Origin of the sequence: Methylotenera sp. (assembly GCF_029946165.1) — a bacterium.
GTDB lineage: Bacteria > Pseudomonadota > Gammaproteobacteria > Burkholderiales > Methylophilaceae > Methylotenera.
Genome location: NZ_JAQSDZ010000005.1, coordinates 1 through 230686, shown reverse-complemented (window position 1 = coordinate 230686; position 230686 = coordinate 1). Strand labels below are relative to the sequence as shown.

Genomic DNA, 230686 nt, shown 5'->3' with positions numbered 1-230686 from the left:
CTCATGCGCATTTTGAAACCACTCCTTAGACTCCTTTCCTGTTAAAAGAATAGATAAATTATCAATACCTATAAAGTTCAAAGTACCTAATACAAAAGCACTTATAGTTAATTTTGTCTTCCATCCACCTTCTTCAGGTACACCAATTTGTATATCAACGCTTAGCCCAAAGAACTCTGCTATTTCTTTGTAAGCTTCTACAAAGATGAGCAGCGAATCAGAGTTAATTTCATGTTTCCCCTGAAAGTTGTCGAAATGAATTGGCAACACATAGGGTTCTTGCATGTTTTACTCCGCTATTGAGGCAGGGAATAGCTGCTGCATCAAGCCTTTTTTATGCGCCTTGAGTGCGTCTATTTTTTGGGTTTGTGCGGCAATGAGTTCATCAATGGAAGAAAGGAACCCAGCAATTCTTTGTTGTTCGGACAATTTAGGCGTATTGATATTGAGTGTTTTCAATTGGCTTGAATATAGATGCACCACTGAAATGCCTTGCGCCAATTCTGCAATAGCTTTCTTTTTAGCATTGTTCAAGTAATAAGATAGAAAAACACCATTCATTTTTGTACGAACAATATTTAAGTCGCCACCGAGTGCAATTCCGCTTTTTAACACACATGAAGCAGTGGCAATGTCTATTTGGGTTTCGCCCGATGCAGGAATAATCACATCATTAGCTTGACTTAACACTAAATCATTCGATGGTATGTCTGTGTAAGATATAACAGTGTTTATTGTTTCCTTGTAATGAGTATAAAGCTCACCATACCTAATACATGGCTGCGACCCATTCAGAGAAATATCCGATTTAGAAATACCTTTGCCCTTTGCAAATGTTGCAACTTCTCCCAATTGCTTTTCCTCCCACTCTCCCGCATCCCGAAACTCAGGAAAGCGCAGTTTGGGCACGGTTTCGCCCTCAGCGGGGAATAGCTGCTGCATCAGGCCTTTTTTATGGGCTTTGAGTGCGTCGTGTTTTTGGGTGTGTGCGGTGATGAGGTCGTCGATGGAAGACAGGCAATCGGCGATTTTTTGTTGTTCGGCTAACTTGGGAAGTGGAGAAGGTAGCAGCTTAATAATGTCAGCATTAAGATTCTGAACACCACTACCTGCAGCATTGTTTGAAAAATATGATTGACTGGCTGGTGATGAAATCGAATAGTACAAGTAGTCAACATTGATTAGACCCTTGATTTTCGTAACGGCTATCCAACCATCATGGATGCAAGTTTTTATTTTCAGAATGTACGGTCTACCAAAACTCATTGAGTTTGAAAGTATTAAATCGCCAGGGTTAACCACCCGAGTTTTTTTCAGCGCACTTAAACTTACTTTTTCTTGCGTGTGAGTAACGTACTTTGCCTCTTGACTAACATCACCAATTTTCAACCAATTTAATCCATTCGTTTCGGTTGTTATGAACTCATCTATTGGGCGTGGTGAGCCGCCGCGAACTATTTGAGATAATTCCCCCAAAGACTTTTCTTCCCACTCCCCCGCATCCAGAAACTCAGGAAAGCGCAGCTTAGGCACTAGCGTTTTTGTTGTTGGTTTACTCATGGTTGGCTATCTAGCGCATGCGCTAAGAGTTCCTGCAGTTTTGCTTGAATCAGTTTTTTATCGGGCAGTTGTAGTTGGTACTGGGCAATAAGCGTGGGCGATAGGTTGCGAGAGAGTGCATAAGACTCCATGGGGCGTTGTGCGCCAGAACCTATCCTGACCATCTCGGTGACTTCACCGATATGGTCGGAAACCTCTACATTACTTTGTTCGCAGGCTTTTTTTGCTTTCTCAATAACGGTGACAAAGTTACGGAAATCGCTATAGTCGAGCACTTTTGCCAATGCGCGTGCATACCAAAATTCATTGCCTTCGGCATCAATATGTTTGATGCTTTCAAAGGTGTGATGTTGCTGTTGGCTTGTAGGTTTGAGTGGGTTCATAGTCGCTCCAATTCAAGAGTAGCCGTTTTTATGTTAAGGTAATAAGCGTGATTTTTTGCGCTTTTACAGCGCGAAAAAATGATGGTGTTGTGTGTCCAGGGTAATTCTCTCACCAGTGGTGAGAGTTTTTCGTCAGCGGCATAGGTCTCAAAAAACTGTTTCATACGCCACAGGTTTTTGTCGCTAAAACCTTTAATTTCCGGCGCATTTTGGGCAATGTAGTGCGCCAGTTCTGTCACCACACCTTTGCCCCAGGCCTCGCTTTGTACTTTGTGGCTGATGGTTTTACCCAGCAACCAATATAAATCAATGAGCGCTGTGTTGACTTGGGTAAATGCTTTTTGCCGTGCTTGCTGAATATGTTGCAGCAGCTCGCTAAAGGTTTGCTGGGTGTTGCCAGTGCTTATGGCGCTTAGCTTACTCATAAGCTGCTAAGCCTGAAATATCACGCCCTTGGGCGAGTTTATTAAGGTGTGGCACTAGGTCTTCCATCAGCGCTAGTTCTGCCTTGCTGCGAGCTTTCCAGCCCAGTTCTAGCGGTGCTAACAAATCACTGAGTTGTTCACCGTCAAATATCATGCGGCTCATAATGCCCTGCACAAAGGTTTGCAGCGCCACGGCTTTTAGCCCGTGCTTTTCGGCCATAGTGGCCAGCGCCTTGGCAGATTTTTCGGCTTTAAAGGCAAGGTAGCCCTCGCGGATTTGTTTCTCGTTTAAGCTTTCACCCACTTGCAGTCTCTTGATATAGGTCACAATATCGTCACGATCATCCATCAAATTAGCGCTGGCGCTAAGCAAGCTAATAAGTTGCTCACGCGTCATGCTTTGCTTGCTGGGTTTGTTTTGGGTGTAGTTGGCGATTAAGCCCATGATGTAGTCGTAATCAATCACGGCCGAGCCAAATAGCACCAGTTCAAAATCCAGTTGTTGCACCGGGTTGTCATCACCACTTTTAGCTTGTTGGGCTTTAAGGCGCTGTGCGGTTTCTAGGTACATGCCACGGAAGCCGCGCAGTTGTTCTTCATCCATGAGCGCGTTAACACTCTCGCTTTGCTCACTACTTAAATCAGTGTATTGATCAAGCTGGGTTTTAAGGCGTTGGACTTCTTTAAAGTGGTTAATAAACTGACCGCGCGCTTCGTCGCCTTTAAGGTTGTTCACTTCTGCTGGCGTACAAGCGAGGCCTTGTGCATCCATAAAGGTTTTCAGTTTGGTAATGGCGCTGTCTAATTGCTTAATGACTTCTGGCGCTGGGTCTACCAGCCAGATTTCTTTGGCGCGCTCTTTGTCTTGCCCAGAAAACATGCCAATGGCTTCATTGACGGCGTCTTCTTGATAACGGAAATCCAGTATATTGCCATAGGGCTTGGTGTCATTTAGCACGCGGTTGGTGCGCGAAAAGGCTTGAATTAAACCGTGGTGTTTAAGGTTTTTATCCACGTACAGCGTATTGAGGTATTTGGAATCAAAACCAGTGAGCAGCATATCGACCACAATCACGATGTCTATTTTGTTTTTGTGCGGGTAATCGGCATTGGTGTATTTTTGATCTTTAATGCGTTGTTGTACATCCTGATAGTAAAGATCAAATTCGTTAATACTGTGGTTAGTGCCGTATTGGATGTTGTAGTCGGCAATTATGGTTTTAAGCGCTTTTTTCTTTTCATCGGGCGCTTGTAGGTTATCAGCCTTTTCTTGCGGCAAATCTTCTTGAATTTGCTGCACGTCTTTATTGCCTTCGGCAGGCGGTGAGAACACGCAAGCAATATTTAAGGGCTGAAAACTATCGTCGTCTAACTGTCGTTGGGCTTGGGCTTCTTTAAATAAGGCGTAATACTCAATGGCGTTATTGATGGAGGCTGTAGCCAGTAGCGCATTAAAGCGGCGCTGATTGGTAGCGGCGTTGTGTTTATCCAATATCTCTTTTACAACAGCTTTGGGTGCAGGTATGGTGCTCAATTTTTTAGGTTTGCGTTTTGCTTTGCTATCTTGTGCATCTTTTGCGTCTGTATCTTTTGGCGCTGCCTCTTTCAGCGCTTTGCTTTTAGCTTCTTCGCCAAAGTAGTCGATATGAAAGCGCAACACATTGTGATCATCAATGGCGTTGGTAATGGTGTAGGCGTGCAGTTGCTTTTGAAATATATCTTCAGTGGTTTTAAACGAGCCTACGGTGCCGTCAATTTGTGTGTAGCTGGCGTTGCCCTCAAAAATAGGCGTGCCCGTAAAACCAAACAACTGTGCATTGGGGAAGAAGCCTTTGATAGCTTGGTGGTTATCACCAAACTGTGAACGATGGCATTCATCAAAAATAAACACAATGCGTTGATTGCGCAAAGGCTCTAGCCGCTCTTTATAGGTAAGCTTGCCATTTTGTTTGTGCTGCTGGTTACGTTTGCTGTTTTCATCGAGTGCTAAGCCCAGCTTTTGGATGGTAGTGACAATCACCTTATCGGCGTAATCTTCTGACAACATGCGCCGCACTAGGGTTTCGGTGTTGGTGTTTTCTTCAACACAACCTTCTTGAAACTTGTTAAATTCTTCGCGCGTTTGGCGGTCGAGGTCTTTACGATCTACCACAAACAGACATTTATCAATATACGGGTTATCTTTGAGCAAGGTAGAAGTTTTAAACGAGGTGAGCGTTTTACCACTGCCCGTAGTGTGCCAGATGTAGCCATTGCCACGGTTTTGGTGAATGCAATCAACAATCGCCTTAACCGCATAGATTTGATAGGGGCGCATAATCATCAGTTTTTGCTCACTGGCCACCAACACCATGTAGCGGCTGATCATTTGGCCTAGCGTGCATTTGGCGAGAAACTTATCGGCAAAGTCGTCCAGATGGGTGATTTTTTTATTGTCTTCACTGGCAAGCTGATAAATCGGTAAAAAGCGTTCGTCGGCATTAAAGCCAAAGTGCTGATTATGATTGTTGGCAAAGTAACGCGTATTGCTTCTATTGCTGACAATAAATAGCTGCATAAAACACAGCAGCGTATTGGTATAGCCATTGCCGGGGTCGTTTTTATAATCGACGATTTGCTCCATGGCGCGGCGCGGGCTCACTTCAAGCGTTTTGAGTTCAATCTGTACGACGGGGATACCGTTGATCAGCAAAATGACATCATAACGGTGGTGACTGTTATCGGTATTAATGCGTAACTGATTGATGACTTCAAACTCGTTTTTGCACCAGTCTTTAATATTGACTAAGGTATATTGTAGCGGTGTACCATCTTCACGCTGAAAGGTGTTTATTTCGCGCAGTGTTTTGGCAGCGGTGAAGACATCGGCATTGACGATTTCATCACGCAGGCGTGCGAATTCTGAGTCTGTTAGATTAACCCTATTAAGTGCTTCAAACTTTTCCCGGAAGTTTTGCTCAAGTGTTGCTTTATCGCGAATATCTTGGCGATAGGTGTATTTGAGTTGTACTAGCTTTTGGATGAAGTCTTTTTCTATTTGACCTTCTGTCGTTGTCATTTCAACCCTTAATACAGCGATCAATATCTTATTTTAGCTTATAGCAACATCATAACAAAAAAACAGGCTCCATTAGGAGCCAAAAAATATAAACCGATTGTGACCCTACAAGTTTTTATGTGGCTTGCGTTCAAAAAGAAAGTGGTCACGAGGCAATACGGAAAATATATCACGCTAAGAAATCCCCCTCACAGCAACGACGCTACTTTACAGCGATTGACTGCCGCTAAAAGCTACGTATTTGCAGCTCTCACAACTCGACACTATGCGGATTAGGTATTCCCGTTCTCGCAGAAAATTGAGGCATTTCTTTGCGCCTGGTTCGGTTACGCGCATGGCCAGTTCGTGCCTCACCATGTCTGGAATAATAGTGACATCAAAACCAGTTAGTATATGTATCTCATCGTTTTCCATGTTCGCAAGCGCAATGAGTGCATTCGCACTGGTTACTATGAGTGACGGTGAGTTTTGTTCTTTAGTTTCCATTTTGGTCATTGAAATTGCGCTCTATTCATAACCTATTTGTGTCAGCATTCGTGTCATGGAGGTTTAGCGGGGTGATTCTAGCCATTGTTTTCCCAATCAGATACCTCAGCGGGCATAGGTGCATTAGGGTTACATTGCGCTACCAACTCTTTAAGCGTATAGCCTTCCCTCGGCAATAAGTTCGATTTCGCTTCTGCGAGTTTTGCATACACATAGCGATTGTAAGCGTCATATTTTGTTGGAAAAGGCATGTCGTAGGTGTCGGCAATCCATTTTGCAACAGCCGCAGATCGACTCACACCAGCTTTACAATGCACCAAAATCCCTTCGACGTTTGGTGCAACTTCGTGGATAAAGGCGACTATATCTCTGGCATGTTTTTCATTCATTAGCACGTGCGGCTCACCACATGGGCGAGCTGGATCAACGTCGTGAAAACACGCCCGATGTACAGCAAACCAGCCGTCTAGCAACTTGGCTTCGCCAAATGACGAATCTGGTTCGCTAATGCTGATCACTGCCCAATTTTCCCAACCAATGGTATTCTCGGCGGCGATACGGCTTACAAAAATAATTCTGCTAATCACAAAAAACCTTTCTACTTATATTTTTACTGTCTTTGTAAGTTCGATGATCAGCTTAGGATTAAACTCGCTGTTTCCGCACTCTTTATCGTAGCGTGAATAACCACGAGGGTTACAGACCACACGAGTGCCTTCCTGAACGTAATCCAAACTATCGTGCGTGTGGCCATGAATCCATAGTTCACTGAAGCCAAGTAAGTGATCAAGATTGGAGGCAAAACACGCTGACAACAAGTCCAGTTTAAATCGTGCTACTACGGAGTTTGTTGAAGGCAAGTGATGGGTGACAACAACCGTTGCCCCATCAAAGGACTCACGTTTAAGCTTCATTTCTAGCCATTTAACTGACTCATTATGCAGATCGATACTGTCCTGCACCCTGAATTTCCTTTCATCCATAGCAATCAAACGGAAATCATTCAAGCCTTTCTCGCCTTGGAGCATGCAATCCATTTGCAGCGCATCCCCAAACAACTTGAAATCTGTCCATAGTGGGCAACCTAGAAAGCGAACGCCATCAATGATGACTTCATCGTTATCGAGCACATGCACATTTTTATCGATGCCGGCTTGTTTGATTTGCGCATGCGTACCGTTAATTTCCAAACCATAAAACTCATGGTTGCCACAGACATAAACGATTTCTTTGTCCGGCCATTGCTCACGCGCCCAATTAACGCCTTGAACGCCTTTGCCGATGTCGCCAGGCAAGACAATGACATCGGCTTCATTTGAAGCGGAGTGAGGTTGGAATCTTGAGAACTCCAAATGTAGATCTGAAATGATGTGAATTTTCATATTGAGGTCAGCAACTCCTGTAGCCGCTCCAAAACTGCTATATCAGAAAGTCCTTTTTGAGGATTAGTTAAAATAAAGTTTTTTTCGTGTGCCAACTGCCAAGTTTCGGTATTTTCGTGTAAATCGTCGATCGCAATCCATTGCGAGATATTGGCGCGCGCCACATGCCGTATGATTTGTTCGTAACGCGTCGCATCGTCATACCAAGTTCGCGTCGAAAAATCATCGTCTCCACGCAACATTGAGGAGTGCCAAGTTGCGCCAATGACACGATCTCGCAACGATTTGGGCAATGCACTTTTGACGCGACTAAAATCACGCACGCGCACCCAGTTTGTCGAGAGTACGATTTTGACGTGCGTATAAGGTGCAAGCGCTTCAATTAGGTAAGGTGCCCACATGAACAATTCGCCTTCGCCGTGTAGCACTGGGCGGCCTTTTTCGAGGAAGACAGAACTTGGGTGGAGCACGCCATCGAAGTCAAGAAATAGGATCATTGTTAATGCCTCGGCTCACTATCTGCATATTTCATTTTGAAGTCATTCATCAGCACCTTCGCATCGAACAAAGCGTGATGCTGATTGGGATGTTCACCCAAAAAATATAGCTCAGCTAAATCAGAAACGTCTTCTTTTATCCCTTGAATCTTATCCATTTGCGGGTAATCGGTTAGCAAGTCAATCAATAAATCCCAGTCGTCGCAGTAGTCATAAATGAATAATATTGAGGCGTACTCTTCGAGCAATCCTGAAATCCAGCATTGTATTTTTACTTGGAGCTGAGAGTAAGGCATGGCATATTTACCACCTTGGAGCTTTGGCAGCACCACGGAATTGACGAAATCACTGCACCAGGCTTTCTGGTATTCAGCGTTTTCAGCATAGAACTCATGGCTGTGCTGAGACACAACACCAATACTGATTAGATCGATGTCGATAAAATGAGTGAACTCCGTGTCGAAAAAAAGTAGTAATCTTGTTTTTTTATTTGTCATTTTTACTTAATGATTTCCCACAAAACCTTTGCCGCCATTACGGCGTCATCCACACCACGGTGTAATTGACCTTCAAACGGCAAGCCAAAGTTTTGGCAAGCTCTACTTAATCCCAAGCGTTTGCCTGCTTTAGCCTTCAAGGTCGCCATAGCGCTAATGTTCAGATAAGTGGGTCCAAACGGCAACTTAATGATTCTTCGCTCGCACTCACGTTTGAACATGGTCTGGTCGTAGTTGCCATAACCTGCAACGATTTTTTTGGAAATTCCGTAATCTTTTTTCAGAATGTTTACAGCATCCTCAAAACTCATCCCTTGCTCCACCATTTCAGGTGTAATACTTGTAAGCTCAGTACAAAAATCGCTAACGATCGACAATTGTGGTTTAACAATTAATCCTCTTGGCTTTCTGATTTCACCAGTTGTTGCATCTAAAACGCAGACACCGATCTCAATGATTTCAGACGTGTTGAGTGCTGCCTCTTCTGGCGTTGCCCAGCAGGTGGCTTCGAGATCAATCACAACAACTTCATTAAAATTCCAGTTTCCCATTTTTATCGGCCGTGGCCGTCTTTCTCTTTTAATGTATTCGTAATTAGTTGATTATAGCTGTATTTAGTTACAGTAACTTTAATTAAGCAGTGCACTTCTTTTAGTTAATTCAGCTAAAGCTCGCTTTAGATAAAAAGCCCTAGTTTCAGCGTCAATGAGTGATTCGCTTGAAAAAAATTTAGGCAACATGGCAATTAAATTACTTGTACTTATTTTTTTTGCGTCCATGCTGCCGCTTGTAAAATCAATATAAGACCTGGTGCGAGCGCGCTTTTGCTTTTCCGATGCAGTCATCGCGCCTGTTGGGTAAACTGGTTTTCTACCCTTTTTTAATACTATCAACATTTCTTCTTTTATTTGGTTGCTCATGATTTTATCCATTTAGTTACAGTAACTAAATAATACCAGAGGTAAAACATCATGTCAATAAGTTACAGTAACTTTTTATTAATCACAATTGGCATTAGATTGGCCGACATTTCGTTGCCTGCGTTTACGAAAGTATTGCCGAAAACTATACTGAATTGCGTTTCGCCAACGCTCAAAATCCATGCGTAATTTTCAGCTTCAGGGTGTTTTTTGGCGATTGTTTGGCACGCCAAAATCAGCAAGCTGGTTGAAATGAAAGGCGCAGTTAGCGTGATTTTTTTGCGGGCATGGTTGATGTCCCACTCGACTGGCCAGTCGCGCAGTGTTGATCCTTGGTGCTTGAAAACTGTGAAATTATCTGCCACGGCCGTCTTTCTCTTTTTTGACAATTTCGATACCTTTTTTAATGTCGCTTGTGACACCAATCACACCATGAGTGCCCTTCACCAGATTATATGTGCCTCGGCCCACGTTTACTACTGTGTAGATGCCGTCTGATGTATGAACATGCTCGACAACTTTTCCGTTTGCAGTATCGGCAATCGGCATAAATTTTCCGTCGATGCTTTGGTATTGCTTGCTTGCTAATAACTCGGCTAAGCTCTGCAAAACTGGCGCAAGTTCTTTACTGACAGTGGTGCTAAGCACCTCTTCTGCAAGTTCAACATCTGCGGTGCTTTGCACCTTTGTTGGGTTGGGTGCAGCTGCGGCGGCTGGCTCTTGCTTTGGTTTGGTTGCTGTAATTTTATTCCGCTCATCGCGGATTGCTTTAACCTGATCGTTAAGTTTTTCATCAACGAATTTGAATCCATGCTGCGCGGCCAACTCAACGCAAAGTTTTTGGAACTCATCGTCTCCCGTTATGTTCAACTTACCATATTTTGCTGCGCCAAGCTGAAGCGCCGCCAACACCGATTCAGTATCACGTTGCAGTATCACGTTGATTCTATCAGCGGTAACAACAAACGCTAGTTCACCTTTTTGATTCATCAAGCGCACATTGCCACTTAAAGGATTTGTCTCGGCCTTGAAGTCGCGGATGTCTATTGTAATGTTTTTGGTTTTAATTCCCCTGATACTGAAGTCGCTCTCTTCTTCTTTTTCAGCCTTAGTTTTGTTTGCCTTATCAAGCGCAAGCTGATGTTCTCTACTCAGCTCTTGTGCTTTAAGCCACTCTGTATAATCCAATGCTTTCGGTAGTTTGAATTGTTCGAGGTCTAATTTTTGTCTTTCTTGCAGGGTCGCTTTAGCGTCAAGGTGCGCTTTAATGAGTAAGGTTTTTTCACGCTGCAAGGCGACTGGATCGTTCCTATATTTTTGCCACAAGGCATTGCTGTTTTGTTTTTTAGATTCATTAAGGGTTGCTAACTCTTCTTTGTTTTTTGTTACCTGCAACGCGCGGTAGGGTGATGTTTTTTCACGGGTGGTTTTATACTCAATTTTCTGAGCTGCATTGAAAACTTTGAATTGTTCCCACAGCGTGGCATTGGTTTTATCTTGTGTGATGTAAACGTCATTGAGAATTTTTGAGGCTTCCGCCCAGGGCATGTGCATTTCCCTCGTAAGAAAGTCGCTAACATTGAGATTTTGCTTGCCCGCAAGGATGCGGTCGCCACCATCTGCGCCTTTGCTGATGGTGTATTTTTCAGCAACGAGGCCATGTGACTCTACGAGCGCATCAAGCAACAATTGTGCATTGAGTTCTCGCTTTATTTTTTGCGTGCGCGACTCTTTGCTGGCCGCGTTGATTTGCTTAGCTTTGTGCAATTCATTAAGCGATTGATCAACTACGCTTCCGCTGCGGCTGCCGCCAGTTGGTATGGTATGTCGCATATCCTGACCTTGCCCGGGTTGCTGGTTTCCCACACGATTGTATATAGTATCCTGCAATACGCGGTCACTGACTTGTCCGTCGCCATCCATGCTGACATAGGACAATTCATACAGGCCACCTCTTCTTTGGGGCGGCGATCCTCGGGGAGCATGTTCAAAGTTTGTGATGTAGTCGCTATAGTGACTGGTGGTTCCTGTTCCTGTGACATGTGCAATTCCTTTTTGAAGTTGTTGTTGTGTTAATTTTGATAAATCTGGAGTGAAGCTCGGGGTAACCGGCGCCACCTCTGCTTTATGTTTTTCATAAAATTTTGTTTCTAGCTGGTCTAGGATGACGATTTTTCCAGCATCGTCGGCAGCTTTGTATTCTGCATACCGTTTGCGGCTGCCGCTATTGATATACTTGATCTCACGCGCTTTGATGCTGTGCCAGTACGCCAGCGTGCCGGCTATGTGATCAGGCTCTCGACGCGCAGTGCTTTGCGTCACGTAAGATTTTTGAAGTTCTGGCGCTAGGCGTTTAAGTTTTTCTGCGGTCGGCAATGCTATGAACTCTTGAGTAAACACGCGTTTGAGGTTGATGCCCTTACCTGTTTCTGGCTGGAAGTGCATGTAGGTGGCGTAACGGCCTTTAACTTCGCGTGCTTGGCCATGCTCACCCAGCATCTTTTCAAATTCTGCCCAACTCTCTATTTCACGCTCAAGCACTTGGTCTAAAAAGAAACTCTGCAAGTCACGGCGCTGCTGCCCGAACAGGTCGCCTTTTTCTCTGCCGATGATTTCTGATTTGTCGGTGAAATTAACGCGAGGATGATCCTTCGGTGACTGCAAACCATATTTTGCGTTGGTGAATTCTTGCCAGGCATCCGTGAAAGCGGTCTTTTGATCAACCACGATCCATTTACCATTTGGTAATTTTTTTCTAACAGGCGGAAAGGGATCTAGCCCAAGCCCACTCATTAAGTTGGTTTTGGGGATAACTATGTGGATGTGTGGCTTTCTAAATACCTCCTCGCCGGTTGACTTGTCAATGTAGCTCTTGATTTTGGGTAGATGCGCCTCAGCGTAGAAATTGAACTCATCATTGCCGAAAGAAGAAAAAGCAAAGGCTTGGAAATCTTTTACAATTTGTTGCAAGTCTTTTTCATCTACCTTATCTTCGCGGAAGCTCAGCGTAATGTGTAAATATTTCTCATGCTTTGTTTCCATCGATTGAATAATGGAATTAGTGAGGGAAAGGCCGCCATGCAAAAAAACGCGTTCGTCTAGCTCGTCGCGTGAAAACTCACGGCCTGCCTTTTTGCCATTTATTAGATAGTCCTCAATGCCATCTTTTCCACCAGAAATTCTAATCAGCAACTTTGGCCGCCGTGCTTAGAAAATCGTTTAACACTTTAAGCTCAAAAAACGTTGCTTCAAATGCGCGAGGGGCGACGGTATTAATTTTCACACCAATGTTTAGATTATGTGCAATCTGATTAACGTTGTTAGATGCTTTATTAACTAAAAAAAGGATGCGTTTTGCATCGATTGATTTGCGGTGTCGAACAACAATTTTGGTTTTGTTTTTGATAAGCGCCTCGCGAAACCACTCGCTTTTTTTAAAATTTGCAGCAACCAACTGAAGTTCTAGCTCGGCGGACATCGATGCGGTGATCCTGAAATTAATACGAACGTCAAAGTTCTCTTTTATTTTTTTTTCGTCAGCCATAAACTCTTTCGTGAACTAGTTTTAAAGTGCGGAGCACCACCTGACAGCCAACGGCTGGCGGGGTTTCAAAGGGGATTCCCCTTTGGCATCGCGATATGTTGACTAGGTGCGTAGCAACTTGTCATACATATCTGTCGTGCCTGTACTTCTAATTTAGCGGGGGAGAGTATGGGTGTAAAGAAAGCGAGTAATTAGCAACTTATTAGTTACTTATAAGCTGCTAATTTTATTCTGATGGGAAATTTAACAGTCACATAAAATGAAGCAAAGTTAATAAAGCATTGGCCTCTGGCGTGGTAGGTACATCTAGCAGCATCTTCCCTGAGTATTTTCCAGATTCAATTTTTGCACTCAAAATAATATATAAAGTAGAGTAAGTGGGAATGGTTTCGCCATTCCTCCATCTTCTCCAGTTACGCTCTGTGGCTCTAGATGAAATGATTTCGTCTTCCATTTTTTTACTTTTCTTATTAATTGTATTTACCACTGTTGTTGAACAAATCATATCTTGCAATTTGGTGCAACTGCTAACTTCTAGTTCAACCATTAAGGAATGCACCCATTTAGTTATGAATTTTTTTGCAATATTTTCCATACCCTCTGACCGCTCTGGCCTGCCACGCCCCTTACTATCTTTCGGTTCATTTCCGTCTTTTACTCTCGCTGCATTTTCTTCTTTTACTTTCGCTGCATTTTCTTCTTTTATATTTACTTTAAAAGTAGAAATTTTTTCTTCAGCTTCTTCAATAATTTTTAACTGATTATTTATTTCAATTTGAAAATCTCTAATTTTTTGCTTAGCCAAGTTTATCTGGCATTGCTCTTTGTACGCGTGTACTTCATATAAAGACTTCCAGCTATATTTCGAGGCATGAAAAGCACCTATCATTAGATCAATATCACTCTCCTGCTTTTCCTGCTCGTATTGCCTAAGCGAATTATGTGCAAATAACTCTTCTTCTGTTAGAACCATAAACACCTCAAATAAAACGGACAAATATATAATTATTTATACATAACATTATATAATAACTGTGTATTGTTCGGACATATATTATTTATTAGTATGCAATTAGTCACTAATTAATCAATAAAAGAATTAACATGCAAAGAAAATACAAGCCAATTGACCCAAAGGAATTTGCAAATGCAGATGACATTAATAGGCCATCTATTAAAGGCGAAATGCGGAAAGTCTATTCAGAAATACATCTAAAAATTACTGAACGTGGGTGGGCTGCTAAAGACGTGGTTGCATGGTTTAACAATCACGGCATTCCAATGACTGAACAACTATTCAGAGTTTATTTGTTTGACTTGGACCGTGAGAATGACTTTGTAAGGAGGCCAAAAAAAGAAGTCTCAAATTTTCAGCCTAAAACAAAGGCAACCTCTGCCTTATCCACTACGACCAAAACTGAACAAGTAGATATACCAGTAGTAAATAGCCTTGTTCAAACAGCCCAAAATTTTAGCAAGGAGACAAGAGCAGAGCAAAACCCGTTTCACGCACTAACAGGTGAGGTAAAGGCAGGAGAATTCAACCCTGTTCCAAGTGCCAAGCCTGAATTTGATAATTAAGTTAATAGATAAGGTAAAAAATGAATAACAGTCTAAACATGGTACTACAAGGAAAAGGTGGCGTAGGAAAATCGCTTATTGCCAGCCTCCTGGCTCAATATTACGCACAATTTGGCACGGTTTTGTGCGCAGATACTGACCCAGTAAATGCTACATTCACTCAGTACAAAGCCCTGGATGTTGCGCATGTTGAAATAGCTGAAAATGGCAACATCATTCAGCGCAAGTTTGATCCTTTGATGGAAACTATTTTGAAGACACAATCCAATTGTGTCATTGACAATGGTGCAGCCACGTTTATGCCACTAACACGGTATTTGGCTGAAAATGACATCTTTCAAATCATGTCTGAGGCTGGCAAAAAAGTTTATGTGCATACCGTTTTAACTGGTGGACAGGCCAAATCAGACACCTTCAACGGCTTCGCCGAGTTATTGGATAAGATTGGATCACACGCCAAAGTGGTTGTTTGGGAGAACGAGTTTTGGGGCAAGGTTGAATACGATGGCCGCCCTGTTACAGATACTAAACTTTACAAAGAAGCTGAAAAAGCCGGAAAAATTGCCGGTATCGTAAGAATCATTGAACGTAAATCGGATACGTTCGCTGGCGACATTAAGCAAATGACAGAAAATCATTTAACGCTTTCAGAAGTTCTGGAATCCCCTGATTTTAATTTTCTTGCAAAAAGACGCTTACAAAAAATTGTTGATGAAATTTTTGCAGATCTCAACAAAGTAAGTTGGTAAAAATGGACATCAAAATAATCCAAGATGAAGTTTATCTAAAAACAGGTATAAGAATCGATGCAAACGATCCGCTAATAGTAATTCTTGCGCTGAATGAAATAGTTTTGAAAGACATTTCAAATCAATGCATACAAGTTTGCAAATCGCAAAATGCAACCTTGATCAATCAAGCTGTCAGCGATGCCCTTGTTGGCTTTAAGTTATCTCGATTAGACGGTGGATCTGACAGCGATTTTGATAAAGCAGTTTTAAAACTTGATATAAAGCTTGCTGCTTCTAAATCTGGAGGTTTTCCATATAAAAAGCTTGCTGCTTCTACGATCGCTGGATGTCGCCTAGTCATACTCAGCGGGCTAACGCATGAAGAAGCTACACAGAAAACAGGTGGTTTTGATATACAGAGAAAGGCTTGGGCAATTGAAAAGTTGATGGTGGAAAATCAAAGCTTCGATTTGCAACCAAAAGAATTGATGCCACTCATCGAAAGGCTTAAACGACCAAGGATCACCGATGACAATGTTCTTAAGTTTGCCAAGTACTTTGGACTTTTCTTACTGGGCGCTCTTTTAATGTACTTTTTTAAGCGTTAACTTAAGTCAGCACCATCGATTGTAATCAGCAATCGACAGCGCCTCATCACAACATTTTTTAGATTGGTGGGTAACAAACAATTGGCTATTTGCAATCTGAGGTTGGAAATCTGAACTTTTTGCGTTGAAGTATGCAAACGGTTAAACATCGCATTGGTTGGAAGTGAGGCAAGACGGTGGTACTTCTACGGCGGCTGGATGGCCGCAATGTGCTCGGCAACCGCCGCTCATTTCCCTGGACGGACGGTCTGAGTGCGACCCATGGACTAAACCGCTTCGCGGTAGGTGAGCTCCGATCCACGTGTTGAATTTACTCCACGAGTCTTGAAACCCTATTGCTGTTTCCTAACTCTTATGAAGTAAGGCAATCCGCCTTATTTCACGAGGGGAGCAGAATCATGAACTCATCAACTCAAGCCATCAGTCCGTTGCGCCAACGCATGCTCGACGACATGCGGATGCGTAAACTTTCACCCAAGACACAAGCAAGTTATATTCGCTCAGTCCGTCAATTCGCTTCCTATCTCAAGCATTCACCCGACACCGCCAGCGCCGAAGATTTACGCGCTTATCAATTGTATATGGTTGATCACGGCACCTCGGCAGTCTCAATCAATAACGCGCTCAGCGGCTTGCAGTTCTTCTTCGAGCACACGCTGGATCACCCCGAATTGATGCGTAAAATGCACTCGGTACGCGTGCCTTACAAACTGCCGGTAGTGTTGAGTCGCGACGAGGTGGCGCGTCTGCTTGCTGCATCTGGGAATCTGAAACACAAGACGGCGTTGTTCGTCGCCTACGGCGCGGGACTGCGCGTGAGCGAAATATGCGCACTCAAGGTGAGTGATATCGACAGCCAGCGCATGGCGTTGCGCATTGAGCAGGGCAAAGGCAGCAAGGATCGGTACGCCATGCTCTCTCCAGTCCTGCTTGAACAACTGCGTGTCTGGTGGCGTGAAGCACGAGCACAGGGCAAGATGCTGGAAGGTGGCTGGCTGTTTCCCGGACTGAATCCGATCGATCCGCTCAGTACTCGCCAGCTCAACCGTGCCATCCATGCCGCAGCGGATGAGGCGCACATCGACAAGCACGTTTCGATGCACACGCTGCGCCATAGTTTCGCGACCCACCTATTGGAGCAGAAGGTGGACATCCGCGTGATCCAGGTACTGCTGGGTCATCGGAAGCTGGACACCACTGCGCGCTATGCCCAGGTTGCCACTGACCTGCTGCGCGAGGTGATCAGTCCGCTGGAAGTCCTGCAGCCCAAGTAGCGTGCAGTCATGGAACGCTCCTCGCTGGAGGTCGCGGATATCTTCCGCGCGCATGGGCCTGCGTGGCGACAAAGCCAGCAGGGTCACCTGAGTCTGGGTCAGTTGAAGGTCATGTCGGCCATTGAACAATGCCGCAGTGCGGCACTGGGTGGGCATGTGCTGCAATGTACCGCCTGTGAACATGCCTCGATCTCTTATAACTCCTGCCGCAACCGGCATTGCCCGAAGTGCCAGGCCAGTGCAGCCAAGCGTTGGCTCGAAGCCCGTCAGACCGAGCTGCTGCCGGTGGACTATTACCATGTGGTGTTCACCCTGCCGGAACCGATCAGCGCGCTTGCCTTTTACAACAAGGCGGTAATCTATCGGTTGCTGTTTGAGGTCGCCGCAGAAACGCTGCGTACCATCGCTGCCGACCCCAAACATCTGGGCGCCCGCATCGGGGCGACATTGGTACTGCACACCTGGGGCTCGGCGCTGACGCACCATCCTCATGTGCATGGCATTGTGCCTGGCGGCGGCCTGTCGTTTGACGGTGAACGTTGGGTGTCCTGCAAGCCCGGCTTCTTCCTGCCAGTGCGCGTGCTGTCGCGTTTGTTTCGTCGGCGCTTTACAGAAGAACTGGATAAGGCTTATCGCCTGGGCCAGTTGCAATTCTTCGGTGAGTACGTTGCACTGAAAGACGCTGCGACTTTCGCCGACTGGCTTACCCCACTACGGAAATGCGAATGGGTGGTTTATGCCAAACGTCCCTTTGCAGGTCCTGCTGCGGTACTGGCTTATCTGTCGCGCTATACCCATCGGGTGGCCATCTCCAACAGCCGACTCCTTACCCTAGACGAGCGCGGCGTGACCTTCAAATGGAAAGACTACCGCAATAAGGGCACGACGCGCCACAAGACGATGGCGCTCAGCACAGGCGAGTTCATGCGTCTCTTCCTGTTGCATGTGCTACAGAGTGGCTTTCATCGCATTCGGCATTACGGCTTGATCGCCAATGGCGGGCGTCGCGATAACCTTGCGCGGGCACGCGAGTTACTGCACGTCCAACCCGTCGCCGATGTTGAAGCCAATGGACCGGATACAGAAGGCTGCGTTGCCCAACCCACCTTCATCTGCCCACACTGCGGGGCGGCGATGTTGATCATTGAAACGCTGGCACGCACACAACCGATACGCGGGCCACCTCATCCGAAAGTGCTGCCATGAAATCGAATTATTTTTACCGCCAGACAAAATCCTGTTGGCCTGTGCCGACACGCTACGGCTTTGCCTGGCGGGGCAATAGCTATGCATTTACAGCCGCACACGATGCATACGTTTGGCCAAACGATTCCGGAATTGACGACTTGAATGAAGTTTTACGCTTGTTGATCAACACAGTTGACTGTGCAGATCCAAAGTCCACCCATCAAATCCCCATAGCCGTTTCGCTGATCTGAGTGCGGCAGTACTTCACGCGGTTTCCTCCATGGAGTGATTGTCCGACGTCAGCCCGGACGGGTCTGCTGCATTCTGATCGCGCAGTGGTTGAGGGCTGACATCCGACAATCCTTAACCATAGCGGACAAAGACTTGCAATTAAGGCTGCATAATCGGCCAAAGCAGTTATTTATTGCTGTCATATTTCTACATGCGTGCTTGCACGTATATAATTTATACATTCCAATGTGTTGCTCTACCTTAACCAGATAACTTTCAATCGCTTCTGTAAAAACATTTGGTGGATTTAAATGCGAAGCGTTACCAGTAAGAACTTCACTTAAAGTTAATATTCATATGGGGTTCTGATGAAAATAGCACCACTACCGGCCAACGAATTAGATCGCTTAGCTGAACTTAAAAAATATGGCATTCTCGATACAGACCCCGAACCTTCTTTTGATAGCATCGTTCAGTTGGCAGCGTACATTTGTCAGGCACCGATTGCAGCGATTAGCTTGATTGATGAGCAAAGGCAATGGTTTAAAGCCTGTGTTGGCTTGGATGCGAAAGAAACGAGTCGTGATATTGCTTTTTGTACCCATGCCATTTTGCAGGATGATCCACTGGTTGTGACAGACACTCTGCTTGATGAACGTTTTTTTGATAACCCACTGGTGACTAATGCCCCTGATATTCGTTCTTACGCAGGCGTACCGCTAGTCGCTTCATCGGGCTATCGATTAGGGACATTGTGTGTTATTGACTATGTGCCGCGACAACTAGCACCAGAGCAGCTAAACGCAATTAAAGCACTTGCTGACAATGTTATGGCACATCTTGAATTAAGACTTTCACACAAAAATATACGCAAGTATGTGGATGACTTGCAACTTGCCACCAGCGTATTCACCCACTCTCATGAGGGCATCATGATCACCAATGCTGCTGGCACCATTATTGAGGTTAACGACAGCTTTACCCGCATTACTGGCTACGAGCGTGATGAGGCTGTCGGCCAGAGTCCTCGTATGCTGCAATCCGGACGGTACGATTCTGAATTCTATGCCACGATGTGGCGTTCGCTTGCTGAAAACGATTACTGGTCAGGCGAGGTGTTTAATCGGCACAAGAGTGGAGAGAGATATGCTGGACAGCTTACTATTAGCGTAGTACGCAACGATCAGGGCAAAGTGCAGAGCTATGTTGCGCTGCTTGCTGACATCACCGAACGCAAACAGACAGAGGAAAAACTAAGACTTTCTAACATGGTGATTCAGAACAGCAGCGAAGGCATAATGGTCACTGATGTGAGCAATCAGATCATTGCCATCAACCCTGCTTTCACGGCAATCACTGGCTACACTCTGGAAAATGTGTTGGGAAAAAACCCAAAGATATTAAGTTCTGGTATACACGACCGCGACTTCTACCAAGAAATGTGGAGCTCAATTAAATCTACTGGTTACTGGCAAGGCGAAATCTTGGATAAGCACAAGACTGGGGAAATCCATCCGAGATTGATGAGTATCACAGCAATTAAGGATGACGCTGAAACAGTCACGCACTTTGTGTGTACGCAATCAGACTATACCGAACGTAAAGCTGTAGAAAACTTGCTTCATGAAAGTCAGGAGCGCTTTAGCCGTATTGTCAGACATTTACCCGGGATGGTATTTCAGTTGCTTGAGTCTAAAATTGCGGACCAGTTTTCTTTTGTCTATCTCAATGAAAGTACCTCACAGTTGTTCGGGGTGACTTCAGATGCATTGTTGACTAATGCTGCTATCATTTATAAACATATACATTCAGCTGATGTGTCGAGTTTCGATGCAAGCCGCATTCAGTCAGCCAAGGATATTCAGGTGTGGGATTGGGAAGGCAGAATTCTCTCTGTGAACCATGGCGAAAAGTGGGTCAATTTGCGCGCCATGCCTCGCCGGCAGGAAGATGGAATGATTGTCTGGGACGGTGTGATGTTAAACATTTCTCGAAGTAAATATGCTGAAATTGCGTTAGCAGAATCACGTCAATTGTTGCGTGAACTGGCAGCCGGAAGTGAAATCACGCGTGAACAGGAAAGAAAACGGATTTCACGTGAAGTGCACGATGAATTAGGACAAACACTCACTGCGCTTAGGCTGGATGTCTCTATGGTGAGATTACGTTTTGGCCTAAATAATCCGGATCTAATGAATAAAGTGCTGGGAATGACTGAATTAGTAGATCGCGCACTACAAAGCGTACGTGATGTTGCGGCAAACTTAAGACCTGCAGTGCTGGATATGGGTATTGAATCTGCATTGGATTGGTTAAGTGTTGAGTTTTCTGAGCACTCTGGCACTCCCTGCACGTTGCATACATCTGAAGAACCTTTCAATATTGATGAAGCTCGATCTGTAGGAATATTTCGCATTGTGCAGGAGTCATTAACTAACGTGGCTAGGTATGCAGAAGCGAGTCATGTTGAAATTTTTATAGGCTTGCGTGGGGCTGATCTGTTAGTTGAGATTAGTGATGATGGTAAAGGTTTTGACCCTGAATTACGTTCAACTCGACAATCCTTTGGTTTGCTTGGGATGCGCGAGCGCGCTATTGCATTAGGAGGGGATATCTATATCATAAGCGCACTAGGAAATGGAACGATTGTTTCAGTACTTATCCCAATGGAGCAAGGGTTGACCGAAAAATGATCAGGCTATTAATTGCAGATGACCATGCCATTATGCGCAGAGGGTTAAAACAGTTATTTGCATTAACCTCAGATATAGAGGTGGCCGGCGAAGCTATAAATGGTGGAGAGGCGCTGGAGAAGCTCGCTCAGGGTAATTTCGATGTCCTGCTGATGGACTTGACCATGCCTGGCATTAACGGCATAGAGTTACTCACATGTATTCGTGCACACCACCCAACACAGCCCATTCTCGTGCTGAGTATGCACAACGAGTTGCAAGTGGTCATCCGTGCGATAAAGGAAGGTGCCAATGGCTATATTACTAAGGATAGCGAGCCAGAAAATCTTTGGTTTGCCATTCGTAAAGTGGCTAGCGGTGGTCGTTTTATTGATCCGGATTTGGCTGAACAATTGGCTTTTGAATCTATGCTGCCAGAACAACCAGTCCCTCATGCACAGCTTTCTCATCGTGAGTTAGAGATATTTCGCTTACTCGCATCAGGCAATGGTGTGAATGAGATTGCTGACCAACTGACTATCAGTAATAAGACGGTAAGCACCCACAAAACACGACTATTCGAAAAAATGAAGTTTTCAAGCACGGCCGACTTGGTGCGCTATGCTTTTCAGCATGATTTAATCTAGTTCACATCCTCCAAATCTTACCGCTTTAAAATTAAAAGCATAGTATTCATATGGTTAAGTAGCTTGTATAGGATTTATCCTACAGCATAGTAATCCCCAATCCTACATCAAATCATCATCTCCCGACTAGTCACAGTGGCTAACTGTTGTCATCCTACTCATCATGTTCTTACATCTGTTATCTGTGTCACCAAATTTAATAATGAGTTACAGGTTAAGTAAGTCGGATATTGAATAGTAACAACAGCGTTTGGTGGAAATTAAGCTAAAAAAGATCGATGGTTCCAGTTTAATTCAATCTGCTAGTAGACCTATATGCTTTGTGTTTTTGTTAGCAACGAAGTGATAAAACTAGTTAAATCGTTAGTAGATATCAGGTTGGAATTAAAAGCTGAGCCACCATACCTGATTGATGCTAGATATTAAATTTAAAGATGGGTGCTCTACTCCGTAGATATGGGTGTTTAAGTGTATTGTGCCAGAGATGAAAATTGTTATGCCTGGTAGTTCTATATATTGACCAAAAATATAACGATAAGGTTAGGAATGATATTAAATGCGTAACGTAAAGTTGTTCGACTCTGCAGATCATAAGTTTATCCTGCTCAACGAAAGCGAGCCGGGTGAAGAAGAAGGCATCCGCTCCAATCAGTATCTTATTCAGCATAACGGTGTTGGCGTTCTGTGTGATCCAGGTGGCTTCGGTGTGATGCCGAGGGTACTGGCAGAGTTGTTGCGCTATCTCGAACCCAAGCAGATCAGCGGTATTTTTCTGTCGCATCAGGATCCTGATATTGTTGGCGGCATTTCCACTTGGCTCGAAATGACCAATTGTCCAGTCTATATTTCCCGGATCTGGCTGCGTTTTCTGCCGCATTATGGACTAAAGGATATGTCGCGTTTCATCGGCGTGCCAGATGAGGGCATGCCACTGGAAGTAGCGCCCGGCTTTACACTCAAAATCGTGCCGGCACATTTCCTGCATTCTGAAGGCCAGATTAATATCTATGATCCTGTATCAAAAATACTGTTCACCGGCGATATTGGTGCCGCCATGCTGCCGCTGGACAATGATGATGCCTATGTGGACGACTTTGCTGGCCACATTCCTTACATTGAAGGCTTCCACCGTCGCTATATGTGTTCCAACAAAGCAATCCGCTGCTGGTTGGAAACCATCGCCGATCTCGAAATCGACATGATTGCGCCACAACATGGACCAGTGTATCGAGGGCAGGCGGTGGCAGATTTCCTTGCTTGGCTGAAAGACCTACAATGCGGCGTCGATATCATGCAGGCAGGCGGGCGCTTTGTATGAGCCATGTTGAGACAGGTCAACTGGAATCGGTTCGGCTGCGCGTCATTGAACGCCTTGCAGCGCTAAAAGAAAGTCAGGTGCGTACCAAGATTTTTGGCAATAACCTAGCCGAACTGGTTAGCGCGCTACATGTGGAGATTGCTCAAGATCTGAAGGATGCATTGGGGACAGTCAGCGACCCGGCATTTGCGTCAGTGCTATCAAAAGCCATAGAAACATGCGGCCGCCTAGATCGAACGCTGGCGTTGCTGTTTGCAGAACGGCAACGCCAGTGGCATAAGAATGGTGACTACGTGCAGGCGCTACTGAGCGAGTTTAATGAGACTCTAGCCGGGCTGTCTAATACATTAATTGAAAAAGACCTGTTCGAGCGTCAGAGCCAGGTGCTTGAGAAGATCATTCTCTCACATGAGAATGTGTCGCAGTGGAAAGTGTTCGTGCAGGAAATCCTAATCGAATTTCACGCCATTTTCCCATTCAACTTTTTTTATATCGCCTTTGCCGAGGAGCATAACTTTTCACTTTACCTATACTACCTAGGCAACTATACAGAATCAATTAAGCAAACTGCGCGTGATACGCTAGCCAAGCAGATGATTGCTAGCCTCAAACTTCCCTTTGACGCCCTGATCGATATAGAGGAGTTTGTTGTTAAGCAAGACAGTATGAGCGACCATATCGAGGATATTCATCTGGTTACGGTAGCTGTACCTGAGCACACACCTAAACTGGCTGGTTTACTCGGTGTTGCCTATGCTTCACAGGAGACATTGACACCGCAGGAAGAAAGCATTGTTCGATCCATTCTCTCGGTAATGGTGATGGTGGTCGGCAGTAGTAAGGCGCTATCGCGCACAATGGAAGAACTCGAATACTACTCCATGCATGACCCGCTCACTGGTCTCTATAACCGACGCTACTTCAATAACATGCTGGAGTATGAAGTCGGACGCTCCACCCGGCACAACCACGAATTTTCCATCCTGCTGTTGGATCTCGACGATTTCAAGGATGTTAATGATTCTTATGGACACCCTGCCGGTGATGAAGTGTTGATCTTGGTAGGTGAAATTATGAGGTCACATACTCGCAAGGGCGATGTCGCTACGCGAATCGGTGGCGATGAATTTGCTATCGTCCTCACTGAAACAGGGCGCGAGGGTGCAGAGGCGGCCGCAGCAACTATTGGCAGGGCGCTACGCGAAAGAATATGTCCAGCGCTGGACGGTAGGCACTTCCATCTGACGGTGTCTATTGGTTGTGCGACCTTCCCTCACGATGGAGAAAGTGAAGCCGATCTGTTGGCTGGCGCGGATTTGGCTTTGTATCACGTCAAGGATCTCGGTAAAGATGGAGTGTCCTCGGTCGCCGCACTGGGTGAAAAGCAACTGCAAGCTAACCGCACTACACGCGGCTATGCGGAAGATTTACGCGATGCTTTGCGCGAGGATCGCATCATCCCCTATTACCAGCCCATCTTTAACGTCCGAAGTGGTGAAGTCTTTGCTTTCGAGACCTTGGCACGCTTGATCGAACCTAGTGGCAAAACTATTTCCGCTGGCGTGTTTGTGGAAACCATCGAAAAGTACGGTATGGGGCGTGAACTGGATCGAGCCATCATCAGCAAGGCGCTACAAGCTAAACGCGAAAAAATGACGTCTGAGCAGATTACTACAAAAATCTTCATCAATCTCTCTGCTCAGGAAATCCAGGGGCGCGGCATCCTCGGTTATGCCGAAGAGTTATGCACTCAACTGCAAATCCCGCCGAAATGCATCGTATTTGAAATCCTTGAGCGTGACGCCATCGGCGATATGACCAATATGCGCAAGTTTCTCACTAAATTACGTGAGAAGGGTTTTGCATTCGCGCTGGACGATTTCGGCAGCGGCTACAACTCTTTCCACTATCTGCGCGAATTGCATTTCGAGTACGTAAAGATTGACGGCGCTTTTGTTCGCAACATCCTGAACTCCAAGGTAGATTACGCGTTGGTACAGAACCTTTCACGACTATGCCAAGATATCGGAATACTGACCGTGGCAGAGTTCGTTGAGAATCAGGAGATTTTCGATGCGCTCAAGGGTATGGGAATCAACTACGCTCAGGGCTTCCATCTAGGCATGCCTATGCGCGAAATGCACAATGAGCCGTCACTTGGTTTGGGGGGTTGATGCAGCAAGATACTCTGCGTGAACGTGTCCTTGGCGCGACATGGCATTCAGCGTTCTGCGAACGCTTGACAGCCTTGTGGGATTTCCTTTTAATTGCAAGAGTTTTACATCTAAAAAGGGCAAACCCGACCGAAAGGCGGGGGTGCAAAATTTCCGGCCTACGGGACGATGACTCTAGGGCGGCGGAAGTGCCAGATTGTGCGGGTTTTCCCGCATTTCTTATCCACGATCCCCACTCCAGTTTTCTCTCTGGCAGTTCCGGAATTACACTAATAGTTACATGGGAGAGAGCATGGTATTGCACCAGTCGGCCGCAGAGGTCATGATCGACAGTATGACTCCGAGTGTTGAGCAAATCCGCTCGCGCAAGGATTTTCTTGAATTCGGCGAGCGCGAAGCCTCTCTACTCAAGGAGCTAGGGCCGATGCTGGCACCGCTGGAAGATGCCTTTGTAGAATCATTCTACGGCCATCTCGAAGCCCACCCAGAAACGCACGCACTGATGGGCAGCCCAGAGCGGGTGACCCACCTCAAGCAGAAGCAGCGCGAATATTTTGAACAACTACTTTCTGGCGAATACGGGCCAGATTACGTCAAGAGCCGCATGCGCGTGGGCGTCATTCACCAGCAGATCGGCTTGGAGCCGCGCTGGTATCTGGGTGCTTATGGAAAGTATTTGTCCTGGCTACTGCCGGAAGTATTGCGCCATGCCAACAACGATCCAGAGCGATTTCTCGATTACACCCAAGCCTTGATCAAAGCGACGCTGTTCGATTGCGAGCTTTCCCTCACGGCCTATTTCCACGCAGACCATGAAATGCTGCGCTTACTGGCACAAGTGTTTGAAAGTAATCTGGAAGTGGTGATGATTACTGACTTGGAAGGCCATATTCTTCATGCCAACAAGTCGGTGACTTCAATTACTGGACATATACCAGAAGAGCTGATTGGATCTCTCTTGTGCAACCTTCATGCAAAAGGCCAGGACGAACTTTGCAACACCGTCTGGGGTACAGTTGTTAGCGGTGGCCAGTGGCAGGGAGAAATCCGAGAGAAACGTAAGAGTGGTGAAGAATATCCAGCATGGATGAACCTAAGCGCAGTCAAGGATAGCACTGGTAAGGTGACGCATGTGATCGCCGAGTTTTCCGATATCACTGCTTTCAAACAGACGCAAGAGGCGCTGGCAAGGCGCACTGAGGAATTGGCCAGCTCCAATCAGGAGTTGGAACAGTTTGCCTATGTGGCCTCTCACGACTTACAGGAGCCCTTGCGCATGGTGGCGAGTTATACGCAGTTGCTGGCGCGTCGCTACAAGGACAAGTTGGACGATGACGCTAACGAGTTTATCCATTACGCAGTAGATGGCGCGACTCGCATGCAGGCATTGATCAACGACTTGTTGGCACTATCGAGAATAGGCACCAGCCGCAAGGCACTAGCAACGTGTGAATCTGGACTGGCATTAGAGCGAGCACTGGCTAATCTGCGCCTCGCTATACAAGAATCAGGTGCCCTCGTGACGCATGACACCATGCCCCACTTGGTAGCAGACGTTTCCCAGCTCACACAGTTGTTCCAGAACCTGATAGGTAATGCACTTAAGTTTCACGGTGAGGCGCCGTTAGCTATCCATATCGGGGTCAAGCGCCAGAAGGACGATTGGGTGTTTTCGGTACGCGACAACGGCATTGGCATCGCGCCAGAGTTTTTCGAGCGCATCTTCGTCATCTTCCAGCGCCTGCACGGCAAGCAGGAATATCCGGGTACCGGCATCGGGCTCGCCGTGTGCAGAAAAATCGTTGAGCGGCATGGGGGCCATATCTGGCTGGAATCCAAGCCAGACGAAGGCGCTACATTTTATTTTACATTACCCGCTAGAACCAAAACCAAAGAAGAAAGTAGTCATGCAGATTAAATCAGGAAGACCAGTCGAATTTTTGCTGGCAGAGGACAACCCCGGCGATGTACGCCTGACCAAGGAAGCGCTACGCGACAGTAAGGTGCTCAATAACCTCAACGTGGTACAGGATGGCGTAGAGGCGCTGGCCTTCCTGCGCCGCGAGGGTAAGTATGCCGATGCCCCGCGCCCGGATGTGGTGTTGCTCGACCTTAACCTGCCTAAGAAAGACGGCCGCCAAGTGCTGGAGGCCATCAAGTCAGATCCGGCGCTGAAGCGTATCCCGGTGGTAATCATTACATCTTCCGAGGCAGAGCAGGACATCATGCGCACTTACGATCTGCACGCCAACTGCTACGTAGCTAAGCCAGTGGATCTGGACCAGTTCATCAAGGTCATTCAGTCCATTGAGAATTTTTGGCTGACCATTGTCAAGCTGCCTTCAAACCTCAACGACTAACCTTGTCGTCATTTGCGATCCCTGCTGAAATAGACTCTAGAGAGCTCATCATGAAAACCGAATCGCTCAATCTGTTGCTGATCGAGGACAACCCCGGCGATGTCCGGCTGGTGCAGGAAATTCTCACCATGGAGGGTACTGGAAAATTTTCCATGACAACCGCCGACTGCCTGGAAAATGCACAGGTAATCCTGGAGCACCAGAAAGTAGAGGTGATCTTGCTCGACCTGCAACTGCCAGATGGTAACGGACTCGATACTCTGCTCAAAATTCATGCAATTGCACCAGGCGTGCCCATCGTAGTGCTAAGCAACATCTCTGACGAACGCCTGGCGGTACAATCCGTGCAGCGAGGGGCACAGGATTTCCTAGTCAAGAACCACGTCAACGGCCACATGTTACTGCGCTCCCTAAGTTACGCCATCGAGCGCAAATACATGGAAGAACGGCTGCACGACCTGGCGCATCACGATAGCCTGACTGGGCTGGCCAACCGTAAGCTATTCTACGATAACCTGAAAACCGCACTGGCTTCCGCGCGCAGGCATGAGCGGCCGCTGGCCTTGCTACTGCTCGACCTCGACGAATTCAAGCCAATCAACGATACTTACGGCCACCATACAGGTGACCAGTTGCTTCAGGAGGTGGCGCGGCGTTTACGCGAGTGCGTACGTGAAACCGACAGCGTAGCGCGCATGGGTGGCGATGAGTTTACTGTGACACTCACCGACATACGTGACAGCAACGATGCAGCAGCGGTAGCGCGCAAGATTCTGGATCAGATTGAGCAGCCATTCCATATCGGCGCTCATCGGCTAGAGGTACATGCCAGCATCGGCATCAGCCTGTTCCCGGACGATGCCGACCACATGGAGGATCTGGTACACAATGCTGACATTGCCATGTATCGCGCCAAGGGCGATGGCGGCAATACATGCCGCTTCTACTCACCCGAAATGCATGCTAGGGCAGGGACATCTTGGGCGTTGGAAGAGCAGCTACAGCAAGCGCTGGCAAGTAATGAGTTCTTTATCCACTACCAGCCACAAGTAAACATCAGTAGCGGGCGCATCATCGGCATGGAGTCCCTGCTGCGCTGGCAGCATCCACAGCGCGGACCGCTGCTACCAGCGGAGTTCATAGGTGTGCTTGAAGGTTCCACCCTGGCGCTGGAGGTGGGGGAATGGGTGCTGCGCCACGTGTGTACGCAAGGTAGCATCTGGTGCAAAATGGGGCTGCCCGCGCTGACCCTGTCAGTCAATGTGTCGCACCGCCAGTTAATGCAGGAAGACTTTGCCGAGACCGTCGCCGCCATTCTCGAGGATACCGGCTTCGATCCACAAAATCTAGAACTGGATGTTTCCGAACGCGCGCTGTGGGAAGACGAGGATCGCGCGCTAAAAGTACTAAACGACACCAATCGTCTGGGAGTCAGACTGGCGCTAGACAATTTTGGCAGTGGGCGAGCCTCCTTCCATTTCTTGCGCAAGTTTCCTTTTCACTCCATCAAACTTGACCGCAGCCTTACCCAAGAAGCATCGTCCACCCCAGACGGTGCCGATCTGGCGCGCGCAGTCATTCAGGTGGCGCATGTGTTCCGCATGAAAGGCTTGGCAGGTGGCGTGGAGACTGCATCGCAGTTGAGCGTCATGCGTAATCTGGCCTGCGACGATGCGCAGGGGTACTTTTATTGTCTCCCGGTACCAACTGATGTCGCCACCGATTTGCTCATGCGCGGGCAGCACCTAGGTCCCGTTGCGGCGGTGGCACAATGAGAATATTACTGGTTGAAGATAATCCAGGCGACGCCAGACTACTCGAGTTTATGTTGCAGGATGCGCTGCGAGACTACCATCTGGCACAAGCCAATACGCTAGCACAGGCTGTTGACCTAGTGCAGGCAGCGCTCTTCGATATTATCCTGCTGGATCTGTCACTGCCGGATGCGCAAGGCAAAAGCACCTTCTGGCGCTTGCACAAGGCAGCGCCGAGTGTCCCCATTGTCGTCATGACCGGTCTGGATGACGAAACGCTCGCCGCCGAACTGGCACAGGCTGGCGCCCAGGACTATCTGATCAAGGGCAGCATAGACGGACGCTGGTTGTTACGCGTGATGCGCTACGCCATCGAACGCAAACGTACCGAAATTGAATTACGCCAGAGTGAGGCAAAAATCCGCGCGCTATATGAGGCTCTCCCTGATTTGCTGTTATTCATAGATCGTGACGGACGCTTCGTCGATTGCAAGCCAGCCAGGGACTTCCCCTTCTATATGGAGCCCGAGCAGCTGCCTGGCCGTACTGTAACAGAAGTCATGCCAGCGGAAATAGCTTCGCAGACCATGGCCTGTGTGGAAAAAGCGCTACTTGACGGCGAGATCGTCTCATTTGAATACCAGCTCACATTTCTGGAAGGATCAAGCGATTATGAAGCGCGTTTCATTCGCGCTACCAGTGAGGAGGTCTTATGTATTGTGCGTGATATCAGTGAGCGCAAGCGCACCGAGCAGCAACTGCATTACCTTGCTCATTACGATGCGCTGACAGGCCTGCCCAATCGCTTACTTTTTAATGACGGCCTACGACGGGCGCAGGTACAGGCTAATCGAACCATGGATACGATGGCACTCATGTTCATCGATCTTGATCGTTTTAAGAATATCAACGACACGCTTGGGCACGGCGCTGGCGATCAACTACTGTTGCAGGTGGGCGGTCGCATCGCACTCTGCGTGCGTGAGTCTGATACGGTAGCGCGTCTGGGCGGCGACGAATTCGCCGTCATTCTCGCCAATGTTCGCGAAGAGAGTGATGCCGCAATAGCTGCACAGAAGATCGTCGATGCCCTGCGCTTGCCATTCGAGGTGAGTGGGCATGAGGTGCATATATGCGCCAGCATCGGCATCACACTCTACCGACCAGGGCAGGATAACCGCGACATTCTGCTGGAAAAAGCTGACGTGGCTATGTATCACGCCAAGGCGTGTGGACGTAACAATTTTCAGTTCTATTCGCCAGACATGGATGCCATTGCCTACGAGCGTCTGGTGCTAGAGAACCAACTGCGCCACGCGCTGGAGCGCAATGAATTCATCCTGTATTACCAACCACAAGTGTCAGCAAAGAGCACTCATATCACAGGACTAGAAGCCCTGCTGCGCTGGCAGCATCCAGAGCGAGGTCTTGTCTCGCCTGCCGAGTTCATTCCTTTGCTAGAGGAAAGTGGTCTCATTATTCCAGTCGGCAATTGGGTGCTGCGTAACGCCTGCCAACAAGCGCGCCAGTGGAGCGATAACGGCACGCCAGTACGCGTAGCGGTCAACCTTTCCGTACATCAGTTCAGGCTGCCGGGCATCGTCGAAGAGGTGGCGGAAGCACTCAGAGCCAGCGGCTTATCACCGGAATTACTGGAGCTGGAACTAACCGAAAGTATGTTCATGGACAGCGCTGCCGGCAACATCGACACTCTAAAAAGATTCAAGGCACTGGGTGTTTCCATCGCTCTTGATGATTTTGGCAGCGGAGCTTCTTCGCTGGCTTACCTTAAGGACTTTCCAGTCGACACGATTAAGATCTGCCAGTCCTTTGTGGACAACCTGCCACACAACAACGACGACAGCGCAATAGCCAAGGCTCTACTCAACCTGGCGCAGGATATGAGCCTCAGCAGCGTGGCAGAGGGTGTGGAGAACCACCAACAGGCCAAGTTCTTGCGAGAACGTAGTTGCGATTACATTCAGGGTTATTTGTACAGTAAGCCCTTGCCGGTGGACGAGGTGGGCCGATTGTTGCGTGACGGCAGCCCCTTGGGCAATGGCAAATAGAGGCTGCCAGGTGGAGTCTATTATTCCCCATATCGTTGGCATAATCTGCCGTAGTTATGCACACGGAAACCTTTATCACAATCATTTACCTCGATAAATTAATACTCAATGGATATATTGAAAATATGTAGGTTCATGCGATTGAATGTAATTGCTGTATTCATGACCATGGGTCTAAGCTCGATAGAGCTAATTTCTTTATCAAGTATTCATGTATAGCTTTGAGCATAAAGTAGAAAATTGACCATGAATATGAACCAGTTTTATGGGCACTTCTATAAATACATTTTTAGTGAAAAATTACATGAAATCTTCCAAAATCCGTCATTCCGGCATACGACTTTGCAAGTGCTTCAGCACTTAGCAAATCGGAGTGCCTGTGGTGCGGAGGCCGGAATCCAGTCAACGTTAAATAATAAAGTATTTAATTACAGTAACTTACATTGAAACTTGACTGGATACTGGCCTTTCACGTGTGAATAATGCGCTTTCACTCAGAATAATGTGCTTTAGCACATATATTCTGTGGGGAAGCCAAATGCTGGCTTGGCGCATATATTCCACGGGGAAGACCTTTACGGTCTCGCCAGCATGACGATCTTAAGAGATATTTATCGTAACTTTCTCAATAGAGTGAATTTATAGAAGTGCCCTTATGAAGAATTCTTTGAAGAGGTTGAGGCGTTGCTTGCTCAATCCGAGCATTTATTATTATATATTTGAATCGTAGCCGCTATTTTTAAAAAGTCGCTTAAATTAACTTAATAGGTAGGGAGTAATAGCATTATGAAAATCAACATGCCAGTCACTAACCATGAAGTCTTCTTCGGTGATGATGAGTTTATGCTCACCAAAACCGACCTTAAAGGCATTATCACCTACGTGAACCAGGATTTCATTAAGATGAGTGGGTATTCTGAAGAAGAATTGTTGGGTGCTAGCCACAACATAGTGCGCCACCCTGACATGCCCGTTGAGGCGTTCGCTGACTTGTGGGTACAGTTAAAAGCAGGAAGGCCTTGGACTGGCTTGGTTAAAAACCGCACTAAATCTGGTGACTTTTACTGGGTAGAAGCCAATGCCACACCAATTTTTGAGAATGGTCAAATCACCAGTTATCTTTCTGCGCGCAGAAAACCAACACGAGAACAAGTAGAAGGGGCTGACGCAGCTTATCGCTTATTTAAAGAGGGAAAAGCCAAAGGCTTACGTATTGTCGAGGGTAAAGGGGTGCACGATACACTCGGCTATAAATTAAAAACATGGTTGCAAAATTTCAAGGTCATCAATCGTTTATTTACCATGGTGGCGGTTGACGTACTGATAGCAACATCACTCATTGTTTATTCCTTGAATGCGCTTGAGCATGCCAATACCAACCTTAAAGCGGTGTACGACAACCGTATGCTGCCGGTTAAAGACTTATATGCGATTGAAACACTTAGAGAAAACAACTTCACCCAATTAAGTTCCGCCATTAACAGAGCCAGTCATGTTAGAGAAGGCAAAGAAGTAGCGCCAGTGATGAATGCTGAAGTGGCTGCCAAGGCGGCTGATACGATGGAAGGTAATATTAAAAGCATCGACACATTAATGGATGGTTACATGACTAGTAATTTCTCACCAGAAGAGAAAATCCTGGCAACAACCTATAAGGAAGCCCGTGACAAATTTGATGCAGGGATGAGTCGGATCGGCATTGTTGCCTTGCGTGCCAACAACTATGCGGAAGCACAAAAAATCTATAGCCAAGCAGCACCATTGCGTGAAAATGCTAGTCAAGCAGCCGGAGCTTTAGTTAAGTTACAGTTTGAAATGGCAAACAATTCGTATCAGGCTGCCGTCAAAACCTATGAAACCGTACGCATAATAGCCATTGGTGGATTGTTGTTAGCAATATCACTCATGGTGGGGTTGGGTTTATTCATCGCCCGCACAATCACCAATCCGCTAAAACAAGCAATTCATGTGTTTAAACTGATTGCTGCAAACGAATTAAATTATAGTATTAATGCTGTAGGCAACAATGAAATGGGTGACGTATTACGCGCACTCAAAACGATGCAAACGATGCTGAATGTTAATGTGAACGAGCAGAAGGATTTATCTAAAAAGATAGAAGCTACATCAATCAAGTACGAAGGCCAGTTATCTTCCATTGCTAAATCCTCCTGCGTCATGGAATTTAGCATGGATGGCAAAGTGTTTGCCGCTAATGATGTTCTGTTAAAGGCTATTGGCTACAGCTTAAATGAGGTGATGGGGCAACCCCATAGCACTTTTGTGACTAGCACCACGGCCAATAGTGATGAATACAAACAGTTCTGGAACAAACTCGGTAATGGTGAGGCAATCACTGGAGAATTCTGCTTTGTCGGCAAAGGTGGCAAGGAATCATGGTTGCAAGCTTCTTACAATCCGATTCTAGACGAGACAGGCAAGCCCTACAAAGTGGTGCTATACGCTACGGATGTGACGGAAGACAAGCTCAAAAATGCCAGCTTTGAAGGCCAAATAGAGGCGATTGGCAAATCACAAGGCATTGTAGCGTTTAACCTGGATGGCAAAGTAACCGCTGTGAATGACAACTTTGCAACGCTTACAGCTTACAGCCCCAAAGAAGTGATAGGCCAACACCACAGCATGTTTGTGGATGCGGCCTATAAAGCCAGTCCGGAATACCAGAGTTTCTGGGCTAAACTAGGGTGCGGTGAAGCCATCAGTGGCGACTACAAGTGCATAGGCAAAGGCGGTAAAGAGTTCTGGCTACAAACTTCATTTAATCCAATTATGGATTCAAATGGCAAGCCCTTCCAGATGGTTCAATATGCCACCGATATTACCGCGCAAAAGAATGCGGATGAAGCCAATAAAAAGGCCTTCGCCTTTGCCAGCCTAATCAAGACCTCGCTAGATAACGCTTCAGTGAATATGATGATGGCAGATAACGATGGCGTTATTTTGTACATGAGTGCCTCCGCTGAAAGACTCATGCGCTCATCAATATCAGAATTCAAAAAAGCCTTGCCACAATTTGACCCGAATAAAATCGTGGGTCGAAGCTTTGATATTTTCCATAAAAACCCCTCGCATCAAAGAAGCCTGCTGGCGTCGCTAACGCAAGCTTATGTGGCCACAGTACCGGTGGGTGGTTTAATCTTCAAATTAACCGCCAGCCCCATTATCAATGAAGAAGGTACGCGTTTAGGGACAGCATTAGAGTGGCTGGATATTACCGCCGAACGAAACGTTGAGAATGAAATTGCCAATATCGTAGAAGAAGCGACTAAAGGTGATTTATCCAATCGCATTCCGCTTGAAGGTAAGTCTGGGTCAGTTTCTGCTTTATGTGATGGTGTAAATGCCATCATGAACAAGATGGCCGAAATCATTACGCAAGTGCGTGAAGCCGGTGAAACCATCAACACCGCTGCGGGTGAAATTTCCACAGGTAACACCGATCTTTCCGTCCGCACAGAGCAACAAGCGAGCAGTCTGGAAAAAACCGCTTCAAGTATGGAAGAGCTCGCTTCAACTGTTAAACAAAACTCTGAGAACGCCAAACAAGCCAACCAGTTAGCGGCCTCAGCCTCAACGGTAGCGGTTAGAGGGGGGCAAGTCGTCGGCCAAGTCGTCAGCACGATGGGTGCTATTAACGCTAGTGCTAAAAAGATTGAAGACATTATTTCCGTCATTGACGGCATCGCCTTCCAGACCAATATCCTGGCGCTGAATGCTGCGGTAGAAGCCGCACGAGCAGGCGAACAAGGTCGTGGCTTTGCCGTAGTTGCAGGTGAAGTGCGTAACTTAGCCCAACGTTCAGCGGCTGCAGCCAAAGAGATCAAAGGACTTATCACTGACTCTGTAAATAAAACAGCCGAAGGCACCATCCAGGTGGAAAACGCTGGCAAAACCATGCAAGAGATCGTCAGTTCAGTACAACGCGTGACCGACATCATGAGCGAGATTGCCGCTGCCTCTATTGAACAAAGTGCTGGTATTGACCAAGTCAATGAAGCCATCACCAGCATGGATGAAGCTACGCAGCAAAATGCCGCGTTGGTAGAACAGGCTGCAGCTGCGGCTGAATCACTGGTAGAACAATCAAATAGCCTGATGGATACGGTAAGTGCATTTAAGCTGAATGGCGGCAACAATGTTTCATTAATTGCCCATAAAACACCATCTCGGCCAATAGCTAGTCGCCCAGCAACGCGTCCAGCTGCCGGGCCTGTTGCAAAGTCAGCGCCAGTGAAGGTCGCAGCTAAAACAACGACTGGCGATGGTGGCTGGGAAGAGTTCTAGTCTTGAAATTGGCTATCTGTAAGCAATCAAAAAACAAAATGTGGAAAGGTATTTATTTGTCAAATTCAAGACGATTATCCATGTTAGAACATATTGTGATGCTTAAGCACACACAAAGTAAATCATAAAATTACCACTAGATAGAGGGGCATAAAATGCTTTGTAGAAGATGTGGGCAAGTTAAATTTTACTTTAGCAGGCTGCTGAAAAACTCACATTTATTTCCCCTTACCCGCTCTTTCGAGTGAATTTTTCAGCGACATCTCGTTTTTTGAGCCGGAAACAGGCCGATTTCACGGGAATTTCCCCGTTTTTCCGCTTTATGGGCGGATTTATGCCGCATTACGCCAACAATCGTCTCATTCTGACCAGATTGTAAGCCGCATCTGTAAACAGGAGGAGTTGATTTACCAACTTCTTTCCGCGATGACTCAATTTGCGCATCAGGCCAATATCCTTCATCCAGCCAAAACTGTAGTGGTCCAATAAATTAGGACACCTCAATCGACGTATTTTGGTGTATTTCTGCCACATTAGATTCAAACTGATTGGGCGATAGATAGCCCAAGGTTGAGTGTAGTCGACACGCATTATAAAAAGCAACAATATAATGACTAATATCCCTGATGGCTTCTTGATGGTTGGCATAATGAGTTTGCCATACACACTCCATTTTTAAATTTAAAAAGAATCGCTCCATCACAGCATTGTCATCACAATGACCTTTGCCACTCATGCTGGCCGTCTGTTGATGTTTAGCCAGTAACTGACAGGGAGAAGTTCCTGGGTCTAATTGCGCAATTGGCGACAGAGCTAAAGACCGCTAATCCTAATGCCAGGATACTGAGCGACAAAGCGATGGTGGAGGCGTTTGAGGCAATCAAGCTCTAAGGTATTTTGTCCTCCCGTAAAAAAAGCCACTGAGAGTTTATCTACAGTGGCTTTTTCATTTCATAAGTTCAATTAATCAGCTGCGTCATCCATAAGCGATGCTGAACAAATTTTGGCGCCCTCTATAGTGGACCCCAATTTTAGGACAGTGAATTAAGATGGTAGTCTGCTGTAAAAAGGAGCACGCAAAAGCAACTTTAGATAAGTTTATCAATAACGGATGGGTATTTGGCGGGCATGCTGATGCGGCAGCGAAGGCAGGTGAAAAAGGATCTGCAGTTGGAGGTGAGGCTTTAATAGATGGGATTACAATTTATCAGTTAACTCAGAGTGGTTTGGCATTACAAGCCACAGTTAAAGGAACCAAGTATTGGAAAGATGATGAATTGAATAAATTAGTTAGTTCTCATCCATAAACGTAAGTCCATGAATTTGTTATAAAAATACCCAAAAAAGAGATGGAAGTTCCAGCGGAAAAGCGTATGATTACAGTCAAGCCATTGATTATAATCAATAAACAAAACCACTGGAGGTGCAAAATGCGCATGAAACGCACAAGCCAAATGAGTATATATGAAATTTCCGTCAATCACGAAATTGCGCATGAGCTTGGCAAGATTTCGGGGTGGATGGACAATCATCTTGAGATATTGAATTGGGTTGAGGCCGACATCCAACGCAAGAATTTGAAAGACACCGGTCGCTCCGGGATGACCATCGAATCTATTTTGCGCTCAGGATTGCTACTCAGATACTGGCAATGGACCTACGATGAACTGGCCTTCCATTTGACGGACTCGGCAGTCAATCGTGGATTTTCCAGACTCCCACTCCGCTTGTATCCGAAGGCTTCAGCCTTGCAGGGCGCAATCAGCCTGATCCGGGCAGAGACATGGGAGCGCATCAGTCAATTGCTCGTGCGGGGTGCACTGGAGACGAAGCTCGAAAGCGCCAAAGTGATCCGCATCGACAGCACTGTGACAGACAGCCCGATTCATGCGCCGTGGGACAGCAGTCTGCTGGGTGATGCGGTTCGGGTCATGAGCCGGATGATGCAGGATGCGCGGCAACGTTGCCCTGAGTTGAGCTATACCTGCCATCAGCGGGTAGTAAAGAAACTGGTGACGGCGATCCGCAATTGCAAGGGTGATGAGAAGAGGCGAGCGTATTACAAAAAGCTCATCAAATACACCCGCAAAATATCGGGCATCGTACAAGACACCATGCTGATGCATGGCGAATGGTCGGATTGGGTAGCAAAGGCTGCGCATTACCTCCCCTTGATTGGGCGTATTATTGATCAAGCCGAACGCCGTGCTGTCAAAGGCGAAAAGGTTCTCGCCGCAGAAAAGCTGACCAGCCTGTTCGAGCCGCATACGGACATCATCGTCAAGGACAAACGCTGCGTGCAATTGGCCACAAGATCAACTTTAGCAGCGGCAAGCACGGCATGATACTGGATACCGTGATCGAGACGGGCAACCCTGCGGACAGCTCCCGTCTGTTGCCGATGATCAAGCGCGTAGATGAGGTGTATGGCAAGTTGCCGAATCAGGTGGCCGCCGATGCGGGCTATGCCAGCCGTGAAAATATTGATGCCGCAAACGGAATTTTTCAAGCTAGTTGTCGCCTAAGTATTTGATTTATGCTGCCACTTTATCCTCTAAACAGACCTCCTTTTCCATATGTGATTTGACGATATTCTGATTTGGATTTAGGTGCACGATGCGAATGGGTTGCCAGTTACGTACATCACCGCTCCAGCGTTCAGGATGGGTTTCTTTTGCAGATTCATAGACCGCAGCACGCTTCTTTAGCAATTCAACATCTAGCCCATCATGACGCTGACTTGGTGTCACAAATTTGATGGCGCTATGACGATGTTCATTATTATACCAATCAACAAATTTGCCCACCCACTGCCTTGCAGACAGCAGGCTTTCAAACTTTTTAACGGGGTAATCGGAGCGATATTTCATCGTCTTGAAGAGTGATTCAGAATAGGGATTGTCGTTACTGACTGACGGGCGACTAAATGAAGGCATCACGCCTAGCGCCTGTAATGTACCCAGCATGGTAGCCCCCTTCATCGGGCTGCCATTGTCAGAATGCAGGACCACTTGATTGGGTAGGATGTCTTCCCTTAGACAAATATCTCGCATCACTTCACCAGCAAGTGCACTACTTTCCACGTCGTAAACCTGCCAGCCAATAATCTTGCGACTAAAAATATCCATGAATAAATACAGATAACAATAGCTGCCCATGACCAACGTCGGCAGATAGGTAATATTTGCCTAGGGGCTGTCGTAGCAAACGCGCGTGGCTTGTGACGCGGTTGTGCAGGTCGCTCAGCACCGCGATGGGTCATTTGATAGACCGCTTTTAGCACGCGATAGATCGTTGATTCAGAAGCGAACTATTGTCCGCGATCAGCCAGCGTGGGTACAATCTGACTTGGCGATAGGCGACCAAACTCCTCCGAATTGACCACGGAAAGTAGCCTTATTAGCTCCAATTCGCTGAGCTTGTTTTTGGGCTTCTGAACACGAACGGGGCGCTGATCCCCGCAAAGTGGAGCGAGTTGCCAACGTTGTAATGTGCGTGAACTCAAGGAAATCACTGAGCAGGCGCACGACAAGCGCGCACCTGAAGCCACGGCTTCTAATACCAATTTGATGATGTTGCTACGCTCTGTCAGGCGGGTCATTTTTCCTCTCCCTCCCAAAGCGCTCGGAACTTTTTTTGTAAAATAAGTAACGCTGCCGCCTCCGCCAAGGCTTTTTCTTTACGCGTTAATTCTCGCTTCAGCCGCGCATTTTCTTCTTTTAATGTGCGCATTTCGCGGAGGTTGGTGGGTGTTTTGATGCCAGCGCAAAACGCTGCTTTCCAATCAGTTAGGTGATGGGGAAATAGGCCGTTTTCTCGACACCAAGCTTGTAATGCTTCGCCAGATAATGCATGCGTTTGATGTAATGCGTGTAACTGGGATTCGACATTCCAATCCTGGGGGCGTCGCTCTTTTATGGTTGAAATATTCATTTTTTCTACTATCTTTGCCTTTGTTTTTAACCAGTTCTTTAACGTATAAATGTTCATATTCAGTTCTTCAGCAACCGACTTTATGGTCTTGTCACCACGTGAATATCACTTAATTAATGCTTGTTCGATAAAAGCTTCTGTATAACGGTTTTGCATTGCTTCCTCCAAATTAAAATTAAAATTTAGAGGCGACAACTAGTCTGACACAGGGGGCAAAAGAGCTGGGCATCAAGGCCGTGGGTCTGCCGAAGAAGCGCGGCATGACGGTCGAAGCCATGACTGGGAGCGAATGGGTTTACAATAAGCTCAAGCGCTTCCGTGCCGGAATCGAGGGCAATATCTCGAACCTGAAACGTTCATTCGGGCTGGATCGCTGCACCTGGAAGGGGCTGGATCATTTCAAGGCTTATGTGATGTCGTCGGTGCTGGCTTACAACTTGCAGAAGTTTGCGCGGTTGTCGATTTAAACCTGGCAAGCTGTAAAGAAAATTACAATATGTAGTGCCATGATGGTTGCGCTCGCCTTGAAAATGTCAAAACTGAGGCGAGTGGATGGCGCGAAAGCGATAATGCAACAAATGGTTGTTGTTGTTGGTTTCCTGCTCGCTTTTATGGCGCTATCATGTGTCTGGGAATTTGAAAAGCAGGTGTTTATGGATGAGAACTAGTTAGTCAATGATACTTTTGCACGAATTGCTAATTTTATAGTAAAAAGCATAAAACAAGCGTTATGCTTTTAAATGTACGTGACAACAGAATGCTTCAAATGCATGACTTAAAAAACACCCAGACTTTTAGCAATCTACTTTATTAACCAGAGGATATGGTGACTAGCTTATCTCTAATATCAAATTGACCAATTATGAATTGAGCCTCAGCCACGATAGGATACAGAAGATTGGCGGCTGCTTTGGGGACTTAGTGTGCATTCGCAACTGTCCGCTATTGGGCAGCCTAATCAATGGTAGTTAAGGTCGGCTCTGTGCCGACCACGGACGGTGCCGTTCCCTTATGGAATGGCCATTGCAACAGTATTGCAGTCATCGAAACTGAATGACCTAGCCGGCGTAACAGCCCTATCTTTTAAAGCAGATATTGCACGAAACAGAGCACTTGCTTATAGACGGACATCATTCGAATCCAACCTCAGATTGCAAATAGCCCAAACAAACACTTTGGTGACTAATACGCAACTGAAACAATTGTAGTCAAATTTTAAAGGATACGAAAATGGAAGGCCTACAATTAAAACAAAAATTGGAAGTAAAAAATCTGGCAGATAATTATGCGCGCCGTTTGATGCTTAACAAACTAAGGGCTGATGGCCTAAGCAACAGTCAAGCCAAGAGATCGGTACAAGAAGCAAAGCCGACAGAGTCGGAATTATTGGCTTCCCGCAATGTTATAAAAAGGACCAAATCTGTACACAATTTATTTTAAAGCGACGTGAGCTGTCATTTTTAGGCGACCGATACCAATATGTTACTTGTGTTGTAATAATCACACCTACCCCACTACAAAATCACTCTATTGCCTTTTAACCTCCAAACTGCCACCCTTTTTTGCTATCCAATATTTTAAACAGCGGTGAACGCGAAGCGTGAGGGCACAGCCTTGCCGTATTGTGTACGTTTATGGTTAAGTTTTTAATGGTTTGGTTAAAGAATGGTTAAAAGAACGGTTAGTGTCGTAAAAAAGAGTGTATTTATTTAGCATATTCAATAAGTTGTAAATAATGAGTGTAGGTCAAACGTCACGATTTTGTAGGTCAAACGTCACGATTTTGTAGGTCAAACGTCACGATTTTTTAGATTTAAACTTGAAAACGTAGGTCATACGTCACGATTTCTGTGGATAACTCCCCCAGTTTGCTTGCCAGTTGTTGATAACTTTATTTTTAATTCAAAAAATCTAAAATTTTACTGGTAATTTAGTTAAAACCGTGACGTTTGACCTATGGTTTACTAAATTTCGTAGGCCAAACGTCACGCACTGTAGGTCAAACGTCACGATGTTAAAATTATGTTTATCTAACAAATAATATTTTGTCATCGATTCCCAAATTGGCTATTTTTGCTATTTTTGCTATTTCTAATTCGCAGCAAGCTTTTCTAACAGTTTGTCGCCAACTTGTAGCCTTAAGATCGGTAGAGTCACATATTTTTTTTAGTTTTTCAATTGCCAAGGGAAATGGTCTTTCGTGGCTAACAACGTAGTCAGCGAGGCGACGAGCAACCTGAGAAAGGCCCCGATATAACTCCCAATCGTGACTTGTAAATGTATTTCCAGCAAATAATAAAATTAAATTTAAATCTACCCACATTTTATAAGCCATCTGGCTGCCATTTTCGTCGTTGATAGATTCATAATCTTTAATCAGAGAAATTGGCTCGCTTTTGCCGTATGCTTTAGTGTTCAAACACAAAACTTCATTCGCCCTTAAGCGCGAAATGCAATTCTTAGCACGCCTGTAATTATTCCCATTTTTTGCCCAGCCCACATCTCTTACTAAATCTTTAATCGTGAATTTGAAAGGCAGTCCCATGGGCACTGTTTGGCTATAGTGCAGAATTTGCAACCAAACAAGTTCATCATCCTCCGCGCGCAATTCAATGCCAGTGTATAAGATGGTTATATACTCGTTGTAACAAAACAGCTTTTCGCGTGTGAGTGTTTTACGTGGCACAGATTTATTTCTTGCCGTAAAAAGAGATGATCTCGCATAGTCGTTAGGGATATGCCTTAAATCATCTCGATCGGTGATGATACTTGGAAATAGAATATCTAACTGGCATGGCTGGTCAAGACGAACCCCCCTCTTCTTAAGATAGGCGCGCTGTTGAGCAGCATTTATGGCTACTTGGTGGCCGCTATCACCCATTTTATTTAGCGTGCACTAATACCCAATTATTTACTTCATCCCTGCGCCAAAGGCTTTTGCGCGTTCCTTCAATTCGGCGGGGCGCGGGGAATTCGTTATTTTTTATCAAATCATAGATTTTAGTTTTTGAAAACGGGATAATCTGCAATAGCTGCTGAAGAGAAATTACTACTGGCTCATTCATTTTTAATGCCTTTCTTTAAAGTAAACTAGTGTTCGGAGTAGGACTTGCGGTTCAACAAGAACCATCAACTAAATTGCAGTTTACGGAAGAGTTTATAGGTGTAAAGAAAGCGAATAATTATCGGCATATTAGTTACTTATTAGTCTGAAACTAAGCAAACTGTAAGAAGTTAATTTGTAACTGGAAGAACTGCTAAAGAAAAGCTTCCTGCTCTAGCTAAATCTTTAGGTGTTGATATGACTGAATTGGTTGGCCTGAGTTATTTATGAATATGCGTCGCCAAGGGGGAGCATCTTTTTTAACTGTCTAGAACCAAAGATGCAAGGTTCTGTTACGGCTCAAGAATGGTCGAAATTGATTATAGGCAGGTGTGAGCCAACAGCAGAAATGGTTTGTATCATTTGTAATGATCGCCCAATGTTTACTGAGTGGGTTATCCGTGGAACCACAAGTGGTGTGCAAATTAACCCAGCAGATAATACCTCTGTTAGGTAACGACCCCATTGCCCATTTTCAACCCATCTAAATAGTCAGCCCACGTTTGCATCATGGCTGTGCGTTGCTCGATAAACTTTGTGCGGTTGTAGGCGGTGCCTAATGAATCTGGCACGCTATGCGCTAATTGATGCTCAATGATATGTGGGTCGATATTTAAACGTTCGTGCAGAATGGTTCGAGCCATCGCTCTAAAGCCATGCCCTGTGATTTCAGTTTGCGTGTTGTAGCCCATGCGCTTAAGTGCTGCATTGATTGCGGCTTCAGACATTGCACGCATGGGGTCATGACCATTGTTAAAGACGTATTCGCGATGGCCTGTTACTGGGAATAAATCGCGTAGAATTTCAATTGCTTGTTTTGATAACGGTACCAGGTGGTCTGTTTTAGTTTTGGTAACAAGATACTTCCATGTACCAGCATCTAAATCAATATCAGCCCATTTTGCTTTGCGTAGCTCCCCTGGGCGAACAAATACCAAGGGTGCCAATCGCAAAGCTTGCCTCACCACAAAGGTGCCTGTAAAACCATCAATAGCACGTAATAACTCTGCCACTTGCGCAGGCTCGATTAGGCTCGCCATGTGTTTAACTTGCGGCTGAGGCAGAGCGCTAGATAAATCACTGGCAGGGTTATTTTGGCATTTGCCATGTTGCTTGGCGTATCTAAACACTTGACTGGCGATGTTAAGCACTTTATGACCAGTCTCAATTTTATTGCCGTCACAAATGCGTTTGATGCAGGCTAAAACTTCCATTGGCGTGATTGCATCAACGGGCTTTTTACCTAACCACGGCAGCAGGTGAATTTCAAGGCGACGCATGGTGTTGTGCTGATAGCTTGCCACTTTGCCTTGCTTGGCCACAAGCACCCATTCACGTGCAACCGCTTCAAAGGAATTAGTTAAAGCTTCAAAACGTGCGGTTTTAGCTAATTTTTTAGCTTCGGATGGGTCAGCGCCTCTATCCAACAATTTTCGCGCTTCTAAGTGCTTAGCGCGCGCATCTGCTAGGGTAACAACTGGATATGTGCCGAGTGAGAGTGTTTTTTGCTTGCCATCGATCCGATAAGCAACTCGCCAAAGTTTAGAGCCGGTAGATTTAATGAAGAGATACAAACCTTTTTCGTCTGCAAGTTTGTAGTCTTTTTCGGAAGGCTTGGCAGCCTTTATTTTTATGTCATTTAGCATTTGTTGGTATCGTAATTTGCAAAAACCTAAGATACCAACACTTATACCATCATTTTAGTGCGGTTGCAAACGAACCATTCAGAACTATGCAGAACCATAACAAACAATAAAACTATTATTAATTAATAACTTACGGTCTAAAATGAACTATTTAGAACTGTTAAAAACTCTTAAATGGTGCCGACGGAGAGACTCGAACTCTCACGACTATTCGTCACAACCACCTCAAGGTTGCGTGTCTACCAATTCCACCACGACGGCATTTTTCTGAGACTGAGCTCAGTAGATTTAACTATTTTGGTATATCCTGTGTCGGAGCTGCTGGAGGAGCAACAGTATCCGCTCCTGATGCTGGAGTAGTCTTACCTAAAGCATTTTTCTCTGCCATCGTTTTAACCACACTGCCACTACCTTCTTTATGGCTAGACATATAGGCTAATGTTAAACTTGTAGTGAAGAATATTAATACAAAAACAGCAGTTGCGCGGCTCATAAAGTTAGCTGAACCTGATACACCAAATAAACTGCCAGATGCACCACTTCCAAATGAAGCGCCCATATCTGCACCTTTACCGTGTTGCAACAGAACCAAAGCAATCACGCCTAATGCTGCTATTACATGAATGACTAATACTAATTTTTCCATTTTCCACCTAATGCTATTTAATTTTTATAACCAATGAAGATCTGATGTCTCAATAATTTTTGAGCCTTACTCAGGCTACTGCGCAACATATCTGTTCAAATTCTTGTGCATTTAATGAGCACTTGCCGACAAGACCACCGTCAATATCCTGCATAACAAATAATTGTACCGCATTTTGCGGGTTTACGCTCCCCCCATAGAGGATTTTCATGCTAGTCGCGGCTGTTCTATCTAGCACTGCAACCTTGCCGCGGATAAATTCATGCATGCTTTGCGCTTGCTCTGAGCTTGCAGCTAACCCTGTGCCGATAGCCCAAATTGGCTCATATGAAACCACGGTATTAGCAAATATGGCTGCACCATACATATTGATAATAGTATCTAATTGTTTGCCGACTACCATTTGCATGACGCCAGCCTCGCGCTCAATCAGGGTTTCACCTACACATAAAATGGGCGTTAATCCGTGGGCTTGCGCTTGCACGAATTTAGTAGCGATATTTTCATCAGATTCACAATAAGCAGTTGCCCGTTCTGAGTGACCGATAATCACATACTTTGCACCAAAGTCTTTAATCATTGACGCACTTACTTCACCTGTGTGCGCCCCAACGGCGTCTTTACTTAAATTTTGCGCACCCCAGGCGATATTGGTATATTGCAACATAGATTGCGCCTGCGCCAGATAAGGATATGGCACACAAACGACAACATCGGTATTTTTGAGGGATGATAACTTATCGATATAAGCTTGAAACAAGCGCTTATTTTCGGCTAGATTGCCATGCATTTTCCAATTGGCAACGACTAATTTTTTACCCATGCTAACCTTAGTTAATATCTACAGGGGAGATTTTACATTTTTAATCGTGGATAGTCATCGTTTAACTATCCTATGAGTTTACTAAGCTAGTTTAAACTTAACTGATTAATGATATTCCGCGCCTCAATCGAAACTTCTGATGCGGTAAGCCCTGCGGGGCCTATGCCTTTTGCAACTAGTGCGTCAGCCGCCGCACCATGTACAAATACGCCCATCTTAGCTGCATCTAAACCGCTTAAACCCTGCGCTAAAAAGCTGCCAATAATACCGCTAAGCACATCACCAGTTCCACCACTTGCAAGGCCAACATTACCAGTGGTATTAATAAAGTAATTATCATCATGTGCTACCACAGTGTTAGCGCCTTTAAGCACACAGGTTGCGTGCAAATCACGGGCTAACTTAAGTGCACTTTCAGTTCTGCTTTGCTGAATATTTTCGCTAGATTTTCCAAGTAATCTGGCAGCTTCAGCAGCATGGGGAGTGATAACTGTTTCAGCGCTGCGATTTTTGCAAATTGCAGCTAAACGTGGATGCTTGGCAAGTAAATTAAGTCCATCGGCATCTATCAACATTGCTACATTTTGACTTAACCAAAACTCCAACAACTTAATCGCTGCTTGTGATTGACCAAGCCCAGGGCCAATTACAACACTATCTAATTGCGATAAGCTGGTTAAATCCGCAGGCTTACGGAACATGATTTCTGGGTGTAATATATCAACACTAGGCGCATCGCTTGCTAAATAAGACACATAAATACGCCCCGTGCCACTTAACAAGGCAGCTCTCGCTGATAACAACACAGCGCCGATCATACCCATGCCGCCGCCAATAATCGCCACACTGCCGAATGTGCCTTTATGCGCATCAACTTGACGCGCTGGCAACACATTAACAAGGGTACTTTGCAATAACAAATGAGCGTTAGATTGTGTAATTTTAATGATATAAGATCCTAAAGTTTTAAGATGCTTCAAGCATTTCTTTAACAAAAAAAGAATTAATCTACTTTATAACACTCTAATTAAGCTTGTGACTGAAGACTGAAAGTTATTATAGTCACAAAATTGGTCTTAAAATTTAATCCAATGGTATTTGAAATATTTTACATGGCCACCAGTAGTTAAGGCAAAACTAGACCCGTACAATATTGAAAGAGGAGCGAATATTATGATGAACGTACTTTATATTGTTTGGAAAACACATGACGAGTTAGGCATTGGCATTATTGATGAGCAACATCACGCTATTGTTGCTACCATTAACTCACTCTACTATTTCATTCAAGAGGGCTGGGGACTTTCTGCTCTCGCGCCCACACTCAACATTATTAAAAGTTACTCTAATTTCCATTTCAAAACTGAAGAAGGCATATTATCCAAGGCTGGATATGAAGAGTTACATAAGCATATTGTGGCTCAAAAGCAATTCACAAAAGATGTTGATGCGGCAGCACAAGAAGCTATCGCCTATAAAGATCCTTTTATATTACTTAAGTTTTTAAAGGATTGGTGGGTATTTCATTTGAAGACGGAACATCTGGAATATGCCTTGAGCCTTGATAAATTAAAAGAAAAGCACGACGACTAGTTAGATTCAAGTCGCTACATAACGCAGATTCAATTGCACTTTTTGCGACCCGTTATAGCTATTGGTTTGTAGCTGATAGGCAACTTGAATCGCGTCTGGTAAAAATTCAGCGTGATTAAAGTAAATGGCATCGATGATACTTGCATCTTTTTTCAGGCTAAGTCTAAGGTGTTTCTCACCCAACAAACGCTGATTCAACACTTCAAATTCATCATAAAATAATGGCGGTGCAAACCCCTGCCCCCACACTTGATTTTCTAATGCTTGCGCTGTGGCAAACGTCATTTCATTTTTACCCAAACTACCATCTACTTCAAGAACGGATTCCAAATCTGCTTCTGTAATCAAGCTTTTCACTACTGCCTCAAAGCTTTGACTGAACAATTCAAAATCTACCTGCTTAATCGTAAGACCTGCAGCCATGGCGTGTCCGCCAAACTTTAAAATCAAATCTGGGCTATGTTTACTGAGTAAATCTAGCGCATCGCGCAAATGTAAACTCGAAATTGAGCGACCGGAGCCTTTGAGTAAGCCGTCGCCAGCATTAGCAAAAGCTATCACGGGGCGGTGATGACGCTCTTTAATCCTTGAGGCCAAAATACCAATGACGCCTTGATGCCAGTCTTCTTGATAAATACAAACTGCGAATTGATTATCGATATTAATCTCTTCCAAAGACAAGCTGGCGCCATCTTGCATGTCAGCTTCTATACTGCGGCGCTGCACGTTTAAATCTTGCAAACGTTGCGCGATGCTGGTGGCTTCAAGTTCAGATTCAGCAAGTAAACATTGTATGCCTAAGGTCATATCGTCTAGCCTGCCCGCGGCGTTCAAACGTGGGCCAACATAAAATCCCAAGTCTTGAGCATTGGTACTTTGTGGTTGACGCCCTGCCACTCTTAATAATGCCAATATACCTTGCGAACAAGCGCCTGCACGGATTCTACGCAAACCTTGTTCAACAAGAATACGGTTATTGTCATCCAGCTTAACCAAATCTGCCACGGTACCCAAAGCGACCAAATCAAGTAATTCTGTTAAATTTGGCTCTGGTTTTTCTGCAAAAAGGCCACGTTCACGCATTTCGGCACGCAAACCGAGCAAGCAATAAAACATGACCCCTACGCCTGCCAGATTCTTGCTTGGAAAATCACATCCATGTTGATTAGGGTTAATAATGCAAGCGGCTTCTGGCGTAACTTGGCCTGGTAAATGGTGGTCGGTAATCAATACTTGTATATTTAAGGCATTTGCCGCCGCCACGCCATCCACACTGGCAATACCGTTATCAACAGTGATAATCACATCAGGATTTTGTGTAGCAGCTAGCGCTACAATCTCTGGTGTTAAGCCATATCCGTACTCAAAGCGATTCGGCACTAAAAAACCAACATTCGCACCGAAGGCTTTTAATCCTTTTACTGCAACTGCCGTTGCAGTGGCGCCGTCAGCATCATAATCACCAATCACCAATAATTTCTTATTGGCTTGAATTGCGTCAGCCAAAAGCTTTGCCATTGTTGGGTTATTGGTCAAAGAATTGGGAGGCAATAAATTCGCTAGGTTAATGCTGAGTTGATTCGCCTCAGTCACGCCGCGCGCTGCCAATAAACGCGCCATTAATGAGGAAGCACCAGAGGCTTCCAAGGTTTGCGCAGCTTGAGCTGGAATAATGCGTTGTACGATTTTGGTCATTTAAATTCGATTACTAGAGGGTTGCTTATTCGAGGTATTGCATTATAGGTTTTGCTTTTCGCCAAAACTTATATGTATCTAAGGGCTTGATAATGACCACTAAGCATTTTTCATAAAAACCTATATTTAAAGTAAGTTGTTCAATCTGCTTATTCTTTAATGCAGCATAAAGGGGTGCAAACCAAACTTCATCAAAATGATTATTATCAGAATGACTCGTTTTAGAGTGCTTGTTTTGTGGCAGTGCTAGCCGCACATGCTGTGCCGTACACTGTAAAATTTCATCAAAATTCATAGGTACAAGTTGGCTAGCTATATTTGCCCATGTTGCCAAGCCTTGGTTTAAAACATCACTCGCTGTGATTAAATCTACATCATACGGCAAGTCATTAAATGCTGGCATCACGCCGCCGCCAGACAACCAAACACTATTAACAACAAGCTCACTAGTAGACTCACGCTCTTCATTCGCGGGATGATCATGTAATAGCATTTGCATTTCATTAAGTATGGATTTCCATTTAGCAGAATCTACGCCTTGCGGCATAAAATGATGCACGTTTTTATCCATAGCAACGCTAGGCAATGTCGTTGTAATCTGCGCAACTTTATCCACACGTAAATACCATGCGCCAGATTTGCCAATACAGAAAAGCAAGCCATCTTGGGCAAAATGCGTATTCAAGCTAGCAACCATCAGCGCGGCATGCGCTGAGTCTACCAATAAGGGCGCTGGCTCACTTAGACTAAAACAATCTCGTTGCATAACAAAATGTACAGGATCCGCGCGTAACCAATAGTATTCGCCAACCACTAATCCATCTGCGGCTGCGCTAATAGTGGCAATAGGTAAATCGCCCTCTTCATTTAGACCAAACTGCTTACATATTAAGGCTTCTAGCGGCACATCTATCTGTGCAACTCGAGCTTTGCCAAGCAAGCGCGCTAACGCACTAGCGCTTGGTAAGTTGGCTAACTCATGGCTTAAAACGCAATCAACCGTTAATTTCACACAAAACTCATATCAAAAATATCTACAAGTTAGATTTTACTTGTAAGCACCTTTGCATGGGAGATTTAGAGCAATAAAAAAACCCAGCAGTCTTTTTGGGACTACTGGGTTTAACGATTGCCTAGCTTTATGAGCTAAGTAAAGACTATCTTCAAGCTAATTGTGTTGTTTCTTATCACTTTAAAGTCAGACTTAATAGTAACGGCCATTACCACGTTTGTTATCATGTTTATCCCAACCACGGCGACTGTGGTCACGGCGGCCATTATTACCATCCCAACCTCGATTATAAGCAACAGGCTGTAGATAAGTCACTTGCGAAACGATACGGCTACGTGGCTCAATTGCTACATTCACATCAATATATCGACCAGGTTGCTCATTGGTCACAGTGCTATAAGCTCTACCGTTGTATTCATAGTTCACTAAATAACCTGTAGTCACACTTTGCCAATTATCAACTTGGTAACAAGTTTGCACTGGCACGCTTCGAGTTCCGCCATAACTTTGTTGACTACTACCAATACTGTTACCAGCAATTGCGCCTACACCAGCACCTACTGCAGCAGCGGCAACCCGTCCACTACCACGACCTACAGTGTTACCTAGTAAACCGCCAGCAATTCCACCAATGATGGCTCCAGTCATCGAGTTATTGCCACCATTGTTGTAGCTTTGTTGTTGATATTCTGTACGGCATTCTTGGCGCGGTGCATTCACACGCTCCATTTGAGGTGTTGATGAAAGCACGCGGGCTGTATCTGTATATTGGTCAGCTAATGCTGGCACTGCAAACACTGCAGTCAATAAAGCTGGTACTAACATTCTTACTCGCACGTTTTTTACAAAACTCATGTTATTTCTCCTTTTTGTCTAACTTACTTGGTGAATCAAGTTAAGTAGCTAGACTTAGTTACGCCCAATTAGCGCGATGGACTGAATTTTAAAATTTGTATTTTTTATCATTCAATCTCTGCGATCTATTCTGCAGATGACCAGTTAACGCCGCTATTTTCGGTTTGGAATACAATAAGGTGTTGCCAATTTGTAACTAATGATTTTCATTAGAGAAACTATCGAGTCGAATAATAGTCTTATTACAACGAATTATTACTGTGTGACTAAAGTTACAAACTATTAGCAATGAAGAGCGAATAATGCATTACCTGCTTAACCACAAAGCAGGACACAGGAGCACTATAATGAATAAATTCAAGCTATTAACAATTATCATAGGCTTAACATTAAGCAGCTATTCCATCGCCGCAGAGTTTAATAATCAATGTACCAATGGCTTGTCACAAGGCATCTCATTTAAAACGAACTGTGAAATAAAAGAAACATATGAAGGAAAAACTTATTGCTTTAGTAGTGAGTCTGCAAAAGCCACCTTTTTGGCAAAACCACAACATGTGATTCAAAAAGCCAACGCGTTTTATGCAAAAAATGCTGATAAGGCAGTTGTAGAGAAAATTACTAAAGATGTAGAACCAGAACGTGAAAAAATCAGTCAAGCCGACGCACTTAAACAAATCAATAGTAAAACATGTGATTTAAGCAATAAAGACGCGGGCTATTTAGAGTTTGATAAAATGGATTTACGTCATTGCAAAATGGTCAATACTAGCTTTTTTGGTGCGTATTTACGCGGTGCAAATTTAAGTGGCGCCAATATGCAAAAGAGTTATTTAAATCTTGCCAGAATTGAAGATGCCAATCTAAGCGGTGCTGACCTAACTGATGCAACCATCTTTCAAGCAATCTTCGATAAAACTAATTTTCAAGGAGCAAACCTCACCAATGCGCGCATGATAGGTACCCTAGGCAATGTGAACATGAGTGATGCTACCGTGATCAGAGGGCGCTTTGGTTTAGATATTGGCAATCAACCTATGGGGGCCATGCGTTTTGATGCGATTGGTGGCAATTTTTCTAACACCAATTTTGAAGGTGCTGACATTAATCGCTCTAACTTTAGATTTGCCAATTTTAAAGGTGCAAATCTACGCAATACTGACCTATTCCGTGCTGACTTTAGCAAAGCCGATTTAACCGGGGCTGATATTACAGGCGCAAAAATGGCTGAAGCTATACTAGATGGAACAATTATGACAAATGTAAAAGGTTTAGAGGCCATCAAAGGCTATGAAGAATCAAAAGGTAAATGTGTAGATTGCACGCTAAAATAGTTAACAAACAATGGCTGGAATCACCCCATTAACTCAATCATCTCCACCGCCCTCCACCACTAAATCTGGAATATGATTGAAGGCAATGCGCATAGGTGCATCTTTTAAAGCATCGTGCGCACCACCAAAGTAGACGGTATTCTTACCGAACTTTAGATTCAGCGTATCAATCGCCTTATTAAGCTTCTTTTCATTTTCTAATGGCTCAATCTGAAACAAATCACGCGCAACTTCATCTGCGGTAACTAAGCCAGAAAAAGACACGTCAACTGCAAAAGGCTCATTGTTAGTTTGGGGGTAATGTTGCAAAAATGCTTCTAGTGCTTCTATCAAGCGCAAAGTGTTATCAGTGGGTGAAATCGCGCTTTCTAGCCCCCAACTTGGCTGATTGCGAAACTTCACTTTCACACTGATTCTTGAGGCCAGTAAATCATAGCTACGCATACGCATACAGGCTTTTTGCAACAATCGATGTAACACGGCTTTAACACCTGCCGCATTACGTTGCTCAGGCGGCATTACGTGCGAATGCCCTAAACTACTGCGTGCATTTTTCACGTAATGAGGCTCTAAGCCGCGCAATTTATCATACATGCGCTCACCTTCTACACTGCCCCACGCAGATTGAAGTTGTTGGCGATTTGCCGCATATAACTGTTCAACCGTGGTAATTTTAAAACGATTCAAACGCGCTTCCATCTGCTTACCGATGCCATTCAAAGCACGCAATTTAAGGCCATACAAACGCTGTGGAAGCTCATGCTGCTCAATCAATATACAGCCATCAGGCTTTTGCATATTCGATGCAGTTTTCGCTAAAAAGGTATTTGGCGCGATGCCAATCGAGCAGCGGATATAATCAAACTGTTTAGCTAAGGCTCGCTTAATTTTAACCGCCAGTTTTAGCGCATTTTCGGGTACCTGCTGACTACCCGTGAGTTTGCAGACCATTTCATCTATCGAAAGCACCTTTTCAACATGCGTACAACTTTCTACAATCTCGATCAGCTTGTGGTGAAACGTCACATATACGGCGGGTCGCGCCTCAACAAAAATCATATCAGGGCATAGCTTTCGCGCCTCTTTCACCAATGTACCAGTTTTAATACCAAACGCTTTCGCTTCATAACTCGCCGCGATACAGCAAGTGGTTTCGGCCATCACTGCCAACACGCCGACAGGCTTACCGCGCAAGTCCGGCACGAGTTGCTGCTCTACCGAAGCAAAGTAAGAGTTAAAATCAACATAGAGAGCGTTTAAAGACATGCTAAATAAAATAAGAAATATGTAATGTTTTAGTCGAAGCGTTGACTAACCATTGTAAGATGAATTAACCCAAATTTAAGACTCAATTTTAAGCTTATTTTGAACTAAGATAATTGAAAATTCCTGAAGGTGGAAAACATGAATAATGAACAAATTGCAATTTTCGCAGGCGGCTGTTTTTGGTGCACTGAGCCAGTTTTTAGCCAGTTAAAAGGCGTAAGCAAGGTTGAATCTGGCTATATTGGTGGACATACCACCAACCCAACGTACAAAGCCATTTGCAATGGCGATACAGGTCATGCAGAAGGCATTAAAATTACCTTTGATGCCGATGTCGTAAGCTTTGAAACTTTGCTCGAAGTTTTTTTAGTTAGCCACGACCCAACTACGCCCAATCGCCAAGGCAATGATGTAGGCACGCAATATCGCTCAGCGGTGTTTTGCCAGAATCAGGCGCAGCATGATGCAGTTGCAAAAATGATTGCTGAGTTTAATGAGGCTCAGATTTATGGCGCACCCATTGTCACTGAGATTAATGGTGCGGACACTTTTTACCCAGCCGAAGATTATCATCAATATTACTTTGATAAAAATCCCGGAAACCCTTATTGCATGGCAGTGGCAGCGCCGAAAGCAGCTAAGATTCGGGCTAAGTATGCAAGTTTATTAAAAAGCTGATTTCCTCGCAGACATACTGACGACGCTGGATACCGACTTTTCACACTTTACTTGTCACTTTAGTGGCATAGTAAAGTGTGAAAAGTCGGTATCCAGCGTCTTTAAAGTTTTAAAGCTAACTAGATAAGACTCTCGTATAAGTCATTCCAATATGGATTAGTTTTTTCAATCAAGGTCAACTTCCATTCACGCTTCCACTCTTTTAATTGCTTCTCGCGAACGATAGCGCTTGGCATATTTTCGTGTATTTCATACCAAACTAATTGATGTACATGATACTTTTAAGTAAATCCATCCACAAATTCGGATTTGTGCTGCCAAACGCGCTGAATTAAATCAGAAGTAACGCCTATGTAGAGCGTACCGTTACGCTGGCTGGCTAGAATGTAAACACAAGGTTGCATATTGACGACGCTGGATACCGACTTTCGTCGGTATGACGAAATGGGTTAACGAAACTTACTTAAACTGAATCTGATACTACAAAAAACTGTCATGCCGACGAAAGTCGGTATCCAGTGTCTTAAGTGCTCCATACTTCGCGCACATTAAGACTTACTACTCAACCACTGCCTGCGCCAGAATATTAGAACCATCACCATCGCAATACCCGTCATAATAGTAACGGCATACCAAAACCCATTGTAATGGTCTATCCAAGGCATATGCTCAAAGTTCATGCCAAAAATACCTGCAATCAAAGTGGCAGGCATAAACAACATGGCGACCACGGTTAAGGCGCGAAGCTCCAAGTTCACGCGCTGGCTCACGCTCGCCATATAGATATCCATCATTCCGCTCAAAGTGTCGCGTATCGACTCTAACGATTCAATAAAGCTAACTGTATGATCATACACATCACGCAAATACGGCATTGTGGCAGGTTTGAAAAAGCTTTTTTCGTTGCGCGTTAAGCTATTAATCACCTCTCGCAAGGGCCATACCGCGCGGCGCAGTTCTATGCTGGAATGTTTGAGTTGATGAATACTGTGCAACTCTGCGTTAGTAGGACTTTTAAAAAGCTTTTCCTCCAATGTTTCACTCGCATCGCTCACCTCTTCCAACACACTAAAATACCTATCCACTATGCTATCCAACAAAGCATAAGCAAGATAATCTACACCTAAATCTCTAATTGGCGCACGAGTTGCGCGTAAACGCTCACGTATAGGCTCAAATGCCCCCGTTGAGCGCTCTTGAAATGTCAGTAGAAAGTTATGCCCTAACACCAAGCTAATTTGCTCAGAACTAGTCGACATAGATTCTGCATGATAATAAAACAGCCGAGTTTCTAAAAAAATATAGTCGTCAAATTCATCTATTTTGGGGCGTTGCTCAGTGTTTAGAATGTCTTCAATGACTAAAGGATGAAGTTGAAACAAATCTCCCACTTGCTTAATTAATTGTGCATCGTGCACACCATGTACATTGAGCCAAATTTTCTTGGTGTCATCGCGCTTATAGTTAGCAATGTCTTCAATAGATAACTCACCTTCAACCAACTCACTGCCATCATAAATAATTTTACTCACTTTAGGCTTGGCTAGACTTTTAGGGTCGGCATCACCTATATACACCAGAGCACCTGGTGGCAAGCCAATTTTACTTACACGATGTTTTTTGCGGCGGAGTAAACGAGGTTTTTTCATAATCTGGTCACGGTTTGCAAATGAATAGTTCAAACCATTGTAATGCCAGCCTGCAATAAAAGGCTAGTTTGGCGTGCCTGTTAGGCAAAAAAAATGCGCACCTAAAACACTAGGTGCGCGAAGGAGCAGCTTATTAAGGCTAACTCAAGGGGATGGGTGTAAAAATTACATCAGTTAACTAATTAGCTCCATTTCAACAGCTGCATACCAAGATTAGTGTTATTTTATTTCAAATTAAGCTTTCAGCGGGCTAACGATATGCAAACAATTATAGAGAGAGACCCGTTAAATTACGTTAAGCGAAAGTAAAATTAAGTAAACTTTCTTAAGCCAGTTTTCTAGCCCGCGCCAAAAGCGTACTTTTTCTAAAAGCGGATTTAACACGTTTGTCATCACGCAATAGTGTGTATTCTTCTCACCACTATGGTGTTTACCGTGCTGGCGAGGTCCCTGCAGGATATACACTGCTTGCAACCATTTCACAATGGCATGCTTTTCTGAATGATTTTGATGCGACCATTTATGAATTTGGTTAGCGTTGGTAATTAACACTGAAAACAGCACAACTTCCCAACTCAGCGAATCAAACCACCAGCAAGTTGCTATTAGCACTAAACAAGCTAAAACAATATCCCATGAACTATGCCACCAATTCTTTTTAAGAAAATCGCGTGGGCGTGTGTGATGCAATTGGTTATCAACTGCAATCTGATGAATAAAACGCATACCAGGCTTTGCATATACATCTTCTAACCAATGAATAAAACCAGAAACAAAGTCTGCCAGCAACGTAAGTAATAAGGCCTTAATGGCGATAAGCATTTCAACACTCCAATTAAACTCTCAAATGAGAGAAATTGAAGTGTATTTATCAGGTACTTTAACTACAAGCTTGATGCATAAAGGTATCGTAAACCAATACCAAAAGAATATCTATGCAATGCGCTGACTAACCAAATCGCTTAATAAGTTAGCTTTGAAGTAAGTTAAAGCTACTGGCATTCAGGTTTCTTAATCATGGAAGCTAACAAACCTTCACGCCACGGCCGCAGTGTAGTTGCCATGCTAAAACCAGTACGTAGACTCAATGGCAAGCGCTGATCTTGATGTTTAAGCTCGTTAAATAACAAACATAGACGTTCTAAATGTTTGGAAATTTCATCTCTAGAAGTGGCAGAAAGCATGCCAGACACGAACTGTTGCTGGCCACCTGAGCTTTCAATATCGCCTTCCATAAAATCTTTTTGTACTGTTTGGCTTAAGGCACGTTGAATTGGCCCATTTTTGCGCCAAGAGAAATTAGGGGAAATCAGCAATCTAATTCGGTTATTAGGCTCTAAATCAATCACTCTTAACTTATCCAGCACCAATAAGTAATGCACCAAGTCCGCAGGCTTAATGGGATAGTGCGCCAGAATGTTGTTAAATGCCCAGCCATTCACTACTAAAAACGCCACGCCAAGCAAACGCATATCTGCCGTAGCGACCTGTTCTTGCTCCTCGGTTAGCTCACTAATACGAGGTTTATCACGGTTCATCATCTGTACTAAGTCAGATAAATCCATATTAATCAGCGCACAGATTTGCTCTAACCTTTGTAAAGACAAACTCTCTTCAGAGAAAATACGCTTGATGCTTGATTCGCTCATCCCCAACTTATCCGCTAAGATTTTGTAAGTCACATTATTGGCTCTAAGCGCTTTTTTAAGGGTAACAATAAGTAACGGTGTTTGCTGCATGATTAACACCTAAGCCTGAATGGCGACGCCCGTAGCAAAAAAGGCTCCGCCCGAAATGTGATGTATGGTGCGTAGCTTGTCATAGGTAACTTGGTCATGACCTTCAAAATGCCAATGACCATCACTAAAAACACGTTCATCGGCATGCGCCGCAACCACTTCCGCAATAAATAAGTCGTAGGTATTTTTAAGTTCAAGCCATGCGCTTTCATCGTACTCAAAAGCATTAAATACATTATCGTGATTAATTGCTCTTAATGGCACAGTTCAAGCTTCAATATAGAGCGTGGGCAATAATTTGCCCACCCTAAAATGTAATCTTTTCTACTTGTCACAAAATAGCCGTAATTTTTATTTGTTAGCTTGTGCATTAGTATTTTTTGCCACGTCATCATTTTCCGCATCATATACAACATAGGCGTACCGTTACGCTCGGCTTCTTCTTTTGCCTTACCGCACGGCGCAAAGCGGCTTCTACACCTTGTAATGCTTTTGCAAAATCTTCAGCCCTTTTCTTCATTTGCGATTTTTCCAATAACGGGGCTCTCGGTTCAGGTGCATCACAGCTAGTATATAAATATCATGATGGCTTATTGTATAAAGCAAGCCAAACGGAAAACGCCTCACCAGCACTCGTCTAACTGGAGGTTCAATGATTGTCCATGCTTGTGGAAAGGCGGTAATCAAATTGACCGCAGTTTCGATTTCTAGCGTGAGTTGCTTACCCAAGCCAAGCTGACAGTCTTCGTAATAAAGCGCTGCCTCTTCTAGCTCTTGAGCCGCTTCTGGGTGGAACGTGACTTTCACGCGCTCAGGCGGGCATTGATTCTGGCAAATACATCTGAGGCTAGAATGGGTTCCACTTTGCCAGAGCTAATATCATTAAGTCGTTGCTGAGCGACTTTAACCCATGCTTGCTGAATGTCTGGCTGAGTTGGGTTAAGTGTTTGTAAAAGACTGTCCGCAATCAAAGCTCGCTCTTCTATTGGAAGGTTAGCCAATTCACTGATAATTTCTGCTGTTTTCATGTAATTCTCCTGCAAAGATTGCGTTTACATCATGTCAGTTTTCATTACTTCTGCCAAGCATCCTTTAAAGTCACCGTTCTATTAAACACTGGCTTACCCGCTACGCTGTCTTTTTTATCTGCCACAAAATAGCCGTGGCGTTCAAATTGAAAGCTATCTTCGGCTTTAGCGTCTTTTAAGTTTGGCTCTAGTTGTGCGGTAATCACAGTGACTGAATTTGGGTTCATGTCGTTTAAAAAGTCACGGTCGCCTTCGCCTGGATGCGCTTCTTTAAACAATCTGTCGTACAGGCGCACTTCACATTCGTAGGCGTGTTGCGTAGAAACCCAGTGAATATTGCCTTTTACTTTAACGCTGTCTGACCCCGGCGTACCTGATTTAGTATCTGGTAGGTATTCGCAATGCACTACGGTGACGTTACCTTGGGCATCTTTTTCGCAGCCTGTGCATTTCACCACATAGCCGTAACGCAAGCGTACTAAACCATCAGGTACCAATCTAAAAAATCCTTTGCTTGGTACTTCCATAAAGTCTTCACGCTCTATCCATAGTTCGCGGGTGAGCGGTACTACGCGTTTGCCTAGTTCTGGTTTTAATGGATGATTTGGCGCAAAGCAATCTTCCACATGATTCTCTGCATAGTTATCAATCACCAATTTAATCGGGTCTAACACAGCAATACGGCGCTCTGCGTTGATGTTAAGCACTTCACGCATGCAGTCTTCAAAGGTTGAGTAATCAATCCATGAGTCTGCTTTGCTTACGCCAATGCGATCGGTAAACAGTTTAAAGCCTTCCGCCACATAGCCACGACGGCGCGCGCCTGCTAGTGTTGGCAGGCGTGGATCATCCCAACCGCTGACCTGTTTTTCTTCAACCAATTGTATCAATTTGCGTTTTGACAGCACCACGTAAGTGAGGTTTAAGCGTGCGAATTCATATTGTTTTGGTAGCGGATGTGCGAGCAAGCCAGCTTCTGCAAGGCGCTCTAATAGCCAATCGTAGAATGGGCGTTGATCCTCAAACTCTAAAGTACAGATAGAGTGCGTTACTTGTTCTAATGCATCTTCAATGGGGTGCGCAAAAGTGTACATCGGGTAAATGCACCATTTATCACCAGTATTATGGTGGTGTGCTCGGCGCACGCGGTAGATGGCTGGGTCACGCAGATTAATGTTTGGCGAGGCCATGTCAATTTTAGAACGTAGAATCAAGCTACCATCGGTATGTTTGCCATCGCGCATTTCGCGAAATAGCGCAAGGTTTTCTGCCACTGTACGGTCGCGCCACGGTGAGTTTTTACCCGCTTCAGTTAGCGTGCCGCGGTTAATACGCATTTCTTCTGCGCTTTGGCTATCTACATATGCATGACCGTTTTCAATAAGCGCTTCCGCCGCGCGGTACATAAAGTCAAAATAGTTACTGGCGAAGTACAGATTACTTTCGCCGCTATTCTCCCAGCCAAAGCCAAGCCATTTAACGGAATCTGTGATGCTATCAACGTATTCTTGGCTTTCTTTTTCTGGGTTGGTGTCATCAAATCGCATGTGGCACACGCCGTTGTAATCGCGTGCTAAACCAAAATTTAAAAAGATACTTTTGGCATGACCAATGTGCAAATAACCATTTGGCTCGGGCGGGAAACGGGTGCGAATTTTAGCTGTGTCTGGCTGACCTGCAGCTTGGTGCGCTGCATCACCAGGGCTGCCCGCCCATTTGCGGGATGCGTAAGCGCCTTGTTCAAGGTCTTTATCAACAATCGCTCGAATAAAATTAGAGCCTAAAGGAATGGGTGTTTTTTCTGATGACATGTTTTTAACTTAAGTTTGAAGTCGAAATAATTATGCTCATTTTACACTGTAATTTTTGCCATTCCGACGAAAGTCGGAATCCAGCGACTTAAAATTACGAAAAAGACATTAGATTCCGACTTTCGCGTGTGAATAATGCGCTTTAGCGCATATATTCCACGGAGATGCCAAGCACTGGTATGTCGGAATGACGTAGCGTATTGATGGCGCTTGTTTGTTGTGTACAGGCGCTATGCTAATATGCAATCAAATGATGAACGAACTCACTTTTCCTATTTTACGGCTGCTCGCTGACGGCAAATTTCACTCAGGTGAAACGATTGCGCAACAGCTAAAAGTTTCACGCGCAACGGTGTGGAATGCGCTTCAACACGCAGAAAAGCTTGGCATTGAGATTTTTTCAGTGCGTGGACGTGGTTACAAACTTCCGCAACCAGTTACGCTGCTAGATGAACATGCAATATTGAGCGCGATGGGTTCGCAAAGCTCTTTACTGAAACTAGAGATTCACGATCATTTGGATTCAACCAATACCTATTTGATGAAAAAGCTAAGCACGGGGCAAGCCCACGCAAATTGCGTTGCTACTAACTTACAGACCAATGGTCGCGGCAGGCGTGGCCGCACTTGGCAAGCTGGCTTAGGCGCTAGTTTAACTTTTTCACTACTATGGCGCTTTCAATGTGGCGCGGCAGGTTTGTCTGGCTTGAGTTTAGCCGTAGGGATTGCCTTGATTCGCGCCCTGCATCACTTTGGCGTGACGCAAGCACAGCTTAAATGGCCAAATGATGTGTTAATTGGCCGCGAAAAGCTAGCTGGCATCTTGATTGAATTACAAGGTGATATGGAAGGCCCAAGCGCGGCTGTAATTGGCGTGGGCATTAACCTAAACTTACCAACTAACATCAAACAACAGATAGACCAGCCCGCCACGGATTTAGCAAGCGTGACGCAAACACCGATTAACCCTAATGCGCTACTTGGCGAAGTACTGAAACATCTAACCGATATTCTCAGTACATTTGAACAGCGCGGCTTTACTAGCTTGCGAGATGAATGGACAAGCTACCATGCTTACCATCAGCAAGCAGTGAGAATGCTGCACCCCGATGGTCGCGAAACCACAGGTATTGTCGTTAACGTGGCGGAAGATGGCAATTTATTAGTGAGCACCGCTGCTGGGGAACAACGCTTCTCATCGGGCGAGATTAGTTTGCGGGCTTCATAATGGATTACTTATTAGCCATAGATGCTGGCAATACTCGCTTGAAATGGGGCTTATTTGATGCGCATGGCACATTGCTTGTAAACGACGCCTGTCTGAATGCTGAAATATCACGCACTGTTCTGCCTGCTTCATCGCGCATTATCATTTCGAATGTGGCTGGGGAGTATATCCAGAAGCAGCTTGAAAATATGTTGCCAAAGAACATCCCTACCCTTTGGATTACAGCCAAACTCAGTGAATGTCACGTAAACAGCCACTATGATCAACCGGAAAAACTTGGTACTGACCGTTGGGCAGCGTTAATCGCGGCTTGGCATATTAAACATTCACCCTGCGTAGTAGTAAATGCCGGCACAGCTGTGACTATCGATGCATTAATAAAAAACCAAGAACAAGGCGAGTTTGTCGGCGGCATGATTTTGCCTGGCATCCATTTAATGCAGCAAAGCTTAGGTCTAGCCACTGCACAATTACCCAAAACTCAAACAGACCAATCGTCAACAGTTGCATTAAATCAATATCAAGATATTTTTGCCAAAAACACTGCCGATGCCATGCGCGCAGGTGCGATTAATGCTGCTTGTGGTGCAATCAAGCAAATGCATAATGCGCTTGCAGCACTGAGCGTGGAGAGTAAACAAGCACCCTATATTTTCATTAGTGGGGGCAACGCGCAACTCATCAAAGATAATCTTTTGAGTGACGTGACAAATCTTGCGTTAATCGTAGATAATTTGGTATTACGCGGTTTGTATTTAATAGACAAGTTTGCGCCTGAATACCTTTTGACGAGTGAAAAGCAATGAAAAAGTTGGTTTGGTTTTTAGTATTGATTAACGTAGCTTTACTAAGCTATTTTAATATAGACCGCATTTTGCCAAATTCTCCAACGGTGACATTGCCCGCTATTCAGCCTGAAAAAATCAGAATCCTAAACCAAAAACAGATTGATGCTCTCCCTAAAAAAGATGTTCCAGCTAAAACTCCCAGTACAGTTCCCACTTCGCTGCTTTCAGTGAATACCTCAACCACAGAGATTACCACCCTAGCGCCAGAGCCAGAGCCAGCGCCAATTACAACAGCTTGTTATGAATGGGGAGTATTTTCAGCAGCCCATTTGACTGGTGCGCAATTCGCAGTATCAAAGCTGTCGATACAACCCATAGTTAAACAGCAAACATCATTAGAAGCGAAACGTTTTTGGGTTTACAAAACGCCACTAAAATCAGTGGAAGCAGCACAGGCAAAAGCATTAGAGTTTAAAGCTTTGGGCATTCAAGACATGTATATTGTGCAAGATGCCAGATGGAAAAATGCCATCTCATTTGGTGTGTTTGAAGATGAGAAGCTGGCTAATCACTTACTGAATGAGCTGAAAGCCAAAGGCATTAAAGATGTTGTGAAAGCATTACGCAATCAAGGCAAAGGACAGGCAAGCTTACAATTTAACAAACTTACAGATACTCAAATCATTGAGCTTAAAAAATTAAAATCTGAGTTTCCAGAAGCTGAATTTAAGGAAGTCAGTTGTAGTTAAACTCGCTAACTCAAGGTATGGCTTAAGCTTCGCTTAAACTTAGGATGCTGTTTAATTAATCATGGCTTTAATGACTCGCTATTTTCTAGCATTTTCCATTTTCAAGCATTTTTTAGCGTTACCCCGTACTAAACAGCCCGTCTTACACTATAATTTGCATATGAAAATTCTTTTAACAGCAAGCTGCGTATGAAAATACTACTTTCCAATGATGATGGTTATTTTGCACCAGGCCTTAATATTTTAGCTGAACATATTGCCAAAATTGCCGATATCACTGTTGTAGCTCCAGAGCGAAATAGAAGCGGCGCGAGTAACTCTCTCACATTAGATCGCCCACTCAGCGTTAAAAAAGCCGCAAACGGCTTTTTTTATGTCAATGGTACGCCAACAGATTGCGTTCATATCGCCTTAACTGGATTGATGGACACTATGCCAGACATGGTGATTAGCGGCATTAACGATGGCGCGAACATGGGCGACGATACAATATACTCAGGTACTGTTGCTGCAGCTATGGAAGGCTTTCTTCTTGGCATTCCATCGATTGCGATTTCAATGTCGCAACATAACTGCACCAATTTTGAAACTGCGGCTAGAATAGCCGTTGAGCTTGTGCAGCATTATCAAAAAGTCGGTTTTAAATCGCCCACATTGATAAACGTTAACGTACCAGACATTCCATATGGCGAGCTTCAAGGTCGCGTAGTGACACGTTTGGGTAAACGCCATAAAGCCGAACCTGTGATAAAACTCCAAACCCCACGCAACGAAACGGTTTATTGGGTAGGTGCTGCGGGTCTGCCGAATGACGGCGGCGAAGGCACAGATTTTCACGCTATTGCACATAACAAAGTTTCATTATCTCCGATTCAAGTAGACTTAACCTGTCACTCACAACTTGCCGAAATCAAAGACTGGCTTGGTATCAACTCAAATATTCTTGATACAAATAGCACTGAAATAAGCAGCGCAGGAAAGAATCAATAGTGGCACTCGTAAGACCCTCCACACAGTCCGGCATAGGCATGACATCATTACGCACACGCGACCGCATGCTAGTGCGTTTACGTGAGCAAGGCATTAAAGATGAAGTGGTACTTTCAGCGATTGGTAGTATTCCAAGACATATTTTTGTAGATGAAGCCCTCTCGATACGCGCCTATGAAGACGTTTCATTACCAATAGGTTTTGGCCAGACTATTTCACAGCCTTATATTGTTGCGCGCATGTCAGAGATACTACGTAACGGCAAAACGCTGGATAAAGTTTTAGAAATTGGTACAGGTTGCGGTTATCAAACTGCAGTATTGTCCAAACTTGCTAAAGAGGTCTATTCCGTTGAACGTATTCGCCCTTTAGTAATGAAGGCGCGCGGACATCTGCGTGAACTCAAATGCGTAAATGTAAAATTAGGCCATGCTGATGGCAATATAGGCATTGCAGAATATGCGCCATTTGACGGCATTATCGTCACCGCCGCTGCCAGCCATATGCCACAAGACTTATTAGATCAACTTGCCGTAGGTGGTCGTCTGGTGATTCCAGTGGGCACAGATGAGCAAATCTTATATCTTGTAGAACGACACACTCAAAAAGATTACCGCCATACTAAACTCGAGCCAGTGAAATTTGTGCCGCTATTAGGAGGCACTTCATAACGATGCGCATTACTTCAAGTTTAATCTGCCTTGCATTTCTTGCAAGCTGTAGCAGCACCCCACCTGCGCCAGTGATCGACCGCTTGCCAAACAGTAAACCCACAAATACTGTACCAACTGCCACCCCAGCAAAAAAAACCATTAGGCCAACTTACAAAGCTGGTGATTGGCGGCCTGATAGTTACATTGTAAAGAAAGGTGATACGCTTTTTAGCATCGGCCTTGAGTATGGTTATTACTATAAAGATATTGCTCAGGTAAATAATATTAGTCCGCCATACAATATCAATGTGGGGCAAACGCTCAAACTTAATGCACTAAAAGACAAACAAGCCACGGCTGAAATAAAGCCAATGCTAACCACTAATAGTGATGGTGTTGAAATTATCCCAATCAATACGGATAACAACTCCAGCGTGAGTAGCACTACGAGCGTTGCGATTAAAACTCCTACCATTGTCGCTATTACTGAGCCTAAAGCGATACGCGAGCCCTACAATGAAGAAGCACTAAAAAGACCTTTGCCTGCGGCTATAGTGGCTGAAAAAGCCACGGAGAAAAGCACTGAAAAACCTGTTGATAAGCCATCTCTGACAACATCTACTACAAATAAGCCTGTGGTCACTTCAAGCTCTACTAGCAAAGTGGAGACCAAACCTAATGTTGATGTAAAAGCGAATACAGATATTAAACCAAGCTCTGATTCAAGTGAAGATATCGACTGGGCATGGCCAACTCAAGGTAAGGTTGTGGCAAACTTTAATGAAGCAAGCAATAAAGGGCTTGATATCGCAGGCACTACAGGTCAAGCAATTTCCGCCGCGGCGAATGGTAAAGTGATTTATAGCGGCTCAGATTTGCGTGGATATGGCAAACTAGTCATTATTAAACATAATCCCAATTACTTATCGGTTTACGCGCATAACAGCCTGATACTTGTCAAAGAAGGTCAGCAAGTGACTAAGGGACAAAAAATTGCCGAAATGGGCAATACCGATAGCAACACGGTAAAGTTACATTTTGAGATTCGCCGTCAAGGTAAATCGGTTGATCCAAGTAAATATCTAGCTTCTAATTAACCATTTATTTAGCTAAAGTTTAAAAATAATAAGCTTTAAATATTACTGAAAAGCTTTTAAATATTAAGGAATATGATATGGCCAAGCAGAGACCAAACGATAAGGTAGATCCAAATAAATACCTCAAGAATAAAGACATTAACCCTGAAAGCAAGCTTAGTGTTCTAACCGCAATAGTTAGAATGGGCTTAATGCTAATTGGTATTGTTGGCATTGCCATGGAGTTTTTCAGTGATGATGGCATACTAAAAAAAATACTAGGTAAATTATTTGAATCCACTACCAGTATGATGATGATTCCAGTGATTATTTTTGTGTTGTGGTTGCTTAATCGTTGGATGAGCTCTGGCAGTAAGTCTGAAACTAAGAGAAGTGGTGATGTTCCGATGTATGTGATGATGCTAATTGGTGCATATTATCTGTTCAGATTAATTACCACAGGTTCTTTCTAAGACACATTAAAAACCAATAAAAAAGCGGCTTAGCGCCGCTTTTTTATTACATTCAACCTGCTTATTTTACTACCAGTTTGAATTGCTATTAGTTAGCTTTTTTAGCTTCTTGTTCGTAATAAGCACGTACTTCTGTCATATCAAAATCACGCGCCCATTGAATAATAGCATCTAACGCTGGTGCGCCAATTTCACCAACCTGCGCATGGATTCCGGCTTGCTCGCGAATGACTAAAACCCCTGGAATTTGATTCACTTCAAAATACTCACCAATTTCAGGGTCTGTTTCAGTATTGACCATACCAAATATAATATCAGGATTTTTAGCAGCCGCTGCCTCAAAAGTTGGTGTAAATGCTATACATGGATCACACCATGGTGCCCAAAAATCAACAATAATGAAATTATTGTTTTCGATTGTTTCTTTAAAATTTTCTTTGTTGAGTGCAACAACCGCCATAACTAGATCCTAAACTTAATTGATTAATTGGTGATTTAAGTAAATTGTAATAATTTGTAACTATCAGACTAGAGTTTAGCAGACCTAGCAGGTTAAGTTAAGTCCAAGGGCTTAAACAACACGCTAAGTTAAATTAAACCCGATAAATTAGTAACTATCATCTAAATTTGAGCGAGCCTATTTATTAATAGGCTGACCCCAACTACCCGCAAAAAACAACTCATTCAATAGGCGACGTGAGCGTGGTGCAGTCTCACGTGCTAATGCTTCGCCAGTGACTGTTGCAATGTCTGCAGCATAACCAACGCAAACCATCGCCATCGGCGTGAATTGCGCTGGAATACTAAATTTTTCACGCGCCAAATCTGCATTAAAACCACCCATTTGATGCGCCATCAAACCCATACTTGAGGCTTGTAAACACAAGTTTTCGGCAGCGGCACCTGTATCATATTGCGCCCAACGATTTGGCTGTTGATTATGATTAAACAAGCTATCCGCACACACTAATAAAAGTACCGAACCATCTTTTACCCAAGTTTGATTGCTTGGTGCCAAGCAATCAAACGCCTGTTGCCAAGCAGGTGTATCGGTATTTTTATCCCAAACAACAAAGCGCCATGGTTGATCACCAAAGCATGATGGTGCCCAACGAGCAGCTTCAAGCAGTGCAGTAATCTGTTCCGTACTAACTGATTTATTTGCATCGTAAGCACGACCGCTCCAGCGATTAGCTAGGGTTTCATCAATGTTGACTTGGGTGTTTGCTGGGTTGTGCATGTAGGTTTCTGCTCCAAACTAGGCGTTTAAAAAAGGATAATCAGTGTAACCTTTTTCGCTTCCGCCATAAAATGTATTTGAATCTGCCTCATTAAGTACGGCATTTGTTTTATAACGTTGCACTAAATCTGGATTAGCGATAAATGGTACGCCGTAAGCAATCGCGTCAGCATGACCGCCTGCGATTGCTGCGTTACCGCGCACTTTGTCATACCCTAGATTAGCAATGTAAGCGCCTTTGAACAACTGACGTAAAGCTGCAAAATCAAATGGATCCGCTATTCCACCACCATGAATACCTCCCTCTAATACATGCAAGTAGGCAAGGTTAAATTGATTTAAGGCGTCTGCTACATAGTTAAATAGTGCTTGTGGATTGCTGTCCTGCATATCATTGAACGGGTTAACAGGTGAGATTCGAATACCGACTTTGTCTGACCCAGCTACTGCAACAACTGCTCTGGTCACTTCCATCAATAATCGAGCTCGATTCTCAATGCTACCGCCGTAATTATCAGTGCGTTTATTGGTACCATCACGTAAAAACTGGTCTAACAAATAGCCATTGGCTGCATGTATTTCCACACCATCAAAACCCGCAGCCAAGGAGCATTGAGTAGCATGTACATAATCTGCCACTATGCCTGAAAGCTCACTTACATCTAGTGCGCGAGGTGCCACAAAATCCACCAAACCTTGATATGTAAAGGCTTTACCTTCTGGCTTGATGGCTGAAGGTGCAACTGGTAGCGCGCCATTTGGCAATAAACTCGGATGCGAAATTCGGCCTACATGCCACAATTGCAAAACGATTCTCCCACCTTTAGCATGAACTGCATCAGTGATTTTTTTCCAGCCCGCAACTTGTGCATCTGTATAAATTCCTGGCAAAGCTGGGTAACCGTGCGCCATGCTTGAAATCGGCGTAGCTTCTGTAATGATTAAACCTGCTGTCGCACGTTGTTCGTAATAGTCCACGTTAATTGCTTGCGGTACGCCACCCTCACCCGCTCTATTACGCGTCAATGGGGCCATCACCACTCTATTGTTAAGTGTTATTGAACCCAAATTGATAGGACTAAATAAATCTAATGCCATATGTTTCTCCATATTATTACTGTGATTGTGCGATATAAATTTACGCAGAGCTTATTACTGAATCAAGGTCGATATTGAATTATGCTTACTTGAAAATAATCTCAGCTGGCTGTTTAACACCCTCTATTAATAGGGTTACTTCAATGTCGTCGCCAATAGGCGCATCAGGTTTACTTGCCCAGCCAAATCCATAGTCCGAGGCTTTAATTAAGGTATGGGCTTCAATGCCCACACGATTGCCACCCCATGGATCTGAACCAAAACCTAAAATTTTAAAGGGAAACGATATTTCTTTTGTCACACCATGCATGGTGAAATTTCCAGTCAATACACCTTCGGTGCTAGCAGTAGCGGAATCGTTACTAGGGGTGACTTTTGTACTAACAAATGTCATTTGATTAAATTTTACTACATCTAAATACGCTTCTTTTTTGATATTCTCATCTCGCTTAGCATGGCTGGAGTTAACACTCAGAACATTTATTTTCGCCGTGACTGTGCAGTTAGCTAAATTAGTTGAATCAATCTTCAGCTTACCGCTAACATCGCTAAAAGTCCCAGCGGTTTTAGAAGCGACATGACGAATCGTCCAATTCGCAAAGCTATGGGTTTTATCAATGCGATAGGTATCATTATCGGCCAAAGTTAAGCTAGAGACTATCAGTGTCGCGAGTAAAACCAATATGTTTAATATGTATTTTTTCATGCTAAAGTCATTAGTTGATCAGCCTCAGGAAAACCATTTTAACGTAATTCGACAAGCTGTTATAGGTCGAGGTTCATTGCTGTTGCAAGAGCGGAAATAATTTACGTTTTTGGCTGGCATAAACCAACACCTTATGTTTATCTTACCAGCCTAAACTAAAAGTTTATTAAGTAATACTGATTAATTAAGAGTTCGGTTGTCAAAATAAACCCTAAAAAATGAGCGATATTTGTTTTAACCAATACAGATGAACCTTAAATTTAAATGAGATTTTCATTGTGTAGCGTTGTTTATCCTTGGTTTATGCATATTTAATTCATAAAAAAAATATTTTTATATTGATTAAAAACATTTACTTTTAATTTTTTCAATAAAAAAAAACTGAACAAATAACTAATAAGCCGCTATTGAGCCTATTTAAAAAGTTATTTCGAGTTATAAAGTACCATTAAATTCAAAGTATTTGATTAAAATAACGCTTTCCAACTATTACATTCAACTATTATAATAAATACCATGCCTACCAAAATATCTTTAGAGTCATTAGAGGTCCTAGACGCCATTGCTAGCAAAGGAAGTTTTGCCGCTGCAGCTGCGTCATTATTCCGTGTTCCGTCGGCTATTACTTATACCATACGCAAGTTAGAGCAAGATTTAGGTGTGGCTTTATTTAACCGCAGCGGACATAGGGCGGAACTAACTGAAGCCGGCACAGAACTGCTACGCGAGGGCCGTTACTTGCTTAATGCGGCGGGTGAGCTTGAGTCTCATGTGAAGCTAGTCGCCAGCGGCGTAGAAACTGAACTTACTATTGCTATAAGCGAGCTATTTAAATTAGATGCGCTTTATAAGGTGATAGATGAATTCTACTTACAAAATTTTGGTACACGCCTAAAAGTAATTCGCGAAGTTAGCGGTGGAAGTTGGCACGCCTTAGTATCGGGTCGTGCTGCGATTTCAGTAGGCGCATCAGGTGATGGCCCTCATGCGGGTAGTTACAGCACTAAAGCGATTGGCATTATGGAATTTCATTATGCAGTTGCCGCCAATCATCCATTAGCAACAGCGACAGAGCCGTTACAAAACATAGACCTTAAGCAATATCGTGCAGTTTCTACCACAGACAGCTCACGCAACCTTGAGCCTAAGACCTCAGGTATTATTACGGGGCAGGAAGTATTGTCAGTGCCAGACATACAAGCTAAACTACAAGCACAAATAGCAGGCTTGGGAATAGGATACTTACCAGTTAGAATGGCTGAACGCCATGTAGCTACTGGCGAATTGGTAATAAAAGCGGTTGCTGAACCTAAACCAAAAGTCACTAGTTATCTGGCTTGGCATAATAAAGGTGGTAAAGCCCAGCAATGGTTAATTGAAAAATTGAAACAACTGACTTTAGACGAACTATTGATGTAAGCAAAGAGTAGCTAATCTAGTTTCAAGAATGGTAACTGCTGTATCAGGTTCAAATTAGTAGCTCTAAAGCCACGCAAGAAACCATATTTACAGATTAAACAGCCCTCCCCCTAAGCTTTCACCAAGCTTTATCTGTATCATAATGCTTTAAATTCGTTTTATGAATTACGCACATGAAAAAAATCACAGATGCCATTATTGCCAAAACTAGCGAAGTCATTTTAGGTAAACAGCAGCAAATCAAACTTGCCCTAGCCTGCATCTTGGCTAAGGGGCATTTACTCATAGAAGATTTGCCTGGCATGGGCAAAACCACCTTGGCACATACGCTGGCGCAAGTGCTGGGGTTACAATTTCAACGAGTGCAATTCACCAGCGACTTACTACCTGCCGACGTATTGGGTGTGTCTGTATACGATAGAAACACAGCTAACTTCAAATTTCACCCTGGGCCAATATTTACTAATGTTTTATTAGCCGATGAAATTAATCGTGCAACCCCAAAAACGCAAAGCGCATTACTTGAAGTGATGGAAGAAGCTCAAGTGACGATAGATGCTGTTACTTATACCCTACCCCAACCATTTTTTGTGATTGCCACACAAAACCCCAGTTCACAAATCGGTACTTTTGCATTACCAGAATCTCAGCTAGACCGCTTTTTGATGCGCATTACCATTAATTACCCAGATGCCGCTTCTGAACGCCAACTATTACAAAGCAATGGCGGTCGCGAACAACTAGCAAAATTAAGCCCAGTGATTGATGCCACACAATTACAAGCGCTACAAAGTGCTTGTCATGACATTCATGTGTCGGATGCATTGCTAGATTACTTGCAAGCCATACTGAAATACACAAGACAATCTGCACAATTCAATGCAGGGCTTTCACCACGTGCGGGCTTGAGTTTAAAACAATGTGCACAAGCATGGGCAATGTTGGATGGTCGTGACCATGTCATTCCAGAAGACATTCAAAGCATTTTACCTAGCGTGGCGGGTCACCGGTTGGTCAGTAATATTACATTGACAGGCAGCGTAGACAATATCGCCCAACTGCTCAAGTCTGTTGCTGTTTAAGCTTTTTAATCCGCATTCAATATGGCAAAAGGCTTAAACCTTTCGAGTGACACCAGTCTTAAACCTGACTTCAAACTCAACTCACCAAAAACTTGGTTTCGCACGGCAATCGCCATAGATTCAACGACAACTTTAAGCCGCAGACATATTTACATATTGCCTACTAGATTTGGCTGGCTGTATGGTTTGTTGTTAATAGGCCTACTGACTGGCTCTATCAATTATTCAATTAGCTTAGGTTTTGCCATCACGTTTTTATTGGCTGGATTAGGGTTAATTGGCATGCTACATACTTGGCGTAATTTAGCTAATTTAAAAATTGAAGCCAAACGCGCGAACCCTGTATTTGCGGGCGAGCAAGCAGTATTTGAATTCAACGTTATTGATGATAGCAACCGCGCTCGTTATAGTATTTTTGCAGCGTTCGCAGATAAAGAGTCTGACATTCAAGATATCCCAGCACTTGGTGAAAGTACATTTAGACTATCTTTACCTAGCCAAAAACGTGGTTGGCTCAAAGCGCCACGCATTACTTTAAGTACTGAATTTCCTGTGTCGCTATTTCATGTTTGGGCATATGCTGAAACGGAAAATCAATGTCTGATATATCCGCACCCCAGCTTACGCAGCCAAATACTCCCTAGTGCAGATACCGATGGCGCCACTGGGCAATTATCAACTACCCAAGGTGATGATGACTTTGCTGGGCATCTCAATTATCAATTTGGTGATTCGCCTAAGCGTATTGATTGGAAAGCCTCTTCACGAGAACAAGGTATGCTGGTTAAGCAGTTTCAGGGGGAGGCTAGCTCTACTTTGTGGTTAGACTTTAATGCTACAACAGGCAACAATATTGAATTACGCATCAGCCAACTCACGCGCTGGTTAGTAGATGCAGATGCTCAACAGCTAAAATACGGCCTACGTTTACCGCAACACAGCATTCAACCCAATAGTGGCGCTGCTCATTATCACCAATGTTTAACTGCGCTGGCGCTCATGTAATGACAAATAAAGCTGGCACACAAACGAACCTCAGCATGCACGCCATTATTTGGCTATTGCTGTCGTTAAGCATCACCTTCACGCTGTATGCATTTAACCTAGAAAACTGGGTGCCTGCATGTTTTGTAGTATTTGCCATTTGGCGCTATTTAATTGAAAAAAATAATTGGTCATACCCAACACTGTGGCTGCGTTTTCCACTAACCATTGCTGGTGGATTAGCTGTCTTACTGACTTATGGCTCACTGTTTGGGCGCGATGCAAGCGTTGCCTTGCTAGCAGTCATGATTTCAATGAAGCTACTTGAAACCAGAACAAAACGCGACTTTATTGTGATGGTGATTTTAAGTTACTTCCTTACGGTTAACATCCTACTTTTCACACAAGCAATCTGGGTTTTTCTCGCTGTATTACTCGCATTGACTGGGCTTACCGCTTGCCTAATTAGCGTGAGTCATCAAAGTATGCAAACAAACATCAGCACACAAGTTTGGAAGAACCACTTCAAAGTTCAAGTAAAACTAGCAGGTAAATTACTACTGCAAGCGACGCCCATTATGCTAGTGTTGTTTGTGCTGTTTCCGCGCATTCCAGGGCCAATTTGGGGCATTCCACAAGATAGTTATAGTGGCATGACTGGACTATCAGACAGCATGGAACCTGGCAATATCAGTCAACTTAGCTTATCCAGCAAAATCGCTTTCCGCGTTGAGTTCAAATCTGCAATTCCAGCAAACAACCAACTCTACTGGCGCGGTCCTGTGTTATGGCATCAAGAAGGTCGGCGTTGGCAAATGGCTAGTGACCGTATTCCACTGCCTATGGAAACCTTGCAAACCTCAGGGTCAGCGACTGATTACACCATCACGCTAGAGCCGCATAACCGCAACTGGCTGTTAATGCTGGATTTACCCGAGATTTCAGCAAGCACACTGCCTGCTGAAGCACGCGTTAAACATGATATGCAAGTGCTTTCCAAAGAGCCTATTCGCACGCGCATTCGCTATCAAGGAAGCTCATACTTGCAATACAAATTGGGCGCTGAATTAAGTGAGCATGAGCGCACACTGGCCTTGCAATTAATAGAGGACGAAAATCCTAAAACACGCCAACTTGCTGCCCAATGGATCAGCGAGAAAAAATCTCCAACGGCAATGGTAGAAGCCGCACTCAAGATGTTTCGTGAGCAAGAGTTCGTTTACACACTTGCGCCGCCAAGATTAGGCAAAGAACCCGTCGATGACTTTTTATTTAACACCAAACGTGGCTTTTGCGAGCACTATGCTAGCAGCTTTGTTTATTTAATGCGGGCTGCAGGTGTGCCCGCGCGCATTGTGACAGGCTACCAAGGCGGAGAAATCAACCCGAATGGCAACTACCTTATCGTGCGCCAATCCGACGCTCATGCTTGGGCGGAAGTCTGGCTGCAAGATAGGGGTTGGGTTCGCGTTGACCCTACTTCAGCAGTCTCTCCAGACCGTATTGAAATGGGCATAGGAGCCGCGTTAACCGATTCCGACTTACTACCCCTGCTCTCGCGCCAAGACTACCCCATGTTGAAACATCTCTATATGAATTGGGATGCAGTGAATAACGGCTGGAATCAATGGGTGCTGGGCTACGACCAAGCTAAACAACTCGCGCTGCTCAAAAAACTAATTAACAAAGATATTGCATGGGAAGACATTGGCTTGATATTAGTCGTATCCATGATTGCCTTAATGCTTTTTGTCAGCTACTTATTGCTGAGTAATAAAGGCATGGTGCTAAACCCAAGCAACAGAATCTACCAACAGTTTTTGAAGAAACTAGCTAAAGCGGGCGTGACTAAACTAAAGCATGAAGGTGCAATTAGTTTTGGTCAACGTGCCGCTAAAACCTTACCTAATCAAGCCAGTGAAATACTAGAAATATCAGCGCTATACTCTTCAATGCAATATGCTAAACAAGCTAATAGCAAAATAACAAATATACAGTCGCTGAACTTACTCAAACAATTAGTAAATAACCTAAAAGTATAATGACCGAAGACTCAATCAATATAGACCAGCAAGCCGCTGACGAGCGTTATATGCAACTTGCTTTAGCCCTTGCATTCGAAGCAGCTAATGCAGGTGAAGTGCCTGTAGGAGCGATTGTTGTTAAGGGTGGCGTGGTGATTGGTCGTGGTGGCAACTCACCGATTGATACACACGATCCAACAGCGCATGCGGAAATTGCCGCTTTGCGCGATGCCGCCAAAAATGTAGGTAACTACCGCTTAGTCGACTGCTCACTTTATGTAACATTAGAGCCATGCGCCATGTGTACTGGGGCAATACAACATGCGCGAATCGCTAGGTTAATCTATGGTGCAAGTGACGCCAAAACAGGCGCTTGCGGCAGTGTGGTTAACTTAATGGCAGAGCCAAAATTGAATCATCACACCGAAGTCATTAGTGGCGTGCTTGCTAAAGAATGTGGCGCGATATTAAGTGAATTTTTTAAACAACGACGCCTAAAAATTAAGCTATAAAAAAACCCGCATTTCGCGGGTTTTTATTGGGATAACACTTAATTAAAAGACTAGTTCAAATTTAGTCGTTACCACCAAATGACATCAAAATACTCAATAAATTACTGAATATATTGTAGATGCTAATGAAAAGTGTCAATGTTGCCATCACGTAATTTGTTTCACCACCACGTACGATTTGATTAATTTGATACAGAATAAAGCCAGATGAGATCAAAATAAATACTGCTGAAATCGTCAATGATAATGCTGGAATTTGTAAGAATAGGTTGGCAATAATCGCTAAAAAGACGATGACCACACCTATCACTAAGAACTTGCCTAAGAAACTAAAATCTCTCTTTGTAGTACTTGCGATACCAGCTAAAGTTAAAAAGATAATACCAGTACCCGCCGCTGCTAAGCCAACTAACTGCCCACCGTTACGTAGGTGTAAGGCATGTTGCAATAATGGCCCTAACATGACACCAAGCAAGAATGTGTAAGCCAATAGTAGTACGATACCCAAACCACTATTACGGTTCGCAATAATTGCAGATTGCATACCAATCGTTACTGCCATAAACACACCAAATGCGATAAATGGATGAAGCGCGATAATACTAAAATCAAGGCTCATCCCTATGAATGCACCAATTACAGTTGGGATCATGGTTAAGCTCAGCATTGCGTAAGTGTTGCGCAATACTTTATTGGTAGCCAGTTGCGCTGATTCTGAACGACCTAAAACAGGTGTATTGTCAAACATTGTGAATTCCTTTAAGTAATAAAAAACTAAATCACTACATACGCTAAGATAGCGTTTAAGTTAATAAGTTTCAAGAGATAAATTGTTACAAATTAATGATGGCTAAAATAGTTAAACTTTAAACTAAGCAAAAAGACCTAAGCAAACAACTCGCCTTCTGATTTACCTACAAGCGCCACTTGATGTACCGCTTTTACAAAATCCGCACTTTCATGCAGTTGATCTAAATTTAACGGATGCCGTTGCCCATGCATGCGCGCCAGCCTTGCAATACTTTGCGCTGAAATTGTCCATTTGAGATTAGCTAACAGCTCGTCCGCCATCGCAGGTTGATTGCATAGTAGCACCATGTCACAGCCTGCATTTAAAGCAGCTAACGCGCGTGTAGTCACATCGCCCCCCGCGGTTGCTGCTTCCATACTCAAATCATCGCTAAAGATTACGCCATTAAAGCCAAGGCGTTCTCTCAATACTTTTTGCAACCATTTAGGTGAAAAACCAGCGGGCTTATCATCCACTTTAGAATAAATCACATGAGCAGGCATAATCGCTTGAATGCCGTCATCAATCAGCATTCTGAATGGTTGCATATCATTTTGAGCAATTTGGTCAAACTCACGCTCGTCCACTGGCATGCTCACGTGCGAGTCAGCCGTGACAAAACCATGACCTGGAAAGTGCTTACCCACCGCCGCCATGCCGCCCTTTTTAAGGCCTTGCATTAAGGAAAAAGCTAAATCGTTAATGGCTTGTGGGTTAAGGTGAAATGCCCTATCGCCAATCACTAAGCTATCGCCGTAATCCATGTCCAGCACGGGTGTGAAGCTAAAATCAATGCCGTGCGCACGTAATTCAGCAGCTAAAATCCAGCCCGCTTCCACCGCTAATTCTTTGGCTTTTTTCGGATGAGTATCCCAAATTTTACCAAACTCGCGCATGGGTGGAATTTTGGTAAAGCCGTCTCTAAAGCGCTGTACGCGACCACCTTCATGGTCCACGGCGATCAAAAGAGGTGGCTGGCGAACCGCATGAATGCTAGCTGTGAGGGCATCTAATTGTGCGTTATTTTCATAATTACGCTTAAATAAAATAACACCGCCCACCAATGGATGTTGCAAACGGCGAATATCTTCCGCAGTAAGCACTGTACCAACCACATCCAACATAATAGGACCTAATGACATATTTACCTTTTAAAATCTATTTTTTCCATAATATTTTTACTGTTCTATTCTTACGTCTAATTTATCACGTAAATAATCGCCGCCTAGGTTAATCGCTAAAATCAAACTCATCAAGCTTAATCCTACTATTAACACATAATGTGGCGCGATTAGCATATAGCGCACACCATCGCGGAGCATGGCACCCCAAGAGGCATTGGGCGCCTGTATGCCTAAGCCAAGAAAAGACAGACTGGCTTCAGCAATCATTACGCTAGCTAAGCTGTAAGTGGCCTCTACTACCAATATTGACGTGAGTAATGGCAAAATATGCTTAAAAATCAAGCGTGGCACACTGGCACCAAGCGATTCAGCCGCCAATACATGTTGACGATTACGCAGCCCTAACGCCTGTCCGCGCGTGAGCCTTGCGTAGCTCACCCAACCAGTGATGCTTAATGCAATCATCAAGTTAACCAAACCTGGACCTAACACCGCCGCGAAGGCAATCGCAAGCAAAATACCTGGAAAGGCTAAAAACACGTCGGTTATTTGCATTAAAACGCGGTCAACTTTACCACCATAAAACCCTGCAAATAAGCCGACACACACGCCCAATAGCATGGTGATGACGGTCACGGTGATAGACACCATAAACGACACTTCAACACCGCGTAATAGCCGAGCCAATACGCTACGACCTAAATCATCCGCGCCTAATAAATAGGTAAAACTTGGCGTGCTTAAAATCGCATTTAAGTTAATTGCATTGGGGTTTAGCTGAAACAAGCGCCCCAACAAGACCGCCGCGAGCCAGAACAACAAAATGGTGGTTGCAAATTTCTTCATTCTTTTTAAGCAAATTTTACACGCGGGTCGGCAAGTCTATATAGCACGTCTGTCACTAGGTTCACCACCACATAACTCAATGCCACCATCAGCACGCAAGCTTGCGTGACGGGGTAATCGCGTTTTTCAATGCTTTCTACCAATAAGCGCCCGATGCCATCCCACGAAAAAATGGTTTCAGTTATCACTGTACCTGCCAGCAAACTGCCCATTTGCAAGCCAACAATGGTAATAATTGGCAATAAAGCCGCGCGCAAAGCATGGCGTAAAATCACCGTTTTCTCAGTTAAACCTTTGGCGCGTGCGGTGCGAATATAATCGTCATTCAGCACTTCAAGCAGACTGGTGCGCGTCATGCGCGTCAGTATTGCGCTTAAACCAAACCCTAAAGTTAACGCAGGCAAAATAATCGAAGCGTTTGAATCCATACCGCTCACAGGCAACCAACCCAGCCACACGGCAAATATCAGCATAAGCATTGGCCCTAGCCAAAACGCAGGCATGGCTGAAAGGCGCACGCTGACAAGTGTCACCACAATATCTTGCCAATGATTTGCTTTAAGCGCGGCGTAAATTCCCATTGGCACACCAATACTAATACCAATTAACAAGGCCAGTACGGCAAGTTTTACTGTGGCTGGATAACGCGCCTTAATCGTTTCGATAATCGGTGTTTTGGTGTGAATTGAGCTACCAAAATCCCCATTCGACAACTTAACTAAATAGCTGCCAAATTGTTTAACTAGCGGCTGATTTAGCCCCAAATCTGCTCGCAAAGCCGCACGGTCAGCTGTGCTGGCAGATTCACCCAGCATCACTTCTACGGGGTCACCCGGTACCAAATGAATTAGTAAAAATGTGAGGAGCAATACGCCAAAAACGACGGTAGCTAAGCTTGATAGTTTTTTAATTAAAAACAACATTAAACCCCGTCATTCCCACGCACCCATGCATGGCATTGCCACCTAACGTTTTCATTGTAGGAGCGTAATCCTGGTCGCAAAAAACAATGTGGTATATATCACCACCGATAATCGGCACTTGGACGTGCCTCCTACCTGCGCTATTGTAGGAGCGGCTTGTAGCCGCGAATCTTTGCGGGATGTTTTCACCGTTGCTTTCGGGGCTACAAACCCCTCCTACTATGGTGAGCTTTGGAAATATGATGTTTAAAGGATAATCTGTGCTCATTCCGCAATCACCACCGACGTTCCAATCTCAACCATATCAAATAACGCAATCATCTCACTGTTGCGCATACGCACACAACCATGCGAGCCAATCTGCCCCATCTCTGTGCTATCTGGTGTGCCATGGATATAAATGTAACGCTGCATTGTATCTACATTACCCAAGCGATTTTTACCAACTTCTTGACCTGATAACCATAAAATACGCGTCAAAATCCAATCTCGGTTTGGAAATTCAGCCATTAACTCAGGCGTGCAGATTTCACCTGTTGGTCTGCGCCCCACAAACACAGTATTTTCAGGCGCATCCGCACCTATTTTAGCGCGAATAATATGCTGCCCTAATGGCGTGCAACCGCTGTTTTTCTCGCATCCAGCGCCATTTTCGGCAGTGGAGATGCTGTACTTAGCTTTAACGCCGCCGAAGTGATCGAACAGCGTTAAGGTTTGATTGGAAATAGATATTTCAATGCGCATAGCTAATTGTACCCAAATCATCCCAATTTCCATCAGCTTTTGCATTGTATTGGCTGATGCCTTTGCGCATGGCGGAAAACTGCCCTTCGTACCAAAGCGGCACATAAGGCAATTGCTGTCGAATACGCACGGTAGCGGCTTGCCAGTTTTCATCAGCGAGTAATTTATCTAGTTCAGCATCTGCGTATCGGCCACGGTTAAAACCGTTGGGAGGAAAGCTATGTGAGCCAAAGGCTTTTGCATAAATTTCGGGGGTCTTAATACCCACCCATGTAAGGCCGTATAGTTGAAAGTTGCCCTGTTTTACATCTTCAAAAAACGTGCCCCAATCTAAGCTGCGGATTTCAAGGGCTATGCCTGCCTTTGCCATTTGCGCTTGCAGAATTGTGGCGAAGCGAACGCGTTGTGCATCTGTGGAGGTTTTATACACAAGTTTAAGGGGTAGCTTAACGCCTGCTTCTTGCAGCAATTGTTTAGCTAGGCTTGGGTTGTAGTCATTTGCAGGAGCTAAAGAGTTTTGATTCGTGTAATGTTCGGGCGGTAAAATCATATCGGCTTCACGGCTATGTTCAATCATAGCTTTGGCGATGATTTGTTTGCGGTCTATGGCATGCGCGAGCGCTTGCCTGACTTTAAGTTGTTGCAATATTGGGTCCTTAAAATTTAAACCTAGATATGAAAAATTAGCGCCTGTGCTGGTTTTAACCGTAACTTCTGGCTTGGTTTGTAGGTATTTAACAAGCTCTGGCGGCAATTCACCTTGCAATAAATCCACCTCGCCATGCAGTAACTTTAATACACGAACGGTTGGGTCTTTTACTTCTATTAAGCTGATTTTTTGGTTATCGTTGACTCGCTGCAAGGTTAATTTATTCTGCCAAGACACAAATTTTAAAGCGCCGTTACCCACAGGTGCGTGCGAAAAATCATGATTTTCTGATATAAGTTTTGTCGGCAAAATACCTAACACGAGTTTAGCGGGAAAATGTTGATCTGCTTGTTTGAGTTGAAATTCAACCGTGTCATTATCTATCACGGTGATACTTTTGATATTGGCGAATTCGGCGGTATTGGGTGAGTCTTTTAAAGTGGCTAAAGAGTCATAAGTAGCTTTTACGTCGTTAGCGGTTAATGGCGCTTGGTTGTGGAATGGCGCGCGATTTTTATTTAGGGTAAATCTAAACAATGTTGGACTAATTTCCAGCCAGCTAGCCAAGCTTGCGACTGGCTTTGATTGCGCATCAAAATCTACCAAGCTTTGATATACCAGCCGATTAATGCACTCTGAAGCGGCATCCGTGGCATAGCGCGGGTCTAAATTCAGTGGCATTTGCCCAATGGCAAATACAATTTCATGGGAAGGTGATGCGGATGGATGTTGTTGAGTACAAGAACCTGTACTCAACAATAGTAAAACGAAACAAAATTGTGCTAAAACTTTCAATGCCTTCATAGCATCGAAGTTTACTAGATTATGAGTCGCTTAGATGCTTAGGCTAAATGAATATTTAACCCAGATTAACTATTAAAAATAATATTTCAAAATCTCACCATTGTAGGAGTGGCTTGTAGCCCCGAAAACAAAGGTAAATACCTTCCGCTAAGGTTCGCGGCTACAAGCCGCATATCCTTCCTTGATAAATATTAATTCGACAATCAATAAAATTGCAACTTTTTAAATTTTGTTAATTCGCTTTTTTCTCTGCAACTTTCAAACCTTCTTCAACCTCTTTCTTTCGCCCTGCATCGGCATCTTCACGACCAAGTCGTGCAGGTGCGGCTAAAGCTTTTTTGTAATACTCTACTGCTTTTGCGTACTCGCCCTGCCCGCTTAAAAAGTCAGCATAGAAATAATTAGGATCAATGCCAGATGGATTAACTTGTAGGGCTTTTTCTAAGTACATACGTGCTTTTTTCTTATCGCCAAAACCGACAGGCCAGCCTGGGACTTTGTAGTAAAGAGAGCCTAAACTAGTGTAGGCGGAGCCTTGCAGGGCATTGGGGCTGACTTTTTGTGACTCAACTAATAAGTCACGCGCCTTTTCAGCAAACTTTAAAGCACCAATTCCGCCTTTGGCTTTTGCGTAACCACTGTTAGAAATGGCTTCCCATATCATGGCTTCTGGTGCATTGTCATTAGCAGTTGTTACTTGGTGCGCCTTTTCGATAAGGAGCTTAAAAGCATCTTCCTGTGCATCTTTTGGTGTTTGGTAAGTCGCTTTAGCCCATTCGTGCTGAATCACGGCGATTTGGGCATCTAAGTTATCATCCGCAAATGCTGGGCTTGATAGCGCAATAAAACTTAGCAATAACATCATGTTTTTCATCTGTTTTCTCCTTAATATTTGAAAATACGGTATAAATTCTTATGTATTAACTCTTTGGTACTAATTCTTAGGTACTAATACTTAGCCGTAAAAAATTGACGCGCGATTCTGGTTGGTTTCTTTAAACCCAAACTGACAACGCTAGGTAAAAACCCATTCAGCCATGCAAAGAAAGACTCTGGCTGACCTATGTAATGCTCATGTTTATCGGTCTCTATGGCTTTGATGATTTCTGCGACAACCACATGTGGATCATCCATGGCGGTTTTCGTAGCGGCTAACATTTTTGAAGCGATTTCGTCATTCATGGAAGTTTTAATGGCACGCGGAGCAATGTAGGTCACAGTAATGTCGGTATCTAGCAATTCACGCCTGAGTGCTTGAGAAAAACCATGTACGGCAAATTTACTTGCGCTATACGCTGCATAGTGAGGGAAACCTATCGAGCCAAAAATTGAACCGATATTGACGATTTGGCCGCCATTCTGCTCCAGCAACTTTGGCAGCAAAGCACGGGTAAGTTGCAGCGGTACAACTGCATTGATGTACATCATTTGTGCGATACGCATTGCGTCTTGTTCTTGAAACAAAGTGAAATCAAGAATACCAGCACTATTGATTAAAATATCGACACCTCCAAGCAAATGAACGGCCTCATCTACAACCCTTTGCGTGGGATTAGGTGAAGTTTCACTCACTTTAAAATCAGTGACAATTGGAAAAGCTACTCCACCTAATTGATTGATTTTATTGCACAAGCCTTCAACTCGCGCTTGGTCTCTATCAACCAAAGCCAACCTAGCGCCTCGTTTAGATAGTGCAAATGCTAATGGCTGACCAATGCCCCCCGCAGCACCAGTAAGCATGATGTTCTTACCATTCAAATTCATGCGGAAACCTGCTGTAAAGCTGATGGAGTAGTGTTATTTGCGATAAATTGATTACCCAAATCGCGGAAAATGTCACCGTATAATTTGTAAAAGTTTTTCGCACTGTGAATCAATAATTCACGTTCTTTTTTATCTTCAATCTTATTCACTAGCCCTTCATAAAATTCAGTGTGACCAACATCAAGCGAGCCATGAGAAGTTAAGTAGCTAAACGCTTGATTAGGCAAACCTAAGCTACGTTGTAATGAAGCCCCCGCCTGCGTGGCAAGTGCTACACTGGTGCCTTCTAGCACCAATACCATGCCAAAAAAACCGATGGGATTCACACGGTTAATCATGTCATAGGCATAAGCCACCATCATTTCAGTCGCAACGCCAGCTTGTCCATGACGCACGACTTCAGAATCACTACCACAAGCTTTAATGTCATTAAGTATCCATTCTTGATGGCCTAACTCTTCCTCAATGTATTCAGCGACGGCTTCACGTAGCCATTCATATCGCTCGGGTAATTTAGCGCCGCATAACATTAAAAGCGGCACTGTGTGTTTTACATGGTGATAAGCCTCAGTTAAAAAAGCGACGTAAGCAGGCAGGCTCACTTGTCCATTCGCGCCCGCCTGTATGAGTGGTAAGCTAAATAATTCCTCGCGTTCTTGTTGAGTTTCCTGAAGTAATATTTCATAAAACGGCATAGCTTTTTTCCTTATATATTTCGTCAATTCTTTCTTGATAATGTTGCCATATAGCGATTCTGCGTAAGCGGCCATTGGCGGTAAGTTGATTGTTTTGCGGAGTAAATGGCGCATCTGCCGATAGCCATTGGCTGACGCGGGCATAATCTGGCAGGGATTGGTTTATTTCTGCTATGGCGATATCAATATCAGCTGATGTAGCATTTTTTGCAGGAACGATAATCGCCACATTCCAGGGTTTTGCCTCGCCAAATACAGCTGCTTGGGCTATAAATGGCGAGACAGTTAATTCGCGCTCCACCCACTCTGGTGCGACATTACGACCAAACGAGGTTATAAACTGATTCTTTTTACGGGCGGTGATGTATAAATAGCCATCCTCATCCAAATGCCCGATGTCACCAGTAGCGAAATATTCAGTACTCTGTTGCAGGTTTGAGCGTTCGTTGCTTAAATCACTCACATAGCCTAACAAACAAGCACCTTTCACCAATATCTCGCCATATTCACTCAACTTAATCGAGATATGCGGTAAGGGCTTTCCTACGCTGCCTATTTTTCTATCAAGGTGTGTGTTAAGTGCAACTACTGAAGCACATTCAGACAGTCCATAACCCTCATAGACAGGTAAATTTATTGCTGCAGCACGATTAAGCAATTGAGGTGAAACTGAAGCACCGCCAACAGCTAAGAATCTTAAATGATGTGGCTTGGTGTAGCCTACTTCAATGGCACTCACTAGAGCATTAAGCAACTCTGGAGTAAGCACCGTGGTAGTGGCTCTAGAGGCGCTTAATGCCTCCATCATGTTGGCAATATTTAAGCCTGTTGCACCAGATAATCCAACCAGTGCAGACGGCATCAATATTGCCGTTGCTCCAGCTAACAGCGGCACATATAAGCCGGCAATATTTTCAAGTAAAGTCGAAAGTGGCAATATGCTTAAATGACGATCTGTAGGCATTGCTTTAGTTGCATTAAGCAAGGAAAGCGCAACACGGTTCAGCGTCAAGAGGTCTAAACAAACACCTTTAGGCTTGCCAGTTGTTCCTGATGTGTAGGTAATTTTGGCTATCCCTTTTGGCAGATCATGGAAAGTTTTAATCTCTAAAATAAATTCAGTGATAACTTTATCGCCTATCAGATACTGTTTTTCTTGCAGTATATTTTTGCCACACTCATCAAGTACTTGCTTGAGTAAGATAGGCTGATCACTTAACACTACATTGACACCAGCATCTTCAATTGCGTGAATTGTTTGTTCTGAGGAAAAGAAATATGGCAAAGGCACTACAGGTAAATTCAATTCCATAGCGACTAAATCAGCAATGGCCCATGCTGGGGAGTTATCCATGGCTAAGCCTAAAACTTTAGTTGAGGCAGTATTTAGTCGATAAGTGACCAACTCAATTGAAGTGACTAACTCGCCATACGTTAAGGATTCTGCTACTTTACCTTGTAGCGCTATTTTATGAGGTGTGTGAGTTGAAAAATGCGAAATCGCATTAAGAACAGAATGAGATTGAGTATTCAACATGTTAAATCCTACGGGGCAATTGGTTGCGTACGACGAATCGCCATCACTTGCGGACGTTCATTGTAATAAGTACCCCAAGCAGCACGTTCATGTTCTGGAATACGTTTAATACTCGCTTCTCCCAAAAACTGTAAAGACATATTGAGCTTAGTTAAGGAGTTACGTAATACTGAAATTCCTGTAAAAACCGCCCATTCAGATTGTGTACTATGCAAATACAGGCTGATGCTAGCGAGTAAACTGCGTACATTAATTGGATCAGCAACGGCTAGATTTCCAACTTCTAAAATAGCCTTACGTGAGATTATTGTTTGATTATGCTGAGACAATAGCGCCTCGATTGGCGAGTCAAAATAAGTTTCTAAAAACAAATTCTCTTGATTGGCATGACGCAATCCGCATACTGCAAGTAACTTACCGCCAGCATCACGAACACTCAATAATTTAGGCATAAAGTGACTGACTTCTGCACTATGCGCACGTCGGTAGATCGCACGAACAAAGCTCTCCAGCTCTTGTCTATCAGCCGCGCATGGCCCTGAAATCGCCGTGGTGACTGATTGCGCGCCATGCAGATGAATAGCGGCGCTTTTGCTTTGTGTAGAAGTCGTATCGATTACTGACTGTTGAATATCAGCAGTAGCTAATTGTTGCGCAAATTGCATAAAACACTCCTGTAAGAATGTTTTTATATACGCAAGCGTTATGCCAAGTCAGTTACTTATTGTTGTTTATAAAATTAAATCGATATTAATCATAATGTTACAATGATTATTCGCTTTAATTTTTAATAGCTACGGATGATTTTATAATCACAATTTTTGCAGACTTGCAGCTTACTACTTGATATTCCCTGCAATTTTTGTAGGGTTTTATATTAAATTACTGAGCAGTACTGGCAGATTTTTCAGAACAATTGAGTTCTGGGGCCGTAGATAAAACATTATGATCTGCATTAATCCAAACCAATGGTTTAACCCTATCGTCTAACTTACAAGCTCCAATATAACCTATCGCTCCTGGCGTAGCTGCGACGAATCTGAGCATCGCCTCTTGCGAACTCACAACATGCGGCGGCGAAATACCATGGAAATACAAGCCATTCCAATAATTGGTTTGAGTTTCTGGCGCACTTCTTAAGATTGATAGCGAAAACTGCAACCTAAGTGGATTGGTTGCAGAATAATTCAAAGTTTGAATACGTTTTCCATCTGCCCAATACAACTTCTTTCGCCAAAAAATGAGAGAAAGCTCGTTAGCATTTACCTGCTGAATATTGTGATTGCGTGGCACAATCACAACCAGCACTTCTGCGCGCGCCTGTTGAATAAGGCTACCTAGCAGCACACTTATAGACAACATTAACAATTTAAATTTATGCATGCAGGACTGACGCGCTAAAACAAAATTGAGAATGAAGCGAGTAAGCCTTTCGGCGATTGAGTGCTTTCTTCATTGCCACCTACATACTCAATTTTAAGTATTTTACTGGGTGTCATCCGCCATGCTGAACCAATCAGCCAACGCGCCGTTGAACTTTCTTCAGGACGCATATAATTCTCTACCCGTGCGATTGCAAACCACTGATTGCCGAGCGGTGCAACGCCTTGCAGATAAGCGCCGCTGCCACCATTAGTGTAATTATTGTAGTAACGCTGAAAAGCTTCACCACTAAATTCCCAGCCTTGACGCTGTATTAAGAAATCCAATCCCACCATATGAAATTCAGGACTATTTGGAATGTTCTCGCGAAACTCCAATAAAGAAAGCCCCCAATTGACGTTACCCGAAAGCGTAAAACGCGCACCTTTGGTCTCTTCAAATGGAATTTCCTCATGATTTACAATTTGATCTTTTAATGTCTCCAAATAGAAACTGTATTCAAAAGCATTATCTGCTAAAGGGGTAGCGCCATAAAACATCAAACCATTGATTGCGGTAGGAAATAAGCGGCTTGTCACCAAGGGACGAGTCGTTGTCCAAACGAGAGGAGCGGCATGGAGTAGATTCCAGCGACCCGCAGGAGTTAAAAATCGACCTGCACGTACATTCAATTTTTCGGATAAATTGTAATCTAAGTAGAAGCGCTCTAGATCTAGGTAACTGTCTTTGCCAATTGAAGTGTCATCTGTATTGAAGCTAATTGGTCTGACAATTTCCAGCTCAGTAAAAAAGTGGAAGCGGCTATTATTTTCCCAGCTGAGTAAAATGCTGAATTCATTAATAGCTCCTTCTACTTTTCCACCAGGATGCACATTAATTTTGGCATGGGAATAACCACCTAAACTAAAATTCTCCCATGGTGATGTATCGTCTGTCTCCGCAGCTAAAGCTGTTTGCATAGGCATAAGAATCGTCACGCATATAAAAAATAGCAGTGGTCTTATTAAAATAGCTCTAAGCATCTTCACTCCATGCATAATTTCTTCATCTCTAAAAAACTACTACGTCGATAAACTAGCAACGGTATATCATTCCATTTTGCTTAACGAATCATTCGGTATAAATTACTTTGCTTAATTTACTACAACTTATCATGCTTTCATTCTCGCACTAAATCAGATGCTTAAAAAAGCCCTGCCTATCCGCTTTATTCTACTCGGTGCATTTTTGCTAGTAGGTTTACTGCCAACTATGCTGGTCACCGGCATGGCTTTTTTTGAGGCTCGCGGTGCATTAAAGACCGAAATTAAACATGATACCCAAACCCGAGCAAACGCTACTGTAGATGAAATTGACCGCATTATGTTCGAACGTCTGCATAATACTGCGTCTTGGGGCCAGTTGGAAATTATGCAAGATGTTCGAATTGGTGACATTGATAAGCGTCTATCCAAGTTTTTAAGTGATTTAAAGTTCAGTTACCACGATATTTATAATGAACTTTATGTTGTAGATAACAAAGGCATTGTGATTGCATCGAGCAACGCCGAGTCAATTGGTAAACATCGCGCACAGTTTAGCGATTGGTTAAGCACTAAAATTCAGGGTAATCACATAAGTATTGCGCCTATTATGCAGGAGCAACTCAACATCTCAACCGATGTTAAAGATGCTTTTGACGGCAATAAACTTGGCACTCTGGTCACGGTTTTTAACTGGAATCAAATCACCACTATTTTAGAAGGCGCTGTTTCAGGAAGAAGCGGTGCGGCACTTTTTGAGGGTAATAACAAAGTATTATCGATGACCGCACATTGGTCAGACGTTCAAACTAAAGAAAAATTATCGACCTCTTCTAAATCCAAAGGTTATCAAGGTTATAACGGCTTCAAGTGGTACGTTGTGATTGCAGAATATCGTTTAGACGCATTAGCGCCAATCCAACAAATGGCTTATATTTTTATTGGCTTATTGGTTGCCACCATTATTCTAGCTAGCTTAATTGCGTTCCCAGTCGCTACAGCATTAACTCAGCCACTTGTTAATCTCACGGCTTTTGCCAATAATTTTATTCGTGAGCCAAGCAATGCCTTGCCTCCTAGTACGAGTAACCTAGTTGAGCCCGAAGAAATCACAGCACTTTCAAACGCTTTCAGCAAAATGATTAACGACCTTGAGCGCTCCAAAGAGCATTTGACACGAGCAGCGAAACTAGCAGTAGTCGGTGAAATGGCAGCCGCCATGAGTCATGAAGTGCGCACCCCTTTGGGAATTTTGCGCTCATCCGCCCAAGTCTTATTACGTGAGCCCAATATTAGTGAAGAAGGCCGCGAAGTTTGTGGATTCATTATTAGCGAAACAGAACGTTTAAATAAACTGGTGTCGGCATTGATTGACTCAGCTAGGCCGAGATTACCTGATTTTAAACATACCGACCTTACGGAACTAGCGCAGCAATGCGTTGCAATGTTGCGCATACAGGCTGAGAGTAAAAAAATAGAACTGATTTGCGAGGCGAATGAAAAAGCTATCGCCCTGTGCGATGCAGAGCAAATCACACAGGTTTTATTAAACCTACTACTCAATGCAATTCAAGTATTGCAAGATAATGGCAAAATAATATTAAAAGTAACTCACTCAATTGACCAAGTGTTAATTACCGTTTCCGATAATGGTCTAGGCATTCCCGTTGAGCATCGTAACCAAGTATTTGAGCCATTCTTCAGTAAACGCAGAGGCGGCATTGGCTTGGGACTGGCAATTGTAAAGCAAATTGTAATGGCAAATCATGGCAATATTAGTGTGCATCAAAGTAGCTTAGGCGGTGCCGAATTTCGGCTACAACTACCTGTCGACATAGCTGTATAAAACAAAATATTTTTATGGAACGTATCAAAAAATGAATCAGCAAAAACGCATTCTCGCTGTTGATGATGAACCCCATATGCGACGTCTGCTAGAAATTAGCTTACGCCAAGCTGGCTATCAGCCAGTAGTCGCAGAAAATGGTAAAGAAGCACTTACAATTTTGCGAAATGATAATATCGACTTAGTCGTAAGCGATTTGCACATGCCAGTGATGGATGGCTTAAAACTACTAGCAACCTTGCGCGCGGAAAATATCGAGATACCAGTGATTATCGTCACGGCTCAAGGTGAAATTTCTTCAGCAGTGCAAGCCATGAAATTAGGCGCTTCAGATTACATCCTACGGCCATTTGATTTAGAAACTCTTGAAATTGCCATTAGTCGAGCACTATCGGTTACTCGATTAAAAGTCGAAAATCAGTTTCTTCGAGATGAAGCTGGGCAAATAGGCAAAAGTTTAATTGGCGAGAGTCCAGCTATTCGCATAGTGCATCAGGCTATTTCCCAAGTGGCTGCTGAAAAAGCTACCGTACTGATTGCTGGTGAAACAGGAACGGGTAAAGAACTTGTAGCGCGTGCCATTCATCAACAATCTCCAAGAAAGGATGCTCTCTTTGTTGCAGTCAATTGTGCAGCGATTCCGTCTGAAATGCTGGAATCTGAATTATTTGGCCATGAGCGTGGTGCCTTTACTGGCGCAGTTAAAGAACGTATAGGCAAGTTTGAACTAGCTGATGGTGGTACTTTATTTCTGGATGAAGTGACTGAAATGCCAATTGCCTTGCAAGCCAAGCTACTTCGCGCGCTGCAAGAAGGTAGCATTGAGCGCTTAGGAAGCAATCGGCAATTGAATGTAGACATTCGGGTTGTGGCCGCAACCAATCGCGACCCCATGCAGGCGATAAAAGAAGGTAAGTTACGTGAGGATTTATATTATCGCCTGAATGTATTCCGTATTGACTTACCCCCTTTGCGTGACCGACTAAGTGACATCAAAATACTAGCAGCGCATTTTCTAAAAAAACGTAACGTGCGTATTGATGACAATGCCGCCAGCCTACTAGAAAACTATGCTTGGCCAGGAAATATTCGTGAGCTAGAAAATGTGCTGGAACGTGCGGCCATCGTTTGCAGCGGTCAATTAATAAGAGCGGAAAACTTACCTGCAGATATTGTTAAGAAAGCTACTCCTATAGCTCCATTATTAACACATACAAATGACACATCAAATTCAAGGCAATCACTCTCATTACCTGACGCGGTGCAATCTATGGAGATAAAAATGATTTCAGAGGCACTGACACAAGTCAACGGCAACAAAAGTCGTGCAGCAAAATTGCTAGATATTAGCGAGCGTACACTTTGGTATAAATTAAGCCGTTATCACTTAACAGATTAAAATATTGCGTTCAATTAGATTTTATTAATCTGCGGTTTATGAACTAACAGATAGTTGCGTATATTTTAAGTCCATTTCATAGCAAATCTTAAAACAACATCAAGTCTGACTATCAGTTTTTTGAAGTTTTAGTAAATTAAAATTTTTTAAAATAATCACTGAAACTTATCGGTGAAAATTGTATCTATTTGTAACTGATTTAATTAAGCTAAAATTCAAAAATCTTCTACGTTATCAAGCAATTAATTCTAGCTAAGCGTATACAACAGCGCTAGAATGTCGACCTTTAGAACTTAAGTCAATTTCTACCTAGTTGATATAAATCAATTAGGTTTTTTGCAAGCTGCGACAGAATGTCACGTGTGAAACTCACAAAGAATTATCAATAAGTGCGATAGGGGAAATAAATGCAAGACCTTAAAACTCAAGCAATTACGTATGAAGATGGCGTCATACGGCAATTTTCAATCATGGCCGTAGTTTGGGGTGTGGTCGGTATGTTGGTGGGCGTGATTATCGCCTCACAACTTGTCTGGCCCGAACTTAATTTCGGATTACCTTGGACAAGTTTTGGTCGTTTAAGACCACTACATACCAACGCAGTAATTTTTGCATTTGGTGGCTGTACTCTATTTGCCACTTCTTATTATGTAGTACAACGTACCTGTCAAACTAAGCTATTTATGCCTAAGTTGGCAGCTTTTACATTCTGGGGCTGGCAGCTAGTCATTGTAGCCGCTGCGGTTTCTCTACCTTTAGGCTTCACACAAGGTAAAGAATACGCTGAACTAGAGTGGCCAATTGATTTATTAATCGCAGTAGTTTGGGTGTCATATGCGATTGTGTTCTTTGGTACGATTGGTACACGTAAAGTAAAACATATTTATGTAGCTAACTGGTTCTTTGGCGCATTTATCTTAACGGTTGCTTTACTACACATTGTAAACAGCGCAGCGATTCCTGCGGGCTATATGAAATCTTACTCAGCTTACGCTGGTGTGCAAGATGCAATGGTTCAATGGTGGTACGGTCATAATGCGGTTGGCTTTTTCCTAACAGCAGGTTTCTTGGGCATTATGTATTACTTTGTGCCTAAACAAGCTGGTCGCCCTGTCTACTCATATAGTTTGTCTATCGTGCATTTCTGGGCATTAATTTTCACTTATATGTGGGCGGGTCCTCACCACTTGCATTACACAGCATTACCTGACTGGACTCAATCTCTCGGTATGGCATTCTCCTTGATTCTGTTAGCACCAAGCTGGGGCGGTATGATTAACGGCATGATGACAATGTCTGGCGCATGGCACAAATTGCGTACAGATCCTATCTTACGCTTCCTAATTGTTTCATTATCTTTCTACGGTATGAGTACGTTTGAAGGTCCAATGATGGCGATTAAAACAGTTAACTCACTATCACATTACACAGACTGGACTGTTGGTCACGTTCACTCAGGTGCTTTAGGTTGGGTTGGTTTAGTTTCAATGGGTGCTTTGTACTACATGATTCCACGTTTGTTCGGTCAAAAACAAATGTTCAGTATCAAAGCAATTGAATTACATTTCTGGTTAGCCACTATTGGTATCGTGCTTTACATCTCTTCACTATGGATTTCTGGTGTGATGGAAGGCTTAATGTGGCGTGCGATTAACACTGATGGCACATTGACATATACATTCGTAGAAAGCGTGAAAGCAAAACATCCGTACTACATCATTCGTACATTAGGTGGACTACTCTATCTAAGCGGCATGGTAATTATGTTGTGGAATGTGCTTAAAACTGCATCTAATGGAAAAGCTGTTGTTACTACAATTCCAGCTCTTACTGCTCACGCTTAAGGAAAAATTATGTCTGACATAAATAAAAACAGTGAAACAAAAAGTGGCTTTAGCCACGAGAAAATTGAAACGAATAACTTTCTACTAATCGTGCTGATTTTGCTCACAGTTGCATTTGGTGGTTTAGTGGAAATCGTTCCTTTATTCTTTCAAAAATCAACAACAGAGCCTATCACTGGTTTACAACCATACACGGCATTGCAATTGGCAGGTCGCGACATCTATACGCGTGAAGGTTGTTATAACTGCCATTCACAAATGATTCGCCCTTTCCGTGCGGAGACTTTACGTTATGGTCACTACTCTGTAGCTGGCGAGTCTGTTTACGATCATCCATTTCAATGGGGTAGTAAACGTACAGGTCCTGACTTAGCACGTGTTGGTGGTAAATATAGTGATGATTGGCAACGCATTCACTTGATTAATCCACGTGATCTAGTGCCTGAATCTATTATGCCTGCTTACCCTTGGTTAGAAACAACACTTGTTGATGCAGACTCAATGCCAACTCATCTACGCGCGTTACGCACCGTAGGTGTACCTTACACTGACGCTCAAATTGCAAGTGCTGTGGAAGATATTAAAGGTAAAACTGAGCTAGATGCCTTGGTTGCATTCCTGCAAGTTTTAGGTATTCACTTGAAGTAAGCTAAATTAGTTGAAGTAACTCAATATAAGGAAGAACCCAAAATGGATATAACTACACTTCGCATTGCTGCGACCATTATTAGTTTTATTGTGTTTATTGGCATTCTTATCTGGGTTTGGCGAAATAGAAAAACTTCAGACTTTAAAGAGGCAGCTAATCTGCCTTTTAAAGAAGATTAGAGTTAAGAATGCTTCATATTGTGAAGAATAAAGGAAAATAAAATGAGTGACTTTACGAATAATTTTTGGCCTATTTTTATCACAACCATCTCATTGGTAGGGATATTTGGCTGTGCTTTTCTGTTATGGAAAACAAGCAAAATAAAAATACCAGTAGCCGGTAGTGGTCATGTATGGGATGAAGATCTTCATGAGCTAAATAATCCATTACCACGCTGGTGGGTTGGGATGTTTATAATTACGATAGTCTTTTCATTGTTTTATCTTGCAGCTTACCCAGGTTTAGGTAGTTTTGCTGGTAAATTAGGTTGGACTGCAACTAAACAATACGAGCAAGAAGTAGCGGTTGCAAATAAAGCGTTAGAACCTATGTACGCTAAATTTGCTGTCATGAAAACTGAAGACTTGGCAAAGAATCCTGAAGCAAGAGCCATTGGCGAGCGCTTATTCATGAACAACTGTGCTCAATGTCATGGTTCAGATGCTAAAGGCAGTCGTGGCTTTCCAAATCTTACTGACAGCGACTGGTTACACGGCGGTAGTCCAGCTAAAATTGAAGAAACAATCGTTGGTGGTCGTATCGGTATGATGCCTCCAATGGCGGCTGCTGTAGGAAGCCCAGAAGACGTTAAAAACGTGGCGAATTATGTTCTAAGCTTATCTGGCAGTATTTACGATTCAGGTCGCGCTGGTTTAGGTAAAGAAAAATTTGCTTCTTGTGCTGCCTGTCACGGTGCTGAAGGTAAAGGTAATCCAGATATGGGATCAGCTAACCTAACAGATAAAATTTGGTTACATGGCGCAGGTGAGGCAGCTATTATCAAACGTATCAATGAAGGTAAAGTCAACCAAATGCCTGCGTGGAGTGAGAAGTTTACCCCTGCTCAGATTCATGTATTGGCAGCTTATGTTTGGGGCTTCTCTAACAATAAATAAGGTTGGCAACTAAGCTCGGAGACAAAGTAAGTCGTTAATATGTAAGCATAGTCACAAACGGCATTAAAGTATCTTCTTTAATGCCGTGTAACAAATAGAAATTAAAGCGAGTTTTAGAAAGTTGGATGCATGACTAAAGCACCAAGTGGCAATAACCCAGAAACAACGATTCCCTTAAATGAGGTAGTCATTTCTCTATACGAATCGGCTGGGAAAATCTACCCACGTAGCGTTTCGGGTTTCTTCACACAATGGCGCTGGGTAATGATTTGGTTAACCCAGCTCTTCTTCTACGGCGTGCCTTGGTTAGAATGGGGCAATCGCCAAGCGCTATTATTTGATCTTGAAGCCAAGCGCTTTTATATTTTTAAATTAGTTTTGTATCCACAAGATTTAATTTACCTCACTGCAATTCTAATTATTTCCGCCCTATCTTTATTTTTATTTACCGCAATTGCTGGTCGATTATGGTGTGGCTATGCTTGCCCTCAAACCGTCTACACCGAAATATTTCTTTGGATAGAAAAGAAAATTGAAGGTGATCGCGCCGCACGCATGAAGCTCGATGCCGCTGGAATGTCTTCAAAAAAACTCAGCAGAAAAGTGATTAAACATTTTGCTTGGATTACATTTGCATTATGGACAGGCTTTACTTTTGTAGGCTACTTTACGCCGATTCGTGAGCTAGCTGATGCAGTTGTTAAACTAAGCTTAAGTCCTTGGGAAATGTTTTGGGTGGGCTTTTACGGTTTTGCGACCTACGGTAATGCTGGTTTCATGCGCGAGCAAGTCTGTAAATATATGTGTCCTTACGCACGTTTTCAAAGTGCAATGTTTGATGATGACACACTCATTGTTACTTATGATGAAGCTCGCGGCGAGCCACGCGGTGGACGCTCACGTAAGGCTGAGATTAATTCAAAATCAATGGGTTCTTGTATAGATTGCAGCCTTTGTGTTCAGGTTTGCCCGACTGGTATTGATATTCGTGATGGTTTGCAATATGAATGTATTGGTTGTGGCGCCTGTGCAGATGTATGCGACACGGTAATGGACAAAATGGGCTATGAGCGAGGATTAGTAAAATATTCTACACAGAACGCATTGACAAATAGTTGGTCTCACCATCAAATGTTTATGCGCATACTACGTCCACGTGTGCTTATTTACTCTTCAGTACTTTTACTTCTGGTTGTTGGTTTATTAGCCAGCTTGTGGTTCAGAACACCTTTTAGAGTAGACATTATGCGCGATAGCGCTGTCATGGGACGTATAACTGAGGATGGCATGTTAGAAAATGTCTACCGCATGCAAATCATGAATGGGACAGAAGATACTCAGCATTACCGCGTGAGTGTTGAAGGATTAAAGGGTATTGCAATTGATGCGAAAGATTCTAAAGAAATACAAGATAAAAGCGACAGTAATGCACGGGTCGATGAAAACAGTCCTACATTTATGGTTAAACCGACAGAATCACGCTGGGTGATCGTTGCTTTAAAGATCCCTGATGGCAGTGCAGAATCTGGTTCACATAAAATTCAATTTTCTATTGAGGCCGTTGAAAGCAAAGAGACGATCACTGAGAAATCGGTCTTTTTAGTGCCTAGATAAGAAGTTAAAGAAATTATTAAGGTAAAACTTAAGCTAAAACCTTAGTGTAAAAACTAAAGATAATATAAGGAAATATGATGGAAAAACTGGATACAAAACCTTGGTGGCATTTTGGTTATGTTTGGCTAATTATTGCTGGGCCTTTACTCGTTGTTATCGCATCTTTTATTACTTTATATTTAGCAGTCACTCGGCCTGATGCAGTGATTGATGATTACTATCGCAAAGGCATGGAAATCAACAAAACACTAAGTGCTGATCGTGATGGCATGGCGCCCGCCATGCAAGCACGCAACCATGCAGCAACTGGTCTTAAGCCAATAGAAAATCAGTAACTTAGCGATTATGGCGACTATCACGGATGTTGTTGTCATAGGTGCAGGACCAGCTGGCTTATGCTTTGCTAAAGCACTTGCAAATTTGGGTCTTCACACGGTAGTAATTGAGCGCCAATCTGAGCATAGCATTGCCTCCCCTGCTTTTGATGGTCGTGAAATTGCGCTAACTCACCACTCAGCAGAGCTCATGCGTGAGTTAGGGTTATGGGCACATTTGTCGCCTGATGCGATTTCACCATTACGAGATGCGCGCGTTTTTAACGGCTCTTCATTACTCTCAATGGATATTGGTCATCGCGACACGCAAAAAGCTGAACTTGGCTTTTTAGTTTCAAATCACCTTATTCGTAAAGCAGCCTACGAGGCGGTTAAATCATCCCCCGCCATTAGCTTTAAAACAGAAGTAGAAGTCACCAATATTAAGACTGACGCTAACATTGCTCAAATTACATTGAGTGATGGCGAAATTATCCAAGCTAAATTATTAATAGGTGCGGATAGCCGATTCTCTGAAACACGTCGCGCAATGGGCATTGCTGCTGATATGCATGATTTCGGCAAAACCATGATGGTCTGCGTGATGGAACACCCTATTTCTCATGAACATACTGCATGGGAGTGGTTTGACTATGGGCAAACCTTGGCATTACTGCCGATGAATGGAGCGCGTTCATCTGTGGTCATTACACTTTCCCCAGATGAAATGAATCCTTTGATGAAAATGGATGAGGCAGATTTTAACAGCGAAGTTTCTGCAAGGTTCAAACATAGACTTGGTGCCATGCACCTTGTTTCTACCAAACACGCCTATCCATTAGTGACTGTATATTCCAAACGCCTTATAGGGCAACGCTTTGCATTAATAGGCGATGCTGCGGTGGGTATGCACCCAGTCACTGCACATGGCTTTAACTTTGGATTAAAGGGCATTGCAACTTTGTCCGCTGAAATCAAATCAGCCATTGCAGCGAGTAAAGACTTTGCTTCTCACTCGCTACTTCTGCGTTACGAACAAAAGCATAGACGTGACACGCGCCCATTGTTTCTTGCTACGCATGCCATTGCTAAAGTTTATGGCAGCAACAGCCCGCCAGCAAGACTATTAAGAGCGGGGGCGCTACGATTAGGTAATCGATTAGCACCGTTCAAACGGGCAGTGGCTGGCTTTCTAGCGGACGCACGCTAGAGTTACGGACTAACGTATACAGTAAGGCCTAGCTGGCGTATGCGTTGAGCTACGCCTCCCAGCCACTCTTCTGACAAACGACTTAATCTTGCCGCTTCAGCTTGGTATGATGGACGTGCAAGTCCGTAGAGATGCACTCCTTGAACGACATCCTTAACTTGGCTAATGAGCGCTAAATAAGCCTCAATATCAGCTTCTTGTGGCGGCTCACCGTCTAATCCAAACATGCAAGTTTGTATAAAAGTTGGGCAAGCTGCCGCGCATTTTATTAGGCGCTGAATATGACTTTCTGGAGTCAAATTCACATCATTAATTCGGGAAATGCCCTCTTTAGTACCTGCATCAAGCTTAAACCAAACTTCACCATTGCATTTAGCTAGGTGGCTCACACTATCAAGTACGGTTTGCTTATCCATCAAACTGCCATTGGTAATCAATCTCAATTTGATAAGGTTAACTTGATTGGTATTGCCACTAGCGCCTAACAAGTTAAATTCTATTAGCACTTTCTCCACTAAGGACACTACTTCGGGAAACTCTTTCGCGCTCGTAGGTTCGCCATTGCCTGAAAAGGCGATGTCTTTCAGATGTCTATCCCCTTCAGCCACATAGCGCGCCATAAAGTCGCCATGCAATGCATAGGTCAAGAAAGATCTAAGCTCTTTTTCTAGTAAAGGTAAGTCAATTGGCGGCGGCGTACCACGCGTAAGATTGGGCACTTGGCAATAGACACAGCGCCAGTTACAGGCATTATTAACATTAAGATTAATGCCAATTGAAACGCCACCAGCGCGACGAGAAACAACTGGATAGACGTACTTCATACCGCTTACATCGCGGTTATGATCCGATACGGTCAGTGTTTGTTGGTCAGTCATTCTGGGATTTTGAACCTACCGTAATCAATATTGATCACGCTAAAAAGAATTAGATTTTAATTACAGGTTTCTGGATTGAATATTTTCTTGAGCGCATCTGCATTTAAAATACGCACATAACGCTGTTTTACTTCAATGATGCCTTCATCACTAAATTTAGAAAAAGCGCGGCTTACGGTTTCTAGCTTCATGCCAAGATAACTGCCTATTTCTTCTCGCGACATTCTAAGCGTTAATTCAGATTGTGAAAATCCACGGGCATGTAAACGCTGCACCAAATTCAGTAAAAAAGCCGCTAAACGTTCTTCCGCACGCATATTACCGAGCAACATCATCACGCTATTTTCGCGAACAATCTCGCGACTCATAATTTTATGTACATGACGTTGTAACAAAGGGAATTCACGGGATAAGTCTTCAACATTGGCAAAAGGCATTATACAAACTTCAGCATCTTCTAATGCTACTGCGTTACAGCTATGATGGTCTGTGACAATGCCATCTAAGCCGATAATTTCACCTGCCATTTGAAAGCCTGTCACTTGCTCTCGACCATCTTCAGTTGAAACGCAGGTTTTGAAGAAACCTGTTCTAATCGCATAAAGCGAGGTGAACACATCACCATTACTGAAAAGCATATCACCTTGCTTAACTCTGCGTCGCGTTGCGACTATTTCATCTAACTTTTTCATATCCGCAGTATTAAATCCAGCAGGCATGCAAAGCTCGCGCAGGTTGCAGTTTGAGCAGGCTACTTTTACAGATTCTGGAGTAATGGCTAGATTCATATTTTGATAAAACTTAAGATGGTAATGCAAGCATAACGCTAATCACACCTAGTTACTACGGATTATTCAAGATATATTATATCTCATCAACATACCAATAGTTCCACATCGAGATAGTAAAACTAAATTCACGCATTATCGTTTGATTTGCATCAAAGAGCCATTCTACCAAAGCTGGCATAGTACTAGGCTGAACTAAATTGTAGGAGTGGATTCATGAACGCTAATAACATTTCAATAGAGCCTGATGACGATATAATTAATATCGCCTCATCAGCAAACCCCAGCTATATCATGCCAGGCGTATCAATAGATATGTTGCAGAAATATGATGTTTCTGGCCCTCGCTATACATCTTACCCCACTGCGGATAGATTTGTAGAGGCATTTACTGAAGACGCTTACAAATTAGCCTTAGAACAAAGACGTGTTGCGGGTGCAGCACTGCCTTTATCAATTTATGTGCACATTCCATTTTGTGAATCACTTTGCTTCTTTTGTGCATGCAATAAAATTGTTACCAAGCATCATGAACGTAGTGCGGAATATTTACGTTATCTAAATCGCGAAATTGATTTACATATGGAGCATTTGGGTACTGCAAAAGGTACTAAGAAAAGTTCAGCAAATACCATTTCACAATTACATTTGGGTGGTGGCACACCCACTTTTTTCTCAGATGATGAATTATCTGAATTGATGAATATGCTAAAGCACAACTTTATTTTTGCGCCAAATGGCGAATATTCAATTGAAGTTGACCCGCGCACGGTGAATGAACAACGCTTAAAACATTTAGCCGAATTGGGCTTTAACCGCCTAAGTTTTGGTGTGCAAGACTTTGACCCAGAAGTGCAAAAAGCAGTGCATCGCATTCAGCCTGCTGAACAAGTGTTTTCTTTAGTTGAAGCCGCGCGTCGGCTACAATTTAAGTCTATTAATGTAGATTTAATCTACGGACTACCGATGCAAACGCCCGAGTCATTCACTCGCACCTTAAAACAAATTGTAGAACTAAGGCCCAATAGAATTGCGCTATACGGCTATGCGCATTTACCAGAGAGATTCAAACCACAACGTCGAATAAGCGAATATGAGTTACCCGCAGCGCAAGATAAAATTACCATGCTATCGAATGCCTTAAAAGCATTTATTGAGGCTGGTTATGTGTATGTGGGCATGGATCACTTTGCTTTACCAGACGATGATTTAGCTATCGCAAAACGTCAAGGTAGATTGCATCGTAATTTCCAAGGTTATAGCACACAACCAGATTGTGACTTAATCAGCTTGGGCGTCTCAGCAATAGGTCGCGTGGGAGCAACTTATAGCCAAAATGCAAAAACCATTGAAGAGTATTATGACTATCTCAATCAAGGCCGCTTCCCAGTGGTACGCGGATTAGCATTATCAAGAGACGATTTAATACGCCGCGCGGTGATTATGGCCATAATGTGCCAAGGTGCATTGCAATATGAATCAATTGAACTGGCTTATGTAATTGACTTTAAAACTTACTTCGCAAAAGAGCTTGAGCTATTAAAAGAGCAACAAGCGATAGGTATGCTAGAACTGGATGATAGCGGTTTACAGGTCACCGACACTGGTTGGTTCTTTGTACGCGCTGTTGCAATGTTGTTTGATAAATACTTACAAACTGACCGTAATCGCGCACGTTTTTCAAAAATAATTTAAGTTAATCACTACAGAAATAGCCGATAGAATTTTTTATCGGCTATTTTTTTGTCTGATTTTTATTATTCTAAAAGTAGACACAAAAAAAAGCCCCTACCGAAAACGATAGAGGCAAAGGTGGAGCCTTAAAATCTTTTATATTAAAAACATATTCTTAGAATTTTTTACCAATACCGATACCGAATACCCATGGATCGATGTCTAATGAGTCGATCTTAATCCAATTACCACCAAAGTTCATTTTTACGTCTGTATCTACTTTTGCATATTTAACATCAGCGTTTATTAACCAACCATCTTTCAAGTTAATATCAAAACCTGCTTGGGCTACTAAACCAAAACTATCGCGATCAATCTTAATTTTAGTACCAGTAATACCTTGGCTAAATTGTAAATTACGATCCAACATATTTGTGTAGTTAACACCAGCACCGATATATGGATCAAATGTTTGATCTGGCATGAAATGCCATTGAGCAGTTAGTGTAGGAGGTAGAAGATTCACACTACCTAATTTTTGATTTTGAAGCACACCTGAACCTGCTCCAGTAACACTCACATCATGTCTACTACCTAATGCAAGAATAAGTTCAGCAGCAATATTCTTAGTAAAATAGTAAGAGATATCCAATTCTGGAATCACATTGCTATCTACAGACAAGTTTGCACCTGTGTTGATTAAACCTGGGGCAACATTTTTAGCAACAGTCTGGCCTAATTTACTATCTTCATTTGGGCTAACATCCACTGCACGTATACGCACTACCCAATCACCAGCTTCAGCTTGAGCTAACGCAGGTGCGAAAGCGGCTGCAAGCGCTAATACTAATAATGATTTTTTCATTTTTAAACTCTCCACATAAGAAATTAATAAATCCGATGTGTGAATTCTACGAGGGGCTATGGATAAGCCATTTGATGTGTATCAATTACATGTATTAAAAAGTTAAGCGTTGTTTTTTTACAACAAGGCTTAACTAACTAAGGTAAAAGCTAGATGTGAATTTTTTAGGATTAGGGCTTTTATTATGAATTAAGCATGAATAATGCAATTGATTCGACATGAGCCGTATGCGGGAACATATTAATCACGCCAGCCGCACTCAATGTGTAGCCTTTTTCGCTCACTAACACACCTGCATCTCGTGCTAATGTGGCTGGGTTACATGACACATAAACAATTAATTTTGGTGCAGTTTCTGGCGTAATAGCTTTTACTAGCTCAAATGCTCCATCGCGTGGTGGATCTACTAACCACTTATCAAAGTTGCCAAGTTCGGCTAAGCTTGATTCGGTCATTTTAAATAAATCGGCAACGCCAAACTTAACATGCTCGATAGCATTTAAAACTGCGCTTTCATTGGCTCTATCGACTAAATTCGCCAAACCTTCTAAGCCCAGTACCTGCGCACCACTGCGGGCAATGGGTAAAGTGAAGTTGCCAATTCCACAGAAAAAGTCTGCGATGCGCTCATTTTGTTGCGGTGCTAATAGCTGCATTGCACGGCGCAACATCACTCGATTAATGTATGGGTTCACTTGTGTAAATTCATTTGGCTTGAATGGATAAGTTAAACCAAACTCTGGCAAGCTGTATTTAAGCGCAGAACCAGCCAATGGATAAAACGGCTTAATCGTGTCAGGGCCTTTAGTTTGCGTCCAAATCTGTACTTTATGCGTATCAGCAAAGGTTGTTAGTAAGGCTTCATCATCCGAATTTAGTGACTCCATAATGCGCAATATCAATACGATCACGGGGTGATTGCTTCCAGCTTCTAGGTCTGCTTCACCCACCGCTAACTCAATTTGCGGTAACTTGTCACGTATGCTTAATTGCAAAATCATGTCTTGCAATGGCGCTATCAGTGCGGAAACCTCCGGCACTAGCACTTCACAAGAATTCATATCTGCCACGTATCGTGTTGCTTTTTCGTTAAAACCGACCAGTACGCGCTGCTTCTTTTCTACATATTTAACACTTAAGCGCGCTTTGTGACGGTAACCCCATGTAGGACCATATAGTGGCGGTAGCATATTGTCGGCTTTTACTTGGCCAATATGCCATAAATCATTTTCAAGTAATCTTTGCTTTGCCGCCACTTGCGCGGCGAAATCTAAATGCTGAATTTTACAACCGCCACACAAGCCAAAATGCGGGCATTTAGGTATCACGCGTTGAGTAGATTGTTTGAGCACCTCCACCACATTAGCAACTTCATAACTCGGCTTAATGCGAATGGACTGATAAGTCACTTTTTCATTTGGCAGAGCGCCATCAATAAAAATGGTTTTACCTTCGACATGCGCAACACCACGCCCTTCTTGATCTAGCGACTCAATAGTCGCATGTTTTGTTTCGAGGACAGCTGGGGGTTTATTGCGATTTCTAGCGTGACGTGCCATGTGAAAACCTGAATTTCTGAATGAGGTGTGATTTTAACGCATTATTAACGCATTGTTAAAAGTGTCATGTATTTAGTAGCGGATCACCCTACAAAAACCGCTACAAAAAAAGATGGCTACCAAGCAGATAGAAACTCAGTCCAATGCGGTGCGCTGTAGTTGGTTAATGTCTCACGAACAAGCTTAATTTCAGCTTCGTACGCGGCAGGCGACAGGTTTCCACGCATGAGTTGAAAACGTAAGAAAACCAAGTGTGTGTTGGCGACGTCTGTTTCACAATAATTGCGGATTTCTTCAATCTTACCTGCTTTATAGGCATCCCAAACTTTACTGCCATCCATACCCAATTTTCCTGGGAAACCACACAACTTAGCCAAATCATCCAAGGGCGCATTGGCACGCGCGTTGTACATCGCCATCACATCCATTAAATCTAAATGGCGCATGTGGTAACGGCTAATGTAGTTATTCCATTTAAAGTCTTTATCGTCCTCGCCTAAATCCCAATAACGGCTGGCGTTAATACCATGAATCAGCCCGCGATAATGCAGAACTGGTAAATCAAAGCCACTGCCATTCCAAGAGATGATTTGCGGAGTGAATTTATCGATTCCATCAAAAAAGCGCTGAATGATTTCAGCTTCGGTCGCATCTGCATCACCAAGCGTCCACACTTTGAAATTATTACCTTCTCGCAAGGCGCATGAAATGGCGCAAATACGATGTTGATGCAAGGGTAAAAAGTCTGTACCATTTTGCTGGCGACGTTGATGCAAAGCAATATTGGCAACATCGTCTGCCGAAATTTCTGGGGGCAGATTATACAAAATACGAAGACCATTCGTATCAGGAATGGTCTCGATATCAAATACTAAGGTAGGCGTCATGCCAAAAGCATACACGATTCAACATCTAATGAGCAACCAGCCTGTGTGACTATTTAGGCAAACTCCGCTGTATCTAATGTAGCGACTTGCTCAGATTCCGCTGACTCTTCAATTTTATGTATTAATATTGGCGTCAGCATTTCACCGTCTACAAAGGCTAACATCGCGTAAAGAACTGGCTCAGCAGCTTGGATTGGCGTAAATTTACCAAAACCAAATTTTGAGTTTTTAATGACTTGCCATGCACCTCTGGGCTCGGCATATTCTGGCTTTGAAAAGTGCTGCTTAATTTGTGCAGAAGCCATACTATGAAGCACATAATCCACATTGCCTATCAAAAGTGACCATCGTGTCTCATCTTCATTGTCGGTGCTTTCTAACTGAAATAAATACCAATCATCACCCTGATAATCCAATTGAAATATGCTGTGGATAGTTTGCGTTCGCGTGTTCATTGCGTAGTACACGCCTTGATCGTCTAAGGTAATTGGCTTGCCAAAAGAGGGAAAGTTAATCACGTTACTTGAGATATTGCTTGGCATGCTTGAAGAATGACTTGGCATTTTTGCACTCCCTTAACTTATCAAAGTTAAGCTTAGTGTATGCCTTGAAGAATGAAGTCTTAACCAGAAACAACGTAAGATTAATAGCTTACTTCAATTATAAATTTAGCTCTGTATAAAAAATAAAGGCTGCCTATGCAGCCTTGAGGTTTATTATTTTTGAGTGATTATTTTTTGACCCAGCCACTATCATTTTGATAGTACCAGCCAGCTTGTGCTTTATCTATCCAGCGACCTGCAAATGTGCCTTGAATATCACCACGCCATTCTGGGTGACCGTTACCTGCGGCAATTTCTTTATATAAGGCGTTGCGATCAGCATTTTCAGCTGCGACTAGCGCATTGATACCTTGCCTATCTTTTAGGGGCACCGCAGTGGTGTCGCGCACTGCAATTAGACCATCTTTAGTTAGCCCGATAGCACCACTCGCATAATGCGGCGCCAATTGATTATGGCGCGCTTGCATGCTGTTTTTAATCGCCAAAATCGCAGGCGTATTCATTTCTAAGTCTGGCACTGCATTTGCCAAACTCATTGTTAAAAACATCGTCATCACCACTATAAAAACATTCATAAGTTTTTGCATATTATTTCCTTTTTTATCGTTCGTTTCCAACTTAATCTGTTCGATTTAATTCAAATCAAACTATCGGGTTGAAACTCTGGCTATTTAGCGGCTGGTGCATCCACAGGTTTATTGGTAGATGTTTGTGCGTCATCTTTTAGTTGCCAAACATCGTCGATGATTTTATCCGCAGCTTTTTCTGCTGCAGCGGCGGGAAAATAAATGTTGATAGTCACGCAGGCTGATAGGCCAGCAATCACCGCTAGCAAACATAGATTTTTGGTTAAATTACTTTTCATTGTTATTCCTTATTCAATTGCGACCTAATGACTGCGTAAAACTAAAGTTCAATTTGCGCATTCTCTGCCAACTCCACTTTGCTAGTACTATTCCACCACCATTTTGGTGTTGCCGTCAGTAATGCGTTTTATTCTACCTAACAAATCAGACAAACTGATTCTTTGTGTAAAGCCATTCACGTTCACTGCAGGTATTCCACTTCCTTTAACGATCACATACCCTGTTGCGGTTGACTCAACGCCACCCATTTCGCAGACATCTTGACGTAATTTGCAGCTTAAACCAATTTTGTCGTAATTAAACTCTTTAAAAAAACGTAAAAATGTCCTTTGCAAAGCAACTGCGGTGCCCTCGCCACCTAAAGCGGTAATGTTTTCCACAGCGCGTTGTGAAATCTTTTTAAGGTGTTTGCCTTCGCTGGTTTGAATAGAGGCATCCAAGCGCACTGGTTTCCAATTTTCCAGCACCATGTGTTTTACATCACCGTCTAACTTACCTTCAATATTACCGAAGCTAAATGTACGCGTTAAGTCACCTAAATCTAAATCGCGCATTTGCAAATCAGCTTGTAAACGTGGCACCACACCTAGCGGATCTTCAATCTTAAGGTTATCCATGCCAATTGTGCCATTAAATACATTAAAGGTCATCGCACCATCCATCACTAGTTGCTTACCTGCGTAAGTCACTTGCGGCACGCGGCCTGATATTTTACCTTGCATGATTGGCCAACCCAGCGCTTTGCTAAATGCGCTCATCGATATTGGTGAAACATTCATGCCGACATGCCAGTACCAATTATCGGCAATCATCGCCGCGGATAAATCTGTGAAATTAAGCGCGCCATCTAAAATTGGCAAGGTGAGTTGCGGTGTAGTGAATGAGTAGCGATTAATTACCGCGCTTAACTTGGTGTCTCCCAAAGGCATTTTGAGCAAATTTCCGCTTTCATATTCAATACTCACGGTTTTGGCATTATTGTAATCCCATGGCAAATGCGCATTCATATGCTTGAAAGCAAATTTGCCATTTTTATCATCAATGTTGGCATCGCGTAAGTTAAGCTCAAAACTACTCGGCTCTAAATTCTTAATCTCAAATTGCCAATCGGCTTTGCCAGATACCTCTAAATTACCGAACACTGACTTTTCAGCCATGGGTTTCAAGAATATAGCGTAGAGCCCGGCAAAATCAACATCTTTTGCATTGACTTTAATATCTTCAACCATTTGAGTTTTGGTATTAATTTGCACGCTTGAGGTCATTTTACCTACCTCATTCACCAGTAAGCTAGCGTTCTCAATATTCAGCATAGGCTGTTTGAAAGTGCCGTTAACTTCAAAACGATTACCCGCTTTGCCGAAATAAAATGGTTGCCAAAACAATTCGCCTTTATCCCAGCTAATCAGGCCGTTCCATTGCCAAATGTTGTTGACACTTTTTGCCGCAAGTTTAATTTGACCAGTGAGGTTTTCACCCGCATGCAAACCAGATTCATCGCTAAAATTAGCCGCATTAAAAGCTATATCCATTGCAAAGTCATTCGGATAACTCACAAAATGTACTGAAAATGGCGCTTTTACTTGCTTGGCCGTAAAACTGCCTTTCAAGCAATCAACTCGCCCGATTTTCTCGGTATTAAATTGCTCACATTGCAGATTGAAGGGAATGAACTCCTTTTCGTTGGTGGGCTTCACTTCTGCTTTTAGGATTAGAGTCGGCTTCGTACCTTTTAAATCCACCTGAAATTGCGCATTTTTGAGCTTACCTGCAGGCGCATCCACTTCGCCAACTTGAATTTGAATGGCACTAATCGCTAGAACTTGCGGAGAAAACAAGCTGCAACAAAAACCAATCGCAAAAACTAACCGTAGAAACATTTTAGGCGGGGAAAACGCCAGTAGACAAATACCGATCACCCCTATCGCAAACAATAGTGACTATCACCGCATCTTCGAGTTCTTTAGAAAGCTGCAGCGCTGTATAAAGCGCGCCTCCACTCGATATTCCTGCAAATATGCCCTCTTCAGTCGCTAACTTTCTGGTGATATTTTCGGCATTTTTTTGATTCACATAGCGCAGTTCATCCACACGGTTTGCCTCGTAAATTTTAGGTAAGTATTCTTCCGGCCATTTACGAATTCCAGGAATTTGGCTGCCCTCTTCTGGCTGCACGCCAATAATTTGAATATTGGGATTCTGCTCTTTTAAATAACGAGAAGTTCCCATAATCGTACCAGTAGTGCCCATACTTGAAACAAAGTGCGTCACCTTGCCTGCAGTATCTCGCCAAATTTCTGGACCTGTCGTCTCATAATGCGCCAGCGGATTGTCACTGTTACCAAACTGATCTAATACGATACCCTCGCCCTCAGCCTCCAACTTCATCGCAACATCACGTGCAAGTTCCATGCTGCCATCTTTAGGCGTTAATATTAGCTCCGCCCCATAAGCTTTCATACTTTGACGACGCTCTACACTTTGATTTTCAGGCATCACCAATATCATTTTATAACCACGCATTGCCGCCACCATTGCTAATGCAATGCCAGTGTTGCCACTTGTCGCTTCAATTAGCGTATCGCCAGGTTTAATATCGCCGCGTGCTTCCGCACGAGTAATCATACTGTATGCTGGCCTATCTTTAACTGAGCCAGCAGGGTTATTGCCTTCGAGCTTGAGTAAAATTGTGTTGCTGGTTTTGCCAGCCATGCGCTGCAATTTAACTAAGGGGGTATTACCGACAAAATCATCTAATGTTTTATACATTTGCTTTAAGCTTCTTTAATGTAGTTCTATTTGTGTTTATTATTTAGCTTGGCTAAGACTTTAGTTTTGCCAAAAACAAGGCATATACAGCCATGCTAATAAAAGCGATGAGTGCCATTTGCGGTATGCTCAAGCCAAGAAAAGTCCAATCGATTGAGGCACAATCTCCTGTACCGCGAAACACCAATTTCAATGCTTTTTGTAATGGAAAATTTTCGAACATATAATCGAAACCAACACCGCAATCGGCAATCATAGTGTCGCGATGCGCTTGTAACCACCAATGTCTAATGGCCACACCAGCGCCACCTAGCGCAGTTAACACCTGTAAAAAAGTCAATAATTTACCTAGAATAGTGGCAGGTTTAATGAATGCTGCGATTAAAAATAGTACGCCCAAACCCATAAACACCATGCGCTGCGATATGCACAAGGGACAAGGATTCAATTGATAGTGTGTTTGAATAGCTAAGGCTAGCCCAACCAGCCCGAAACAAGCCACAAAGCCAAGTAAGTAGCCGCGTTTACCACCAAACAATTTATTAATCATTTCACATTTCATTTCGAATACCTTTAGTTTTTAGCTGCGCGATTTTGTTAGCTGTCGCTTATAATTGAACCATAAACATTGTAATAGATAACGCCTGATGACTGAACCTACTTTATTGAATGAAAAGCAAATTCGTAACGTGAAAATTTTGACCGTGAGCGAGCTAAATCGTTTAGCCAATCAGGTATTAACACAAAGTTTCCCGCTTTTCTGGGTATCTGGCGAGGTTTCTAACCTAACGCGCGCTGCGAGTGGCCACTGGTATTTCTCACTTAAAGACAGCAGCGCACAGGTTCGTTGCGTGATGTTTAAAGGCCGAAATAGCTATTTAGATTGGGTGCCAAAAGAAGGCGACAAAGTTGAAGCTCGCTGTACTGTCACCTTATACGAAGCACGCGGTGACTTTCAACTCACCATCGAGTTTTTGCAACGCGCTGGTTTAGGTGCGCTATTTGAGGCATTTGATAAGCTAAAAGCTAAGTTACAAAACGAGGGCTTATTTGATGCCTCGTTTAAAAAGCCGCTACCATCGCATCCTAAAAAAATCGGCATTGTAACTTCTCCTGACGCAGCGGCATTACGCGACGTACTCACCACACTCAAGCGCCGCATGCCAAGTATTCCGATTGTGATTTACCCCACGCCTGTGCAAGGTAAAGGGGTAGCAATCCAAATTGCCGATGCCATTCAATTGGCTAATGAGCGCGCTGAGTGTGACGTACTGATTATTTGTAGGGGTGGCGGTAGTATTGAAGACTTGTGGCAATTCAATGAAGAAGTTGTTGCGCGCGCCATTTCAGAGTGCTCGATTCCGACCATTAGTGGCGTAGGTCATGAAACCGACTTTACCATTTGCGATTTTGTAGCCGATATACGCGCCGCAACGCCAACCGCCGCAGCCGAGTTAGCCACTCCTTCCAGAGAAAACATACTTGGCGCACTTAACCAGTTGAAACAGCAACTCAACCGAATGATGCAATATCAACTGAATCAGCGTGCGCAAGCTTTAGATTATCTATCTCGTAGGCTAATTTCACCTGCCCAACAAGTTGAGCAGCAGAAATCTCAACTGGCGCAAATGGGGCTGCGTTTGAATACGGCGATGAATCAACAAGTAAAAAATAAACAGCAAAATCTATTACGTGTCAGTCAGAATTTAACTCATCTTAACCCACAAGCCGTGCTAACTCGAGGTTATGCTTTTGTGCAAAACAAACTAGGGTCGATTATCAGTTCAAGCCAACAGTTACAACAAGGGGATGATGTTACGCTGACATTCGGTATAGGTTCGGCCGAAGCTACTATTAGTAAGACAAACGAATAAACAAATCCCTGATATTTATTTTAGAAATGTCATTAAAGTTTCAAACTATAATGACAAAGTAAACAATAATATTGTTTTATAAAACACTCTAAAGTTTAAGTTGGCGACTCAATGCAAAATAACCTAAATAATTCATCTGTGATGCCTGCAGACAAAACCTTGCTAGCGGCAATTGATTTAGGTTCAAACAGTTTCAGACTTGAAATCGGTCGCTTAGATAGTGGTCATATTCAGCGCGTAGAATATCTAAAAGAAGCAGTCAGGCAAGGTGGGGATTTAGATGAAAACCGTAACCTAACGGCAGAATCTATGGAGCGTGGTATTCGCTGCTTAGCTAGGTTTGGCGAGCGTTTACAAGGTTTTGACCCATCTCATGTGCGTGCTGTTGCCACACAGACTTTGCGTGAAGCCAATAATCGCGATGTATTTATCAAACTCGCTAAAAAAGCACTAGGTTTTGATGTAGAAGTCATTTCTGGCGTGGAAGAAGCCCGCCTCATATACAAAGGCGTTAGTAGATTTCTACCGCAATCGAATGAGCGTCGTTTGGTGATAGACATTGGCGGCCGCTCTACTGAGTTTATTTTAGGCCAAGGTTTTACATCACAACACACAGCCTCCTTACATGTAGGTTCGGTTGCATGGTCACTCAAACATTTTGGTTCAGGTGACTACACCGAAAATGCTTTTACTCGCGCAGAAATTGCCGCTGAATCCATTTTTGACACCTTAGGCACACACTTTAACCATGCGCAATGGGATATTGCCTATGGTGCCTCTGGCACTGTTGGCGCGGTTGCTGATGTATTAGAACAATATGGACGACCAGTTAACACAGTCACAAAAGAAGGTCTATATTGGCTTAAAGATGAACTACTCCGCACTAAGCATGTAGATAAATTACGACTTTTAGGTTTAAAAGAAGATAGAAAACCAGTCATTGCTGGTGGCTTATCTATCCTTATCGGTATATTTGATCTCTTAAAAATTGAAACGTTAAACGTAGCTCAGGGCGCACTCAGACACGGTTTGCTGTATGACATGCTTGCACGTGACAATGAAATGGTCGATTTAAGAAATGCATCTGTTAAGCGTTTAGCCCGCAAGTTTGATGTGGATGAACGACACGCAAAAACTGTGGCAGAGGTTGCTGGAAAGTTATTTGAAAAAATTAGTGAGAATATACATTTTGCACCTGGTGAACAACAAGTGCACGCCAGAAAATTACGCTGGGCTGGCCTCCTGCATGAGATCGGATGCGCAGTCTCGCCAATTGATGCAAATTTACATGGGGCCTACATACTCGAACATACCGAACCAGCCGGATTCTCACAAAGCGAGTTGCACTGTTTAAGCTTGTTAACGCTAGGTTATAAAGGCAAATTAAAACGCTTGGAGATTGACTTTTCCGACCGAATTTTTGTCATGCAACTCGTCTGTTTGCGTCTAGCAGTTATTTTATGCCATGCTCGCCATATACCTAATCTAAGGGGGTTTCAGCTGCTTTACAGTCAAAACCGTATTCAATTAAACATACCAAAGTCTTGGCCTGAGAAATTTCCGCAATCTTATTATCTATTAGACGAAGAAACCATCGCTTGGCAGAAGATTAATTGGCAGTTTGAGATTTCTAATATTTAACAATTTGTCATAAAAAATTCACAGTCAAACATTTCGTAACGGTATAAACTGTTTATACCGTTTATTTAGGAGACCATAATGTCAAAAATTAATCAGCTACAAGCTGCAGCACTAAAAGCGCCCGTTGAAAAAACGACTCCAGTGAAAGCTGCCGTCAAAAAAATTGTAACGCCAAAACCATTAGCTGCCATAGCGGCTACTACAAGTAACCCAGCTAAAGTAGCCCCTGCGCCAAAAGCTGTAAAAGCTAAAGTTGCAGCCAAACCAATAGCAAAAGAAAAAGAAAAAGAAAAAGAAAAAGAAAAAGAAAAAGAAAAAGCGCAAAAATTAAAAATGGAGCGTGATAGCTTTACAATGCCAAAAGCTGAATATGCTCAACTTTACGTGTTGAAAGAACGTTTAGTTAAACTTGGTAATCCTGCAAAGAAAAGTGAATTATTACGCGCAGGTATTATGCAATTAACGGCTATGACAGATGCCGCGTTAAAAGTGGCTATGAGCAAAGTGCCAACAATTAAAACTGGCCGCCCAAAAAAGAAATAATACTGCCTATAAATTAGGGTGTTTAACAGTATATAAATAAGTTTGTAGAACACCCTCATTCATGCGCTGGCGCAGCCACCAAACTGCGCCCTTCTTCACTGCGCAAGCATCCTCATTCATACCAAGTAACTTTGTAATTAACGCACCTAAATTGGGTTGATGCCCAATAATTAAGATGGTTTGGTTGATATCGTTATTGTTAACCTTGCTAGCGATTATTTCTGGCGTACTATCCACACTCAGATAATCAGCCACTTCAACGTGTATTGAGCTTAGCGCTTGTAATGCGGCTACAGTTTGCAGACAACGTATTGCAGGACTACATAATACAAAGGTATTCGATGGTAAATGTTGACTCAACCACTTTGCCATTTTAATAGCGTCTTTATGACCGCGCTTTGTTAACGCTCTGTCACAGTCCGCGCCGCTTTTACTATGTATTTCTGCTTCGGCATGTCGCCAAAAAATTAAATTAGCCATTATATTTTCTACGCTATGTTTCTAAACCCATGTTTTCTAAATCAGGCTTCCTAAACAAAGTTTTTTTATTAGTTTTCGTATTTTTTTAGTAGCTGTTGCTGTGCGCTCAACAAATTCTCTTTAGACTTAGTAGGTGGCAACGCTGAATTACTCAATGTATAAGTTCCATCTGCGTTAAGTAGCCATGCATCAATGTTGTCATCCAAGTACATTTGGCAACATTCAAACAAAACTCGCGCACGATTCTCAGCATCAACAATAGGCCAGGCAATTTCTATACGGCGCATCATATTACGGTTCATCCAATCGGCACTGGAAAGCCACATATTTTCTACTTCATCCACTTTAAAATAGAAAACTCGAGAATGCTCCAACAGCCTACCGATAATTGACCGCACCCTGATACGTCCATCTAGTCCAGGCGCATCTATAGGCAAGATGCAAGCACCACGTAATATCAAATCAATTTCAACGCCAGCCCGTCCTGCATTCACCAAAGCCTGCACGAGTGCGACATCAGTAAGTGCATTCATTTTTAAAATAATGCGGGCAGATTTACCCGCTTTTGCAGCAAGTTCAGCCGCTCTAATTTTGCTTAACATTTGTCTATGCAGATTAAACGGCGCAACCAATAGCTTTTGCATGCGAGGTAATTGTATTTGACTTGCAATATGTCTAAACAAATATTCCATATCTCGGGTGATTTGCACGTCAGCAGTTAGCATACTCACATCGGTATATAAACGTGCAGTTCTCGGGTTGTAGTTGCCTGTAGAAACATGTCCGTAATGCTTTAAATGCGCACCTTCGCGGCGCATGACTAGCAACATCTTGGCGTGCGTTTTTAAGCCGACAACACCGTATACCACCTGCGCACCAACTGACTCTAAATCTTCCGCCCAGTTGATGTTAGCCTCTTCATCAAAACGCGCTTTGAGCTCAACCACAGCCATGACTTCTTTGCCACGCCTAACGGCTTCTTGCAGCAATTTAAGCATCCGTGGATCCGAACCAGTACGATAAATCGTTTGCTGAATCGACAATACATCTGGGTCATAAACCGCTTCACGCAGAAAATCGATGACTGATTCAAAGCTTTCATAAGGCTGATGAATCAATATATCTCTTTGCTTTAGCTGCGTAAAATATGATTGCCCAGAAACTAATTGCTCACTACGCTTAGGTTCAAATGGTTTAAATTTCAAATCATTGCCTTCGGCTAAATCAGCCAACTGCATCAATCTAGCAAGATTCACAAGACCATTAACCCGGTATAAAGACAGTTTAGGTAAATCGAATTGTTGTAATAAAAACTTAGCAAGCTTTTCATCGCAGCCATGTGATACTTCTAAACGAACCGCATCACCAAAGTTTCGTTGCACTAGACCTTGCCTCAACGCGGTGCGCAAATTCTTTACATCATCTTCATCTACAGCCAAATCTGAATGGCGCGTGACCCTAAACTGAGAAAAATTTATCACTTCACGGCCAGTAAATAAACTAGTCAAATGCGCTCTAATCACACTAGATAAAGAAACAAATTTTTGCTGTTTATCACTTAAATGTTTAGGCAGTTTAATTAAGCGCGGCAATACTCTTGGTACTTTAACAATGGCAATATTGTTATCGCGGCCAAATGCATCGTTGCCGCCCAACAGCACAATAAAGTTAAGCGATTTATTGGCAACAAGCGGAAATGGATGGGATGGATCAAGCGCCACTGGCACCAATAAAGGCCGCACTTCTGTTTCAAAGTATTTGGCGACCCACTTACGTTGCTCTGCAGTCCGGTCACCATGCGAAACCAAATACACACCTTTTTTACTCAGCGCGGGCATCAATTCGGTATTAAATATTTGATATTGCTTATCGACTAAAGTATGCGCGGCTTCTGATATGGCCTCATAACTTTGTACGTTAATATCGGTTTTATGTTCGTCTTCACGCATCGCATCGACATGTGGCGCGGCACGCACTTCAAAGAACTCATCTAGATTCGAAGATACGATACAAATAAAGCGTAAGCGCTCTAATAATGGGTAATCTGGGTTTTGTGCAAGACTTAATACACGCTGGTTGAAAGCTAAAATGCTAGTGTCGCGATTAAGTAATTTTAATGGTGGGTAAGTTGTGCGCATATTATTTTCATTATGGATATGCAGAACATATTATGCGCCAATTGTGACAAATTAATGATAATTTGATGAAAACCAATCTAAGCGATAGAGCTGAAGTTTGGTACATTTTTTATGTCATATTTCTAGAATAGAAATGCATAATCACTTATTTTTTAACAAACCTCGAATCAGCAAACCTGCTGCCGCAAATCCAAAAGGTGCGGTCACGCAAACGCTAGAGCCGTAACCAGCACAATTTAAACCAGTGATTGCCGTGTCATTTGTTTCACATACACGATCGGGCATGATGGCTTCTTCATCAGAATAAATACATTGAATACCAAACTCTGTAGGCTTAGATTTACCTGCATCTGCTTTTGCAAAACCATAATCTTTACGCAACAAGTTACGTACTTTTGCCAACAATTTATCATGACTAACATGGCTTAAGTCTGCTTGCTTGATACGACTTGCATCTAAACGCCCACCTGCCGCACCTGTCATGACTAATGGAATATTCTTTTGCTGACAAAATGCAGCAATAGCCGCTTTGGCTTTCGCATCGTCTATGCAGTCGATGACCCCATCAAAATTACGATTTAGCATTGCAGTTACATTTTCAACAGTCACGAAATCCTCAACTTCATGCACAATCGCAGCTGGATTAATGAGCTTAATCCGCTCAGCCATTGCCGTCACTTTAGCTTTACCAAATGCGCCATCTACCGCATGCAATTGACGATTGACATTTGACTCTGCAATATTGTCTAAATCAATCAATGTGATTGTCCCTACGGCATTGCGTGCAATTGCTTCAGCAGCCCAGCTACCCACGCCACCAATGCCAATGATGCATATGTGCATCGCTTGCAATGTTGCAAAACCATCAACACCGTATAACCTTGAAACACCGCCAAATCGACGTGCTATATCCATGGGCTCACTCATGTTGGATTATTATTTTCTAGTACGACAAATGCTGCGGCTAAGTTTTTCTCGTCGCTAATACTAATATGCATTTGCGTGATACTTTTAGATTGCAACAAGGCTTGTAACTCTGGCGCTAAAACCAATAAGGGCTTGCCTAAATCATCATGCGAAACTGCAATATTCTGAAAGGTTGCGGGTGCTCTTAAGCCTGTACCAAGCGCTTTAGAAAATGCTTCTTTTGCAGCAAAACGCTTCGCTAGAAAACGTGCTTTTATGTGAGACTCCAAATAACTGACTAATTCACTCTCAGCTAAGATGCGTCTAGCGAAATCATCGCCAAATTGTTGAATAGAAGCCTCGATTCGAGCCACTTCTACGATGTCAGTACCAATGCCAAAAATCATTTACTTGAGCTTCAATCCGTTAAATTATTTATAGCTAAACTCTTTGACTAGCGACTTCATCTCTCGCACAGCATTGTCCCAACCTACAAATAATGCATGAGCAACAATCGCGTGGCCAATATTAAGTTCGTCTATTCCTTCAATTGAGGCGATTTCATGTACGTTATGGTAGTGCAATCCGTGGCCGGCATTCACCACCAAACCCAAGTTTAAACCGTGAGCAACGGCATCTTTAATGCGCTGCAACTCGCGTGCTCTATCAATTGGATTTTCAGCATCAGCAAATGTACCTGTATGCAGTTCAATGACTGGCGCACCTGCTTTTTTTGCAGCATCAATTTGCGCAAAATCTGGCCCAATGAATAATGACACGCGTATGCCAGCCTCACTTAATCTTTTCACAGCTTTTTGCACATTGGCGAAGTTCCCCACCACATCTAAACCACCTTCGGTAGTACGTTCTTCGCGACGTTCTGGCACCAAGCAGACATCTTGCGGTGCAACTTCTAACGCAATCTCAACCATTTCATCAGTTACAGCGCATTCCAAATTCATACGAGTTTGCAATAAATTACGTAAAGCATGAACATCCGCATCTTGCATATGCCGACGATCTTCACGCAGATGCAAAGTAATGCTATCTGCGCCAGATTGTTCGGCACGCAAAGCGGCCTGCACCACGCTTGGATATTTGGTGCCACGCGCTTGACGAATTGTCGCTACGTGGTCGATATTGACACCTAATTTAATCATAATTAACTTCTATCTTTAAATTTTATAAAACTATAAGCCCTGTAAATCAATTAGCAGTTGTCGAGTATGCAATGGTTTATCGCCTAAGTAATGGGCTAATAAATAACGCATCAACTGTTTACTCTGTTGCTGAGTTTGAACAGAAGTGTAATCGTCAGCCGCCATTTCTATCAAGATTTTACCGAGCAATTGTATGCCATTATTTACTCGCGTCTGCGATGCACTTAACCTTGTTGCACCGTGTTCAGCGGTATACCGATAATTAACATCTTGTACAATTTGCTCATTATTCACATCATGTTGTAGCGGAATGGCATAGCCAAGTTCTTGCAACAACTTCAGCTCAAAGCGTCTAAGTGTTGTGGCTAAATCATCACCAGTCGCTAATATCTTTAAGGTCGCACTGTAATATTCAAATAAGCTTTCATGCGGGTCTTCACGCGGAAGCAATCGCAATAATAATTCGTTCAGGTAGAAGCCGCACATGAGCGCCTCACCTTTAAGTAGGAGTAAGCCGCCGCCCCACTCTAAGCTATGCAACGTTTTAAGTTCTAACTTGCCAGACCAAGTAGCCAGTAAAGGCTGAAAAGACTGTAGCATGCCACGCATGGCAGATCTTGGTCGCCTCGCCCCTTTGGCCGTTGTTGCCACTCGGCCAAAACCATGTGCAAACAATTCTACAACTAAGCTAGTTTCTTTAAACGGGTAAGTGTGAAGCACATAGACGGGTTGGTTATCTTGGCGGTGTGGATTAGAACTTACCGCCATTATTGTTCTGGCTCAACTGTACTTTGCAAATCAGGATTATCATCCGCCTTTAAAATCAGTAATGGCACCAACATCTCTGCCCCTGAAAATAGAATCATTGCAAAACGTATGTTCTCATCTGCATGAATGGGGGTAAATTTACCAAACCCATATCTAGAGTTACGAATAAGCTGCCAAGCGCCTTTAGGTTCAGCATATTCAGGCTTATCGAAGTGATGTTTAATCTCTTCAGTAGACACCTCTTTTAAAGGGTAATCGCCATTATCAGCCAGTATCACCCAGCCCATTTCGCCATTTTTACCCGTATTTTTTAATTGGTATAAATACCAATTTTGGTCTTCATTAGTCTCGGCATTCGTGGCGCTTTCATAAACCAACTGAAACACATTATTAATGTCACCAGTTTTGCGATTGATAGCATAATATATGCCTTGCTCATCTGGCTCAATTGGCTGACCATAAACTGGTATGTTATAGACGTTATTCGGCATAGCAAATACTCCAAATTAGTCCGTTAAAATGGCTGCTCTTCTAATAACCTAGACTTTTTAGCGCTCTTTCATCGTCAGCCCAGCCGCCCTTAACTTTTACCCAAGTTTCTAGGTAAACTTTACCGCCAAACAATTTCTCCATATCCTGACGGGCTTCAGTAGAAATTTGTTTCATTTTGTCGCCATTTTTACCAATAAGCATTGGTTTTTGGCTATCTTTATCGACAATAATGGCACAGAAAATACGGCGAAGATTACCCACCACTTCAAATTTCTCAATTTCTACGGCCACTGAATAAGGAATTTCATCGCCAAGTAATCTGAAAATCTTTTCACGAACTAGCTCAGCCGCAAGAAAGCGCTCATTTTTATCAGTCAACTCATCTTCAGAGTAAATCGCTGCTTGCTCTGGTAAATACTTGCGAATCGTATGTAAAAGCTCATCTAAATTGAGGCTCTTTTTTGCGCTCACAGGCACGATGTCTGTAAATGGAAATTCCAAGTCAAAGTCTTGAATCAAAGGCAATAAATTACCCTTATCGCCCATTAAATCTGATTTATTCACCACTAAAATTGTCGGCGTTTTATCTGATAATAAAGCTAATACCTTGCGATCAGCCTCGCCTAATTTCATTGGCTCAATCACAAACAGCACTACATCAACTTCAGTGAGCACTTGCGTTACAGTTTTATTCAAACCTTTATTGAGCGTATTCAGGTGTTTTTGTTGAAAACCTGGTGTATCTACAAACAAAAACTGGGTATCTTCTGTAGTATGAATGCCCAGTAAGCGATGGCGCGTGGTTTGCGCCTTACGCGAAGTTATGGCTAACTTCATTCCTAAAATATGGTTTAACAAGGTAGATTTACCTACGTTAGGGCGGCCTACAATTGCAATGGTGCCGCACTTGAATGCAGACAATGCGTCTACATCCAAATCTGAATCCAAGTTTGAGTCTGTCATTTTGGGCTATCCAATAATCAATTTATAGTTGAGTTTATGCAATTTGGCTTTTACCAAAGCGTATTTTTTCTAATGCTAGCAAAGCAAGCTGGGCTGCTTGTTGCTCTGCGATGCGACGGCTGGTGCCCTCGCCTACGGTACGAATATCTAGTTTCTGTATGAAACATTCTACAATAAACACCTGAGCATGTGCTTCACCGCTCGTGTGAACAACCGCATATTCTGGCACAGCAATTTTTTTGCCTTGCAGTACTTCTTGCAATAAAGACTTAGGATCTTTATCAATAATCTTAGGGTCTATGGTGCTGAGTTTTTCTGTATAAAGTTCTAATACCAAAGCTTCGGCAGAAAAAAACCCACCATCAAGATACACGGCGCCAATAATGGCTTCTAAGGCATCAGCAAGTATAGATGGCCTACGCCAACCTGCACTTTTTAGCTCACCTTCACCTAGCTTTAGCGCATCTCCGATATTTAAGGAAAATGCGATTTCACTAATGGTAGCTTCTTTTACCAGTTGCGCTCGCAAGCGGCTTAAATCGCCCTCAGCCAAGCTTGGGAAACGCTGATATAGCTGATTTGCGATAATGAAGTTAAGCGCACCATCGCCCAGATACTCAAGCCTCTCATTATTTTGAGAAGCATAACTACGATGTGTCAGTGCTTGAGTCAGCAGATTTTTATCTACAAACTTGTAACTAAGGCGTTTTGTTAAATCCTGCTGAGTCATTGAATATGTTTGATTGCCTGTGCTTCTAAATTACTTGCCGTCTGACGAAGCATTAAAATCCATCATGACGCTAATATTGCCAAATAAAGGAGTGATGACTTGATACTGCGCTGAAACAGTGGTTTCACCCGCGCTATTTTTGCCAATCACTATATCTTTGCCATTAATGACGGTGATATATGAGGTGTTAGCCCGCCTGTCAAAAGAATCCTGAATGTCTTTTTTGCTCATATCACTTAAAGAGTCTTTATTCATTGCACGCAAGACTGTTTTTACAGAGAAATATTCTTGATATGCGGGGAACATTTTCATTGCTATCACCGCAACCAAAAACAACATGGCTCCGACAAATAACATGCCTAATAAGGTAGCACCTGCTTGTTTTTTAAGATTAATATAATTTTTCATATGCTTTTCTACTTGTGAATTATGCATAAATTTCTCCCTATTTTAGAAAGTTGAATATTTTAAATCAATGAATAGAATTACCGATTCGAGAACCTTTATCAAAATTCATCCAGATGAAAAATGCCTTACCGACTAAATTTTTCTCTGGTACAAACCCCCATACGCGACTGTCTGAACTGTCATCACGATTATCACCCATCGCCAAATAATGTCCAGCAGGCACGACTATTTCCTCGTCATTTGCAAATTTTGCACCTATGGCATCAGAGTCGTAGCTATTAACCCATTCGTTAATCAAAATATCATGACTAACATCACCTAATTGCTCTCGATATTGCTTTGCTGTGACCATATTCAAACCAGGCTTAACATAAGCAAAACTACCCATCTCTTGTGTATCTAAAAATTTTCCATTAATTGTTAATCGTTTATCTTGATAACTAATTTTATCGCCCGGTAAACCTACTACACGCTTAATATAATCTATAGATGGCTCAGGCGGATAATGAAATACGAACACATCACCACGGGTCGGATGGTTAATTTCAAAAAAAGTATTATTCAAAATTGGCACTCGTAGACCATAAGTAAATTTATTGACCAAAATATAATCGCCAGCCAATAGTGTTGGCATCATAGAGCCTGAAGGAATTTTAAAAGGCTCAACAATAAATGAACGTACAAAAAATACCACGAAAATTACTGGAAAAAAACTCTTAGCGTACTCAACTACGATTGGCTCTGCAGCGCCGACTGCGCGTTTTTTCTTCAACACTAAACTATCTAGCAACCAAATAAAACCTGTTACCAACAGTATCGCCACCATGAATAAAGCAAAGTACATTATTTATCCTTATCGTCTATTATCTTAGACTTACTTAATCTTCAATACGTAAAATAGCTAAAAATGCTTCTTGTGGGATCTCTACGTTACCCACTTGCTTCATGCGCTTTTTGCCCTCTTTCTGTTTATCAAGCAATTTGCGTTTACGGGATACATCACCACCATAACATTTCGCAATCACGTTTTTCCGCATTGCTTTAACGGTTTCACGGGCAATAATATTGGCGCCTATCGAAGCTTGAATAGCCACATCAAACATTTGACGTGGAATTAATTCACGCATCTTAGCTGCCACTTCACGACCACGACGCACGCTGTTTCCTCTGTGAACAATCATGCTCAGCGCATCCACACGCTCACCATTCACCATAATATCCAGCTTGACTAGATCTGCCGCACGGAATTCCAAAAACTCGTAATCCATTGAAGCATAGCCACGTGACACTGATTTTAATTTATCAAAAAAATCCAGCACCACTTCATTGAGAGGCATTTCGTAACTGAGCATGACTTGCCTGCCCATATACTGCATATTTTTTTGTAAGCCACGTTTATTGTTACATAGTGTCATAACAGGGCCTACGTAATCTTGCGGCATTAATAGGTTTACATTAATGACTGGCTCACGCGTTTCTTCTACGCGCGACAACTCTGGCAAGCGTGACGGATTCTCGATCTGCACCACTTCACCACTTTTGAGTAATAACTCATACACCACGGTTGGCGCGGTGGTAATCAAATCCATATCATACTCGCGCTCTAAGCGCTCTTGCACAATCTCCATATGTAGCAAACCGAGGAAGCCACACCTAAAGCCAAAACCTAATGCTGTAGAATTTTCTGGCTCAAATAACAAACTTGCATCATTCAAGCTCAGTTTCTCAAGCGCTGTACGTAGTGCTTCGAATTGGCTTGATTCAACGGGATATAGCCCAGCAAATACTTGTGGCTTAACCTCTTTAAAACCTGCCAATGGCTCTGCCGCTGGCTTACCCGCCAAAGTCACGGTATCGCCCACTTTAGCAGCGGCAAGTTCTTTAATACCTGAAATCACAAAGCCTACTTCACCCGCAGAAAGTGAAGTTTTTTGTAGCGATTTTGGTGTAAATACGCCAACTTGTTCACACAAATATTCCGCGTGCGTCGCCATTAATCGAATTTTATCTTTAGGCTTTAAAACGCCATCAATCACGCGCACCAACATCACTACGCCGACATAGTTATCAAACCATGCATCAATCACTAATGCTTTTAACGGTTTCGTGACATCGCCTACTGGCGGCGGAACTTTTTTGATAACAGCTTCGAGTACATCGCGCACGCCCAAACCTGTTTTAGCTGAGCAACGCACTGCGTCACTCGCATCAATACCAATCACATCTTCAATTTCCTGCATCACACGTTCAGGATCCGCTGAAGGCAAATCGATTTTATTTAATACGGCAGTGACTTCAACGCCCAAATCAAGTGCGGTATAGCAGTTAGCAACACTTTGCGCCTCTACACCCTGACTAGCATCAACAACTAATAGCGCGCCTTCACAAGCTGAAAGTGAGCGTGATACTTCATAGCTAAAATCCACATGACCCGGAGTATCAATCAAATTAAGATTGTAAATCTGCCCATCGTCAGCTTTGTATTGCAGGGCTGCAGTTTGAGCTTTAATCGTAATGCCGCGCTCGCGCTCAATATCCATAGAATCAAGTACTTGCGCTTCCATTTCGCGATCAGCCAGCCCGCCGCAAAGATGAATAATGCGGTCAGCTAATGTGGATTTACCATGGTCAATGTGGGCAATAATGGAGAAGTTACGAATATTTTTCATTTAGTCTTTTTAAGCTTTTTAAAACTTTTAATGTTGCTTGATTTTAATATTGCTTTATTAGGTTAATCCTGCTTTTTAAATAAAGATAAGGCGCCAAAAGCGCCTTTTCACAATAGCCGTGATTTTACAACAAATGCTTGATTAGTTTGTAATTAATTATGGCGTTAGCTATAAAAATTGCCTATAGGATGGGTTTTTAGCGTGTAAATGGCATGGTTAATTAGTCGTATTAGTTCCTAATTGGAATAAAAATTACAAGAACAATTTTAGCTAATGTTCGTTGCCTAACCAACACTATCACTCTTTTAGAGTAAGATAAAACTAATAAATAATATGAGTCAAAAAGTCAATTTTGCATAACACAATACGCATAGCTACATTCAATATCCACAAGGGCTTTACTCATTTTAACGCCCATTTTTCTTTGCATCTTCAACGCGACATATTGCGAAAATTGCATGCAGATGTGATTTTTTTGCAAGAAGTGCAAGATGCGCATACTAAACACACTGAGCGCTTTGCTTCTTGGTCTACCTCTGGGCAAATGGAGTTTTTAGCCGATGAAGTTTGGTCTGATTACTCATATGGTAAAAACTCGGTTTATCCTGCGGGTCATCATGGTAATGCCCTGCTTTCCAAATTTCCTATCATTAAGACTAATAATCAAAATATTTCAGCTCATGCATCTGAGCAACGGGGCATGTTGCATTGTGAAATCAATATCCCACAGTGGGATGAGCCCCTACATGCAGTTTGCGTTCATCTGGGCTTATTTGCACAATGGCGACGCCAACAGCTAGTTGCCGTCTCTGAATATATTGAACAATATATTCCAGCAAATGCGCCATTGATTATTGCTGGTGATTTTAACGACTGGGGAATGCTTACCGGTCGCAGTTTTGCTAAACGCTTAAACCTGCATGAGGTATTTGAGCACCATGTTGGCAAACCTGCGAGGAGCTTTCCAGCTTGGTTACCCATGCTTAGGCTAGACCGTATTTATGTACGTGGTTTTAATGTAAAGCAAGTAGAAGTGCACTCAGGCGCGCACTTTTTAAAATTATCTGACCATGCGATTCTTACGACAACACTGACCAGAATATGATCTGACTAAAATATGACCTATTTTGTTAACGGCAATCACATTCAATTATTACGAAGTGGTAGAGAGTTTTTTCCTGCACTTTTGGTTTCAATAGAGAATGCGACTCAAGAAATATACCTACAAAGTTATATTTATAAAGCAGATGTCATTGGCATACAGATAGGTGATGCACTTAAAGATGCGGCTAGAAGAGGCATAGCGGTCAATGTTTTACTTGATGGCTTTGGCAGCAAGGACTTATCTAAAAGCTATATAGAAGAACTTGAAGAAACCGGCATCAAAGTGATGTTTTACCGTCCAAAGATTTCTCCTTGGTCACTCAAAAAAAGGCGTTTACGGCGCCTGCATCAAAAGATGGTCGTGATTGACGGCACTATTGGATTTGTGGGCGGAATTAATATTATTGACGATTACGATGTACCTATTAGCGCCCCTAACAATGTACCGCCACGCATAGATTACACGGTGCGGATTGAAGGAAAACTATTACCTGTCATTCTTAATAAAGTGCAAAAACTTTGGCGCAGAATTGCTTGGGTTCATATGCGACATGCTAATAGATTAACAATTAAAACTTTGCCTATTAAACCATCGTTTAATACTCAACACTATAATATTAAAGCGGCACTTGTGCTTCGTGATAACGTGCTGCATAGAAGGGATATCGAAGATGCTTACTTAGATGCTATCGAACAAGCTAAATCTGAAATCATTATCGCCAATGCTTACTTTGTGCCTGGCAGACGATTTCGCCTTGCACTATTAGCCGCTGTTAAGCGCGGTGTTAAGGTCAAGTTATTATTACAAGGGCGTATGGAATATTTTCTAATGTTCGCTACACATGCTTTTTATAGCGATTTTTTGAGATCAGGCATTGAAATTTACGAATATCACAAAAGCTTTATGCATAGCAAAGTGGCGGTGATTGATAGCGTATGGGCAACCGTTGGATCTTCTAATATAGATCCATTTAGTTTGCTATTAGCCAGAGAGGCTAATATTGTGGTGAAAGATGAAACCTTTGCTCAAGAACTTCGAACTGACCTTTTAACTAGCATTGAAGAGGGCGCAATGCGTATTGATCCAGAGCACTGGGCAAGAGGCGATGTATTCAAACGCTTTTCTTCATGGATTGCATATGGAATAGTGAGGTCATTTCTAGGCGTTATTGGGCATTCTAATGAAAAATAAGCAGTGAAGAATCGAGTTTGCATATAGCTTAACCATAACAAAAGCCGCTAAAAGCGACTTTTGTTATTGATACCAATGATTTCAAACTATTTAGTCACTTTTATTGGTACATATAAAGTGTTTTCACCTCTTAATACCAAGACGGCAACGGTTTTACCAATAGCCACAGCATTGATTTGTTTATTAAATAAATCTACGCTTTGCGTTTCGCTATTATTTAAACCTAGCACTACGTCACCACGGCGTATACCTGCCTGAGCAGCAGCTCCAGTGCTGTCCGTGACTAACAAGCCATTTTTACCGTTTAATTTTTTCTTTTCCAGTGGAGTTAACTCTTTTAAGGTAAGCCCAATCTTGTTAGATTCAGATTTTGGTACAGGTTTATTAATCTGCGCCGATTCTGTACGCTCAGATGGCATTTCACCTATACCCATACTCAGCGTTTGAGTAACGCCTTTACGCATTAACTCAACTGAGACTATCTTACCTGGTTTAGTGGAACCAACAGCTCTTGGCAAATCTGCCGAAGTTGTAATTACTTTGCCATCAAACTTGGTGATTACATCCCCCACTAATAAACCACCTTTATCTGCAGGGCCATTTTTCTCTATGCCCGCTACTAATGCGCCATTGGTATTTTTTAAGTTAAAAGACTCAGCAAGTTCTTTAGTGATTTCTTGAATAGCGATACCTAGCCAGCCGCGAGTAATTTTTCCAGAGGCCTTCAACTGATTTGAAATATCAATTGCTACGTCAATTGGAATACTGAATGACAAACCCATTGAACCGCCACTACGACTGTAAATTTGTGAATTAATGCCTACCACCTCACCTGCTAAGTTAAATAGCGGGCCGCCTGAATTACCGGGGTTAATCGCGACATCTGTTTGAATAAATGGCACGAAGTTTTCCTGTGGCAAAGCTCGCCCTTTCGCGCTGACAATGCCCGCTGTCATGGTATTTTCCAAACCAAACGGCGAACCAATAGCCGCGACCCACTCACCTACTTTTAGTTTTGCTGGGTCACCAATATTCACTTTAGGTAAGCCTGTCGCTTCGATTTTGACTAATGCAACGTCGGTGCGTTTATCTGAGCCTATAATTTTTGCTTTAAATTCACGCTTGTCAAATAATCTAACAATCACCTCGTCTGCTTCACTTACCACGTGTGCATTCGTCAGTATGTAACCATCGCTGCTAATGATAAAACCTGAGCCTAAAGACTGCGATTTGTAATCTTGCGGAGGTACGCCTTGACCAGGCATACCTGGCAAACCTGGAATACCAAAGCGTTTAAAGAACTCTTGCATTTGCTCATCGCCTTCCAAACCAGGAAAGGGCAAGGCATTAGGATTGCCACGTATATTTTGAGTCACGCTGATGTTTACTACTTCAAAGCCGTGTTTTTCAGCAAGCTCAGTAAAATCTGGCAAGTCTTTTGCGTAAGCAATTGTATTTATTGAAGCAATTAAACCAAAACCAATGGCGGTAATCCAATTTCTTAACATCTATTCACCTCATTTAATTTTTACAAACATGATGAAAATTAATAAGCTTAAACTCTTGCTATTAAATTCCAATTTACTCATAGCTATAATTGGGCCAGTGCTGTGTTTATCAAGCTAATTTACCAATTCTGAATGATTTTCTGGCGAGTCATCCTCAGCTAAACGCAAAATAACCGCCTGATATTTTTTACTAAAAGCTACGCCCGACTTATCATGACCAATGAGATGGCCTTTGACCCATAAGAATCCGAGCACTAAACCCAATACCGCACCAATAATCACATAGAATTGGTTCTTAAATAAGTAGTCTGCTGCAAGCGTGCCAATCAACAAACCTCCTAGCGGTACTATGTAAAGATAAAATGCAGAGTTAAGTACAGCATGTTCATCTATCCCCACAACAACGCTATCTCCAACCTGAGCATTTATTTGGTTTTCAGCTGTGAAATCATGACTGTCATGCCCGAGCATTTTGCCCCAAGTGGCGTTACCACAACCACGCTTTTGACCACAAAGTCCACAAGCTGTTCGCCTTTCTATTTCTAGTGTAGCTACTGTGCCTGCGCATTTAGTTACTATTGCGTATTCTTCTATCATGGCAATATTTTATTACTTTTAAATGAATTTAAAGAGGATTTAAACTGATTAATGACTGAGATATAAGGGCTTATTTAACAAAAACTACCGAGTTTGCAATGGCTGCAACGGTAGCTTCAGGCACTTCACCCAACACGGTAACTTGCAAATAACCTACTACACTGGAATAAAAACTAGTATTACCTACAACGCTGTGACCCGACCTAGGTTTAATTCCATTTGTTACTGGTTCAATAAATAATGATACCGAAGCTAAGCCATCCGAGAACACCACATGGGTCACTGGTAAAGGCTTACCTTGCACCACACGTAACATTTGATCAACTTTATAATAGCCCGCAGGCAAGTCCTTCAACATCCAGTGAGGGCTGGGGTTAAAGTCAGCTTGAGTAGGCACCTCATCCTCCATCACATAGTTTTTCTTGTTATCAATTTGTGGTTTAAACCAATCTAGATCAACAGAGTTCACTAAGTTAACTTGGGTGAAGGAAATACTATCCATCATTTCATTACGACCATTAAACATCACAGACTTTAATATCAAACCATATTCTGTATCTATCCAGAAACGATAACTGTAACGCAGATTGTCTTTCGGTACTAAAAACAATATCTGCGCTTCACGACCTGCCACCCGTTCTATATCACCAGTGCGCAAAGTGTAGCTTTGCTTAACTATAGATAGATTTACCGGCAAAACTGCGGGAAACATGTTTTGCCCCCTACGTTTCTCGATGACTATTTTTTCATTTTTAGGGTTATAAATGATCAAATCGCCGCCTTGACTAAGCACCTCCCGAGGCGAACCATCAAGCAGCACATTGCGGGCATATTCATTTTGACCATCAAAAAAATGTTTAATTTGAACTGATTTAGATTGTTGACCCGACTGACAAACGAATATACCTTGATAACTTAAGGCATGAGCAGCTAAAGCGGCTTTCTGTAGTATCTGCCATTTCTCATCGTCTGCAGCAGCGAGTACGCTTTGACACGCACCAGATAATCCGCTGGCTACCAAGCAAGCTAAAACAAAGCCTCTCATTCGCATTACTCGGTATAGCTAGCTGATTGAATATAATAGGAACTGGCTGAAGGTGCAGAAGCTTGATGTGCCATTAAATATTCAACTGGAACATCTTGTTCATTTGTTACAGGCAAAAGAACTGTCTCTTGTGGAATTGCCGCATGAGCCACCATGTTAGGAGTTGCTTGATTGCCCACTTGATTTTGCAATACCATCCAACCTACTACCATTACTGCGGCACATGAAGCCGCAACTGACCAAATCCGAGGAAAATTAGTGGCTTGCTTTTTAACTGCCACATCATTTGACTCATCTTTCTCGTCAAATAATTTAGGGTCGTTGGCCCATGCTGCATTTGGAGACAGTACGGTAGGTTCTAAATCAATTAGTGCCATTAAGTTTTGTTTAAAGTTAGGGCTCAACGCATTTGCCCCGCGCATTACATCGCCAATTAAATGATATTGGCTCCAAACCTCGCTAGAGTAGCCATTGGTCTGCATCCCTGCCATCAAATGCTCAGCATCTTCTAAGGCAAATTCATCATCCAATAATGCGGATATTTGTTCGGTCATTTTTTACTCCAAAATCTCATGCGTTAATCTAATACTTTGTATCTTAGAAAGTCTTAAAAAATACTTCTCACTTAATGCTAATTTTTTTCACGTTAAATCTTACTACCACCTTTTATTATCAGGCGTATCTAAAAGTGGTTTTAATTTTAATGAAATAGTGTCGCGCGCCCTAAAAATACGTGATCTTACTGTACCAATTGGGCAATTCATAATCGTTGCGATTTCTTCATAACTTAAGCCTTCAATCTCACGCAAAGTAATCGCTGTGCGTAGCTCCTCAGGCAAGCTGGCTACTGTGTCATTCACAGTTTGTGCTATTTGCTTGGTCATCATGGATGACTCTGGCGTTTCCATTGTGCGCAACTCATCACCATCTTCAAAGTTTTCCGCATCTTCAATTTCAACGCCAGTGCTAACGGTTGGCCTGCGCCCCATAGAAACTAAGTAGTTTTTTGCAGTATTAATGCCAATGCGGTACAGCCAAGTGTAAAAAGCACTATCACCACGGAAGTTTGGTAATGCGCGATAGGCCTTAATAAAGGTATCTTGCACAATGTCTTCAATTTCGGATTGATCCCGAACCATGCGAGATAATAGGCGCGCCAACTTACGCTGATATTTATCCACCAACATACCAAACGCACGCTTATCGCCGCGCTGTGCACGCAGCACTAGCTCGTGGTCGATTTCGCGATTTCCAGATATTGGATTAACGGCCACTACGCTTAAATTCCCTTTAGGTTTAGTCTGCTTAGTTGTAAGCTCATTTGTATTTTTCTCACCCAAGCTGTTTTCATATTTCGCAGTATAACCTTGCGCAGCAGGTTGCACTAAACTTTGTATTAAGTTTAATTGGGTAAATTCGACTACGTTTCCGATCCGCATCATTAAGTTTCCTCTCAGCAACGATACAAAACTACAATTTATTTGTTTACTAGTGTTTTACTACGTTTATTTAAGCTTATCTATTGCCTATTTTAAAGACAGCGATACACTCTCATTAGTTCCAGAATTTGTTCCAAATACGGCATTTCATTTACTCAAAATACTCAACTAAAAATACTATGCAGCAATTTGATGTACTTATTATTGGCAGCGGTCTTGCTGGCTTAACTTTAGCGTTGCGAACCGCAGAACATAAGAGTGTATGCATAGTCAGCAAACGTAGTATTAATGATACTGCCAGCGATTGGGCGCAAGGTGGCATTGCTGCCGTCCTCAATGATGAGGATTCGGTAGAAAATCATGTACGAGATACTTTAGTCGCAGGCGGCGGTTTATGCGATGAAGCAGTGACAAGAATGGTAGCTGAGCATGCTAAAGAATCGGTAGAGTGGCTGATTGAACAAGGCGTAGGCTTTACTCGTGAACATGACAATTCTGGCTACCATTTAACGCGTGAAGGTGGCCACAGCCACCGCCGTATTATTCATGCGGCTGATACGACGGGGCATGCTGTACAAATGACGCTTTCAGATAAAGTGAAGCAACATCCAAACATCACTTTAATGGAGTATCACATTGCGGTTGATTTAATTACCACTAGCAAAATCAATCAAAATAAAGTGGGCAGTTTAAATAAATCGGAAAGTTCGAAAATTGAATCGACCGACAATAACACTTGTTTAGGCGCTTACGTACTAGATAAAAGCACGGGTAAAGTACTCACGATTGCCGCTCAGAACACTGTTTTAGCCACAGGTGGCGCGGGTAAGGTATATCTCTACACCACTAATCCAGACATTAGCACTGGTGATGGCATTGCCATGGCATGGCGTGCAGGTTGCCGTGTGGCAAACATGGAATTTATACAATTTCACCCAACTTGCTTATTTCACCCGCACGCTAAATCATTTTTAATTAGCGAAGCGGTTCGCGGTGAAGGTGGTTTATTAAAACTAGCCGATGGCACAAGATTCATGTTTGACCATGATGAACGCTTAGAGCTCGCCCCGCGTGATGTGGTGGCGCGCGCTATTGACTTTGAAATGAAAAAGCGCGGTTTAGATTGTGTCTATTTAGATATATCCGATAAACCGCTCAGCTTTATTCAAGAGCACTTCCCCAATATCTACAAACGCTGTTTAGAGTTTGGTATCGATATCAGCAAAACGCCCATTCCAGTAGTGCCTGCAGCACACTACACCTGCGGCGGCATCATGACAGACGACAAAGCCCGCACAGACATTGCCAATTTATATGCCGTAGGTGAAACCGCTTGCACAGGCTTGCATGGAGCAAATCGCCTCGCAAGTAACTCATTGCTTGAATGCTTGGTGTTTAGTCAGTTGGCAGCAAAAAATATTCTCAGCCAGCCAACGAAACCCTCGCCATCATTACCTTATTGGGATGAAAGTCGCGTGACCGATGCGGATGAAGAAGTGCTGATTACGCATACGTGGGATGAGTTACGCCGCTTTATGTGGAACTACGTGGGCATTGTACGTACAGACAAACGTCTAAGTCGCGCCTTGCATCGTATTCATATGCTACGTGATGAAGTGTATGAGTTCTACAGCAACTTTAAAATCAGCAACGACTTAATCGAGCTACGAAACTTATTGCAAGTGGCTGAACTCATTGTGGAAAGCGCTATCTCCCGCAAAGAAAGCCGCGGTTTACATTACAGCAAAGACCATACAAACTTAGAAGCCGAACCTATCCACACTGTGCTAGAACCCTCTAATTATGACAGCTTGCTAGACAATGAATGAGACATATCAATACATTTGGCAAATAAAGAGCATCCGCATTGATATTTAGGATTTGTTTCAACTGCATTTTCTTATGGCTGGGTATCGCAACAACCCATGCTGAAGAAAGTATTCACAATGCCCCTAATGAAAAAGTAACTTACGTAAAAGTTACCTGGGTTTATGACGGCGATACCGTAAAGCTGCGTCATATTTCAACAAATGATTCACAAAAAGAATTCAAATTACGCTTAACCGACATTGACGCCCCTGAGCGCAACCAAAGCTACGGTTTGAAATCTCGCCGCGCACTCATGAAACTCTGCAAAGGCAAAAATATGATTGTTACCGCACAAATATCTGGTACAGACAAATATCAGCGTTCCGTAGGTCGATTAGAATGCAACGGTATTGATGCAAGTTACTACCTTGCCGAACACGGCTTGGCTTGGTTTTATAAACAATATTCTAACGATAAGGCAATCGAAAATGCCGCTAAAAATGCTCGTCAACTCACGCTTGGACTTTGGGCAGATTCCAATCCTATAGCACCATGGGATTGGCGACATCAGCATTTAAATTACTAGAATTTAACTTGCCATTATTTGAATCAACCATCGATTCATAGTTGTAACAATCAAGTAAATAGTTTGTAAGTTGTTGATATTAATAGAGCCATTTTTCCGAATACCAATCCACTTTTTACTGACTTATTCACACCACTTAAAGCTTTACATTAAGTAACACAAATAACTCACACTAATCCAGACGATAAACGTAACTATTTGATTTATATTGATAAAATTTAGTGGTTACTATTTATACGATTTTTACAAAAGCCTTATAAAACGCCATGTTACAGTTACATATCACAGATAATCACAGAGTTATCCACAGATATTGTGGAAAGCACTTTTGTTACAAATACTATTAAATTAGTCAATCTTTTATTTAAAATATTTGAGATTTTTCTTTTAAACCATTAAGTTTATTTACTTAACAATCCATTTAATCTGATAATGCAGACAATAACTAGAACAAATAAAAAGGTGTTCAATGGGTTTAATGCAGGAATTCCAAAAAGCAGATATTTCTGTTAACCGCCTTGGCGATTTAATGGATGCTCACCGCAGATCAGTTTGCGCAAACCATTAACCAACTTAAAAGGCAAAGTCACCATTCTGTTTATTACGCATCAGATACCGAAGTTATTACGCATCAGATACCGAAGGGATTGGCGGTGGATGAGGCGGTGTTGTTGGGGAAAGAAACGGCAACAGAAAATCAAGTGAGTGCAAACGGTGAAGAAATGGCAGATAAATGATTCAGATTAACAATGATGGTGGTGTGGCGAATAATAATCACTGGAGAATGACAGCATGAGCATGATACAAAAGTTAACAAGCATGTTGGGCTTTACAAGTGCAGTCCAACCTACGCGGGCTTTATTCTTAATGATAGCGGTGCTATTGACGGGAGCTTGTATGCGAAATGACGCAGCCATTCCAAAAGAGGGTGACGTTGTAACATGGATGCAAAACTCAGCACTCATCATTAGAGCCGAACTAGGGCAACGGCGCGAGCATATACCACGCAAAATTGATGATTTAATCTATGAGCCTGAATATGAGATGTTTATTGGTCAGTTTCCTATTGCTTATGTACCAGAGCGTTTTCCAAAGTTTACCGAAGCAGAGCGCGTGGCTTTTGAAGCCGAGTATGCAAAGAAGTTGCACGGGGTAAAAGACATGCATGACATTGAGTTTAGTTTGATGTTGAATGGAGCTAAGGAGAAGGCGACGGACCAAGTAGGGACTCGCTCAGAACTAGACGATATCAATCAAGTAAAAGTGCAGATTAAGGGTGCTGATCCTAACTACACAACAAAGGGCAGGCGCGAATATTTTATAAAATCCAAAAATGGTCGTTACGATAAAAAGCTATCAGAAGCGTATGGCATAGATTGCTATACGCTTAATGGCGACTCATTTGGTAGGTTTTTGTGTTACGGGGAATCTAGTAACAAGGCAGTTTCTGGTGTTTTTTTTGCTAGGCATGCTGACGGGGGTGTGGCTGGAGAGTTTTGGGAGCCTATCTATGGTGGAATCCATGTTGAGTGGCATACCCATATTCAAAATTTGAAGCATTGGAGGGAAATAGATGCAGCAATCTGGCGTTTATTGGAAACGTGGAATATTTCACCTTTAGTAAGTCCTAATCAACAATAAATTAGTAAAAAAGGATATTTTCATGGCTATTGTATTAACGTCTGCTCAACTTAACAAAATCAATGATTTAGCCCGCGTAGGGCGCAATAACTGAAAGGCATTGCGCCGTATGAGAATTTACTTTGGTGCAATGCGCTTCGCTTATTGACACCCTACAAGGCATTGTGCCGTTTGAGAGTTTACTTTGGCGCAATACGCTACGCTATTGTCACCCCTCTTCGCTTGATACCGTATTACAACGGAATGATAACTATGTAGTCTGACATAACATCAAAAATTAAGTCACCATTTAAAACTAGCCATTGACTAGCTTTAATTGAAATTCACCGTATAATACAAATTCCCTATGCCAACCAATCTGCGTAGCGGTCCTTAACCTTAATCTTCTTGATTTACATATCATTCGAATGATTATTATATTTGCCTACCTCGATTGGTGTTGCTTCATAAGTAATAGGTCGGCTTAAATTCAAGCTGGAGCTTTATACTTTGACAATTGAAACAACACTTAACTTTAACGAGTTAGGCTTATCTGAACCCATTTTGCGTGCGATTAACGACGCTGGCTATACCACCCCAACCCCAATTCAATCTAAAGCGATACCGCAAGTATTAAGCGGTGGCGATTTATTGGCGGGCGCACAAACAGGTACGGGCAAAACCGCTGGTTTTACCTTACCAATTTTACATATACTCAGCCAAAAGCCGTTGAGCGAAGTGGTAAAAGGTCGCCCACGCTGTTTAATGCTAACGCCAACACGCGAGCTAGCTGCTCAGATTGAAGAATCTGTAAAAACTTACGGTAAATACTTGCCGCTGACTTCTACCGTGATATTTGGTGGCGTAAATGCCAACCCACAAATCGCGCGTTTGAAAAAGCCGCTGGATATTTTAGTCGCCACACCAGGCCGTTTGCTTGATCACGCAGGTGAGAAAAATGTAGATTTATCAGGCATTGAAATTTTAGTGTTAGACGAAGCTGACCGCATGTTAGACATGGGCTTCATTCGCGACATTAAAAAAATATTGGCAATGTTGCCTAAACAACGCCAGAACTTATTGTTCTCTGCCACTTTTTCAGACGAAATTAAAGCCTTAGCTGATGGCTTATTGCATAACCCTGGCTTTGTTGAAGTAGCGCGTCGCAACACGGCATCTGAGCTTGTTGAACAAACTGTACACATGGTTGCACAAGGCCACAAACGTCAGCTCATGAGCCATCTCATTGTGCAAAATGATTGGAAACAAGTATTAATATTTACTCGTACCAAACACGGCGCGAATCGTTTAGCCGAAAAACTAGTGAAAGACGGCATTCAATCTGCCGCCATTCATGGTAACAAAAGCCAAAGCGCACGTACCAAAGCATTAGCGCAATTTAAAGATGGCTCAATGCGTGTGTTGGTTGCCACAGATATTGCAGCGCGTGGCTTAGATATTGACCAATTACCGCAAGTAGTGAATTTTGAATTGCCAAACGTACCAGAAGATTATGTGCATCGTATTGGCCGTACAGGCCGTGCAGGTAGCAGCGGTGCGGCGGTTTCATTAGTAGACCGCGAAGAGTTGAAACTGCTTAAAGATATTGAAAAGTTAATCAAACGCGAGATTCCAAAAGTGCATGTGGAAGGTTTTGTGCCCTCAGACAAGCCAGAGCCAGAAGCACCACGCTCAACGCAAGCACATGGTAGACCGCCACGCGGTGAAGTTAAAGGGCAGCAACGCAAAGCGCATGTGCCAGCGAATGCTGAAAGCAATGGCGCCAACCCAAATGCTGGTCGCAATCAAAACCGAGGCAATGGACAGCGCGATGGTCAACCTAATGGACAACGCAACGGCCAAGCCCCTAACAGAAACGGCGCTCAAGTTAATGGCGAAAGCCGTGCGCCACAAGGCAACAAAGCTAGACCTGCACAAAGCGCAAACACAAAGAACATGTCTGAAGCAGCGCGCCACCAAGCGATGCCTCAATCGGCTTTATTTGCGCCACCAAGCCCGAGTCGCCATCAGCCTAATCGCCAAAATGCAGCGCGCCCTAGCGAAAATCGCGGCAATGCTGGTAGAACGAATACCAACCCGAATAGCACCCACAGAACGGGTGGCAGAGGTCGTTAATTCTAGCTGTCACATTGAACACTTAAAATTAAACAAGCAATACAAAAATAGATTAAAATTTCAACAAACAAATTTCAGAGTTTGCAATTACAAACTCCAATTTAAAACTTTAGCTTAGGACAAGGATAGGATACACCATGCAAATTGCCATGAACACTGTAGTAACAATGACTTACGAACTTAAAGATGCTGATGGCAATGTGCTTGAATCTAGCACTGACCCAGTAGCGTATTTGCACGGCGGCTACGATAATATTTTCCCAAAAGTGGAAGAAGCTATGCACGGCAAAAATGTTGGTGACTCAGTAGTGGTAGATTTGCAACCAGTAGACGGCTTTGGTGAATACGACGAAGAGTTAGTACAGATCGAGCCAGCAAGCGCTTTCCCTGCTGATGAATTAAAAGTTGGTATGCAGTTTGAAGGCGAAGACGAAACTGGCGAAGTGATTTTATACACAGTCACTGAAATCGCCGATGGCAAAGTTATTGTGGACGGCAACCATCCTTGGGCTGGCGAGCGTTTGGTATTTACAGCGACGGTTACAGATGTTCGCGTAGCCAATAAAGAAGAAGTGACACACCAACATGTGCACGGCGCAGGCGGTCATCACCACTAAGAAGTTTTAAGACCTCGAATTAAACCATTCGAATAAGTTAAAAAAGCACTCTTGATGAGTGCTTTTTTATTGCTTCTCTTACAGACTAAACAAAAGTTTTTAGGTGATAAAGTACTTCTAACGCTTGCTTGGGCGTCAAATCATCAGGGTTGATGCTCTCTAATTCAATAACAGCTGGATGCAAAATAATATCTGGCGCAATTGTATCACTTGCAAATAAATCTACTTGAGCATTGTTACTGGCCACATTTTGATTCTCAAGCTGTAATAATTTTCGCTTAGCACTTGCTACCACTGATTTTGGAATGCCCGCTAATTGAGCTACTTGTAGACCATAACTTTGATTTGCCGCGCCCTCTTCAACCTTATGCATAAACACGATATTGCTGCCATGCTCAACTGCATCAAGATGTACGTTTGCAGCATGCTTAAACTCATCGACAATACGCGTCAGCTCAAAGTAATGTGTAGCAAATAATGTGTAGCTGCGGTTTTTTTCTAGCAACTGCTTCGCCACAGCCCAAGCCAAGCTTAAGCCATCAAAGGTCGAAGTACCACGGCCAATTTCATCTAACAACACCAAGCTTTTATCTGTGGCGTTATGAAGAATATTTGCCGTTTCTGTCATTTCCACCATAAATGTGGAACGACCACCTGCTAAATCGTCAGATGCGCCGATTCGCGTCATAATGCGGTCAATTTCGCCAATTTTTGCAGAGCTTGCTGGAACGTAACACCCACAATGCGCCAATAATACGATGAGCGCGGTTTGCCGCATAAAGGTTGATTTACCACCCATATTCGGGCCAGTAATGAGCAACAACTGGCGATAAGGGTTTAGGACAACATCGTTGGCAATAAACGGTTGGGCCGACATTTGGCTTGCGCTTATGCTTTCCACCACAGGGTGACGACCATTCACAATTTGAATGCCAGCCTCTGTAATAAATTCTGGCGCAACATAATTGAGCGTTTCAGCACGTTCAGCAAAACAACCTAACACATCTAAGCTAGCAACCGCACCTGCATTAGTTTGCAGTGCGATGATAAACGGCATCAATTTTTCTAACACTTCAGCAAAAAGTAACTTTTCACGCGCGAGTGCACGGTCATTGGCGCTCAACACCTTATCTTCAAACGCTTTAAGTTCCGGCGTGATAAAGCGTTCAACATTTTTTAGCGTTTGGCGACGACGATATTCGGCGGGCGCAGTTTCCGCTTGCGTGCGGCTCATTTCAATATAAAAACCGTGCACGCTGTTGTATTCAACTTTTAAATTGTTAATACCAGTGCGTGCTTTTTCGGCTGCTTCATATTGCAATAGAAATTCGCCGTGATTATTTTGCAATGCGCGTAATTCGTCCAACTCGGCATCATAGCCGTCAGCAATCACGCCACCTTCACGCAACACAACGCTTGGTTCGGCCTTAATAGCAGTGCTAAGCAAACTCACAACGGCATTCGGCGCAGTTAAGCTGGAGCCCAATGTTTGCAATAAACTGGTTTGCGAACTTTGTAATTGCGTTTGCAATAGAGGTAATTGCTGCAAACTTGCAGACAAGCCTGACAAATCTCTCGGTCTAGCAGTTTTCAGCGCAATACGGGCGGTAATGCGTTCTATATCGCCTATATTTTTTAGCGGCAACATTGTGTAACTATTATTCTGAATTAACTCAGCCACTGCCTCATGGCGCTTCATTACCAAGTTTCTATCTTGTAATGGGTGATGCAACCAATGGCGCAAAAGCCGCGCACCCATGGCTGTTTGCGTGGTATTAAGCAATGAATACAAGGTGGGGCTAGCTTCGCCACGTAGCGTCATGTCAATTTCTAAATTGCGGCGCGTAGCGGCATCTAGCTGAACATACGCACTCGTCACTTCTACCGAAATGGCATTGATGTGCGGCAAAGTAGTGCGCTGTGTGTGCTTAACATAGTCAAGCAAAGCGCCCGCTGCGCAAATAGCTGGATTAAGACTGGCGCAGCCAAACCCATTTAAATCGTAAGTGTTGAGCTGTTTAGTGAGCGTATTAAAAGCGCTGTCAAAATCAAATTGCCAAGGGCTTAAACGCTTTTTAGCAACTTTACTTAAACCAATTGCCGCGTGCTGAAAATCGTCCGTCAGCAAAATCTCACTGGGTGCGATGCGCTCAATCTCCTGGCCTAATAGCCCGACGGCAATTTCGCTTAAAACAAAAGCGCCAGAAGCGAGATTCAAACGCGCTAAACCTATCACGCCGTCTGCTTGAAATATGCTAAGAAGCTGGTTATCGCGAGATTCATCAAGCAAGGCGGTGTCAGTTAAAGTACCAGGCGTTAAGATGCGTGCTACTTGCCTATCAACGGGGCCTTTACTGGTTGCGGGGTCGCCAATTTGCTCACAAATAGCCACCGCTTCACCTAGCTTAGCCAACTTAGCCAAGTAACCTTCAGCCGCATGATATGGAACGCCCGCCATTTTAATCGGCTGACCATTACTGCTTCCGCGCTGCGTTAATGTAATACCAAGTAAGCGCGAGGCCTTTTCAGCATCTTCAAAAAACAACTCATAAAAGTCGCCCATGCGATAAAACAACAACATGTCAGGATGCTGTGCTTTCAGGGCAAGATATTGGCGCATCATGGGCGTATGAGTAGCGGTTGATTCTGCCGGACTGGTGGTTTGTTGGGGCTTACTCATGATTAACTGTAATTTTATCAGTCGATTTTTTAGGTGGGAAAATAAACTCACCTGGATGCTGGTTTAATCTTGTTGCTAAATTACCGAGCAATAATCGCCATTGTTTAAAGCGAACCTTGCGCGACTTCATAGCCACATAAAGCGCCAAGCTAAAACTTACGGCAAGATTTACAAAGCCGATTAACGCCAAGCTCAATGCAATATAAGCGACAGCTTGCCAACTTAACATAAAGTCTAATGCAACCGCGGAATACCCAGCATACGCCGATGAAAAAGTAATATGCCTAATATCAAACGGCAAACCAAATAGCACCCCTATCGCGGTCATTCCGCCTAATAAACAACCAAAATAAAAGTTACCTGCCAACGCACCTAAATTGTTTTCCACATAGTTGGCCACGCGATTAAGGCGCGCAATACCTAATATTTTTTGCAAACCAGCGACAGCACGTAAGCGCTGAGGAATTTTGTTATAAATCGCCAAGTTGTCGTGATAACCCGCAATCAAGCCTGATAAAAACAAACAAATGCCCGCCACTGCAGCATAAAATAAAGAACCACTACGGATAGGATCGATATCTGCTATTAGAATATTTGCTTTTTCTACCGTTATGAAATGTTGCCCTGTAAAGTGCAGCACACCCCAACCAATCAATATCGCGATGGGAATAACCAACACAACATTACCTAAAATTGCGACAATTTGGCTGCGCATAGTGTTTGCAATCATCGCCACTAAATTATCCATCTCCTTAGACTTGCTATCAGTCGCATCAATGCTTGCGGCAATTGCCGCCGCCGTCATGGCTGGCTGCTTAGTCGCTACAGTAAAATGTAATATGTGTATTAAAATAAAACCTAAGCCATAATTTAAACTAAACAAAATAGCCTCGGTGAGCGGTGCCATATGTTGTTTAGCCAGTAATATCTTAATCATCGACATAAAAGCGATAATCACCCCCGCGCCCATGGCAGAGCGCATTAATGCATAATATTCTTTACGATTACCTGTGATGTAATGCTCTCCTGCGCGACTTGCATTTTCAGTGACACGTAGCGCCATCACTTCCATGTTCTCACGCAAGTGTTCACTTACATCGTTTTTATGGCACTCGCTATAAACCAATTCTTTAAAAAGTTTTATGATTTTTAAATTCGCATTGGAGCCAGCAACGTTATCAATAACTTCTTGTTGAATTGCCTTTTCATTAATGCTTATATGGTCAAGAATTTCTAACAGCATTTCAAGCCTAGTGACTTGTTGTGCCATGCCTTGCAACATAAAAGTGAGCTGTATACTGGTGCCAATGACTGCACTATTACGGCGAATTTTCATGACCACTTCACTACACTGATTTAACATCACTAAAATATGCTTAATATCAGTGTCGTTACTTTTTGAATTCAACTCATCAGTATTAGCTTCTGGTGAGGCTAAAAACTTAGCTAATTCTATTTGTTGCGCAATAAAAGGTGAAGTGTGTTGTTCAAGTTCAGGGTGGTTGCGAAGCAACTCAGGCTCTAAGCCCAGTGCCGCTATTCGGTAGGAAAGTACTTGCGTCGCCGCCAGAAAATTCTGCCTGCAAGATTCAATGATAGGCTGTGTAACTAGATTAGTCGGCTCATCGAAGCCTATGGCAATAATCAGTTTTTCCCAAACCTCATTAGGGACAGCCTGAACCCATATCTCGTCGCTAGTTTTAGTGAAAAAACATGCGAATAAATCTAGCAGATATGTTTCGTCGACGGCTTCCGGTAAAAGTTTATGCCCTATCCGCCTTCGCATTTCAGTAAAAAAGCCTGAAAATGCAGAATGACGAGACACCAAGAACAAGGAAATGGGTTTATGTTCACTTAATAGTCTTAAGATCGCCTCACGCAACTGACTCGCTTTTTCAGGATGACTATTGAGCAAATAGCAAAGTGCTTGAATCGCTTTAATAGCAGCTTCCACCTGATGTGGTTTTGGCGGCCTTATTTCAGCGATTAATCTTGCAATAAACTTAGCGGTTGATTGCGGCGAATAAACAGATTCGTTTATATGCCGCTCGAACACGTTTTCTATCATTTTTATTTAGGCGTTTTCAAGTCATCTGTTAAATGTGGACTTAAAGTTTGCAACATTTGTGAGAATACTTTTGGGTTAGCCGCAACGATATTGCCCGTTTTAAGCCATGATTCATTACCCTCAAAATCGCCTACAATACCGCCAGCTTCTTGCACGATTAAACCACCAGCGGCGATATCCCAAGGTGACAGATCAATTTCCCAAAAACCATCATACCAACCGACTGCCACGTAGGCTAAATCTAATGCAGCTGAACCAGGGCGACGAATACCTGTGGTTTTCTTAATCATGTCTTTCAACATATCCATGTAAGTATCTAGATGGGTGAAATCACGGAAAGGGAAACCAGTACCGATAATGGTATCTTGCAGTTTAGTACGCTGAGATACGCGAATGCGCTTGTCATTTAAGAACGCGCCACGACCTTTGGTTGCTGTAAATAAGTCGTTGCGATTTGGGTCATACACCACAGCGTGTGTTAATACGCCACGCTCTTGCAAAGCGATTGAGATGCAATACTGCGGCATGCCATGTAAAAAGTTGGTGGTGCCATCTAAAGGATCAATAATCCAAATGAAATCAGACTCAGAATTCGATTCACCGCTCTCTTCACCTAAAAAACCATGCGTAGGATACAAATCTTTCAGCATGTCGATAATAGCGTTTTCTGCGGCTTTATCTACTTCAGTGACAAAATCATTGTAAGTTTTGGTTTGAATTTTTAGTGAGCCTACGTCTTCAGAGGCACGTGTAATAATATTGCCAGCGCGGCGTGCAGCTTTCACTGCATTGGATAACATAGGATGCATATTTTCTCGAATCTTTGTTGGTAGTCTGTTGCTTTAACCTGTTTTGGATAGGATTTAGGCTAAATGTAGCTTAGTCATAAATAAATTTCAATGACTTAAGCTTAAAGTCATGTTAAAGAACTGATAAGTCAGCATTTTAATACTTTTTCGCTTATTCACCAATCAACATGTTAAGCATTCACTTGCTCAGCGATTTCTATGATTAATGTTGACGTGAGCAAGATTAAAGCTTGGATATAAACCTAAACTTTAAGGCGGGGGCAATTGCATAATCGGTTTACTTCGTATTTTATCGGCTAGCACTTGTGATTCAGACTTTCTTTTTTCCACATACTGCAATAGGTTTTGAAGTTTAGCCGCGGAAGGTAATGCGGGGTCATTAGGTAATTGTGATAATTGCTCAAAACTTTGTTCGTAGGGTTCGCTAATAGCTTCATCTATATGCTCGGCTAAAGAATCAAACGTGGCTTCACCATTATTGCCTTCATGCATAATTTGTAACCAAGAACGATTAATGGCCTGATCTTTTAATAAGAACTCGTCTACTTTCTTACGCACGAGCAATTCATCACTCCAACGATACTTAGGCGTTGGAATATTTATTACTAAAATCACAAAGGCCAACACAATAGCACCGCCGGCTAATAACCTAGTATTGCGTGCAATAGTCTTAACTTCGAAGGATTGTGAGAACACGATACTACTTAAAATACCCGTCAAAAATCCGCCTATGTGGGCAGAATTATCAATCCCTGGCACAATAAAACCAAAGATGATGGTTGCAACAGAAAACACTGAAGCGCCCCAGAACAACCAGCGGAATTCATGCCTCGTCAGCGATTTTCGTTCAAGCCAAAGAAAAGTCAGTAGCGCACCGTAAACGCCAAAAATAGCGCCTGACGCACCGCCAGATACTGCGGAATCACCTTGAATAACAAGCGACACCAAGTTGCCAGATAAGCCACTGAGCATATAGATGCACGCAAACCGAAGATGCCCGTACATGCGTTCAACCAATTGCCCTGCATCCCACAGAGACCAAACATTTATCAGTAAATGAATGACGCCAAAATGCAAGAACATCGCCGTACCCAAACGCCACCATTCGCCATCTTGCGTTGCGGGACCAAAATTAGCGCCCCAAGCCAACTGAATAGCATTGGGCGAATGCCAAATACCTGCTCCATTTAATAACATCGCTGCAAAAACAAGAATATTAGCCGCAATAATTAGCTTGGTAATAGCGACTTGGGGTACACGAGTTTTTAAGGATAAGTGAAGTGGTTGCATGTGCTAAATGGTTACTAGGAAACTATGAGTCTAATTCTAATGATTTAAATATACGCATTATTCATAAACGCAAAGTTTACTGAACATACTGCAAAATTCTGCATGTGCTGCAGTAAGGACTAGCTAACGGCTCGCCGATAAACAAACCCTGTGCTGGCCATGCAACACTTTTCCAATACGCTTCCACGGCAGTTTCACCTGAAAGATAATGCCCTAGCAGCACGCTTGGATTAGGAAATTTTTGCCAATAATTGCAAGGCTCGGACACTGTGCCAAAGCTAGCCGTAGCCCCTGCTTGCAGCCATTTCAAGCTACTCATTTGATTGGTTCCGAGCAAGTCTCCGCCAACTGAAGTCAAATGGTCAGCAAGCGCACCTGGCATAAAAGTTAATGTATCCAGCTTCGGCACATGCGCCAGACCCGTTTCGTACACCATGATGTCTTTCATATTTTCGATAGCATCCAGTTGCAAAGTTTGTATCTGGAGTTTTCTTTCAGGAATATGCATTGATTTTGGAAAGAATCGAGCTCTTGAACTACGCTGCTTATCAGAGGTTTTTAAATAATAAGCACTTGCTTCATTCATCACAAATCCACTTAATACGCCACGATCAATTAATGCCTTTGCCTCATCTACCGACTCCGTTGGCATTAACATCGACAGCTTCAAACCCGCATCAATTGGCTGAGTCGTTACACTATCAAAATAAGGACTCATTTTGCCAGGGTCACAAGTTTTTTTACACTGTTGCGCATCGAAACCTAAAGTCAGTGCAGAGGTAATGGCATTGCACTCCACCGCATACGGCGCAGTCCAAACCAGTAAGATGACTTGCATCTCTGGTTTCAGTTTTTCATCAATTGATTGTTTGAGTTGATTAAACTGCTCGACCGTTAGCTTCTTTGGATTTCCCGGAATATTGACTTGAATGAGGTTGCTTGATGGAATACCTCGTGCTTTTATATAATACTGTCCGATTGCGACACTATTAGTATTAGCAGTGTTGACGACAACCGCCACATTATTTGCCCTAAGCAATGAGTCTGCAAATGCCTTATTAACGAACAGGGCATTTGAAAACAGAACCATCGCTAGACTTAATAAAGTAATAAGCTTCTTCATTGTCTTATCACTAAATATTTTGCATGAACCATGTCCCAGTATACCTTTAACTTTTAAACAATTTAATTTATGAAAGGCTTTTTGCTATTTAAGCTTGAATCACGAATCTTGACCTACTAAAAGATTTAAATGTTCAAAATCCATTAAGTGCAGAGTTTAGAATGATAAAATATCGCTTTAATGGTGATATTTCATGACAGTAAAATTAGACACAATCATTACAGATTCAGCGAACGCTGGAATCTTGAATAACATCCGCGTAGTGTTATGCCAAACAAGCCATCCTGGCAATATTGGCTCCGCCGCACGCGCCATGAAAACCATGGGACTAAAACATTTATACTTGGTAAAACCAGATAAGTTCCCTGATGCCCATGCTACAGCCCTTTCAACAGGTGCCGCAGATTTACTTGAAAATGCAATCGTCACTGAAACATTAAGCGAAGCACTGCAAGGTTGCGTGTTAGCTATCGGTATGAGTGCGCGAAAACGTCAAATTTCACATGAGCTAGTCAATGTGCGTGAGGCTGCCCTGCGAGGCAGTAGAATAGCTGCTTCTCAGCCTATCGCTTTGGTTTTTGGCACAGAAATGAGCGGTCTTTCGAATGCGGAATTAGATTGCTGCCAGTTGCTTGCCATGATTCCAGCCAATCCTGAATATTCATCACTTAATCTTGCCGCCGCAGTTCAAGTGATGTGTTACGAAATGCGCATGGCGGTGCTTGAAGGTAAACTTGATGACGCCAAGCCAACCGAATACGCCACCAATGAGGCATTGGAAGGCTTGTATGCGCATTTAGAAGATACGCTCATAATAATTGGCTATCTTAATCCTAATGCGCCAAAAAAACTCAGCGAGCGCATACGTCGCATTTATGCCCGCGCCAAGTTAGAAAAAGAAGAAGTGAATTTGCTTAGGGGCATACTCACACTAACGATAGAACCGAAAAAGCATACTAAGTATTAATAAATACTTTATCAAATACTTACCAATAAAACCGCCCTATTAATAGCTTTAAAAAACATTCGACATTGCAAGTTATGGCATAATATCGCCATGTTTAATCACTTAAAAGAAGACATCTCCATTGTGTTCGAGCGCGACCCTGCGGCGCGCACCCACTGGGAAATACTCACCACTTATCCTGGCGTACATGCTTTACTCATGTACCGCTTATCGCATTGGCTTTGGAAAAAGCAACTTTACTGGCTAGCACGTTTCAACTCACACCTAGCCCGCTGGCTCACAGGCATCGAAATTCACCCGGGTGCCACTATTGGTCGTCGTTTATTTATTGACCACGGCATGGGCGTAGTCGTTGGCGAAACAGCGGTAATTGGTGATGATTGCACGCTTTACCATGGTGTAACATTAGGTGGCACTTCTTGGAATAAGGGTAAACGCCATCCCACGCTTGAAAGTGGCGTGGTGATTGGTGCTGGCGCAAAAGTACTCGGCCCGATTACCGTTGGTGCTGGTGCAAAAATCGGCTCAAATGCGGTGGTTGTTAAGAATGTGCCTGCTAATGCGACTGCTGTAGGTATACCTGCAAGAATCTTAGAGGAAGAAAAAGCCAGTAAAGACGATTCTAAGCATATTGCCAGCTTTACGGCTTATGCAGTAATAGACGATAACGATAAGTTCAATCATGAGGCTATGTCTAAAGCGCTCCAAACACTTCTTGAACACAGCGCACAACAGGATGCTAAATTGGCTGAGTTAACAACTCAAATAAAAGCTCTCAGTATCGACGAAACTATTGACACTAAAATTGCTACGGCATTTGATGTTAAACAGCCATAAAAAACAAAGACACCAAAAAACTGTTAATTAACTAATTTTGAGAAATCCCTAAGAAACGCAAGCTCGTCATTAATTAGGTAAAAATCCACTCCGTTAATTAGCGCTTATTGGAATAGTTAGACCGAGTGAACTTAAACGGGTTAATAGTTGACTAAAGTTATCAAGTATTATAAAATTACCTGTAATTATATAGGTGCTATTAACTAATGAAACTTACAACAAAAGGCCGTTTTGCTGTGACTGCAATGCTAGATTTAGCCTTGCATGAGGCGCTAGCCAGTAGCGAGAATCAGCTTGAGGGTAGTAGCCAGACAATCGATATTAAACCCGTGACATTGGCGGGCATTAGTGAGCGTCAAAGCATTTCCCTATCATACTTAGAGCAGCTATTCAGCCGCTTGCGTCGCCAAGGCTTAGTAAACAGTGTTCGCGGGCCTGGTGGCGGTTACAAGCTAGCGAAAAACTATGCGGATATTTCAGTAGCTGAAATTATCAATGCAGTAGATGAACAAATAGATGCTACGCATTGCGGCGGTCATGAAAACTGTAAGGATGAAGGTCGCTGCATGACGCATGACTTATGGTCTACGTTAAACACTAAAATTTTAGATTACCTTGCTGGAGTAAGTCTGGCTGACATGGTTGCTTCACAGACATCAGATAAAAAAGTCACCATTACGCCACGCTCAAACAATGCATGCAACAATAAAGGCTCTACTGTCGAGGCGGTAAGCGCTTAATACTAGCGATATTGAGTCATGGCACACATCTATTTTGATCATAATGCGACGACTGCGCTTGATAGCCGCGTATTAGAAGCCATGTTACCTTGGATGACAAGCCAAGCAGGCAACCCAACCAGCCGTCATGTCTTTGGTCGCTCAGCCCGCGATGCTGTAGAACATGCAAGAACTCAAGTAGCTGAAGCTTGCGGTGCTTATACCTCGCAAGTAGTATTTACTTCATGTGGTACAGAAGCCAATAATTTTGCTATAAAAGGCATTGCAGCAATTAAACCAGCAACAATTGCGCGACAAATTTTAACTAGCGTAATTGAGCATCCATGTGTGACCCGACCTGCAATCGCGATACAACAACATGGTTATATGAGTCAAAAAATTGTTGTTGATGCAAACGGAAAAGTAGATTTAGAAGGTTTTAAATCGCAGTTAAACACACCAACTGGCTTAGTTTCAGTCATGTTGGCAAACAATGAAACAGGTGTGATACAAGAACTTGGAACTATTACTGAGGCGGCTCGAAGTGCAGGCGCGTTCATGCATACAGATGCGGTGCAAGCACTGGGAAAAATTGATCTGAATTTTGCAGATTTGAATGTAAACGCGATGACTATTTCCAGTCATAAGATTCATGGCCCACAAGGTGCGGCAGCGCTAATTGTAGATAAAAAATTGGATATACAGCCATTATTGCATGGCGGTGGGCAAGAAAAAGGTTTACGCAGCGGCACAGAAAACGTTGCAGCAATTATTGGTTTTGGCGCAGCTTGTGAGTTAGCCGTAAGTAATCGGACAAATTTTGCGGCACACACATCATCATTGCGCAATCAACTTGAGCAAGGTTTACAAGCATTAAACGCTAGCATTTTTAGCAAACAGGTAACGCGCATACCGAATACCAGTTTTTTTGCCATTGACAATATTGAAGGTGAAACACTGGTCATGGCTTTAGATCGTAAAGGCTACGCGGTTGCGAGCGGCTCAGCTTGCTCGAGCGACAGCACTGAACCTAGCCATGTACTTTTGGCAATGGGCGTAACAGCAGATGTGGCGCGTGGTGCAGTAAGAGTTAGTTTTGGCGCAAGTAATACAGCCGAACAAGTGGCGAGTTTTTTAACCACTTTGAAAAATGAAATTTTGAGATTAAAACAATTGACGGCGATAGCCGCTTAATTAAGATTTTGTAGATTGGGGTTCTCTCCTGACCTGCAAAATCCAACCGATTTAACAAAATGCAAGGATAAATAAAGAATGTCAGCATCACTAGAAATGCCAGTTTCAAAACACGCAGAGGATAGTATGCATCCAATTTATTTGGATTACTCAGCTACTACGCCTGTTGATCCGCGCGTGGCTGCAAAAATGATTCCATACCTCACGGAAGACTTTGGCAACCCAGCTTCACGTAGCCATCCGTACGGGTGGACTGCTGAAAAAGCGGTTGAAAACGCACGCGATGAAGTAGCAAAATTAGTGGGTGCAGATCCACGCGAAATCGTTTGGACATCAGGTGCAACTGAGTCTAACAACCTTGCAATTAAAGGTGCGGCCAATTTTTATAGCGGCAAAGGCAAACATATTATTACCGTTGCCACAGAACATAAAGCGGTGATTGACCCAGTTCGTGAACTTGAGCGCCAAGGTTTTGAAGCCACATTTTTAGAGCCAGAACCAAACGGCTTAGTGGATTTAGAAAAATTTAAAGCGGCGATTCGCCCAGATACGGTTTTAGCCTCTGTCATGTTGGTTAACAATGAAATTGGTGTAATTCAAGACATCGTAGCAATCGGTAATATCTGCCGTGAAAATGGCGTGATTTTTCACGTAGATGCCGCGCAAGCCACTGGTAAAGTACATATTGATTTAGAAAAACTACCTGTCGATTTAATGAGCTTTAGTGCGCATAAAACCTACGGCCCTAAAGGCATTGGCGCTTTGTATGTGCGTCGCAAACCACGTATTCGTATTGAAGCGCAAATGCACGGCGGCGGTCACGAGCGTGGTATGCGTTCTGGCACGTTGGCTACGCATCAAATCGTTGGGATGGGTGAAGCATTTAGAATTGCGCGTGAAGAAATGGATTTAGAAAACGCACGTATTCGCCGTTTACGCGATAAATTGTTACATGGCTTAGAAAGCATGGAAGAAGTTTACGTGAATGGCGATTTAGAACACCGCGTTCCACATAACTTGAATATTAGCTTCAACTATGTAGAAGGCGAGTCTCTGATTATGGCAGTGAAGGGTATTGCTGTTTCAAGCGGTTCTGCCTGTACCTCTGCCAGCTTAGAGCCAAGTTATGTATTGCGTGCTTTAGGTCGTACAGATGAGTTAGCGCATAGTTCAATTCGCTTCTCAATTGGTCGTTTCACGACTGAAGAAGATGTGGACTACACGATTGAGTTAATGAAAAGTAAAATTGGCAAATTAAGAGAATTATCCCCATTATGGGAAATGTTTAAAGACGGAATTGATATAAGTAAAGTGCAATGGGCAGCACACTAAAATGCTTCTCTTTTATCGCCTAGCGGCGTTGTCGGGATACTCGCTTAGAAAACTAAGCGTCGCACCCCTCCGCCTTGCCAGACGAAAAAATAGTGCACATTTGCAATTTGAAAAGAATACTTAAGGAGTAAGAATCATGGCATATTCAGATAAAGTTTTAGATCACTACGAAAACCCGCGCAACGTTGGTACGTTAGACAAAAACGATCCAAACGTAGGTACTGGTATGGTTGGCGCGCCAGCTTGTGGCGATGTAATGAAGTTAATGATTAAAGTGAATGATAACGGCATTATTGAAGATGCTAAATTCAAAACTTACGGTTGTGGTTCAGCCATTGCCTCAAGCTCTTTGGTAACAGAGTGGCTTAAAGGCCGTACTATTGAAGAAGCTTATGCGATTAAGAATTCAGAAATCGCTGAAGAATTAGCGTTACCGCCAGTAAAGATTCACTGCTCTGTATTGGCTGAAGACGCAATTAAAGCGGCTGTAGCTGACATTAAAGCTAAACAAGCAGCGAAAGAGACTGTATAGCATTATGGCAATATCACTCACAGAAACCGCGGCTAATCGCGTAGAAAAATTCCTTGCCAATCGCGGCAAAGGCATTGGCTTACGTTTGGGCGTTAAAACCACTGGCTGTTCAGGCATGGCGTATACACTGGAGTTTGTAGATGAGATGCATCCAGAAGACACCGCGTTTGATAGTCACGGCGTTAAAGTGATTGTTGACCCAAAAAGCCTTGTTTACATTGATGGTACAGAATTAGACTTTACCAAAGAAGGCTTAAATGAAGGCTTTAAGTTTAACAATCCCAACGTAAAAGACGAGTGTGGTTGCGGTGAAAGCTTTACAGTGTGAGTTTGAATTATTTTGAGTTGTTTGGTCTTAACCCAATTTTTAATATTGAACTAGCCACACTAGAAAGCAATTTCCGTAAGATACAATCTGAGTCGCATCCAGACAGATTTTTAACGGCATCAGCGACAGAAAAGCTAAGTGCTATGCAACTTGCAACGCTAGCAAATGAAGCTTACCAATGCCTTAAAAATCCAGCTAATCGCGCTAAATATCTATTAGAATTGCAGGGCATTACTGCTATCAGCGAAACTAATACCGCTATGCCGATGGACTTTTTAATGCAGCAAATGGAATGGCGAGAAGCTACGGAAGATGCAGTTTCAGCTAAAGATGTAGACGCTTTAGATAATTTACTTGCTGAAATTCGAGTTGAAGCAAAAAGTTTGCAAGAGAATCTAGTCAGTTTGCTTGATGTGAAAAAGGATTACGCCACAGCCACTGATGCTACTCGAAAACTGATTTTTATGGAAAAAGTCTCTGAAGACATTAACCGCGCAATTGAACAATTAGACATTTAATATGGCATTACTGCAAATATCCGAACCTGGCATGAGCGCCGCACCACACCAACACAAGTTGGCGGTTGGAATAGACTTAGGCACGACAAACTCTCTAGTAGCTACGGTAAAAAGTGGCATGGCGACTGTATTACAAGATGAACATGGCCATGCGCTATTACCTTCTGTAGTGCGTTATATGCCAGAAGGTGAAGTGGTTGTTGGGCATGATGCGCAAGCACAGCAGAGTGCAGACCCAGTGAATACCATTGCCTCAGCCAAGCGATTTATGGGGCGTAGTCTAAAAGATATTGCTGATAGAGCGCACATTCCATATAACTTTGTTGATAGCTCTGACTCAACCAAATTATTGCAAATTCAAACTCGCGCTGGTTTAAAAACACCCGTAGAAATCTCCGCAGAAATTCTGAAGACACTTAAAGCGCGTGCTGAAAAGTCGCTAGGTGGCGACTTAATGGGCGTAGTGATTACCGTGCCCGCCTACTTTGACGATGCACAACGCCAAGCCACAAAAGATGCCGCGCGATTAGCGGGTTTAAATGTATTACGCCTACTCAATGAACCTACTGCTGCTGCCGTGGCTTATGGCTTGGACAATGCTGCAGAAGGTACCTTTGTTATTTATGATTTAGGTGGCGGCACGTTTGATGTGTCCATTCTTAAACTGACTAAAGGCGTGTTTGAAGTACTTGCCACCAATGGTGATTCTGCGCTTGGCGGTGATGATTTTGACCACCGTATTTATTGCTGGGTATTAGACAGAATTAGAGAAACTACTAATAATTTTAGTCCACTCAATGAGAACGACACTCGCTTGTTACTCACCAAAGCACGTCAAGCAAAAGAATGGTTAACAGATAACCATGAAGCGCAAATTGTATGTCGTTTAAGTACTGGTACTTTAGTAGATATAACAATCAGCGCAACGCAATTTGTAGAGTTCACGCAACAGTTAGTGATTAAAACACTCGCACCTACACGCAAAGCTATGCGTGACGCGGGTCTTACATTAGAAGATATTGAAGGCGTTGTGCTGGTAGGTGGCGCTACCCGCATGCCACAAGTAAGACATGCTGTTGAAGAGTACTTTAAACAAACACCTCTGACCAATTTAGATCCAGATAAAGTGGTGGCACTTGGCGCAGCCATTCAAGCCAATGCTTTAATAGGCAATCGCAGTGAAGATGATTTATTGCTACTAGATGTGACTCCGCTTTCTTTAGGCTTAGAAACCATGGGCGGCTTGGTAGAAAGAATTATTCCTCGCAACAGCACGTTGCCAATTGCACGCGCGCAAGACTTCACTACCTACAAAGATGGTCAAACCGCCATGAGCATACAAGTGGTGCAAGGTGAACGTGAGCTGGTCGCAGATTGCCGTTCGTTAGCACGTTTTGAGCTACGCGGCATTCCACCTATGGCGGCTGGCGCAGCTCGCATACGTGTGACTTTTCAGGTGGATGCAGACGGCTTACTTTCAGTCAGCGCTCGCGAACAAACCAACGGTGTTGAAGCGCATGTAGTGGTTAAACCGTCATATGGATTGAGTGAAGATGAAATCACGCGTATGCTGAAATCATCATTTGGCAGTGCAGAGGCTGACAAGAAAGCGCGTATGCTGGCAGAAGCCCGCGTTTCTGCAGGTGCCATTATTAACTCAGTCACACTGGCATTAAATGCAGATAGCCATCTAATTAGTGATAATGAAAAGCAAACAATAGAAACTGAAATACAAAACCTGCAAACGGTAAGCCAAGCCGAAGATGCTGATGCTATTAACAAAGCCGTAGATGCTTTGAACCATGCCACCGAAGCATTTGCCGCAGCGCGAATGAATGCAAGCGTGAGTCATGCATTAAGCGGCAAGAACTTAGATTCAATTAACCTGTAGGAGCGGCTTTTAGCCGCGAATGCTTTCTTGAATACATTCGCGGCTAAAAGCCGCTCCTACAAAAAAGGGAAAACACATGCCACAAATAATCATACTGCCTCATGTTGAACTCTGCCCAGATGGTGCAGCGATTGAAGCTAAAACAGGCGAGTCGATATGCGATGTATTGCTTAATAACCATATTGATATAGACCATGCTTGCGACCAAGCATGTGCCTGCACCACTTGCCATGTGATTGTGCGCGAAGGTTTTAAATCTCTTAACCCTTCAAACGACCAAGAAGATGATTTGCTGGATAAGGCTTGGGGATTAGAACCCAACTCGCGCTTATCTTGCCAAGCACTGGTTGGTAAAGAGGATTTAGTGGTTGAAATACCTAAGTACTCAATTAATATGGCAAAAGAAGGCCATCGCTAGGCCTTAATCTGTTTAGCTCGTGATTCATTACTAGCGGTGAAGCTGTCATCACTTATGCAGTCGAATTCCAGCACCTAGTTAGATTGGGCACTCGTTTTTCGTTTATAACGATTGATGAGCCCTACAAATCCATCGGTTTCAACCAGTTCTTGATAGCGATAGAACGTGTCTCTTGAGACATCCATAATTTTGCAGGCTTTTGAAACGTTTTGTAGTTCTAAAGCAAGATTAAGTAATCCTGCTTATGTTTAATGATTTGGATGTGAGTATGCAACATGAGCGTTACCTTTCTTTAAGTTTGATTACGGATTCAACATCCATATCAAACTCGGTAACGCTCACCTTTGCAATTGAACTGTCTGAGTAAATGGGAACTAATACAAACTACTAAAATAGATTCTTTACAGTCTCTTTTTTAGAATGCCCACTGTGCTCTTACAGTGTAGACATCAATGTCATCTGCATACTTACCATCAGCTTTGGTCAAAGCGCCACCATCCAATTCAAATGCCTTAGTGTAGCCAGCCAATAGACGTACATCCTCATTTAAGTACCAGTTTAAAGAAACTGACATTCTTTTTTGCTCACCACCTGTAACATTGTCATCTTCTAAATCAGCTTGATCATAGCGAGCTGCCACTTCCCAAGCACCCCACGTACCATTTTTTAAACTAAACTTACTTTTTGGTACTAAGCGTTTGAACTCACCATCAGAGCCCTTATAAGTACGTGACTCACCTGTTAACGTGTAACCAACTTGTGCATAAAACGCGTCAAAATCAACATCTGAACCAGTTGTTCTTGAAACCGTTGATTTAGCATATTCACTTTGGAAAGAAAGTGGGCCATACATCGCTGCCAATTCAACAATACCTGTTTTCACATCGTCCATATTAGTAAACTTAGCATCTACTAACTTCAGGCTTGATAAATTGGTAGTTTTATAACTAAATTCCGTTGTTTTACCATTAGCCAAATTATCTTCAGACACTTTACGATATCCATAGTTGGCGCCTACATGCAATACTTTATCCGCTTCATTTATTAAGGCGTATGTACCACGGACACCAAAACCATGTCCCTCATCTTTGTTTGAAGCACCATTCGCCATAGAGTCACCGTACAGGCCAGCGTTAACATGCCAGTCCTTACCATAACCTTTCATGTTAACGCCAATAGCACGGTCAAAATATGGTAGTGTTAATGCAGTTACTAATGAGCGTTCAGTGAACATAATATCGTTTGAACTCTCTTGAACCTCCATGCTCATCGCATGTTTTTGATGACCTACAGTTAGCTCCATAGGAGCATTGAAGCCATGGTAAACCATAAATAAATCTTTGATAGAAACCTTATCGCCGCCAAAGTCAGTTTCAATCATGTAGTCAAAGTCATTGTATACAGTGCCACTCAATGCAATACGGCCACGACGAATCTCTGTACCGTCAACAGCTTCTTTCCCACCTTTCAATGATTCATCACCAGAGTGGCTTGAATAATCTGCATGCATACGACCACCTAGCTTGATACTAAAGTCACCATCAGCGCCTTTAACTACCAAGCCTTTTTTACCAACCTCTAATGTTGGATTACTTCTAGCCTTCTTCTCAGCAGCTTCTTTTTCACTAGCACGCCCCTTCATTAACAAGGCGCCTTCTTCATCCGTCAACACGCCTTTAGCAACTAATGCACCTACAAGTTCATCTGTTGAATCAGCCATTGCATTAGTACCAACACTTAACATTAATGATCCAGCAAGTGTTGCAGCAACCAAGCTTTGTAATTTGTAACTCATTTAAAAACCCCTTGTCAATTTAATAATTATTTACTGCGTTTTTTCAACAAGACGGATTCTGCGATATCAGTATTACAATTTGATGACAGAGCTATATTTATCAAAATAAATGATTATTACGTTGTATTTTTACAACAAAAAAACGCCTATTAGATTTCACTAATAGGCGTTTTTTAGGTTTTTGTAGGAGGGGCTTCTAGCCCCGAATGCAGAGATATCCTGCACACTGAAATTTGTTGCTTGGGTTGTTCGAGGCTATAAGCCGCTCCTACATAATGCTAACTTTCAACGCGCATATGAGGAAACAAAATCACATCACGGATACTTGCGCTGTCAGTAATCATCATCACTAAACGGTCGATGCCGATACCACAACCGCCTGCTGGTGGCATGCCGTATTCTAAAGCGCGAATAAAGTCTGCATCATAGAACATGGCTTCATGGTCACCCGCCTCTTTAGCTTTCATTTGCGCATGGAAGCGTGCCGCTTGGTCTTCGGCATCATTCAACTCACTGAAGCCATTGGCAATTTCGCGACCAGTCACAAACAATTCAAAACGCTCTGTGATTTCTGGGTTTTTGTCGGATGCACGTGCCAGCGGCGAAACTTCCACTGGGTAGTCAATAATATAAGTTGGTTCCCACAATTGGCTTTCTGCGGTTTCTTCAAACAAGGCTAATTGCAATGCACCTAAACCTGCATGGTCAAATGGTTTTGTACCGTGTTTAAGAATTTCAGCACGTAAGAACGCTTCATCATTTAACTGCTCAAGCATGTATTGCGGGGCATATTTTTGAATTGCACCTACAATGGTTAAGCGTTGAAATGGCTTGCTTAAATCCAACTCGCGACCTTGATACTCCAACACTGCGGTGCCGCGCGCCGCAATAGCTGCGGTGCGAATACAGTTTTCCGTAAAGTCCATTAACCATTGGTAGTCGGTATAAGCCGCATAGAACTCCATCATGGTAAATTCTGGGTTATGACGAACGCTCAAACCTTCGTTACGGAAGTTACGGTTTACCTCAAACACACGCTCAAAACCACCCACAACAAGGCGTTTCAAATACAGCTCTGGAGCAATACGCATATACATTTGCATATCTAAAGCATTGTGGTGCGTAATGAATGGCTTAGCAGAGGCGCCACCTGGAATCGGGTGCAACATCGGCGTTTCAACTTCTAAGAATTCATTTTCAATCATAAAGTTACGAATGGCAGAAACCACTTTGCTACGTGCCACAAAAGTCGCACGCGTTTCTTCTGAGGTAATTAAGTCAACGTAACGCTGACGATATTTAACCTCTTGGTCTTGCAAACCGTGGAATTTTTCTGGCAATGGACGTAAAGATTTTGTCAGCAAACGAATTTCAGTGACTTTAATTGAAAGCTCACCCGTTTTAGTTTTAAACAAATGACCAGTCGCTCCTAAAAAGTCGCCCAAATCCCAATGTTTAAATTGCTCGTAGATTTCTTCGCTAATCATGTCTTTAGCTACATACAGCTGAATACGGCTACCTGCATTTGCGCCGCTGCCATCTTGTATGGTCGCAAAACTTGCCTTACCCATCACGCGTTTCAACATCATACGGCCAGCTACTACAACGTTAACTGGTGTTGCTTCAAATGCTTCATTTTCTTGATTAGCATAGGCCGCGATTAAGTCAGCTGCTTTATGTTGCGGCTTAAAATCATTAGGAAACGCTACGCCACCAGTGGCTTCACGAATTGATTTTAGCTTTTCACGACGCTCGGCGATAACGTGGTTTTCGTCTACGGCAACAACTTCACTAATTTGCTGACTCTTCTCTTGATTATTCATTCTTAGACTCCCTGCTTCAAACTGACTTGTATAAATGGGTCAAGGTCGCCATCAAGCACGCCTTGCGTATTACCAATTTCTACATTGGTACGTAAATCTTTAATGCGGCCTTGGTCTAGCACGTAAGACCTGATTTGATGCCCCCAACCAATATCAGTTTTAGCATCTTCAAGCGCTTGTTTGTCGGCATTGCGCTTATTTAGTTCTAGGTTATACAGCGCGCCTTTTAGCATATTCATCGCTTCATCACGGTTACGATGTTGTGAGCGGTCGTTTTGACATTGCACCACGGTATTAGTTGGAATATGCGTAATACGCACAGCAGAATCGGTTTTATTAATGTGCTGACCACCCGCACCACTGGCGCGATAAGTATCAATGCGCAGATCGGCTGGGTTAATATCAATTTGAATCGAATCATCGACTTCTGGGAAAATCTGCACGCTAGCAAATGAAGTATGGCGTTTGGCGTTACTATCAAACGGCGATTTACGCACTAAGCGATGCACGCCATTTTCGGTTCTTAATGTGCCATAAGCATAGTCACCAGTGACTTTAATAGATGCGCCTTTAATGCCTGCTACATCGCCATCAGACTCTTCTAGCACTTCCACCTTAAAGCCTTTGCGTTCGCAATAACGTAAATACATACGCAGCAGCATGGCCGCCCAATCTTGCGCTTCTGTACCACCACTGCCTGATTGAAATTCAATAAAGCAATTATTCGAATCTAACTCGCCAGAAAACATGCGGCGGAATTCCATTTCGGCCACTTGTTTTTCTACTGCTAGCGAATCAGTATCTACGCTTAGTAAGGTTTCGTCGTCATTTTCTTCGCGCGCCATTTCAAATAGCTCGCGGCTATCATTTAAGCTGCTTTCAACGGATTGTAAATTATTAACTACAAGCTCTAATGCGCGCTTTTCTCTACCTAATTCCTGGCTTTTTTTGTTGTCATCCCAAACTTTGGGGTCTTCCAACAAACCATTGACTTCTTCTAGACGCTGAGACTTGGTCTCAAAGTCAAAGATACCCCCTAAGGGATTGATTGCGTTCGGCTAAATCGATTAAACGATTAGCGATAATATTGAGTTGTTCAGCTTCCATAATGATTTCTACAATGACTTGCGGTGCTATTGAAAGCGCACATTATACAGCAAAACAACCCCTACTTTTAGTCTAGCCCACGCACCAAGCGCCATCACGATAAACCACTTGCTCGTCTAAAGTGACTCGCTCAGTCACGGCAAATACATCTATGTGATATTTTCCGTCACCGCGCTTAAAGTTTGGTTTGCCGTAAATACCATGTTTGGCGCCTAATGACAAATGCACGCCGCACATGCGCTCATAACTGCCAATGTCGCTCACACTACGATCTTTGCTAAAAGCGCGATTTAAGCCAAAGCCAATTTCGCGTAACCAAACCACTTGCTCGTCCGCACGAATATTAGCTAAAACCGCATCAAACTGTGGCGTGCTATCTTCAGTGGCGACCACTTGTCCGCGTTCAACAATCAAAGTGATAGGAATGGCTGGGCGGTTAACCTTATATTGTGTGTCACCAAAAGCAAAAATTCGTACGCGTCCATTCACGGCTTCTAAATCACGCGCTTCGGTAAATACTTCGCCAATAGGAAATTGCCCACCTACATTTGGCATCTCACTGTAATCACCCACATTGAGTTTGGCTGATTCGAAGGCAGAACCAATCATTAAGCGAGCCTCAGGAAACGCATCACCGCCACTATCTATACAACCAGTCTGTGCTTGATTGATAATAGCTTTCAATTGTTCACCTACACCGCGAAAATATTGTGGGTCGTAGGCTAAAGCGTCAATGTAATATCCAACTTCTGCACCGACCATACGGCTTAAATGTGGATGCTCAATGACTTTGAGGCCGCGTTTGAATAGCTCAACCCGAATGCGAAAAGCTTCCAGCCTGAAGTTGGTAGATTGAACAAGCACCACTAAATCTGACTCTGTCAAATCAGCCAATACCGCTAACACCTCAACGGGCGTGTGTTTATCAAAGTCTACAAAATGTGCCTCTGGCAGGCAATTTCTATAGGCTTGCGTCAAAGCGTTAGCCAACTCGCATGCTGTATCAAACACAACCACAGCCTTATGCGGCGCAGCGTGTTTGAAAACATGCGTTAATATTTCGCTTATATTTTTTTCTGCCGCGCTGGCATTATCTACACCACCAACCAAAGAGCTTGCGAAGGCATGTTGATTAACTATCAAACGTTTGTCGCCGCATTAACCACTTCGCCATCTTCTTTAGTAAAAGTGCCAATATTTGGATTTTCTAAAATATCTAACACCAACTCTGATGGGCGACATAGTTTTATTCCTTTGCTAGTCACTACAATTGGGCGGTTAATAAGAATCGGATGTTGCAACATAGCGTCTATCAAAGCGTCATCTGATAAATTTGCATCATCTAAACCTAATTCAGCATAAGGCGTTCCGTTTTCGCGGATAAGCGCACGTATATTGCCACCCATGGCAGCAATAAGCTCAATTAAACGCTCTCGACTTGGTGGATTTTTAATATACTCAATCACTTCAGGCTCCACTCCGCTGGCGCGTATCATGGCCAAGGTGTTACGTGATGTGCCACAAACAGGATTGTGATAAATAGTTACTTTCATTTTTATTCGCTCTTTATTAATATCAATCTGATTCGTACCAGTTGCGACTTCTATTTACAATCGCCACAACCGATAACATTACAGGTACTTCAATTAACACACCAACAACCGTAGCAAGTGCAGCCCCTGAGTTAAAACCAAATAAAGCAATCGCTGTTGCTACAGCCAGCTCAAAGAAGTTAGATGCGCCAATTAAAGCGGAAGGACCAGCCACACAATGGGCAACTTTGAGTTTCTTATTCAACCAATAAGCGAGCATAGAATTGAAATAGGTTTGAATAATAATTGGCACGGCTAACAAGCCAATAATCATTGGCTGTGCCAAAATCTGCTGACCTTGAAAACCAAACAACAAAACTAGCGTTGCAAGTAAGGCGGCAAGTGAAATTGGGTGTAGTCGTTTAAGTGTTATGTCTAGCGCTTTTTGACCTTTAGAAAGTAGCAGTTTACGTAATATTTGACTTACCACCACTGGCACGATAATAAATAAAATCACCGAGATAAATAGCGTATTCCACGGAACAATAATGCTAGACAAACCAAGTAGAAGCGCCACTATGGGTGCAAAAGCCACTAACATAATGGCATCGTTAATCGCCACTTGTGAAAGTGTAAATTTAGCATCGCCATTACATAAGCTGCTCCATACAAACACCATGGCCGTGCATGGCGCTGCGGCCAATAAAATTAATCCTGCAATATAGCTATCTATTTGGTCTATAGGTAATAATCCAGCAAATAGATGGCGAATGAAAATCCAAGCTAAAAGTGCCATGGAAAATGGCTTGACGAACCAATTTATAAACAAGGTAACGCCAATGCCCCTGCTATGCGTTAGCACATCTTTCATCGAACTAAAATCTACCTTGAGCAGCATTGGGATAATCATCAACCAAATGAGCAAAGCCACTGGCAAGTTAACCTCAGCGATTTTTAAACTACCAATTATTTGAAAGAATTCGGGGAATAGTTTACCTATAGCAACCCCAACAACAATGCAAGCTAAAACCCACCATGTAAGATTTTTTTCGAAAGACCCTATTACTGGCTTGATGTTTGTCTGCTGCACTTTGTTAGAAAGACTCATTTTTGTTTAAATACAACTAATATATAAAGTACGAATTATATCGTAAGAAATTTAACTATTTATGACATTAGCGCTCGCGGATTTAAACTTGGGCGGTTAAAATAGCGCAATAATAATTTTGAAATTAAATTGCAATAAATTTGTAATAAAAAAATTGGGAGAATGAAGTATGGCAAATGCGGTTTTCGGTCGATTAATGGCTGCAATATCACCACGTAACGACAATTACTTTGTGTTGTTTAACCACTTAGCGGATAGCGCAGTGAAAGGCTCCAAAGTGCTTGCCATGATGTCAGCCGTGAATGACCCAGCAAAATTTGAAGAACATTTCGCTGAAATTAGAGCGATTGAATCCCAAGCTGATGAATACACCAAAGAAATTCTTCTCTCACTTCACAAAACTTACATTACCCCATTCGACCGACGCGAAATTCGCGAGCTAGCCATGGCGCTAGATGACATTATCGATTACATGGAAGACATTCCACAAAGTTCTAAAATTTACGGTCACAGTGACTTCACGCCTGAAATGGTTGCGCTAGGTCAAATTTTATTGCGTGCTTCTGAAAAAGTACGCGATGCGGTGAATATGCTTTCAGACATGAAAAATGCTGAACGCATTTTACGCACTTGTGAAGAAATCAGTGCGATTGAAGGCGAGGCAGATCATGTGATGCGTGCTGGTATGCGCCGTTTGTTTGATGAAGAAGCTGATGCACGTAAACTGATTCGCTCAAAACAACTTTATGATTTATTTGAAATGGCGGTTGATAGCTGTGAAGATGTAGCCGATGTAATCCACGGTGTTGTGCTAGAGCGAATTTAGGGAGTACAGCATGGATCACGCAATCCTCATCATGGCATTGCTCGTGGTGGTTGCCCTCATGTTCGACTTCATGAACGGCTTTCACGATGCAGCAAACTCCATTGCACTTATGGTTTCTACGCGCTTACTCACACCGCAGGCTGCGGTGGTTTGGGCGGCATTTTTTAACTTAATCGCTTTTTTGTTTTTTGGCTTACATGTTGCCAATGTAGTCGGTAAAGGCATAATTTCTAAAGAGATTATTGATAATGCCGTGATATTCGGCGCGCTCAGTGGCGCAATATCTTGGAACTTAATTACCTGGTGGTTTGGTATTCCTTCATCTTCATCACACGCTTTAGTCGGTGGTTTAGTGGGTGCGGGCGTAGCTAAAGCGGGCACTGGGGCTATTGTAGCTGCTGGCCTCATTAAAACCTCAATCGCTATTATTCTGTCTCCTTTATTCGGCATGTTACTCGCACTCATTTTAATGGTGTTGGTATTGTGGATTTATGAAAAATCTTCGCCCTATCCAACTGAACGCATGTTTAATAAGCTTCAATTTGTCTCCTCATCACTTTACAGCTTAGGTCATGGTGGTAATGATGCACAAAAAACCATGGGTATTATTGCAGTTTTGCTTTATGCCAACGGTTATATTCAGGGTGATTTCCATGTGCCATTTTGGGTAGTCATTTCTTGTCAAGTTGCCATGGCATGCGGCACACTGTTCGGTGGTTGGCGTATTGTTCGCACCATGGGGATGGGCATTACGCGTATCCGCCCTTCTGGTGGCTTTTGCGCACAAACATCTGGCGCTATCGCCTTATTTATTGCTACTTCGCTAGGTATTCCAGTTTCAACTACGCATACCATTACTGGTGCTATTGTTGGCGTTGGTCTATCAAGACGCGTATCTGCAGTTCGCTGGGGGCTAGCATCTCGCATTGTGTGGGCATGGGTGCTGACCATACCTTGCGCAGGCTTAATTGCAGCAATGAGTTATCATTTTGGTAGTACATTTTTAAATTAGTCATTAATTCAGCATTTTAAATAAAAAGGGACTCTTTATGAGTCCCTTTTTATTTTTAACGTTTATTCAATTTGTCATTAAATTGTCATATTTGATTTCTAGAATGGTCATCAAGTTAAACCAACTCATGAATCAACTGGAGAAATTAATGCAAGTTAACAACTTTAATCTTAAGGCAGCGCTTTTAGCCGCAGGTCTTATCCTCGCCCCTAGCGCATTCGCAACTGACATTACTGGGGCTGGTGCGACTTTCCCATACCCAATTTATGCAAAATGGGCGGAATCATATAACGTTAAAACTGGTGTTAAATTGAATTACCAATCTATTGGTTCCGGTGGTGGTATTAAACAAATCACTAATAAAACAGTAGATTTTGGTGCTTCTGACAAACCGTTGAAACCTGAAGAGCTAGATAAAGCTGGCTTAATGCAATTCCCAGCAATCGTTGGTGGCGTTGTTCCTGTAGTGAATGTTCCTGGGGTTGCTGATGGCGAAATGCGTCTAAACGGTGAAGTGCTAGCGAATATTTATTTGAAAAAAATAGTTAAATGGAATGACCCCGCAATTAAAGCGCTTAACCCAAGCCTAGCATTACCAGATTCAGCAATTACTGTAGTGCATCGTTCTGACGGTTCTGGTACCTCTTTTGTATTCACTAACTACTTAAGTAAAGTAAGCAAAGAGTGGAGTGATAAAGTGGGTGCTGATACTTCTGTTGCATGGCCAACGGGCTTAGGCGGTAAAGGTAATGAAGGCGTTGCATCATACGCACAACGTATAAAAGGCTCAATTGGTTACGTTGAGTATGCCTTCGCTAAACAAAACAAATTACCTACCATAAGCTTGCAAAATCGAGATGGTGAGTTTGTTGAACCAAGTATCGAAAGCTTTCAATCAGCGGCTAAATACGCCGAATGGGAAAAAGCACCTGGTTTTTACGAAATTCTGACTAACGAACCAGGCAAAACTACATGGCCTATTACTGGTGCCAGTTTCATTTTAATGCACAAACTACAAGACAAGCCAGTTAACGCAACTGAAGTACTTAAGTTTTTTGATTGGAGTTTCAGCAACGGTGCTTTGATGGCAAAAGGTTTGGACTACGTGCCAATGCCAGATAACGTCGTAAAATTGATTGAAACTAGCTGGAAAACAAACATGAAAAGCAAAGATGGCGCTGCAGTTTGGACTAAATAGTTTCAAATTAGTAAAATAAAACAAAATAAGTAAAAGTAATCACTAATGTTAATAGGCGCAATTTAATTGCGCCTATTAACATTATCAACTTAAACACTGCGGAAGGAAATATAATAATGGATATCTACGCCACCTCAGCAGTTTTAAATGAAGAAATCATCATTCGAGAATCAATTTCAATGCCGAATAGTCCACATAATAAAAACATAGGAGCGATGCTAGATAAGCTGTTTCGCTATACCACCATGTTTTTTGCTTTTCTAGTTTTTATCCTACTGTTTGGCATTATTATTACTCTATTAGTAGGCAGCTTGCCTGCATTAAAGATGTTCGGTGCCTCTTTTTACACCAGCACGTCATGGAATCCTGTCACGATTGATTTTGGTGGTGTTGTGCCAATTTACGGCACTTTTATCACTGCGCTTATTGCCATGCTCATTGGTATTCCAGTGAGTTTTGGTATTGCAATATTCATCACAGAACTTTCTCCAAACTGGCTTAAACGTCCAATTGGCGTGGCTATTGAGCTGTTAGCAGGTATCCCAAGCATTATTTATGGCATGTGGGGTTTATTTGTATTCGCACCGTTGTTTGCCGACCACGTGCAACCTTGGATGAATGATCATCTCGGTGCACTGCCTTTGATAGGTATTTTATTTCAAGGCCCACCTATGGGTATTGGCATGCTCACAGCAGGCTTTATTCTCGCTATTATGGTGATCCCATACACAGCATCAGTAATGAGAGATGTGTTTGAGATTGTGCCGAGCATGCTTAAAGAGTCTGCCTACGGACTAGGCGCTACCACTTGGGAAGTCATTTGGAACGTAGTACTTCCCTATACGAAAACAGGTGTGGTTGGCGGCATTATGCTCGGATTAGGTAGAGCGCTTGGTGAAACTATGGCGGTCACATTTGTTATTGGTAATGCTCACGAATTATCCGCTTCGTTAATGATGCCAGGGAACACGATTTCATCTGCATTGGCAAACGAGTTTACCGAAGCAGTCGGGGATGTATATACCTCATCACTCATCACATTAGGCTTAACTTTATTTGTAATCACATTTATTGTGCTGTCACTGGCTAAATTGTTATTGATACGCTTATCACTGCGCGAAGGAAAACAATCATGACCGCTTTAAATAACAAACGCTACCTGCGCCGTAAATTTGTGAATGGACTGACATTAAGCCTATCTGTTGGCACCGTAATATTTGCACTCACATTCTTGGTATGGATTTTATGGACATTGTTTAGCCAAGGTCTTAGTCACTTAACGTTAGATGTATTTACCAAAATGACGCCCCCACCTGGCAGCTCCGGCGGCTTGTTAAATGCCATTGTGGGTAGTTTGTACATGGTTTTCTTTGCTACAGTTATTGGTACACCTGTTGGCATTTTAGCTGGCACTTATCTTTCAGAATACGGAAAATCAGGCTGGTTAGCGCCAACAACAAGATTCATTAACGACATCTTGCTATCAGCGCCATCCATTGTTATTGGCCTATTTGTCTATGAAGTCGCTGTCCATAGCGTCAGTCATTTTTCTGGCTGGGCAGGTTCATTCGCCTTGTCACTATTAGTCATACCTGTAGTCGTGCGTACCACTGAAAATATGATGTCATTGGTACCAAGCACTTTGCGTGAAGCCGCAGCAGCACTTGGCGCACCTTACTGGAAAGTCATTGTGAATATCGTTTATAAATCAGCAAGAACTGGTATTTTGACGGGGCTATTGCTGGCTGTGGCACGTATCAGTGGCGAGACCGCACCACTATTATTCACCGCGTTGAATAATCAGTTCTGGAGTACGGATATGAGCCAACCAATTTCAAGTTTAGCTGTTGTGATTTTCCAATTCGCAATGAGCCCTTATGAAGACTGGCAACACCTTGCATGGGCTGGCGCTTTACTCATTACTTTGTTCGTGCTTGGCCTGAATATATTAGCGCGCACTTTGTTCCGTCAAAATCAATCTCACAGTTAGTTTAGGATTACTTAAATATGTCCACGCAAACTCTTCAAGCGAAGATCTCAGCTAAAAACATGAATTTCTACTACGGTAAATTTCATGCGCTTAAAGATATCAATATTGATATTCCAGCAAGCCAAGTCACCGCTTTTATTGGCCCATCTGGCTGCGGTAAATCAACCTTGCTACGTACTTTTAACCGTATGTATGAGCTCTATCCTAAACAACGTGTTGAAGGTGAAATCCTGCTTGATGGCAAAGATATTCACTCTGCCGAACAAGATTTGAATTTGCTACGCGCTAAAGTCGGTATGGTTTTTCAAAAACCAACACCATTTCCAATGTCTATTTATGACAACGTTGCCTTCGGCGTTAAACTTTACGAGAGCTTATCTAAATCAGATATGAATGACCGCGTTGAATGGGCGTTGCAGAAAGCAGCCATTTGGAATGAAGTGAAAGACAAACTGCATCAAAGTGGTTCTGGCTTGTCAGGCGGTCAACAACAACGCTTATGCATTGCGCGTGGCGTGGCAGTAAAACCAAACGTATTGTTACTTGATGAACCTTGCTCTGCGTTAGATCCAATCTCTACGGCGCGTATTGAAGACTTGATTCATGAGCTGAAAAAAGAGTACACCATCGTTATCGTGACGCACAACATGCAACAAGCGGCTCGTGTATCAGATTACACCGCTTATATGTACTTGGGTGAGCTGATGGAATTTGATCAAACCAATACTATTTTTACACGTCCTAGTCGTAAAGAAACAGAAGATTACATCACAGGTAAATTCGGCTAATTAACATTGCTAGACCTAACCAAACAATCAATTTTTTGTTCTACTGAATAAGTTTTTAAAAGGAATAAGTGATGGGATCTGAACATATATACAAACAGTACGACTCAGAATTAGAGTCTGTACGCGCTAAAGTACTTGAAATGGGTTCACTCGTTGAGCAACAGATTGTGGACGCTTTAGACGCATTAACTACATCAAATGCCAAGCTAGCTAAACGAGTCATTAATAATGACCACCTAGTAAACGCACTGGAAGTGCAAATTGATGAGGATTGCAGTCATATTATTGCCTTGCGCCAGCCCGCTGCAGGAGACTTACGCATGGTGCTGATGATGATTAAAACCATTACAGACTTAGAGCGTATTGGTGATGAGGCTGCAAAAGTTGCACGCTTAGCATTAAAATCAAGCGAGACTGATCGTATGTGGACGCCGCGTTTTGCTGAAATCAAAACTATGGCCAATCTAGCGCGTGAGATGCTTCATATGTCCCTCGATTCATTTGCTCGTTCAGATGCCACTAAAGTTTTGCCGATTGCGCAAATGGACGAACAAGTAGATGACCAGTACCAAATGACCATTCGCCACCTTATTACATTTATGCTGGAAGACCCGCGCACAATTTCGATGTCCTTAGAAATACTGTTTGTGTCTAAAGCGATTGAACGCATCGGCGACCATGCAAAAAATATCTCTGAATACGTTGTATACATGGTCAAAGGTAAAGATGTTCGCCATACCACGATAGAGCAAATGGAAGAAGACGCGAAGTCTTAACTTAACATTCAGATTTTCTAGTTCACCCAAGTTAAATTTTTAACCTAGTTAATTTTATACCCTAGTTCATTTGATAAAGCGGAGTTTGGTTAATATGCATTAAACAAACTCCAGCTAGCGTTAAATTCCTATTTAGCTGGCCGCGGCTCTAACTACTTCAGCAATTTCCTCAGCTAATTTCTGCACTAAGGCCTTATCCTGCCCCTCCACCATCACGCGAATTTTAGGTTCTGTCCCTGAAGCTCTTAGCAGCACTCGACCAGATCCATTTAATTCGTCCTCAGCTTTTTTAACTGCGTTTTGAATTTGTGGAATTTCTAAATTCAGTTTAGTTTTAGTAGTGACATTGATGAGCACTTGCGGATAAAGTAGCAGCTCGGTATTCATTTCGGTGAGCGTTTTACCGCTTTGTTTTAAGGCATGTAGCACTTGAAGTGCAGCGATAATCGCATCGCCACTCGTGTGTTTATCTAATGTGAGTATATGACCTGAATTCTCACCACCCAATTTCCAGCTATTTTCATTCAATAATTCCAACACATATCGATCACCCACTTTAGCGCGAGCGAATGGAATTTGATGTTTCTGCAAAGCATGCTCTAAGGCCAGATTGGTCATGAGCGTGCCCGCTACGCCGCCCTTTAGCTCGCCTTTGGCCTGCAAGCCTGTAGCAATAATATATAGCAACTGGTCGCCATCCAATAGATTGCCTTGTGCATCGACCATCATCACACGATCACCGTCACCATCAAACGCAATACCTAAATCTGCTTGATGTTCTAGCACAGCTTTCTGCAATGCTTGCGGGTGGGTTGAACCAACCTGTTCGTTAATATTGAGCCCGTCCGGCTTATTGCCGATGCATACAATTTCTGCGCCTAACTCATGAAAAACATTTGGTGCCACATGATAAGTCGCGCCATGTGCGCAATCCAGTACGATTTTTAAGCCACGCAAGTCTAAATTGTTAGGAAAAGTACTTTTGCAAAACTCGATATAGCGCCCCGCTGCATCGTCAATACGGCGTGCTTTACCTAACTTTGCTGATTCCATTACCTGCATTGGTTTTTCCAATTCAGCTTCAATGGCATGCTCAATATCGTCAGGAAGCTTTGCACCCTCACTTGAGAAAAATTTGATACCATTGTCATAATATGGATTATGAGAGGCTGAAATAACGATGCCTGCCTGCGCACGTAAAGCTCTTGTTAAGTAGGCAACTGCTGGCGTTGGCATTGGTCCTGTCAACAATATGTCCACACCGGCAGCAGACAAACCTGCTTCTAATGCGGCTTCTAACATATAGCCAGATATGCGCGTATCTTTGCCAATTAACACGGCAGGATGTGCGCCTTTTGCAAGATTACTATTCGCTGAGGTGAGCACTTTTCCTGCCGCATAGCCTAAACGCATCACAAAGTCTGGGGTAATTGGATGCTCTCCTACCTTACCGCGAATGCCATCAGTACCAAAATATTTTTTGCTCATTTTTCATTCCTACATATTCTAATTTTTATTGAATTGCCGTCACAACTTTTAACGCATCTACCGTCGCTTTCACATCATGTACGCGTATTATTTTAGCGCCTTTCATTGCTGATATGACCGATGCAGCAATGCTTGCATATAGGCGCTGGCCTTCATCGCCACCTGTAATTGAACCCAAAACAGATTTACGTGACAATCCAACTAACATCGGCTGACCGATTTTATTTAACTCATCCAAGTGCTGAATAAGTGCAATATTATGTGCGCGTGTTTTACCAAAACCAAAGCCTGGATCTAATAAAATTCGATTTTTTTCAATGCCATGTGCCAGTGTTGCATTCATTCTATCTACAAGAAACTGCTTAACTTCGCTCACTACATCAGCGTAATAAGGTTCAAGCTGCATGGTTTGAGGTGTGCCTTGCATGTGCATCAAACAAACGCCGACCTTGCTTTGCGCCACAATCTCCAGCGCATTTGGTTCTTGTAGAGCGCGAATATCATTTACAATGTCTACGCCCGCCGCGATTGCTTGACGCATCACCTCTGGCTTATAGGTATCAATTGAAATAGGCACATGACAAGTCTTGCTTAAAGCTTCAATTACGGGAATCACACGCTTAAGCTCTTCGTCTAAACTAACAATAGCGGCGCCAGGACGGGTTGATTCACCGCCTATATCTAAAATATCTGCACCTTCAGCGATGAGCTTTAAAGCATGTTCAATAGCTAATTCGGTGGAAGAGAATTTTCCGCCGTCAGAAAAAGAATCTGGCGTTACATTCACAATACCCATTACGTGTGGACGATTCAGAAGTAGTTGATACTTGCCACATGAGAACTCATGCTGTGGCTGAAAGTTTAATTTAGAGTCAGATTGCATAACGCATTATACTTAAATTTCAGTACATAAAAAAAGGGCTAGAAATCTAGCCCTTTTGAATTTTATCTATTTACTCATTTTTAGCTGTAGGTTGAGGTGTGGGTTTTGCTCCTAAACCCGATGAGCCTGAATCGCGCGGTGGATTAGGTTTGCTCTGGGTCGGTTTTGGCGGGCGCACTGCAATGCCGGCCATAATATCGTTAATTTGATCAGAATCAATCGTTTCGTATTCCATTAAGGCCGCTGTCATCGCCTCAACTTTATCGCGATTATCTTCAAGCAATTTACGCGCAATACCATATTGCTCATCCAAAATACGGCGAATTTCCGCATCTACTTTCTGCTGTGTTGCCTCAGAAACTGTCTTTGAACTCATACTACCAAAGAAAGAATCTTGCTCATCACCTGCGTATACCATGATGCCAAGTGCATCACTCATACCGTATTTAGTCACCATAGAACGCGCTAATTTAGTCGCACGTTCAAAGTCATTTGAAGCACCTGTAGACATTTGATGCATGAAAATCTCTTCGGCAATACGGCCACCAAATAAAATAGAGATTTCTTCTAACATCTTATCTTTATAGTTACTAATGCGGTCAAACTCCGGCAATTGCCAAGTTAAACCTAATGCCCAGCCACGCGGCATAATCGTTACTTTATGTACAGGATCAGCTTTAGGTAATAATTTAGCCACTACCGCATGACCAGACTCATGATAAGCAGTATTACGACGCTCTTCCTCACGCATCACCATAGATTTACGTTCTGGACCCATGAAAATTTTGTCTTTAGCATCTTCAAAGTCCTGCATATCAACAGTCCGTTTATTACGGCGGGCGGCGAATAAAGCCGCTTCATTCACTAAATTAGCTAGATCCGCACCTGAAAAACCTGGCGTACCACGCGCTAAAATGTCTGCTTTCACATCGGCATCAATTGGCACTTTACGCATATGTACCATCAATATTTGCTCACGGCCTTTAATATCAGGTAATGACACCATGACTTGGCGGTCAAAACGGCCTGGACGTAACAAGGCTTTATCTAGCACGTCCGCACGGTTAGTCGCGGCAATCACAATTACGCCAGAGTTTCCTTCAAAACCATCCATCTCAACCAATAATTGGTTTAATGTTTGTTCGCGCTCATCATTACCGCCACCAGTGCCAGATCCACGGCTACGACCTACCGCATCAATCTCATCAATGAAGATAATGCAGGGTGAGTTTTTCTTGGCATTCTCAAACATATCACGCACACGAGATGCACCCACACCCACAAACATCTCTACGAAGTCAGAACCTGAAATAGTGAAGAATGGTACTTTTGCCTCACCCGCAATCGCACGAGCAAGCAAAGTTTTACCTGTACCTGGAGGGCCCACCATCAAAACGCCACGTGGAATGCGACCGCCTAGTTTTTGGAATTTAGTTGGGTCACGTAAAAACTCTACTATTTCGGTGACTTCCTCCTTGGCTTCATCACAACCTGCAACATCAGCAAATGTCGTGGTGTTATTCGTTTCATCTAATTGGCGTGCTTTGCTTTTACCAAATGAAAATGGACCGCCGCCTTTACCGCCACCTTGCATTTGGCGCATAAAGAAAATCCAAACACCTATTAACAATATCATTGGAAACCATGAAACAAAGATACTCATTAATAATGATTGTTCTTCATCTGGTTTGGCCTCAACGCTTACATTATTTTTCAACAAATCAGAAACTAACCAAGGGTCAGATGGTGCAAAGGTATTGAATTTCTTACCGTCATGCGTTGTGCCGTGCAATACACGACCGTCTATTTGCACTTTAGCAATTTGACCATTTTTGACTTGCTGAATAAATTGGGAATACACTACTTGGCCTTCAGCGCTATTTTTAACGCCAGACACATTGAAAATTGCTAGAAAAACCATAGCAATCGCTAACCAAATGGCAATATTCTTAAATATATTGTTCAAAATATCATTCCTTTTTTCAAAGTGGATTAACTTAAGCTAATTCACTGCTTAATGACTACTGCTTAATAACTTTAAGTTAAGTCACTAACTTGCTAATTAATAGTTACCATATTACGCTTTTTACAAAAATTGTCTTTAGGATTAACCTTAAACTAGCGCTCTTGATTAGGGTTTACGCCCTAATCCCAACAAATAGACTTCGCTACTTCTGCCGCGAGATGCTTTAGGTTTGCGCGTGACAACTTTATCAAACATAGGCCGCATATTTTTTACAATTTCATCAAAACCCTCGCCTATGAATACCTTGACCAAAAAATTGCCGCTTGGTTTCAACCATTCCTTACTAAACTCCATGGCCAATTCAGTTAAATAGGCTGCACCTGCTTGGTCAACGATAGTTATACCTGACATATTGGGTGCCATATCGGCGATTACAAGGTCTACTTGTTTACCATTTAAACTTTTTTCTAATATTTTGAGTATGGCTTCATCACGAAAATCGCCCTGAATAAACTCTACACCTTTAATTGGCTCCATTTCCAGCAAATCTAAAGCGATAATGCGGCCCTGGCCTTTTAAGCGCTGAACAGCTACTTGCGACCAACTGCCTGGCGTTGAGCCTAAATCTACGACAGTCATACCCGGCTTAATCAGCCTATCTTTATCGTCAATTTCTGTCAGCTTATACGCAGCGCGAGCGCGATAACCTTCTTTTTGCGCACGCTTAACAAATTCATCATTGATATGTTCGTGCATCCAAGCTTTGCTGGAAGGTTTTAGTTTCATCTGTTAAACTGCTCGCCTATATAAATCAATAAGATAACTCAAGAAGACATACCGCCGTGAACTCAAAACAAATTAGCTACTTACGTGGCCTTGCACACAATTTAAATCCAGTTGTTATGATAAGTAATAAAGGCTTATCAGAGGCTGTATTAAAAGAAATTAACCTGAACTTAGACGCACATGAACTAATTAAAATCAAAGTTGCGGGTGATGATAGAGAATTACGCGCTCAATTGTTGGTTGATATTTGCGCGCAAACCAACGCAGTAGCAGTACATCATATTGGTAAACAATTAGTGGTTTATAGAAAATCAGCAACTAAGCCAAAAATTGTTGTTCCTGTTAAGTAGTCAAACTTAGAAGCGATTTTAAGTCGCTTCTACTTACTTGCTTTTATCGACTACCCTACTTTTTTACGACTACAACAAATCCTAATAGGCATTGCACTACATACGCAATGCTTGCCACGCCGTGCCAAGCTTTAAATCGATTAGCAAACACACTTTGCATCACATCTGCAGGAAATGCATTCGCTTTCAATTGTGCTAGTAACGGTTGAATACCGAAATTCCCAGCCAGCACCAATAACAACATCACGAATAGCGCCCAAAAATAAGACTGCTTCAATGCTTGTGTACCATGACCTAGTAAACGATGAATCAGCAGATAAAACGCTGAAAACAAACCTAAGTAAGACACGTAGGTAAAAAATTGCCCTGCTAGCTGTCCTGCCAATTGATTATTTTGCAGAGTATGAAATAGTGAGTATGCAACGGCACCTGTAGTCCACAACGCACCAACCCAGAAAGTAATCAGTATTAAACTAAACTTATCTAGCCAATGATTATTCATTAGATATATTGCACTTCCAAAATCTCATATTCTTTAACGCCACCTGGCGCCATCACTTCGGCGACATCACCTTCAGACTTGCCAATTAGACCGCGTGAAATTGGTGAACTCACTGAAATTTTACCGTTTTTGATATCCGCTTCGTCATCACCCACAATTTGGTAGGTAATGATATTGCCACTGTCTAAATCTTCAATTCTTACCGTTGCACCAAATACACAGCGACCATCTGCATGCAAAGTAGTTGGATCAATAATGGTGGCATTAGATAACTTGGCTTCAACCTCGTTAATACGACCTTCAATAAAACTTTGGCGATCTTTTGCCGCTTCATATTCTGCATTTTCAGACAAATCGCCTTGGGCACGCGCTTCGGCAATCGCCTGAATAATCTCTGGGCGGTCTACGCTGCGTAAGCGAAGTAACTCCGCTTTAAGTAGCTCAGCACCTTTAACTGTAACTGGGACTTGAATAACTGCCATTTTAGAACCTTATATAAAAAACAAACCACACCCAAACTGAGTGTGGCTTTAGAAGAAAATTAATCTGTTTAAAAGTTTATTTTAAGATAGCTTTTTATGCAAGTCTTGAAGTGACTCAACCGTCAATTCTTGCATATGCGCCATACCTACACACGCTGCTTTAGCACCAGCCAGTGTTGTGTAATATGTCACTTTATTTTGCAACGCGCTACGACGAATTTCATAAGAGTCAACCACAGCACGCTTATCTTCAGTCACATTCACAATAAAGCTAATGTCGCCATTTTTAATCATATCAACGATATGTGGACGACCTTCTGCCACTTTATTCACTGAAGCTACTTTTAAGCCATTAGCAGTCAGTGCCGTTGCTGTGCCTTTAGTAGCAACCAATTCAAAACCTAAATCATGCAAAGCATGAGCGATTTCAACGACTTTATTGTAATCTTCTTTACGTACGCTAATAAATGCTCTACCGCCTTCAGGCAGCTTTGTAGAAGCGCCTAGCTGCGATTTAAGGAAAGCCTCAGCAAATGTTGCACCAACACCCATTACTTCGCCCGTAGATTTCATTTCTGGGCCTAGGATAGTATCTACGCCTGGGAATTTAATGAATGGGAATACCGCCTCTTTCACAGAGTAGAACGGAGGCACAATCTCACGCGTTACACCCTGTGCTTTCAATGAAGTGCCTATCATGCAGCGTGCCGCCACTTTAGCCAATTGTAAACCACAGGCTTTTGAAACAAATGGCACGGTACGTGATGCACGTGGATTCACTTCCAACACAAACACTGTTTTCCCTTGAATGGCAAACTGCACATTCATTAGACCTACAACGCCCAAAGCACGCGCCATTTGTTTAGTTTGGTCACGCAACTCGTCTTGCAGTTTGGCAGATAAGCTAAATGGAGGTAATGAACAGGCTGAGTCACCAGAATGTACACCTGCTTGTTCAACGTGTTCCATAATGCCGCCGATAATCACGTCTCCCGTGTTATCACAAAGCGCATCCACATCTACTTCTAGCGCGTCATTCAAGAATCTGTCTAACAATACGGGCGATTCATTTGATACTTTTACCGCTTCACGCATGTAACGTTCCAACTGAGATTGTTCTTGCACAATCTCCATGGCGCGACCACCTAACACATAAGAAGGACGGACAACGAGCGGATAACCGATTTCCAAAGCTAAGCGTATTGCTTCATCTGGCGTTCTAGCAGTGCGGTTTGGTGGTTGTTTTAAACCAAGTTCATGCAACATTTTTTGGAAGCGTTCGCGATCTTCTGCCATATCAATCGCATCTGGCGTTGTACCAATGATAGGCACGCCTGCTTTTTCTAAATCACGCGCTAATTTAAGTGGCGTTTGCCCACCGTATTGCACAATCACGCCTACTGGTTTTTCCAGTGCCACTATTTCGAGTACGTCTTCTAAGGTTACTGGCTCAAAATACAAGCGGTCTGACGTATCGTAATCCGTCGAAACCGTTTCAGGGTTACAGTTCACCATAATGGTTTCGTAACCGTCTTCACGCATCGCAAATGCCGCATGTACGCAACAATAATCGAACTCAATACCTTGACCAATACGATTCGGACCACCGCCCAAAATCATAATTTTCTTTTTATTGGTTGGCGCTGCTTCACACTCTTCTTCGTATGTTGAATACATATAAGCAGTGTTAGTCGAAAACTCTGCTGCACAAGTATCTACGCGTTTGTAAACAGGGCGAACCTGCAAAGCTTGTCTGTAAGCACGCACTGCATGCTGATCTGTATTAAGCAATGTGGCTAAGCGTCTATCAGAAAAACCGCTACGCTTTAATTTCAGCATAGCTTGTTTATCTAAATCAGCAATCTGCCTGCCTTTAAGCGCTTGTTCACGATCGATTAAGTCTTTAATCTGAACAAGGAACCAATGGTCAATTTTTGAAATGTTATAAACTTGCTCAACACTCATGCCCATTCTAAAAGCATCGCCCACATACCAAATACGCTCAGGGCCTGGTACGCCCATTTCTTTGGTTATGGTATCTAAATCTGTAGTTTTTTCATCCAAGCCATCAACACCAACTTCAAGGCCGCGCAAAGCTTTTTGGAATGACTCTTGGAAAGTGCGGCCAATGGCCATCACTTCACCTACAGATTTCATTTGCGTAGTTAAACGTGAATCCGCTTGAGGAAATTTTTCAAAGGCGAATCTTGGGATTTTTGTCACTACGTAATCAATCGACGGCTCGAAAGAGGCTGGCGTAGCACCGCCAGTAATTTCATTGCGTAACTCATCCAGAGTAAAACCTACTGCTAATTTTGCGGCAATTTTTGCAATGGGAAAACCAGTTGCTTTTGAAGCCAATGCTGATGAACGCGAAACACGTGGGTTCATCTCAATCACAATCATGCGACCATCATCAGGATTAATGGCAAATTGTACGTTTGAACCACCAGTATCCACGCCAATCTCGCGCAACACTGCCAGTGAGGCATTACGCATGATTTGATATTCTTTATCTGTCAGCGTTTGCGCAGGAGCTACAGTGATTGAGTCCCCGGTATGCACGCCCATTGGATCTAAGTTTTCAATGGAGCAAATGATGATGCAGTTATCCGCTGAGTCGCGCACCACTTCCATCTCATATTCTTTCCAACCTAATAGCGACTCTTCAATCAATAACTCTTTGGTTGGTGAAGCATCTAAGCCGCGCTCGCAAATAGTCATGAACTCTTCGCGATTGTAAGCAATACCGCCGCCGCTACCACCCATAGTAAATGATGGACGAATAATTGTAGGGTAGCCTATACTTGCTTGCACTTGCAAGGCTTCTTCCATGCTATGGGCTACAGCAGAACGCGCCGAACCCAAGCCAATTTTAGTCATGGCTTCTTTGAACTTTTGACGGTCTTCAGCTTTATCAATCGCGTCTTTTGAAGCGCCAATTAACTCAACTTTATACTTTGCTAATACGCCGTGTTTGTCTAAATCTAGCGCACAATTTAGCGCTGTTTGGCCGCCCATTGTTGGCAGCAAGGCATCTGGACGCTCTTTAGCAATGATTTTCTCAACCACTTGCCAAGTTACAGGCTCGATATAAGTCGCATCGGCCATTTCAGGGTCGGTCATAATGGTCGCTGGGTTAGAGTTCACCAAAATTACGCGGTAGCCTTCTTCACGAAGCGCTTTACATGCCTGCGCGCCTGAATAGTCAAACTCGCAAGCTTGCCCAATCACAATTGGACCTGCGCCGATGATTAGAATAGATTTAATGTCTGTACGTTTTGCCATTCAATTTAACTTTATAGATATTTAATTTTTTAAAACTACTATTTAACGTAGCATGTAATATTTCAGATCTGAAAAGTAAGCCAACAATCTAAAAGTAGCACTCCGTCGCTTAAAGTTGCCTATCTTCGGCAGTTTCCAAAAACAACATTCAAACACATGCTTAGCTTAATAAACGTTATTTAAAACTTTTACTTTCTTGCACTCTGCTTTTGCGCTGCCATAGATTGCACAAATTTATCAAACAAATAACTCATTTCAGTAGGACCAGGGCTTGCTTCTGGGTGACCTTGAAAACTAAATGCTGGTTTGTCTGTTCGTGCAATGCCTTGCAAGCTGCCATCGAATAATGAAACATGCGTGGTTTTAATATTAGCTGGCAAGTTAGTAGCGTCTACCGCAAAACCATGATTTTGGCTGGTGATGTACACGCGTTTAGATCCCACATCTTGCACAGGGTGATTTGCACCGTGGTGTCCAAATTTCATTTTATGCGTTTTAGCATTGCTCGCTAACGCCAATAATTGATGGCCTAAACAAATACCAAATGTTGGAACGCCCATTTCGACAATGGTTTTAATGGCAGAAATGGCGTAATCGCAAGGCGCGGGGTCACCAGGACCGTTTGATAAAAACACGCCATCTGGCTTATATGCCAACGCATCCGCTGCCGAAGTTTGCGCTGGCAGCACTGTAACTTTACAGCCGCGCGAAACCAACATGCGTAAAATATTGCGTTTAACACCGTAGTCATAAGCAACTACATGAAATTTTGGTGTGGCTGCGTATGCAAAACCCTTGCCTAACGCCCACTCACCTTCGGTAAACTCATAAGGCTTTTCACAACTCACAACTTTAGCCAAATCCATGCCAGACAAACCTGGGAAACTTGCAATCGCAACTTGGGCTAATTCAATCGCTTTCGCTTCATCAGCTTCGCCTGCTATTACCGCACCAGTTTGCGCACCTTTTTCGCGTAATATTCTAGTTAACTTGCGCGTATCAATATCAGCAATCGCCACAACATTATTGGCGCTCAGATATTCTGAAAGTGATTGAGTGTTTCTAAAGTTGCTATACGTCAGCGGTAGATCACGGATAATCAAACCACTTGCGTACACTTTACCAGACTCAATGTCTTCGAGATTCACGCCGTAGTTGCCGATGTGCGGATAGGTGAGTGTGACTATTTGCTTGGTGTAAGAGGGGTCTGTGAGAATCTCTTGATAGCCTGTCATTGAGGTGTTGAATACGACTTCACCCACTGTTTGGCCTGAAGCACCAATTGATGTGCCACGAAACACAGTTCCATCTGCAAGTACTAGTATGGCGGGCAGGTTTTGTGACACGGTAACTCCTTGGATTAAAACATTAATTAATTTTTTAGTGCTTAGTTCAACATAGCATTCAATATGAACAAATGGCAGATACGCAAAACGGGAGGAGCTTTATACTCTTCCCGTTTCAGAATTAACGAATTATACCGACAAGCGGCATGCTTTTCAACTTTTGATTGTAACTTGATTGTAAAAAAGCGCGTAGAACTCTAAAGTAGACGTAAATTAAAAATGCTTAAGGTCAGTGATAAACAATCGATTTCTCAGCTTACCTATGAACCATATCCAAAAAATTTAGTGAGAGGTGTCGCGCTCTGTAAAATCTTTACCGAAAGATTTATTTTAAGCGCTGGCGAAATGCGCTTACCAAAAAGCGATGCGCTCAATTCATTGAAAGGTCAACAACCCGATACCAGTCCAAACGTGGAAAATATTTATTGCAATACGATAAGCAAATTGCTTTTATCGGAGTTCTGCCGATTGGAATTAAGTCTAACATCTCTTAGCTTTTTCATTAAGCCTACAAAATGAGACTAAGTGCTGGCGTTAGCTGAGGCAGCTTATATTAAAGACATTGATTGAATGCTTAATCCGCCTATCTCAATCCTAAAACATCTTGCATATCAAAGAGCCCGGCTTGTTTGCTAATTAAAAATTTAGCAGCTCGCAAAGCGCCTGATGCAAACGTTGCGCGGCTGCTAGCTTTGTGCGTTAACTCTACACGTTCGCCTAAACCCGCAAATAACACCGTATGATCACCGACCACATCGCCGCCACGCACCGTAGCAAAACCGATGGTACTTGGGTCGCGTTCACCCGTGACACCTTCACGACCATAAACCGCGCAATCTTCCAAGTTGCGACCCAACGCGCTTGCTGCAGCTTCGCCTAAACGCAAAGCGGTACCCGATGGAGCATCTACTTTGAAACGGTGGTGCGCTTCGATAATCTCGATGTCAAAACCTTCATTCAACACTTTGGCAGCAGACTGTACTAGATTAATCAACAATGACACACCTACACTGGTATTGGGCGCAAAAACAATGGCTATGTTTTTAGAAGCATCTGTTATTAGTAATTTTTGTTCTGCTGTAAACCCAGTAGTACCAATAATCATTTTAACGTTATGCTTTTGACAGGCTGCCAGATACATCAAACTGGCTTCTGGACGGGTAAAATCGACCAAAACATCCGCACCTTTCAAAGCTTCATCAATGTTGTCTGTGACCTTAACCCCTGAGACTTTACCCTGTTGATCACCCGCATCACGGCCAAGCTGAGGATTACCTGTACGGTCAAGAGCGCCGTAAAGCTCTAAGTCTGCATCAGCGATAACACATTCAAGAAGTGCATGACCCATGCGACCAGAACAGCCTGCAATGACCACTTTTAAAGGATTTGACATGATTCTAATTACCTAATAAATCTATAATATTTTTGAAACTCAAAGACACTCGTAATTATTAACATGGATTAGCGAGTAGTCGCGCCATTAAAAATTAAAAACCAATTTTTTCAAGCATTTGGTCAAAGAAACTTGGTTCCCCTTCTTCTGGTAAATCTTTTGGCTGTGGTACAGATTTATTACCCGCACGTGGTGCAGGTGTTGGAGAAGCGACTTCAGCCTCTTCATTCACCTTAAGATTACGATCAAACTTTTTACTGGAGGTCGATCCGTTTGGTTTAATTGGCTCAGTGACAGGTTTTACCGATTCAGCTTTTTTTGGTTCAATTTTGGCTGGTGTAGCAATAACTGGTGGCGCTTCAACAGCTTTAGCTGCGGCAGGCTCATCCGCCGTCATTGGCATAGCTTCTATCGGCACAGCCATAATTGATTGCGGCTCATTTGAGCTCGGCTCTTCTATAGGTGTTGCTGATTTTCTAGCCAACTCATCTTTAGCTCGTTCTGCAGCTTGTTCTGCTGCGTTTTTCGCAGCTTCCTCAGCCTCCGCCTTTGCTTTAGCAGCTTCAGCCTCTTTAGCTAGCTCTGATTCGTCTTTTTGCCAAAATTTCAATTTATTGAGCACGCCTTTTTTTTCAGGCTTTTCAGTTGGGTTAATGACGCGTGTACCACTGTTTGTAGAACCCTCTTCTGGTTTTATTTCGCTACCTTTTGGAATAACGTCTCCGCGAACAGCTTTTAGTGCCTCACCTTCAAAGTCTAAAATTACGCGACGCTGCTCGACAATTTTGCCTTTTTCGCGCATTTGATAAACGTAATCCCAGCGATTACCGTGAAAACTATCTTGGATTAAAGGTGTACCCATAATGAACCGCACTTGCGATTTAGTCATTCCTGGTCGCAATTGCAATAACATTTTAGAAGTCACGACATTGCCTTGTTGCACATCTAATTTATAAGGTTTTATCGATGGTAGCGCTGTGCCGCATGATGCGCAAAGGACTGCTAATAAAATAATTGAGTACCGCAAAGTAGAAAAAATACGCATATTATGACTTTAGTTTGAATTAGCGTTAATATAACACGTAGATAGCGAACCAAAAACACTGTAATTATTAAATGTGAGCAAACAACGATGCATGATCAAAAAGACTTAAAGAACGCAGGCCTTAAGGCTACACTACCCAGACTTAAAGTATTAAGTCTGTTTGAAAACAGCAAAGAGCGACATTTATCAGCCGAAGATATATATAAAGTAATGCTTAACTCTGGTGAAGATGTTGGTTTAGCGACGGTTTATCGAGTACTAACTCAATTTGAACAAGCAGGTTTGTTAGTGCGCCATCATTTTGAAAGCGGCAAAGCCGTTTTTGAGTTGAGTCAAAGTGGCCATCATGATCATATAGTTTGCGTAAAATGTGGTCGAGTAGAAGAATTTTATGATGCTGAAATCGAGAAAAGGCAAGAAGCCGCTGCTGCAAAATTTGGTTTTAAAATGCAAGATCACTCGCTGACCATTTACGGCATTTGCGAAAAACAGCCTTGCGATAAATAAAAAATTAATGCGTCAGCATCTCTTTAGCATGTTGGCGCGTAGTTTCAGTTATTTCAATACCGCCCAACATCCGCGCAATCTCTTCTATGCGGGCTTCATCATCTAAAACTGCAATGGTACTAAGCGTTTGCGCATTCACTAACGATTTACTCACCCGAAGATGATGCGAACCCAAAGCCGCCACTTGTGGCAAGTGGGTAATTACTAGCACTTGGCGTTGAGTTGTATTTTTATCGTCTTGCTGTTCACCTAATTGCTTCAAAAGCTGACCAACGACTTCAGCTACGCCGCCGCCGATACCAACATCCACCTCGTCGAATATCATGGTCGGAATACTTTCTTTTTGAGCGGTGACTACGCGAATGGCTAAACTAATACGTGAAAGCTCACCACCAGAAGCCACTTTAGCTAGCGGTCTTGCAACCACGCCCGCGTGACCTGCGACTAAAAATTCAACTTGCTCAAGTCCATTAATTGTGGGTGCTTGCTCAGTCAGTGCAACTTCAAATTTACCGCCACTTAAGGAGAGTCGCTGCATTTCTGTACTAATTTGAGCGCCTAATTTCGCAGCAGCGGATTGACGACCGTCACTGAGTTGTTTCGCCATTTGCATATAAGCTGCTAGAGCTTGAACTTCTTGTTTGGCAAGCTCGCCATCGTTTGCAAACAGCTCCAATTCTGCCATGCGTGCTTGTGATTTAAGCAACAAATCTGCTAACTCTTCTGGTTTAACGCGATTTTTGCGGGCTGTATTATGGATGTTCTGAATTCTAGAATCCAACTTCGCTAGCCCAGCGGGATCTAGCTCTGCACGTTGAAGATAGCGATTTAAAAAGCGTGAGGTTTCCTCAAGCTGAATAATGGCTGAATCAAGCGTTTCAGTGGCCTCAGCCATAGATGCGTCATATTCGCATAGGTTTTGTAATTTATGTTGCACTTGGGTCAGTAAGCGCATGGCAGACAATTCGCCCTCGCTCAATAACTCACGGCACTCCTCACCACCTGTAATCAAGCCCGCGCTATTGGATAAACGCAAATGCTCTTGCTGCAACTCTTCCCATTCCGCAGGGCTTAATGAAATTTGCGCTAACTCTCTTGTGTTATCGCGCAAATCCGCGAGTTCATCGGCATACGCACTAGCGTTTTTTTCGACTTCTAAACGTTGCTGATTAAGCCCATGCCAAACCTTAAATTGCGCGGCGACTTGCATTGCCAAGCCAGTTAAACCGCCAAAATTATCCAGCACATTGCGTTGCGTGGACAGCTTTAATAAAGAATGGTGCGCATTCTGGCTGTAAATATCCACCAGTAACTCGCCTAATTCTTTGAGTTGAGCCACTGTCACGGTAGCGCCATTGATATAGGCACGCGAACGGCCATCGGCGAACATCACTCGGCGTAAAATCAACTCTTTTGCTTCATTTTCCATTTCCGCCTCAAGCAACCATTGAATGGCTTCAATGTTATTTGCTATGGAAAAAATGGCGCTAATTTCAGCTTTATCACACCCTGCGCGAGTGACACCGCCTTCTGCGCGCGCACCTAAAGCTAATGATAAGGCATCAATTAAAATAGATTTACCAGCACCAGTTTCACCCGTAAGCACGGTAAAACCCGATTCAAATTCTAAATCGAGTTGATTGACAATGACAAAATCACGGATAGAGAGGCTTTGTAGCATAACTAAATTAGCCCCAGTTCAACTTGTTGCGTAGCATATCAAAATAACAATAGTCGCTTGGATGTAATAAGGAAACGGTCTGCTCTGCACGATTGACTATGATTTTATCGCCAACCTCCAACGTCACCTGAAACTGGCCATCAAAGCTCAGGTGCGCTTCGTCAAACTGCATCAAAGTAATTTCAATTAAGCTATCACTATGCACAGCAATTGGTCGATTACTGAGAGTATGCGGACAAATTGGCACTAATGAAATGGCTTGTAAATTAGGATGTAAAATTTGTCCACCTGCCGAAAGCGCATAAGCCGTCGTGCCTGTTGGTGTACTCACAATCAAGCCGTCAGAACGCTGTTTATGTACAAATTTGTGGTCGATAGTGACTTCCAACTCAATTAGCCGCAAAGCGCTCTTAATCACCACATCATTCAGTGCAAAATTTGCATGTAGTAATTGTCCATCACGCACCACTTGAGCGGCCAACATCATACGCGGCTCTTCAATAAAATCATCTGAGAGGATTTTATCCAATTGCTCCAGCATATCTTCAGCACGTAAATCGGTTAAAAAACCGAATCGACCGCGGTTAATTCCCACAAGCGGTACATTATCATCAATCAGACTACGCGCGACACTTAGCATAGTGCCATCGCCACCCATGACTATCACTAAGTCAACCTTGCTCCCTATTTTCTCTAACGATGCGGTTTTAAAACCTGCCAGATCAATATATTGAGCAGTGTTTTCTTCAATCCACACTTCAATATTGATAGAGGTCAAATGCTTCGCCAAGTCGGTCAAGTCGCTCTGCATCAATTGCAAAGCCGATTGATTCATGTATTTGCCGATGATGGCTATTTTTTTGAATTTTGTATGCATGGTAGAATTAAAACATAGTCGGAATGCCTAAGCAAAGCGAGTCATTGAGATAGCACGCAATATTTGTCATTAATACTGTAAATTTTGCGCGATAATGATATTTAATAATCATTAAAAAGAACTTAATACGATAACGAAAACTCTTAGTAACTGAAATAAAACAGATAGTTAATAAACATAAGTGAAAATTAAAAAATATTTGGCATTAATTTTGCCTACGAAAACCACCTCAAGACAACGATACACATAATTTCAAATGATAACAGCCCAACAAAAAAACATCCTTAAAACCTATTTCTTTGTCACCTATCTGGTCATTCTATGGCTTGTTTCAGATTCGTTACCATTTGCCACAGCATATTCTGAAAGCCTAATCACATTTGGTTTTATGTTAATCGCATTTTTGCTCTATGGGTTAATTTACTTATTACCTGCATTAGCAATCACTTCGCTTGTTCAATGGATTAGCCATCGTCTAAAAACAAATAGCCCACGGGCAACTTACATTGCAGCCATTTTAACGGCAGGCATCACAACCTTACTACTTTATGCAAATGCTAAGATTTACGCGCTTTATGGCATGTTCTTTAATGGTTTTCTGATTAACCTAATTATGACGCCAGGTGGTATTGAGTCATTAGGCGGTAGCCGTGCTTCCGATATTGGTTTCGCACTTATTACGCTTGGCTTTCTAAGTCTACAAGCACTGATTTTATGGTTAGCGCATCGTTACTACACTAAAAGAACTGGCTCAACCTTTCAGTTTTCATTTAAATTTTTACCTGTCACTGCAATCTTTATTGCAATATTGGTACACATGGGCTTTGCCTTGGATAGCTACACCAATAACCAATTAAACATGGTTGCAGAGTCCATTCCGTTCTATCAAACTGTATCGGCTCGTAGCTTCTTTAAAAAACTGGGCTTCACCACTCATCGTGAAACTAAGCTCAAAGTACAAGGTAAGTTGAATTACCCACTTAATCCTCTACAGTTCACACGTCCAGCCAAGCCATATAACGTTATTTGGCTGACTTCTGAATCATGGCGCGCTGACACACTGGATGAAAAAGTCATGCCAAATACTTGGCAGTTTGCTTCAAATGCAGCTCGCTATACGCGTAACTATAGCGGCGGCAATGGCACCCGTATGGGCGTGTTTAGTATGTTTATGGGTATACCTGGCAATTATTGGTTTCCATTTATGGAGTCTCGTCGTGGCGCAGCAATTGTAGATGTTTTACAAAAGCAACAATATCAAATGAGCTTTTACACTAGCGCAAAATTCTCTTATCCAGAGTTTGATAAAACCATTTTTGCACAAGTGCCAAACAATGAACTACATGAAATCGCTAACCCTACTTCAGGTTGGGAAAGTGACCGCGACAATGTCACTAACCTTCTATCATTTATAGATAAGCGTGACACAAGCAAACCATTCTTTACCTTCATGTTCTTTGAATCACCGCATGCGCGTTACTATTTTCCGCCAGAAAGTGTGATTGCAAAACCATACAGAGATGACTTGAACTACGCATCATTAAGCAAAGAAGCTTTGCGTAATGATATTGTGCCGATCAAGAACCGTTACATTAACTCTGTTCACCATTTAGATATGCAGTTTGGTCGTATATTTGATTATCTTAAACAGCATGAATTACTTGATAACACCATTGTAGTTCTTATTGGTGACCATGGTGAAGAGTTTATGGAACATGGCTTTTGGGGACATAATTCAACCTTTGTAGACCAACAAGTGCTTACGCCTTTAGTAATTTACGCACCAAACATGAAGCCACTAGTAAGCAACCAATTGACTAGCCACATGGATGTTGTGCCAACCGTAATGCCTTTGTTGGGTGTGACAAATCCAAGTAGCGACTACGCAATAGGCTACAATCTGCTCGCAGGTGAGAAACGTAACCTTACGTATATTTCAGATTGGGACAAAGTTGCTTATGTGGATGATGACGTTAAAATCACGCAACCCGTCAATGGCAAAAGTTTTGCGCTAGTGAAAGCCAGCAAGGGCAATGATGAACCACTGAATACGAACGAACGCAAAGCTATACTTGAGAAAAAACAAGGTGCGATGGTTCAACTAGTAAAAGACTTAGGGAAATTTTTTAAAAAGAAAGATGTAGCAGTCAAGGTACAATAAACTACCCTTTTAAAAGTAGCATTTAAACCACATATTGAAAACATGGACAAACGCGCGCAAATATTATTAAAAACCTTGGTTGAGCATTACATTAGTGATGGTCAACCTATCGGCTCGCGCACGCTTTTGCAGCATTCTGGCTTAGATGTGAGCGCTGCAACCATACGCAATGTGATGAGTGACTTAGAGCAAATGGGCTTTATCGCTAGCCCGCATACCTCGTCAGGCCGCATTCCCACGCAAAAGGGATACCGCATGTTTGTGGACTCACTGCTAACTGTACAACCATTAGAAACGTGTGCTTTGCAGAAACTCAAAAGTGGCTTGTCTTCTCCCAATCCTACCGAACTGATTGCAAGTGCAGCAGACATGCTCTCGCAGCTTACTCAATTTGCTGGCTTGGTGATGATTCCTAAGCGCAAGCGCGTGGCTTTTAAGCATTTAGAGTTTTTACCATTATCTGAAACTCGGATATTGGTCATTATCGTTACCAGTGATGGCAATGTGCAAAATCGTATACTCATGGCTGAAAAGAAATATTCGCAAAGCGAACTAACACAAGCCAGCAATTACTTTAATGCCAATTTCTCAGGTCAAACCTTTGAAGAGGTGCAACAAAAACTGCATATTGAGCTCCAACAAATGCAATCGGACATGAATCGCCTTATGGCGGCTGCGCTTGAGGCTAGTAGCAAAGCAGTAGACAACAATAAAGAGGGGGTAGTAATTGCAGGTGAGCGCAATTTACTGCAAGTAGATGAGCTTTCCACCAACGTAAGTAGCCTGCGCAAATTGTTTGAAATATTTGAGCGTCGTACGTCGTTAATGCAATTACTTGATAACAGCCAACGCGCGGAAGGCATACAGATTTTCATCGGTGGCGAAAGTGGCTATTTACCTTTAGATGAATGCAGTATGATTACCGCCCCATATGAAGCTGATGGCCAAGTAGTCGGCACATTAGGGGTGATTGGCCCTACTCGTATGGCTTATGAGCGTGTAATACCGATTGTGGATGTTACCGCTAAACTTTTATCCAATGCACTATCCAACAATTAAAACCAAATATATAAAACAGAAAATATACAAGAATACCTACATGGCCTACTACAACTCAGAACCAAAGTACGAACACGGCGACCAACTTAAAGTTGGTATTTTATTGGCTAATCTAGGCACACCAGATGCGCCAACAGCCCAAGCTTTACGACCCTATTTACGTCAATTTTTAAGTGATACCCGCGTGGTAGAAATCCCACGCGCCATTTGGTGGTTTATTTTAAATTGCATTATTCTAGTAATTCGACCCAAAAAATCGGCAGAAAAATACGCGCAGGTATGGTTGAAAGAGGGTTCTCCTCTATTAGTTCATGCGAAAAAACAAACTACGTTATTACGTGGATTTTTAGGTCAAAAAATAAATTCACCTTTTGTCGTGGAACTTGGCATGAGCTACGGCAACCCAAGCATGCAATCAGCGATTGATAAACTAAAAGCTCAACATTGCGACCGCATTTTAGTGTTTCCTCTTTATCCGCAATATGCAGCAAGTAGCACAGCCTCGGCGATGGATGCCGTATTTCGCGTATTACTCAAAACACGTAATCAACCAGCAATTCGCAGCATTCGTAATTACAATGACCACCCTGCTTACATTGCCGCATTGGCCTCTAGCGTGCGTGAGCATTGGAGAATCAACGGTAAACCAAGCAAATTAGTCATGAGTTTTCACGGTGTGCCCAAGGTACACCTGACCAGCGGCGACCCTTATCATTGCCAATGCCACAAAACTGGGCGCTTACTAGCAGAGGCTTTAGAGTTAAAAAAAGACGAGTATTTAATCGCATTTCAATCGCGTTTTGGTAAACAAGAGTGGTTAAAGCCTTATCTTGCCAGCACTCTTGAAGATTTAGGTAAGGCTAAAACCAAACGCATTGATGTTATCTGCCCAGGTTTTAGTAGCGATTGCTTAGAAACGCTAGAAGAAATCGCGATGGAAGGCAAACACATATTCCAAAGCAATGGTGGTGGGGAGTATCACTACATTCCTGCATTAAATGAAAATGAGGCATGGATTCACGCTATGACCGCCATTGCGCTAGAAAATCTACGAGGTTGGGTTTCCACTGAATGGAATACTGACTCAGCTAAAAAAGACAGCGAAATGACTAAATTACGTGCTCAAGCTATGGGCGCTAATCAATAAGCGTTATACTTTTGTTTTAAGCTGACTTAACAAACTTTATGATCGTAATTACTGGCGGCGCAGGCATGATAGGCTCTATCATCGCTTGGCATCTCAATACAAAACTTCAACGTGATGATATGGTGATTGTTGACCGCATTACGCATGAAAATCAATGGCAGAATTTGGTTAAACGCCAATATGTGCAATATTTGGATAAAGACCAACTCATGTCATGGCTTAACGGCGATGCCGAGCATAAGCCACGAACAGATATTGAAGCCATTATTCACATGGGGGCTATTAGCGCAACAACAGAGCGTGATTTCAACAAACTTGTTGAAGCCAATATCCACTATTCACAGAATCTATGGACATGGTGCGCCAACAATAACGCAGCTTTCTTCTACGCAAGCTCAGCCGCGACTTATGGTGACGGTGAACATGGCTATGATGATGTTTCCATTGAAAATCTTCGCCCGCTCAATGGCTATGGATACTCGAAGCACTTCTTCGATCAGTGGGCTTTACAACAAGTAAGTAAAAACTTGGCGACACCATCAGCGTGGGCCGGTTTTAAATTCTTTAATGTTTATGGCCCAAACGAATACCATAAAGAACGTATGGCTAGCGTGGCTTTTCATAGTTTTAACCAATTTAAAGAAACTGGCACCGTTAAACTTTTTAAAAGCCACAAAGAAGGCTATTCAGATGGCATGCAGTTACGCGATTTTGTGTATGTTAAAGATGCGGCGGCAGCCGTTGTTCACTTCTTAAGTGCGGCTTTAAGTGGTCATGCATGTACTAATGGCATCTATAACATTGGCACTGGCAAAGCGCGTGCGTTTAAAGATTTAGCTTCTAGCGTAATGACTAGCATGAACAAATCACCCAACATTACCTACATTGATATGCCAGAAGATCTACAAGGTAAATATCAATACTTTACCGAAGCTACCGCAACCAAACTGCGCGCAGCAGGCTACACACAGCCGTTTTGTAGTTTAGAAGAAGGCGTGCAAGATTACGTTCAGAACTATTTAATGCATGATGATGCTTATTGCTAAGTTAAAGTAAATTACCCATATGAATTCGCAATTAATCGAAACTGTACGTCAATTCACAGGCAGTAAAAAATCAGTATTAGTCATTGGCGACGTGATGCTAGACCGTTACTTAATGGGTAATGTAAATCGCATTTCACCTGAAGCTCCCGTTCCTGTAGTACTGCTTAGGCAATCCGAGGATAGAGCTGGTGGCGCGGCCAACGTAGCTGCAAACTTATCTGGCTTGGGGCTTCATACCGAAATAATCGGCTGCATTGGCGACGATGCAACAGGCAAAATGCTAAAACACTTGATTGCTGATTCTGGCATAGTGATCGCGAACATGATGACTTCTAAGTTGCGCCCCACCGTTTCAAAAACACGAGTCATGAGTGGCAATCAACAAATTGTTCGGATTGACGATGAAAGCGCCGCCGCTTTTAGTGCTGAAGAAAATTCTCAGCTACTCGACCATGTGACTCAAGCCATGAACAATAATCCTGCGATGGTGATTTTGTCCGATTATGCTAAAGGTGTATTAAGTGACAGCACATGCACAGCCATCATCGAGCATTGCAAAAAGCTGAATATTCCCGTGATTGCCGACCCCAAAGGCCGCGATTACAGCAAATATAAAGGCGCAAGCACGCTCACCCCAAACAAAAAAGAAACCGCTGAAGCCTGTGGCGTTGACATCAACGAGACGGATGCCTTGCTCAAGGCCGCAGAACAACTGAAAAAATCATTAGATTTAGATTTTCTCGCGGTAACTCGTGGTGAAGAAGGTATTTCGCTTATCGATGAAAAGCAGATTCAACACATTCCAGCAACGGCAAAAAAAGTATTTGATGTTTCAGGCGCTGGAGACACGGTAATCGCTACGCTTGCGGCAGGTTTAGTTCATGGCTTAAACCCGCATGATGCCCTACAACTTGCCAATATTGCTGCTGGCATTGTTGTTGGCAAAGTGGGTACTGTGCCAGTTTCTCAGGCTGAGTTATTAAAAACCTTAGTCAGCGAAGATGGGCAGTCTCAAATTGATAAAATTTGCGATCTAGCTCAACTGGCTGAACTTGTAAGCCTCTGGAAAACCAATCAACAAAAAATAGTCTTTACCAATGGCTGCTTTGATTTACTGCACGCTGGCCATGTCACTTATTTAGAAGCAGCAAAGAAAACTGGTGACAAACTGATTCTAGGATTAAACACAGATCGCTCAGTCAGCGCCCTAAAAGGCCCAACACGCCCCGTGGTGCATGAAGGTGATAGAGCGCGCGTACTAGCCGCGTTAGCTTCAGTAGACGCAGTGATTTTATTTGACGAAGACACGCCTTTACAATTAATCGATGCCATACGCCCAGATGTTATTGTAAAAGGTGACGATTACACAGAAGACCAAGTAGTAGGTGGTACCGAAGTTAAGTCGTGGGGCGGCAGTGTTAAATTAATTCCACTGGTGCAAGGCCGTAGTACGAGCAATATCATCAAAAAACTAGGTTCATAGTGGTAACTGGCATAGTGGCAAAGCAGCAATCAACCCATTCCAAAATATTGGTACTTGGCCCGTCTTGGGTCGGTGATATGGTACTTGCACAAAGCCTGTTCAAAACGCTTAAATTGAACGACCCCGACTGCATTATTGACGTTGCAGCGCCCGCATGGACACTACCACTCATAGAACGCATGCCAGAAGTAAATAAAGGCATCGCCCTGCCCTTTAAACACGGTGAGTTTGCATTGTTTGAACGGTTTAAATTTGGTAAAAGTCTACGCACAGAACGTTATACTCAAGCAATCATTCTGACCAACTCCCTTAAATCCGCTATCTTGCCTTTTGCCGCAAATATTCCACAACGCACCAGCTTTTTAGGTGAGATGCGTTATGGCTTAGTAAATGATGTTCGTAAACTTGATAAAATCAAACTACCGCGCACCGTGGATAGATTTGTGACATTAGGTTTGAAGAGGAATACTTCTCTACCTGACAACATACTCAATCCCTCTCTAATCGCCAATAAGAACAATGCACTAGCGACCTTGCAGAAACTAGGCATCCCATCGCCAAGTCATAAAGTATTAGGGCTATGCCCAGGCGCGGAATATGGGGAAGCTAAACGCTGGCCTGCAGAATATTATGCTGAAGTTGCACGAGAGGCATTAAGCAAAGGCTGGCAGGTTTGGCTGTTTGGCTCTGAAAAAGATATTCCCGTCACAAACGCGATTAATCAACTCTCTGAAAACCAATGCTTAGATTTAGGTGGCAAAACCAATCTAAGTGAAGCAATCGACTTAATGTCACTTTGCGATAACGTCATTAGTAATGACTCTGGACTCATGCACGTAGCCGCTGCATTAGATAAGAAATTGGTTGCGATATACGGTTCCTCTAACCCACACCATACCCCACCAATGAATGACAAAGCAGCAGTTGAGTATTTAGCTGTTGAGTGCAGCCCATGCTTTAAAAGAGAATGTCCGTTAAAACCCGTTAATGAAAATCTAAAATGTTTAAAACGAATTGAACCCTCTCGCATTATTGATCTTTTAAAAATCAACAACTAACTATTATGAATTGGTTCACATCATTTAAAGAGCACTTAAAAGAGACTCTTATAAGAAAAAAACAATTGAAATCCCAGCTAAAGCTTTTAAACAAACCAAAGCGCTCACAACAAACATTCAACAAGTTATATCCTCGCCATAAAATGGGGGGTAACTGTTACGGCGTGCCTAAGATTAAAAATGCACTCCCAAATGCAACTCTATCTATCGGCAATTATTGCTCCATAGCAAAAAATGTCCAAATATATTTAGGCGGGAATCACCGCTTAGACTGGGTCACAACATTTCCATTCCCTGCATTTTTTCAGCATGCTTCTCATATTAAAGATTATGAGACAACTAAAGGTGATGTCTCAGTTGGTAGCGATGTATGGTTAGGTGAAAACTCTACGATTCTGTCAGGGGTTACCATTGGGCATGGTGCCGTTATTGCTGCGGGCGCCATCGTAACTAAAGATGTATCTCCATATGAGATTGTGGGTGGCAACCCAGCAAAACATATCCGCTGGCGATTTGATGAGACCACCCGTAATGCTTTGTTGCAAAGTACGTGGTGGGACTGGCCAGAGGAAGAGTTACTAAGCATTGTAGATGTCATTTGTTCAAATGACATTTCAGCATTTCTAGATTACGTAAATAACAAACAAACACCTAACGAATTTAAAATCTAATATGGTATTAAAAAAATTACTCTCTCTCTCAACTGAGAAATTGCAAATGCTACTTACACTAGCAAGCATCGCTATTACTTGCCAAGTAATCTATATTCAACACGGCTGGATTAATGATGATTCAGTACTATACTTTGAAATTGCAAGACTGTTCTCACTAGGTGAGTGGAAGCAAGGTGCGGCTCTTTTTAATTGGCCGTTTTATCCAGCACTGATTAATTTTACACATCAACTAACAACCTTAGGTGTTCAAGCATCTGCACAGTTACTTAATGTCATATTTTTTGGCATTACTACTTATAGCTTCATCAATCTAATCAAGTTGGCAGGTGGCGACAAATTAACCATTATTTCTGGTACATTTTTACTACTTAGCTCCTCATATATAGTTGGTGATGTATTGCCCATGCTGTTGCGTGATCAAGGCTTTTGGGCGATGTACCTTACCAGCTTGGTTTATTTTGTTAAGTTTTATCGCACTCATAAACTGAGTGATGCGCTACTTTGGCAAGTTTCCGCGATTCTCGCTGTGTTATTTAGAATCGAAGCGATTACTTTTCTAGTCTGTCTACCTCTTATTCTATTTACAGTACATGAATTTTCACTAAAACAAAAAATCACACACTACTTAATCATAAACTTAATACCAATTTTTTTAATTGGGCTTATTCTAAGTATTTTGATACTTTCACCCACAACACATTTGAGTGATTTTGGAAGACTGCAAGAGGCCGTGTCAATATTTCCTAGAATAATGAATGAAATTTCAACTAACTTTATTGCCAAAGCTTCAATTATGGGGAATGAAGTTCTCGGTGACTACTTATCAGATTATGGGATGCTAGGGGTTATAATTAGCTTAGCAAGCATTCTTATAATAAAAGTTCTTGGAATCATAAGCTGGCCTGTGATTAGTATTTTCGCTCTGAATCGTTCTAATTCCAACATTGATCAATCTAAATATAAAATACAAAAAGATACTCGTCACATTTTCAATTGGGTGTTAATGCTTGCGACTCTCAATGCGGCAGTAATCATTGCAAGTGTCTTTATACTTTCTAGTCGATACATCATTGCTTTTGTGTTTATTGTATTAATATTCGCATCTTTTCATCTAAGTCATCTATTTGAAGAGATAACCAAATCCGCAGTTAAAAATTTCAATAAAAAATTAGCCCTACTACTGTTGCTAGCACTCATAGTATATTCTGGCATTGATAATCTGCTTCCCAAACGAGCGGGTTATAATTTTGAGCAAGAAGCTGTCGCTTATATCAAAACACAGAATGTACCTAATAGTAAGGTGTTTTACGTAACTCCTCGCTCACGTTATTTTGCTGGAGCACCGTATGCAGGGCGAGGTTACAAATATTGGGATTACACAAAAAGAGCTATTGAAGATGGTTCAATCTATCAATATAGTTATCTTGTTATTAACATAAACATTGATGAGGAATTTCCAGCTAGGAAGGCACTACTAGATGAAAAATTACCACAATATAATTTAGTTAAAGAGTTTTATGCCTACAGAAAAAAGAAGGAAATTATGATTTACCTAAAAAAAACTAACTAGTAAAAACATTGCAGAGTACTCGGCTAAGTTATTTACTAATGATTTCTTTAGCCGCAATTATAGATGCTTGTAATCGATGCTTTTTATCTAAAAATGCAACATCATCAACTCTTCGCAAGCAACTCGTTATGAATAATGCCCCCAAATACATATTTGATTTAAAGATGGTTTTTTTTGCAATTCTAAGCACATCTCTCGGATCATAATGTTTAGCGCAAAAAAGAAACACCCCTCGTTTTTTTCTTAACCATTTATCAAGCGAGTTAGCATTAAACTCACTCACTCCAGCTATATGTGTAATCTTTACAGAGTCGTAATATTCGATTGCGTAACCAGCGATTCTAACCTTTAAGCAAATATCAGCATCTTCTCCATACAAGAAATAATCAGGGTCAAAACCTTTTATCTCTTCAAATAAACTACGCTTAATAAGCATGCAAGCGCCAAGTAACCATGCAATTTCACCAGGTAAATTTTTAAACTTTTCCGTATGTTTTAGATATCGAGATGATGGATAACTATAACGCGGTAATACTTGTTTATTTTTTCTCGGCTCATCAATTGCAGGACCTAACAAGCCAATTTCGGCATTATTTTTTAGTTGCTCAAACATCATCTTAAGTGCATTGCGGTTTTCAATAGCAGTATCTGGATTTAATAATAACAAATACTCGCCTCGAGCTTGGTTAGCCGCCAAATTATTAGCTCGCCCAAAACCTAAGTTCTCTTTACTCTCTATTAAGGTTATGCGATCAGCAAAATTTTCACGCAACAATACAAGACTGTTATCTTGACTAGCATTATCTACTACGATAATTTCAAAATTAATGTCCTCCTGCTTAAATAGTGAGTCTATGCAATCAACGGTATATAAACCTGTATTGAAGTTAACAATGATGATTGAAAGCTGTTTATTTTGAGTCATTGGATTAAAGCTCTAAGATACATTTACCTAATTAAGTCACTAATGTTATCCATTACTTGGATTTTGTTGGCTTTAGTGAACTCCCGCCAATCGGCCACCTCTGTCCAGTCCGTAACAAAAATGAAGTCTAGTCCAGCTCGACTTGCAGCTTCATAGTCATACTTACTATCTCCAATAAACAAGGCTGGAAACTGCAAATTACCGTTGGCTTTTTCGCGTGCAAGTACCTCATCTTTATTATTAGGGCTGCCGAACAATCCACCATTAAAGAAACCTGCTAAATGACGCTTAGCAAATAAGGTGCGAATCTCTTGCTGATCGCCGCCTGAAAGTATAGACCATTTAGCATTAGGCGTGGCTTCACGTAGGGCTTGCAGGCCTGATGCAATCTCACACTCCATTAACTCGATCTCCAACTCATGTGCGAACTCATCTAGCAACACTTGAATAGCCTCTTTTGTAGCTGGTTGCTTTAAAATCTCACGAAGATAATAATCAAACTTGTGATAACGTGAAATTCCACCTAGTTTAACGTGGTAATCCACTAATGCTTGAGCTTGCTCGTCGGTTGCGCCTAATTTTTTAGCTGTGCGAAAGTAAGCTTCAGTTTTCACCACGTTAGAATCTAAGATTACTCCATCGCAGTCGAACACTATCGATTTATATTCTTGTATTTTATTATTCACTATCAATCCCAAACAATATTAACGCCGAACTACTATGAAAATTCATGTAATAAAAAAGGGTTCTAACCTTAGATTTCACTAAGGTCAAAACCCTGATTACATTTTCAAGCTTTAATAATCAGTTTAATTAAGCTGCTTTAATCGCACTCGCCTCTTTGGCTAACTTAGTAATATGTGCCCAATCGCCACGCGCTACAGCATCCGCGGGTGTCAGCCATGTACCGCCACAAACCACTACGTTAGGTAATGATAAGAATTGTGGTGCAGATTCAACCGTTACGCCACCTGTTGGGCAGAACTTAACATCGCCAAACGGTCCTGAAAATCCTTTAAGTAAATTAATGCCGCCAACTGCAACTGCTGGGAATAATTTTAAGAAATAATAGTCATCAGCGTTTGCCATCATAATTTCTGAGCCTGTAGAAACGCCTGGTAATAAAGGCAAGCCCATTTTACGTGCTGCTTGACCTAGTTCGCTCGTGTAACCTGGGCTTACAGCAAATTGACAACCCGCGTCTTTTGAAGCTTGTGCATCTTTAAGATTGCGCACTGTGCCTGAGCCCATAATCGCTTCTGGTAATGCTTTGGCAATCGCCTCCATACCTGCAAGTGCGCATGAAGTACGTAGCGTGATTTCCAGCACTCTGATACCGCCTTCTAGCAATGCGGCTGCCATCGGCACAGCATCTTCAACGCGATTGATAACAATAACTGGAATAACTGGGCCGTAATTGGCTAAATCTAATGTGTTCATGCTTTTTTACCTAATTTTAAGTTAACTCTAATTTATTATATGTTCAAGCTGCTACAACCAAGTGATTGCGCCTTCTTCAGCTGAGAGTACATTTCTACGCATACCACCAAAAAGCTCGCGACCGAAGCCATGTGAATTTTGGTGACGTTTAGTATCTGAAAGCTCAGCAACTTCACGTTCTGCCCATTCATCTTCATCGACCAATACGTTGACCATACCAACCGTAGCGTTTAAGCGAATAATATCGCCATCACGCACTTTTGCTAATGGGCCGCCAGCTGACGCTTCTGGGCTCAAATGAATAGCTGCAGGTATTTTTCCAGATGCGCCACTCATACGGCCATCTGTGACAATAGCTACTCTGAAGCCTTTGTTTTGCAACACGGCTAATGGAGGCGTGAGTTTATGTAGCTCTGGCATGCCGTTGGCTTTAGGGCCTTGAAAACGCACCACGGCAATAAAGTCTCTCTCTAGTTCACCTCGATCAAAGGCAGCCAACAACTCTTCTTGTGCATCAAATACAATCGCTGGCGCCTCAATGATGTGACGATCTTCTGGAACAGCTGAAATTTTAATGACGCTACGGCCCAAATTACCTTTAAGCAAACGTAGACCGCCTGATTCATTGAAAGGGAACGCTGCCGTGCGCACGATAGTTTCATCTGGGCTTTCTTTTGGCAGATCTTTCCAAACTAATTTGTTATCTTCTTTCACTGGTAACTTGCCATAATCACGCAAACCGCCATAAGCCACAGTGAATACATCTGGGAACATATATCCCGCATCAATCAATTCACGGATTACAAATGCAGGGCCACCAGCGTTTTGGAACTCATTCACATCAGCTTTACCATTTGGGTAAACACTTGCTAATAACGGTGTTGTTTTAGCTAGATGATAGAAGTCTGTCCAGTCAATCATAATACCTGCGGCACGCGCCACAGCAACCCAATGAATCAAATGATTGGTTGAGCCGCCAGTGGCTAATAAAGCAACCATCGCGTTAACAATCACATACTCATCTACCAAGCGCCCAATTGGCGTAAATTGCTCTTTCTTAGTGTTTTGCAACACCAACTTCACCGCTTCGCGAGTTAGCATTTCCCGCATACCATCGTGTGGATGAATAAAGGCAGCACCTGGCACATGTAAGCCCATGGCTTCCATCAACATTTGGTTACTATTTGCAGTCCCGTAAAATGTACAAGTACCAGCGCCGTGGTACGCTGCAGATTCTGATGCCAACAATTCTTGGCGATTAACTTTACCCTGTGCGTACTGTTCGCGCACTTTAGACTTTGTCGTGTTATCAATACCTGTACTCATTGGCCCTGCTGGTACAAAAACACATGGCAAATGGCCAAACTGCAATGCACCAATGAGCAAACCTGGAACGATTTTATCGCACACGCCAAGTAATAATGCCGCATCAAAAACATCATGTGAAAGTGCAATGGCTGTACTCATGGCGATGGTATCGCGGCTAAACAGCGATAGCTCCATGCCAGGCTCACCTTGAGTAATACCATCACACATCGCTGGCACGCCACCAGCAACTTGCACTGTTGCTCCATATTTATGCGCTTCATCGCGAATAATGTCTGGATAGTTTACATACGGTTGATGCGCAGAAAGCATTTCATTGTAAGCCGTGATAATACCGATATTCGGTGCTTTTTCGACGACCACTTTGAATTTATCGTTGGCTGGCATGGCAGCAAACGCATGCGCCACATTGGCGCAACCTAGGCGGTCTGCACCACGTTGGCGATTTACAATATCATCTAAACGATTTAAATAAGCCGTGCGCGTAGGGCGGCTTTTTTCAATAATACGTTCAGTAACCTCTAAATGGGATTGTTTCATAATTTAGATACTCTACTTGATAACTAACTTGCGGAACTTAGTAAGAAGATCTTAAGAAAATATACCATAAGAAAATTTACTAAGTTAAGAAAAAACACTAACCCCGATTATCGCTAAACTGAGCCTAATCGTCAAACAAAAGCCGCTGTTTTAAGCGGCCTGTTTAGTTAATTAGATAGATTTTAAACAAATAGAGTGTATGTTTAATGTGCAAGAAGTTATTTTTTTGTAACCAAAATATCTTCCATCATTAAATACTCTAGGTCACAACCAAAAAACATATTGAGTGCATCAGTCGGCGAGCAAATCATAGGCTCGCCTCGACGGTTAAGTGAGGTGTTTAACACCACGGGTATGCCGCGTAACTTTTCTAAATGCTCGATTAACTCGTAATAACGCGGATTAGTATCATGCGAAACCACTTGTGCACGAGCTGTACCATCTTCATGCACGACTTCTGGAATACGCGATTTCCAATGTTCTGCTACATCAAACGTAAACGTCATATATGGTGCAGGATGATTCGTTTGTAAAATATCAGGCGCAACACGATCCAAAATACTTGGACAAAATGGACGCCAGCGCTCGCGATATTTAATTTGCGCATTGATACGATCTGCCACACCAGGATAACTCGGGTCACCCAAGATACTGCGGCAACCTAATGAACGTGGCCCAAACTCCATGCGACCCTGCAACCAAGCTAGCGGATTGCCCGTTGCAAGTAACTCAGCACCTTTTTGTGCAGCGTTTTCTACGCGAGTGAATTTTGGTTTAGATGGATGCACTTCACAAGCGGCAATACATTCCTCGCTCGTATAAGAAGGCCCTAAATAAGCATGCTGCATAGGCTGTATGACTTCACCAGCCAAATGCGCGGCATACGTGGCAGCACCTAATGAAGTACCATTGTCACCTGAAGCTGGCTGTACAAAAAGTTCTTTAACATGCGGCATAGCAATAATGCGCTGGTTAAGTTTTACATTCAGCGCAACGCCGCCTGCCATGGCAATGCGGCCTGTTTCTTTAATAATATCGCCAAGATAATAATCAATCATCTTTAGCGCAATGTCTTCTAACAAAGCTTGTACAGATGCGGCGTAATGAATGTATGGATCATCAATCTCATCACCATGACGCTTGGGGCCTAGCCACTCAATCAATTTTGGCGAGAAGTAATGTCCACGACCATTTTCTTTAAAGCGGCGCAAACCGACGACGTTTACGAAATCGGTATTGATACGCAATTCACCATCTTCAAAAGTGACTAATTTTGATAAGTCATATTTGCTGGCATCACCATATGGTGCCATCCCCATGACTTTGAACTCGCCATCCAACATATCAAAACCAAGATATTCGGTGATCGCCCCATACAAGCCACCCAGTGAGTCAGGATCATAAAATTCTTTAATTTTGTGGATAACACCATTTTCGCCATAGCCAAAAAATGTCGTGGCATATTCACCTTTACCATCTATGCCAACAATTGCCGTTTTTTCTTTAAAACCACTTAAATGATATGCACTAGAAGCATGTGACAAATGATGCTCTACAGGGACAAACTTGGCTTTAGTTAAGCCTAAATCGGCCATCAATTTCAGTGATTTATCGCGGTTGCGGCGGAAACGACGATTACCGTTAAATATTGCATCTAAAGCACGATCTGGCGCATACCAATGACGCATTGCATAGTGCCAACGCGCACTGCTGCTTAATGGGATTTCCGCATAGGGAAATGCAACTATATCAACATCTTCTGGTTTAACGCCCGCTTGCTCTAAACAAAACTTTGCAGCTTCATAAGGGAATTTATTTTTAGCGTGTTTATCGCGGATAAAACGCTCTTCCTCTGCCGCTGCAATAATTTTGCCATCAACCAATATCGCGGCTGAAGCGTCATGCCCTAAAGCACCAGATAAACCTAATACAATCATGCGAATACTTTCAAATGAATTTTTAGCATTTTAACTTAAAGCGAGGCTTCAATAGCGATTTTGATACAAATTACATCTCATGCGATACCCGCACGTCGCAAAATGGGGTCATTTTCAAACGGATATTGCTCGTTATACTTTTGTATAAAGGCACTTTTTAATATGGTTGTCACATCGGGATTATGCTCCCAGTTTTTCATCAATCTTTGAAGGTCTTTGATATGCTGCCTCTTGAACCATGGTTCAAATAACCAATGCACTGAATGCGCATTCATGCCATCCAAATCAATTAACATTGGCATGCCATTCAACATTTTAATATTGGTCGCTTTGCAGTCTCCATGCGAAAACTTAAGCAAATATAGCTTATAAAATAATGTGGCTAAATTTCTCGCTGCTGATTCTTTGTCTACGTTAGCAGAAAAGTACTGAAGTGCATCTGGTGCGTCTAAATATTCACTTAAGAAATAAGTCCGGCGCTTAATCCATCCAAAACGCTCTTCTATCAAAGCCACGGGCTTAGGAGTTGCAATTCCAGAAATCATTAATCGGTGCGCATTCGCCCATGATATTGCGGCTCGACTAACTCGAAATGCGCGATTTAAACCATGCAAAAAACTCTTAATATTATAGCGCTTGACTACCACCGAAACTTTCTCAGGCGATGTACTCTGAGCCGAAGCTTTCTCAATCAATAGCTTAGAAATTGTGCAGGTATTTCCGTTTTTGAGATTGCTATCTTTGTTCAATAGCGTTGCGTCTAAATACGATATGGGGAAATCAGTCACATCAAACTGACTTGCCACCGCAGTATAATTTCTAAACTCTTTCAGCACATTCACATCTGTGCACGTGCGAAAGACTTTCTTATCGGCATAATTACCTGCAACTTTACGACGAATTTTCTGGGTGAGATACCAAATTTCAGCTTCTGCAAAAGGATTAGATACTAAGGCTAACTTTGAGCAATATCGCTCATAAAGCTGAGAAATCCAGCAATCATCTAACACATCCATTTTTGAAAAGAGCGTTGCAAGATTATGTAGCTTTTGGCGCTCTCTAAATAAGGAGGATAAACGACGGACACCATCGCCATCAAGTGTGTAAATGGTTTCGTTCTGCACTAAAAAGTTTTTAAGATATAAGTCAGTTTGAATTAACTGTGCATTGTGATGACCGGCAACTTCATATACCAGCAAAGACATTAAATTAAATCTGCCAGCGATATCTCCAGATGTCATCAAAGCTGAGTAGTATTGTTCTGCATTGATGCTGTCGATAACTTCATCAAATATGAGTACCTTGCCAGAAGGATTAATTAAGTCGACATCAAGCAAAAGCTGTGGCGTGCATATGTTTGCTTTTTCTAACAGCTGGACACCACTTTTATCTCTATCAGCGTATCGCTCTGCTTCAAGACCTATAAAAATCTTGGCATACACCTTCTTTTTTTCATTTTGCTTGCTACCATTACTCCATAGGCATCTACAAACAATGCGCTTACTTGGAACGACCCTCACAACCTCCAGCACTTCTAGTCGGCTACCATCAGCCAAATTGACTAGACGGCCTTCTAAACCGAGTGAAATTAATAAGTCGTCTACCTGACCAACAAGTTTTTCCATTGAATGCTTAATCAATTTCGATTGAATAGTTTATCTTTCAGGCTCAACAACTTTTGCATGAACGATGTTTTTTCGGATGTTTTAAATATTTTCTTTGCACGCTTTTCACGTTTCTTGGCAAGCTTTCTTACGTCAGCCTTAACCTGCTCGCTGTCATTTGGCCTAGCCACATAAAGTGTGTGTCTTGATTCACCAGAGTCATTAGCAATGGCTGTAGAGGTATAGTAATAAAGTGCAATCGACCTTCTCGTTAATCCTTCAGGTGTGGTTAGCGGATCTGGGTGCCCATGAAAGCTATCTTCATCAGTATTAAAAATGACACAGCGATTAAAAATAGGCGCCACGCTTTTAACATTGGCTTTCATTTCGCGATCCCAAAGCTCAAGATTTCCGCCATAAGACTCTTGCCAATCTTTGTTAAGATAAATTAAAACGTTAACGCGTCTCAATAATTGTAGGCCTTCATTTACACGAAAGTCTGCATGAATACCTAATAAGCCGCCTTTAGCCGTTTCGTGAAGACCTCCCCCAGAAAAATAGGGATCTGGCAACAGACCTTTAATATTAGTCACGCCTTCCAAAAACTGCAGCATGGCTGCTGAATTAAAAAAGCTAAAAGCGTTTCTTACGTATTCATCGCAGTCATAAGGAAGCGTTTGTCTTTTATGGGTTCCACCATAGCCCTTTTGATATACTTTATCGTGAGCTTTGGCGTCAGCGGGAAAATGTGCCAGTATTCCCTCAATCATCGCTGTAGGTAAAAAGTTATCAATCACCATATGAGGAAATGGTTCAGCAAAAGCATAGTCGTTCATGAGTTCATCACCAATGGTACGAGCCTTAACTTGATCTAGAACGAAGCCATTCGCACACTCAATGGGTAACACTGGGGTTATCACGCTCATACTAACTTTCAAATTTTTTCAAAATAGAATTTTTTCTTTTCACACGACGGTTCATTTCGTTATAGCTTAATACTAATCCCACAGTGCCAGCCTCAACATGATCTAAGAATTTAAATAATTTCATAGGGGAAATCAGTTTAAATTGATAGCCATCCAATTTAAGTTTATCTTGTAACTCATATCCTGGAATACGATTTGCCATTAAAAAAGAATATCCATGTTGTTTGATTAACTTAGCATTCCATAACGCACAAAAACTTTTGATGTACTCTTCTTTATATGGCTTAGGTTCTCTTGCAGTAAAACCTAATGCCAGCTTTAAACGTCGAAAGTAATGCTTATAAAATCTCGAACTCACTCGCCATGCGGTTCTTAAATAACCACGATTTAATTGCTCTAGACAACCTACAGCCGCCATTTTCTCATTCGTCACACAATAGCTCAGCAGCCAATCAAAAACACTTGGGTCATAAATGAAGGTGTCAGTATGTAATAAAAAAACATAATCACTTTGGATGCGCTCTAAAATCAAATCTAACCCTTTACCATGGGCAGCAAAACCTGACTCACTTTCGGTTGGCGCGCGCTCAATTAAGTTTATCCATTCAAGGGTGCGTAAATACTCAACGCTTGCATCTTGTGAGTGATTATCCACCACCCAAACATCGACTCGATCTTTGTCTAAATCGCCGCTATCAATATGCTTTTTTAATAAGTCTAGGCAAATTTTAGTGAGCTCTAGGGTTTTATAATTAACTAAAGCAATGCTAAATTTTGGTAATTTCATAGAATTTTCGTTTTTATAATTTGAGTCCATATTCAACAATGCTTATCGTTTTGATCGCTTAAGAATTAACCGACACATCCATTTACTATAAAAGTTAAGTTTATTAATTTTCATATAAGCTAGAAAAAACATTAATCTTTGTGTTGAGCGCCAACCTTCTGCGTGACGGTTTAAAGCGGCTAAATCAAAAAAAGTACGGTATGCGGACCATGCGCTGAACCTTGCTTTCTCTAAATCAATTAACGCAATATTTGGAGAGTTAAATTCATTTTTTATAAAAATATGCTTAGGATATAAAGCGCGATGTACCAAGCCTAGATCATGGAAATGCCTTAGCTCAGTAGCAATTTTCTTAATTAACTCACCCTTTTGCGCACGATTGGCGCTAGACCGCCAACTATCAGAAAGTGAATCAAGCGCCGCATATTCACTTAACGCCTCTGTCATTAAAATTGCACACGGCTTTCCATCAACTTTAGACTCTGCGTAGAACACCACCTTAGGCGCTGCAAAATGATTTTGCTCCAGAAACTGTAACCGCTCAAATTCTCTTCTGAATGTAGGTTCACCGGAAATAGGATGGAGCAAGGTATGGCGACCATGATTTTGTTGTTTTTTAACAAATAAATCTAGCGGCTCTAATCCCGCACGCTTAAGTTGCAAACGCCCTACTCCACTCCAACCGCCACGACGTATGTTAGGCTCTTCAAACCAATCAACTTTAAAGTTCCATATTGATTCAAAATCAATGAGTTTATTAAGCGCTAAGGTTTCCACATGCTGTGGTGCAATAAAGTGGTTGTTCATTTTTATTCGTGCTTATTCTGCTAATAGCCTTAGTCAAATTTTACTGATATTTTGTATGCATTAAGGCTAATTATATCAGTCTAGACCACGATAGTGGCTATGTGTATTGGCAATGCGATAAGTCCAATGCCATTGCTATGTTATGATTTTACGTATGCTTAGCCTTTTATTAAAACCACTCTCCTTAATGTCATTGCCAGCAATTCATCGCCTAGGCGCTTTGCTCGGGCGCTTGATGTTTCTTTTCATGCCGCAATCCAAGCAACTTATCGTAGAAAACTTAAGACAAAGTCATCTTTTTAAAGACGAACTCAGCCTAAAACAGGCCGTTAAATCGAATATCGAAGAATCAGGTAAATCCATTTTAGAAACTTTTGCAATTTGGCAAAAAAGTGAGCAAGAACTCGTAGGACTGATTAAACAAACACAGGGCTGGAATGATGTAGAGGCAGCTGTACAAGCTGGCAAAGGCGTTATATTTTTAACGCCGCATTTGGGTTGTTTCGAAATTGCATCAATTTACTATGGCTCCCAGTACCCGGTTACCGTGTTATTTCGCGCGCCGAAAATGAAGTGGATATTACCTTTGATTGAAAAAGGTCGCACGCGTACGGACGTGACGCTGGCTGAAGCCAATACCAGTGGCGTTCGCAAGCTCATGCAAGCTTTAAAAAAAGGGGAAGCTGTAGGTATTCTGCCTGATCAAATACCCTCTGCAGGCGAAGGTGAATGGGCGCCGTTCTTTGGCAAACCTGCATATACAATGACTTTAGCCAGCAAATTAGCTAATAAAACAGGAGCTGCAGTAATTGCTGTGTTTGGAGAACGCCTGCCGAAAGGCGAAGGTTTTATCGTGCACTGTAAACGTTTAGAAGATGGCGCCATTGCAACGCCAGCATTGCTAAACAAAGCCATTGAAAAGCAAATTGAACAGCAACCCACACAGTATTTATGGAACTACCCTCGTTACAAATTGAGAAGGCATGCGCTAAATAACGATACTGCAGGGCAAGAAAGCAATAGTCCCGACATCAGCAATCACGACTACAAGTAATTAGCTAATCGCAGACTTTTCAGCGGCAAGTCTCTTCTGAAATTTATCGCTGTGGAATTTTTTGTAGAGCTTACTTGCTCTATTCTCGACCGCCTGCCAGAAATTATTTCCTAATACACTTTTTGGAAGGTAATGCATTTTAAAGCGTAATAAGTCACGCTTTGTTAGCCCAATGCCCATGCTAGAAAAATATAGTGCTGCTATATCTTTCATGTTGTCATTCGTTGAAATTGTTTTGTGTATTAACACGCGGTGCAAATCGATTAAATAGAATTTAATTTCATTTTTTGCGAGCAAGTCAGCGTCTAAACATAAGTGACACAAATAAAAATCTCGGTGATTGATGCCGTTTTCATGCAGCTTACGCGCAATCATTGCTACTTCAACAATAAGCCTTCTCTTTAGCTTCTCGCTAGGTGGCTTACTATTCCAATCTACACATAAATCTTCTAGTGAGATGATATTGCCTAGATCTTCGGTAATAATGAAAGATTGCAATGTAGCGGGGCTTTTTCCTTTTACTCCATAGCCTACGAGTGGCGTCGTTGCAATACCAATGCTCACTAACTTCTGTATGGCATTAACTTCGGTAATCGCGCTCAAAATAGGTCGCTTGAAACTGAATAGGTTTTTAAAAATCTCTCGCCAACCTACACCAAAATGCTGCTTAACAAAATAACTCCTACCATCTATATTCACCTGTATGGTTTTGCGTATACCAACATCTCGGTAGGCCTTGCCTTGCATTTGCATGATATAAGCAAACATGTCCACGCCCGACTTGAGCATAGAACTTGGCAACGATAAATATTGTTTAATCCACACGTTTACTTAATCCGCTTCGTTGTTTTTAGAGTTCTGTTTCGTTAGTGCAAAACCAATAATTAAATCTGCTTCAGAACTTGGTGAGGAGTTTCGCAAAATGTTCTGCGTGTAATCTATGGCGCCCTGTGCCCATGTCAAACTATCAGCCATCAACATAGCATATAAAGCTTGATTACATTGCGATTGATTAAATGGCGAATCTAAAACAACTCCAGCACCTGCGTTTTTTACGTGACTTGCATATCCACACACATCTGTTAGTAACACAGGTAAACCTGCAGTCATCGCCTCTATAATCACGAGTCCAGCCAATTCAGAGCGCGCAGGATGCGCTAACAAATTAGCACCTAGCATTAAGTCAGCAACGTCTGCTCTGCCTCCGGCCTGAATACAACGTCCAGCTATGCCTAATTTTTTTGCATCTTTATTAAAAGTGTTGCTGGACTCATACTCGCCAACGGCAACCAACCAAGTATTATCTCTTACAGCCGTTGGCAAAGCTGCCAAAGCTGTAATAACTCGGTCGACACCCTTTCTAATATAAGCTGAGCCTACTGTCAAAATCACATTCGCCTGCTCGGGCAAATCAAACTGCTTCAATAAATATGAACGCGCACTCGTTCTATCTTTATTTTTAAATTTATCTACAGGTATGTTAGGCGGTAATAAATGTAAACGCGAATCTGGCGTTTGATACCAATGTTGAAATTCCATTTTATCGCGAGAGGTTAATAGCAGTATTTCACAATTACTCTGTTTAGCGAACACTGCATTTTCACAGCGTTTAAAGAATCTAAATCTGGCACTTAAGCGATAAAACCAAGATTTTTCTTCATATGCCCGTGCAATGAAACATGGATCCGCTGCATAATAAGCATCCAGACCTTCCATTCGATTGAAGCCGACCACAAAATCAACAGGTTCTAATTTCAAAGCAGCGTGCATTGCATCTAGCAAACATTGATATCGCTGATGATTCAACAAGCCCTTACTAGGCAATATTATGTGTTGTACATTACCTTGAGGTTTGTCTCCTCGCCATTCACCTGTATAAATAGTAACTGTATGCCCTAGCTTTGCACAGTCATTTGCAATGCGTAACATGTCACGCTGCACTCCACCGTAGGGAAAGTATTTAAAAATAGTAAACGCAAACTTCATTTTCAGGATTGTATGCGAAAATAATGGTATGAAACGAATTTTGCTGGTTAAAACCTCTTCATTGGGCGATGTGATTCATAACTTACCTGTGGTCAATGATATTCTGCAACACTTTCCAGATGCACAAATTGATTGGGTTGTGGAAGAGAGCTTTGCTGACATTCCACGTCTACACCCTAAAGTGGGGCAAGTCATTACCGTTGCAATGCGGCGCTGGCGTAAACATTTATTAAGCCTTAATACTCTGCGTGAAATCTCGGCCGTGATTAAAAAGCTTGCAGCTAACAAATACGATACGGTGATTGATAGCCAAGGTCTCATCAAAAGTAGCATTATCACAAGCTTTACGAATGGAGTTAAGCATGGTTATGATAAAGAATCGATACGCGAACCATTAGCAAGTTGGGGCTATGAGCAAAAACATCACATTAGCTTTAAGCAACACGCCGTCATCCGCAATCGTACGCTTGCAGCGCTGAGCCTTAATTATGCAGTACCGAATAACGCTCCAGACTATGGCATTAAAGCTTCTGTTAACACTCATGCAATAATCAATGAGCCATTTGTTATAGGGCTGCATGGTACTAGTCGAGACTCTAAATTATGGCCTACTGAGCATTGGATAGAATTAGGGCGTCAACTAGATGAACGGCAATTAAAATTGGTGTTACCTTGGGCGAGTGAGGCTGAACTTAAACGTGCACAACAAATCGCTGCCGCTTTAAAAAACGCTACGGTGCTACCTAAGTTAACTATTGCACAAGTAGCCGCTGTGATTAGCAATGCCCAAGCAGCAATAGGGGTAGACACGGGCTTGTCGCACTTAGCTGCTGCACTTAATATTCCCACCATCGCGATTTATACTGACACAAACCCAAAATTAACTGGTGTGTATGCAGGGGCTTATACCGGGGCAATTAACTTAGGTAATATTGATCAAATACCTGAGGTAGTCGACGTGCTGAATGCTTTTTTAAGTATTAATAAATAACTAAAATTCACTCTCAGCGTAGTAATAATTTTCCTATCTGCCCTTGAAATTAGCTCAGACAGCCCCATTTTCAAAACATTGTTAATCAATCTGAAAACTTATAGTGGGGAAATTCATGCAACAAGAAAACCAGAATCCAGAAAATGAAGCGATGCAAGCTGATGACGATTTACAACAAAATGGCGCTGCTGGCTCGTTAGATGAACGTATTGGTGAACTAGAAGCTCAACTTAAAGAAGCGCAAGCAGCAGTTTTATATGTTAAAGCTGAAGGTGAAAATATTCGCCGCCGTGCGATGGATGATATCGATAAAGCACGCAAATTTGCATTAGAGAAATTTTCTAATGAATTACTTGCAGTAAAAGATAGCTTAGATGCGGCCTTGTTAATTGAAGCAACTGACGTGCAAAGCTACAAAGATGGTGTGCAAATTACCACTAATCAATTAGCTTCTGTGTTTGATAAATTCAATATTGCGGAAATTAATCCATTGGGCGAAAAGTTTGACCCCAATAAACATCAAGCCATCAGCATGCTGGAAAATAGTGGCGAGCCTAATACCGTGACAACAGTATTACAAAAAGGCTATACGTTGAATGACCGCGTGTTGCGCCCTGCCTTAGTGATGGTCGCTAAATAATTTAAGCAATCAAGTTATATCAAGCACTTGAAAAAACAAAAACAATCACCACAATAGCTTCAAGGTAAAAATTTAACACTGCTATTTACGCAAAGTAATGCAGCAAATTAATGAGTAAAAAAGGAATAGGAATATGGGAAAAATTATTGGTATTGACTTAGGCACAACGAACTCTTGCGTAGCCGTAATGGAAGGTGGCAAACCACGCGTAATTGAAAACGCTGAAGGTACACGTACTACGCCTTCAATTATTGCATATCAAGAAGACGGTGAAATTTTGGCTGGTGCGCCAGCAAAACGCCAAGCTGTGACTAACCCTAAAAATACACTTTACGCAGTTAAGCGTTTGATTGGTCGTCGTTTTGACGAAAAAGAAGTACAAAAAGACATCGGTTTAATGCCGTACACGATTGCAAAAGCTGATAACGGCGATGCATGGGTAGAAGTTCGTGGCGTGAAAATGGCGCCACCACAAATTTCAGCTGAAGTTTTACGTAAAATGAAAAAAACTGCTGAGGACTATCTTGGCGAAGAAGTGACTGAAGCCGTGATTACTGTGCCAGCTTACTTTAACGATAGCCAACGACAAGCGACTAAAGATGCAGGACGTATTGCAGGTTTAGATGTTAAACGTATTATCAATGAGCCTACTGCTGCTGCATTAGCTTTCGGTTTAGATAAACAAGAAGGCGATCGTAAAATTGCTGTGTATGACTTGGGCGGCGGTACATTTGACGTTTCTATCATTGAGATTTCAAGCATTGATGGCGAACATCAATTTGAAGTACTTTCAACCAACGGTGACACTTTCTTAGGTGGTGAAGACTTTGATAATCGCTTAATCGACTTTTTGGCAGATGAGTTCAAAAAAGAAAATGGCGGTTTAGATTTACGCAAGGATTTATTGGCAAAACAACGTTTGAAAGAAGCTGCAGAGAAAGCAAAAATTGAGCTTTCTGGCGCTACACAAACTGAAGTTAACTTACCATACATTACTGCCGATGCGACTGGCCCTAAACACTTAGTGGTAAAAATCACGCGTGCAAAATTAGAAAGCTTAGTTGAAGATCTGATTGAACGCACAATGGCACCATGCCGCATGGCTATTAAAGATGCAGGCGTTTCAATTGAAGACATTACCGACGTAATTTTGGTCGGTGGTCAAAGCCGTATGCCAAAAGTGCAAGAGAAAGTAAAAGAAATTTTCGGTAAAGAGCCACGTAAAGATGTTAACCCTGATGAAGCTGTGGCAGTTGGTGCAGCAATTCAAGGCGGCGTGTTAAAAGGTGATGTTAAAGATGTGTTATTGCTTGATGTAACTCCATTATCACTAGGTATTGAAACACTTGGTGGCGTGATGACTAAAGTGATTAAGAAAAACACCACGATTCCAACCAAAGCATCACAAACTTTCTCTACAGCTGATGACAACCAGAATGCGGTAACTATTCAAGTGTTGCAAGGTGAACGTGAAAAAGCGGCTGCGAATAAATCTCTTGGTCAATTCAACTTGAGTGATATTCCACCAGCACCACGTGGTATGCCACAAATTGAAGTGACATTCGACATTGATGCCAACGGTATCTTGCACGTTTCTGCTAAAGATAAAGCCACTGGTAAAGAAAATAAAATTACCATTAAAGCCAATAGTGGCTTGTCTGAAGCTGAAATTCAGCAAATGGAAGAAGATGCTATTAAGTATGCAGATGAAGATAAGAAGTATCGTGAATTAGTTGATGCACGCAATGCGGCTGATGGCATGGTACATAGTGTGAAAAAATCATTGTCTGAGCATGGTGATAAATTAGAGGCGCCTGAAAAAGAAGCCATTGAAGCGGCGATTAAAGGCGTTGAAGATGTATTGCAATCTGATGATAAAGATGAGATTGAAGCTAAAACAACAGTATTGACTGAAGCATCACAAAAGCTTGGTGAAAAAGTTTATGCTGCTGAACAAGCGGAATCCAACACACAAAGCGCTCAACCGAGCCAAGAAACTGAGAAAACAGTGGATGGCGACGTGGTAGATGCAGAGTTTGAAGAAATAAAAAAAGACTAATTCACAATTTTTAGTCTTTAGCTTATAGTCGTTAGCATCGCAAAATGATGCTAACGACTTTTCGCTATCAACACCTCTAACACCACCTGGCTAACAATAACTAAATACTGACTGAATTATGGCAACTAAAAGAGATTATTACGAAATATTGGGCGTTAATAAAGACGCTTCTGAGGAAGAAATCAAGAAGTCTTATCGCAAGCTTGCGATGAAGCATCACCCAGATCGTAATCCTGACAACCCAAATGCAGAAGAACACTTTAAAGAAGCTAAAGAAGCTTATGAAATGCTTTCTGATGACCAAAAGCGTGCAGCTTACGACCAGTATGGTCATGCGGGCGTAGAGCAAGGTGGCGGTGCAGGTGGCTTTGGCGGTGCGGGTTTCGGGGATGCATTTGGTGATATTTTTGGCGATATCTTCGGTGGTGGCCGTGCTGGTGGACAACGCAATAATGTATATCGCGGCGCTGACTTACGTTACAACATGGAGATCTCACTTGAAGATGCAGCTAAAGGAACTGAATCTAAGATTCGAATTCCTGTGCAATCTACTTGTGAAACCTGTAAAGGTTCAGGAGCACGCCCTGGCACGCAACCTGTGACTTGTACAACCTGTGCTGGTCACGGACAAGTGCGCATGCAACAAGGCTTTTTCTCAGTTCAACAAACTTGCCCAAAATGTCACGGTAACGGCAAAATGGTCAAAGAGCCTTGCCCAACTTGTAACGGTGCAGGAAGAACAAAACAGAACAAGACACTCTCTGTGAAAATTCCAGCTGGTGTAGACGAAGGCGATAGAATTCGTTTAAGTGGCGAAGGTGAAGGCGGCGTTAATGGCGGCCCAACAGGTGATCTATACGTTGTGATTCATCTAAAAGAGCACAATATTTTCCAACGCGAAGGCGGAAACCTACATTGCGAAATGCCAATTAGCTTTAGCACTGCGGCATTAGGTGGCGAAATTGAAGTACCAACTTTGGGTGGCTCTGCAAAAATGAAAATTCCAGCAGAAACCCAGACTGGTGGTGTATTCAGGTTGCGTGGCAAAGGAATTAAGCCATTACGCCAATCAGAAAGTGGCGATTTGATGGTGCACGTAGTGGTTGAAACGCCAGTTAAATTAACTGAAAAACAAAAAGATTTACTCCGTGAGTTTGAAACCAGCACACAGGCAGACTCTGGCAAACACAGCCCAAAGAATAAAAGCTGGGTAGATAAAGCAAAAGACTTCTTTGGTTAATTTACCCAACATTAAATAAACCAGTTAGTGTTTAAAAAGCAAAATGCCGCATTAATGCGGCATTTTGCTTTTATAGATAATCTAAATTCAGCTTTGATCTGAATTCAATTAGGGATTAAAAAAGTGAAACTTGCCGCTTAACTGGCGCTTTAGTTTCTTTAATATCATGACCTTTTCTGGCGCGCTTGAGCAGAAACTTAATTAAACTTTCTCCTTCTAGCACTTTAACTTTACCTCTAATCACGGCATTCGCAGAAAGCCCATTACTCAATTCGATTCGTGACAATGAGGCCTTATCTGGAATATCCATCATACGCACGCCCTTACCGCCATTTGGATATTCATTCACTTCGCTGATTGGGAAAACCAGTAATTTATTTTCGGATGAAGTCACCGCAAGGTGGGTACGTTCATCTAATTTTATGGGTGGCAGAATCAACGCACCACCTTCTGGTTTCATAAAACCTTTACCTGCTTTAGGTCTTGCCACTAAGCTTTTCAATGGCGCAACAAAGCCGTAGCTATTGGATGTGGCAAATAAGTATCGGTCGTCGTCCTTACCTGATAGCGCATGGGCTAATTTAGCGCCATTCTGCACTTCAATGATTGAACTTAGCGGAATTCCATCACCTTTACCGCCTGGCACTGTAGATGCATCAAAGGCGTAGCATCTGCCATTTGTGTCTAACAGCACGATAGGCAACACGGTGCGTGTTTCTATGACGGCAAACTCAGCATCACCAGATTTCCAAGCTATTGAGTCGCGCTCAACGCCGTGGCCTTGTCTAGCTCTAATCCAGCCATTTTTAGAAAGCAGGATAGTCACAGGTTCATCCACCACAAAAGCTTTTTGACCGCCCTGTGCACGCTCAACTGGCTCTATCAATGTACGGCGGTCATCACCGTATTTTTCAGCATCTTGTTTAATTTCTTTTGCAGTGAGTTTGCGTAATTTATTATCGCTACCTAAGATATTTTGCAAGCCATCGGCTTCTTCACGTAGATCTTTTAACTCTTTTTCAATCTTAAAGCCTTCTAATCTAGCTAACTGACGTAGCCTGATTTCCAGAATATCTTCGGCTTGCATTTCACTTAATTGAAACGCTGCGATCAGGTCAGTTTTCGGTTCATCTGAATTGCGAATTACCCGAATCACTTCATCTATATGTAAGAAGGCAATCATGCGGCCTTCTAAAATATGAATGCGTTTATTGATTTTGTCTAAATCAAACTGGCAGCGTCTGCGCACCACATTCAGGCGGAAGGCTATCCACTCTTTAAGAATCGCCACCAGGCCTTTTTGTGCAGGTCGACCATCGGTGCCAATCATCACCATATTTACAGGACATGAAACTTCCATGCTGGTGTGTAGCAGCAAGAACGCCATTAATTCATCGCTGGAAACTTTGCTGGTTTTTGGCTCAATAATCAGGCGGACATCTTTTTTGCCTTCGCTTTTCACCGTATCAATCATGCTTAAGGCCGATTGCTTCACTAGCAACTGATCTTGATCTATGGTTTTTTTGTCTTTTTTCGGCTTAGGATTCGATATGGCAAGGATTTCATCCTGGATTGTTTCTACAGAAACCCCATGTGGCAATTCATGGATAATAATGCGCCATTGACCGCGCGCCATCGGCTCGACTATCCATCTCGCGCGCAGCCTTAATGAGCCACGGCCTGTTTCATAGGTAGAAAGGATGTCTGCGGTTTGTGTAATGAGCTGACCACCGCCTGGAAAATCCGGTCCTGGCACATGCTGCATAAAATCAGCTGTAGTGGTATCTGGGTTATCCATCACATGCAACACGGCATTAGCAATTTCTCGCATATTATGCGGAATCATTTCAGTCGCCATACCCACAGCAATGCCAGAAGCACCATTCAATAACATCATCGGCAAACGCGCTGGTAGCAATACTGGTTCTTGAAAAGCGCCATCGTAATTGCTTTGGAAATCGACAGTACCGCGGTCGATTTCGGATAATAATAAGTCAGCAATGGGCGATAAGCGCATTTCCGTGTATCGCATCGCGGCAGCGCCATCGCCATCACGTGAGCCGAAGTTACCTTGTCCATCAATCAACGGGTAACGTAGCGTAAAGTCTTGCGCCAATCGGACGGCCGCCTCATACGCAGAGCTGTCACCGTGCGGATGGTACATACCCAGCACGTTACCAACCACGCGAGCTGATTTAACTGGTTTAACACCAGCCACCAAGCCCATTTCTTTCATGGCAAATAAAATGCGTCGTTGTACTGGCTTTTGACCATCTTCTACTGAAGGCAGCGCACGGCCTTTTACTACGGAAACGGCATAGGCTAAATAAGCTTCTTCTGCGTATGCGCCAATCGGTACTGCGTTTTCATCATTATTTTCTTGCATGATTGTATTTATCGTCGTGTCCATTAAACATCCGCCTCCACATCATTACCGCGACGCTCTATCCATTCTTTTCTGGCGGCTGATTCATTTTTAGCCATCAACATATCAAACATTTTCAGCGCGCCTGCGACTTCACCTTCAGGCAAACGTACTTGGACCAAGCGACGCGTATCTGGGCATAAAGTCGTTTCCCATAATTGCTCTGGGTTCATTTCACCAAGACCTTTAAAACGCTGTATGCCTAACTTTTCTTCAGCAATGCCTTCGCGTTTAAGCTTTTCTATGGTGGAAATTTTCTCTGCATCATCCGACACATAGATTTTACGCAAAGGTTTACTTTTGCCCTGTGCAGGCACATCAATACGGTACAACGGTGGTTGCGAGATATACACATGACCACGTTCGATTAGCTTAGGTGCATGTTTTAACAGCATAGTTAGCAGCAACACTTGAATATGTGAGCCATCGACATCGGCATCAGAAAGAATACACAATTTGCCGTAGCGCAAACCTGAAAAATCAGGGTTATCTTTAAGTGTGTGTGGCTCAATACCTAGCGCCACAAAGATGTCATGTACTTCTGAGTTGCCGAATATGCGACCAGCATCAACTTCCCAAGTATTGAGCACCTTACCGCGCAAAGGCAATAAAGATTGAAACTCATTGTTGCGGCCCATTTTTGCGCTACCGCCAGCGGAATCACCTTCTACCAAAAATAACTCGGCTTCCATCGTGCCTGCTGCTTCGCAGTCAGTGAGTTTGGCAGGCATCAAATTAATACCGCTAGATTTGCGCTTTTCAATTTTTTGCGTCGATTTATTACGCGCCGCCGCAGAGCGATTCACTAAGTCAGAGATACGCTTCGCATGGTCTACATTTTGGCTCAACCATGTTTCCATATAAGGTTTCACGGCAGACGCAACCATTTTCATGGCATCACGATTAGTTAGCTTCTCTTTGGTTTGACCTTGAAATTGTGGATCTAATACTTTTGCTGCCAGTACATAACAAACGTTATTCCAAACATCTTCTGAAGAGACTTTTACGCCGCGTTGCATCATGCTGTGATGCTCCATAAACGACTTAACCGCCTCAAACACCCCATTACGCATGCCAGCCTCGTGCGTGCCGCCAGAGAGCGTAGGAATCAAGTTAACGTAAGACTCCCCTCGCCCGCCACCTGAGCCAAATGACAATGCCCAAATCGCGCCCTCGCCTTTGGAGATGCCATCGGTATTCTCATGATGGTAAAACTCGCCCGAAATGATTGGAATGGGCGTTTCGTCTTCGTCATACTCGCGTTCACCAATTAACTCATCCAAATATTGTGGCAAGCCGTCTACATAAGTCCAAGAGCGCTCTTCAAAGCCTTCAGCACCTTCAATAGCAAGTGTCACGCTCACACCGCGCAGTAACACTGCTTTTGATTTAATTAGATGCTCTAACTGCTGAAGTGAAACCTTGGGCGAATCAAAATATTTAGGGTCAGGCCAGCACTTTACCGTGGTGCCAGTGTCTTTTTTAAGGCACTTGCCCGTTTCTGTTAATGGCGTAACGCAATTACCATTTTCAAATGAAAGGCTATGTACTTTTCCATCGCGTTTTACTTTTACATCCAGTCGAGTAGAAAGCGCATTGGTCACAGAAACGCCTACGCCATGCAGACCGCCTGAAAAGCGATATGAACTATTTTCGTCTTCTTTATCAAACTTACCACCTGCATGCAATTGCACGAATACAAGCTCTACGGCTGGTTGTGTTTCACCTTTTGGAATTTCTACGGGAATACCGCGACCATTATCGGAGACTTCAACCGCGCCATCTTTAAATATTGTGACTTGGATAATGGTGGCATGACCGCCTAATGCTTCATCTGCAGCGTTGTCGATGACTTCTTGCACAATATGCGTTGGGGAATCCGTGCGGGTATACATTCCTGGTCTTGCGCGTACAGGCTCTAAACCCCTTAACACCTTTACCGAGTCTGCATCGTATTCTTTTTCTGCCATTCAGCTAACCTTTTAAATTGATGTGCGACTTAATTTTTATATTAAGTTTAATTGACTTAACGCTATTTTAATTAACTAATTGTCTTTTTGAGCGAGTTACGATTAAAAATTCACTTTAACAGAGATTTGCGATATAACTACGGCAGGGATTTGGCTAATTAACAGTCTCCACAATTTCTGTGGATAACACTGTGAGGCGCGTGGGGATATGCACGCTAAGTCACTGCTGTGATTAGGAATCCTAATATAGAATCAATTTTAAGCATGCTTTTTAATTAACTTAAACAACCTCAACCCAAAATACGCATATGACTAAAGAAGAAATCGAGCAGTTACAAGGCCTTACCGTGATTGAGTTTGGTGCAAGCTGGTGCGGTTATTGCAAAGCTGCCCAAGCAATCATTAGTAAAGCCCTACTTAACTACCCCAATGTCAAACACATCAAGATTGAAGATGGCAAAGGGCAAAGATTAGGTCGCCAATATGCAGTTAAATTGTGGCCAACGTTAGTGTTTCTAAAAAATGGTGTTGAGCTCAGTCGCCTAGTACGCCCTACTCATGAGCAGGTCATTAGCGATGCCTTAAATCAGATGAATAATGAAACACCACATTGAAGACCTTTCTCATCTAAAATACTGCCATGCCACTCCATGTACTGATTATTGAAGACGAGCCTGCCATTGCAGAAACACTGATTTATGCTTTTAAAGAAGCTGGTATCGCCACCACGCACAGACTTCTAGGTGGTGATGCTATGCCACAAATTAAACAGCAGACAATTGATTTTGTGATTCTAGATGTAGGCTTGCCAGATATGACAGGCTTTGACGTTTGCAAAGTAATCCGCTCAGAGTCAAACATACCCATTCTATTTTTAACCGCACGCAATCATGAAATTGACCGTATTGTGGGTTTGGAAATTGGTGCTGACGATTATGTTATCAAGCCATTTAGTCCTCGTGAGGTCGTCGCAAGAGTGAAAGCGATATTGCGCCGCACAGAACTAAAGACAAACGCCCGTCAGCAAATCGTACAATTTAGTGTTGATGAACTAGCGAATCGCATTCAATATCGTGGACAACACTTAGATTTAACACGTTATGAATTCCTGCTGCTTAAAACCTTAATTCAACAACCGCAACGCGTGTTCTCTCGTAATCAATTGATGGATATTGTCTGGGTAAATGCCGAGAACACTTTGGAACGCACCGTGGATGCGCATATTAAAACATTGCGTGCAAAGTTGCGTGCTATTGACACACAAACTGAAGCCATCATTACCCATCGCGGCATGGGTTATAGTTTGCAGGCTTAAAATATGACCATGATATTAGCTCTCAATATTTCAAACTATTCATTTCGTCATTCCGTGCATGACACGGAATCCAGTGACTTAAAGACGCTAGATACCGACTTTCGTCGGTATGACAAAAAAGTAAATTTAGTTTAAAAATGAAAATTAGCTTAAAAATATTCTTGGGCTATTTCTTACTAGTCGGTCTTGCTGCTTGGTTTGTGCTATATGTGTTTGTTGATGAAGTGAAACCTGGCGTGCGCCAAGCCATGGAAGACACGCTGGTCGATACCGCCAACGTATTAGCTGAGCTTGCAGCAAACGATGTAAAAACCGATACGATTCAGACGGGAAACTTCGCACAAAGCCTTATTAAATATCAGTCACACGCCACCAAAGCGAATATTTGGGGCATCAAAAAACAGTCTGCAGATTACCGTGTATACATTACAGACACCAAAGGTATTGTCATTTTTGATTCGGCTAACCTCGCGCTTGGCCATGATTATTCAAAATGGAACGATGTTTACCTCACGCTTAAAGGTAAGTATGGCGTACGCTCTAGCCCTGCTGTGCTTGGCGATGAAGAAAGTGACACAGTCATGTACATCGCCGCACCGATTAAAGATGGGAGCAATATTATCGGCTCTCTCACGGTTGCTAAAGCCAACCGTACTTTGCTGCCATTTATTGAGCGAGCTCAAAACAAGATTATTCGCTGGGGGGCATTATTATTTGGGCTTTCACTGATTATCGGTGTGTTATTCACATGGCGATTTACCCGAAAAATTAACGCATTGCGCGATTATGCAGAAAAAATCACGAAAGGTGAAAAAGCTGCGCCGCCAATCTCTAGCAATGACGAACTCACCGAACTCGCCAAGTCCATGCAAACTATGCGTAGTGAGTTAGATGGCAAACAATACATTCAAGACTCAGTTCAGCACTTAACACATGAGTTAAAAAGCCCTATTACTGCAATACAAGCGGCTTTGGAATTAATTTCGCCCAGTATGCCACCTGAAGACCAAGCACGCTTTTTAGCGCAGATTAAAACGCAATCAAACCGCGTGCAAACCATTATTCAGAATATGTTGGGCTTAGCCACACTTGAACATCAACAGCAACTACAACACTTAACCACGGTCAATTTGAACGACCTAATACAAACGCAAATATCACATTTAGCGAACAAAGCAGCGCAAAATAATATTCAATTTAAATTTTCACCACTTAACGCTATTGAGATTCAAGCTGATACATTTTTACTCGGCCAAGCGATCTGCAACTTACTGGAAAACGCGCTCGATTTTAGCCCCGCCAATGGTGAAGTTATCGTAGCGACTGAAAGCAGTCAAACGCAAATAAAACTCACTGTATGTGATATAGGAAGCGGCATTCCAGACTATGCTTTGGATAAAGTATTTGATAAGTTTTACTCATTACCTCGCCCTAACTTTTCAATCAATGCTGGGCAAAAAAGCACAGGACTAGGGCTAAACTTTGTTCAGGAAGTCGTAAAACTGCATGGTGGTAGCGTTACTCTACAAAATAATTCAAATGGCGGCGCAGTCTCAAGTTTCATTATCCCTACGTAGGAGCGGTCTGAGACCGCGAATGCGACTGTTCGTGGTCTCAGACCACTCCTACAAAATTCCACAAAACTTCACACAGACTTCACATAAGCGCATCAGCACTTCACTCACACCTTCTATTCTGCTAACTCCACATTACTAATTCGGAGTTCATCATGAATCGGGCATTTATTTTTAAAGTTATCGGTATTTTTCTTCTCACCATGCTCATGTCTTGGGCGGTAACTTATATCAACTCACTTATTACTGAGCGTCAATCTAGTCAAGAAAGCGTTAAACACAAAATATCTTCTAGTTATGCAGGATCTCAAACCATTATTGGGCCTGTTTTAGCTGTGCCATATACCGAAGAGTATTATGTAAAGGTGATAGACAATGAGGTTAAAAAAGTTGAGAGGCATAAAGATGAATATATCTATTATCTACTGCCCGATAACTTGGAACTGGCTGGAGGCTTTACTAATGAATATAAAAAATTAGGTATATATAAAGCTCTTATGTATCAACTTGGTGGCAACATTAAAGGCTCATTTAGTCTCCCCGCGAACTATGAAATTAAACCTCAGCATGAAGGTGGTGTCATCAGCTATTTACCAGCATATGTCAGCATTGGCATTAGCGATACCCGTGGTATTAATGGTAAGCCAGAACTCACCGTTAACAGCGAAACTTATCAGTTTGAACAAGGTACAAACTTAAGCACACTCGGCAATGGGATTCATGCATATTTAGGTACACTAAATATTGCTGCTACAAAAAATATCCATTTTGAATTTAAGCTGAACTTACGCGGTATGGAGAATTTTAATTTCACACCTATTGCCGACAGCAACAAAATTGCCTTGCAATCAAGCTGGCAACATCCACATTTTAACGGTAGCTTTTTACCAGATGCCGCTACACAAAAAATCACTCCTGCGGGTTTTCAAGCACAATGGGAAGTTTCTTCACTCTCTAGCAGCAATCAAACCATATTATTGAACATGCTTAACCAAGGTTGGAATGGTAAATCAACTGCGACTTCTGCATCTGCAATTGATTCAGCAAGAGCATCATACCCAGCAGCAGCACAAGCGGCTAATTCAAACCAGTCACTTGAGTCACTCTCAATCGGCTTTGTAGAGCCTATCAACGTGTACAGCCAATCAGACCGTGCCACTAAATACGGATTACTGTTTATCGGCCTAACCTTTGCTGGTTTCTTTATCTTTGAGATTATCAAACGCCTACGCATTCACCCTGCGCAATATACTTTGGTGGGCTTGGCAATGGCTTTGTTTTACCTACTACTTATCTCACTTTCAGAGCACATTAGCTTTGCCATGTCTTACTTAATTGCCAGCTTATCATGCGTCAGTTTGTTAGGTTATTACCTCACTTACGTACTAAAAAGTAAAGGTCATGGCTTTATGTTTGCAGGTTTGCTCACCGCTTTGTATGGCGCGTTATATGGCATATTGGCTTCAGAAGATAATGCCTTGCTTATGGGTTCATTGCTCGTATTTGGCTTGCTAGCAGTGACTATGATTATCACCCGTAAGGTAGATTGGTATCAAATCAGTTCGAAAGAAGCGCTTACTAGTTAATCAAGTAGGATTCATAAACAATAAACCCCGCAGTTGCGGGGTTTTACATTAAGCTGGCTTGAATTGCATTTAGTTCTTGTGTCGTATCATTAAAATCTTCAAACTTTTTACCCACAGTTTTGGCATACCAATATTTGCTATTCCATTCGTCACCTTCAATTTTGTGAAGTACTGCGTGAATCCAATTTGCGGTGGGGTCTGAATATTCCTGAGCGATTTTGTGCGAATTACCCCAATCACCATTTAAAGCGGCTTGTACAGCAACTTTTAACTCAGCTTTATTCAACATGAGACTCATTGAAGTATTGTAGCTTTTTATTTCTTGGCAAACTTTTCAATTGCGCCTCGGCAACACTTGCCGCTGAACGGTCTGCATAAGTTTTAGTGGCAAGGATTTTAACTGGCGGATTTGCACGGGTGTAACGCGCACCTTTACCACTCACATGGGTGGCAAAGCGCGCCTTTACATCATTGCTAATGCCCGCGTAATACGCGCCGTTATTGCATTCCAGCAGGTATAAAAACCAAGAGGTAGTCATGGATTAAATAGCTAAGTTAATAAGTTCCAGCTTGAATAAACTCTACTTTGTAACCATCTGGGTCTTCCACAAAGGCAATGACGGTTGTGCCGTGCATCATAGGCCCTGCTTCACGCACGACTTTTCCGCCTGCATTTCGTACGGCATCACAAGCGCTATAAGCATCATCTACTTCTAAAGCGATATGTCCATAGGCTTTGCCCATGTCGTAACTTTCTACGCCGTAGTTATATGTAAGCTCTAGCACTGTATGGTCACTTTCTTCCCCATAACCCACAAAGGCTAAAGTAAACTTACCATCGGGGAAATCATTGTGGCGTAATACTTTCATGTCTAAAACTTCAGTATAGAACTTGATTGAGCGCTCCAAATTACCAACACGGAGCATGGTATGTAGCATGCGCATATTTTTTCCTTTTTTTTACCTACTTAACAGCAGTTAATTGATAGTATTTTTGCATTAATTGATCCTTAGATTCAACCACGTTCGGGTTAAATGGAATGCAATCAATTGGGCAAACAATTTGGCATTGCGGTTTATCGTAATGTCCTACGCACTCGGTACATTTATTGGGGTCGATTTCATAAATCTCTTCACCCTGATAAATGGCACCATTGGGACATTCTGGCTCGCAGACATCGCAATTAATGCATTCATCAGTAATCATTAAAGCCATTATTTGCTGCCTAGCTTTGCAATAATCGCATCGTCCACCGTAGGCGAGACGAAGGCATGTACATTGCCACCCAGCACGGCCACTTCGCGCACTAGACTTGAAGAAATGAACATAAACTGTTCTGATGGCGTTAAGAACAATGTTTCAAATTGTGGATAAAGTTTACGGTTCATCCCTGCTAATTGAAACTCGTATTCAAAATCGGAGGCAGCACGTAGGCCGCGTATCACCATTTTTGCGCCTTGGTCTTGCACAAACTGCATGAGCAAGCCGCTAAAGCCAACGACTCTTATATTTTCAGCATCTTTAAATACACTTTTAGCCAATGCCACGCGTTCATCTAAACTAAATAGCGTTTTTTTATTGGTGCTACCAGCAACAGCTACAATGACCTCATCAAACAAATCTGCCGCGCGGCGCACAATATCCTCATGCCCCAAGGTTATTGGGTCAAAAGTACCTGGGTAAACTGCGATACGGTTTTTACTCATATTGAGCCTATTGAATTAACATTTAGTCGTTATTGTTGCTAGATTTTAGCAGATGATAAAACACATTACCCGCTTTGCTTTGTTTCACCACTTGCCAGCCTGCCGCAAACTCGGCACTTTCATCTAGAGCAAACTCTGCTTCTGCATACACAAAGCCATCTGGCTTTAAATGCTGAAGTAACAAAGGCAGTACTTTTGGTAGCCATTGCTGATTGTAAGGCGGGTCTAAAAATATTAAGTTGAATTTTTGTTGATTAGCATTCAGAAACAGCATTGCATCTTGATGCAGAATTTGTGCCTTTTCGGCTTTTAAAATCTGCTTATTATCCAATAATGCTTTGTAAGCTGGCGTGGATTTTTCGACCAAGGTGACTGAAGTTGCGCCACGTGAAAGCGCTTCAAAACCCATCACACCAGTACCTGCGAATAAATCTAAGCACGTTTGACCCGTTAACTCTTGCCCAAGCCAATTAAATACCGTTTGGCGCACACGTTCTGGCGTTGGCCGCAAACCAGTGGCATCTGGAAACTTAATTAAGCGGCTTCGCCACTCGCCAGCATTGATGCGTACTGTATTTAATTTTGCTGATGCCATTTGAATATGCTGATTTATCTCTAAATCAGCATTTTACTACTAAAGCGGTTTTACTAAAGACCTTTGCAAATCTTTAGTCGTCCATTCAAAACATTACTTAACCGCATCACCCACAATAATAGTCACAAAGTTTTCAGCTTTAAGTCTGCGATTAAACGCTTCTTTAATTTGCGCAGTAGTCACACTAGCGACTTTGGCGTTGTAATCATCTAAATAGCTCAGTGGCAACTTGTAAAAACCAATCACGGCTAGATAATCCAAAATCTTGCCATTACTATCAATACGCATAGGAAAGCCGCCGATAATATTGGCTTTTGCTGCTTTTAACTCAGATTCTGTAACGCCGTCTTTAAGAAATTTATTTAATGTTTCTCGCACCAACTTAAGTGCATCATCAGCTTGGTCTTTTTTAGTTTGCAAGCCAATTTGGAATGGCCCTAGCTCTGCCATCGGCATAAAGTAGCTATACACGCTGTACACCAAACCACGTTTTTCGCGCACTTCTTCCGTTAAGCGCGACACAAAGCCGCCGCCACCTAAAATGTAGTTACCTACATACAAAGGAAATAAATCTGGGTCACCACGTTTAATGCCTGGGTAGCCTAATAAAATATGCGATTGTGATGCAGGGTGCACAATACGTTGCTCTATCGCTTTAGCTGGATAAGGCACTGGTGGAATCGGCGCGATTGCAACAGATTTTGGTAGTCCACTAGAAATATTTTCAGCAATCTTACTCGCTTGCTCGCGCGTTAAATCACCAATCATCGCAATCACCGCGCCCTTTGCGCCGTAATATTGACTATAAAAATTTTGTAAATCTTCACGTTTAATTTTAGCTACCGTATCAACTTCACCACTTTCTTCCAAGCTATAAGGGTGTGAGCCATATATAGCTTTATTAAACGCTTTGCTAGAGATACTTTCTGGCTTTGTTTCGGCTTCTTGCAAGCCAGAAATAATCCGTGCCTTTTCACGTGTTAATACAGCCTCTGGAAAATCTGGTTTTTGTAGCACTTTTGTAAATACATCTATGGCGAGCGTTTGCTCACGTGTGCTGCTCAAAGTACGTAATTTAAATCCAGCACGATCTGCATCAAAATCTCCACCTAAAATAGCGCCAATATCCGCCATTTTATTAGCGATAACTTCATCAGTCATACCATCTGCGCCCAATGTCATCATGTATTTGGTAATTCCAGCCACACCTGATTTCTCAGCCGTATCATGCACGCTACCTGCAGCAAAATTAACACTTAAATCGACAATCGGCAGATCATGATTTTCTACAAAATAAACTTCAGAGCCTGTGCTGGTTTGCCAATGCTGAATTTTCACAGCAGCGTTACTGTTAAATGCCACTAAGCTACTGACTACAATTGTTAAAATTTTAATTAATTTCATTTTATTACCTTAACTGGATTCCCGCCTATGCGGAGATGTCGAAATTTAAAAAACTAACTTCTCTAATAAAAATTAAAAGTGCTAAGCGAGACTAGGCGCGTCAAGCCGACGTGTACATCAAGTACATGAGGTTTGACGCAACAACGTATCGCGACGCAATTTGAATTTTAATGGACATGGGGTTTGCCTTGGGGCTTAGCATTCGGATCCACCGGCTGCGGATCTAAAGTCGCAATGGTTAAGTTGTCCTTAACCAGATATCTCTTAGCGACGGCTTGCACTTGCTCTGACGTTACGGCGCGCAATTTTGCTTGATAACTATCTAAAATCTTCCAAGAGAAGCCTATTGTCTCAACCGTACCTATTTGCATTGCTTGGTAGAACATAGAATCGCGTTGATAAACGTCTGAGGCAATGACGCCTGCTTTAACACGATCAAGCTCTTCAGTGGTTACGCCTGATGCTTTGATTTTATCTATTTGTTGCAATAAAGCCGTTTCTACTTCAGCTACGGTTTTGCCTTCGCTTGGAGTACCGTCTAGTTCAAACAAGCTCAAACGTCCGCGTTGCAAAAGGTCATACCCTGCACCCACATCAACGGCTAATTGCGTATCTCGCACTAAAGATTGATTTAGTCGAGCAGCAGAATTGCCACTTAATACGCCAGCTAACACCTCTAGCGCATACGGCTCCCAATCTTTATCTGGGTCATTAAGTGCAGGCACATGGTAACCCATGAGAATATAAGATTGTTTAGCGGGGGCTTTCACGATAATACGACGTTCGCCAATTTGTGCTGGCTCAACTTGAGGCTTGCGTGCTGGTAATACTTTTGGCTTTAACTTGCCAAAATATTGTTGGGTAAGCTTGTACACATCAGCTGCTTTAACATCCCCTACCACTACCAGCGTGGCATTATTAGGCGCATACCAAGTGTTGTACCACTCACGCGCATCCTCAAAAGTCATGTTTTCAAGATCATTCATAAAACCCACAACAGGTCGCGCGTAAGGGTGCGCACGATAAACCGTACCTTGAAAAGCTTCATTCACCATAGATTGCGGTTTATCATCCGTGCGCCAACGACGCTCTTCCATTACCACTCTGATTTCTTTATCAAACTCTTCTTTAGTCAGTTGTAGATTAGCCATGCGATCAGCTTCTAGCTCAAACGATAGTGGTAAGTTTGACTTTTCAAGTTGCTGAAAATAACAAGTGTAATCGGCCCCAGTAAAGGCATTTTCCTTACCACCTGCCGCCGCGATTAAGCGCGAAAATTGTCCCGCCTTCACTTTCTTAGTGCCCTTAAACATCATATGTTCAAGCACATGCGCCACACCAGTTTTGCCGTTAACTTCATCCATACTACCAGCGCGATACCAAACCTGGGAAACCACCACGGGCGAGCGATGATCTTCTTGTACCACAAGTTTTAAACCATTATCGAGTTTGAATTCTTGTATAGAACTTGCTGCAAAAACTGTCATTGGCATTGCTAATATTAATATCACTAAGCTTTTGATACTCACCGTGTACTTCTCCAAATTCATCGTTAATGACCATGAGTTAATAAATCTTATTTGATTATAGCGTGGCTAAACGCTTTGAGTTGTTAACATTTTAAACCAGCTATGTGACACGACTGTTTACTTGTTAGTTCATCTCTAAGTTCTCATCATAAAGTTCTCATCATAAAATTAAACAATATCGGCTTAGCCAAAAAATTAAGATAAAATAGCTTTATTAAACCAGTCAAAAAATATTGAGTCACTATGTTCGATTTTTTCAAAAAAAAACCAGCCCAATCTACAGAAGAACCAACACCCGAGCAAGTTGATGCGCCTGTAGTTGAAATACAAGTTACAGAAGCACCAGTAGCCGCACAAAGCTGGAGTGAACGATTAAAACAAAGTCTTAGTAAAACCCGTAAACAACTTGGCAACCAACTCGCTAGTTTATTTGGTGGCGGAAAAATCGATGCTGAAGTTTATGAAGAGTTAGAAACCATTTTAATCACTTCAGACGTTGGCGTGAATGCCACTAAAAATTTGCTTGCCGACATCAAAAATCGCGTCAAAGTGCAAAGTCTAGATGACACAATTCAGCTCAAAGCCGCACTAAAAGACGCAATGTCTGACCTGCTCACGCCATTGCAAAAACCACTTGATACGAGCGGTCACAAGCCATTTGTGATTATGTTAGCGGGCGTGAACGGTGCGGGGAAAACAACTTCAATTGGCAAACTGGCTCATGCCTTTCAAGCAGAAGGTAAATCCGTACTTATTGCCGCAGGTGATACATTTAGAGCCGCTGCTCGCGAGCAACTGCAAATTTGGGGTGAGCGCAATAACGTGCACGTGGTGTCACAAACCAGTGGCGATGCTGCTGCCGTGATGTTTGATGCAATTAATTCCGCAAAAGCTAAAAATATCGATATCGTATTAGCTGACACTGCTGGCCGCTTACCTACACAGATGCACTTAATGGATGAAATTGCCAAAGTAAAACGCGTGATGGATAAAGCGTTGCCAGGAGCACCTCACGAAGTGCTATTAGTGCTGGATGCCAACACTGGACAAAATGCGGTGACGCAAGTTAAAACCTTTGACGACGCACTTGGGGTCACGGGCTTGGTATTGAGCAAATTAGATGGTACGGCTAAAGGTGGCGTCATAGCTGCGATTGCCGAAGCCCGCCCTATTCCCATTCGCTATATTGGCATTGGCGAAGGCATAGATGATTTACGACCATTTGTTGCCGCCGATTTTATTGATGCGATGATTGATTAGTAATTTCATTCACTATTTAGCGATATAATCTAAAGCAATGATTAAATTTGACCAAGTCACCAAGCGCTACCCTGGTAGTAACGAAGCCTTAAAAAACGCAAGCTTTACCATAGAAGCGGGTGAGTTAGTGTTTGTAACGGGGCATTCTGGGGCCGGCAAAAGTACTTTGCTAAAACTGATTGCGGCGACCGAAAAACCTACTAGTGGTACGGTACTCATTGCCAACCAAAACATCAGCAAACTTAAGCCATCCGCCATACCATTTATGCGTCGTAAATTCGGCTTAATCTTTCAGGACCATAAATTATTATATGACCGCAATTGCTTCGAAAATATAATTCTGCCTTTACATATTAATGGTATTACCGGTAATGAGGCTTCTAAACGAGTTCGCGCCGCTTTAGATAAAGTGGGGTTACTACAAAAAGAAAAAGCAATGCCTATAACATTATCTGGCGGTGAACAGCAACGTTTAGCCATTGCCCGCGCTGTAGTATGTCGCCCTTCAATATTAATAGCAGATGAACCAACGGGTAATTTAGATGCGGGTTACGCGGCAGATATTATGGGGATTTTTCATGCGTTCCATCAAGTGGGCGTGACAGTAATCGTAGCCACGCATGATGCCTTGGGCATGAGCGCCGTTCAAAATCGCGTATTGCATCTTAATCAAGGTCAGCTGACACAGGCTCAATCTGGGTTTGATGGAGTTCATCATGAATAACTGGATTAACCAGCATGTACAAACCATAAAATTAGTGCTCGGTCGTATGCAAAACAATGCCGTATCGACATTTATGATTAGCTTGGTAATTGCCGTTGCGTTAAGTGTACCTGGGCTGTTTTATTTGGGTGTAGATCATTTATCCAAATTTACCAATCATATGCAAGATGAAACTCAAATTAGTCTTTTTCTAAAGCTTGATGCAGACAAAGATGCCGTGCAAGAAGTCGAAGCGCTTTTGAAAAAGAATAAATCTATTAAAGATTTTCATTTAGTTAACAAGGAAAATGCTTGGCAAACCCTTAAAAATAAAGCTAGTGCGGCTAATGAAACAGATAGCAAAGTTGTCGACTTAGAAGAAAATCCACTTCCTGATGCATTCTTCATTCAAGCGAAATCTACAGAGCCTGATGCGCTAGAAACACTTAAACAAGAGCTTCAAAACATTCCAAGTGTTGAACATGTAAGGCTGAATACAGAGTGGGCAAAGCGCTTATCAGCGCTATTAACATTAGGTAAAAAGATTATATTTTTTATAACGACCTTATTAGCTTTCGCACTATTGGTCATTATAGGCAATACAATCCGCATGCAGATACTCACACAAAAAGAGGAAGTGATTGTGAGTAAACTAATAGGCGCAACTAATAGCTTTATTCGCATTCCATTTTTATACGCTGGTATTATTTACGGCTTATTTGGCGGAGTGTTAGCCACCATTATGTTGATGCTAGCAGTTATGGCATTTAATCTATCGGTACAAGCACTATCTACTTTGTATAGTAGCGATTTCAGTTTACCTATAATTAACAGCGACCTTTTTATAGGGATAATCAGCTTCGCTATATTTATTGGCTGGCTAGGTTCAAGTCTGGCTGTTTCTCGCTCAATTGCTTCAATTAAAATTGATTAGCTAAATCTCAGCTTAACTACTACTGAGCTTTACCACTACTGACAATGGAGTGGTTTTTGCGAATAGCAAATCTAAACCGACAATAATTTTCAGAAGTCACTTACTGTTTCATGAATAAATTCAAGACTTTGAAACATGATCAGGTTTGCCTTTTCGTTTTGTAGAAGCAAACTCATCAAGTTGTTCTTCGCTCATTGACTCAAACATTTCTTTTGAAGCACCCGTTAATTCACTTTTCTTCTTTTCACCGCGTTTGGCTGCAAGTGCTATTCCCGCAGCCATTTGCTGAGACTTGGATTTGGCTGGCATAATAACCTCCTATTGAAGTTTATTCTCAAGAAGAAAAATCCTAAGACTATTACATCCCGTTAGTACTATTTAGTAGTATTAAGATCAGTATTGCAATCTAAACTGCCTGACTTTAATTTCCCATCGGCAGCGTAACAATCCTCCATACTTTTAGTTGAATTATTTTTTTTAGCTTTTTTATCGCTAGGGGATTTATTTGAAGTGGAATTGTTAGATTTATTCATATCTGTATTTTGGGAATTATCGGTATTTTTATTATAAGTTCCATCCACTGGAGTGACTGTGTTTGAGCTATTTTCGCCTGGAACCGCAGCTGTGTTATCGCCACTGTTAGTTGCACCTGCAAACGCAATGGTAGTCTGTAACAAGCCAGCTAATAATAGGCTTGGCAAGTAGAATTTAGTATGTTTCATCATCAATCTCCATAGTTAATTAAAAAATATCTTGAACAGATTTAATATGAATATAGAGAGTGCTATTTGTTTATTGAAGAGGATAATTCTTAAAACAGTGTAGGAATCAATTGAGTTGATGTTAATTTAAATAGTTCTCGTGTTAGTTTGGAGCCTGTAAATAATTCTGTGTAAATGCAGTTTGAGTGCATTAATTCAAGGGTG

217 protein-coding genes, 1 tRNA gene, 5 pseudogenes and 1 riboswitch (1 of these 224 cut by a window edge) are annotated in these 230686 nt (G+C 42.7%); of the genes and pseudogenes, 95 read left to right on the top strand and 128 right to left on the bottom strand.

All coding sequences use genetic code 11. The features are described 5' to 3' along the window. From PSV17_RS03345 to PSV17_RS03275, 15 genes are all read right to left on the bottom strand, one after another. On the bottom strand, positions 1 to 285 hold the start of the coding sequence (locus PSV17_RS03345; protein ID WP_300479693.1) for a hypothetical protein. 597 nt of this gene lie to the left of the window's left edge; only the first 285 of its 882 coding nucleotides appear in the window; its start codon is at positions 283 to 285; its stop codon lies off the left edge, out of view. Positions 286 to 288: 3 nt separating this feature from the next. Beyond that, the gene (locus PSV17_RS03340; RefSeq protein ID WP_300479692.1) at positions 289 to 1560 is read right to left on the bottom strand and encodes a restriction endonuclease subunit S; all 1272 of its coding nucleotides are present in this window, start codon (positions 1558 to 1560) and stop codon (positions 289 to 291) included. Continuing rightward, on the bottom strand, positions 1557 to 1943 hold the full coding sequence (locus tag PSV17_RS03335; RefSeq protein ID WP_300479691.1) for a BRO family protein: 387 nt from the start codon (positions 1941 to 1943) through the stop codon (positions 1557 to 1559). Before PSV17_RS03335 ends, PSV17_RS03340 begins: the two co-directional genes overlap by 4 nt. Continuing rightward, positions 1940 to 2368, bottom strand: coding sequence for a DUF1016 N-terminal domain-containing protein (locus tag PSV17_RS03330; RefSeq protein WP_300479690.1), 429 nt, complete (start codon positions 2366 to 2368; stop codon positions 1940 to 1942). The genes PSV17_RS03335 and PSV17_RS03330 overlap by 4 nt, the downstream gene beginning before the upstream one ends. Beyond that, positions 2361 to 5426 (bottom strand): type I restriction endonuclease subunit R, encoded by a 3066-nt coding sequence (locus tag PSV17_RS03325; RefSeq protein ID WP_300479689.1) that lies wholly within the window; start codon positions 5424 to 5426, stop codon positions 2361 to 2363. Before PSV17_RS03325 ends, PSV17_RS03330 begins: the two co-directional genes overlap by 8 nt. A 563-nt stretch (positions 5427 to 5989) precedes the next feature. After that, positions 5990 to 6499: a hypothetical protein gene (locus PSV17_RS03320; protein ID WP_300479686.1), complete on the bottom strand. Its 510-nt coding sequence runs from the start codon at positions 6497 to 6499 to the stop codon at positions 5990 to 5992. Positions 6500 to 6514: 15 nt separating this feature from the next. After that, positions 6515 to 7294: a metallophosphoesterase family protein gene (locus PSV17_RS03315; RefSeq protein ID WP_300479683.1), complete on the bottom strand. Its 780-nt coding sequence runs from the start codon at positions 7292 to 7294 to the stop codon at positions 6515 to 6517. Further along, positions 7291 to 7791, bottom strand: a complete 501-nt coding sequence (locus PSV17_RS03310) for an HAD domain-containing protein (RefSeq protein WP_300479681.1) — start codon at positions 7789 to 7791, stop codon at positions 7291 to 7293. The genes PSV17_RS03315 and PSV17_RS03310 overlap by 4 nt, the downstream gene beginning before the upstream one ends. A gap of 2 nt (positions 7792 to 7793) precedes the next feature. Further along, positions 7794 to 8288, bottom strand: a complete 495-nt coding sequence (locus PSV17_RS03305; protein ID WP_300479679.1) for a hypothetical protein — start codon at positions 8286 to 8288, stop codon at positions 7794 to 7796. Between the two features lie 2 nt (positions 8289 to 8290). After that, entirely contained in the window at positions 8291 to 8839 is a 549-nt protein-coding gene (locus PSV17_RS03300; RefSeq protein WP_300479675.1) for a 3'-5' exonuclease, read from the bottom strand. Positions 8840 to 8917: 78 nt separating this feature from the next. After that, a complete protein-coding gene (locus PSV17_RS03295) occupies positions 8918 to 9208 on the bottom strand; it encodes a hypothetical protein (RefSeq protein ID WP_300479673.1) in 291 nt (96 codons plus the stop codon). Between the two features lie 62 nt (positions 9209 to 9270). Continuing rightward, on the bottom strand, positions 9271 to 9573 hold the full coding sequence (locus tag PSV17_RS03290; RefSeq protein ID WP_300479671.1) for a hypothetical protein: 303 nt from the start codon (positions 9571 to 9573) through the stop codon (positions 9271 to 9273). Beyond that, complete coding sequence (locus PSV17_RS03285; RefSeq protein ID WP_300479668.1) at positions 9563 to 12400, bottom strand: LPD7 domain-containing protein; 2838 nt, start codon at positions 12398 to 12400, stop codon at positions 9563 to 9565. The genes PSV17_RS03290 and PSV17_RS03285 overlap by 11 nt, the downstream gene beginning before the upstream one ends. Beyond that, on the bottom strand, positions 12390 to 12752 hold the full coding sequence (mobC, locus tag PSV17_RS03280; RefSeq protein WP_300479667.1) for a plasmid mobilization relaxosome protein MobC: 363 nt from the start codon (positions 12750 to 12752) through the stop codon (positions 12390 to 12392). The genes PSV17_RS03285 and mobC overlap by 11 nt, the downstream gene beginning before the upstream one ends. A gap of 250 nt (positions 12753 to 13002) precedes the next feature. Then, a complete protein-coding gene (locus PSV17_RS03275; protein WP_300479666.1) occupies positions 13003 to 13725 on the bottom strand; it encodes a hypothetical protein in 723 nt (240 codons plus the stop codon). A gap of 131 nt (positions 13726 to 13856) precedes the next feature. Here PSV17_RS03275 and PSV17_RS03270 point away from each other — a divergent pair, with 131 nt between their 5' ends. The 14 genes from PSV17_RS03270 (at position 13857) to PSV17_RS03205 (ending at position 35664) form a co-directional block, all read left to right on the top strand. After that, positions 13857 to 14333 (top strand): hypothetical protein, encoded by a 477-nt coding sequence (locus tag PSV17_RS03270; protein WP_300479663.1) that lies wholly within the window; start codon positions 13857 to 13859, stop codon positions 14331 to 14333. Positions 14334 to 14353: 20 nt separating this feature from the next. Next, positions 14354 to 15082: a conjugal transfer protein TraL gene (locus PSV17_RS03265; protein WP_300479661.1), complete on the top strand. Its 729-nt coding sequence runs from the start codon at positions 14354 to 14356 to the stop codon at positions 15080 to 15082. 2 nt (positions 15083 to 15084) lie between these two features. Then, the gene (locus tag PSV17_RS03260; RefSeq protein ID WP_300479658.1) at positions 15085 to 15672 is read left to right on the top strand and encodes a hypothetical protein; all 588 of its coding nucleotides are present in this window, start codon (positions 15085 to 15087) and stop codon (positions 15670 to 15672) included. A 398-nt stretch (positions 15673 to 16070) separates the two neighbouring features. Beyond that, positions 16071 to 16946, top strand: coding sequence for a site-specific integrase (locus tag PSV17_RS03255; protein WP_300479656.1), 876 nt, complete (start codon positions 16071 to 16073; stop codon positions 16944 to 16946). A gap of 9 nt (positions 16947 to 16955) precedes the next feature. Continuing rightward, complete coding sequence (locus PSV17_RS03250) at positions 16956 to 18152, top strand: IS91 family transposase (protein ID WP_300479654.1); 1197 nt, start codon at positions 16956 to 16958, stop codon at positions 18150 to 18152. A 581-nt stretch (positions 18153 to 18733) separates the two neighbouring features. Then, positions 18734 to 21058, top strand: coding sequence for a PAS domain S-box protein (locus PSV17_RS03245; protein WP_300479652.1), 2325 nt, complete (start codon positions 18734 to 18736; stop codon positions 21056 to 21058). Beyond that, a complete protein-coding gene (locus tag PSV17_RS03240) occupies positions 21055 to 21684 on the top strand; it encodes a response regulator transcription factor (RefSeq protein ID WP_300479650.1) in 630 nt (209 codons plus the stop codon). The genes PSV17_RS03245 and PSV17_RS03240 overlap by 4 nt, the downstream gene beginning before the upstream one ends. Positions 21685 to 22240: 556 nt before the next feature. Continuing rightward, positions 22241 to 23002 carry an MBL fold metallo-hydrolase gene (locus PSV17_RS03235; protein WP_300479648.1) on the top strand — a complete coding sequence of 254 codons (762 nt, stop codon included), beginning with the start codon at positions 22241 to 22243 and terminating at the stop codon, positions 23000 to 23002. Next, entirely contained in the window at positions 22999 to 25176 is a 2178-nt protein-coding gene (locus tag PSV17_RS03230) for a bifunctional diguanylate cyclase/phosphodiesterase (RefSeq protein ID WP_300479645.1), read from the top strand. Before PSV17_RS03235 ends, PSV17_RS03230 begins: the two co-directional genes overlap by 4 nt. 108 nt (positions 25177 to 25284) lie before the next feature. Continuing rightward, a riboswitch (cyclic di-GMP riboswitch) is annotated at positions 25285 to 25372 on the top strand. Between the two features lie 96 nt (positions 25373 to 25468). Next, positions 25469 to 27094 (top strand): protoglobin domain-containing protein, encoded by a 1626-nt coding sequence (locus PSV17_RS03225; protein WP_300479642.1) that lies wholly within the window; start codon positions 25469 to 25471, stop codon positions 27092 to 27094. Beyond that, positions 27084 to 27536: a response regulator gene (locus PSV17_RS03220; protein WP_300479639.1), complete on the top strand. Its 453-nt coding sequence runs from the start codon at positions 27084 to 27086 to the stop codon at positions 27534 to 27536. The genes PSV17_RS03225 and PSV17_RS03220 overlap by 11 nt, the downstream gene beginning before the upstream one ends. 50 nt (positions 27537 to 27586) lie before the next feature. Continuing rightward, positions 27587 to 29311, top strand: a complete 1725-nt coding sequence (locus PSV17_RS03215) for a GGDEF domain-containing response regulator (protein ID WP_300479637.1) — start codon at positions 27587 to 27589, stop codon at positions 29309 to 29311. Next, on the top strand, positions 29308 to 31359 hold the full coding sequence (locus PSV17_RS03210; RefSeq protein WP_300479634.1) for an EAL domain-containing protein: 2052 nt from the start codon (positions 29308 to 29310) through the stop codon (positions 31357 to 31359). Before PSV17_RS03215 ends, PSV17_RS03210 begins: the two co-directional genes overlap by 4 nt. Positions 31360 to 32157: 798 nt before the next feature. Next, complete coding sequence (locus PSV17_RS03205; RefSeq protein WP_300479631.1) at positions 32158 to 35664, top strand: methyl-accepting chemotaxis protein; 3507 nt, start codon at positions 32158 to 32160, stop codon at positions 35662 to 35664. 490 nt (positions 35665 to 36154) lie between these two features. Here PSV17_RS03205 and PSV17_RS03200 read toward each other — a convergent pair. Then, positions 36155 to 36403 (bottom strand): annotated as a pseudogene (locus PSV17_RS03200) (IS3 family transposase); the annotation flags it as partial. A gap of 310 nt (positions 36404 to 36713) precedes the next feature. On the opposite strand from PSV17_RS03200, the gene PSV17_RS03195 reads away from it, so the two are divergent. The 3 genes from PSV17_RS03195 to PSV17_RS03185 all read left to right on the top strand — a co-directional run bounded on the left by PSV17_RS03195 (position 36714) and on the right by PSV17_RS03185 (position 38197). Then, positions 36714 to 36971: a hypothetical protein gene (locus PSV17_RS03195; protein ID WP_300479629.1), complete on the top strand. Its 258-nt coding sequence runs from the start codon at positions 36714 to 36716 to the stop codon at positions 36969 to 36971. A gap of 66 nt (positions 36972 to 37037) precedes the next feature. Then, positions 37038 to 38009, top strand: a complete 972-nt coding sequence (locus tag PSV17_RS03190) for a hypothetical protein (RefSeq protein WP_300479627.1) — start codon at positions 37038 to 37040, stop codon at positions 38007 to 38009. Continuing rightward, on the top strand, positions 38006 to 38197 hold the full coding sequence (locus PSV17_RS03185; RefSeq protein WP_366910285.1) for a hypothetical protein: 192 nt from the start codon (positions 38006 to 38008) through the stop codon (positions 38195 to 38197). Before PSV17_RS03190 ends, PSV17_RS03185 begins: the two co-directional genes overlap by 4 nt. A gap of 1 nt (position 38198) precedes the next feature. Here PSV17_RS03185 and PSV17_RS03180 read toward each other — a convergent pair. Next, positions 38199 to 39753 (bottom strand): annotated as a pseudogene (locus tag PSV17_RS03180) (IS3 family transposase). Between the two features lie 56 nt (positions 39754 to 39809). On the opposite strand from PSV17_RS03180, the pseudogene PSV17_RS03175 reads away from it, so the two are divergent. The 3 genes and pseudogenes from PSV17_RS03175 to PSV17_RS03165 all read left to right on the top strand — a co-directional run. Further along, positions 39810 to 40064 (top strand): annotated as a pseudogene (locus PSV17_RS03175) (transposase); the annotation flags it as partial. Between the two features lie 39 nt (positions 40065 to 40103). Beyond that, the gene (locus tag PSV17_RS03170; protein WP_300479625.1) at positions 40104 to 40265 is read left to right on the top strand and encodes a hypothetical protein; all 162 of its coding nucleotides are present in this window, start codon (positions 40104 to 40106) and stop codon (positions 40263 to 40265) included. A 562-nt stretch (positions 40266 to 40827) separates the two neighbouring features. Then, the gene (locus tag PSV17_RS03165; protein ID WP_300479622.1) at positions 40828 to 41037 is read left to right on the top strand and encodes a hypothetical protein; all 210 of its coding nucleotides are present in this window, start codon (positions 40828 to 40830) and stop codon (positions 41035 to 41037) included. Positions 41038 to 41623: 586 nt separating this feature from the next. Here PSV17_RS03165 and trfA read toward each other — a convergent pair. From trfA to PSV17_RS03135, 7 genes are all read right to left on the bottom strand, one after another. Further along, entirely contained in the window at positions 41624 to 42478 is an 855-nt protein-coding gene (gene trfA / locus PSV17_RS03160) for a plasmid replication initiator TrfA (protein ID WP_300479619.1), read from the bottom strand. A gap of 1 nt (position 42479) precedes the next feature. Continuing rightward, positions 42480 to 42662, bottom strand: coding sequence for an AlpA family phage regulatory protein (locus PSV17_RS13905; RefSeq protein WP_366910283.1), 183 nt, complete (start codon positions 42660 to 42662; stop codon positions 42480 to 42482). A gap of 487 nt (positions 42663 to 43149) precedes the next feature. Beyond that, positions 43150 to 44346 carry an integrase arm-type DNA-binding domain-containing protein gene (locus tag PSV17_RS03155; protein WP_300479617.1) on the bottom strand — a complete coding sequence of 399 codons (1197 nt, stop codon included), beginning with the start codon at positions 44344 to 44346 and terminating at the stop codon, positions 43150 to 43152. Between the two features lie 175 nt (positions 44347 to 44521). After that, positions 44522 to 44607: transfer RNA gene (locus PSV17_RS03150), tRNA-Leu, on the bottom strand. 31 nt (positions 44608 to 44638) lie between these two features. Further along, positions 44639 to 44992: a preprotein translocase subunit SecG gene (secG, locus tag PSV17_RS03145; RefSeq protein WP_300479614.1), complete on the bottom strand. Its 354-nt coding sequence runs from the start codon at positions 44990 to 44992 to the stop codon at positions 44639 to 44641. 70 nt (positions 44993 to 45062) lie between these two features. After that, a complete protein-coding gene (gene tpiA / locus PSV17_RS03140; RefSeq protein ID WP_300479609.1) occupies positions 45063 to 45815 on the bottom strand; it encodes a triose-phosphate isomerase in 753 nt (250 codons plus the stop codon). 86 nt (positions 45816 to 45901) lie between these two features. After that, a complete protein-coding gene (locus PSV17_RS03135; protein WP_300479606.1) occupies positions 45902 to 46795 on the bottom strand; it encodes an NAD(P)H-hydrate dehydratase in 894 nt (297 codons plus the stop codon). 193 nt (positions 46796 to 46988) lie between these two features. On the opposite strand from PSV17_RS03135, the gene PSV17_RS03130 reads away from it, so the two are divergent. Next, a complete protein-coding gene (locus PSV17_RS03130) occupies positions 46989 to 47408 on the top strand; it encodes a hemerythrin family protein (RefSeq protein WP_300479603.1) in 420 nt (139 codons plus the stop codon). Positions 47409 to 47414: 6 nt separating this feature from the next. Here PSV17_RS03130 and recJ read toward each other — a convergent pair whose 3' ends face one another. The 3 genes from recJ to PSV17_RS03115 all read right to left on the bottom strand — a co-directional run bounded on the left by recJ (position 47415) and on the right by PSV17_RS03115 (position 50970). Then, on the bottom strand, positions 47415 to 49103 hold the full coding sequence (gene recJ / locus PSV17_RS03125) for a single-stranded-DNA-specific exonuclease RecJ (RefSeq protein ID WP_300479601.1): 1689 nt from the start codon (positions 49101 to 49103) through the stop codon (positions 47415 to 47417). Between the two features lie 25 nt (positions 49104 to 49128). Beyond that, the gene (locus PSV17_RS03120; protein WP_300479598.1) at positions 49129 to 50115 is read right to left on the bottom strand and encodes a hypothetical protein; all 987 of its coding nucleotides are present in this window, start codon (positions 50113 to 50115) and stop codon (positions 49129 to 49131) included. 192 nt (positions 50116 to 50307) lie between these two features. Continuing rightward, positions 50308 to 50970: a glycine zipper 2TM domain-containing protein gene (locus PSV17_RS03115; RefSeq protein WP_300479595.1), complete on the bottom strand. Its 663-nt coding sequence runs from the start codon at positions 50968 to 50970 to the stop codon at positions 50308 to 50310. A 347-nt stretch (positions 50971 to 51317) separates the two neighbouring features. Between PSV17_RS03115 and PSV17_RS03110 the strand changes: the two genes are divergently transcribed. Further along, positions 51318 to 52304: a pentapeptide repeat-containing protein gene (locus tag PSV17_RS03110; RefSeq protein WP_300479591.1), complete on the top strand. Its 987-nt coding sequence runs from the start codon at positions 51318 to 51320 to the stop codon at positions 52302 to 52304. A 33-nt stretch (positions 52305 to 52337) separates the two neighbouring features. On the opposite strand, the gene PSV17_RS03105 is transcribed toward PSV17_RS03110, so the two are convergent. Next, on the bottom strand, positions 52338 to 53570 hold the full coding sequence (locus PSV17_RS03105; protein WP_300479588.1) for a DNA polymerase: 1233 nt from the start codon (positions 53568 to 53570) through the stop codon (positions 52338 to 52340). A gap of 138 nt (positions 53571 to 53708) precedes the next feature. On the opposite strand from PSV17_RS03105, the gene msrA reads away from it, so the two are divergent. Next, positions 53709 to 54248, top strand: coding sequence for a peptide-methionine (S)-S-oxide reductase MsrA (gene msrA / locus PSV17_RS03100; RefSeq protein WP_300479585.1), 540 nt, complete (start codon positions 53709 to 53711; stop codon positions 54246 to 54248). A 281-nt stretch (positions 54249 to 54529) separates the two neighbouring features. Here the strand turns inward: msrA and PSV17_RS13900 are convergent, their stop codons facing one another. From PSV17_RS13900 to PSV17_RS03060, 8 genes and pseudogenes are all read right to left on the bottom strand, one after another. Next, on the bottom strand, positions 54530 to 54652 hold the full coding sequence (locus PSV17_RS13900; RefSeq protein WP_366910279.1) for a GIY-YIG nuclease family protein: 123 nt from the start codon (positions 54650 to 54652) through the stop codon (positions 54530 to 54532). A gap of 144 nt (positions 54653 to 54796) precedes the next feature. After that, entirely contained in the window at positions 54797 to 55897 is a 1101-nt protein-coding gene (gene corA, locus PSV17_RS03090; protein WP_300479582.1) for a magnesium/cobalt transporter CorA, read from the bottom strand. A gap of 285 nt (positions 55898 to 56182) precedes the next feature. Further along, complete coding sequence (locus PSV17_RS03085) at positions 56183 to 56719, bottom strand: fatty acid desaturase CarF family protein (protein ID WP_300479580.1); 537 nt, start codon at positions 56717 to 56719, stop codon at positions 56183 to 56185. A 170-nt stretch (positions 56720 to 56889) separates the two neighbouring features. Further along, positions 56890 to 57636 carry a helix-turn-helix transcriptional regulator gene (locus PSV17_RS03080; RefSeq protein WP_300479578.1) on the bottom strand — a complete coding sequence of 249 codons (747 nt, stop codon included), beginning with the start codon at positions 57634 to 57636 and terminating at the stop codon, positions 56890 to 56892. A 9-nt stretch (positions 57637 to 57645) separates the two neighbouring features. Further along, positions 57646 to 57822, bottom strand: a pseudogene (locus PSV17_RS03075) (flavin reductase); the annotation flags it as partial. Between the two features lie 330 nt (positions 57823 to 58152). Next, on the bottom strand, positions 58153 to 58443 hold the full coding sequence (locus PSV17_RS03070) for a type II toxin-antitoxin system RelE/ParE family toxin (RefSeq protein WP_300479576.1): 291 nt from the start codon (positions 58441 to 58443) through the stop codon (positions 58153 to 58155). After that, positions 58440 to 58664: an addiction module protein gene (locus PSV17_RS03065; RefSeq protein WP_300479574.1), complete on the bottom strand. Its 225-nt coding sequence runs from the start codon at positions 58662 to 58664 to the stop codon at positions 58440 to 58442. Before PSV17_RS03065 ends, PSV17_RS03070 begins: the two co-directional genes overlap by 4 nt. A gap of 44 nt (positions 58665 to 58708) precedes the next feature. Then, positions 58709 to 60475, bottom strand: a complete 1767-nt coding sequence (locus PSV17_RS03060) for a glutamine--tRNA ligase/YqeY domain fusion protein (RefSeq protein ID WP_300479571.1) — start codon at positions 60473 to 60475, stop codon at positions 58709 to 58711. A gap of 253 nt (positions 60476 to 60728) precedes the next feature. Here PSV17_RS03060 and birA point away from each other — a divergent pair, with 253 nt between their 5' ends. The 7 genes from birA to PSV17_RS03025 all read left to right on the top strand — a co-directional run bounded on the left by birA (position 60729) and on the right by PSV17_RS03025 (position 66432). Next, positions 60729 to 61703 (top strand): bifunctional biotin--[acetyl-CoA-carboxylase] ligase/biotin operon repressor BirA, encoded by a 975-nt coding sequence (gene birA, locus PSV17_RS03055; protein WP_300479968.1) that lies wholly within the window; start codon positions 60729 to 60731, stop codon positions 61701 to 61703. After that, positions 61703 to 62509, top strand: coding sequence for a type III pantothenate kinase (locus PSV17_RS03050; RefSeq protein WP_300479568.1), 807 nt, complete (start codon positions 61703 to 61705; stop codon positions 62507 to 62509). The genes birA and PSV17_RS03050 overlap by 1 nt, the downstream gene beginning before the upstream one ends. Next, positions 62506 to 63240 carry a sporulation protein gene (locus tag PSV17_RS03045; protein WP_300479565.1) on the top strand — a complete coding sequence of 245 codons (735 nt, stop codon included), beginning with the start codon at positions 62506 to 62508 and terminating at the stop codon, positions 63238 to 63240. The genes PSV17_RS03050 and PSV17_RS03045 overlap by 4 nt, the downstream gene beginning before the upstream one ends. A 189-nt stretch (positions 63241 to 63429) precedes the next feature. Continuing rightward, positions 63430 to 64230, top strand: coding sequence for a 5'/3'-nucleotidase SurE (gene surE / locus PSV17_RS03040; protein WP_300479562.1), 801 nt, complete (start codon positions 63430 to 63432; stop codon positions 64228 to 64230). Positions 64231 to 64268: 38 nt separating this feature from the next. Next, positions 64269 to 64901: a protein-L-isoaspartate(D-aspartate) O-methyltransferase gene (locus tag PSV17_RS03035; protein WP_300479967.1), complete on the top strand. Its 633-nt coding sequence runs from the start codon at positions 64269 to 64271 to the stop codon at positions 64899 to 64901. 2 nt (positions 64902 to 64903) lie between these two features. Further along, positions 64904 to 65980, top strand: a complete 1077-nt coding sequence (locus tag PSV17_RS03030; protein WP_300479559.1) for a peptidoglycan DD-metalloendopeptidase family protein — start codon at positions 64904 to 64906, stop codon at positions 65978 to 65980. A 77-nt stretch (positions 65981 to 66057) separates the two neighbouring features. Continuing rightward, positions 66058 to 66432 carry a hypothetical protein gene (locus PSV17_RS03025; RefSeq protein WP_300479558.1) on the top strand — a complete coding sequence of 125 codons (375 nt, stop codon included), beginning with the start codon at positions 66058 to 66060 and terminating at the stop codon, positions 66430 to 66432. An 88-nt stretch (positions 66433 to 66520) separates the two neighbouring features. On the opposite strand, the gene PSV17_RS03020 is transcribed toward PSV17_RS03025, so the two are convergent. The 4 genes from PSV17_RS03020 to PSV17_RS03005 all read right to left on the bottom strand — a co-directional run bounded on the left by PSV17_RS03020 (position 66521) and on the right by PSV17_RS03005 (position 69476). Continuing rightward, positions 66521 to 66892, bottom strand: coding sequence for a thioredoxin family protein (locus tag PSV17_RS03020; protein WP_300479555.1), 372 nt, complete (start codon positions 66890 to 66892; stop codon positions 66521 to 66523). A gap of 177 nt (positions 66893 to 67069) precedes the next feature. After that, a complete protein-coding gene (locus tag PSV17_RS03015) occupies positions 67070 to 67672 on the bottom strand; it encodes a nitroreductase family protein (protein ID WP_300479553.1) in 603 nt (200 codons plus the stop codon). An 18-nt stretch (positions 67673 to 67690) separates the two neighbouring features. After that, a complete protein-coding gene (locus PSV17_RS03010) occupies positions 67691 to 68770 on the bottom strand; it encodes an alkene reductase (protein WP_300479552.1) in 1080 nt (359 codons plus the stop codon). Positions 68771 to 68855: 85 nt separating this feature from the next. Then, a complete protein-coding gene (locus tag PSV17_RS03005; RefSeq protein ID WP_300479551.1) occupies positions 68856 to 69476 on the bottom strand; it encodes a YceI family protein in 621 nt (206 codons plus the stop codon). A gap of 516 nt (positions 69477 to 69992) precedes the next feature. Here PSV17_RS03005 and PSV17_RS03000 point away from each other — a divergent pair. The 5 genes from PSV17_RS03000 to tadA all read left to right on the top strand — a co-directional run bounded on the left by PSV17_RS03000 (position 69993) and on the right by tadA (position 75497). Further along, on the top strand, positions 69993 to 70895 hold the full coding sequence (locus PSV17_RS03000; protein WP_300479549.1) for a LysR family transcriptional regulator: 903 nt from the start codon (positions 69993 to 69995) through the stop codon (positions 70893 to 70895). A gap of 173 nt (positions 70896 to 71068) precedes the next feature. Continuing rightward, a complete protein-coding gene (locus PSV17_RS02995; protein ID WP_300479547.1) occupies positions 71069 to 71977 on the top strand; it encodes a MoxR family ATPase in 909 nt (302 codons plus the stop codon). A gap of 21 nt (positions 71978 to 71998) precedes the next feature. Beyond that, positions 71999 to 72982 carry a DUF58 domain-containing protein gene (locus PSV17_RS02990; protein WP_300479544.1) on the top strand — a complete coding sequence of 328 codons (984 nt, stop codon included), beginning with the start codon at positions 71999 to 72001 and terminating at the stop codon, positions 72980 to 72982. Continuing rightward, positions 72982 to 75003 carry a DUF3488 and transglutaminase-like domain-containing protein gene (locus PSV17_RS02985; protein ID WP_300479542.1) on the top strand — a complete coding sequence of 674 codons (2022 nt, stop codon included), beginning with the start codon at positions 72982 to 72984 and terminating at the stop codon, positions 75001 to 75003. The genes PSV17_RS02990 and PSV17_RS02985 overlap by 1 nt, the downstream gene beginning before the upstream one ends. After that, a complete protein-coding gene (gene tadA, locus PSV17_RS02980; protein WP_300479541.1) occupies positions 75003 to 75497 on the top strand; it encodes a tRNA adenosine(34) deaminase TadA in 495 nt (164 codons plus the stop codon). The genes PSV17_RS02985 and tadA overlap by 1 nt, the downstream gene beginning before the upstream one ends. A gap of 61 nt (positions 75498 to 75558) precedes the next feature. Here tadA and PSV17_RS02975 read toward each other — a convergent pair whose 3' ends face one another. The 13 genes from PSV17_RS02975 to PSV17_RS02915 form a co-directional block, all read right to left on the bottom strand. After that, a complete protein-coding gene (locus PSV17_RS02975) occupies positions 75559 to 76245 on the bottom strand; it encodes a Bax inhibitor-1/YccA family protein (RefSeq protein WP_300479538.1) in 687 nt (228 codons plus the stop codon). A 137-nt stretch (positions 76246 to 76382) separates the two neighbouring features. After that, positions 76383 to 77429 carry a beta-N-acetylhexosaminidase gene (gene nagZ / locus PSV17_RS02970; RefSeq protein ID WP_300479536.1) on the bottom strand — a complete coding sequence of 349 codons (1047 nt, stop codon included), beginning with the start codon at positions 77427 to 77429 and terminating at the stop codon, positions 76383 to 76385. Between the two features lie 36 nt (positions 77430 to 77465). Continuing rightward, a complete protein-coding gene (locus PSV17_RS02965; protein ID WP_300479534.1) occupies positions 77466 to 78257 on the bottom strand; it encodes an ABC transporter permease in 792 nt (263 codons plus the stop codon). 5 nt (positions 78258 to 78262) lie between these two features. After that, on the bottom strand, positions 78263 to 79180 hold the full coding sequence (gene nikB / locus PSV17_RS02960) for a nickel ABC transporter permease (RefSeq protein WP_300479531.1): 918 nt from the start codon (positions 79178 to 79180) through the stop codon (positions 78263 to 78265). A gap of 264 nt (positions 79181 to 79444) precedes the next feature. Further along, positions 79445 to 79924, bottom strand: coding sequence for a L,D-transpeptidase (locus PSV17_RS02955; RefSeq protein ID WP_300479966.1), 480 nt, complete (start codon positions 79922 to 79924; stop codon positions 79445 to 79447). Continuing rightward, the gene (locus PSV17_RS02950; RefSeq protein WP_300479529.1) at positions 79914 to 81377 is read right to left on the bottom strand and encodes an ABC transporter substrate-binding protein; all 1464 of its coding nucleotides are present in this window, start codon (positions 81375 to 81377) and stop codon (positions 79914 to 79916) included. The genes PSV17_RS02955 and PSV17_RS02950 overlap by 11 nt, the downstream gene beginning before the upstream one ends. A 232-nt stretch (positions 81378 to 81609) precedes the next feature. Next, positions 81610 to 82251: a hypothetical protein gene (locus PSV17_RS02945; RefSeq protein ID WP_300479527.1), complete on the bottom strand. Its 642-nt coding sequence runs from the start codon at positions 82249 to 82251 to the stop codon at positions 81610 to 81612. Between the two features lie 74 nt (positions 82252 to 82325). Further along, the gene (locus PSV17_RS02940) at positions 82326 to 83141 is read right to left on the bottom strand and encodes an SDR family oxidoreductase (protein ID WP_300479525.1); all 816 of its coding nucleotides are present in this window, start codon (positions 83139 to 83141) and stop codon (positions 82326 to 82328) included. After that, positions 83138 to 83836: an iron-containing redox enzyme family protein gene (locus PSV17_RS02935; RefSeq protein WP_300479523.1), complete on the bottom strand. Its 699-nt coding sequence runs from the start codon at positions 83834 to 83836 to the stop codon at positions 83138 to 83140. The genes PSV17_RS02940 and PSV17_RS02935 overlap by 4 nt, the downstream gene beginning before the upstream one ends. Beyond that, positions 83823 to 85373 (bottom strand): AMP-binding protein, encoded by a 1551-nt coding sequence (locus tag PSV17_RS02930; protein ID WP_300479520.1) that lies wholly within the window; start codon positions 85371 to 85373, stop codon positions 83823 to 83825. Before PSV17_RS02930 ends, PSV17_RS02935 begins: the two co-directional genes overlap by 14 nt. A gap of 8 nt (positions 85374 to 85381) precedes the next feature. Further along, positions 85382 to 86038, bottom strand: a complete 657-nt coding sequence (locus PSV17_RS02925; protein ID WP_300479517.1) for a thermostable hemolysin — start codon at positions 86036 to 86038, stop codon at positions 85382 to 85384. 217 nt (positions 86039 to 86255) lie between these two features. Continuing rightward, positions 86256 to 86756 (bottom strand): hypothetical protein, encoded by a 501-nt coding sequence (locus PSV17_RS02920; RefSeq protein ID WP_300479515.1) that lies wholly within the window; start codon positions 86754 to 86756, stop codon positions 86256 to 86258. A gap of 14 nt (positions 86757 to 86770) precedes the next feature. Further along, positions 86771 to 87721, bottom strand: coding sequence for a hypothetical protein (locus tag PSV17_RS02915; protein ID WP_300479513.1), 951 nt, complete (start codon positions 87719 to 87721; stop codon positions 86771 to 86773). Between the two features lie 214 nt (positions 87722 to 87935). On the opposite strand from PSV17_RS02915, the gene PSV17_RS02910 reads away from it, so the two are divergent. The 9 genes from PSV17_RS02910 (at position 87936) to ubiM (ending at position 97769) form a co-directional block, all read left to right on the top strand. Then, positions 87936 to 89624: a sensor histidine kinase gene (locus PSV17_RS02910; protein ID WP_300479511.1), complete on the top strand. Its 1689-nt coding sequence runs from the start codon at positions 87936 to 87938 to the stop codon at positions 89622 to 89624. Positions 89625 to 89655: 31 nt separating this feature from the next. Further along, positions 89656 to 91023, top strand: a complete 1368-nt coding sequence (locus PSV17_RS02905; protein WP_300479508.1) for a sigma-54 dependent transcriptional regulator — start codon at positions 89656 to 89658, stop codon at positions 91021 to 91023. A 407-nt stretch (positions 91024 to 91430) separates the two neighbouring features. After that, positions 91431 to 92867 carry a cytochrome-c oxidase, cbb3-type subunit I gene (gene ccoN / locus PSV17_RS02900; RefSeq protein ID WP_300479506.1) on the top strand — a complete coding sequence of 479 codons (1437 nt, stop codon included), beginning with the start codon at positions 91431 to 91433 and terminating at the stop codon, positions 92865 to 92867. A gap of 9 nt (positions 92868 to 92876) precedes the next feature. Continuing rightward, entirely contained in the window at positions 92877 to 93515 is a 639-nt protein-coding gene (ccoO, locus tag PSV17_RS02895; protein WP_300479504.1) for a cytochrome-c oxidase, cbb3-type subunit II, read from the top strand. Between the two features lie 42 nt (positions 93516 to 93557). Next, positions 93558 to 93695, top strand: coding sequence for a cbb3-type cytochrome c oxidase subunit 3 (locus tag PSV17_RS02890; RefSeq protein WP_300479501.1), 138 nt, complete (start codon positions 93558 to 93560; stop codon positions 93693 to 93695). 42 nt (positions 93696 to 93737) lie between these two features. Continuing rightward, positions 93738 to 94631, top strand: a complete 894-nt coding sequence (ccoP, locus tag PSV17_RS02885; protein WP_300479498.1) for a cytochrome-c oxidase, cbb3-type subunit III — start codon at positions 93738 to 93740, stop codon at positions 94629 to 94631. A 129-nt stretch (positions 94632 to 94760) separates the two neighbouring features. Further along, complete coding sequence (gene ccoG, locus PSV17_RS02880; RefSeq protein WP_300479495.1) at positions 94761 to 96245, top strand: cytochrome c oxidase accessory protein CcoG; 1485 nt, start codon at positions 94761 to 94763, stop codon at positions 96243 to 96245. 77 nt (positions 96246 to 96322) lie between these two features. After that, a complete protein-coding gene (locus tag PSV17_RS02875) occupies positions 96323 to 96580 on the top strand; it encodes a FixH family protein (RefSeq protein WP_300479492.1) in 258 nt (85 codons plus the stop codon). Between the two features lie 10 nt (positions 96581 to 96590). Continuing rightward, positions 96591 to 97769, top strand: coding sequence for a 5-demethoxyubiquinol-8 5-hydroxylase UbiM (gene ubiM / locus PSV17_RS02870; protein WP_300479490.1), 1179 nt, complete (start codon positions 96591 to 96593; stop codon positions 97767 to 97769). A 2-nt stretch (positions 97770 to 97771) separates the two neighbouring features. Here the strand turns inward: ubiM and PSV17_RS02865 are convergent, their stop codons facing one another. Then, a complete protein-coding gene (locus tag PSV17_RS02865) occupies positions 97772 to 98647 on the bottom strand; it encodes a radical SAM protein (protein ID WP_300479488.1) in 876 nt (291 codons plus the stop codon). 56 nt (positions 98648 to 98703) lie between these two features. Next, positions 98704 to 99435 (bottom strand): fumarate/nitrate reduction transcriptional regulator Fnr, encoded by a 732-nt coding sequence (gene fnr / locus PSV17_RS02860; protein WP_300479964.1) that lies wholly within the window; start codon positions 99433 to 99435, stop codon positions 98704 to 98706. A gap of 294 nt (positions 99436 to 99729) precedes the next feature. Here fnr and hemN point away from each other — a divergent pair, with 294 nt between their 5' ends. Continuing rightward, positions 99730 to 101130, top strand: coding sequence for an oxygen-independent coproporphyrinogen III oxidase (gene hemN / locus PSV17_RS02855; protein ID WP_300479962.1), 1401 nt, complete (start codon positions 99730 to 99732; stop codon positions 101128 to 101130). A gap of 154 nt (positions 101131 to 101284) precedes the next feature. Here the strand turns inward: hemN and PSV17_RS02850 are convergent, their stop codons facing one another. From PSV17_RS02850 to PSV17_RS02810, 9 genes are all read right to left on the bottom strand, one after another. Continuing rightward, positions 101285 to 101974, bottom strand: a complete 690-nt coding sequence (locus tag PSV17_RS02850) for an OmpW family outer membrane protein (RefSeq protein ID WP_300479485.1) — start codon at positions 101972 to 101974, stop codon at positions 101285 to 101287. Positions 101975 to 102156: 182 nt separating this feature from the next. Further along, the gene (rlmD, locus tag PSV17_RS02845; protein WP_300479483.1) at positions 102157 to 103533 is read right to left on the bottom strand and encodes a 23S rRNA (uracil(1939)-C(5))-methyltransferase RlmD; all 1377 of its coding nucleotides are present in this window, start codon (positions 103531 to 103533) and stop codon (positions 102157 to 102159) included. Positions 103534 to 103649: 116 nt separating this feature from the next. Then, entirely contained in the window at positions 103650 to 104420 is a 771-nt protein-coding gene (locus PSV17_RS02840; RefSeq protein ID WP_300479481.1) for a 3'-5' exonuclease, read from the bottom strand. Positions 104421 to 104473: 53 nt separating this feature from the next. Further along, positions 104474 to 104983 carry a hypothetical protein gene (locus PSV17_RS02835; RefSeq protein WP_300479479.1) on the bottom strand — a complete coding sequence of 170 codons (510 nt, stop codon included), beginning with the start codon at positions 104981 to 104983 and terminating at the stop codon, positions 104474 to 104476. A 167-nt stretch (positions 104984 to 105150) separates the two neighbouring features. Further along, positions 105151 to 105570: a YdbL family protein gene (locus PSV17_RS02830; protein WP_300479477.1), complete on the bottom strand. Its 420-nt coding sequence runs from the start codon at positions 105568 to 105570 to the stop codon at positions 105151 to 105153. 80 nt (positions 105571 to 105650) lie between these two features. Then, positions 105651 to 105848, bottom strand: a complete 198-nt coding sequence (locus tag PSV17_RS02825) for a hypothetical protein (RefSeq protein ID WP_300479475.1) — start codon at positions 105846 to 105848, stop codon at positions 105651 to 105653. Positions 105849 to 105935: 87 nt separating this feature from the next. Beyond that, a complete protein-coding gene (locus PSV17_RS02820) occupies positions 105936 to 107729 on the bottom strand; it encodes a hypothetical protein (protein ID WP_300479473.1) in 1794 nt (597 codons plus the stop codon). 1 nt (position 107730) lies between these two features. Continuing rightward, positions 107731 to 108618, bottom strand: a complete 888-nt coding sequence (cysM, locus tag PSV17_RS02815) for a cysteine synthase CysM (protein WP_300479472.1) — start codon at positions 108616 to 108618, stop codon at positions 107731 to 107733. 52 nt (positions 108619 to 108670) lie between these two features. Then, positions 108671 to 109168 carry a disulfide bond formation protein B gene (locus PSV17_RS02810; protein ID WP_300479471.1) on the bottom strand — a complete coding sequence of 166 codons (498 nt, stop codon included), beginning with the start codon at positions 109166 to 109168 and terminating at the stop codon, positions 108671 to 108673. 97 nt (positions 109169 to 109265) lie between these two features. Between PSV17_RS02810 and xseA the strand changes: the two genes are divergently transcribed. The 3 genes from xseA (at position 109266) to PSV17_RS02795 (ending at position 112676) form a co-directional block, all read left to right on the top strand. Continuing rightward, the gene (xseA, locus tag PSV17_RS02805; protein ID WP_300479470.1) at positions 109266 to 110492 is read left to right on the top strand and encodes an exodeoxyribonuclease VII large subunit; all 1227 of its coding nucleotides are present in this window, start codon (positions 109266 to 109268) and stop codon (positions 110490 to 110492) included. A gap of 111 nt (positions 110493 to 110603) precedes the next feature. Further along, positions 110604 to 112133, top strand: coding sequence for a Ppx/GppA phosphatase family protein (locus tag PSV17_RS02800; protein WP_300479469.1), 1530 nt, complete (start codon positions 110604 to 110606; stop codon positions 112131 to 112133). A gap of 78 nt (positions 112134 to 112211) precedes the next feature. Next, positions 112212 to 112676 (top strand): hypothetical protein, encoded by a 465-nt coding sequence (locus tag PSV17_RS02795; RefSeq protein WP_300479468.1) that lies wholly within the window; start codon positions 112212 to 112214, stop codon positions 112674 to 112676. Positions 112677 to 112682: 6 nt separating this feature from the next. On the opposite strand, the gene PSV17_RS02790 is transcribed toward PSV17_RS02795, so the two are convergent. From PSV17_RS02790 to lepA, 12 genes are all read right to left on the bottom strand, one after another. Further along, complete coding sequence (locus PSV17_RS02790) at positions 112683 to 113156, bottom strand: histidine phosphatase family protein (protein WP_300479466.1); 474 nt, start codon at positions 113154 to 113156, stop codon at positions 112683 to 112685. A gap of 68 nt (positions 113157 to 113224) precedes the next feature. Further along, entirely contained in the window at positions 113225 to 115294 is a 2070-nt protein-coding gene (gene ppk1 / locus PSV17_RS02785; RefSeq protein ID WP_300479465.1) for a polyphosphate kinase 1, read from the bottom strand. Between the two features lie 141 nt (positions 115295 to 115435). Then, a complete protein-coding gene (locus tag PSV17_RS02780) occupies positions 115436 to 116221 on the bottom strand; it encodes a tRNA threonylcarbamoyladenosine dehydratase (RefSeq protein WP_300479464.1) in 786 nt (261 codons plus the stop codon). Then, entirely contained in the window at positions 116218 to 116607 is a 390-nt protein-coding gene (gene acpS / locus PSV17_RS02775) for a holo-ACP synthase (RefSeq protein WP_300479463.1), read from the bottom strand. Before acpS ends, PSV17_RS02780 begins: the two co-directional genes overlap by 4 nt. 24 nt (positions 116608 to 116631) lie before the next feature. Further along, positions 116632 to 117360 (bottom strand): pyridoxine 5'-phosphate synthase, encoded by a 729-nt coding sequence (gene pdxJ / locus PSV17_RS02770; RefSeq protein ID WP_300479462.1) that lies wholly within the window; start codon positions 117358 to 117360, stop codon positions 116632 to 116634. Positions 117361 to 117390: 30 nt separating this feature from the next. Beyond that, positions 117391 to 118128: a DNA repair protein RecO gene (recO, locus tag PSV17_RS02765; protein WP_300479461.1), complete on the bottom strand. Its 738-nt coding sequence runs from the start codon at positions 118126 to 118128 to the stop codon at positions 117391 to 117393. Beyond that, a complete protein-coding gene (locus PSV17_RS02760; RefSeq protein ID WP_300479460.1) occupies positions 118128 to 118619 on the bottom strand; it encodes a hypothetical protein in 492 nt (163 codons plus the stop codon). Before PSV17_RS02760 ends, recO begins: the two co-directional genes overlap by 1 nt. Before the next feature lie 40 nt (positions 118620 to 118659). Beyond that, positions 118660 to 119583, bottom strand: coding sequence for a GTPase Era (era, locus tag PSV17_RS02755; protein WP_300479459.1), 924 nt, complete (start codon positions 119581 to 119583; stop codon positions 118660 to 118662). Positions 119584 to 119617: 34 nt separating this feature from the next. Continuing rightward, positions 119618 to 120313, bottom strand: a complete 696-nt coding sequence (gene rnc, locus PSV17_RS02750) for a ribonuclease III (protein WP_300479457.1) — start codon at positions 120311 to 120313, stop codon at positions 119618 to 119620. Between the two features lie 30 nt (positions 120314 to 120343). Continuing rightward, complete coding sequence (locus PSV17_RS02745; protein ID WP_300479455.1) at positions 120344 to 120748, bottom strand: DUF4845 domain-containing protein; 405 nt, start codon at positions 120746 to 120748, stop codon at positions 120344 to 120346. A gap of 37 nt (positions 120749 to 120785) precedes the next feature. Continuing rightward, a complete protein-coding gene (gene lepB, locus PSV17_RS02740) occupies positions 120786 to 121565 on the bottom strand; it encodes a signal peptidase I (RefSeq protein ID WP_300479452.1) in 780 nt (259 codons plus the stop codon). Positions 121566 to 121599: 34 nt separating this feature from the next. Beyond that, positions 121600 to 123390: a translation elongation factor 4 gene (gene lepA, locus PSV17_RS02735; protein WP_300479450.1), complete on the bottom strand. Its 1791-nt coding sequence runs from the start codon at positions 123388 to 123390 to the stop codon at positions 121600 to 121602. A gap of 352 nt (positions 123391 to 123742) precedes the next feature. Between lepA and PSV17_RS02730 the strand changes: the two genes are divergently transcribed. Together PSV17_RS02730 and clsB are read left to right on the top strand one after the other, a co-directional pair. Beyond that, complete coding sequence (locus tag PSV17_RS02730; protein WP_300479448.1) at positions 123743 to 124495, top strand: endonuclease/exonuclease/phosphatase family protein; 753 nt, start codon at positions 123743 to 123745, stop codon at positions 124493 to 124495. Between the two features lie 12 nt (positions 124496 to 124507). Beyond that, the gene (clsB, locus tag PSV17_RS02725) at positions 124508 to 125686 is read left to right on the top strand and encodes a cardiolipin synthase ClsB (RefSeq protein WP_300479445.1); all 1179 of its coding nucleotides are present in this window, start codon (positions 124508 to 124510) and stop codon (positions 125684 to 125686) included. 86 nt (positions 125687 to 125772) lie between these two features. Here clsB and PSV17_RS02720 read toward each other — a convergent pair whose 3' ends face one another. The 5 genes from PSV17_RS02720 to rpoE form a co-directional block, all read right to left on the bottom strand. Continuing rightward, a complete protein-coding gene (locus tag PSV17_RS02720) occupies positions 125773 to 127194 on the bottom strand; it encodes a DegQ family serine endoprotease (RefSeq protein WP_300479442.1) in 1422 nt (473 codons plus the stop codon). 114 nt (positions 127195 to 127308) lie between these two features. Beyond that, on the bottom strand, positions 127309 to 127791 hold the full coding sequence (locus PSV17_RS02715; RefSeq protein WP_300479439.1) for a SoxR reducing system RseC family protein: 483 nt from the start codon (positions 127789 to 127791) through the stop codon (positions 127309 to 127311). A gap of 70 nt (positions 127792 to 127861) precedes the next feature. Then, positions 127862 to 128836 carry a MucB/RseB C-terminal domain-containing protein gene (locus PSV17_RS02710; RefSeq protein ID WP_366910271.1) on the bottom strand — a complete coding sequence of 325 codons (975 nt, stop codon included), beginning with the start codon at positions 128834 to 128836 and terminating at the stop codon, positions 127862 to 127864. 5 nt (positions 128837 to 128841) lie between these two features. Then, positions 128842 to 129390, bottom strand: a complete 549-nt coding sequence (locus PSV17_RS02705) for a sigma-E factor negative regulatory protein (protein ID WP_300479433.1) — start codon at positions 129388 to 129390, stop codon at positions 128842 to 128844. Positions 129391 to 129492: 102 nt separating this feature from the next. Further along, complete coding sequence (rpoE, locus tag PSV17_RS02700; RefSeq protein ID WP_300479960.1) at positions 129493 to 130110, bottom strand: RNA polymerase sigma factor RpoE; 618 nt, start codon at positions 130108 to 130110, stop codon at positions 129493 to 129495. A gap of 344 nt (positions 130111 to 130454) precedes the next feature. Here rpoE and nadB point away from each other — a divergent pair, with 344 nt between their 5' ends. From nadB to PSV17_RS02670, 6 genes are all read left to right on the top strand, one after another. Further along, positions 130455 to 132104, top strand: coding sequence for an L-aspartate oxidase (nadB, locus tag PSV17_RS02695; protein ID WP_300479430.1), 1650 nt, complete (start codon positions 130455 to 130457; stop codon positions 132102 to 132104). Between the two features lie 38 nt (positions 132105 to 132142). Then, a complete protein-coding gene (locus tag PSV17_RS02690) occupies positions 132143 to 132670 on the top strand; it encodes a thermonuclease family protein (protein ID WP_300479428.1) in 528 nt (175 codons plus the stop codon). Between the two features lie 533 nt (positions 132671 to 133203). Continuing rightward, a complete protein-coding gene (locus PSV17_RS02685; RefSeq protein ID WP_300479426.1) occupies positions 133204 to 133407 on the top strand; it encodes a hypothetical protein in 204 nt (67 codons plus the stop codon). 55 nt (positions 133408 to 133462) lie between these two features. Then, the gene (locus tag PSV17_RS02680) at positions 133463 to 134311 is read left to right on the top strand and encodes a hypothetical protein (protein ID WP_300479424.1); all 849 of its coding nucleotides are present in this window, start codon (positions 133463 to 133465) and stop codon (positions 134309 to 134311) included. 489 nt (positions 134312 to 134800) lie between these two features. Continuing rightward, positions 134801 to 136426, top strand: a complete 1626-nt coding sequence (locus tag PSV17_RS02675; protein WP_300479422.1) for a DEAD/DEAH box helicase — start codon at positions 134801 to 134803, stop codon at positions 136424 to 136426. Positions 136427 to 136563: 137 nt separating this feature from the next. Continuing rightward, entirely contained in the window at positions 136564 to 137043 is a 480-nt protein-coding gene (locus PSV17_RS02670) for a peptidylprolyl isomerase (protein ID WP_300479419.1), read from the top strand. Positions 137044 to 137128: 85 nt separating this feature from the next. Here the strand turns inward: PSV17_RS02670 and mutS are convergent, their stop codons facing one another. The 5 genes from mutS to PSV17_RS02645 all read right to left on the bottom strand — a co-directional run bounded on the left by mutS (position 137129) and on the right by PSV17_RS02645 (position 145013). After that, positions 137129 to 139723, bottom strand: coding sequence for a DNA mismatch repair protein MutS (gene mutS / locus PSV17_RS02665; RefSeq protein ID WP_300479417.1), 2595 nt, complete (start codon positions 139721 to 139723; stop codon positions 137129 to 137131). Then, positions 139716 to 141791, bottom strand: a complete 2076-nt coding sequence (locus PSV17_RS02660) for a site-specific recombinase (RefSeq protein ID WP_300479414.1) — start codon at positions 141789 to 141791, stop codon at positions 139716 to 139718. The genes mutS and PSV17_RS02660 overlap by 8 nt, the downstream gene beginning before the upstream one ends. A gap of 2 nt (positions 141792 to 141793) precedes the next feature. Beyond that, the gene (locus PSV17_RS02655) at positions 141794 to 142600 is read right to left on the bottom strand and encodes an inositol monophosphatase family protein (RefSeq protein WP_300479411.1); all 807 of its coding nucleotides are present in this window, start codon (positions 142598 to 142600) and stop codon (positions 141794 to 141796) included. 249 nt (positions 142601 to 142849) lie between these two features. Further along, positions 142850 to 143890: a rhomboid family intramembrane serine protease gene (locus PSV17_RS02650; protein WP_300479409.1), complete on the bottom strand. Its 1041-nt coding sequence runs from the start codon at positions 143888 to 143890 to the stop codon at positions 142850 to 142852. A gap of 76 nt (positions 143891 to 143966) precedes the next feature. Beyond that, positions 143967 to 145013 (bottom strand): TIGR03790 family protein, encoded by a 1047-nt coding sequence (locus PSV17_RS02645; protein ID WP_300479406.1) that lies wholly within the window; start codon positions 145011 to 145013, stop codon positions 143967 to 143969. Positions 145014 to 145206: 193 nt separating this feature from the next. Between PSV17_RS02645 and PSV17_RS02640 the strand changes: the two genes are divergently transcribed. The 10 genes from PSV17_RS02640 to fdx all read left to right on the top strand — a co-directional run bounded on the left by PSV17_RS02640 (position 145207) and on the right by fdx (position 153749). Then, complete coding sequence (locus PSV17_RS02640) at positions 145207 to 145980, top strand: RNA methyltransferase (protein WP_300479403.1); 774 nt, start codon at positions 145207 to 145209, stop codon at positions 145978 to 145980. Positions 145981 to 146070: 90 nt separating this feature from the next. Further along, positions 146071 to 146817: a serine O-acetyltransferase gene (cysE, locus tag PSV17_RS02635; protein WP_300479400.1), complete on the top strand. Its 747-nt coding sequence runs from the start codon at positions 146071 to 146073 to the stop codon at positions 146815 to 146817. Positions 146818 to 147023: 206 nt separating this feature from the next. Further along, a complete protein-coding gene (locus tag PSV17_RS02630) occupies positions 147024 to 147557 on the top strand; it encodes an Rrf2 family transcriptional regulator (protein ID WP_300479398.1) in 534 nt (177 codons plus the stop codon). 18 nt (positions 147558 to 147575) lie between these two features. Then, positions 147576 to 148730 (top strand): cysteine desulfurase family protein, encoded by a 1155-nt coding sequence (locus PSV17_RS02625; protein ID WP_300479395.1) that lies wholly within the window; start codon positions 147576 to 147578, stop codon positions 148728 to 148730. A 78-nt stretch (positions 148731 to 148808) separates the two neighbouring features. After that, complete coding sequence (locus PSV17_RS02620) at positions 148809 to 150062, top strand: IscS subfamily cysteine desulfurase (protein WP_300479392.1); 1254 nt, start codon at positions 148809 to 148811, stop codon at positions 150060 to 150062. A 136-nt stretch (positions 150063 to 150198) separates the two neighbouring features. Continuing rightward, a complete protein-coding gene (iscU, locus tag PSV17_RS02615) occupies positions 150199 to 150594 on the top strand; it encodes a Fe-S cluster assembly scaffold IscU (protein ID WP_300479390.1) in 396 nt (131 codons plus the stop codon). A gap of 4 nt (positions 150595 to 150598) precedes the next feature. Continuing rightward, entirely contained in the window at positions 150599 to 150922 is a 324-nt protein-coding gene (gene iscA / locus PSV17_RS02610; protein ID WP_300479388.1) for an iron-sulfur cluster assembly protein IscA, read from the top strand. Further along, positions 150919 to 151440 (top strand): Fe-S protein assembly co-chaperone HscB, encoded by a 522-nt coding sequence (hscB, locus tag PSV17_RS02605; protein WP_300479386.1) that lies wholly within the window; start codon positions 150919 to 150921, stop codon positions 151438 to 151440. Before iscA ends, hscB begins: the two co-directional genes overlap by 4 nt. 1 nt (position 151441) lies before the next feature. Further along, the gene (gene hscA / locus PSV17_RS02600; protein WP_300479385.1) at positions 151442 to 153331 is read left to right on the top strand and encodes a Fe-S protein assembly chaperone HscA; all 1890 of its coding nucleotides are present in this window, start codon (positions 151442 to 151444) and stop codon (positions 153329 to 153331) included. A 76-nt stretch (positions 153332 to 153407) separates the two neighbouring features. Further along, complete coding sequence (gene fdx / locus PSV17_RS02595; RefSeq protein ID WP_300479384.1) at positions 153408 to 153749, top strand: ISC system 2Fe-2S type ferredoxin; 342 nt, start codon at positions 153408 to 153410, stop codon at positions 153747 to 153749. A gap of 137 nt (positions 153750 to 153886) precedes the next feature. Here fdx and PSV17_RS02590 read toward each other — a convergent pair. The 7 genes and pseudogenes from PSV17_RS02590 to arsB form a co-directional block, all read right to left on the bottom strand. Continuing rightward, positions 153887 to 154026: pseudogene (locus PSV17_RS02590) on the bottom strand (helix-turn-helix domain-containing protein); the annotation flags it as partial. Between the two features lie 138 nt (positions 154027 to 154164). Then, positions 154165 to 155544 carry a porin gene (locus PSV17_RS02585; protein ID WP_300479382.1) on the bottom strand — a complete coding sequence of 460 codons (1380 nt, stop codon included), beginning with the start codon at positions 155542 to 155544 and terminating at the stop codon, positions 154165 to 154167. Positions 155545 to 155822: 278 nt separating this feature from the next. Then, on the bottom strand, positions 155823 to 157367 hold the full coding sequence (gene lysS, locus PSV17_RS02580) for a lysine--tRNA ligase (RefSeq protein ID WP_300479380.1): 1545 nt from the start codon (positions 157365 to 157367) through the stop codon (positions 155823 to 155825). A 2-nt stretch (positions 157368 to 157369) separates the two neighbouring features. Further along, positions 157370 to 158474 (bottom strand): peptide chain release factor 2 gene (prfB, locus tag PSV17_RS02575; RefSeq protein ID WP_300479377.1). Its coding sequence is split into 2 segments (ribosomal slippage): positions 157370 to 158392 and positions 158394 to 158474, totalling 1104 coding nucleotides; the frame shifts between segments, so codons are not numbered across the junction. A gap of 72 nt (positions 158475 to 158546) precedes the next feature. Next, entirely contained in the window at positions 158547 to 159617 is a 1071-nt protein-coding gene (locus PSV17_RS02570) for a hypothetical protein (protein WP_300479375.1), read from the bottom strand. Next, positions 159614 to 160027, bottom strand: coding sequence for an arsenate reductase (glutaredoxin) (arsC, locus tag PSV17_RS02565; RefSeq protein ID WP_300479373.1), 414 nt, complete (start codon positions 160025 to 160027; stop codon positions 159614 to 159616). The genes PSV17_RS02570 and arsC overlap by 4 nt, the downstream gene beginning before the upstream one ends. A 22-nt stretch (positions 160028 to 160049) precedes the next feature. Then, complete coding sequence (gene arsB, locus PSV17_RS02560) at positions 160050 to 161114, bottom strand: ACR3 family arsenite efflux transporter (protein WP_300479371.1); 1065 nt, start codon at positions 161112 to 161114, stop codon at positions 160050 to 160052. 169 nt (positions 161115 to 161283) lie between these two features. Here arsB and PSV17_RS02555 point away from each other — a divergent pair, with 169 nt between their 5' ends. From PSV17_RS02555 to phoU, 7 genes are all read left to right on the top strand, one after another. Then, positions 161284 to 161940, top strand: coding sequence for a DUF47 family protein (locus tag PSV17_RS02555; RefSeq protein WP_300479369.1), 657 nt, complete (start codon positions 161284 to 161286; stop codon positions 161938 to 161940). Positions 161941 to 161950: 10 nt separating this feature from the next. Beyond that, entirely contained in the window at positions 161951 to 162952 is a 1002-nt protein-coding gene (locus PSV17_RS02550; protein WP_300479368.1) for an inorganic phosphate transporter, read from the top strand. 148 nt (positions 162953 to 163100) lie between these two features. Continuing rightward, positions 163101 to 164150 (top strand): phosphate ABC transporter substrate-binding protein PstS, encoded by a 1050-nt coding sequence (pstS, locus tag PSV17_RS02545; protein WP_300479366.1) that lies wholly within the window; start codon positions 163101 to 163103, stop codon positions 164148 to 164150. Positions 164151 to 164266: 116 nt separating this feature from the next. Next, positions 164267 to 165286 carry a phosphate ABC transporter permease subunit PstC gene (gene pstC, locus PSV17_RS02540; RefSeq protein ID WP_300479364.1) on the top strand — a complete coding sequence of 340 codons (1020 nt, stop codon included), beginning with the start codon at positions 164267 to 164269 and terminating at the stop codon, positions 165284 to 165286. Further along, entirely contained in the window at positions 165283 to 166140 is an 858-nt protein-coding gene (pstA, locus tag PSV17_RS02535; RefSeq protein ID WP_300479363.1) for a phosphate ABC transporter permease PstA, read from the top strand. The genes pstC and pstA overlap by 4 nt, the downstream gene beginning before the upstream one ends. A gap of 17 nt (positions 166141 to 166157) precedes the next feature. Beyond that, positions 166158 to 166928 (top strand): phosphate ABC transporter ATP-binding protein PstB, encoded by a 771-nt coding sequence (gene pstB / locus PSV17_RS02530; protein WP_300479361.1) that lies wholly within the window; start codon positions 166158 to 166160, stop codon positions 166926 to 166928. A gap of 71 nt (positions 166929 to 166999) precedes the next feature. Then, positions 167000 to 167704 carry a phosphate signaling complex protein PhoU gene (phoU, locus tag PSV17_RS02525; RefSeq protein WP_300479358.1) on the top strand — a complete coding sequence of 235 codons (705 nt, stop codon included), beginning with the start codon at positions 167000 to 167002 and terminating at the stop codon, positions 167702 to 167704. Positions 167705 to 167836: 132 nt separating this feature from the next. Here the strand turns inward: phoU and glmM are convergent, their stop codons facing one another. The 4 genes from glmM to rlmE all read right to left on the bottom strand — a co-directional run bounded on the left by glmM (position 167837) and on the right by rlmE (position 172827). Beyond that, entirely contained in the window at positions 167837 to 169192 is a 1356-nt protein-coding gene (gene glmM / locus PSV17_RS02520) for a phosphoglucosamine mutase (RefSeq protein WP_300479356.1), read from the bottom strand. Positions 169193 to 169217: 25 nt separating this feature from the next. After that, on the bottom strand, positions 169218 to 170075 hold the full coding sequence (gene folP, locus PSV17_RS02515) for a dihydropteroate synthase (RefSeq protein ID WP_300479354.1): 858 nt from the start codon (positions 170073 to 170075) through the stop codon (positions 169218 to 169220). 70 nt (positions 170076 to 170145) lie between these two features. Further along, on the bottom strand, positions 170146 to 172041 hold the full coding sequence (gene ftsH / locus PSV17_RS02510) for an ATP-dependent zinc metalloprotease FtsH (protein WP_300479353.1): 1896 nt from the start codon (positions 172039 to 172041) through the stop codon (positions 170146 to 170148). 165 nt (positions 172042 to 172206) lie between these two features. Further along, on the bottom strand, positions 172207 to 172827 hold the full coding sequence (gene rlmE / locus PSV17_RS02505; protein ID WP_300479351.1) for a 23S rRNA (uridine(2552)-2'-O)-methyltransferase RlmE: 621 nt from the start codon (positions 172825 to 172827) through the stop codon (positions 172207 to 172209). 56 nt (positions 172828 to 172883) lie between these two features. On the opposite strand from rlmE, the gene PSV17_RS02500 reads away from it, so the two are divergent. Continuing rightward, positions 172884 to 173177: a YhbY family RNA-binding protein gene (locus PSV17_RS02500; RefSeq protein WP_300479350.1), complete on the top strand. Its 294-nt coding sequence runs from the start codon at positions 172884 to 172886 to the stop codon at positions 173175 to 173177. A 55-nt stretch (positions 173178 to 173232) separates the two neighbouring features. Here the strand turns inward: PSV17_RS02500 and PSV17_RS02495 are convergent, their stop codons facing one another. From PSV17_RS02495 to PSV17_RS02470, 6 genes are all read right to left on the bottom strand, one after another. Continuing rightward, a complete protein-coding gene (locus tag PSV17_RS02495; RefSeq protein WP_300479349.1) occupies positions 173233 to 173679 on the bottom strand; it encodes a DUF4149 domain-containing protein in 447 nt (148 codons plus the stop codon). Beyond that, positions 173679 to 174161 carry a transcription elongation factor GreA gene (gene greA / locus PSV17_RS02490; protein ID WP_300479347.1) on the bottom strand — a complete coding sequence of 161 codons (483 nt, stop codon included), beginning with the start codon at positions 174159 to 174161 and terminating at the stop codon, positions 173679 to 173681. The genes PSV17_RS02495 and greA overlap by 1 nt, the downstream gene beginning before the upstream one ends. Positions 174162 to 174242: 81 nt before the next feature. After that, complete coding sequence (carB, locus tag PSV17_RS02485; protein ID WP_300479344.1) at positions 174243 to 177449, bottom strand: carbamoyl-phosphate synthase large subunit; 3207 nt, start codon at positions 177447 to 177449, stop codon at positions 174243 to 174245. Between the two features lie 188 nt (positions 177450 to 177637). Further along, positions 177638 to 178795, bottom strand: a complete 1158-nt coding sequence (carA, locus tag PSV17_RS02480) for a glutamine-hydrolyzing carbamoyl-phosphate synthase small subunit (protein WP_300479342.1) — start codon at positions 178793 to 178795, stop codon at positions 177638 to 177640. Positions 178796 to 179378: 583 nt separating this feature from the next. Next, positions 179379 to 180188: a 4-hydroxy-tetrahydrodipicolinate reductase gene (gene dapB / locus PSV17_RS02475; protein WP_300479340.1), complete on the bottom strand. Its 810-nt coding sequence runs from the start codon at positions 180186 to 180188 to the stop codon at positions 179379 to 179381. A gap of 94 nt (positions 180189 to 180282) precedes the next feature. Continuing rightward, on the bottom strand, positions 180283 to 181233 hold the full coding sequence (locus PSV17_RS02470) for an outer membrane protein assembly factor BamE (protein WP_300479339.1): 951 nt from the start codon (positions 181231 to 181233) through the stop codon (positions 180283 to 180285). A gap of 87 nt (positions 181234 to 181320) precedes the next feature. On the opposite strand from PSV17_RS02470, the gene fur reads away from it, so the two are divergent. Beyond that, a complete protein-coding gene (gene fur, locus PSV17_RS02465) occupies positions 181321 to 181740 on the top strand; it encodes a ferric iron uptake transcriptional regulator (protein WP_300479338.1) in 420 nt (139 codons plus the stop codon). A gap of 4 nt (positions 181741 to 181744) precedes the next feature. On the opposite strand, the gene recN is transcribed toward fur, so the two are convergent. After that, entirely contained in the window at positions 181745 to 183421 is a 1677-nt protein-coding gene (gene recN / locus PSV17_RS02460; protein WP_300479337.1) for a DNA repair protein RecN, read from the bottom strand. 7 nt (positions 183422 to 183428) lie between these two features. Continuing rightward, the gene (locus PSV17_RS02455) at positions 183429 to 184298 is read right to left on the bottom strand and encodes an NAD(+) kinase (RefSeq protein ID WP_300479335.1); all 870 of its coding nucleotides are present in this window, start codon (positions 184296 to 184298) and stop codon (positions 183429 to 183431) included. Positions 184299 to 184554: 256 nt separating this feature from the next. Between PSV17_RS02455 and PSV17_RS02450 the strand changes: the two genes are divergently transcribed. From PSV17_RS02450 to PSV17_RS02415, 8 genes are all read left to right on the top strand, one after another. Further along, complete coding sequence (locus tag PSV17_RS02450) at positions 184555 to 186459, top strand: sulfatase-like hydrolase/transferase (protein ID WP_300479332.1); 1905 nt, start codon at positions 184555 to 184557, stop codon at positions 186457 to 186459. A gap of 42 nt (positions 186460 to 186501) precedes the next feature. Next, positions 186502 to 187518: a heat-inducible transcriptional repressor HrcA gene (gene hrcA / locus PSV17_RS02445; RefSeq protein WP_300479329.1), complete on the top strand. Its 1017-nt coding sequence runs from the start codon at positions 186502 to 186504 to the stop codon at positions 187516 to 187518. Between the two features lie 40 nt (positions 187519 to 187558). Then, entirely contained in the window at positions 187559 to 188665 is a 1107-nt protein-coding gene (hemH, locus tag PSV17_RS02440) for a ferrochelatase (protein WP_300479326.1), read from the top strand. Positions 188666 to 188703: 38 nt separating this feature from the next. Then, positions 188704 to 189711 carry an ADP-glyceromanno-heptose 6-epimerase gene (gene rfaD, locus PSV17_RS02435; RefSeq protein ID WP_300479324.1) on the top strand — a complete coding sequence of 336 codons (1008 nt, stop codon included), beginning with the start codon at positions 188704 to 188706 and terminating at the stop codon, positions 189709 to 189711. Positions 189712 to 189730: 19 nt separating this feature from the next. Then, on the top strand, positions 189731 to 191194 hold the full coding sequence (gene rfaE1, locus PSV17_RS02430) for a D-glycero-beta-D-manno-heptose-7-phosphate kinase (protein WP_300479321.1): 1464 nt from the start codon (positions 189731 to 189733) through the stop codon (positions 191192 to 191194). A 14-nt stretch (positions 191195 to 191208) separates the two neighbouring features. After that, the gene (gene waaF / locus PSV17_RS02425; RefSeq protein ID WP_300479319.1) at positions 191209 to 192252 is read left to right on the top strand and encodes a lipopolysaccharide heptosyltransferase II; all 1044 of its coding nucleotides are present in this window, start codon (positions 191209 to 191211) and stop codon (positions 192250 to 192252) included. A gap of 65 nt (positions 192253 to 192317) precedes the next feature. Continuing rightward, entirely contained in the window at positions 192318 to 192923 is a 606-nt protein-coding gene (locus PSV17_RS02420; RefSeq protein WP_300479317.1) for a CatB-related O-acetyltransferase, read from the top strand. 46 nt (positions 192924 to 192969) lie between these two features. After that, the gene (locus PSV17_RS02415) at positions 192970 to 194496 is read left to right on the top strand and encodes a hypothetical protein (protein WP_300479314.1); all 1527 of its coding nucleotides are present in this window, start codon (positions 192970 to 192972) and stop codon (positions 194494 to 194496) included. A 28-nt stretch (positions 194497 to 194524) separates the two neighbouring features. Here PSV17_RS02415 and PSV17_RS02410 read toward each other — a convergent pair whose 3' ends face one another. The 9 genes from PSV17_RS02410 to PSV17_RS02370 all read right to left on the bottom strand — a co-directional run bounded on the left by PSV17_RS02410 (position 194525) and on the right by PSV17_RS02370 (position 204788). After that, positions 194525 to 195421 carry a glycosyltransferase family 2 protein gene (locus PSV17_RS02410; RefSeq protein ID WP_300479312.1) on the bottom strand — a complete coding sequence of 299 codons (897 nt, stop codon included), beginning with the start codon at positions 195419 to 195421 and terminating at the stop codon, positions 194525 to 194527. A gap of 23 nt (positions 195422 to 195444) precedes the next feature. Continuing rightward, positions 195445 to 196107 (bottom strand): HAD-IA family hydrolase, encoded by a 663-nt coding sequence (locus tag PSV17_RS02405; protein ID WP_300479309.1) that lies wholly within the window; start codon positions 196105 to 196107, stop codon positions 195445 to 195447. A gap of 127 nt (positions 196108 to 196234) precedes the next feature. Beyond that, the gene (gene eda / locus PSV17_RS02400; protein ID WP_300479306.1) at positions 196235 to 196861 is read right to left on the bottom strand and encodes a bifunctional 4-hydroxy-2-oxoglutarate aldolase/2-dehydro-3-deoxy-phosphogluconate aldolase; all 627 of its coding nucleotides are present in this window, start codon (positions 196859 to 196861) and stop codon (positions 196235 to 196237) included. 51 nt (positions 196862 to 196912) lie between these two features. Further along, on the bottom strand, positions 196913 to 198727 hold the full coding sequence (gene edd / locus PSV17_RS02395) for a phosphogluconate dehydratase (RefSeq protein WP_300479303.1): 1815 nt from the start codon (positions 198725 to 198727) through the stop codon (positions 196913 to 196915). Positions 198728 to 198945: 218 nt separating this feature from the next. Next, a complete protein-coding gene (locus PSV17_RS02390) occupies positions 198946 to 200664 on the bottom strand; it encodes a carbamoyltransferase (RefSeq protein ID WP_300479301.1) in 1719 nt (572 codons plus the stop codon). A 77-nt stretch (positions 200665 to 200741) separates the two neighbouring features. Beyond that, on the bottom strand, positions 200742 to 202289 hold the full coding sequence (locus PSV17_RS02385; RefSeq protein ID WP_300479298.1) for a lipopolysaccharide kinase InaA family protein: 1548 nt from the start codon (positions 202287 to 202289) through the stop codon (positions 200742 to 200744). Positions 202290 to 202300: 11 nt separating this feature from the next. Continuing rightward, positions 202301 to 203194 (bottom strand): 2OG-Fe(II) oxygenase, encoded by an 894-nt coding sequence (locus PSV17_RS02380; RefSeq protein ID WP_300479296.1) that lies wholly within the window; start codon positions 203192 to 203194, stop codon positions 202301 to 202303. 1 nt (position 203195) lies between these two features. Further along, positions 203196 to 203981, bottom strand: coding sequence for a glycosyltransferase (locus PSV17_RS02375; protein ID WP_300479293.1), 786 nt, complete (start codon positions 203979 to 203981; stop codon positions 203196 to 203198). Between the two features lie 42 nt (positions 203982 to 204023). Further along, a complete protein-coding gene (locus PSV17_RS02370; RefSeq protein ID WP_300479291.1) occupies positions 204024 to 204788 on the bottom strand; it encodes a lipopolysaccharide kinase InaA family protein in 765 nt (254 codons plus the stop codon). A gap of 154 nt (positions 204789 to 204942) precedes the next feature. Here PSV17_RS02370 and PSV17_RS02365 point away from each other — a divergent pair, with 154 nt between their 5' ends. After that, positions 204943 to 205842: a lysophospholipid acyltransferase family protein gene (locus tag PSV17_RS02365; protein ID WP_300479289.1), complete on the top strand. Its 900-nt coding sequence runs from the start codon at positions 204943 to 204945 to the stop codon at positions 205840 to 205842. Here the strand turns inward: PSV17_RS02365 and rfaP are convergent, their stop codons facing one another. Continuing rightward, complete coding sequence (gene rfaP, locus PSV17_RS02360; protein WP_300479287.1) at positions 205843 to 206667, bottom strand: lipopolysaccharide core heptose(I) kinase RfaP; 825 nt, start codon at positions 206665 to 206667, stop codon at positions 205843 to 205845. A 6-nt stretch (positions 206668 to 206673) separates the two neighbouring features. After that, positions 206674 to 207771 carry a glycosyltransferase family 4 protein gene (locus PSV17_RS02355; RefSeq protein ID WP_300479285.1) on the bottom strand — a complete coding sequence of 366 codons (1098 nt, stop codon included), beginning with the start codon at positions 207769 to 207771 and terminating at the stop codon, positions 206674 to 206676. Between the two features lie 85 nt (positions 207772 to 207856). Here PSV17_RS02355 and waaC point away from each other — a divergent pair, with 85 nt between their 5' ends. The 4 genes from waaC to dnaJ all read left to right on the top strand — a co-directional run bounded on the left by waaC (position 207857) and on the right by dnaJ (position 212758). Beyond that, on the top strand, positions 207857 to 208819 hold the full coding sequence (gene waaC, locus PSV17_RS02350) for a lipopolysaccharide heptosyltransferase I (protein WP_300479282.1): 963 nt from the start codon (positions 207857 to 207859) through the stop codon (positions 208817 to 208819). Between the two features lie 115 nt (positions 208820 to 208934). Next, a complete protein-coding gene (gene grpE, locus PSV17_RS02345) occupies positions 208935 to 209459 on the top strand; it encodes a nucleotide exchange factor GrpE (RefSeq protein WP_300479280.1) in 525 nt (174 codons plus the stop codon). Between the two features lie 133 nt (positions 209460 to 209592). Next, a complete protein-coding gene (dnaK, locus tag PSV17_RS02340; RefSeq protein ID WP_300479278.1) occupies positions 209593 to 211518 on the top strand; it encodes a molecular chaperone DnaK in 1926 nt (641 codons plus the stop codon). Positions 211519 to 211636: 118 nt separating this feature from the next. Then, positions 211637 to 212758: a molecular chaperone DnaJ gene (dnaJ, locus tag PSV17_RS02335; RefSeq protein ID WP_300479276.1), complete on the top strand. Its 1122-nt coding sequence runs from the start codon at positions 211637 to 211639 to the stop codon at positions 212756 to 212758. A gap of 115 nt (positions 212759 to 212873) precedes the next feature. Here the strand turns inward: dnaJ and parC are convergent, their stop codons facing one another. Continuing rightward, on the bottom strand, positions 212874 to 215168 hold the full coding sequence (gene parC / locus PSV17_RS02330) for a DNA topoisomerase IV subunit A (RefSeq protein WP_300479275.1): 2295 nt from the start codon (positions 215166 to 215168) through the stop codon (positions 212874 to 212876). Next, positions 215168 to 217153: a DNA topoisomerase IV subunit B gene (locus PSV17_RS02325; RefSeq protein WP_300479273.1), complete on the bottom strand. Its 1986-nt coding sequence runs from the start codon at positions 217151 to 217153 to the stop codon at positions 215168 to 215170. The genes parC and PSV17_RS02325 overlap by 1 nt, the downstream gene beginning before the upstream one ends. A 308-nt stretch (positions 217154 to 217461) precedes the next feature. On the opposite strand from PSV17_RS02325, the gene PSV17_RS02320 reads away from it, so the two are divergent. The 4 genes from PSV17_RS02320 (at position 217462) to creD (ending at position 221628) form a co-directional block, all read left to right on the top strand. Further along, positions 217462 to 217767 (top strand): thioredoxin family protein, encoded by a 306-nt coding sequence (locus tag PSV17_RS02320; protein ID WP_300479270.1) that lies wholly within the window; start codon positions 217462 to 217464, stop codon positions 217765 to 217767. Between the two features lie 26 nt (positions 217768 to 217793). Beyond that, positions 217794 to 218468: a two-component system response regulator CreB gene (creB, locus tag PSV17_RS02315; protein ID WP_300479267.1), complete on the top strand. Its 675-nt coding sequence runs from the start codon at positions 217794 to 217796 to the stop codon at positions 218466 to 218468. 137 nt (positions 218469 to 218605) lie between these two features. Further along, positions 218606 to 220045, top strand: a complete 1440-nt coding sequence (creC, locus tag PSV17_RS02310) for a two-component system sensor histidine kinase CreC (protein ID WP_300479265.1) — start codon at positions 218606 to 218608, stop codon at positions 220043 to 220045. A gap of 152 nt (positions 220046 to 220197) precedes the next feature. Continuing rightward, positions 220198 to 221628 (top strand): cell envelope integrity protein CreD, encoded by a 1431-nt coding sequence (creD, locus tag PSV17_RS02305; RefSeq protein WP_300479263.1) that lies wholly within the window; start codon positions 220198 to 220200, stop codon positions 221626 to 221628. 43 nt (positions 221629 to 221671) lie between these two features. Here creD and PSV17_RS02300 read toward each other — a convergent pair whose 3' ends face one another. The 8 genes from PSV17_RS02300 to PSV17_RS02265 all read right to left on the bottom strand — a co-directional run bounded on the left by PSV17_RS02300 (position 221672) and on the right by PSV17_RS02265 (position 226827). Next, positions 221672 to 221917 carry a hypothetical protein gene (locus PSV17_RS02300; RefSeq protein WP_300479261.1) on the bottom strand — a complete coding sequence of 82 codons (246 nt, stop codon included), beginning with the start codon at positions 221915 to 221917 and terminating at the stop codon, positions 221672 to 221674. Continuing rightward, complete coding sequence (locus PSV17_RS02295) at positions 221907 to 222167, bottom strand: GIY-YIG nuclease family protein (RefSeq protein ID WP_300479258.1); 261 nt, start codon at positions 222165 to 222167, stop codon at positions 221907 to 221909. Before PSV17_RS02295 ends, PSV17_RS02300 begins: the two co-directional genes overlap by 11 nt. Before the next feature lie 16 nt (positions 222168 to 222183). Further along, positions 222184 to 222573 carry a lactoylglutathione lyase gene (gene gloA, locus PSV17_RS02290; protein ID WP_300479256.1) on the bottom strand — a complete coding sequence of 130 codons (390 nt, stop codon included), beginning with the start codon at positions 222571 to 222573 and terminating at the stop codon, positions 222184 to 222186. Positions 222574 to 222592: 19 nt separating this feature from the next. Then, positions 222593 to 222844: a YfhL family 4Fe-4S dicluster ferredoxin gene (locus PSV17_RS02285; protein WP_300479253.1), complete on the bottom strand. Its 252-nt coding sequence runs from the start codon at positions 222842 to 222844 to the stop codon at positions 222593 to 222595. Beyond that, positions 222844 to 223335, bottom strand: a complete 492-nt coding sequence (coaD, locus tag PSV17_RS02280; protein WP_300383242.1) for a pantetheine-phosphate adenylyltransferase — start codon at positions 223333 to 223335, stop codon at positions 222844 to 222846. The genes PSV17_RS02285 and coaD overlap by 1 nt, the downstream gene beginning before the upstream one ends. Before the next feature lie 22 nt (positions 223336 to 223357). Next, positions 223358 to 223930, bottom strand: coding sequence for a 16S rRNA (guanine(966)-N(2))-methyltransferase RsmD (rsmD, locus tag PSV17_RS02275; protein WP_300479250.1), 573 nt, complete (start codon positions 223928 to 223930; stop codon positions 223358 to 223360). Between the two features lie 93 nt (positions 223931 to 224023). Then, on the bottom strand, positions 224024 to 225334 hold the full coding sequence (locus PSV17_RS02270; RefSeq protein ID WP_300479247.1) for a pitrilysin family protein: 1311 nt from the start codon (positions 225332 to 225334) through the stop codon (positions 224024 to 224026). A 167-nt stretch (positions 225335 to 225501) separates the two neighbouring features. Beyond that, a complete protein-coding gene (locus PSV17_RS02265; RefSeq protein ID WP_300479958.1) occupies positions 225502 to 226827 on the bottom strand; it encodes a pitrilysin family protein in 1326 nt (441 codons plus the stop codon). A 279-nt stretch (positions 226828 to 227106) separates the two neighbouring features. On the opposite strand from PSV17_RS02265, the gene ftsY reads away from it, so the two are divergent. Genes ftsY through ftsX form a run of 3 tightly spaced genes read left to right on the top strand, consistent with a single transcriptional unit; the run spans position 227107 to position 229760 of the window. Continuing rightward, positions 227107 to 228123, top strand: a complete 1017-nt coding sequence (ftsY, locus tag PSV17_RS02260) for a signal recognition particle-docking protein FtsY (protein WP_300479244.1) — start codon at positions 227107 to 227109, stop codon at positions 228121 to 228123. 37 nt (positions 228124 to 228160) lie between these two features. After that, positions 228161 to 228847: a cell division ATP-binding protein FtsE gene (ftsE, locus tag PSV17_RS02255; protein WP_300479242.1), complete on the top strand. Its 687-nt coding sequence runs from the start codon at positions 228161 to 228163 to the stop codon at positions 228845 to 228847. After that, positions 228840 to 229760: a permease-like cell division protein FtsX gene (ftsX, locus tag PSV17_RS02250; protein ID WP_300479240.1), complete on the top strand. Its 921-nt coding sequence runs from the start codon at positions 228840 to 228842 to the stop codon at positions 229758 to 229760. The genes ftsE and ftsX overlap by 8 nt, the downstream gene beginning before the upstream one ends. Positions 229761 to 229880: 120 nt before the next feature. Here ftsX and PSV17_RS02245 read toward each other — a convergent pair whose 3' ends face one another. Further along, positions 229881 to 230069 carry a DUF3008 family protein gene (locus PSV17_RS02245; RefSeq protein WP_300479239.1) on the bottom strand — a complete coding sequence of 63 codons (189 nt, stop codon included), beginning with the start codon at positions 230067 to 230069 and terminating at the stop codon, positions 229881 to 229883. Between the two features lie 65 nt (positions 230070 to 230134). Further along, positions 230135 to 230482 (bottom strand): hypothetical protein, encoded by a 348-nt coding sequence (locus PSV17_RS02240; RefSeq protein WP_300479237.1) that lies wholly within the window; start codon positions 230480 to 230482, stop codon positions 230135 to 230137. Positions 230483 to 230686: the final 204 nt, after the last annotated feature.

Coding starts and splice junctions, on each gene's coding strand:
- lepA (WP_300479450.1), bottom strand. CDS start 123,390: ATGAAAAATATTCGTAACTTCTCCATTATTGCCCACATTGACCATGGT.
- dnaK (WP_300479278.1), top strand. CDS start 209,593: ATGGGAAAAATTATTGGTATTGACTTAGGCACAACGAACTCTTGCGTA.
- PSV17_RS03330 (WP_300479690.1), bottom strand. CDS start 2,368: ATGAGTAAGCTAAGCGCCATAAGCACTGGCAACACCCAGCAAACCTTT.
- PSV17_RS03340 (WP_300479692.1), bottom strand. CDS start 1,560: ATGAGTAAACCAACAACAAAAACGCTAGTGCCTAAGCTGCGCTTTCCT.
- nadB (WP_300479430.1), top strand. CDS start 130,455: ATGCAGCAATTTGATGTACTTATTATTGGCAGCGGTCTTGCTGGCTTA.
- PSV17_RS03305 (WP_300479679.1), bottom strand. CDS start 8,288: ATGACAAATAAAAAAACAAGATTACTACTTTTTTTCGACACGGAGTTC.
- PSV17_RS03085 (WP_300479580.1), bottom strand. CDS start 56,719: ATGCTTATCGCCATTAAGGCCTTATTACTTACGTTGCTGGCAGACTTT.
- PSV17_RS03260 (WP_300479658.1), top strand. CDS start 15,085: ATGGACATCAAAATAATCCAAGATGAAGTTTATCTAAAAACAGGTATA.
- ccoN (WP_300479506.1), top strand. CDS start 91,431: ATGCAAGACCTTAAAACTCAAGCAATTACGTATGAAGATGGCGTCATA.
- arsC (WP_300479373.1), bottom strand. CDS start 160,027: ATGAAAGTAACTATTTATCACAATCCTGTTTGTGGCACATCACGTAAC.
- PSV17_RS03080 (WP_300479578.1), bottom strand. CDS start 57,636: ATGCAGCAAACACCGTTACTTATTGTTACCCTTAAAAAAGCGCTTAGA.
- PSV17_RS03065 (WP_300479574.1), bottom strand. CDS start 58,664: ATGAAAACAGCAGAAATTATCAGTGAATTGGCTAACCTTCCAATAGAA.
- PSV17_RS02585 (WP_300479382.1), bottom strand. CDS start 155,544: ATGAGTTACAAATTACAAAGCTTGGTTGCTGCAACACTTGCTGGATCA.
- PSV17_RS02285 (WP_300479253.1), bottom strand. CDS start 222,844: ATGGCTTTAATGATTACTGATGAATGCATTAATTGCGATGTCTGCGAG.
- tadA (WP_300479541.1), top strand. CDS start 75,003: ATGACCGAAGACTCAATCAATATAGACCAGCAAGCCGCTGACGAGCGT.
- PSV17_RS03050 (WP_300479568.1), top strand. CDS start 61,703: ATGGATTACTTATTAGCCATAGATGCTGGCAATACTCGCTTGAAATGG.
- PSV17_RS03005 (WP_300479551.1), bottom strand. CDS start 69,476: ATGAAAAAATACATATTAAACATATTGGTTTTACTCGCGACACTGATA.
- PSV17_RS03155 (WP_300479617.1), bottom strand. CDS start 44,346: ATGCTAAATGACATAAAAATAAAGGCTGCCAAGCCTTCCGAAAAAGAC.
- rsmD (WP_300479250.1), bottom strand. CDS start 223,930: ATGGCATCAGCAAAATTAAATACAGTACGCATCAATGCTGGCGAGTGG.
- PSV17_RS03215 (WP_300479637.1), top strand. CDS start 27,587: ATGAAAACCGAATCGCTCAATCTGTTGCTGATCGAGGACAACCCCGGC.
- PSV17_RS03325 (WP_300479689.1), bottom strand. CDS start 5,426: ATGACAACGACAGAAGGTCAAATAGAAAAAGACTTCATCCAAAAGCTA.
- carB (WP_300479344.1), bottom strand. CDS start 177,449: ATGGCAAAACGTACAGACATTAAATCTATTCTAATCATCGGCGCAGGT.
- PSV17_RS03240 (WP_300479650.1), top strand. CDS start 21,055: ATGATCAGGCTATTAATTGCAGATGACCATGCCATTATGCGCAGAGGG.
- PSV17_RS02985 (WP_300479542.1), top strand. CDS start 72,982: ATGACAAATAAAGCTGGCACACAAACGAACCTCAGCATGCACGCCATT.
- ccoG (WP_300479495.1), top strand. CDS start 94,761: ATGACTAAAGCACCAAGTGGCAATAACCCAGAAACAACGATTCCCTTA.
- PSV17_RS02640 (WP_300479403.1), top strand. CDS start 145,207: ATGACAGTAAAATTAGACACAATCATTACAGATTCAGCGAACGCTGGA.
- PSV17_RS02265 (WP_300479958.1), bottom strand. CDS start 226,827: ATGCCAATGACAGTTTTTGCAGCAAGTTCTATACAAGAATTCAAACTC.
- iscA (WP_300479388.1), top strand. CDS start 150,599: ATGGCAATATCACTCACAGAAACCGCGGCTAATCGCGTAGAAAAATTC.
- clsB (WP_300479445.1), top strand. CDS start 124,508: ATGACCTATTTTGTTAACGGCAATCACATTCAATTATTACGAAGTGGT.
- PSV17_RS02680 (WP_300479424.1), top strand. CDS start 133,463: ATGAGCATGATACAAAAGTTAACAAGCATGTTGGGCTTTACAAGTGCA.
- PSV17_RS02745 (WP_300479455.1), bottom strand. CDS start 120,748: ATGCATAATTCACAAGTAGAAAAGCATATGAAAAATTATATTAATCTT.
- folP (WP_300479354.1), bottom strand. CDS start 170,075: ATGCAATCTGACTCTAAATTAAACTTTCAGCCACAGCATGAGTTCTCA.
- birA (WP_300479968.1), top strand. CDS start 60,729: ATGAACGAACTCACTTTTCCTATTTTACGGCTGCTCGCTGACGGCAAA.
- PSV17_RS02835 (WP_300479479.1), bottom strand. CDS start 104,983: ATGCCAAGTCATTCTTCAAGCATGCCAAGCAATATCTCAAGTAACGTG.
- PSV17_RS02645 (WP_300479406.1), bottom strand. CDS start 145,013: ATGAAGAAGCTTATTACTTTATTAAGTCTAGCGATGGTTCTGTTTTCA.
- PSV17_RS02890 (WP_300479501.1), top strand. CDS start 93,558: ATGGATATAACTACACTTCGCATTGCTGCGACCATTATTAGTTTTATT.
- PSV17_RS03300 (WP_300479675.1), bottom strand. CDS start 8,839: ATGGGAAACTGGAATTTTAATGAAGTTGTTGTGATTGATCTCGAAGCC.
- era (WP_300479459.1), bottom strand. CDS start 119,583: ATGACAGACTCAAACTTGGATTCAGATTTGGATGTAGACGCATTGTCT.
- PSV17_RS02925 (WP_300479517.1), bottom strand. CDS start 86,038: ATGCAATTTGCGCAACAATTAGCTACTGCTGATATTCAACAGTCAGTA.
- phoU (WP_300479358.1), top strand. CDS start 167,000: ATGGGATCTGAACATATATACAAACAGTACGACTCAGAATTAGAGTCT.
- PSV17_RS03045 (WP_300479565.1), top strand. CDS start 62,506: ATGAAAAAGTTGGTTTGGTTTTTAGTATTGATTAACGTAGCTTTACTA.
- PSV17_RS02715 (WP_300479439.1), bottom strand. CDS start 127,791: ATGATAGAAGAATACGCAATAGTAACTAAATGCGCAGGCACAGTAGCT.
- PSV17_RS02915 (WP_300479513.1), bottom strand. CDS start 87,721: ATGCCTATGCAAACAGCTTTAGCTGCGGAGACAGACGATACATCACCA.
- PSV17_RS03165 (WP_300479622.1), top strand. CDS start 40,828: ATGGAAGGCCTACAATTAAAACAAAAATTGGAAGTAAAAAATCTGGCA.
- PSV17_RS03295 (WP_300479673.1), bottom strand. CDS start 9,208: ATGAGCAACCAAATAAAAGAAGAAATGTTGATAGTATTAAAAAAGGGT.
- PSV17_RS02800 (WP_300479469.1), top strand. CDS start 110,604: ATGCAAAATAACCTAAATAATTCATCTGTGATGCCTGCAGACAAAACC.
- PSV17_RS03000 (WP_300479549.1), top strand. CDS start 69,993: ATGCCTACCAAAATATCTTTAGAGTCATTAGAGGTCCTAGACGCCATT.
- creB (WP_300479267.1), top strand. CDS start 217,794: ATGCCACTCCATGTACTGATTATTGAAGACGAGCCTGCCATTGCAGAA.
- PSV17_RS02875 (WP_300479492.1), top strand. CDS start 96,323: ATGGAAAAACTGGATACAAAACCTTGGTGGCATTTTGGTTATGTTTGG.
- PSV17_RS03275 (WP_300479666.1), bottom strand. CDS start 13,725: ATGGTTCTAACAGAAGAAGAGTTATTTGCACATAATTCGCTTAGGCAA.
- tpiA (WP_300479609.1), bottom strand. CDS start 45,815: ATGGGTAAAAAATTAGTCGTTGCCAATTGGAAAATGCATGGCAATCTA.
- PSV17_RS03110 (WP_300479591.1), top strand. CDS start 51,318: ATGAATAAATTCAAGCTATTAACAATTATCATAGGCTTAACATTAAGC.
- mobC (WP_300479667.1), bottom strand. CDS start 12,752: ATGGCTGACGAAAAAAAAATAAAAGAGAACTTTGACGTTCGTATTAAT.
- PSV17_RS02705 (WP_300479433.1), bottom strand. CDS start 129,390: ATGACCGAACAAATATCCGCATTATTGGATGATGAATTTGCCTTAGAA.
- ccoO (WP_300479504.1), top strand. CDS start 92,877: ATGTCTGACATAAATAAAAACAGTGAAACAAAAAGTGGCTTTAGCCAC.
- ftsX (WP_300479240.1), top strand. CDS start 228,840: ATGAATAACTGGATTAACCAGCATGTACAAACCATAAAATTAGTGCTC.
- pstS (WP_300479366.1), top strand. CDS start 163,101: ATGCAAGTTAACAACTTTAATCTTAAGGCAGCGCTTTTAGCCGCAGGT.
- PSV17_RS03020 (WP_300479555.1), bottom strand. CDS start 66,892: ATGGCGGTTGTTGCACTCAACAAAGAAAATTTTAAAGAAACAATCGAA.
- glmM (WP_300479356.1), bottom strand. CDS start 169,192: ATGAGCAAAAAATATTTTGGTACTGATGGCATTCGCGGTAAGGTAGGA.
- PSV17_RS13905 (WP_366910283.1), bottom strand. CDS start 42,662: ATGAATGAGCCAGTAGTAATTTCTCTTCAGCAGCTATTGCAGATTATC.
- nikB (WP_300479531.1), bottom strand. CDS start 79,180: ATGTTGTTTTTAATTAAAAAACTATCAAGCTTAGCTACCGTCGTTTTT.
- PSV17_RS02300 (WP_300479261.1), bottom strand. CDS start 221,917: ATGTTGAATAAAGCTGAGTTAAAAGTTGCTGTACAAGCCGCTTTAAAT.
- PSV17_RS02550 (WP_300479368.1), top strand. CDS start 161,951: ATGGATCACGCAATCCTCATCATGGCATTGCTCGTGGTGGTTGCCCTC.
- gloA (WP_300479256.1), bottom strand. CDS start 222,573: ATGCGCATGCTACATACCATGCTCCGTGTTGGTAATTTGGAGCGCTCA.
- PSV17_RS02710 (WP_366910271.1), bottom strand. CDS start 128,836: ATGAGAGGCTTTGTTTTAGCTTGCTTGGTAGCCAGCGGATTATCTGGT.
- msrA (WP_300479585.1), top strand. CDS start 53,709: ATGAATAATGAACAAATTGCAATTTTCGCAGGCGGCTGTTTTTGGTGC.
- PSV17_RS02945 (WP_300479527.1), bottom strand. CDS start 82,251: ATGAAAAACATGATGTTATTGCTAAGTTTTATTGCGCTATCAAGCCCA.
- PSV17_RS03315 (WP_300479683.1), bottom strand. CDS start 7,294: ATGAAAATTCACATCATTTCAGATCTACATTTGGAGTTCTCAAGATTC.
- eda (WP_300479306.1), bottom strand. CDS start 196,861: ATGAACACATTAGATTTAGCCAATTACGGCCCAGTTATTCCAGTTATT.
- corA (WP_300479582.1), bottom strand. CDS start 55,897: ATGAAAAAACCTCGTTTACTCCGCCGCAAAAAACATCGTGTAAGTAAA.
- PSV17_RS02450 (WP_300479332.1), top strand. CDS start 184,555: ATGATAACAGCCCAACAAAAAAACATCCTTAAAACCTATTTCTTTGTC.
- PSV17_RS03270 (WP_300479663.1), top strand. CDS start 13,857: ATGCAAAGAAAATACAAGCCAATTGACCCAAAGGAATTTGCAAATGCA.
- PSV17_RS02990 (WP_300479544.1), top strand. CDS start 71,999: ATGGCAAAAGGCTTAAACCTTTCGAGTGACACCAGTCTTAAACCTGAC.
- PSV17_RS02930 (WP_300479520.1), bottom strand. CDS start 85,373: ATGTTGAATACTCAATCTCATTCTGTTCTTAATGCGATTTCGCATTTT.
- PSV17_RS03230 (WP_300479645.1), top strand. CDS start 22,999: ATGAGCCATGTTGAGACAGGTCAACTGGAATCGGTTCGGCTGCGCGTC.
- xseA (WP_300479470.1), top strand. CDS start 109,266: ATGACTGAACCTACTTTATTGAATGAAAAGCAAATTCGTAACGTGAAA.
- PSV17_RS02365 (WP_300479289.1), top strand. CDS start 204,943: ATGCTTAGCCTTTTATTAAAACCACTCTCCTTAATGTCATTGCCAGCA.
- PSV17_RS02940 (WP_300479525.1), bottom strand. CDS start 83,141: ATGAATTTGAATGGTAAGAACATCATGCTTACTGGTGCTGCGGGGGGC.
- PSV17_RS03010 (WP_300479552.1), bottom strand. CDS start 68,770: ATGGCATTAGATTTATTTAGTCCTATCAATTTGGGTTCAATAACACTT.
- PSV17_RS02685 (WP_300479426.1), top strand. CDS start 133,204: ATGCTCACCGCAGATCAGTTTGCGCAAACCATTAACCAACTTAAAAGG.
- waaC (WP_300479282.1), top strand. CDS start 207,857: ATGAAACGAATTTTGCTGGTTAAAACCTCTTCATTGGGCGATGTGATT.
- creD (WP_300479263.1), top strand. CDS start 220,198: ATGAATCGGGCATTTATTTTTAAAGTTATCGGTATTTTTCTTCTCACC.
- grpE (WP_300479280.1), top strand. CDS start 208,935: ATGCAACAAGAAAACCAGAATCCAGAAAATGAAGCGATGCAAGCTGAT.
- pstC (WP_300479364.1), top strand. CDS start 164,267: ATGGATATCTACGCCACCTCAGCAGTTTTAAATGAAGAAATCATCATT.
- recN (WP_300479337.1), bottom strand. CDS start 183,421: ATGCTACAAAGCCTCTCTATCCGTGATTTTGTCATTGTCAATCAACTC.
- PSV17_RS02555 (WP_300479369.1), top strand. CDS start 161,284: ATGGCAAATGCGGTTTTCGGTCGATTAATGGCTGCAATATCACCACGT.
- ccoP (WP_300479498.1), top strand. CDS start 93,738: ATGAGTGACTTTACGAATAATTTTTGGCCTATTTTTATCACAACCATC.
- ubiM (WP_300479490.1), top strand. CDS start 96,591: ATGGCGACTATCACGGATGTTGTTGTCATAGGTGCAGGACCAGCTGGC.
- PSV17_RS02825 (WP_300479475.1), bottom strand. CDS start 105,848: ATGAAAAGTAATTTAACCAAAAATCTATGTTTGCTAGCGGTGATTGCT.
- trfA (WP_300479619.1), bottom strand. CDS start 42,478: ATGGGTGATAGCGGCCACCAAGTAGCCATAAATGCTGCTCAACAGCGC.
- acpS (WP_300479463.1), bottom strand. CDS start 116,607: ATGATTTTTGGCATTGGTACTGACATCGTAGAAGTGGCTCGAATCGAG.
- PSV17_RS03060 (WP_300479571.1), bottom strand. CDS start 60,475: ATGTCATCAGAAAAAACACCCATTCCTTTAGGCTCTAATTTTATTCGA.
- PSV17_RS02830 (WP_300479477.1), bottom strand. CDS start 105,570: ATGCAAAAACTTATGAATGTTTTTATAGTGGTGATGACGATGTTTTTA.
- PSV17_RS03220 (WP_300479639.1), top strand. CDS start 27,084: ATGCAGATTAAATCAGGAAGACCAGTCGAATTTTTGCTGGCAGAGGAC.
- PSV17_RS03255 (WP_300479656.1), top strand. CDS start 16,071: ATGAACTCATCAACTCAAGCCATCAGTCCGTTGCGCCAACGCATGCTC.
- PSV17_RS03185 (WP_366910285.1), top strand. CDS start 38,006: ATGATACTGGATACCGTGATCGAGACGGGCAACCCTGCGGACAGCTCC.
- coaD (WP_300383242.1), bottom strand. CDS start 223,335: ATGAGTAAAAACCGTATCGCAGTTTACCCAGGTACTTTTGACCCAATA.
- PSV17_RS02410 (WP_300479312.1), bottom strand. CDS start 195,421: ATGACTCAAAATAAACAGCTTTCAATCATCATTGTTAACTTCAATACA.
- cysM (WP_300479472.1), bottom strand. CDS start 108,618: ATGTATAAAACATTAGATGATTTTGTCGGTAATACCCCCTTAGTTAAA.
- PSV17_RS03195 (WP_300479629.1), top strand. CDS start 36,714: ATGGTAGTCTGCTGTAAAAAGGAGCACGCAAAAGCAACTTTAGATAAG.
- PSV17_RS02955 (WP_300479966.1), bottom strand. CDS start 79,924: ATGCGCATTGAAATATCTATTTCCAATCAAACCTTAACGCTGTTCGAT.
- rlmE (WP_300479351.1), bottom strand. CDS start 172,827: ATGAAACTAAAACCTTCCAGCAAAGCTTGGATGCACGAACATATCAAT.
- PSV17_RS02380 (WP_300479296.1), bottom strand. CDS start 203,194: ATGAGCGTGATAACCCCAGTGTTACCCATTGAGTGTGCGAATGGCTTC.
- PSV17_RS03205 (WP_300479631.1), top strand. CDS start 32,158: ATGCCAGTCACTAACCATGAAGTCTTCTTCGGTGATGATGAGTTTATG.
- hscA (WP_300479385.1), top strand. CDS start 151,442: ATGGCATTACTGCAAATATCCGAACCTGGCATGAGCGCCGCACCACAC.
- rlmD (WP_300479483.1), bottom strand. CDS start 103,533: ATGGCACGTCACGCTAGAAATCGCAATAAACCCCCAGCTGTCCTCGAA.
- edd (WP_300479303.1), bottom strand. CDS start 198,727: ATGAAACAATCCCATTTAGAGGTTACTGAACGTATTATTGAAAAAAGC.
- pstB (WP_300479361.1), top strand. CDS start 166,158: ATGTCCACGCAAACTCTTCAAGCGAAGATCTCAGCTAAAAACATGAAT.
- PSV17_RS02910 (WP_300479511.1), top strand. CDS start 87,936: ATGCTTAAAAAAGCCCTGCCTATCCGCTTTATTCTACTCGGTGCATTT.
- PSV17_RS02650 (WP_300479409.1), bottom strand. CDS start 143,890: ATGCAACCACTTCACTTATCCTTAAAAACTCGTGTACCCCAAGTCGCT.
- PSV17_RS02950 (WP_300479529.1), bottom strand. CDS start 81,377: ATGAAGGCATTGAAAGTTTTAGCACAATTTTGTTTCGTTTTACTATTG.
- PSV17_RS02905 (WP_300479508.1), top strand. CDS start 89,656: ATGAATCAGCAAAAACGCATTCTCGCTGTTGATGATGAACCCCATATG.
- PSV17_RS02670 (WP_300479419.1), top strand. CDS start 136,564: ATGCAAATTGCCATGAACACTGTAGTAACAATGACTTACGAACTTAAA.
- PSV17_RS02720 (WP_300479442.1), bottom strand. CDS start 127,194: ATGTTAAGAAATTGGATTACCGCCATTGGTTTTGGTTTAATTGCTTCA.
- ppk1 (WP_300479465.1), bottom strand. CDS start 115,294: ATGCGCACAACTTACCCACCATTAAAATTACTTAATCGCGACACTAGC.
- rnc (WP_300479457.1), bottom strand. CDS start 120,313: ATGACTCAGCAGGATTTAACAAAACGCCTTAGTTACAAGTTTGTAGAT.
- PSV17_RS02865 (WP_300479488.1), bottom strand. CDS start 98,647: ATGACTGACCAACAAACACTGACCGTATCGGATCATAACCGCGATGTA.
- parC (WP_300479275.1), bottom strand. CDS start 215,168: ATGGACACGACGATAAATACAATCATGCAAGAAAATAATGATGAAAAC.
- PSV17_RS03035 (WP_300479967.1), top strand. CDS start 64,269: ATGACATCATTACGCACACGCGACCGCATGCTAGTGCGTTTACGTGAG.
- PSV17_RS02385 (WP_300479298.1), bottom strand. CDS start 202,289: ATGGAAAAACTTGTTGGTCAGGTAGACGACTTATTAATTTCACTCGGT.
- PSV17_RS02625 (WP_300479395.1), top strand. CDS start 147,576: ATGGCACACATCTATTTTGATCATAATGCGACGACTGCGCTTGATAGC.
- PSV17_RS02270 (WP_300479247.1), bottom strand. CDS start 225,334: ATGAAATTAATTAAAATTTTAACAATTGTAGTCAGTAGCTTAGTGGCA.
- rfaE1 (WP_300479321.1), top strand. CDS start 189,731: ATGAATTCGCAATTAATCGAAACTGTACGTCAATTCACAGGCAGTAAA.
- PSV17_RS03310 (WP_300479681.1), bottom strand. CDS start 7,791: ATGATCCTATTTCTTGACTTCGATGGCGTGCTCCACCCAAGTTCTGTC.
- recJ (WP_300479601.1), bottom strand. CDS start 49,103: ATGACCAAAATCGTACAACGCATTATTCCAGCTCAAGCTGCGCAAACC.
- PSV17_RS02375 (WP_300479293.1), bottom strand. CDS start 203,981: ATGAAATTACCAAAATTTAGCATTGCTTTAGTTAATTATAAAACCCTA.
- PSV17_RS02795 (WP_300479468.1), top strand. CDS start 112,212: ATGTCAAAAATTAATCAGCTACAAGCTGCAGCACTAAAAGCGCCCGTT.
- pdxJ (WP_300479462.1), bottom strand. CDS start 117,360: ATGATTAAATTAGGTGTCAATATCGACCACGTAGCGACAATTCGTCAA.
- creC (WP_300479265.1), top strand. CDS start 218,606: ATGAAAATTAGCTTAAAAATATTCTTGGGCTATTTCTTACTAGTCGGT.
- PSV17_RS02370 (WP_300479291.1), bottom strand. CDS start 204,788: ATGAACAACCACTTTATTGCACCACAGCATGTGGAAACCTTAGCGCTT.
- PSV17_RS03265 (WP_300479661.1), top strand. CDS start 14,354: ATGAATAACAGTCTAAACATGGTACTACAAGGAAAAGGTGGCGTAGGA.
- fdx (WP_300479384.1), top strand. CDS start 153,408: ATGCCACAAATAATCATACTGCCTCATGTTGAACTCTGCCCAGATGGT.
- mutS (WP_300479417.1), bottom strand. CDS start 139,723: ATGAGTAAGCCCCAACAAACCACCAGTCCGGCAGAATCAACCGCTACT.
- hemH (WP_300479326.1), top strand. CDS start 187,559: ATGGCCTACTACAACTCAGAACCAAAGTACGAACACGGCGACCAACTT.
- PSV17_RS03190 (WP_300479627.1), top strand. CDS start 37,038: ATGATTACAGTCAAGCCATTGATTATAATCAATAAACAAAACCACTGG.
- PSV17_RS02620 (WP_300479392.1), top strand. CDS start 148,809: ATGTCAGCATCACTAGAAATGCCAGTTTCAAAACACGCAGAGGATAGT.
- recO (WP_300479461.1), bottom strand. CDS start 118,128: ATGGCGGTAAGTTCTAATCCACACCGCCAAGATAACCAACCCGTCTAT.
- PSV17_RS03245 (WP_300479652.1), top strand. CDS start 18,734: ATGAAAATAGCACCACTACCGGCCAACGAATTAGATCGCTTAGCTGAA.
- dapB (WP_300479340.1), bottom strand. CDS start 180,188: ATGTCAAATCCTTTAAAAGTGGTCATTGCAGGCTGTTCTGGTCGCATG.
- PSV17_RS13900 (WP_366910279.1), bottom strand. CDS start 54,652: ATGCAACCTTGTGTTTACATTCTAGCCAGCCAGCGTAACGGTACGCTC.
- cysE (WP_300479400.1), top strand. CDS start 146,071: ATGTTTAATCACTTAAAAGAAGACATCTCCATTGTGTTCGAGCGCGAC.
- PSV17_RS02390 (WP_300479301.1), bottom strand. CDS start 200,664: ATGATTGTATTAGGTTTATCTGGTGCTTTAGGGCATGACGCTTCAGCC.
- PSV17_RS03015 (WP_300479553.1), bottom strand. CDS start 67,672: ATGCACAACCCAGCAAACACCCAAGTCAACATTGATGAAACCCTAGCT.
- PSV17_RS02415 (WP_300479314.1), top strand. CDS start 192,970: ATGCTACTTACACTAGCAAGCATCGCTATTACTTGCCAAGTAATCTAT.
- PSV17_RS02355 (WP_300479285.1), bottom strand. CDS start 207,771: ATGTTACGCATTGCAAATGACTGTGCAAAGCTAGGGCATACAGTTACT.
- PSV17_RS02470 (WP_300479339.1), bottom strand. CDS start 181,233: ATGCGTATTTTTTCTACTTTGCGGTACTCAATTATTTTATTAGCAGTC.
- PSV17_RS02920 (WP_300479515.1), bottom strand. CDS start 86,756: ATGCATAAATTTAAATTGTTAATGTTGTCTATAAGTGTGCTGCTAGGT.
- fur (WP_300479338.1), top strand. CDS start 181,321: ATGCATGATCAAAAAGACTTAAAGAACGCAGGCCTTAAGGCTACACTA.
- iscU (WP_300479390.1), top strand. CDS start 150,199: ATGGCATATTCAGATAAAGTTTTAGATCACTACGAAAACCCGCGCAAC.
- lepB (WP_300479452.1), bottom strand. CDS start 121,565: ATGTACTTTGCTTTATTCATGGTGGCGATACTGTTGGTAACAGGTTTT.
- PSV17_RS02240 (WP_300479237.1), bottom strand. CDS start 230,482: ATGAAACATACTAAATTCTACTTGCCAAGCCTATTATTAGCTGGCTTG.
- PSV17_RS03170 (WP_300479625.1), top strand. CDS start 40,104: ATGATGGTTGCGCTCGCCTTGAAAATGTCAAAACTGAGGCGAGTGGAT.
- PSV17_RS02995 (WP_300479547.1), top strand. CDS start 71,069: ATGAAAAAAATCACAGATGCCATTATTGCCAAAACTAGCGAAGTCATT.
- PSV17_RS02455 (WP_300479335.1), bottom strand. CDS start 184,298: ATGCATACAAAATTCAAAAAAATAGCCATCATCGGCAAATACATGAAT.
- fnr (WP_300479964.1), bottom strand. CDS start 99,435: ATGAATCTAGCCATTACTCCAGAATCTGTAAAAGTAGCCTGCTCAAAC.
- PSV17_RS02820 (WP_300479473.1), bottom strand. CDS start 107,729: ATGTTTCTACGGTTAGTTTTTGCGATTGGTTTTTGTTGCAGCTTGTTT.
- PSV17_RS02840 (WP_300479481.1), bottom strand. CDS start 104,420: ATGACGCCTACCTTAGTATTTGATATCGAGACCATTCCTGATACGAAT.
- PSV17_RS03250 (WP_300479654.1), top strand. CDS start 16,956: ATGGAACGCTCCTCGCTGGAGGTCGCGGATATCTTCCGCGCGCATGGG.
- PSV17_RS03210 (WP_300479634.1), top strand. CDS start 29,308: ATGAGAATATTACTGGTTGAAGATAATCCAGGCGACGCCAGACTACTC.
- PSV17_RS02975 (WP_300479538.1), bottom strand. CDS start 76,245: ATGTTTGACAATACACCTGTTTTAGGTCGTTCAGAATCAGCGCAACTG.
- PSV17_RS03115 (WP_300479595.1), bottom strand. CDS start 50,970: ATGAGTTTTGTAAAAAACGTGCGAGTAAGAATGTTAGTACCAGCTTTA.
- PSV17_RS03105 (WP_300479588.1), bottom strand. CDS start 53,570: ATGTCTTTAAACGCTCTCTATGTTGATTTTAACTCTTACTTTGCTTCG.
- secG (WP_300479614.1), bottom strand. CDS start 44,992: ATGGAAAAATTAGTATTAGTCATTCATGTAATAGCAGCATTAGGCGTG.
- PSV17_RS03025 (WP_300479558.1), top strand. CDS start 66,058: ATGGCCAAGCAGAGACCAAACGATAAGGTAGATCCAAATAAATACCTC.
- greA (WP_300479347.1), bottom strand. CDS start 174,161: ATGGCAGTTATTCAAGTCCCAGTTACAGTTAAAGGTGCTGAGCTACTT.
- PSV17_RS02320 (WP_300479270.1), top strand. CDS start 217,462: ATGACTAAAGAAGAAATCGAGCAGTTACAAGGCCTTACCGTGATTGAG.
- pstA (WP_300479363.1), top strand. CDS start 165,283: ATGACCGCTTTAAATAACAAACGCTACCTGCGCCGTAAATTTGTGAAT.
- PSV17_RS03235 (WP_300479648.1), top strand. CDS start 22,241: ATGCGTAACGTAAAGTTGTTCGACTCTGCAGATCATAAGTTTATCCTG.
- PSV17_RS03335 (WP_300479691.1), bottom strand. CDS start 1,943: ATGAACCCACTCAAACCTACAAGCCAACAGCAACATCACACCTTTGAA.
- PSV17_RS02760 (WP_300479460.1), bottom strand. CDS start 118,619: ATGCCGAATAACGTCTATAACATACCAGTTTATGGTCAGCCAATTGAG.
- hemN (WP_300479962.1), top strand. CDS start 99,730: ATGCCAGGCGTATCAATAGATATGTTGCAGAAATATGATGTTTCTGGC.
- PSV17_RS03130 (WP_300479603.1), top strand. CDS start 46,989: ATGATGAACGTACTTTATATTGTTTGGAAAACACATGACGAGTTAGGC.
- PSV17_RS02245 (WP_300479239.1), bottom strand. CDS start 230,069: ATGCCAGCCAAATCCAAGTCTCAGCAAATGGCTGCGGGAATAGCACTT.
- ftsY (WP_300479244.1), top strand. CDS start 227,107: ATGTTCGATTTTTTCAAAAAAAAACCAGCCCAATCTACAGAAGAACCA.
- PSV17_RS02790 (WP_300479466.1), bottom strand. CDS start 113,156: ATGGCTAATTTAATTTTTTGGCGACATGCCGAAGCAGAAATACATAGT.
- PSV17_RS02495 (WP_300479349.1), bottom strand. CDS start 173,679: ATGAATAATCATTGGCTAGATAAGTTTAGTTTAATACTGATTACTTTC.
- PSV17_RS03225 (WP_300479642.1), top strand. CDS start 25,469: ATGGTATTGCACCAGTCGGCCGCAGAGGTCATGATCGACAGTATGACT.
- PSV17_RS02810 (WP_300479471.1), bottom strand. CDS start 109,168: ATGATTAATAAATTGTTTGGTGGTAAACGCGGCTACTTACTTGGCTTT.
- surE (WP_300479562.1), top strand. CDS start 63,430: ATGAAAATACTACTTTCCAATGATGATGGTTATTTTGCACCAGGCCTT.
- arsB (WP_300479371.1), bottom strand. CDS start 161,114: ATGAGTCTTTCTAACAAAGTGCAGCAGACAAACATCAAGCCAGTAATA.
- PSV17_RS02780 (WP_300479464.1), bottom strand. CDS start 116,221: ATGAGTGAGCCCATGGATATAGCACGTCGATTTGGCGGTGTTTCAAGG.
- rfaD (WP_300479324.1), top strand. CDS start 188,704: ATGATCGTAATTACTGGCGGCGCAGGCATGATAGGCTCTATCATCGCT.
- PSV17_RS02660 (WP_300479414.1), bottom strand. CDS start 141,791: ATGATAGAAAACGTGTTCGAGCGGCATATAAACGAATCTGTTTATTCG.
- PSV17_RS02965 (WP_300479534.1), bottom strand. CDS start 78,257: ATGAAGAAATTTGCAACCACCATTTTGTTGTTCTGGCTCGCGGCGGTC.
- nagZ (WP_300479536.1), bottom strand. CDS start 77,429: ATGTCATTAGGTCCTATTATGTTGGATGTGGTTGGTACAGTGCTTACT.
- PSV17_RS02630 (WP_300479398.1), top strand. CDS start 147,024: ATGAAACTTACAACAAAAGGCCGTTTTGCTGTGACTGCAATGCTAGAT.
- dnaJ (WP_300479276.1), top strand. CDS start 211,637: ATGGCAACTAAAAGAGATTATTACGAAATATTGGGCGTTAATAAAGAC.
- ftsE (WP_300479242.1), top strand. CDS start 228,161: ATGATTAAATTTGACCAAGTCACCAAGCGCTACCCTGGTAGTAACGAA.
- PSV17_RS02295 (WP_300479258.1), bottom strand. CDS start 222,167: ATGACTACCTCTTGGTTTTTATACCTGCTGGAATGCAATAACGGCGCG.
- lysS (WP_300479380.1), bottom strand. CDS start 157,367: ATGAATAATCAAGAGAAGAGTCAGCAAATTAGTGAAGTTGTTGCCGTA.
- PSV17_RS02655 (WP_300479411.1), bottom strand. CDS start 142,600: ATGCATCCTATGTTATCCAATGCAGTGAAAGCTGCACGCCGCGCTGGC.
- PSV17_RS02935 (WP_300479523.1), bottom strand. CDS start 83,836: ATGCCGTTTTATGAAATATTACTTCAGGAAACTCAACAAGAACGCGAG.
- PSV17_RS02850 (WP_300479485.1), bottom strand. CDS start 101,974: ATGAAAAAATCATTATTAGTATTAGCGCTTGCAGCCGCTTTCGCACCT.
- hrcA (WP_300479329.1), top strand. CDS start 186,502: ATGGACAAACGCGCGCAAATATTATTAAAAACCTTGGTTGAGCATTAC.
- PSV17_RS02325 (WP_300479273.1), bottom strand. CDS start 217,153: ATGGCAGAAAAAGAATACGATGCAGACTCGGTAAAGGTGTTAAGGGGT.
- PSV17_RS03030 (WP_300479559.1), top strand. CDS start 64,904: ATGCGCATTACTTCAAGTTTAATCTGCCTTGCATTTCTTGCAAGCTGT.